The following is a 230,686-nucleotide window of genomic DNA, read 5'->3' as shown; positions in this document are numbered from 1 at the left end:
GGCCTCAAAACGATCTGATTCGTATTGGGTTACGGTGATGAACATTCTTGCGTTCACCTTTTCATTCTCCCGATACACGCGGTTGGTCCACTTACTTTTATTTACGAAATCGTTCAATGAACGTTCCAACGTCTTAAAAATCTGTTGATTGGTCTGGTTTACTTGGTCAGAATTGACCGTAACCGTGCAATTGAGTTCCTGGGCAAAACCCGAAACTGAAACTGTACACAACAAAAAGAAAGACAGTAGTTTACGCATGAATTCTGGAGATGATTTCTTTCCAAATATCGGAAGCCACTTCGGACTTCTCTTTCACATCAAACGTTTTTATCTCCGAATTCTTATCTATAAAGGTGATTTTATTGGTGCCTCCTCCAAAACCAGCACCTGAATCTTTTAAGGAATTCAACACAATGGCGTCCAGGTTTTTTCTTTGGAGCTTTCCCTTAGCATTTTCAAGTTCATTTTCGGTCTCAAGGGCAAACCCTACCAAAAACTGCTTCTTTTTGTTTTGACCTAGGGAAAAAAGAATATCTGGGGTACGCTCTAACTCAATGCTCAGCTCCCCATCCTTCTTTTTCATTTTTTCTTGGGCTACGTATTTGGGTCTGTAATCGGCCACTGCTGCTGCACAAATGGCTACATCCATTTTTGCATAATGTGCATGACAAGCTTCATACATTTCTTGGGCAGAGGTTACCCGAATCAATTCGATTTGACTGTTTTCCAACTTTAATGAAGTTGGTCCAGCTACCAAAACCACCTCAGCGCCAAGATTAGCGGCTCTTTTTGCCAATTCAAACCCCATAGTACCTGTGGAACGATTCCCTAAAAACCGAACAGGATCGATAGCCTCTTGGGTTGGGCCTGCAGTAATCAATACTTTTTTTCCCGAAAGTGGCAATCCTTTGCGTAAATGGGCTTCAATAAATTGAACGATGTTTTCAGGCTCGGCCATACGCCCTTCGCCATGCAATCCACTGGCCAGCTCACCAGATTCAGCTGGAATCATCACATTGCCATAGGATTCAAGCTTTTGAATGGAATTTTTGGTGGATTCGTGCTTGTACATGTCCAAATCCATAGCTGGAGCAAAATATACTGGACATTTGGCGGACAAGTAGGTTGCTAAAAGTAGGTTGTCGCAAGTGCCATGTGCCATTTTGGATAAGGTATTGGCCGTAGCGGGCGCCACAAGCATTAGATCGGTCCAAAGCCCCAACTCAACATGATTGTTCCAAGATAAACTTCCATCTTCTTCATTCACAAAATCCATCAAAACAGGATTTTTGGACAAAGTGGAAAGTGTGAGGGGGGAAACAAAAGAGCTGGCGCTCTGGGTCATTACTATTTTGACCTGAGCGCCAGCTTTTATCAATAACCTAACTAAAAATGTGGTCTTGTAGGCGGCAATTCCTCCGGAAATACCCAAAAGGATGTTTTTACCGCTAAGCATTTCTTAGGCGTCTTTCTCTGTGTTTCTGTAATAGATTTTATCTTCCAACCACTCTTGTACAGCCAAGGCGTGTGGTTTTGGCAACTTTTCGTAGAATTTGGAAACTTCGATTTGCTCTTTGTTTTCAAATACTTCTTCCAAGCTATCACTGTATGTAGCAAATTCTTCCAATTTCTCCAACAACTCTTTTTTGATTTCAGAGTTGATTTGAATCGCTCTTTTAGAGGCAATGGAAATTGCTTCATAAATGTTACCAGTGCTGGCATCGAACTCGTTTCTGTTCAATGTTTTGGTAGATACCGGTGCCTTTGTATTTTTCAAATCTTGCATGTGCAGTGGTTTAAAAACTTTTATTTTGATATTGATGTGTCGTAAATGCTCAATTCCTTTCGAATAGTTTCCGCAAGGTCATCTGCCTTTTTCTTAAACTGGGTTTCTGGAAAATAACGCAACAAAGTGTTATACGAATCCAAAGCTTCTTCCAGACGTTCTTGTTGTTTGTCCATGGTACTGTTCAACGCCAATGTAGTGGTTGATTCAATACGGTAATACAGTGCCTCTTCTCTATAAACGGAACCTGGATTGTCTGTGATAAAATTATCGAACGCTTCAATCGCTGATACCAAAACAGGAAAGTTAAATTGACCTAGCTTATTGAATTGCTTGGCAATTTCTACCTGTTTCTTTTCCTTTTTGGCCGTTAATTCCTCAGCCATCGTGTTTGCTTCCGCAAAATATTCCGATTCTGGATATTGGTTGATAAAGGTTTGCAGTTTTGCCAATGCTTTGTCCGTATCACCTTGATCTAAAGAATATGCAGGTGAAAGCTCGTAATAACTTTTGGCTCCCAAAAAACTGGCCTCTTGGATTTTATCACTTCTCGGGTAGGATTTCACAAATCTTTCGAATTGATATCCCGCCAGGTAATAATCTTCGGTTTTAAAATAAGAATCAGCAAAAAAGAACATTACACGCTCCCCTTGCGGTTTACCTACATATTTTGGGGCAATCTGTTCGAACAAGCGTACAGCTCTTTTATAATCTCCTTCATTATAGAATTTTTCTGCCATTTCGTATTTGGCCGCAACATCTGTATTTTTAAGTACCTTTTGGTACTCGCTACAGGATGCAAGCAAAATAACTGCACTACAAAGAAGAAGTATTGACCTCATTTTCAAAAACATTTTGCAAAATTAGTGATATTGAACGGATTTAAAAAAAGAATTTTAACCACTCAAATGTAACTGGAACCAAAGCCATTCCCCAAGGAATTGGGCAACTTTTAACGAATTTTAAACATGAGCTCTATCCAAGGACTTCAAAAAGGAGCCTATTTTTTCTTTTAATCCCGCAGTTGCTTCCATTAAAGGTAAGCGAACATTTGCTGTGGAAAGGCCTAAATTTTCGAAAACACTTTTAATACCTGCTGGATTTCCCTCTTCAAAAATCAAGGTCATTAAAGGTGCTATTTTATGATGGATTTTATAGGCATCCGTGGCATTGCCTTCCAATCCAAGATTGATCATTTGGGAAAATTCAGTTGGTAGTCCTTGCCCGATAACTGAAATAACACCTGAACCACCAGCTAAAACAGTTGGTAATGCTGTAAAATCATCCCCGGAAATAACCATAAAATGGGCGGGTTTTTCACGAATGATCTTATCAATTTGAATCATATCACCGCAAGCTTCCTTGATGGCCACAATATTAGAAACTTCATGTGCCAATCTTAATGTGGTCTCAGGCAGCATATTACTACCTGTTCGAGAAGGAACATTATATAATATTATAGGTTTTGGAGAGGCACTGGCAATAGCTTTAAAATGCTGATAAATGCCTTCCTGGGTTGGTTTGTTGTAATAAGGTGAAACCGATAACACGGCATCAAATTCGGAAAGGTCCGTGGATTGCAGTTCATCAACAACCCCCAAGGTATTGTTCCCCCCAATTCCCAAAACCAATGGTAAACGGCCTGCATTGGTACGAACCACTACATCGATGACCAATTGTTTGTCAGCTTTGGACAAGGTGGCCGATTCTGCCGTAGTGCCCAACACCACCAAATAGTCGACTCCTTCCTTTATATTAAACTCTACGATTCGAGTTAGTGCATCCACATCAATTGAAGCATCTTCCCTAAAGGGAGTTACCAACGCAACGCCTGTTCCAACCAATTGTTCCATTCTAAATTTCGTTTAAAACCTTTAAATACTTTTTCAATTCACTTTTGAACAATTTAAAATCGTTCAAGGGTGTATTTAAGATCAAATCGTTCAATTTTGGATCTTGAGAACCCAAACCAACCTTTAAGCGAGCAGCGCTTTGTACCGACAGCAACTTCATCATCAAACTGTCTTCTTCGTAATAATTGATCAACATATCGTATTCCCTGCCCAAAAACTCGAGTACGTAGCCATTCTCTATCTGCCCCTTCCAACCCAAGTCCTTATCGGAAAAAATCTGGATGGCATAAGGTGAATTTTTATCGTACTCCTTTTTGTACCCAATAATTTTTATGGCATTGGGTCTGAGCGAAAACTCTTCGATCAATTCATAAAAGGCCTCAGCATTCTTAAAGCTATCCACATCCACAATACAGCCTATGCTACTGATACCTTTTTTCCTAGCTACAGGTTTGGAAGGTTTATCCAACTCCTCCTGTAAATATTTTTGCCCGGATTTAACCTTAAATTTGTCTTGGAGTCCCCGTATAAACATATTTTTGTTGCATTTTTACAAAGGTAAATAATCTACCAAGACAACTTAGCAAAGATACATACGTGAACTATTTAAATTTTAAACAATTTGTTGTATTTACAACTTTTTGTTTTTTGATGTCCTGTAAAAATGAGACTGGAACCCTTTCCGAAATACAGGGCAAACAAATCACCATTGATTCCACCTATGTGGAAGTAGATTCCATCTCAGACTTTGTAACTCCATACCGAAATCGTATCAATGAAATTTTGGACAGCACGTTGGCCTACGCCCCAAAACCCTTGTTAACAAACGATGGAGAACGAAGCACCTCTATGGGTAATTTAATGGCCGACATAGTTTTTGAGGAAACCGCACCCATTTTTAAAACCAGGACAGGAAAAGACCTTGACTTTGTGGTTTTAAATGCTGGTGGGGTTCGGTCTATTATCTCTGCAGGAAATGTGACCGCACGAAACGCTTATGAGGTTATGCCTTTTGAAAATTATATTGTGGTGGCGGAACTCAGCGGTTCTGCTACAAGAAAACTGATCAATTTTGTTTCTAAGGCATCACGAAAACACCCAATTTCCCATATTCAGATTGTTACGGATAAAAATAGGGCTTTGGAATCTGTGAATATTCAAGGTGAGCCTTTTGATGAAAGTCGGAGTTACTATGTCGCCTCCTCTGACTATTTGGTGAATGGTGGACCAAGTGTGGGCTTTTTTGATGAAATAATATCGGTTACCGAGACTGATTATCTTTTAAGAAATGCCATTATCGACCACTTTAATAAAGTGGATACCCTGAAAGCAATTATTGACGACCGTTTTATTCAATTGGACCAATGAAAAGAAGAGAATTTATTTCCAATACAGCCGCAGCATCAACCTTAATTGGTTTAGGAGGGCTTAGCTTGAACAGTTGTTCCAATTTGGGCAAAAAACACATCACCATTTTGCACACCAACGATGTGCATAGCCATATAGATCCTTTTCCCAGTTCCCACTCAGAATTCCCGAATTTGGGCGGAGTAGCTCGCAGAGCTACTTTGGTGGAGCAAATTCGAAATGAAAATCCAAATACCTTATTGTTTGATGCTGGTGATATTTTTCAAGGCACCCCCTACTTTAATTTTTACGGCGGTGAATTGGAATTTAAGCTGATGAGCATGCTCAATTATGATGCTTCCACCATCGGAAATCACGATTTTGACAATGGTATTGATGGGCTTTTGGCGCAAATGCCCTATGCCAATTTTGAAATGATCTCTGCGAACTATGATTTTTCGAACACCGTGATGGATGGTTATGTGAGGCCTTATAAAACGTATTTAGTTGACGGGGTGAAAATCGGAGTTTATGGCCTAGGCATTGAATTGGATGGACTGGTTACCAAACGTTTGTATAAAGAAACGGAATACCTAAACCCTTATGAAATCGCATTGGATATGGAGCGCAAATTGAAAGAGGAAGAAAACTGCGACCTCATCGTTTGTCTTTCGCATTTGGGGTACGATTATAAATATCCAGACAAGCCGAGTGACATTCAGTTGGCACAAAAAACATTCCATACCAATTTGATCATAGGTGGGCATACACATACCTTTTTGGATAAGCCTGATGTGCGCACCAACCAAAATGGAGAATCTGTTTTAGTGAACCAAGTGGGGTGCTACGGAATTAATTTAGGCCGAATCGATTTTTATTTTGATGCTGATAAAAATGTCGCCGCAGAGGGAGTAAGCATTATGGTTTGATTTTATTGGGTGGAGGGTGAAAGGTTGATGGTTGATGGTTGATGGTTTAAGTCTGCATATAAATTTTGTCATTCTGAACGTCTGCCTGCGGCAAGAAGTGAAGAATCTATTTACAATTAGCAGCAAACAATTTATAATTTTCTCTTTCTGAAGTCAGAGTTCAGAGTTCAGAAAGCTTTGTTCCATATATCTAAAAATCTTACTATCTAAAGACTAAAAAGAGATTCTTCGGTCGCCTTGCTCCGTCAGAATGACAAAAATTAAAAATCCAGCTATCCAAAAATCAAAATACCTAACCTCTAATTTCTCATATCTAAATTATCAATACTGATATCTTAAAGATTCCCGCTTTCGCGAGAATAAAAAAACCACCAAACACTTTTTACAGCATTCGGTGGCAAACTATCAGGAGTTGGGAATGTTTAAATTTTTTTTAAGGACAAATTACACTACCTGCATCTAAAATTGTCCAGCCTAGATTTTCAAGAGTTGTAATAGCTGTACCTACATTTTGTTGTTGACAATGCTGCACATTTGTTGCCACAAAAAGAATATCATTTGGTGGTAAATTTTGATTTGCCCAACCAATTAAAGTATTGGAATAATTTTCAGGAGACATTCCAGAATGAGAAATCATATCAACCATATTTTGGCTAGTATTCATATTCCAATTACCTAAATCTTGGTCAAAGGAAGATGCAAGTCCGAACATGCGCCCAAAATAAACTCCACTTTGGGTATTCCAGCCACTAATATTTTGATTAAAACTTGTGGCATTATTAAACATATCACCAAAATGCGTCACATTTCGAACATTCCAATCTTCAATATTACCATCAAATGCGATTGCATTATAAAACATATAAGACATTCCAGTAACATTTTCTGTGTTCCAATCATTTAGATCGCCATCGATTAGAGGGCAATCAGCAAACATATAACTCAAATTTGTTACATTGGTAAGGTTGGGTAAGTCGGTTGCTTTATATTCCAAGTTTAAACAACCATAAAACGCTTTACTCATACTCTCCCACACAATATCACCCCATTGTTCAATAGAAATTAATGTTTTCTTTAAAGACTCATCAAATCCATCTTTTCCCATTCGAATTGCTGGAAAATCTCCTGCAATAGCCACCGTGTACACACCAGGAGCGTCATAGGTATGGGATGGGTCTTGGTCTGTACGTTTTTCCACTGTTCCATCACCCCAATCAATAGTATAGTCATAGCTATAATTCTCATTGGTCGCAATGGAAATGGTACCACCATCACCTTTTACTTCCCATTTGGTTATAAAGGAACTTGGCAGTTCAAATAATTCGTCCTCAACATTCAACACCACAATTTGGACCATTGCCAGGTTTACTTCTTTTCCATCAGAAACGCTAATTTGAATTTCATGAGCAGTGCTTTCTTCATAATTCAAAGACATTCCTTCTTCCAAAAAGATTTCACCATTTTCAGTTATTCTGAATAAATCACTATCGTTTTGAACTATTAAATATTCAATTTGGTCACCATCGGGGTCTTCAGCTCCTAAATTTCCTATTAAATCCGTATCCAAAATATCCTCTTCCACCTCAAAGTAGGTGTTTTCAACTGTTGGCCCTCCTAATTCAACGTCAACTACTTTGATGACGACCTCCTTTTCTACAGTATGGATATCATCGCTAACCGCCACAGTTATACTGTGTTCCTGTTGTTCCGTAAAGTTGAGCTCTTTACCATCTACAAGACTCAATTCTCCAGTTTCATTTATTTCGAAAAGTTCATTATCATTTTTGGAGATACTAAACTCAAGTTCATCCCCATGAACATCGTTTGCGGTTAAGGCACCAATAACATAATCTACAGCTATATCCTCATCCACTTCAAACTCATAGGTTTCATCTTCAAACTGTGGCGCTACATTGACATTAATTGTAATCTGAGCCGACGCTTCCAATTCAAAATCTGATACAGTCACGGTGATCTTATGCGATGGTTCAGAATTAAAATCAAGGTTTTTCCCATCTTTCAATTTGAGTGCGCCTGTAACATTTGCTATTTCAAACAAATCGCTGCTATTTTGGGTAATGGAATACGCGAGTTTTGTGCCCACATTGGCATCGAAGGCTTTTACCAAACCAATTATATCTGTGTCAGAAATGAGTCCAGGAGGATTGAATGTTTGTTCATAGATTACGGGTCTCTGATTTGGAAATCCTGTTGAACCATCATCCTCGTTACAAGAAATTAATGTGATAAAAGCAAATAATCCTAATATTATCCTATTCAGTTTCATTTTTAAAGTTTTTAAAGGTTGTAATTGCTGCAATTTGAAAGTTTTATAGGGTTTTCTGAGCTACCAATTAACGTATGGGGTATTTGGGTTTATGAATAGGGATTATCAGTTGATGGAATGTTTAATAAGCATATATAAGTAAAGGAAGAATGATAAGTAAAGGGTGAAAGGTGAAAAATGCAGAACCATATAAGAAAAGTGATGATTAGATGACAATATCGAATCTTCAATTTAGTGAAGAAAGAACCCAAGGGTTCAACATCATCAGAAACCAAAAGCTGCTTTCCAAATTTGGAAAGCAGCTTTTACATTTATAGTGTTTCTATAAAATTATAGTTGACCAAAAACATACAAGCGGGTTTTAAGCTCTGTATCTTCTGTTTTTCTGCCAAAGCGGATATCTTTAAAATCATCGTATCCATTATAATTATCACGATCTTCAAATAGCATGGTAACATTTGCGTCTTTAAAAACAATATCGGAACTGTTGAACACTTCATTAGTAGCTGTAACAACTTCAGTAGGTATTGGTGGGAAAGAAATAGTATCATCACCAGAGTAACTTTGCCAAACAAAGGTGAATGTATCACTTGCACTCACTTGAAAAGTAACTCCTAACCAATCAAAATCATCCATTGAAGTTGCTGTAATATCAAGCTGAGACAATTTTTTATCATTTGCTTCAAAAGTAGCATCAAGTTTTGTCATAGAGCTCAATATTTCTTGGTAAGCTTCGTGCACGTAAGTTCTGCCATTCTCTTGTACTCTTGCATTGGTGAAGTAATGGTCAAAAACTTGATCTTCTGCCTTTGGCACATGAAACTTGGTTTCGAAAGGATTTCCATTCAAGGCAATATTTTCACGATAAATGCTTACTGCTGGAGAGTAACGACTTGGCCCCGTATGTCCTTGTACAAGTAAACTTGCAGTGCTGAGAGAACCGTTGTCGGCAAAAGTATGGCTATCCATAGATGTATTCATCGCATTCAAAGGCAGCTCATGATCACCGACTCCAAATGGTGCAGCCATATAGTAGCCTGCATCACCAACTTTCAGATACACATAACCCAAATCAAATTGATCATAGATCTTTAATGTGCGTTGTGTGTTTTCTGCAATTGGGTTGGTGTTGCCTCCCGAAAAAATCATGGCATAATCATGATCGGGCACATTCGTAAAGGTAACATTAGCATCTCCTAGCTCATTCCCATAGTTGGCTTGTGTAGATGGCACGGGGCTGAAATCGCCTGGGGTAATACCATGATAACTTGTTATTTTACCGTCGTTGCCATCATTGTTCATATAATAGCCAACAAAATGCACATCAAAAGTTTCACCATCAAATTCTGCTGGACGTTGAACTGTTTGTGCAAATGCACCCTCTGGAATTTCGGCGAAATAAAGAATTTCTTTTTCAGGTGCTGGGCTTGTAATATAAGTGAAGTTCATAATGTCTGCGCCAGCACTTAAGTAGCCGTCAAAAATGTTGTAATCGAGTAATACATTCTTTACATCAACTGAAATACTAGCTGTTGCAGTAGCTCCTTCGTCATCCGTTACTATGGCTTTTAGTTCCACACTGCCATCTTCCACATCTTTACTGTTCCAATTAAAAGAGTAAGGCGACACGGTTGACTCAGTTACTTTAACTCCATTTGCATAAAATTCAACTTTCGCTACCGAACCATCACTATCCGCCGCATTAACCTCTACGTCTACTATATTCCAAAGGTCACCACTATTTGCCGTAGGGCTCACAAAGGAAATTGTTGGTTTTTGATTTTCAGGTTCTGGGGTTGGGGCAGGTTCATCATCCTTACTACAGGAAAATACCAGGGCAAGGAGCATCAAACCAAATAATACTTTTGTTTTCATTGTTTTTAAGGTTTTCATTGTTGTTTTTTACTTTATTGACAGCAAGTTGCCGCAATAATCCGAGGTAAAATCAACAGATCTAACCAATGCCCCTTTTGAATTGATGGATGCTATATTTGAATTGACGGGATTTAAACCAGAAAGACTTTTTTTATTAAGGTTGAAGTGCTGCTTTACTGAAGTTTTCAATGGGCAGATTTCACCTGATCGGCAAATTTCAAGTCTAATTTCATATAAACAAAAACCACCGAAAAACAATATTGCCCTTCGGTGGAAAACTATCTAGAGGTATGGGGATTTAATATGCTTTGAATCTGCCCATATAGAATTACAGTTCGATTAAGGTTATTTACTTTCTTATAATTCTATCAAGCAACATTAGCATAAGTTGCAATAATAAGTTAGGGTTTAATTATTCAACAACCGTAATTGTTACTTCTGCTTTTTCTCCAGCTAATCCATCGTGAACACCTATTAAAATAGTGTATTGTTCAATTTCGTCATTAAAACTTTTTCCTTCAGCAAGGCTGATAACTCCTTTTTCAGAAATTTTAAAAAGATTATCATCTGTATTTTTTAAAATTACATAGCTAATAGGATCCTCATCTTCGTCAATCACTTTTAAAGTTCCAATTTCCTCGGATTCAGCAATATCCTTCTTAGTCTCAAAGCTTAAATAAGCTTCGTCAAAAACAGGAGCTACATTGGAATTACTCACATTAATTGTAATCACACTAGAAGCCTTATCATATCCGTCATTAACCTCAACAGTAATGGTATGTGATGTAGCATTGTTAAAATCAAGATTTTTACCCTCTCTAAGGGTAATTGTACCAGAGATTTCTGTTATTTCAAATAGCGCATCGGAGTCATCAACTATTTTAAATATTAAAAAATCCTCAACATCTTCATCATGGGCTTCAACCGCTCCAATTGGATAGGTATCATCAATATTTTCTTTTACAACAAAACTTTGTGCTTCAATATTCGGGGCAAGGTTCTCTAGTTTTTTAGTGGTAGCAGGTTCATCTTCCTTACTACAAGACCATATTGTGGCCATAAGTACTGCACTTAGAAATAGATTTTTTTTCATAGGTTTTAAAGATTTGATTTTTGTTAATTATTTATTTTCAGGCAAGTTGAAGTAATAAATTAACGTGAAGCACCTAGATCTAACCAATAGCCCATCTGGATTGATGAAGTTGGGCTTTCAATTGATAGAATTATACTCTAGAAAGACCATTTTGTTCACTTTGGAAGAAAAAGTTCAAAATGGATAAGAAAAAATGTTAGGTAAATAACCGATAAACTCATATCCATTTATTTCCATGAATAGGAAATAGAATGCAATGTTCAATAATATTATAGGATTGATTATTGCTAATTGTAGATGGTTATAGGTTCACCTCTACCAATTGCTGAAGCTCTTCCTCCAAACTATGCTTGGGAAATGGTTGGCCCGCTTGGCGGTACCAATACCCAGCATTCCATTCATCGCCCTCTTTACGGTGCAAATAAGCGTGAATCCAGCTACCCATCGAAGAATGCAAATCTTGGGCAATATTGTGTGAAGCTTCCCAATCGCCTTTTGCTTCAAACCAAAGAGATTGTAGCGGTAAAGACCAAGAACTTGGCGGAGCAGATTCGTTTAGAGTATCTTTAAATTCTTGGTAGGTTTTAGGCGTCATGGTTATACTTTTTGAAGAAACTCCTGCTCGGAAATAATCGGCACGCCTAAACTTTCAGCTTTTGTCTTTTTACTGGGTCCCATATTGTCTCCCGCCACCACAAATGTGGTTTTGGATGAAATCGATGAGGCCACCTTACCCCCATTGTCTTCAATCAATTTCTTTAATTCGTTGCGACTTATGGTTTCAAACACCCCTGAAACCACAAAAATCTGCCCTTTTAGTTTATCAGTTTGATTCTCCAACTGCTCTTCGGACAAAGAGAATTGCAAACCATAGGATTTTAATCGGTCAACAACTTCCAAATTGGTGGGTTCCGAGAAAAATTTGATAACACTATCGGCAATACGTTCCCCGATTTCATCCACGGCGACCAATTCTTCTTGGGATGCCGCCATTAGCGCATCAATATTTTTATAAGCCTTTGCCAATTTTTTGGCTACGGTTTCCCCAACATATCGAATACCCAAAGCAAATAGTACACGCTCAAAAGGAATGGCTTTGGAAGCCTCCACACCTTTAACCAAATTCTCAGCCGATTTCTCAGCCATGCGCTCTAAAGGCATTACTTGTTCTTTGGTCAAGGTGTACAAATCGGCATAGTTGGCAATAAGCCCCTCTTTAAAGAGCAATTCCACCGTTTCACTTCCCATACCTTCTATATCCATAGCTTTTCGGGAGATAAAATGCTGGATGCGTCCCGTGATTTGAGTTGGACACCCAGTATCATTCGGACAAAAATGTTGTGCTTCACCCTCCTTTCGAATAAGTTCCGTTCCGCATTCTGGACATTCTGTGATATATTGTGTTGGAGTTGAATCCAGAGGACGTTTGGTGAAATCCACTCCTACGATTTTAGGAATGATTTCCCCACCTTTTTCCACAAAAACTGTATCTCCCTCACGAACATCCAACTTGGCAATTTGGTCTGCATTGTGCAAAGAGGCCCGTTTTACCGTAGTTCCTGCCAAAAGAACAGGCTCCAAATTGGCAACAGGCGTAATGGCTCCCGTTCTCCCTACTTGATAGGTGATTTCATTTAAAACCGTACTCTCTTGCTCCGCCTTGAATTTATAGGCCATGGCCCAACGAGGAGATTTTGCTGTATATCCCAGTTCCTCCTGCTGTTGAAGACTGTTCACCTTTACCACCACCCCATCCGTTTCGTAAGGCAAATGGTGACGCTCTGCATCCCAATGATCCACAAATTGCATCACCTCAGTGGTCGATTTACATAATTTGGCCACCGTAGGCACTTTGAATCCCCATGCACGAGCTTTTTCCAGTATTTCAAATTGGGATTTAATGCCCAAATTGTTCCCGACTACACTATACAGCAAACATTCCAAAGGACGTTGCGCTACTAAAGCACTATCTTGCAGTTTTAAACTTCCTGAGGCCGTATTTCGCGGATTCATATAAGGGTCTTCACCAGCTTCGAGGCGTTCTTGGTTCATTTTGGCAAAACCTTCCAAAGTCAAGATGATTTCACCTCGAATATCAAATTTTGGAGGATAATCACCTTTTAATTGCAAGGGCACCGACTTTATCGTTTTGATGTTGTTCGTCACGTCATCCCCTTGAAATCCATCACCACGGGTAACGGCACGCACCAATTTCCCTTCTTCATAAGTTAGGCTGATGGAGGCTCCATCATATTTTAATTCGCAGGTAAACTCAACTTGAACATCACCCAAAATGCGTTGGATTCGTTTTTCCCAATCTTCCAAATCTTCTTTGGAATAGGAATTGTCCAACGAATACATACGCTGTTCGTGGGCTACGGTCTCAAAATTTTTCGTGACCATTCCCCCTACCCTCAAAGTTGGTGAGGTTGGGTCTTGAAACTCTGGATGCGCTGCTTCTAATTTTTGAAGCTCCTTGAGTTTCATATCGAACTCATAATCCGAAATGGACGGTTGGTCCAGCACGTAATATTTATAATTGTGTTCGCGAAGCTCTTCTCTTAGCGATTGTATTTGTTGTTCAATGTTCATGTTCTCGTTGCCTTAAGCATTCTGTCGTTACCGAAAATATCCTTGCGCAGTTCAATTTCCGAAAAATTATGGGCTTTCAAAAGAGTAGCTGTCTCTTCCCCTAAATATTGATTGATTTCAAAATAAAGCTTGCCATTTTCCACTAAATGATTTTTTGAAAATTGCGCAATGGCCTCATAAAAAACTAATGGATTGTTATCCTTGACAAAAAGGGCTAAATGGGGCTCAAAATCCTTAACGTTATTCTGAATTTCTTGTTTTTCCAATTTCCGCACATAGGGTGGGTTGGATACGATGATATCGAACTTATGTTCAAGTTCAAGTTCAAACTCAAGTTCAAGGATATCTTGTTGGATAAAAGTGACCTCCACCCCATTATTTTCAGCGTTCTCTTCAGCTACTTTTATCGCTTCTTTAGATACATCCAACGCATATACTTTTGCATTGGGCAGGTGTTTGGCCAGTGCAATAGCGATACACCCGCTTCCTGTGCCAATATCTAGAACTTTGAGGTCTCGACTGCGCTCGACCTGACAATCGTCCAAAATCCATTGTACCAATTCTTCGGTTTCAGGTCGGGGAATCAGCACATTTTCATTCACCTGAAGTTCCAAATCCATAAAATGGGCTGTTCCTAATATATATTGTAAAGGCTTTTGCAACTTCAATTGCGACAAAGCTTCAAAAAGTGGTTGTTCCTCCTCTTTGGTCAACACATATTCTGGTTGGATGGCCAAAATGAACCGCTCCAACTTCAAATAATGTTCAATACAATTATAAAAGAAAGAGTCAATTTCTTCTTTGGGATAGATTTCACCCAATTCTTTGTGGAAAATATGTTTGATTTCCCTCAGCAGCATTACAATTTTTTAAGCATCCAAACGGGGCAAGAATAGTGTCCCGTGTTTCCCATGGGCGCATCGATGTATTCAAATCCGTTTTTCTTGTATAATTTTTGAGCAGCTTCCATGTAGGGCATGGTTTCCAAATAGCATTGATCAAAACCAAATTCCTTAGCTTTCTCCAAACAAGCCGAAATCATTTTGGCCCCCAATCCTTTACCCCTTGCTTCTTCCAAAAAATACATTTTCTGAAGCTCACACACATTGCCTTCGTAGTTGTCCAACTGGGCCACTCCAGCACAACCAATGATCCTACCTTCATGCTCCACTACAAAATAAGCGGCCTTTGGCACATTGTAGTTGGAAAACATATCGTCCAAAGCCTTGTCGGCATAGGCAGTTCCCACTTTGGGTACACCCATATCCTCAAAAACTTTGCGTATTACTTGGGCCACCTGTGCATTGTCATCGGGGGTTATTTCACGAATCACCGTATCTCCCATATTGTGTTTTTATTGTTCTATTTTTGTGGGGTGAATATACATCAAAAATACCTCCTTCGCTGCATCGAATTGGCCAAAAAGGGACTAGGCTCAACAGCTCCAAATCCTATGGTGGGATGTGTAATTGTGCACAACGGAAAAATCATTTCAGAAGGTTTTACCAGCCCATACGGTGGTCCGCATGCCGAAGTGAATGCCATTAATGCAGTAAAAAACAAGGAAGTATTGGCCGAATGTTCCCTTTATGTGACCTTGGAGCCCTGCTCTCATTATGGAAAAACACCTCCTTGCGCAGATTTAATTGCGAAATATAAATTCAAAGAGGTTTTTATTGGATTACAGGACCCTCACGATAAAGTAGCAGGACAAGGTATTGTAAAATTGGTAGAAGCTGGATGCAAGGTTAATGTTGGCATTCTTGAAGAGGAATGCAGAGAACACCACAAACGTTTTTTGACTTTTCAAGAACAGCAAAGACCTTATATAATATTAAAGTGGGGCGAGACCCAAGATGGATTTTTGGCACCTGATGACTCCGTTCGAGAAGCAGACCCTCAACCCTACTGGATCACCAATCGATATTCCAAACAATTGGTGCACCAATGGCGCAGTGAGGAACAATCCATTTTGGCAGGCACCCAAACGGTGTTGAAAGACAATCCAAAACTTAATGTTAGAAATTGGAGTGGTAAAAATCCGATTAGGGTCGTTTTGGATAGGACTCTTAAAATTGATAACGCTTTTCAGGTGTTGGACAGAAGTGTAAAAACCATCGTGCTTACGGAAGAAAGCAACGCTTCAAAACATGTTGACGGTATTGATTATGCCGTTGTTGATTTCGAAGAACCTCTGGCGAAACAGATTTGCGATGTGCTGTTTCAACATAACATTACAAGTGTCATTATAGAAGGTGGTGCCCAAACGCTTCAAACCTTTATTTATGAAAACCTTTGGGATGAAGCCCGTATTTTTCAAGGCCAAGTCCGTTTTGAATCTGGAATTCCTGCACCAAAAATTAAAGGCACACTTACACATACCGAATCCATCTTAACCGACTCTTTATCTATTTACCGCAATGATTAAGAACATCATTTTTGATTTTGGCGATGTACTCATCAATTTGGATAAACCTGCTACGGCTCGCGCCATGCTAGATTACGGATTTAAAGGACTAACCCCTGAGCTGGAACATCTTTTTAATACCTATGAAAAAGGATTGGTCGCATCTGGACAGTTTTTGGATGAAGTTTCAATGCACTTTCCAAATGCTAGTCGAGATTATTTAACCGAGGCATGGAATGCCATTTTACTTGATTTTCCAGAAGAGCGTTTGCAATTTTTGGAAAACCTTGCACAAGAAAACGAATACAAATTGTTTTTGCTGAGCAACACCAACGACCTTCATATTGAATATGTAAAATCCGCTATAGGAATGGAACGTTTCAACCGTTTTAAAAATGCCTTTGATGTGTTTTACTTGAGTTACGAAATAGGCATGCGAAAACCCGATGCTGAAATTTATGAGTTTGTTCTTGACCAGAATCAATTGGAACCCACCGAAACCTTTTTTGTGGATGACCTTAAGGAAAATACGGATTCAGCCGCCGCATTGGGTATAAAGGTCTGGAACTTACAAGTGGGCCAAGAGGATGTACTTCAACTAAAATCCAAACTCTAAATGATAGCATTGGCCTTAAGCGTATTGAGTTCCACCTGGATTTTTGTGGTTTTTAAACTGTACGATGTATACAAAATACAAACCTTGGTTGCCATCATCGTAAACTACATCACCGCCTGTTTGGTTGGCCTTACCTTATATAAGGGAACATTAAATGTTGGTGAAATCTTAGGGTCTTCTTGGATTTGGGGACCAGTTTTTATGGGGATGTTATTTATCACTGTTTTTAATCTGATGGCAAAAACTTCCCAGGTTGCTGGGGTGTCCGTAGCATCTGTGGCCACCAAAATGAGTTTGGTGATTCCTGTTTTGCTGGGTGTATTCCTTTATAAGGAACGATTAAGCTTTATTGAAGTTACCGGAATTATTTTGGCATTGACAGCTGTTTATTTGGTTTCGGCCAAAGGCAAAGGAATTCATGTAGACCGAAAACACTTGATTCTACCCGTTTTGGTGTTTTTAGGATCGGGAATAATCGATGCAAGCATTAAATATTTTGAAGAAGTACATTTAAGCGACCAAGAAATTCCCATTTTCTCCTCTATGATATTTGGGTTCGCTGCGCTATCTGGATTGATTTTTATTGGAATTAAGTCTGATAAAGCCCAAATGAAACTAAACTTGAAAAATATTTTGGGAGGTGTGGCCTTGGGCATTCCCAATTATTTTTCCATCTATTTTCTGATTCGTGCGCTACGTTCTGACCTGTTGAGCAGTGCCGCAGTCTTTACCATTAATAATGTAGCAATCGTAATGTTGTCTACCCTCGTAGGCATCTTATTGTTTAAAGAAAAACTCAGTGCAAAAAATTGGACAGGAGTGGCCATTGCGGTTTTGAGTATAATATTGGTAGCTTTGTTTTAATGGAGCAAGAAGATGTTTATCGGACGTTGAACCGACCTTCCACCGAGATATTATATAAGGATAGAAAAAGTAAATTCTTTGCACAGGTATTTCCCATTCAATCGGAGGATGATGTGAAACCAATCGTGGAAGAACTCCGAAAAAAATACCACACGGCCAACCATGTTTGTTATGCATGGCAATTAGGCGTTGAAAATCCCAGTTTTAGGGCCAATGATGATGGTGAACCCAATAATTCGGCTGGGATGCCCATTTATGGTCAGATCCAATCCTTTGATGTAACCAATGTGCTGATTACGGTGACCCGTATCTTTGGAGGTACCAAATTAGGTGTCGGTGGTTTGATTCAAGCGTATAAAACTGCAGCTCAATTAGCTTTGAATGAAGCCAAAATTGTGGAGAAGGTTTTGGAAACTCGTTTTACTCTGAAATTTGGATATCCAGATATGGATATTGTGATGCGAACCATCAAACAGAAAAACTTGAATGTGGTGGATCAAAAATTGGAGTTGGATTGTGAGTTAATAATCTCGGTTCGATTGAGTGAAGCAGAACAAACGTTTCAACTTTTCGATGAAATGCACACCGTGGTTATAAAAAGGGAGGAATGATTTAAGTTTAAACTAGAGTTCAGAATCAAACTCAAGTGCAAGTTCAAAATTTTTAGGAGATTCTTCACCCGCGATGCTCGTTCAGAATGACAATCAATGAAAAGCATATTCACCAAATACAATTTCCTGTCTACTGTCTACTGTCTACTGTCTACTGTCTACTGTCTACTGTCTACTAAATTTACAGTTTATCTAAAATATATTCTGGACATCGAATGGGTCTCCCCGTATTCTTATCCATGAAGGCCAATACTGTGTTTCCAGTAGCCAAAAGCTCCCCTGCTTCGTTTCTTAACAGATAATCAAACTCGATTTTAACCATAGGTTTCGACTTTAATTGGGTCTCAACTGTTAGTAAATCGTCATAAAGTGCAGATTTTTTGTAGTCAATATGCAAAGATATTACGGGTAACATTACTCCATTATCCTCCATACTTTTATAGGTCACTCCCAATGCTCGTAACCATTCAACACGACCCATTTCAAAATATTGAGCATAATTGCCATGATAAACCACGCCCATTTGGTCAGTTTCTGCATATCTAACCCGAAAAGAATACGAATTTACCCCCATATTTTAACTTAAAAATTATATATTTAGAAGCTTTGTTAATACGGCGGCAGTATGCGAAAAAAAAACAAAAGATTCAATGACAAATTGATTTTTTTTTTAAAAGAATTGTTCACATATTTGTCGCATCCAATAAGCATCTATAACCCTTTAGATGTTTAATCTATAGTATTAACACTAACCATTAAAACAAGGAAAAACTTCATGAGTGTCACTGCTAATTCCGTATGGAACAACTGTTTGGCTTTTATCCAGGATAACATCCAACCGCAGGCATTCAAAACTTGGTTTGAACCTATCAAACCAATTAAGCTAACGGATAAGGCGTTAAGCATTCAGGTACCCAGTAAGTTTTTCTACGAATGGCTCGAGGAACATTACGTTAAGCTTTTAAAGGTTGCATTGACCCGTGAACTGGGAACCAATGCCAAGCTTATCTACATTATAAAAATGGAGAACAAGTACGGGAACAAAGAACCGTTCACCGAACAGATTCCGAGTGCAAACCGTACTGCGGTAGGTCCACAAGAATTGGATGTACCGATTACCTCCAAAAGTCCAGAATTAAAGAATCCATTTGTGATTCCTGGCATCCGAAATATCAAGATTGAATCCCAATTAAATCCCAACTATAATTTCGATAATTTCTTGGAAGGAGATTCCAACCGTTTGGCTCGCTCTGCGGGTATGGCCGTGGCCAACAAACCAGGGGGGACTTCTTTTAATCCTTTGTTGGTTTTTGGCGGGGTTGGTTTGGGAAAAACACACTTGGCACATGCCATTGGTGTGGAAATAAAAGACAAGTATCCTGAAAAGACCGTTCTATATATTTCTGCGGAGAAATTCACCCAACAATATATAGAGTCGGTAAAAAAGAATACACGAAACGATTTTATCCATTTTTACCAATTGATCGATGTACTTATTATTGATGATGTACAGTTCCTATCTGGTAAATCTGGAACCCAAGATGTTTTCTTCCATATTTTCAACCACTTGCACCAAAATGGCAAGCAAGTAATTTTAACCTCGGACAAAGCTCCTGTAGATATGCAGGATATTGAACAGCGTTTGTTGTCCCGTTTTAAATGGGGTCTTTCTGCTGAATTGCAAAGTCCAGATTACGAAACCCGTGTTTCCATTCTAAAGAACAAGTTGTATCGTGATGGGGTTGAAATGCCAGAAGAAATTATCGACCATGTTGCCAAGAACATCAAAACCAATATTCGTGAGCTGGAAGGTGCTATCATTTCTTTAATTGCACAATCTTCTTTCAACAAGCGTGAGGTGACCTTGGAACTAGCACAACAAGTGGTAGAGAAATTTGTAAAAAATACGAAACGAGAGGTTTCTATCGACTACATTCAAAAAGTGGTGTCCGATTATTTCGAAATGGATGTGGCCACGCTACAGTCGAAAACCCGTAAACGTCATATTGTTCAGGCTCGTCAATTGGCGATGTTCTTTGCTAAAAAGTTTACCAAGGCATCACTGGCAAGTATTGGCTCCCAAATTGGGAAACGTGACCACGCTACGGTTCTACATGCTTGTAAAACAGTGGATAACCTTGCTGAGACTGACAAGCAGTTCAGAAAGTACATCGAAGACTTGAGCAAAAAGTTCAGTTAATTCCTTCAATTTTATGAAAACCAAAGTATTGATGGTCTGCTTGGGCAACATATGCAGATCACCATTGGCGGAAGGTATTTTGCAATCCAAAGTTGATTCGGAAAACGTTTTTGTGGATTCCGCAGGAACTGCAGGGTATCATGTAGGCAATCCACCCGATTCTAGGTCTATTGATGTGGCCCGTAAGTATGGATTGGATATCAGTTTTCAAAAATGCAGAAAATTTACCCCTCAAGATTTTCAGGAGTTCGATCATATTTATGTGATGGACCGCAGCAATTTGTCGAATGTCTCCAGCTTGGCCAGTTCAGAAAGCAACCTTCAAAAAGTAAAATTATTGCTCACTGAAGTTAATTTGGGTATTTCTGAAGTGCCAGACCCCTATTATGGTGGTGCCGATGGGTTTGAAAAAGTATATCAAATGATAGATGAGGCTTGTGAGGCAATTGCAAAAAAGCTAAATTAAACCTATGGAACAGGACAAACCCAGCCTGGTAGTGGGCAAAATCTATTTGATTCCCACAACTCTTGGAGACAATGCTCCTTTGGAAGTTTTACCGATTTCCGTAAAAGGGAATATTGAAAGAATCAACCATTATATTGTTGAGAATGAAAAGACCGCACGTCGTTTTATCAAAAGTGTTAGTCCTAGTAAATCGCAACCCGACCTTCATATCCAAACCCTTAATAAATACACCAATCCTGAAGAAATCCCAGCATTTTTAGACCCTTGTATCCATGGATTTGATGTTGGAATTTTATCGGAAGCGGGTTGCCCTGGTATTGCCGACCCTGGAGCTGCTGTGGTAAAAGTGGCTCACCAAAAAAGAATACAGGTGGTTCCCTTAGTTGGCCCCTCCTCTATTTTAATGGCGATGATGAGCAGTGGAATGAACGGTCAGAACTTTGCCTTTAATGGTTACTTGCCCATTGATAATGCGGAACGCAAAAAAACGGTAAAGCAATTGGAAAAATTGTCGCGTGAAAAAGGGCAATCCCAGATTTTTATGGAGACGCCTTATCGCAACAATAAATTCTTGAAGGACTTGCTTAAGACCCTGCAGAACAATACAATGCTCTGTATTGCTTGTGATATCACCTTACCCACAGAATTTATCAGCACCAAAAGTGTGCACGAGTGGAGTGAAATTGAGGTGGACTTGGATAAAAGACCCACTATCTATATTATCCAAGCATAAAAAAAGCCCGAAAAATCGGGCTTGAATTCTTTTTACAGATGTTGTATTATTAAACTTTAGCGTTCTGCTTTTGTTCAATATTGGAAATATCGTAACCTCCAAATTTCTTCAAATAGTAGGAGATACTACTTCCATAAGCATCCGTTACATCTTCTTTTCCATAAGATCGTAGATATTTTTTAACGTTACCCGCTCCCGCCAAATGTGCAGCAGCAATGATACCCGATTCAGTCACTTTGATTCCTCCAATGGTTTTCCCGTTAAAACGTTTAATGTCCCTACGCAAAATCCACTTGTTTCGAGCAATATTGGTCTCGAACACTTTTTCCTGTAGTTCTGGATCATCCAAGAAACTTTCCATGTCGTAAACACCCATTAAATGTAATGTACTGCTACCGAACTGGTATTTTCCTAAATAACCCAATGTATTGACTACGTGATATCTTCCTTGGGATTCCTTAAAAGCCAACGCTTCTTTAAAACCGTAGTATTTTTTACCAAGAAAGGGGGGATTGACTTCTTCTTCAACAATTCCAGCGATGGAATCTTGAGGTGCAAAAAGTTCCAATTGCTCTCCTACCTTTAGGAAATCTGGAACTTCCGCCAACTTTTTCTTCGTAATGGTATAGGTACCAAAACTCGTTAAAACTACAATCATGGCAAGATGTAGTATAAAACCTATCCATCTTTTCATAATGTTCATATTTGTGATCTCAATACATATACGTATCAAAAATCAATTTGGCCGCCAAAAGTAAGTTGAAATGGGTTAATGGGTAGCCTAAAGTTCCTAAGGTTTTCTTAAATGTGGCTTAAAATCCGTTAAATGGTTGAAAATTAACGCTAAACGGTATTATCTGAGAACTTTTTGCTCATTGAGCCATCGGGTGTACTGCACTTTATTTCGGTTGTGTTGCACCAAAGATTTGGCAAACATGTGGTATCCGAAGTTGGAAACGTCAGCCACAAAGAAGAAATAATCATGCTTTTCTGGGTTCAAAACCGCATCGATGGAAGAGATATCGGGCATGGCAATCGGACCTGGAGGAACACCTCTATTTTTATAAGTGTTATAAGGAGAATCCATTTCTAAATCACGGTACAAAACCCTTTTTATAATAGTATCGTAATTGCCTGTTTCTTTTTTGATGGCATAAATCACGGTTGGATCTGCTTCCAATGGCCAACCATCTCTAAGTCTATTTAAATAAACGCCCGCCACTCTTGGTCGTTCATCAACTTTTACGGTTTCTTTTTGAACTATGGCCGCCAAGGAAATCACTTCATTTGGTGTCATTCCCAAATTTTTGGCCTTTTGTAAACGTTCATCATTCCAGAAACGCTGGTATTCCTTCAACATTCTATCTCTGAATCCTTCTGCTTGGGTATTCCAGAAAAACTCATAGGTATTGGGCAAATACATTCCCAATTTGGAATCTTCATCAAATTTGGTTTCACTCAAGAATTGTGGATCATTAAAGGCTTGTACCAAAGAAATACTATCGGCCTCAATTTGCCCTGAAATCCTTCCTGCCAATTCTGGCAGGGATTCCTGATTATTAAAAGTTACCTGGACAGGAATATTGTTACTGCGAAGGGTATTGATGATTTCATTGTTGTTCATTCCCTTTTTGATTGCATATTTACCTGCTTTTAGGTTGGTGGAATATCCTTTACGGTCTGCCACAGACTCAAAGGTTGAAATATCCTTCAACAAGGGTTCCAAAGATGTTTTTACATCTGAAAAACTGGCATTGGTGGGAAGATAAACAAAGGCTTCCGAGTTATTGAACTGGGTGTTGGGACTAAAAATTGCGTCATAGATTTTATATGCAATAAAACCAGCAACCAATAAACCCAAGATGGCAGTTGCCCAAAGTACTTTTTTAAGATACATTCGAATTAATCTTTTGAAATAGTATTTCGTTTTTGAACCCTTCGCTGGTTCTTACCCACTCCTTTTTAACGCCTATTTTTTCAAATCCGTATTTTTCAAAGAGATGGATACTCGCTTGGTTATCCTCAAGAATATTGGCGTAAATCTGATGCAGATCGAGCACCGAAAAAGCATAATCGCACATCAACGCCAAAGCTTCCGCGCCTTGCCCTTTATTTCTATCGTTGGGATCGGAAATCACAATCCCTATTCCAGCACGACGGTGTTTCGGGTCAAAATCAAACAAGTCTATCAACCCCACACATTCGTCTGAGTTATTACAAATACACAAGCGAAGTTGTTTTACCTCGTATATATCGCGATGGGCATTATCCAAATACAGTTGCAATACTTTTTTGGAGTATGGTTTTAAGGTGCCGCTGACTTCCCAAACGGATGTATCGTTTTCCAATTGGTACAGAAAATCCAAATCGGAAGGCTCCAAAGCCCTTAGGTAAATATGTTCTCCTTTTAGATTCAGCATTCCACTTCGCCTTTAAACACCTGAATCGCTGGTCCCTTTAGATATACGTTCGAGTACTTTTCGCCTGATTTCTCAAAACTAATGGTCAAATCCCCACCCAACGTTTTAATATGCACTTCGGAACTGGAGGTTTTACCCGATTCATGCATGGCCAGAGCAACTGCAGTTACTCCAGTTCCACAAGAATAGGTCTCTCCTTCCACTCCCCTTTCATAGGTTCGCACTTGAAACACATCGCCATCTTCTTGCTCTACAAAATTGATATTGCTGCCCGATTCACCATACAAACCGTAACGAAGTCTTTTCCCTTCTTTTTGCACATCAAATTGTGGTAAATTTTTCACCAATTGCACATGATGTGGAGAACCTGTATCCAAAAAAATGTGGTTTGGCATTTCGTGTACCTCGTCCACATCTATCATTTTTAGTTTTACAATATCGCCATCAACTGTAGCTTCATGCAACCCGTCAACCGCATTGAATGTGCATGTTTCACCTATAACACCTAAATAATGCGCAAAGGCCACTAAACATCTTCCGCCATTTCCACACATGGTGCTTTGGCCCCCATCGGAATTATAATACACCATCTTAAAATCTGACGCTTCGTCATTTTCAAGCAGCATCAATCCATCCGCTCCAATGCCAAATCTTCGGTCGCACAATTCGGCAACCAATTTGGTATCGTTTTTGGGGAATATATCTTGGCGATTATCGATGATTACGAAATCGTTCCCAGTTCCTTGATATTTGAAAAACTCTAGTTTCATTGCAATGTACAAAGGAACAAATATACGGGATTCTTTAAGGTTTTTTTTGCAGTTAAAACAGCGTTAAACCACATCAGTAGAAAAATCAAAACCTCTAATTTTGTTAAAGCTTATTGTTAAATAATTATTGAATTATGAAGAAAATAGCCAATTTATTCTTGGTTTCCCTTTTTGCAGGAGCCATTACATTAGGAGCTTACAAACTATTTTTCGAGAACAACAACTATAAAATGATAACGGCATCGGATGAGGCGCCCGTGATCAGTACCAGTTTTGTGCCGACCTCGGCCAAGGGTGCTGGCATCAATGAAGTGGATTTTACCTTGGCAGCCGAAAAAACCGTGAATTCGGTGGTGCACGTTAAAAGTATGACCTTGAGCAAGGGTCCTCGTAGTCTTTCCGATTTCTTTTACGGTTTTGAGCGTCAACAAACCCCGCAATTGGGAACAGGTTCAGGAGTTATTATTTCCCCTGACGGATATATCGTGACCAACAATCACGTAATTGCCAATTCCACCCAATTAGAAGTGGTACTGAACAACAATAAATCCTACGAAGCGGAAGTAGTTGGAACTGACCCAGAGTCGGATATTGCCCTTCTTAAAATTGAAGCTGATGAAGAAATGCCTTATTTGGCCTTTGGAGATTCAGACAATACCAAAATCGGAGAATGGGTTTTAGCTGTGGGTAACCCCTTTAACCTAACTTCTACGGTAACTGCAGGTATTGTAAGTGCAAAAGCAAGGTCTTTGGGGAACAGTCAATCCTTTATTCAAACCGATGCGGCAGTAAACCCAGGTAACAGTGGTGGCGCATTGGTAAACACAAATGGGGATTTAATCGGTATCAACACCGCTATTACCTCCCAAACAGGTTCCTTTGTGGGGTATGCTTTTGCCGTACCGAGCAACATTGCCAAAAAAGTGGTAGAAGATATTATGGAGTTCGGTAACGTTCAAAAAGGACTTTTGGGCATCTCCATTGCCAATGTGGATTCCCCTGGTGCCATTGAAAGAGGGTTGAACGAATTGGATGGTGTGTATGTTGCTGGAGTTGAAGAAGAATCTGGAGCAGAAGCTGCTGGACTTCAAGAAGGAGATATCATCAAGCAAATTGATGATATTAAAATCCGTAAATATGCTGAACTTGCTGGGTATCTATCTTCCAAACGCCCAGGCGAATCAGTGAATGTTACTGTGGATAGGGACGGAACTTCTTTGGTTAAAAATGTAACCTTGAAAAAACAAAGTAGTGTACGACTACCAAACACCTATTTCACGGTGAAGAATTTGACCAAACAGGACAAGAAGAAATTTGGAGTTTCAGAAGGGGTGAAAATCACCAATGTTCCAGAAACGTATAGTAGATATGGATTGGAAAACAAAGTAATCGTGGAAGTTGACGGTAAAAAAATCAACAATATCGACGATGCCAAGAGATACTTTGGAGAAATTGAAAGATATGGAAGAACCAGTTTCACCATGATCAATGAAAATGGTGAAAAGGAACACATGATCTTGCAATAAAAAAGTGCCAAAAAAACACTTAAAAGCGCCTTATTTTAAGGCGCTTTTTTTATACGAATATCTTTTACGAAAACGTTTGAAATATATAATTTAGCCGCAAAATTAACTTTATAATCGCAATCCTAACCCATGAGCGAAATCAAGTCCTACGAAAAGGAACTTGCCTTTCAGGCAGACAGACGAAAAGCCACCACAGAATTTATTAAGATCATTAGCGACCTGTGGTACGATAAAGCCATTGAAGTAGTGCTTTTCAAAAATCAAATTATAGATAAAAATGTATCGGACATCATCAACCTGCACGAATATGCTGGGGAATTTGTTCAAAAACCCATTTCCATTTTTGATTCAGTCGAAATTTTAAGAGCCATCAACGACATCAACCTCCCTCCTGCCAAATTGGATATCGGAAAATTGACCTATGAATATCATTCCGATGATAATACAAGTCTTAACGTTAAGGCCTTCGTAATTGAAAAATTAAAAGGTGCCGATGCTGCAAAACCCATTAAACCCAAAGATGTGGTCCTTTATGGATTTGGTCGAATAGGTAGACTGGTTGCCCGTGAACTTATGGCAAAAACAGGAAGAGGAAGCCAGCTTCGATTACGTGCTATTGTAGTTCGGGGCGAAATCAATGAAGAAATCTTGGACAAAAGAGCAGCCTTACTCAAAACTGACTCTGTACACGGTCCGTTCACAGGAACGGTCGAAGTAGATGCCAAAAACGATGCCTTATTGATCAATGGCACTACGGTAAAATTCATCAGCGCAGATAAGCCAGAACAAATTGATTACACGAAATATGGGATTTTCAATGCTTTGATTATCGACAATACTGGGGCATTCCGAGATAAAACAGCTTTATCAAGACACCTGGAATCCAAAGGAGCCAGCAAAGTTTTGCTTACGGCACCAGGTAAAGAGGTTCCAAACATTGTTCACGGAGTAAATCAAACCCAATACGATCCAGACAAAACAAAAATTTATTCGGCTGCATCCTGCACCACCAATGCCATTACTCCTATTTTAAAGGTAATCGAGGATTCCTTGGGCATTAAAAAAGGGCATTTGGAGACCATTCACGCCTACACCAACGATCAAAATCTTGTGGACAACATGCACAAAAAGTACCGAAGAGGACGTGCTGCGGCTGTAAATATGGTGATTACCGAAACAGGTGCTGGTGCCGCTGTGGCAAAAGCCTTGCCTTCACTGAAAGGAAAATTGACCTCGAATGCCATTCGTGTTCCTGTTCCCAATGGTTCGTTGGCCATCCTTAATCTTGAAGTGAAAAACAAAACATCGGTTGAAAGTTTAAACACGATTTTAAAGAAATATGCCCTCGAAGGTGATTTGGTGGAGCAAATTAAATATTCGTTGAGCAACGAACTGGTTTCTTCAGACATCGTAGGAACCACAGCACCATCCATTTACGACAGCAAAGCCACTATTGTATCGGCAGATGGAAAGAGTGTAGTGCTATATATATGGTACGATAACGAATATGGATATTCCCATCAAGTAATTCGACTGGCAAAATATATTTCCAAAGTGAGACGTTATACCTACTATTAATAGCGGTGGAGTTACTTTGGTAGGCTCAATTTCTTTTGAATTTAGGTATATTAGTGTAATTTCGCCCTACCCTTAATCTAAATTTAATACGAGAACATTATTGAACATGAAGCATTTACGCGTTTTATTTACCCTATTCCTACTTACTCAAATGGGTGCGGTTTTTGCCCAAGAGGAAGAATCCGAACCAGCCGATAAATCCTTAAAAGGACAGTTTGAAGAACTGGAGCGAAAATCGACCAATTACAGGTCGGGCAACGGTGTAGCTTATGAAGTTATGAAGCTTTCAAGTATCAACGAATTGAAAGCAAATATTTTTGATACGATAAATACCGCAAACAAGAATATCAAAGATCTTTCGAACACAATTACTGCCAATGAGGCAGAAATCGAGGATTTGAATTCGAAGCTACAGGAAACTACCAATAAATTGAACAGTGTAACGGAAGAAAAAGACAGTATTTCGTTTTTTGGTGCATTGATCAGCAAAGGCACTTACAACTTTATATTGTGGTCCATTATTTTTGGACTGCTGATTCTTTTGTTGTTTTTCATTTACCGTTTTAGAAACAGTAACTTTTTAACGCAACAAGCCAAGTCCGCTTTGTCCGATTTGGAAGAAGAATATGAAAATCATCGTCGTAGGGCATTGGAGCGCGAACAAAAAATCAGCCGACAATTGCAAGACGAGCTAAACAAACAAAAAAAGTAACCCAAGACAAGGCTTCCCAACGGAAGCCTTTCTTTTTGCCTCAAATTGAAGAAGCTTTGCTTACTTTTGCCGCATTATTAAAATCTTTAATGCCCAATCATGCGGATTGACATTATTACTGTTCTGCCCGAACTTCTTAAAAGTCCTTTCGAGGCCTCAATTTTAAAACGAGCCATTGAAAAAGGATTGGTAGAAGTGCATTTTCACAATTTAAGGGATTATACCACCAACAAATACAAACAGGTGGATGACTACCAATTTGGAGGTGGCGCTGGTATGGTGATGATGATCGAACCTATTGATAAGTGTATCTCTCAACTTAAATCAGAACGAGATTACGATGATGTCATTTATATGACTCCTGATGGGAACACGTTGAACCAAAGTATCGCTAACGGATTATCCTTAAAAGAAAACTTGATCATTCTTTGTGGACATTATAAAGGAGTAGACCAACGAGTTCGGGATATGCATGTAACCAAAGAAATTTCAATTGGGGATTATGTGTTGTCAGGTGGTGAATTGGCGGCAGCTGTCGTATGTGATGCAGTAATCCGATTGATTCCTGGGGTATTGAATGATGAAACCTCTGCTTTGACCGACACCTTTCAAGATAATTTATTGGCACCACCTGTTTACACTCGACCAGCAGAATACAAGGGAATGGAAGTGCCCGAAATCTTATTGAGCGGTAACTTTCCAAAAATTGAAAAATGGCGAGAAGAACAGGCTTTGGAACGTACCAAAGCTCGTAGGCCTGACCTATTGGAATAAAAAAGTGGCAATTAGCGCCAAAAAGCTAAAAAACATCTTGCCCAAACTAAATATTGTATTACTTTTGCAATCTCAAAATCAACCTCTGACGAGATACGTGAAAGTTGATTCTGTATAAAACGCTAAAAAACAAAGAGATGGAATCCTTAATAAAATTTGTTGAAGACGAATTTGTTCCAAAAAAAGAATTTCCAAAATTTTCTGCAGGTGATACCATCACCGTGTATTACGAAATTAAGGAAGGTGAAAAAACTCGTACCCAGTTCTTTAGAGGAGTTGTAATCCAAAGAAGAGGTAGTGGTGCCACTGAAACCTTCACCATTCGCAAAATGTCAGGTACTGTTGGTGTGGAAAGAATTTTCCCAGTAAACATGCCAGCTTTGCAAAGAATCGAAGTAAACAAAAAAGGTAAAGTACGTAGATCTAGAATCTTCTACTTTAGAGGTCTTACTGGTAAAAAGGCCCGTATCAAAGAAGTTAGAGGATAAACATCCTTCCAAACTAGAAGAAAAGCACCCAAAATGGGTGCTTTTTTTATGAACAATTGTTAACAACCACGGTTCATATCCTGTTGATTTTTAAAACGTTAAAAAGCTTTGGAATTCCCTTGCATTGTAGTATTTTAGTAAGACAAATATGATTGTGATACCATCACACAGTGTTTGTCTTTAAAGTTGACGTTCTTTAAAACCATGAATTCCCTTTAAATTGGTAACACTACTGATCACAAAAGGAATTTCAAAACGAAAGTGATTTAGGTCAAATTCGAGGAGAAATAATAAATTTTATGTGCGGGCAGAAGAGCAATTTTTTGTCTTGATAAAATTTAGGAATTCACTGGGATAGCTTTGTAAAATGCAGTTTAGTTGAGAGATTAAAATCAATATGCAAAGTAAACGTCGAAAGGAATCGAGAACAATCAATGATTGTTTGGTTTTGTAGCAATACAAAGAAAACTTGATTCTATTCTGAAAGCCATATCTAAGTGCAAACATAGATATGGCTTTTGTTTTTTAACAAATTCCCTCCCAAAAGCATTACTTTTAGTCACTTCCATTCGTTCTTCACCGTCCATAAATCGTATATTTGCAACCGCTCAAACAAATACATTTAAATGGCTAAACTTTATTATACCAAAACAGATGAGGCTCCCGCCTTAGCAACATTATCTTTCTTACCCATTGTTAAATCGTTTACCGAAACCGCCAATATCGAAGTAGAGACCAAAGACATTTCATTGGCTGGTAGAATTGCAGCAATTTTTCCTGAATTGTTGACCGACGACCAAAAAGTTTCTGACGACCTATCCATTTTGGGTGAACTTGCCAAAACTCCAGAGGCAAACATTATCAAATTGCCCAATATCAGTGCTTCCATTCCGCAGTTGAAAGAAGCCATAAAAGAATTACAACAAAAGGGATACAACCTACCCGATTACCCAGATGAGCCTAAAACTGATGAAGAAAAAACCATCAAGGCCAAATACGACAAAGTAAAAGGAAGTGCTGTAAACCCAGTATTGCGTGAGGGAAACTCTGACCGTAGAGCTCCAAAAGCAGTGAAAAATTACGCCAAAGCCCACCCACACTCCATGGGTGCTTGGTCTTCGGATTCCAAAACCCACGTGGCCACCATGTCACACGGTGATTTTAAATCCAACGAAAAATCTATTACCCTTTCTGACGTAGATACCGTAAAAATTGTGTTGGAAAGCAACGGTGGCACCACCATTTTAAAAGATGGACTTGCCTTGCAAAAAGGAGAGATCATCGATGCTACTGTAATGAGCAAAAAAGCATTGGTGGAATTCTTGACCAAGGAAATTGCTGATGCCAGAGAAAAAGGATTGTTACTTTCCTTGCACTTTAAAGCGACCATGATGAAGGTTTCCGACCCAATTATCTTCGGTCATGCCTTGGAGGTATATTTCTCCGAATTGTTCAAAAACTACGGAGATACCTTCCAAAAATTAGGAATCAACCCAAATAATGGTTTGGAAACTCTTTTGGACAAAATCGGTGAGCTTCCAGAAGCAGAACACAAAGAAATCGAAGCAGCCATCAAAGCTAGCATCGACAACGGACCAGATTTGGCCATGGTAAATTCTGATAAAGGGATTACTAACCTACATGTACCGAGTGATGTGATCATTGATGCATCTATGCCTGCCATGATCAGAAATTCTGGTAAAATGTGGGACAAGAATGGTGAATTGCAAGATACCAAAGCCATTATTCCAGATAGCAGCTACTCTGGTGTGTACCAAGCCACCATTGATTTTTGTAAAGAAAATGGTGCTTTCGACCCAACAACCATGGGAACTGTTCCCAATGTTGGTTTGATGGCCCAAAAAGCCGAAGAATACGGTTCTCACGATAAAACTTTCGAAATCGAATCTGCAGGAACCGTAAAAGTGGTGAATGCTGCTGGCGATACTTTGATTGAGCACAGCGTGGAAGAAGGAGATATCTGGAGAATGTGCCAGGTTAAAGATGCTCCCGTTCAGGATTGGGTAAAATTGGCCGTTTCCCGTGCTAGAGCAACTGGTGATCCAGCCGTTTTCTGGTTGGATGCCGAAAGAGGACACGATGCCGAATTGATTAAGAAAGTAAACGTTTACTTAAAAGACCACGATACTTCTGGATTGGATATTCAAATCCTATCCCCTATTGAAGCGACCAAGTACACCTTGAAGCGTATGAAAGAAGGTAAAGACACTATTTCTGTTTCTGGAAATGTGTTGCGTGATTACTTGACCGACCTATTCCCTATTTTGGAAGTGGGAACCAGTGCGAAAATGCTTTCCATTGTTCCTTTGATGAATGGTGGTGGTCTATTTGAAACAGGTGCTGGTGGTTCTGCTCCAAAACACGTAGAGCAATTTTTGGAAGAAGGTCACTTGCGTTGGGATTCTTTAGGTGAATTCTTGGCCCTTGCCGTTTCTTTGGAGTTCTTCAGTGAAAAGAACAACAACAAAAAGGCACAAGTTTTGGCTGAGGCCTTGGATAAAGCCACGGAAGAGTTCTTGAACAAGGATAAATCCCCATCAAGAAAAGTAAACGAATTGGATACCAGAGGAAGTCACTTCTACCTATCGCTTTACTGGGCCGAGCAATTGGCCAAGCAAGACGAAGATGCAGAATTGAAAGCTGTATTCGGTAAAGTATATGAAGCCATGTCTTCCAATGAGGAGAAAATCGCTCAAGAATTGATCGATGCTCAAGATTCACCTGTGGATATCGGAGGTTATTACCTACCTAATCCAGAAATGGCATCTAAAGCCATGCGCCCAAGTGCAACATTGAATGCGATTCTTGATGCCATATAAGAATTAAGATTACAAAGTAATTATAGAAACAGTGGGACTCGATTTTATCAAGTCCCACTTTTTTTAACCTTATTTCAACCCATATAAACTTTCATCCTGTTATTTTTGAACTGAGAATAAACACATCAATCAAATGTCTCATAAATACCTTGTTGTATTCCTTGCCTGTATTGGGCATTTTTTTATGCTCCAAGCCCAAGAAAAGTTCACGCTGAGCGGTACCATTTCCGAAGAAGCTAGTAACGAAACCTTAATTGGAGTATCCATTGTAATTCCTGAACTCAAAACAGGCGCCATTACCAACGAATATGGATTTTACTCCATCACCTTGCCCAAAGGGCAATATCAAATCGTGGTGAGTTATCTCGGTTTTCAAGAAATTGTGGAAACCATTGACTTGCAAGGCAACCTTAAAAAAGATTATCAGCTGACCGAAAAAACCCAAGAGCTCGAAGAAGTGGTTTTGGTAGATGACGTAGAGCGATTGGATATCCGAAAACCCCAAATGAGCGTAAATACCTTGGGCGCTCAAACCATCAAAGAGATTCCAGTGGTGTTGGGAGAAGCGGATGTTATCAAATCCTTGACCCTGTTACCTGGAGTGAGCAACGGTGGAGAAGCTTCATCGGGATTCAATGTTCGTGGAGGTGCCGCGGATCAAAACTTGATTCTTTTGGATGAAGCTACGGTGTTCAACTCCTCCCACCTTTTTGGTTTCTTTTCCGTTTTTAATCCAGATGCCATTAAGGATGTGAAATTATTTAAAGGTGGAATTCCCTCCCGATATGGAGGTAGGGTGTCTTCTGTACTGGAAATTTTTCAAAAAGAAGGGAACAGCAAGGAAATTAAAGTCAATGGGGGGATTGGTGCCGTAGCCAGCAGACTTCTGATTGAGGGGCCCATTCAAAAAGACAAAACTGCCTTTTTAATTGGAGGTCGAGCCTCTTATGCCCATTTGTTCTTAGCATTGGCTGGTGAAGAAAACAAGGCCTACTTCTACGACCTGAACACCAAGATCAACCATAAAATCAACGAAAACAACAACATTTACCTATCTGGATATTTTGGACGTGACCTGTTCAATATCAGCGATGCGTTTGTAAATGTGTACGGAAATGCCGTAGGCAATTTTAGATGGAACCACTTGTTTTCCGATAGATTGTTCTCCAACCTTTCCCTTATTTACTCAGATTACTTTTACGGTTTAGAGCTTGATTTTGTGGGATTTGAATGGGATTCAGGCATTCAAAACTTTAATGTAAAGTATGACCTGAAACACTACCTGAACAACAAACTCCAACTAAATTACGGGCTGAATAGCATCTACTACGTTTTCAATCCAGGGAAGATTATTCCCAATAGTCCTGATTCAGGTATTGTTGAGGAGCAGCTCACAAAAAAATATGCGAATGAGAATGCGGTGTATGTTGACATCGAACATGAAATCACCAGCAACCTCAGCATGGAATATGGGTTAAGGTTGAGTCATTTTAACCGCATGGGACAAGATGAGTTTTATGTGTACCAAAATGATAGCCCAGTGGATTTTGACCCATCCGCCCAAGTATATCGAGAAGGAACACCTATTGATACCATAAATCCAGGACGTGGCGGATCCATGGAGGCGTATTTTAATTTTGAGCCTAGAATCAGTATGTCGTACACCTTTAACGAAAACAATTCCATCAAGGCCAGCTATACTAGAATATCACAATACCTCCACTTGCTTTCCAACACCAACTCCCCTACTCCTTTAGATGTTTGGACGCCAAGCGGCCCCTTTGTAAAGCCACAACTACAAGATCAATATGCTGTTGGCTATTTTAGAAACATTAATCAGGGGGATTACAACTTTGAGACAGAAGCATTTTATAAGGACCTACAAAATAGGATAGATTATATCGACGGGGCCAATCTGATTGCCAACAATGCCATTGAGCAGGTTATTTTAAACGGACAGGCACGAGCCTATGGGTTGGAGTTTTTGTTACGAAAGAATAGCGGACGGTTTAAAGGTTGGTTGTCTTACACCCTTTCAAAATCCGAACAGCGTACCCCTGGCAGAACCGAACAGGAAACAGGCATCAACTTTGGTGAGTGGTACAACACCCCATATGACAAAACCCACGACCTTGCTATTAATGGTAGCTTCGATGTAAACGAAAAATGGAAATTCAATGCAAATTTCATCTACCAAACAGGACAACCGACCAATTATCCCATAGGTCAATTTGAGTATGAGGGCTTACAAGTTCCCTATTACGGGTTGCGCAACAAAGAACGTCTGCCTGCTTATCACCGAATGGATATTTCAGCAGTACTTACGCCCCTACGGAACAAACGAAAGAAAGTGCAGTCCGAGTGGGTGTTTAGCATTTACAACGTGTATGGACGAAAAAATGCAGCTTCGATCAATTTTAGGGAAAATGAAGACACGGGAAGAAACGAGGCGATTCGGACTTCCATTTTCGGTATTATCCCATCCGTAACCTACAACTTTAAATTTTAGTGTGATGCAAAAAGAATTGATATACTTTCTGATGTTTTTGTTCCTAGTATCATGCGAGGACGTTATTGAAGTGGATTTACCCGAAGTTGAAACTCGATTGGTAGTTGATGGCCTTTTAAGGGTTGATAAAGATCAAGAATTTATCGACGTCCGTTTGACCCTGCGAGAAACCAGCAATTTCTTTGAAGAAAATCAGCCTACCCAAGTGGAGAATGCCGTCATCTATTACGGAACCCTGAACGAAAACAACACATTCGAAACGGTTTCCACTTCACAATTGGTTGAAGAAACACCTGGAACAGGCATTTATGTTCCCGATGCCAATTTTGGAACAGACCAACGGATTCCCACCAGTGCTGCGGAACCTGAAGTGACCTTTATTCTACAACTGACCCACAATGGTAAACAGTATTATGCCCAGACCCAATATGCGCCAACGGTTCCCGTTGATAATTTGGAGCAAGGAGACAGTAATTTATTCGGGGATGATGAAACAGAAGTGATTGTAACCTTTACAGATGCTCCCAATGAGGATAATTATTTTGTTTTTGACTTTATGAACAGTGAATATCAAGTGGTAGAGGACACTTTCTTTAAAGGTCAGCAATTTCAATTTTCGTACTTCTACGATGACCAATTGGAGGCAGGACAAGAAATTACCGTAAGTATCATGGGGGCCACCAAAGAATATTATGATTTCATGAGCTTGATCCTACAACAAACTGGTGGCAATGGTGGGCCATTTCAAACACCTGTCGCCACGGTAAAGGGCAATGTTTTTGATATTACAGATATAGGTAATGTTGAAGTTTTAGAACCTGATACCGAAACTAATGGTTATGCATTGGGGTATTTTGGTGTGGTCCAAGTTTACTCAAGCAACTTGCTTATTGAATAATCCTAAAGGATTACATACAAAATAGTTATAACCAAAATCCCAACTATCCCTTGAAATAAAGTTCCGAGGGTATGCCCACGTAAAGCTGTTTTTACATTGATGTTGGAAAACTGGGAAACCACCCAAAAATAACTGTCATTAATATGGGAAACGGTCATTGCTCCAGCTCCAATGGCCAATACGGCCAAAGCTTTATCTGTTATGGACACCAAACCAAAAGTTTCCAAAAGGGGTGCAATAATGGCTGATGTGGTAATAATGGCTACAGTTGATGAACCTTGAGCTGTTTTCAAAACTGCTGAAATCACAAAAGCAATCAACAGACCTCCCAATCCTGTGCTCGATTCCAAATTGATGATGGAAGCCACATCCATGGTGCGCAATATGGCACCAAAAGCACCGCCTGCGCCTGTTATCAAAACAATGGCACCAGCTTGTTTGAATGCTTCAGCTACCCAACCTTGCTTTTCTTCCGAAGTAAAGCCCTTACCCAATGAAAATGCAAAGAAAACCCCCATCAACAAAGCAATAATAGGGCTACCTAAAAAGTCTAAGGTTTTGAACACCCAGCCCTCACCCAAAGGGTGAGTAGGATAATTAACGAGTGATTTCAATGCAATAAGCACAATAGGCACCAATAAAGGCAGAAATGCATTTAAAGGCTTCACTTTAGATACTACTTCCTCCTTTTCCACTGCTGCTTCTTTGGTTTCATTTTCCTTCAAAGACTTTCCAATAAAACGCGCCCAAACATATCCTGCAATCGAAACTGGAATGGCTACTGATAGACCCAAGATTAAAACCAAACCCAAGTCGGCATCCAAAATCGCTGCTGCGGCTAAAGGCCCAGGGGTAGGCGGCACAAACACATGTGCCGAATACAATCCTGTGGCCAATGCAATGGCAAAAACCAAAGCAGGAATTCCTGTTTTTTTACTAATTGCCTTATTTAACGATGAAAGAATAATGTATCCCGAATCACAATACACAGGAATAGAAATAACAAATCCAGCCAAGTTTATGGCCAAAGGGGAACGCTTTAATCCGATTACTTTTAAAATGCTATTGGCCAGCACCTGAGTACTTCCCGTTTTTTCCAAATAAATACCGATTACCGTACCAAAAGCAATCACCAAACCTATTCCAGATAAGGTTTTGCCAAATCCATCTCCAATAGTGGCCATGATTTCTTGGGGAGACAATCCCAACAAAAAACCAGAGGCTACGGCAGCAATGGTCAACGAAAAAATGGGGTGCATTTTAAATTTTACGGTAGCAATAACGATAAATGCGACTACCGCTGCCAATATGAGTAGTTCCATGGTTAATTTTTGTGCTTTATCCCCTAAATATAAGCTAATATTCCTACTTTGGTCCTATGAGACGAACAGACAAAGATCTTCTGGTAAAAGGCATAAAATCGTTCGGATTTACAGTTTTGGCCATGTTCATGGGTCCTTTTTTAATCTACCAAGCATTTAAAAATGAGGGACACCCTTTTTACTGGCCAGTTTTGATTCTAGGTATTATCTGCGCCATATCGGCCATTTATTTAGGCTTCAGGTCCGTCGGGATTGTTATGGAGGCCCTATTTGGAAAGAAAAACGAGAATTAGTCCTCTTTCGGAGGTGGATTGCTCTTCCATTTATTGGACAATTGGGCATAATCGTAGTCCAACACAGATTTTTGACGCGCTAATTTATTGGCAGCAAAGGCACGTTGCAGAATATCTTCAATCAAATAATCTTCGTGAACCGTTTCGGGAAGAAATTCCTCTTTCAAACTAATTTTGAACATGCTTGCGGTGGTATTGTACCAAAAGGCCCGCCATCCGCTACGCAATTCCTTTACCAAATCAAAAGCCGTAGTTCCCGTTTGTCTATGAATCAATTTCACCAAAATCTGACCCTCTGTTCGGGTGAGCTTTTTAAGTTCTTCGGAAAATTCACCCTCAATATATTTCTGGACCTTTTTAGTATATTTTTTTTGATGTCGACGCTTTGTAATGTGTTGTAGACTATCGTTTAACTCCACCAATCGTTCCGCAGCCAACTTCGCATATGGATAAACTTTTTGGGTTTTTCTGCGCAAGATCAAATAACGCAGTCTTTCATTCTTATCTGCAAACTCCAACTTACCAAAAATGAAGACTTCTTCAAGTTCAATGGAACTCAACAAAACGGAATCCCCTTCAAACCGAACATAATACTCCTCCACCGAGTCCTTTGGCACAAACAGCGAATCGTTTTCCTTCACCTGTGCATAACCAAGTGTGAAAATTAAAAGGGAAGCGATAAAAACACCTTTCCGAAACATGTTAGTTTTTGTTCAAAAGTCTTGCCAAATGTAAATATAATGGTATGATTTGGTTATTAAATAAAAGTGAATATTCTTAAGTTTGCTTATTAAATAATACACATGGCAAAAGATAAAATCATTAACGAAAAGTCCCTTGAGTTTTTAGAAAAATACCTAAACAATCCATCTCCTACGGGATATGAATGGGAAGGTCAGAAAATTTGGATGGACTATATAAAACCTTATGTAGACGAATTTATCACGGACACCTACGGCACTGCTGTGGCCGTTATCAATCCAGAAGCCAAATACAAAGTGGTTATCGAGGGGCATTCCGATGAAATTTCATGGTATGTCAACTATGTGACCGATGATGGATTACTTTATGTTATCAGAAACGGAGGTAGTGACCATCAAATTGCACCTTCCAAATGGGTGGATATCCATACGAAAAATGGCATTGTGAAAGGTGTTTTTGGATGGCCAGCGATTCACACTAGAGACAAAGCCAAAGAGGAATCTCCAAAATTGGACAATATTTTTATTGATATTGGTGCCAAGGACAAAGAAGAAGTCGAGAAAATGGGCGTTCACGTAGGATGTGTGATCACCTACCCGGATCAATTCCATATTTTGAACAAGGACAAGTTTGTTTGTCGTGCTTTGGACAACAGAATGGGTGGTTTTATGATTGCTGAAGTGGCCCGTTTGTTGAAAGAGAACAAAAAAGAGCTTCCTTTTGGATTATATGTCACCAACTCAGTTCAGGAAGAAATTGGACTTAGAGGTGCGGAAATGATCACTCAGACCATTAAGCCGAACGTTGCCATTGTTACCGATGTGTGCCATGATACCACAACCCCAATGATCAACAAAAAGACCGAGGGCGAAACCAAAATCGGTGCTGGTCCTGTGATTTCCTATGCTCCTGCCGTACAGAACAAATTGCGTGAGCGCATCCTTGAAACTGCGGAAGCGAATGAAATTCCATTCCAACGTAATGCTTCATCTCGCTACACGGGAACGGATACCGATGCATTTGCTTATAGCAACGGAGGTGTGGCGTCTGCATTAATTTCATTGCCTTTACGCTATATGCACACCACGGTGGAAACGGTTCATAAAGATGATGTGGAAAACGTGATTCGTTTGATTTATCAGACCTTATTGAACATTAAAGACGGAGAAACATTTAGTTATTTTGATTAACTAGACTCGTCTATCCATTTTAAAATAAATTTAAGTCACCTTGAAATTTCTTTGGGGTGACTTTTTTTTATCTTTAGAAAACTATGGATGAACTAGTGGACATATTGGATGAGCAAGGGAATCGAACAGGAAAAACTTGTTTAAAATCGAAGGCACACCAAAAGGGATTGCTCCACCCCACCATTCATGTTTGGCTCTACACTCCTGATGGTCGGGTTCTGATCCAACAACGAGGAAGGCACAAGGACACGCACCCGTTGCTTTGGGATGTTTCTGTAGCTGGACATATTGGAGCGGGCGAAGATGTAAAAACCGCAGCAGTCCGCGAAGTGGCCGAAGAAGTCGGTTATTCCGTAAACAAAGATGATCTAGAACCCATCGGCACTTTTAAGGCGATTCACAAAATAGCAGATAATTTTATTGATGCCGAACTGCACCATATTTTTTTGTGCAAGTTGAATACCTCAGTTCAAAACCTAACTAAACAAGAAAGTGAAGTGGAAGATTTGGATATAATCCCCCTATTTAAGTTTGCAGAAGAAACTTGGGGATTGGCCAATTCGGCCAAATACGTGCCCCACGGCCCTACCTACTACAAAACGATAGTAAAAGAGATTAAAAAGCGGATTTGATGCTTTCGGCAAAAGAAGCTGCATCATCCAAAGAATAGGCTTGCTGGTTTCCTGTTTTCATGTTTTTTACCACAAAATTGCCATTGGTCAATTCTTGTTCGCCCAACAGAATGGTATAAGGAACCCCTCTTTTATCTGCATATTTGAATTGTTTGTTCATTTTGGCATCCGTTGGATACAAATCGGCACGTAACCCAGCCTTTCTAAGCGCTGAAACCAGTTTTAACGAAGCCAAACCTTCTTGTTTGCCAAAGTTCAGGCATAGCACATCCAATGCAATATCCAAACTATCTGGAAACAGGTTCAATTCTTCCAAAACCAAATAAATACGGTCCAGTCCAAAAGAAATACCTACGCCACTCACATCTTTAAGGCCAAAAATACCAGTTAGATCATCGTAACGACCACCACCACCGATGGAACCCATTTGTACCCCCTCTGGAGCAGCCACTTCAAAAATGGCACCTGTATAATAATTTAATCCACGGGCCAAGGTCACATCCAATTGTAATTTGGCAGATTGCAACCCAAGAACATCTACAGTTGTGATTATTTCTTCCAATTCCGCAACCCCATGCATTCCTGCTTCGGATTCAGCCAAAATGGATTTTAGTTTTTCCAATTGTTCTGCTGCAGTACCAGTCATTTCGAACAAAGGTTGAGCCTTGGTAATGGCTGCTTCCGAAATTCCCTTTTCCAGCATCTCTGTCTTTACCTTCTCCTCGCCTATTTTGTCCAACTTGTCCAACGCCACGGTAAAATCGACCAACAAATGCTTGGCTCCTATAACTTCCGCAATTCCAGAAAGTATTTTGCGGTTGTTGATTTTAATGGTGGTTCCTTTCAATCCTAAATCAGTGAAAACAGCATCATACAACTGCACAAACTCCACTTCTTGCAACAGACCATTGGCACCAACCACATCGGCATCACATTGGTAAAACTCACGAAAACGTCCTTTTTGGGGACGGTCGGCACGCCAAACAGGCTGAATCTGATATCTTTTGAATGGGAAATCAATTTCGTTTTGGTGCATTACCACATAACGTGCAAAAGGCACGGTAAGATCGTAGCGCAATGCCTTTTCTGAAATCTTAGGCGTAAGCGAAGCTGAATTCTTGGAACTATAGGTCACATCATCCACCTTGGAGATAAAATCACCAGAATTCAAGATTTTAAAAATCAAACGGTCGCCCTCATCACCATATTTACCCATTAAGGTCTCTGAATTTTCAAAAGACGGAGTTTCAATCGGCATGAAACCAAAGGTTTCAAAATGCTTTTTTATGGTTTGGATGATATAGTTGCGCTTGGCCACCTCTGCAGGTGAAAAATCTCGTGTTCCTTTAGGTATGGATGGTTTTTGTGCCATGTAGTGTAAAATTCTCGTGCAAATATAAGGGGTTTGCTAATTGTATGAAGTTAGGTTTCCGTCATTTCGAACGAATGTGAGAAATCTAATGCTGCTTGAGATTTCTCGTCGCTCATATTTCGCTCTGTCGAAATGACAAAAATTTATGATTGTCATACTGAATGAAGTGAAGTATCCATACAAATAATCGAAGATTAGATTCTTCAATCGCTTTGCTCTTTCAGAATGACATAAGTATTGCGCTTGTACTTGAACCTTGAACTTAATTACTCCATAATCTGCTCAAACCACTGATACAAATCGCCTTTGGTTATCACCGCTCCTTGTTTTATGATTTCGAACTTATCCAAATTCTTATCCTCGCCATACGCCTTGGAAGCAGTTAGGTATTCCACAAAATCCGATTGGAAGTTACGTTTGAACCAGCCAAAACCTTCTTGGGTTCGTAAATCGATTTCAGGATTCATCACTTTTACAGAGAAGAGTTTCATCTCTTTATCCGTTAAATGAAACAGGTGCATGTGACGCTCGGATATGTTTTCCAAGTATTCCACTTTGTTCAACACACCTTCCCAAATCAAATCACTAAACACATCGATTTCTTCTTCGGCCACCTCGGGTTTTTCCTCCTTTAAGGTTTTCCATTCCTCTGCCGTAATGGATTGGGTCGCTAAAAAGTTGATGAACTCTGGGTGCAGTTCTTCCAATTGTTCTTTAGAAAGTCTTTTGTACTTCATGATATAAAATTAATAGACTTGCTTAAATCCTGATTTTGTAAAACAAAAAGAGAGCTATGCACGCATAGCCCTCCTTAATATCCAAATACTTATTAAAGTATCTTAATTTGCTTCAGCAACTACTTCGAATGGGAATTCAACGATTACCTCTCTGTGTAGTCTGATGATTGCTTCGTAAGGACCAACCCTTTTGATAGCTCCACCTTTAATGCTGATGAATTTTCTTTCGATTTGGTGACCTTCTTTGTCCAAAGCAGCGGCCAAATCAATATTGGTCACAGATCCAAACAATTTATCTCCTGCTCCTGCTTTAGCAGCAATACGGATTTCCAATTGTTTAAGTGCTTCGGCAATTTTAGTTGCCTCGTCGATTATTTTCTTCTCTTTATGAGCTCTTTGTTTCAGGTTTTCGGCCAAAACTTTTTTGGCAGATGGAGTAGCCAATGAGGCCAAACCTTGAGGAATCAAAAAGTTTCTACCGTAGCCGTTCTTTACGGAAACGATATCATCTTTAAATCCCAAATCCTGTACATCTTCTTTTAGAATAAGTTCCATGCTTCGGTATTTTTTATTTCAACATATCGCCAACGTATGGCATTAACGCTAGGTGACGGGCACGTTTAACGGCCTGTGCCACTTTTCTTTGGTATTTCAAAGAAGTACCTGTAAGTCTACGAGGAAGTAATTTTCCTTGCTCGTTTACCAACTTCATCAAGAAATCTGGGTCTTTGTAATCGATATACTTGATACCAGACTTTTTGAAACGACAATACTTCTTTTGTTTATTGGTCTCAATGTTCAACGGGGTCAAATATCTGATTTCCCCGTCTTTTTTAGATTTTGCTTGTTGCTCTATGGATGCCATACCCTTATGCGTTTGCTTTTAGTTTGTTTCTTCTCTTCTCTGCCCAAGCAATTGCGTGCTTGTCCAGTCTAACGGTTAGAAAACGCATAATGCGCTCATCTCTTCTAAACTCAGTTTCGTAAGGCTCGATTACCTCACCTGGAGCTGTAAATTCGAACAAGTGGTAAAATCCACTTTTCTTGTGCTGAATGGGATAGGCCAATTTTTTAAGTCCCCAGTTTTCTTTGGAGACCATTTTGGCACCATTCTTAATCAAGAAATCCTCAAACTTCTTGACTGTTTCCTCTATCTGAGTCTCAGACAGAACGGGATTCAAAATGAAAACAGTTTCGTAATGGTTCATTATATATTATTTTTAAAGGAGTGCAAAATTAGTAATATTTCTTTCACCCTGCAAGAAAACCAAAAAAACTTCGTTTAAATTCTGATAGTTATCAACAATTAATAACCCATTAACCTAAATAACACATACGGCAATTTACACAACAAAATAGACCATGTTTACATCTTTTGTTGCTCTTAAACGGGTTTTTTATGTAATTTGCCGATGATTTAAAACCCTACAAATCACCCCATTCTATGAAATTAAAAAGTATAATTGTAGACGATTCTTCCATGCAGCGCATGGCTGTTGCGAAATTGGTCAACAATCATCCACACCTAGCTTTGGTTGCAGAGTACAGCAATGCCATTGAAGCAAAGAATGGCCTGAAAAACCACGAAATCGACCTTATCTTTTTAGATGTTGAAATGCCGATCATTAGTGGTTTTGACCTTTTAGAGGCCCTAGAGAACCCACCACAGGTTATTTTGATCACAGGAAAACCTGACTATGCACTTAAAGCTTTTGACTACGACGTAACCGATTATCTTCACAAACCAATCACTTTGGCCCGTTTTGAAGCCTCTGTAAAAAGAGCTGTTTCCAAATACGAGCAAATGAACCGTGTTGATGAAGACGAAGAACATATTTTTGTGAAGAGCAACCTTAAAAAACGTAAGGTGATCCTTAACGACATCAAATGGATCGAGGCATTGGGCGATTACATTAAATTGGTGACAGACGAAGCCAATATCGTAATCCTATCCACCATGAAATCTTTCGAAAAGCAATTGCCTGCCGAAAAATTTCTACGAATCCATAAATCTTATATTGTGAATCTGGAGAAGATTGAGAAATTCAACAGTAAAAATGTTGAAGTAGGGGGCAGACAGATTCCTTTGAGTAGAAACAAAAAGACTGAGTTGGCCGAAGCGCTGGCAAACGTATAATTACATTTTATATGTGGTCCACATTGTAGACCAGTCTTACACTTTTATACTTGGAAATAGCATTAAAGGATTTTTCAATTCTTTTAATGCTATTTTTTGTTTGCGCCAACGGCTGTTTTCTAGGGAGTTTTATCAGGATGTTCTTTAAATAATCCCTTCGGATACGCGCCACGGGGGGATATTCTGGCCCCAAAATTTGATTTCCCAATACATTTCGCAACGAGCCTGCCAACCAATCGGAAGCTTCGTTCAATTTATTGTAATCCTTATCCTTTAACGTAATTTTGATGAGTCGCACCAAAGGTGGGTATTTAAACTGCTCCCTTTCGTAAAACTGCTCCTCAAACATTTTATCGTAATTATTGGTGGTGACTTGCTGCAATATTTGGTGGTACGGATTGTAGGATTGAATAAGCACCTTGCCTCTTTTCTGGGTACGCCCTGCCCTACCCGCCACCTGGGTCAACATCTGAAAACTGCGTTCATGGGCTCTATAATCTGGAAAATTCAACATGGAATCAGCATTCATAATGCCCACCAAACTCACATTTCTAAAATCGAGACCCTTGGTTACCATTTGGGTGCCAACCAAAATATCCATTTCTTGATTTTCAAAGGCTGAAATGATTTTTTCATAGGCATATTTGCCGCGAGTGGTATCCAAATCCATGCGACCCACCTTAATTTCAGGAAACAATTGCCCCAATTCTTCCTGAATCTGCTCCGTTCCAAATCCTTTTTTATCCAATGTATTGCTTCCACAGGCCAAACACGCTTGTTGTAGCGCCATGTGATAGCCACAATAATGGCAACGCAATTGGTTTCTATGTTGATGAAAGGTGAGGCTCACATCACAATTAGGACATTGGGCCACGTGTCCACAAGTGGTGCACTCCACTACAGGTGCAAATCCCCTCCTATTTTGAAAAAGAATAATTTGTTCACCCTCCTCCAATGCTTCGGTGATGGCTTTGATCAATGTTTCCGAAAAATGCCCTTTCATCTTCTTTTTTCGGGTGGCTTCCTTAATATCGACCAGATTAATCTCGGGCATCAACACATCACCATATCTATATTTAATAGTAGCATAGCCGTACTTATCTGTTCTAGCATTATACATGCTTTCTATACTTGGGGTTGCAGAGCCCAAAATAATATTGGCCTTGTGCAATGCGGCCAACACTACCGCAGCATCGCGTGCATGATAACGTGGAGCTGGGTCAAACTGTTTAAAGGAATTCTCATGTTCCTCATCGACCACCACCAACCCTAAATTGGAAAATGGTAAAAACAAGGAAGAACGGGCACCGATTACAATTTGAGCCTTTCCTTCATTTTTCAATACATTGTTCCAAACCTCCACCCTTTCATGAATACTATATTTGGAATGGTAAACCGAAACTTGCTCCCCAAAATAATGCTGCAATCGATTAATTAATTGTGAGGTAAGGGCTATTTCAGGCAAGAGATACAATGCTTGTCTTCCCTCTTCCAAACACTTTTGAATCAGTTTTACATATACTTCTGTTTTTCCAGCAGAAGTAACCCCGTGCAGCAATACAGGTTTATCTTCTTCAAATCCTTGATTAATATCTTCAAGTGCCTTAGCCTGATGTTCATTCAAGTTGATGGTTTTGGCATCTTCTGAATCCCCCTCAAATTCCACTCTATCTTTTCTAATGTGGTATTCTTCCAGCACATTTTTATCAATCAAAGCTTTGATCACCGCTTTGGAACTCCCACTCTCCTTTTCCAAATCAGAAATTGGAATGGGTTTAGAGTTTTTTGCCTTTAACTGAAATAAGGACAAAACCACTTGACTTTGTTTTGGTGCTCGGGTAAGTTCATTCAATAAATCGGCCAATTGGGCCTCATCTTCATATTGATCGGAAAGTTTTACATAACGAACCATTTTGGGCTTGTACTGCTCATAAAGTTCTTCTTTTTGCAATATCACCCCTTTGTATACCAATGTATTGATAAGCTTCAAAACATTTTTCCTATCCACAATATCGCACACTTCAGATATTTTTAATGCGGATTGATGTTGCAGTGCTTCGTACACCAAAAACTCATCATCTTTTAGTTCCATTTCGTCCACTTCCGCATTTTTGTTGGGCAAAACCAAGGTTTCACTCTCCAATAAAAAAGCAGTGGGCAGGGCACTTCGGATGACCTCGCCCAAAGTGCACATATAATAATCGGCCAACCAATGCCAATGTTTTAGTTGAATGGCAGTTACGACAGGTTGTTCATCCAGAATTTGAAAGATTTCCTTGGCTTCATAGGCTTGCGGAGCCTCTTCGTGAATGCGATAAGCCAATCCTGTATAGATTTTGGATTTACCAAACGGTACGGCCACACGCATACCTGCCTGAATAAAATCCGCTTCATCTGAAGTGATTTTATAGGTGAAAAGTTTTTCTAACGGAATGGGCAGGACTACATCCAAAAAATATTCCATACACTATTTCTCTACTACCCTATGCCATGTTTGAGTTCTATGCAAAAATGCCAAATACCCTCTAACTTTCAATTGATTTTCATTGTCTTCATCCAACCAGACCTTTCCCCTAAATGTCATGGCCTGTTCTGGATCAAACAGACTATCACCTTTATAGATACCATCCTTTTGCTCCTCAAAATCTTGCATAATTTTCATTCCAAGGATGGGTTTATCCTTTTGTTCCCCTTCACATTTGGTGCACAGTGCTCCTTTTTTTCCCTCTTCCAAAATCTCAACAACCTTCGCATGCATTAAGCCATCTTCCTCGTAGATTTCAATGATGGCCTTGTTCACCCCGTTTCGGTCATCAATAGTTTTCCACTTACCAAAAACGGATTGCGACCAGGTTATCTGACACAACAAAAAGCATATCAAATAGATCCAATTATTCCTCATTTTGCTTCTTTTCATGTCGTTTTTTTAAGGAGTTTAATGTGGCATTTAATTCAAACCCAAGTAACAAAATATTTGAATTGAGCCAAATAAATACCATTAATATTAACAAGCCCCCCAATGCACCGTACAATTCGTTGTAGCGAGCAAACTTATCTACATACACACCAAACAAATATGAAGTGAGTAAAAACAAAAGCGTTGTCATTAAAGCCCCTGCAGAGAAAAATCGGGCTTTTCTACCCTCTGCCGTTCCAAAATAATACAGTGTGGCAGTAGTTAAGTAAGATAAAAACAAAAAGAATAGCACTTTGGCTATTTGAATGCCCACTGCATCGCCTTTCTCCACATCGTAACCCAAAGTTTTGCCTAAGTATTCACTGGTGTACTCCACAATATAGAACTCGAAATACACAAAAGCAACCGCTCCAATAATCAATAAAATGGAAAGAATCAATCCCACCATTAAGGCATAAGCGTACTGTCTAAAAAAGTTTCGGGTCAACTGTACATGATAAGAATATTCAAACCCTCCAAAAATGGCATTCACTCCATTGGCCACTAAAAAAATGGACAATATAAAAGCGGAGGACAACAATCCGCCTTGCTTTTGATCTTTAATCTGTTGGTAAATATCACCGAAATAATCACTGGTTGCGGATGGTAAAAAGGATTCCAAAAAGTCTAAAAATTGGGCGTCAAAGTTTTCATTCCCAACACTCACGTAGGGTATGATGAAGGGAATCAAAGTCACCATAAAAATAATGAGCGGAAAAAGCGCCATAAACAAGCTAAAGGCAATGGAACTCGCTCGTGTGGACAGCGCCCCTTCAACCACGCCCACAACATACATTTCAATCAGATCATAGAAAGAGAGTCCTTCAAAAGCTTTTAGCTTTATGTTTTTTAACAACCGTACAATCCAATTGACGACGGGTATTTTTTCCAACTGCTCTTCTATGGCTGCAGACATTTACACGGCTTTTAAACTTAGGTCCATATTATAAACGGAATGGGTTAATGCACCTGAGGAAATATAGTTCACACCACATTCGGCATATTTTCGAATGGTATCTTCGGTGATTCCGCCTGAAGATTCGGTGAGGCATTGGTCTCCTATTTTTTGGACGGCTTCGCGAGTTTCATCGTAATCAAAATTATCGAGTAGAATACGGTAGACGCCTCCTGCTTTTAAAATTTCATCGACTTCTTTCAAGTCCCTTGCCTCGACAATAATTTTTAGATCTTTACCCTGTTCCGCTAAATAATCTTTTGTTTTTTGAATGGCTTTGGAGATACCTCCTGCAAAATCAATATGATTGTCCTTTAGCATAATCATATCATAAAGAGCAAACCTATGGTTCTCTCCTCCTCCAATTTTCACTGCCCATTTTTCCAAGGCTCTAATCCCTGGCGTAGTTTTTCGAGTATCCAAAATTTTCGTGTCCGTACCATCCAAAATGGAAACAAAATCATTGGTTTTGGTCGCAATGGCACTCATACGCTGCATGGCATTGAGCACTAAACGTTCCGCTTTTAATATACTTTGAGAGCTTCCCTCCACATAAAAGACCACATCGCCGTATTTTACTTTATCACCATCTTCTATTAGGACTTCTACCTTTAATTTGGGATCGACATAATCGAAAACCATTTTAGCAAAATCCACTCCTGCAATTATGCCTTCGTCTTTTACCAATAGTTTAGCCTTCCCCTTTGCCGATTCAGGAATACAGGCTAAGGAACTATGATCGCCATCACCAACATCTTCGCGTACGGCGTTGGCAATGATTAAATTAAGTTCATTTTGAAATTGTTCTTCAGATATCATTCCCTAGGGCTTTTAACGAAAATAAGAAAACATTGTTCCTTGTCCATACCTTGGGCATGCTTAATTTTTGAGTGGAATCAATTATTTTTGAACATGCAGATTACCTTACTCGCCATTGGAAAAACCGATAAGTCTGAACTTGAAGAACTTATATCCGTTTATGAAAAGCGGTTGAAGCATTATGTGAAGTTTCAAATGGAAATTATTCCTGATATAAAAAACAGAAAAAATCTTTCCGAAGCCCAACAAAAAGAAAAGGAGGGTGAATTGATTTTAGCCCAGCTACAACCCACGGATACCTTGATCTTGTTGGATGAAAAAGGAAAACAGTACACTTCAATGGATTTTGCGCAGTTCCTTCAAAAACAAATGAACAGTGGCATTAAAAACTTGGTTCTTGTAATTGGAGGACCCTATGGTTTTAGCGATGCAATTTATGCCAAAAGCTCAGGCAAGATCAGTCTATCCAAAATGACCTTTTCCCACCAAATGATTCGGTTGTTCATTGTAGAACAGATTTATAGAGGCTTTACCATATTACGAAACGAGCCTTATCATCATCAGTAATTAGATACTAGACCGCTGCGCATTTAGACATTAGAACCAAGACAATCTTGGCTCCAAGGCATCCGTTCTTCTAGTAAAGTACCCTAAACTTAATGGTGTTCTCGATTTTCTTAAGGGCTTTGATTACATCTTTGTTGTATTCTTTATCCAAATCGGTGATCACATAACCTACTTCGCTATCCGTAGACAAGAACTGTCCCGTAATGTTCAAACCATATTTTGCCAATACCTCATTGATTTTGGCCATGATGCCAGGTACATTTTTATGGATGTGCAAGAATCGGTGTGCCTTGTTCTGTTTTGGCAAACGAATATTAGGGAAGTTAACGGCATCAACGGTATTTCCGTTATTGATGTAATCCATGATTTTATTCGGAACAAAATCCGCGATGTCGCGCTGTGCTTCTTCGGTACTTCCACCAATGTGAGGGGTAAGAATCACATTTGATAAGCCTTGCAACGGAGTTTCAAACTCGCCATTGCTTCTTGGCTCCACTGGGAAGACATCCACAGCGGCACCACCCAATTTCCCGCTTTTTAGGGCTGCTGCCAAAGCATCAATATCTACCACAAAACCACGTGAAAGATTGATAAGCTTGGCGCCAGTTTTCATCTGGTTGATTTCACGCTCACCGATAAAGTTCTTATTGGCCTTATTGTCATCTACGTGAAGCGTAACCACATCAGCAACAGACAACAAATCTTCCAAAGTATTGCATTTAATCGCATTTCCAATAGCCAATTGGTCATCCACATCATAATAATAAACTTTCATCCCCATGGCCTCGGCCAAAACGGACATTTGTTTTCCTATGTTTCCATAACCAACAATACCCAAGTTTTTACCGCGAACTTCTTGGGAACCAGCTGCAGTTTTATTCCATTCACCATTGTGAATCTCCATGCTACGTGGAAAAATACTTCTCATCAACATGATGATGTGTCCAACGGCAAGTTCCACTACTGAACGGGTGTTACTGTAAGGTGCATTGAAAACCACTACCCCTTTCTTTTTGCTGTATTCCAAATCGATTTGGGTGGTTCCGATACAAAATGCACCTACCACCAATAATTTATCTGCAGCATCCAATACCTTTTGGGTCACTTGGGTCTTGGAACGGATTCCGAGTACGTGAACGCCTTTGATGCGTTCTATAAGTTCGTCTTCGGAAAGACTGGTCTTGATCAATTCCACTGAAAAACCTTCTTCCGATAGATTTTCGAAAGCAGCGGTGTGCACATTTTCCAGTAATAATATTTTAATTCTGTTCTTAGGGTATGATAGGTTTCTTGGCAAATCGTTCACAAATAAAAATTCATCTAGGTTAGGTGCTACGTGGTCAGCATTTTTAGCTGCTTTGTCACGGTGCACATTTTCAGTGTAGGCGAAAAATTTATGGGCAATTCCAGCCTCACGCATTACATAATCGCTATAGCCGTCGCCAATCACTTGAACTTCGCCTTCCAAATCCAAGTTTTTTAAGCATTCTATTTTTCCGTTGTGGGCCGCCAACACATTTTTCTCGTCAAAGCCAATGATGTTACCGTCAGCATCAAACTTAAAGGTATTGGCATATACGCGGTCGGAGGGAATATTATATTCTTCAACAATAGGATCAATAAATTCTTTGAATCCGCAGGAAATCACATAGATATCCTCTGAATACTTATGGAAGAATTCTTTATTTGTGGCTATGGATTTTGAAATCTTTTGGCGCAATTCCACCACCAAATCTTGCAAATCTTCCTTGTTTGCACTCAACAAACGGATTCTTCGCTCCAATGATTCGGTGAAAGAAATATCCCCATCAATCCCCAAATTGGTGATTTTCTGGATTTCGGCCACAATCTCTTCCCTTTTCGGATTGTCCTGTAGCGTCATTTCCGCTAGCACATCCAATGCCTCAACCCTAGTTAGGGTGCTATCAAAATCGAAAACATATTTACGTCCTGTTGCCACCATGATCCGCGTAAAAAATTAAGGGGTAAAATTAAACATAAATTCCATCCTTATAATCGGAACTTATTAAAAACCTTACACATTTGTGGATAAATCAAAAATCTATTACGATTTGTTTCAAATGGCACCTAAAAGGATGCTTTTTGCAATTTAGGAGGAAGTAAAATAACAAGTTCAAACTCAAACTCAAGTTAAAGTTCAATGGAATAGGCTTATGTCCAAATAATATTGACACGAATTGCGCAAATTTTCACTAATACTAATAAAAGTTCAACCTTTCCCCCTAAACCCTTAACCAAACCATCAAAACCACCTCCGCGTTAGTTTACAATAAATATTATACTCCTGGCCAAACTTTTGCTTCAATGCCTCTTCTTCGGGTATAATCTGAAAATGGTTCATCCAATACACAAAACCTGCGGCTAACAACGTATTAAAAGCATTCCCCAATCGTAATCCAAAGGCTAACAAAATTAGAAGCAGGGCCAGATACATGGGATTTCTACTAAAATTATAAATGCCATTGGTCACCAAATGATTGGCTTTTTCAGGCATTAATGGATCAACAGTGGTCTTTTTAAAAAGAAATTGGGCAACCGATAGCACTCCCACGATTGCAGCCAATCCCAATAAAATCCAAGAAAGGGTGTTTCTACCAAAAAAATTAAACTCACCAACAGGCAAAAAAGCATCTAAAGCATACATCAATACGGCAAAAACCAACATCACCACAACTGGCGGCACTTTTGTTTTCATACAATAAGGTTAATGCCCGAAATTACTACTTTTGAACCTCAATTTGAACCCTTTTTGATTTGAAACTTGTATTTGCCACACATAACGACCATAAACTAAAGGAGGTGCAACAATTGCTTCCAGCATCCATTCAACTTTTGTCCTTAAAAGACATAGAATGCTTTGATGAAATCCCTGAAACAGGCGAAAATTTGCAGGAAAATGCGAAAATAAAGGCAGATTATGTGACCCAAACCTATGGTTTAAACTGTTTTTCGGACGACACGGGTTTGTTAGTGGATGCTTTAAATGGAGCTCCAGGAGTATATTCTGCACGATATGCTGGGGAACAAAAAAATGCTAAAGACAACATGCAAAAGTTGTTGCAAGAACTGGAGGGTAAAAATAATCGAAATGCGCATTTTAAAACCGTAGTACACCTTAACCTAAATGGTGAAAGCTTTGCTTTTGATGGTATTGTTGAGGGCATTATCACCGAAGAACTGCATGGCGCTGGTGGTTTTGGGTACGACCCTATTTTTAAACCTAACGGGTACAACAACACCTTTGGCGAACTGCCTGCTGAGACCAAAAACGCTATCAGTCACCGAGGTAGAGCGATTCAAAAATTGGTCGATTTCTTAAAAAAAAGCACCACCTAAGTTGCACTGATTAAATTTAATGTACCTTTGCCGCTTTATTAACGCCGCCGGTATGGGCAAGGTGTTGCGATGGGCTTAAACGGGATATACAAAAATCGCTCTATGCAACACAAACATATTTGCGATTAAAGGTATACACCGCTATGACAAAATTTGAAGCCTTGGGGTTAGACAAACCCCTATTGGATGCTATTTCCGACCTTGGATTTGAATCCCCCTCAGAAGTACAAGAAAAATCAATCCCAATTTTATTGGACCAAGAAACCGATTTGGTGGCCTTGGCACAAACAGGAACAGGTAAAACTGCTGCTTTTGGTTTTCCGATGATTCAAAAGATTCAATCGGAAAGCAGAACTACCCAAGGATTGATCCTTTCTCCTACTCGTGAGCTTTGTTTACAGATCACCAATGAGTTAAAACTCTATTCCAAATACGTAAAAGGACTTAATGTTGTTGCCATTTATGGTGGAGCAAGCATTACAGAACAGGCCAGACAAATTAAAAGAGGTGCACAGATCGTTGTGGCCACTCCTGGTCGTATGAAGGATATGATCGGCCGAAATATGGTCGACATCTCCAAAATTGACTATTGCGTATTGGATGAAGCCGATGAGATGTTGAACATGGGCTTCTATGAGGATATCAAGGATATTTTGTCCAACACGCCACAAGAAAAATTTACGTGGTTGTTTTCGGCCACCATGCCCAAAGAAGTGGCAACCATCGCCAAAAAATTCATGCACAAGCCTGTTGAAATCACAGTTGGAACTGTAAATGCAGGCGCTTCAACGGTGCAACATGAATACTATGTGGTAGGTGGACGTGACCGTTATGCGGCTCTAAAACGTTTGGCAGATGCCAACCCAGGTATTTTCTCCGTAGTGTTCTGTAGAACCAAGCGCGATACCCAACGTGTAGCTGAAAAATTGATTGAAGATGGCTACAACGCTGGAGCACTTCATGGAGATTTGAGTCAGAACCAAAGGGATTTGGTAATGAACTCTTTCCGTAAAAAGCAAGTGCAGATGTTGGTGGCTACCGATGTTGCTGCCCGTGGTATTGATGTGGATGATGTTACCCACGTGATCAACTATCAATTGCCGGACGAGATTGAAACCTACACGCACCGTAGTGGGCGTACAGGCAGAGCTGGTAAATCTGGAATCTCCATGGTGATTGTTACCCGTTCAGAAACACGCAAGATCAAAGCCATCGAAAATAAAATCAAGCAGGAATTCATCAAGAAAAATATTCCTGATGGTATGGAAATCTGTGAGATTCAGTTGTACCACTTGGCCAACAAAATCAAAGATACCAAGGTCAACCAAGAAATTGACAGCTACCTGCCTGCCATCAATGATGTGTTGGATGGCATTGACCGTGAGGAGTTGATCAAAAAGATATTCTCTGTAGAATTTACCCAATTCTACAATTACTATAGCAAAACCAAAGATCTTAACAGCTCAGAAGGCGGAAAAGACAAAGGAGAAGGAAAAGGTTCCAAGGAAGATATTCCATCCGAAGGTTCCGTGCGTTACTTTATCAATGTAGGAGAACGCGATGGCTACGATTGGATGTCACTTAAAGATTTCTTGAGAGATACCTTGAATGTTGAAAAAGAAGACATTTTTAATGTCGACACCAAGGACAGTTTCTCTTTCTTTAACTCCGATGCTCATTTAGCAGAATTTATCCTTCAAACCTTTACCGAATTTAAATTGGAAGGTCGCTTTATCAACGTTGAAATTTCTACCAAACCTGGCGGCGGTGGCGGCGGAAAAGGCGGCAAGAAGCGAAGTGGAAGAAAAGGCGGAGGCCGAAGAGGCGGAAACAGTTCTTATAAAGGTGGTAACAAAGGTGGCGGCCGAGGTGGAAACAAAGGAGGTTACGGTAAAAAAGGAGGCAAAAAAAGATCGGGCTTCTATTAGTTAATTCTATATTAAATGCCACGGGGCTCCTATTTATTTTTCTTTGTTTAGTACTTTTATAGCTACTTAGATTGCATGAGAAAATATCTACTTATACTAATATGCTCCGTGTCGTTCTTTGGTTTTGCCCAAACCGAGGAAGAAAATCAGGAGGTTAGGGAACTTACTGCTACCGTGATCAATGCGCAATCCGATTTCCCATTGGAAAGTGTTCACGTGGTCAATTTGAACTTGGTTAAAGGTACCATTACCAACCAAGACGGTAAGTTTACCATTCCTGCTATGGTGAATGATACGCTGTATTTTTCCTATTTAGGCTTTAAGACCCAAAAAGTTCGTGTGACCAACGATATGTTCCGATTCGGCGATACCAAAATTGCGTTAACGGAATTGGCCTATGCTTTGGAAGAGGTGATTGTTCGCCCTTATCAGCTTACAGGTTATTTAGAGATAGATGTAAAGAACCTTCCCATAAACGATGCGCGACAATACAGTATCTCGGGGCTTCCCACTAGTTATGAAGCGGGCAGCAAGAGCCCAAGTGCTGTAACCAAAGTATTGGGTGCCATCTTGAATCCAGCAGATTTGCTTCGGAACCTCTTTGGAAAAAAACCGCGACAAATGCGTAAATTACGTCAGATTAAGGAGGATGACAACATCCGAGACTTACTGGCCTCTAAATTCGACAGGGAAACCTTGACCGAATTATTACAATTGGAAAAAGTGGACATTGAGGATATTCTCAACAACTGCAATTATTCCAAGTCATTTATTCAAACTGCTAACGATCTTCAGATTTTGGATGCTATTTCCAGCTGCTATGAAGAATATCGAGTTTTGAACAGAAAGCAATAAAAACACTTTATCTTCAGGCTTTGGAGCCTATGTTTCGGCTATAAATAAATTTTCGAATTCCATATTCATTTTATAGCTTTAGACAAAATCCCAATGCATGAAAAAACTACTTGTAATCATGGCCATTTTTTCTTCTCTAGCTGGCTGTAAAAAGGTTAAAAAACAAGCAGAACAGCAACCAGAATCCAAAGAGGTAGTTCAAGTAGAAGCTCCCAAAAAAGAGGTGCCATTTGTTTGGGAAGGTGCCAATATTTATTTCTTGCTCACGGATCGTTTCAATAATGGAAATCCCGAGAACGATGTCAATTTTGGTAGAACAGATACTACTGCGGTTTTAAGGGGATTTGAAGGTGGTGACATTCAAGGAATCATCCAAAAACTTGAAGAGGGGTATTTTACCAATTTGGGTATCAATGCCATTTGGTTCACACCAGTTGTGGAGCAAATTCATGGTGCAACGGACGAAGGAACAGGAAAAACTTATGGTTATCATGGGTATTGGGCCAAAGATTGGACCGCCATAGACCCTAATTTCGGCACTAAAAAAGACTTGGAAAAGTTAGTAAAAATAGCGCATGGCAAAGGCATTCGTATTTTGTTGGATGTGGTACTTAACCATACAGGTCCAGTTACCGAAAAAGACCCTGTTTGGCCCGATGATTGGGTAAGAACAGGTCCAAGTTGCGAGTTTACCACCTACGAAAACACCACTGAATGTACTCTGGTAAAAAATCTTCCAGACATACTAACCGAAAGTGATGAACCTGTGGAGCTTCCTGATGCGCTTTTGGCCAAATGGAAGGATGAAGGGCGTTTGAGCAAAGAATTGGATGAATTACAGCTGTTTTTTGAACGAACAGGATACCCAAGAGCACCTCGCTACTACATTATTAAATGGTTGACGGATTACATCAATGATTTAGGGGTTGATGGTTTCCGAGTGGATACCGTAAAACACGTAAATGAAGATGCTTGGGATGATCTTCACACCGAGGCAAGCTATGCTTTTGAAATGTGGAAGAAAAAACACCAAAATCAAATTTTGGATGACAACCCTTTTTATATGGTTGGCGAAGTATACAATTATGGTATTTCATCTGGAAGGGATTTTGATTTTGGTGACAGAAAAGTTGATTTCTTCGACCATGGATTTAAAAGCCTTATCAATTTTGAATTGAAATGGGAGGCCGACAATGACTACGAGACTATTTTCAAGAAGTACAGTAAAATCCTGAACACCAAATTGCAAGGCAAAAGCGTACTGAACTATCTTACTTCACATGATGATGGAAGTCCGTACGATAAAGAGCGTAAAAAACCTTATCGTGCCGCCAATGTGCTTTTACTTACTCCAGGGGCTTCCCAAGTGTATTATGGTGATGAAACTTCCAGACCTTTAGTGGTCGAAGGAGCTACTGGCGATGCCAACCTACGTTCCCTGATGAATTGGGAGGATTTGGATAGCATTCAAGAGATTCAAAACATTCACGAACACTGGCAAAAACTGGGACAATTTAGAAGAAACCACCCAGCAGTTGGAGCTGGAAAACACAAAAGATTGGCCAAATCGCCCTATGTGTTCTCTAGAACTTATACCAATGGCGAATACAAAGACAAAGTTGTAGTAGGATTGGATTTACCTAAAGGTAAAAAGTCACTTTGGGTAAAAGGATTCTTTGGTGATGGTACTACCCTTCGCGACACCTATTCCAATACCGAAGTAGTTGTTGCAAATGGAAAAGTGATTTTGGAAAACGACTTTGACATTGCCCTACTCGAATTGGTGGAATAAAGTTTACGCTCTAGAATGCAGGGCAAGTCGATTACCTTCCGTATCTAAAAACAAAGCCATATAACCAATATCTGGACTGATTTGCGTCTTGGGCTGGATGATTTTACCACCCGCACCTTCAATACGACTTAATTCGTTACTCACATCTGGGCTCGAAAAATAAATCAATACCCCTGCTGAATCACTCGGGGTGTAATGGGATTTGTTTTCAATGAGCCCCCCAAGAGAGCCTGGCTTTCCTTCTGACCATGGAAACCATCCCATTTTGGTACCACCCAAATCGTGAATTTGGACATCAATTTCAAATACTGCTTCGTAAAATGCTTTGGCCCTTGCCATATCGGTTACGGGAATTTCGAACCAGCCTACCATATTGCTTTCCATATAATTATTTTTCCATGATTTCTTTTAAACTGGCCAATCCTTCTTCAAAATCCTTCCCGATCATTTTATCCATGTTCATAAACAACATCATAATACTCATTGGAAATTGATTGTTTCCCGAAAAACCCCAAATCACTCTTGTGTTCTTATCGTTAATTTCTTCGGTGATCATATAAGCATCGGAAGTGGATTTCCATGGTTTTAAAAACCGAAGCACAGAGTCAATCCGTTCACCTTCCACTATTTTGATAAGTTCCTGCTCTCCTTCCCCTACTTCTTTATTTCCGTTCCAATAGCTGATCGCTCCAACTTCACCATCTATTCCCGTAAACTTTTTCTCCATATTGGCGTCACGTTTGCCCCAGGGCGACCATTCATCCTGATTCTTTAAAAATTTAAGATAATTGAACACCTCCGCTTTGGGTTTTGAGATTTCAATGGATCGTGAAACGTTATAGGTTTTCGGTGCAATCGCAGCCAGAACGGCAATGAGCAAGATAATGCCCAACACAATATAAAGTATTAGCATAACTGTAATTGATTGATTAACAATTGAAAATACAAAAAATATCAATCCATCAAGTATCTGGCAATAATTCCTTCTACATCTTTAATGGATTTTTTGGTCCAATCCAATCGCTTTTCAAGCACCTCACTTTCAGATAAATGCCAATCCAATTGAGAATCACGGACTTTTTGCGCCACTTCTTGGATAATAATCGCTGCAGAAACGGAGACATTCAAACTTTCAGAGAAGCCGACCATCGGAATTTTCAAGAATCCATCAGCTTGTTGCATAATCTCGTTCGACAAACCTTTTCTCTCAGTTCCAAAAAATAATGCCGATTTGGAAGAAGGAAAAAAATCAGGAAGCAAGGTAGAATCATTGTGCGGTGTAGTGGCGATAATTTGGTATCCCTTATCTTTTAAGGTTGAAATGCAATCCGAAGTGTTTTGGTGGCGGGTCACGTCTACCCATTGTTCTGCCCCAACCGCAATATTCTTGTCCAATCGTTTTCCAAAACGGTCTTCAATCACATGTACTTCCTGCACCCCAAAAACATCACAACTTCGGATTATGGCACTGGTGTTATGCAATTGATACACATCTTCAATTGCAACCGTAATATGCTTGGTGCGGGTTTGCAACACCTCCAAAAATCGTTGTTTCCGTTCCTCGGTGAGATAACCCTCTAAATATGTCAACAAATCATGGTCAAACATAAAACCAATATAGGAAAATTGGAATTGTTATCTTAGGTGCCATGGATGACATTAAAAACCATCCATCATCACAATCAACCTAAACCAAAATGAACATTAAATTTATTTTCTCTTCCCTTTGCTCCCTTTTCTGCTTCTGTTTATTTGCACAAGAATCGAATAAAAAACAAAACAATCCCATTTTTGAGGGTTGGTATGCCGATCCTGAAGGTGCCGTTTTTGGAGATACGTATTGGGTGTACCCTACCTTTTCGGATGATTACGACAAACAATTGCATTTTGATGCATTTTCATCCAAAGACTTGGTGAATTGGGAAAAACACGAGCGCATTTTAGATACCACCCAGATCAAATGGTTACGACAAGCGCTTTGGGCGCCCTCCATCATTGAAAAGGATAATAAATACTACCTTTTCTTCGGCGCCAACGATATTCAGCGTCCTGGAAGGAGTTCGTACGACCCGAACAACGATATCAATCATTATGGTGGGATTGGGGTTGCAGTAGCTGATCATCCAGGTGGTCCTTTTAAAGATCATTTAGGCAAACCTTTGATTTCGGATTTTTACAACAATGCACAACCTATAGATCAATTTGCATTTAAGGATGTGGATGGCACCTATTACTTTTTCTATGGGGGTTGGAGCCATTGTAATTTAGGAAAGCTCAATGCCGATTTTACTGGCTTTGAGCCTTGGGAAGATGGCAACCTTTTTAAGGAAATTTCCCCTGAAGGATATGTGGAAGGTCCCTTTATGTTTTTACGTAATGGCATTTATTACTTTATGTGGTCGGAAGGCAATTGGACGGATGGCAGCTACAAGGTCGCTTACTCCATGTCCGATAAACCCACTGGTCCCTACAAACGCATTGGCACTATTTTGGAATCCAAAGAAGGGGATATCGCCACTGGGGCGGGACACCATTCCGTAATCAACAAACCTGGCACCGATGAATGGATCATTGTGTACCATAGACGACCTATTCCCAACAAGGACAGAGACCACCGCGTTACCTGTATGGATAAAATGGAGTTTAATCCAGATGGAACCATTAAACCTGTAATCATGACTTTTGAGGGGGTTGGGGCAAATTAAAAAGCATGTAATTCCATAAATATCATATCTTTAGAGAAACCAACCTCTAGTGATAACCCTCTTTAGAAAAATTCGTCAACGATTACTTTCTGAAAATAAATTCTCCAAATATTTGCTTTATGCCTTTGGAGAAATAGTCCTTGTAGTTATAGGAATTCTAATTGCCCTACAGATTAACAATTGGAACGATGGGCGAAAACAAAAACAAAAGGAAAAATTCATCCTTAACGATCTTCACCAAGAGTTTAGAGCCAATAAAATTTTATTGGATTCGGTGGTGTATCTGCACAAAAGCGGATTACAGTCTGCAATTTACCTTAAATCCAGACTCCCCATTCAAATGAACGAAATTGAAATGGATTCATTTTCCTATCATTTATTCAACATGAGTTGGACGTATACTTATAATCCCTCAACTGGAATTACGAACAGTCTCCTCAATAATTCATCCATCGAAATTATATCCAATGACGAGCTCAGGCAATTACTTTGGGGCTGGAACGATGTTTTGTACGACTATCAAGAAGAAGAACTACGAGCCAGCAACAACTACTACACCCATTTAAAACCCTTTGAAAAGAAGTATTTTAAATACAGTCCAACATATGAGGGTTTATTAGCAGACCCAAGAATTGACCTTAGTTTTTTAAAATCCATGGAATTCGATAACTACATTTTGGATAGATACAATGACCTCTACAACAATTTAAATTCAGGGGATTTAAACCGAGCTATTAAAACTATGGACCGCATTATTCAACTTTCAGAAGATTTGCCCCATGATTAGATTTTTTCGAAATATTCGTAAACAATTGTTTACAGAAAATAAATTCAGTAAATATTTGCTGTATGCTCTAGGTGAAATTATTTTGGTGGTTGTTGGGATTCTTATTGCCCTCCAATTAAATAATTGGAGCCAAGAAAATAAGGATAGACAACGGGAGCAATTAATTTTAAAACAACTGAACTCCGAATTTCGAAATAATAAGGATTTGTTTGATTTAGGTAAAAAACACCTATCAAACCAAATTGGAAGCTTGTAATAAGGTTATTTCATTTTTTCCGCTACCTGAAGAACAAAAAGCAGATTCCATAGTAAAATATTTTCAGGGTATTTTTCAAAGTTACATGTACAATCCATCCAATGGATTGGTAGAATCTTTATTGTATTCTTCTTCCATAGAGGTCATCCAAAATGATTCACTGAAACATTTGCTGACTTCTTGGAAAGATGTCTTTACCGATTATCAGGAAGAGGAAAGTATTGTAGTTACCGAATTGAGGTCGCTTGAAAAATTCATTCTAGATGAAATGGATTTCTCCCAAATGAGAATGAATGCTGTTTCAGGAGAAAAAAATATCAAAACATTCAACTCAATCCGATTTCAAAACTTTATCATTAAAATCCAATTCTCAACCAATCAACTACTGCAAGCCATGGAAGAAGAGGATATAGACCAGCATTTACAAAGCATAATTCGCTTATCGGAACAAGAAATAGACCAGTAATTAGCGGCTTATCTTGTATTGATGCGATATTTTACATAGCCCTGCATTTGATAGGAGCTCAAAACCGTTTGAGCTGTTAACGATACCTTGAACATGGGCAAAAGAGCCTCCTTATCCACTTCAAAGAAAAACATGGCCTGTCCGCACGAAATAAATTTGGCTCCCAAATCTTCCAATTCGCCAATAAGTTTCAAATTGGGGTTGTCCATCTTGAATTTTTCCTTATAAAATGCATTGGTGGTAAAGGCATTCAGCGACCCCGCATGAACCACAAGCACAGGAAAGATCTTTTCCACAGGAATACCCGAAGCTACATGTAAATTGATGATGCGCGCCACTTCAGTCAAACTAGCATCCACTTTGCCAGGGTCTTCATCATCAAACTCCACCAATTCGAACAACAATTTATAATCCAAATCTGGGTTTGGAATTTCCGTAACGTCTTCTACGGGAACAACACCCGAAAATGTTCCAGCCTCAATTACAGGAAAAATGGCAATCTCTGCCACCTTGGCGAACATTTCCATTCTTTTTTTAATAGCTAATTCCATTTTTATGGAATCCGCTTTGGCTTCAGCCAAGGCAATACTATCATTTTCAGAAACATTTGAGCTGGATTGGGAATAACTACCCATGGCCATTAATCCCAATAGGAAAAAGAGTATTTGTTTTTTCATTTTAAAGAGGTTGGTTGTTATTTTGAATACGATAAGCTATACTTACAGTTACATATAATATCTTGATGAATGTACATAAAAAATACATTGATAAGACATTGCAATTCAGATTAAAAACACCAAAATGCCAATGCAAAAAATAGTTGTACTCACAGGAGCGGGAATGAGTGCCGAAAGTGGTCTAAAAACCTTTAGGGATGCCAATGGACTTTGGGAGGGACATGATGTGATGGAAGTTGCCTCCCCTCAAGGATTTGCACGCAATCCAGAACTGGTTTTGGAATTCTACAACCAACGAAGACGACAATTATTAGAGGTTTCCCCAAATGCAGGGCATACCGCTTTGGCACAATTGGAAACGGCTTTTGATGTGAGCATAGTAACCCAAAATGTGGATAATCTTCATGAACAAGCTGGGAGTTCGCATGTGGTGCATTTACACGGTGAACTTTTTAAAGTGCGAAGTACCATGAACGAATCTCACGTTTTGGAATGGAAAAAAGACCTTGTTTTGGGCGATTTGGATGAAAATGGGCATCAACTGCGTCCGCATATTGTGTGGTTTGGAGAAATGGTACCCCTATTGGAAACTGCGGCCCAAATTACTCAACAGGCAGACATTTTAATAATTGTGGGCACGTCCATGCAAGTTTATCCCGCAGCCAGTCTAATTCATTATGCACCAAGGCAAATACCAATTTATTTTATCGACCCACGCCCTACGATTCGTGCATCGGATTTCGATAATTTGACTATAATTTCAAAAACTGCTGCTGAAGGGGTGCCTACCTTAGTGGAGGAATTATTTAATATTTAGCCCTAACTTCTTGTGCCCAATTCAACAAGGCCTGAATCTGTTCTTGGGTCAATTTGGCCTCAGCATGCGTCCAGGTATATTCGTTTAGGGGCATTTTGCCCTCTTTCACCTCATCGATAACCTCCTCTAACTTGTGGTCTTTCTTTTTGGAGTCGTAGCTGTCCCAAGATGAAAAATCCAAATGCCGTTTTCCATCATCAATATGCCCTGCCAACCAATACGAAATGGGTGCAATATTATTGTACCAAGGATATTCGGTATTTGCACTATGACAATCGTAGCAAGCGGTTTTTAAAATTTGCTTTACCTCGGCTGGAGGTTGTGTCTCTGCTTCAAAAGCTGCCACATAATCTCCTTCGGCCACATTCTTGGGTGGTCTGTAAAATTGCATGCCCACGAGCACGGCCAATAAAACAATCGCTATTATTTTTACTATTTTCATCACTCAGCATTTTATTAAAGATATTGAATTTTTTGTGACGAAAGAAGAGTTGCATATTGCACTATCATCTGGAAGAATTTCCAAACCACAGGTTGATGTACTTGTTGACCAATTGGGAAAAGAGCCAGATTTGGCCCCTTTGCTTTTTGAAGAAGTATTAAAGGAGGATAAAGAAGGTACTTTTAACGCTGCTTGGACTTTTGACCATTTAATGCGTAAAAAGCTGGAGTACCTCCTGCCTTTTTTTGAAACCTTTGCCAATGGTTTATCCCAACTAAAAACGGAATCCTGTATTCGCCCATTAGCCCATGTTTGTGAAATGGTCTGTGAAGCCTATTTTAGGAAAAAAGACCCTGTATTTGTGCAAAACATCAGCGATGATCAATTGGAAAAAATATTAACCTGCTGTTTTGACTGGCTGATTAGCCCAATGAACATGGCTCCCAAGGTATTTTCCATGACAAGTCTTTATTATTTGGGATTAAAATTCCCTTGGGTGCATCCCGAACTCAAACAAATATTGGAAGATACTTACGGCTCGGGAACTACGGGTTACAAGAACCGAGCGAAAAAAACTCTGGATAAGTTGGCCAAATTGGGCATCTAAACTGTAGACTTTAAGTATCTTTGACCCTTTCAAAATTTTCTTGACCATGTCGTTGACACCACTTAATGCCATTTCGCCGATTGACGGTAGATATAGAAACAAAACCGAGTCTCTAAAAGATTACTTTTCGGAAGAGGCCTTGATCAAATACCGTGTTCAAGTAGAAATTGAATACTTTATCGCCCTTTGCGAGATTCCATTGCCGCAATTGGCTGATTTCAACACGGCTCTTTTTCCTGAATTGCAGAAAATCTATCAGGAATTTTCAGCCGAAGACGCTCAGGCCATCAAGGATATTGAAAAAACCACCAACCACGACGTTAAGGCCGTGGAATATTTCATCAAACAAAAGTTTGACGCCTTACATCTTCAAAAATACAAGGAGTTTATCCACTTCGGATTGACTTCCCAAGATATCAACAATACCGCCATTCCACTTTCCATTAAAGAAGCCATGAACGAGGTATACGTTCCCTCGTATTTGGAGGTTTTTGAAAAACTGAAAACATTGGCCAAAGAATGGGAAAACATTCCAATGTTGGCACGTACGCACGGACAACCTGCCTCTCCTACCCGTTTGGGCAAAGAAATTGAGGTGTTTGTAGTACGTTTTGAAGAGCAGTTCAATTTATTGAACGATATTCCAAGTGCCGCTAAATTTGGTGGGGCCACTGGAAACTACAATGCCCATAAAGTGGCATATCCAAACAACGATTGGAGAGCATTTGGTCAACAATTTGTACAAGAGAAATTAGGATTGCACCACTCTTTCCCGACCACTCAAATTGAGCATTACGACCATATGGCCGCTTTGTTCGATTGCCTAAAGCGAATCAACACCATTTTGATTGATTTGGATAGGGATATTTGGACCTACATTTCCATGGATTACTTCAAACAGAAAATCAAAAAAGGGGAAGTTGGTTCTTCGGCCATGCCGCACAAGGTAAACCCTATCGATTTTGAAAATTCTGAAGGTAATTTAGGATTGGCCAATGCCATTTTTGAGCATTTGTCTGCCAAATTGCCTATTTCCCGTTTGCAACGCGATCTTACCGACAGTACCGTTTTACGTAATGTTGGGGTACCATTTGCCCACACGATTGTTGGGTTCCAATCCACTTTAAAAGGATTGAACAAATTGGTCTTGAACCAAGCCAAGTTTGAACAGGATTTGGAAGACAACTGGGCTGTGGTTGCAGAGGCCATCCAAACTATTTTGAGACGTGAGGGTTATCCCAACCCTTACGAAGCTTTGAAAGGTTTGACCCGTACCAACGAGAAAATCAACCAAAAATCCATTGCCGATTTTATTGAGACCTTGGAAGTTTCGGATGCGATCAAAACCGAATTGAAACAAATTACCCCAGCGAATTATACTGGGGTTTAATTTTTTGTCAGTTCGAGCGCAGTCGAGAACCATTTAAAAACATCTCGACTGCACCTTCGACTGCGCTCAGGATGACAGCTCGATGACATTACACCCCTAAAGCCCCCTCAAGGGGACAATAATAGGGTTATTTCAAACCTAATGGATTCCTCAATCGTCGCACCGCTCCTCATATCGAAATGACAACTCTAGGTCATTTCGAACCGAACATAGTGCGTGTGAGAAATCTCATTAGATTCTTCGCTACGCTCAGAATGACATTAATTATGCATCCTTGTGTATTTCCACCTGATGTGGGTAAGGAATCTCAATTCCTGCAGCATCTAGGGCCAATTTGCAATTTTCGTAGGTGTTAAAATAAACATCCCAGTAATCTTCAGGCTTGCAAAAGGGTCTCACTGCAAAATTCACCGAACTATCGGCCAATTCCATCACATTTACCGATGGTGCAGGATCTTCCAACACTTTAGGATTGGATGTAAGCACTTTTAGTAGTACTTCCTTGGTTTTTTTGATGTCCTCACCATATCCTACTCCAATCACCGTATCGACTCTCATTTTGCCTTCTGCGGTATAGTTGATGATATTTCCGTTGGCCATAGCACCATTGGGCACTATAGCTAGCTTATTTTGCGGGGTAACCAATTTGGTGGTAAATATTTCAATGCCCTTTACCACCCCGAGTACGCCTTGTGCCTCAATCAAATCTCCAATTTTATAGGGTTTAAAAATCATGAGCAACACTCCGCCTGCAAAATTTGACAAAGATCCTTGTAGCGCCAGACCTACTGCCAAACCAGCGGCTGCAATTACGGCTGCAAAAGTGGTTACATCAACCCCTAAACGGGAGATTACGATAATGACCAAGAAAATCTTTAACGCCCACGAGAAGAGGTTGAGCAAGAATTTTTGTAAAGATTCATCATACTTACTTTTGGACATTACTGTCCTGGTTCCTCTCACAACTCTTTTTATCACCCACATACCAATGATGTAGATAATAATGGCGGTAACGAGTTTTGGACCAAATTCTTTAATGAGATCTAGACCATATGTGATCCATTCTTCAGCTTTTTCCATGGTGATAGTGTTTTGTTAGTGTTCTTGTAGTGAGACACTAAGATACAAAATAGGTCACCTAATCCCTTGACTTTTAAGCACAAAAAAAGGACGGTGTTTTCCGTCCTTTTAAATTTATTTATGGTTTGGTCTTATCCTTTTAAGAAGTCACCGATTTCGCCCAATCCCTCTCCTTTGTAATCGGATTTTTGGATGGCCTGCATTAATTGGATGATGTGTGCTGGATTCATATCCTTTCCTAAAACACGTACCAAAGCGAATCCTTTATCGCTGCTATCACCGAAAATGATTACCTCATCAATAGCATCTTCATCACCTAGGTATTTAATAACGCCTTTTCCGTATTGGGAGTTGATTTTCATCAATTCCACAAAATCGTCGTTCTTTAAAATTTCACGAACTTTTTTTCTTTCCGCTTCGTATTCCGCTTCGTTATCAGCATTTTTTCTGAATGCCAACAAGTTGAATTTGCGCAAAGATTCCACCGCTTCTTTTTGGGTATCGGTTAAATCCACCGCATCCATTTTTAGGATACTCGCTGGCACATCAATACTTAAAAAATTGGGGTTCTCGGAATTGTCCACATAGTATTCTTGCAAACTTTGTTGCGAAGAACAGGAGGTCAATAAAATTGCCCCCAATACCATAATACTTTTTACAATATGTTTCATGTTGCTGTTTTTGATTGATTGTATAAACCCTTGAAGGTCGATAACGATAGGTCGTTAAGTGAACCGTTTTGTTACAGTTCCAGACCTATCGTTATCAACCAACTGATTATTTAGTTCTTCTTGCCTGCTTCGTTCAATTCTTCGGGCAAGTTCATCTTTTTGGTCAAGGAGTTGATTTTGTTCAAATCGATATCCCCAGTTAAAGATAAAAGTACGGTTTCAAATTTTCTGCCATCGGCTTCCACATTGTTCATCCCTGTAATAAACATCAACAGTTCGCTTACGTGGTCATCATCCCTACCTTGTTTGATGTAGAACTTAACATTGGCATCTTTGTCCTTCACTCGCATCAACTCTTCCATTTGAGAGGATTGCAAATAGCTGCTGACAGAAGCTTTCATTTGTGAACCGATTTTTTCGTTATCGGTGGTAAAAACTTTCAAACTTTTAAGACTGCTTGCAATATCCATAAAGTCTCTTGCTTCGGGGTCGTCCACATCCACATCTATTTTAGATAGTAGATTGAACATGCTTTTGTTCACCACAACCGCGGTTACTTCGTCCAAATCTTCAAACTTGTCAAAAAGGGATTGTGAAAATCCTGCAATTGGCAATAATGCGATCAATGTGATTAAAATATACTTTTTCATCTTTTTACGTTTTTTAATTGTTGTTGTAAATTTTTTGTTTTGTTTCTTCGAACTCCTTTAGGTAGGCTACTTTTTCGGTTCCTTTACTAAAATTTTCCGCTAAGAGTTCAAACGCTTTTTTGGTTTCTTGATAGGCCAATTGGGCCTGCTCTTGTTCCAAACGTTTTGATTCTTGGTATTCGTTACCAAAATAGATGCCGAAGGTTAAAACTACTGCCGCCGCTACGGATAGCCATTTGTAATAGTTTACTCTAGGTTTTAATGGTACCTGCTTGGTGTACTTTTCTTCCTTGGCAATGGAAAAGTAGCTGAACATAGGTTTGTACTGCTCTAAGTGCGGTGCTACGCTGTCCTGTGCAAAATACTCCCTAAGTGTTTTTTCTTCGGCCACCGTTGTGGAAGCCTCGAAGTACATTTCCAATATTTTTTCTATGTTACCCAATTCCATAGCTATGTTTTTTTATCAATTCCTCTCTTACTGTTTTTCTCGCCCTCGAAAGTGCTACGCGCACTGCCGTCGGTTTCATGTCCAATAGTTCGCAGATTTCCTCGAACTCATATTGCTCTACGTCCCGTAGTTGCAAAATCATCTTTTGTTGCTCTGGCAGCTCTTCCATAATCCGCTCCATCCAGCTTATACTGTCCTCCGCTTCCAACTGTTTTTGTAACGATGTGGTTTCATCGGTGTAATTGCTGTGGACCAATTTTAGGTTGCCAGCTTGTTTGGACTTTAATCGGTCCAAACAAAAGTTTTTGGTCATGGTCATGGCAAAGGCCTCTACGTTTTTGTACTCTCCCATTGACTCATTCTTTGACCAAAGCTTCAACAAAATTTCCTGTGTGGCATCTTCCGCTTCCTCCCTGGACACCAAAAGGCGTTTTGCCATTCGGTATAGCTTGTCCTTAAAGGGCATCACCACGTTTAAAAATTCTGTTTGTTTCATTTGGTTGTCTTAGTTGTTGCAAGCTTTCTTATCGGCCTACATTATCACGACGAGACATATCGAAATTTGTTACAAAAAATTTGCAATCTCCTCAGATGTGCCTATTTTGCAGGGTAAAATTATACAATTAAGGATTCCCAAATCAGACCGTTTACACTATAATCTTGGAATGATAATTGCGGAAGTTCTTCAAAAATTGATGCTATGAATAAGTATTTCCTTCTTTTTTTAGGATTGTCTTTGTCGTTTTTGTCCTGTAGTGATGATGATGGCATTAGAAATGGTGACACCCCCGATCCAGATCCAACCGCTGATGTAACCGCTCAAAACTTTATGTGGCAAGCCATGAACCTCTGGTATTTTTGGCAAGGTGATGTGAACGACTTGGCGGATGATAGATTTGCCTCCAATGCAGAGTATACCGAATTTTTAGAGGGCTATACTGACCCTGAAAGCTTTTTCTACGATACCCTATTATATGGTGAAGACCGTTTTAGTTTTGCCAATGAAGATTATAGTGAGTTGGTAAGCAGTCTTTCTGGAATATCACAGAGCAATGGTTTGGAATTTGGCTTGGGACTTATTGGCGATACCAACAATGTTTTTGGATATGTGCAATATATATGGCCAGATTCTGATGCTTCGACCAGAGATATTCAACGGGGAGAATTCTTTACCCGCGTTGACGGAGTTCAGCTTACAGTGGACAATTATTCCAATTTATTGTTTGGAGACAACAGCACGTATACGCTTGGAATGGCTACTGTAACCAACAATACCATTTCAGACAATGCCAAAGAAGTAACGCTTACTAAAATTGAAAATCAGATAGAAGACCCTATTTTAATTGCCGAAACCTTGGACGTAAACGGAACCAAAGTGGCCTATTTGATGTATAATCGCTTTTTGAGCAGTTTTAATGAAGAATTGAATGCTGCTTTTGCCCAATTTGTGGCAGATGGTGCTACTGAGTTGGTTTTGGACATGCGTTATAACCCAGGTGGCTCAGTTAACACTTCCCGTTTATTGGCCAGTATGATTTACGGAACAAATACCAACGACCTATATATCAGACAACGTTGGAACGATAAAATCCAAGCACAATTGAGTGAGGATTATCTAACGGATTATTTTGCCAGCTCTACTGGAGCAAGTGCTATAAACACCCTCAACCTTAATAGAGTTTTTGTAATAGCAACAGGCAGTTCTGCTTCTGCAAGTGAATTGGTGATGAACGGATTGGCACCCTATGTTGATGTAATCCACATTGGAGAAACTACAAGGGGTAAAAACGAATTTTCGATTACTTTGGTAGATGATAGCGGTAATTCGTTCATTTATAGTGATGACAGGGAAGGGCAAATCAATGCCAATAATAGCTGGGGATTGCAACCATTGGTTGGTCGTAATGAGAATGCAGATGGATTTTATGATTACACCAGTGGATTGGTTCCGACCATAGAACTTGGCGAAGATTTGACCAATATGGGAGTTTTAGGCGATGTGAATGAGCCCTTATTGGCCCGTGCACTTCAAGAAATCTCTGGTGCTGGTGCCAAAAAGGATTTCACGGTTCAAATGAAAGCTGAGGCTTTTACCTCATCTAGAATACAAACACCGCTTAAAGACAATATGTATCTGGACAAACCATTAGGGTTAAACCCAGAACAATAAATAAAAAGCGGCCAATTGGCCGCTTTTCTTTTTTATAGATTCAAACTCAGACCTAACCTAAAGTTCCGACCTCGGGTGGTAAATCCGATTATTTCAGTGAAATCCTCGTTCAAAAGGTTTTCAGCATTCAAGAACAATCGAAGTTTATTTTGAATTAAATCGTGGCTTGCATAAAAGCTCACCAACGAAAAAGGGTCCAAAGCCACATCAGTATAGCTCATAAAATCTGTATCAAAACGTACACCTGTATAAGCATAGCTCAATACAAAATTAGTTTTCTCTGCCAATTGATACCCTAAAGAGAGGTTGGCCTTGTGTTTTGGAATACGAATAGCATTATCACCCTTTCTTTCCGTGAAAGTGTAATTGGCATTTATGCTCACCACTTCAACAGGAAACCATGACGCTTCTACCTCTACCCCATTGGCATCAATCTCATCAGCCAAATTAATGCTGGTGAAATTTGAGTCGTATCCGATGGTATTCTTTTCATTTCGGTCAAAATAAATGGCACTCAAAAGTAATTTATCATTTGCCCGAAACTCCAAACCACCTTCAATGGTTCTGTTTTCCTCAGGTTCCAAATCAGGATTACTTCCATATGCCCCAAACAATTGGGTAAGATTAGGAGTAATGTAAGACGCGGCATAAGAACCCAACAACTTTACATAACCCTCCGAAGTTTTGAACACAAACGACGGGTTTACATTATAGACCACATGATTGCCATATTCGGAATGATTGTTCAAACGTCCTCCAAGATTCAAGTTCAAACCAAAATCGGAAATATAGACCACATTGGCGTATGGATCCACGATGGTAAATTCTGCATTGTTTGAAAAAGCCGCTTCATCCTTAATATAATTCACCCCTAAAATGGTGTGCCATTGCTCCGCGAAAACATATTTATTGTAAAGATCAAGTACCCAATTCTTCCCTTTAGTGGTGCTTTCTCCCCAAGTGTCAGAAGAATTGGTTTCGTAGTCAGTAAATGCCGTGTTTACATGCACAGAACCTTTTCCGTAGTTAAAAGATGAGAATAACCCAGCGCGTTGTTGTTCGCTTTTACCCAAATTATCGGCATCCGCATTCGTAGCATCATATTCTGTACTGTATTTGGTTTGGTTGCCGTAAACAGATACCTCAAAATCTTTGGTGATTTGATATCCTAAACGCACATTGGTACTGTAATGCGAGAATACATCCTCCTCGTTTTCGGGAGTCACGGCAGCAGATAATCCATTCTTGTATCGATTGGAAAAATCAACCGCATAATTGAACTTGTTCAAGGTTCCATTCACATTTACCGCATTGCTGATGCTTCCCAAATTATAGTTTTGGTCATCAGAAGTTTGGTTTGTGCCAACACTAGTTTCAAAACTACCCGAAATCTGCTTTTGGGAGCTTTTCTTAGTGGTAATATTGATGACCGCTGTTGCCGCGTTGGTTCCATAAAGCGTACTCGCTGCTCCTTTTATAATTTCTATGGATTCAATATTTGATGGTGAAAGCAACCTAAGGTCGTATTCTTGGGAAAAAGTGGATGGGTCGGAAACACGAACCCCATCGATCACTACCAATACTTGTTTACCTCGACCACCGCGCACATAAACGCCCAGCACATCGCCATCGCGACCACGGCTACCCGTAATTTCCATTCCACTTTTTGTGTTGATGATTTCGGCAACGGTCATGCCCTGCTTTTGTTTCAGTTCCTCTGCGGTGATTTTAATGACCGTTTTACCTGAATTTTCACGTTTCAATTCAAATTTTGAATCACTCACAACAACCTCATCCAGTTGATGCACTTTTAAGGAATCCTTCTGTGCATTTTGTGCAGAAAGTCCCTTACCCGCCAATACCATGGCGATTAACCAAAAATGATTTTTCTTCATTTCGTTTACTTGAATAAACGGGAGAATAGTATGATCTTCATACGTAAACCTTTATCCCGAAAGTTTAACATTGTTTGTTTGAAATTGGCAGGTCTCCTGGCTTGTTTAATGTTACCCTTCCTTCCCATTCATTTTGAACAGTGGATTTGTAGAGAGCAACATCCTTTTAAAAGGTGCCAAATCAAGTTTGGCATATACTTACAGTTGCGGGAACAGCTCCAGTTTTGCACTGGATTCCCTTTTAATCCCTCAATAAAATCTCATGAGCGAACCAAAATTCAGCGCGAAATTAATCAAACTGTTTAATCTTTTTCTGTAAAAGTTAAATAATCTTACTTTTGGAGCCATGGCACTACAACAACAATTCCGAGCAGCATTGGCTTCTCTTATTTTGGTTTTCAGCTTGAGCTGCAAAGAGCAAAAACAGCCTGATCTGCCATTGTCAAAGGAATCCATAACCCAAATAAAATATGCCAAAGGTTTTAATATCAACACTTTTGATACTTACACGGTTGTTGAAGTAAAATCGCCTTGGCCAGGGTCAGAAAAAACCTTTACCTATGCCTTGGTTCCCAAAGAAAATTTAGCCACAATCACCTTGCCCTCAGATGCTTTTGATGCCATAATTGCCACTCCTGTTGAGAAAATGGTGCTTACATCCACCACACATATTGCCCCTGTGGAAGCACTTAACGAACTCGAAGCTATTGTTGGGTTCCCTAACTCTGATTTTATTTCATCACCCAAAGCCAGAAAACTTGTGGATGCAGACAAGATCAAGGATTTGGGCATGAACGAAAAACTAAACACAGAAATGACATTAGTTCTCAACCCCGAATTAATTGTTGGTTTCAGTATAAGTGACGACAACAAAGCCTATCACGTTATCAAAACTGCAGGAATTCCTGTAGTCTACAACGGCGAATGGGTGGAGCAAACTCCTTTGGGCAAGGCCGAATGGGTAAAATTCTTCGCTCCCTTTTTTCAAAAGGAAAAGTTGGGAGACAGTATTTTTGCTTCCATTGAGAACAACTACAAAAAAGCAACCGAATTGGCCAAAAATGCAAAAAACCAACCCACAGTGCTTACGGGTGGACTTTACAAAGATGTTTGGTATGTGGCAGGTGGAGAAAGCTGGATGGCCCAGTTCCTAAAGGATGCCAATGCCGATTATCTTTGGAAAGATTCGGAAGAAACAGGAAGTATTGGTTTGAGCTTGGAGGCGGTTTTGGAAAAAGGAAAAACAGCAGATTTTTGGTTTAATCCATCTGCTGAAACAAGCTATGAAGAATTGGGGAATATCAACCCTCATCACAAAGAGTTTGATGCCTTTGTAAATAAAAACATCTATTCCAATGCCATTGAAAAGGGAGAGAAAGGTGGACTTATTTTCTACGAAACCGCACCACAACGTCCCGATATCGTGTTAAAGGATTTGATTCATATTTTGCACCCCGAACTTTTACCAGAACATCAACTTCAGTTTATTAAACCGCTTCAATAAATGCAAAACGCAAAAACATATCGAATCTCTTTTGTGTTTTTGGGCATAGCCTTGTTCATTGCGGTTTTGCTCAACATTGGTTCTGGTTCGGTCAATATTCCTTTCAATGAGGTTATTTCCATTCTTTTTGGGGGAAATCCAGAAATTGAAAGTTGGAAATACATTGTTCAAGAATTTCGTGTACCAAAGGCTTTGACTTCCATTTTAGTAGGTGGCGGCTTGGCACTAAGCGGACTTTTAATGCAAACCCTATTCAGAAACCCTTTGGCCGGTCCATTTGTTTTGGGTATCAGTTCAGGGGCAAGTTTGGGAGCTGCTTTATTGTTAATGGGCACCTCACTTTTAACGGGTTTGACTTCCTTTTCATTTTTGGGAGATGTTTCCCTTGCCTTGGCTGCCAGTATTGGGAGCTTTTTGGTGCTTTTGGTAGTGATAATCGTTGCGCAACGCGTAAAAGACACAATGGCCCTTTTAATTATTGGATTAATGTTTGGCAGCATTACCTCTGCCATCGTAAGTGTTTTGGCCTACTTTTCGAGTTCCGAACAATTGCGCCGTTTTATTTTTTGGTCCTTTGGCAGTGTAAGCAATCTTAGTTTCAATCAGATTACTTTATTAGCTATTCTTGTTTTAATCGGAATTGGTCTCAGTATTTTCAGTTTAAAATCGTTGAATGCGCTGCTTTTGGGTGAAAACTACGCACAAAGTTTGGGTGTTTCTTTGAAAAAGTCCCGAATGACCTTGATTATTGCTACTGGAATTTTGGCAGGAGGCATCACTGCCTTTGCGGGGCCGATTGCTTTTGTGGGCTTGGCAGTACCTCATTTGACCCGTCAGATTTTTGACACCATGGAGCACAAAATATTGATTCCTGCCGTTTTGCTATATGGCTCCATTTTAATGTTGCTGTGTGATACCATTGCACAATTGCCCAATTCGGCCAGTGTTTTGCCTATAAATGCCATAACTTCTTTAGTAGGCGCTCCTGTTGTAATTTGGCTTTTGGTTCGTAAACGTAAAATGATGTTCTAATGGAAAAACAAGCCCAAAACATACTTTCCGTCTCAGAACTTGCCATTGGCTATGGAACCAAAAAAGTGGCGGAACACATTAATTTTTCTTTGAAACCTGGAATCCTTTGTGGCGTTGTAGGTGTAAATGGAATTGGTAAGTCTACCTTGCTGCGTACTTTGGCACGATTTCAACCCATGTTGAGTGGCAAAATTGAACTTAAAGGACAATCCACAAAGCAAATTCCTCCAGAAAAATTGGCAAAGGAACTTAGTGTGGTTCTGACCGAAAGTCCAGCTTCCAAAAACCTGACTGTGGAAGAATTGATTGCATTGGGACGGCAACCTTATACGAATTGGTTGGGCACACTCACCAGTCAAGATAAAAAATACATCAACGAAAGCTTGGATGCTTTCCTATTGAACGATTTAAGACATAAAAAATGTCATGAACTCAGTGATGGTCAGTTGCAACGGGTGCTCATAGCTCGTGCCATGGCCCAAGACACTCCTTTGATTCTTTTGGATGAGCCCACAACCCATTTGGATTTGTACCATAAAGTTCAGATTTTAAAATTGCTTCGTGAATTGGCGCACTACCAACAAAAGACCATTCTGTTTTCCACACACGAAATAGAATTGGCCATTCAATTGTGTGATACCATGTTGATTTTGGATGGAAAGAACCATCCTTTTGGTGGCCCTTGCCAACTTATCGAACAACAACACTTTGATGGCTTGTTTCCATCAGAAATGGTTCAGTTTGACCCTCAAACGGGCACTTTTAAAGTGAACAAGTAGAATCATCTCACTTCATCGAGCACTTCGACTACGCTCAGTGTCCTCGGCATTCCCACTATTACAAAACAAATTGTGGATTTCTGCCTTTGCATAAATGACATTTTATCTTTGCAATCCGTTATCTTTATCCAACAGAAACAATTTCATGAGCACAGAACTTATCTATGTGATTATTGGCATCATAGCTTTAGCCGCAGGGCTTTTTGGAGGCATGTATATTCAAAAATTAAAAACCAAGTCAGATGAAAGCAGATGGGAAGAACGGGAGTCCCAACTCAACTCTACCATAAAATCCTTGAACGATAAATTAATGGCAAGTGATGCCGATAAAAAACAACTGCAACTAGAAAAGGAGCAGCAAAGTAATCAATTGGTGCGCTACCAAGCCAATATGGAAAACTTGGAGCGAGCCAACGCCGAACAAAAAGAGGAGGTAGAAAAACTTCAAGAAAAGTTCACCAAGGAATTTGAAAACTTGGCCAACAAGATTTTGGATGAAAAGAGTGAAAAGTTCACCAAAAGCAACAAGGAAAATATTGAGAACATCTTAACCCCGCTCAACAAAAAGATAAAAGAGTTTGAAGAAAAGGTAGAGAAATCCCAAAAGGAAAACATTAGTATTCACTCTGCTTTAAAAGAGCAACTTCTGAATTTACAGACACAGAATTTAAAAATTACCCAAGAGGCCGAGAATCTCACCAAGGCATTGAAAGGAGACAGTAAAATGCAAGGGAACTGGGGGGAATTGGTTTTGGAGCGTGTTCTGGAAAAATCTGGTTTAGAGAAAGATAGGGAATACAGCGTACAACAAAGCTTTAAACGTGAAGATGGTACCCGAGTACTTCCCGATGTGATCATACACCTACCTGATGGCAAAAAAATGGTGGTGGATTCCAAAGTTTCGCTAACCGATTATGAACGCTACACCAATGCGGAGGAGGATGATAAACCTAAATTTTTAAAGGACCATATCAATTCTTTAAGAAGGCACGTAGAGCAACTTTCTGCCAAAAAATATGAGGACTTGTACGAAATGGAAAGCCCAGATTTCGTATTGATGTTTGTGCCCATCGAGCCTGCTTTTGCGGTTGCCATTAACGAAGACGTATCTCTTTACAATAAAGCTTTTGAGCAAAACATTGTCATTGTAACACCTTCTACCCTATTAGCTACGCTCCGCACCATAGATTCGATGTGGAGCAACGAAAAGCAACAACGAAATGCCATGGAAATCGCTCGACAGGCAGGAGCTTTGTACGATAAATTCGTTGGCTTTATGCAAGATTTGACCCAAGTGGGCAAAAAAATGGACGATGCCAAAGGAGAATACAAAAACGCCATGAACAAGCTGTTCGATGGTAGGGGTAACATTGTAGTAAGCATCGAAAAATTACGAACCATGGGAGCCAAGGCCAAAAAAGTGTTGCCTGAGCCAATTTTAAAACGTGCCGAAGAGGACGACTTTGAATCATTAAATTAAACACTGACCATGAAAAAATTTCTTTTCATTTTTATTGCCGTTGTTGTTTTGGGCTTCAGCGCATACTTTGCCTTTATTTACTATGTTCCTTTTAGTGAGGGATATCGCTCTGGAGAGTTGATAAAATTCAGTAGAAAGGGTGTTTTGGTAAAAACTTGGGAGGGTCAAATTAGTCAGGGATTGGCGGGCACTAATGTGTTTTCTTTTTCGGTGGAGGACCATGAAAAAGAAATTATTGAAAAACTGAAAGACTATCAAGGGGAGTACCTTAAAATAACTTACATAGAACGTTACGGCACTTTTTTCTGGTTGGGTGACACCAAATACTTCATTACGGAAGTAAAATCCGAGAAATCCCCGATATTTAGAAATTAAATTACACACCCCTTACTCCCCTCTTTATAGAGGGGAAACAACCTCCCTCCTAAAAAGGAGGGACTGAGGGAGGTGTATTGCCATTTTCTTCAAATCGAATTATATAATCCTCGATAGCCCTCAATACATTTTCCATGTCCTTTAAAACTTGCTGGTCAGAAAATCGAAGAACATGAATACCAATCTCATTGAATCGTTTTGTTTTTTTAACGTCCTTTTCCCAAACCTCTATAGTTTGATGAGAATATCCATCTAACTCAATAGCCAATTGCAACCTATTACAAAAGAAATCCACAATATATTCATCAATAGGTTTCTGTCTATGAAAATCATAACCGTGCATTTGGTCTCGCTTTAGTTTTTGCCATAGTAAAACCTCAGATTTAGTGGCATTCTTTCTGAGTTGCCTTGCGAGTTCTTTTAGCTTTGGATTATATTTGATAATCATTTTATACTTCTGGATTTCCTTTTAAAAGGAGTTGTAAATCCAAACAAAATATGAAAAAATTCAAATCATCCAGAGAAAGTAGGGTATCCATCACGGAACTAATGCTCCCCTCCCATTCCAATTTTGGAGGTAAAGTTCATGGAGGACACATTTTAAATCTCATGGACCAAATCGCTTTCGCCTGCGCATCCAAACATTCCCAAAGCTATTGTGTAACTGCCTCCGTAAACCGGGTTGATTTTTTAAACCCTATTGATGTTGGGGATTTAGTTACTTTAAAAGCCTCCATCAATTACACTGGAAAAACCTCTATGGTAGTCGGGGTTCGAGTAGAGTCGGAAAACGTGACTTCTGGACAGGTGAAACATTGCAATTCCTCTTATTTCACCATGGTAGCCAAAGGCAAGGATGGCAAAAACAAATCGGTTCCTGGGTTGATTTTAAAAACCAAACAGGATATCCGCCGATTCGCTAGAAGTAAGGAACGTAAACATTCAGCCAATCAGCGGGACACCAAATTTGAATCCACCAATTTTAAGGTGAATGAATTTTTAGATTTTCTACAGGGAGAAAATGTTAAGATGGATTTTGATTAAGCTTACTGGCAGCTTCCTCATCCAAAAACCATACAAGATTTCCTGATGTTGGTTGCACCAAAGACGCTGGGTATTGCTCAAAACCCTCCGTTTTTTCAATCACAGCTTCCACTTTTTCAGCTTTTGAAGCACCAGTTACCAAAAATGCCACTTCCTTGGAAGTATTGATCACTTTTCCATTTAAGGAAACTCTTTTTTGACCTGACTCTGGGTGTGTGGCCACTACGCAATGGTCTTCCGAATCCCAAAGTTCAATTTCATGTGGAAAAATAGATGCGGTATGGCCATCATCGCCCATTCCCAAAATCACCAAATCAAATTGAGGCACTTCTTCCACTCGATCCAAATCAATTTCTAACAAATTGGCATAACGCATGGCTTCTGGATTTGGGTCTTTTTCACCCAAAATACGATTGATGTTTTCTTGTGGCACCTCAATTTTTGAAAAAAGGTGCTCCACCGTCATTTTGTAATTGCTCTCGTCATCGGTTGGGGGAACACAACGCTCATCACCCCAATAAAAATGTACTTTGCTCCAATCTACTTGACCTGCAAACTTTTCAGCCAACACATCAAATACAATTTTTGGAGTGCTTCCACCTGAAAGCGCCACATGAAAAGCTTCCTTTCCTTTTGTTTGCTCCACAAAATAGGCAGAAAACTGCTCGGCAACCTCTTGTTTATCTTTAAAAATCCTTAGATCCATTATCTATAATTTTAATTCCAACATCCCCAATTTGGACATTGTTCATTGCAAATTGTTTGTTGGTAATTGATATTTCCCTTAGCAAATCACACAATAGCCTGGGTCATCGGCTAAATTCTCACTTGGATTACGCCAAAAACCATGTCCATCAAATAGTTCATCTGAATTTTCTGGACCCCAGACCCCAGCGGCATAACCATACATGCGAACATCTTTGCCCTCTTTCCAATAGTTAAGAATTGGATCCACGAACTCCCATGCAGCCTCCACCTCATCGGCACGGGCATATAGGGTTGCATCACCTTGCATGGCATCCAACAATAAACGTTCGTAGGCATCCATCACGTAGGTTTCCGCCAAGCTCGAATAGTAGAAGTCCAAATTAGCACGCTCCACCCTAAAGCCTTGACCAGGTACTTTCACTCCAAACTTGATCAGGATTCCCTCATCAGGCTGAATTCGAATTACTAATTTGTTATCACGCTGCATCCCAGCTTCACTAAAAATCTGGTGGTGCGGTTGCTTAAAATGAATGACAATTTCAGTAACCTTGGTTGGCATTCGCTTGGCTGTTCTCACATAGAACGGAACGCCATGCCAACGCCAGTTATCCACATAAAATTTAATGGCAGCAAAGGTCTCCGTGGTCGAATTCGGGTCAACCCCATCTTCCTCACGATAGCCTTTTACAGGCTTTCCATCTACAACAGACGACACATATTGCGCTCGAATGGTATTTTCATGCAAGGTTTCAGCATCTTTCATCACGCGAAGTGATTTCAGGGCTTTCACTTTTTCATTTCGTATTTCTTCGGCCTCGGCCCCAATCGGTGGTTCCATCACTACCAAAGAAACTATTTGCAATAAGTGGTTTTGGAACATATCACGTAAAGCACCAGACTTATCGTAATAGCCTCCACGTTTTTCAACACCAACCCTTTCGGCATTGGTAATCTCTACGTGGTCGATGTAATTTCGGTTCCATAGTGGTTCAAAAATACTATTGGAAAAACGGGTTACCAACAAGTTTTGTACGGTCTCTTTACCCAAATAGTGGTCAATTCGGTAAATCTGAGGCTCAGTAAAATACTTGTGAAGACCATCATTCAATTCTTTCGCTGTATCCAAGCTATACCCAAATGGTTTTTCCACGATCAAGCGTTTCCAACCATTGTTTTGGGTATTCATTCCTGCATCAGCCAAATTACTTGCAATGGTTTCATACAAGGTTGGCGGTGTAGACAGGTAATACATGATGTTGCCTGAAGTATTGTGTTTCTCCTTTAAGGCTTCCACACGTTTTCTTAATGGCGCATAATCCGTATCATAATCCCCTCCCAAATCTTCATAATAGATTTTATTGGCAAAGGAATTGATTTCGTCCTCTTTTAAATCCTTAATTTTTTCCTTTAAATATTCACTTTCAAAAACCACGCGGTTTCTAAAATCTTCATCACTGAGATTACTTCTACTAGCCCCCAAAACAACAAAGTTTTCAGGCAGTTGTTTGGCCATATATAGGTTAAAAAGGGCAGGAATCAGTTTTCTCGCAGTCAAATCTCCGGATGCCCCAAAAATAACGAGCATCTGGTTTTCGGTCTTCTTCATAGTTTTTTTAGGTTTCTGACGGCACAAAAATCGTAAATGATCTGCAGAAAAATCAATTGAGACCATTAATTTTGAGCTTGACAAATTTAAGGTTTATTTTAGGTTCGATTTTGATGAATGGAGCAGCCTTAAGGCAGTCTTAACAAAAAGTAGAAGAATATAACAAAATGGCAGATATGTATGATTTTGGGCTTGTGGGCCTTGGGGTAATGGGACGCAATTTTATTTTGAACGTGGCCGACAACGGTTTTACCGCTTTTGGTAACGACTTGGATGCGGAAAAAGTAAATGCGTTGATTGAAGAAGGTGGTGACAAGGCAAAAGTAAATGCCACTTCGGATGTAAAAACCTTTGTGGATGGATTGAGCACCCCAAGAAAAATAATGCTGTTGGTTCCTGCTGGAAAGATTGTAGACAGTGTCATCGAGGGATTGTTGCCCCATTTGGATAAGGGAGATATCATAATTGACGGAGGAAATTCCTTTTTTACAGATACCGACCGTCGTGAAGCTTATTTAAAAGACAAGGGTATCAACTTTTTTGGTGCTGGAGTTTCCGGTGGTGCAGAAGGAGCTCGTAAAGGGCCCAGCATAATGCCAGGAGGCTCCCGTGATGCTTATCAACATGTGAAACCAGTTTTTGAAGCGGTTTCCGCCAAATATAAAGGTGAACCTTGTGTGGCTTATTTAGGACCAAAATCCGCAGGGAACTATGTGAAAATGGTGCACAACGGTATCGAATACGGATTGATGCAATTGACCTCCGAAATCTATGACCTTTTGAAAAAAGCAGGTGGACTTTCCAATGAAGAGCTTCACCAAACGTTCGCTGAATGGAACCAAGGTCGTTTACAATCGTTCTTGGTTGAAATCACTTCAGAAATCTTTGAACAAAAAGACGATCTGACCGATAATGATTTGGTCGATATGATTTTGGACAAGGCCAAGCAAAAAGGTACAGGAAAATGGACATCCCAAAATGCAATGGATCTTGGAATTCCCGTACCAACTATTGATGTGGCGGTGAGCATGCGCGAAATTTCAGCCTTAAAGGAAGAACGCATTCAAGCAGACGAACTCTACGATAGACCAACTCCTGCGGCTGTTGACAAGGAAGAATTTGTAAGTAAAGCAGAGCAAGCACTCTATTTTGCCTTTATCATTACCTATGCCCAAGGTATGCACCAATTGGCTGATGCCTCCAAAGAGTATGGTTACGAATTGGAATTAGGAGAAATAGCAAAAATCTGGAGAGCGGGATGTATTATCCGTGCTGCACTTTTGGCCGACATTACCGAAGCCTACCAAGCCGATGAGGCATTGAGAAACTTATTGCTCTCTCCCTCTTTTGTGGAAAAAGTAAAAGATACAGTGGATGCTGCCCGTGAATTGGTGGGTTATGGCGCTGCAAATGGAATTCCATTACCTGGAATTTCGAACGCCCTAACCTATTTTGATGCGTACACTAGTAGTCGTTTGCCCTTGAACTTGATTCAGGCGCAGCGCGATTATTTTGGTTCACATACTTACGAGCGTTTGGATCGTGAGGGAATTTTTCACACGGAGTGGGAGAACAAATAATTATAAAATAATAATATGAAGAATTTCCTTTTCCTTCTTTCGTTCGCTTTTGGTATTCTTATTTCATCTGCCCAAAAAGCACCTTATGTGATTTATAATACCAAAGGAAAAAAGGTTACCTACAAAAAGATGTTGAAGACCTTGGAGGAAAAGGATATGATTCTCTTTGGGGAATTGCATAACAATCCCATCGCGCATTGGTTGCAATTTGAATTGACGTCGGACCTATTTCTAAAAAAGCCATTGATTTTAGGGGCTGAAATGATTGAGGCGGACAACCAAAATGAGCTCAACGCTTACTTAGCTGAAGAAATTGATGCAAAAGCGTTGGATACAGTTGCCAGACTTTGGCCCAACCATAAAACCGATTATGCTCCTTTGGTTGATTTTGCAAAGGAAAATGAACTTGTTTTTGTGGCCACCAATGTGCCCCGTCGCTATGCCAGTATGGTGTACAAAGGCGGATTTGAAACTTTGGATTCCCTTTCCACGAAAGAAAAATCTTGGATAGCCCCCTTGCCGATAACCTACGATCCTGAGTTACCTGGCTATCAAAATATTTTAAAAATGATGGGCGACCATGGAAGCCCTACCTTGGTCATGGCCCAGGCCATAAAAGATGCCACCATGGCGCATTTTATCCTTGAAAATTACAAGGAAAACAGTTTGTTTATGCACTACAACGGTGCGTACCATTCCAATAATTATGAGGGTATTTTATGGTATTTGATGTTGGAGCGTCCCGATTTGGCGTACGGAACTATTTCCACAGTAACACAAGAAGACGTACATCAATTGGCGGAGGAAAATTTGGGCATTGCAGATTTCATCATCTGTGTGGACAAAAATATGACCACAACGTATTAACGTGAAACAAGGCCTTTCGACTCCGCTCAAGGCTGGATTGTTTGATTATTTATTTGCCTTAAAGGACCTTGAGCTGTCATCCTGAGCGCAGTCGAAGGAGCAAGTGAAAGACACATTGTATATATGTCTCGACTGAACTCGTCATGACAAACTCTCATTATTATTTGGGATAGAATAATTCCGTACATTTAAGAATCAAACTTTCTAATTCAATTCTCATGAAAAAATTAGTAGCCACACTACTCCTATTTGTGGCCATAATCCCTTTGGGATTCAGTCAAGTACAATCCAATTTAGAACTGCTGGACATTTTTAACATGGAATACGTTTCCGACCCTCAAATTTCTCCAGATGGATCTAAAATCATCTACGTTCGCAATTTTAAGGATGTGATGACCGACCGCAACCTGTCCAACCTTTGGATCATTAATTTTGATGGTTCCAACAATCGACCTTTGACGACAGGAAATCACAACGATTTCTCACCAAAATGGTCTCACGATGGTACCAAAATCGTTTTTAAATCGAATATGGCTGATGATAAAATGAAGCTATATCTGATGTGGTTGGACACTAAAGAAACCATGGCGTTGACCAACACACCACAATCGCCTGGGCAGGTTTCTTGGTCATACGATGACACTACATTGGCATTCAACATGTTTGTACCCGAAGCCAATAAATCCATCATTAAAATGCCCGCCAAACCTGAGGGTGCCAAATGGAATGATCCACCAAAATACATTGATAAAATGAACTATCGCGGTGATGGTGCTGGCTATTATAAAGGTGGAAACACTCAGTTATTTACATTGCCTATCAGCGGTGGAACTCCAAAACAACTCACCTTTACAGAATTTGAACACGGTGGACCAATTTGGGCGAAAGACAATACACATCTGTATTTTAATGCTAATTTCCACAAGGATGAGGAAATGGAACCAGCAGATAGCGAAATCTATAAAATCAGCACGGTTGATGGAAAAATCACACCATTGACTGACCGCTACGGACCAGACGCCCACCCCGTTTTGTCTCCCGATGGTTCTAAAATTGCCTATTTGGGCTACGACGACAAACTTCAAGGGTATCAACTTACCCAATTATATGTGATCAACGTCGATGGTACAGATTCAAAATTAATTTCTGGTGATTTTGATAGAGATGTAGAGGATATGGTTTGGAACAGCAAAGGCAACGGATTCTATTTTATCTATACCGACCAAGGTATAGGCAAATTGGCTTCTATGAGTTTATCAGGTAACGTTTCCGAAATTACGGATGGTTTGGGAGGGCTTTCTTTGGGAAGGCCCTACAATGCAGCTAGCTTTTCAGCTTCAAGCAATAATAAGTTTGCCTATACAATTGGTGATACTTCGCATCCATCCGATTTAGGTGCTGCTGATTCCAAAAGTACCAAACGTTTGACAGCTGTAAACGATGATCTTTTTGCTTTCAAGAAATTGGGCAAGGTGGAAGAAATGTGGTGGGAATCCAGCTATGATCAACGCAAGATTCAAGGTTGGGTGGTTACTCCTCCCGATTTTGACCCATCGAAGAAATATCCAATGATTCTGGAAATCCACGGTGGGCCCTTTACAAGCTACGGTGCTGTATATTCTGCGGAAATTCAAGCGTATGCTGCAGCAGGCTATGTAGTATTGTACACCAATCCTAGAGGAAGTACCAGTTATGGAGAAGAATTTGGAAATTTAATTCACCATGATTACCCTAATCACGATTACGAAGACTTAATGTCTGGGGTTGATGCTTTATTGGAAAAAGGATATGTGGATACGGAAAACCTTTATGTGACAGGAGGTTCTGGCGGTGGTGTGCTTACGGCTTGGATTGTAGGCAAAACAGACCGTTTCAAAGCAGCCGTAGTAGCAAAACCCGTAATCAACTGGACAAGTTTTGTTTTGTATGCAGATGGAGTTCAGTTTTTCTCCAAATATTGGTTTGGTAAAAAACCTTGGGAAGACCCAGAGAATTATTTTAGGCGTTCTCCTCTAAACTATGTGGGCAATGTAACCACTCCGACGATGTTGTTAACAGGTGAAGAAGATTATCGTACTCCAATTGCAGAATCGGAACAATTTTATGCCGCTTTAAAATTGGAAAATGTGGAAACCGCCATGGTTCGAATTCCAGGAGCGGGACACGGTATAGCCAACAAACCTAGTAACTTGATTGCTAAAATAGCAGCCGTTTTGGCTTGGTTTGAAAAGTATAAAGGAGAATAGAGCATTTTAAGTTTACTCAATAATTTCAAACATAAAATAAAACCCCGTTTACAGTTGTAAACGGGGTTTCTCTTTGGGTAAATCAATAGCCAAGGCAGTAGGCCAAACCACTGATTTGGGGCTCTTAATTCCAGCCACCGCCCAGGGCCCGGTACATGTTAACCTGGGCCAGCAACTGGTCTTTTTTGGTCTCCACCAATTCCATTCTGGATTCCAAAGCTTCCCGTTGTGCCAAAAGCACCTCGATATATTCCACCCTTGCGGATTGGAACAAACGAGTGGAAAGTTCAATGGATTCCGTTAACGCCTGCACTTGACCATCTTTGAGTTCGTAACTCTTTTTCAAATTGTCGATGTTGGACAATTGGTTCGCCACTTCGATATACGCATTCAAAATGGCCTTTTCATACTCGTACACCGCTTGCAACTGTCGGTCCGTTGCAGTTTTGTATTGCGCTTTTATCGCATTTCTGTTGATCAAAGGAGCCACCATATCACCAATCGCTGAATACAATACCGATTCGGGAGTTGTAGTCAGATTTTTCACATCAAAAGCTTCCAATCCCAAGCCTGCCCTAATGGTAAACTGGGGGTAGAAATTGGCTTTTGCCGCTTTGGTGTCCAATTTAGCCGCTGCCAACTCATATTCCGCCTGACGTACATCTGGACGATTCTGCAACAATTGCGATGGCACTCCCGCACTAATCGCATCAATGGGGGCATCGATAAAGCTGTCCGAAGTCCTGTCAATATGTTGCGGTGAGCGACCCAACAAAAAGTTCAATTTGTTTTCGGTCTCCACAATTTGCTGTTGGATCTCATATTTATGGCTTTGGTTCTTCAATACCTCCGCTTGAAAACGTTTGACCGCCAATTCGGTGGCACGCGCTGCTTCTTTTTGAAGTTTTACCATGCGCAAGGCGTTCTGTTGGATTTCCAAGTTTTGGTCAATGATTGCCAATTGATTGTCCAAGGCCATCAATTCATAATAGGAATCGGCAATCTCCGCTACCAAGCTCGTTACCATGAAGTTTTTACCCTCAACACTTGATAAATACTCATAAACGGCTGCTTTTTTCTCGTTTCGGAGTTTTTTCCAAACGTCGAGTTCCCAAGTGGCAAAAGCCCCCACCATATAATTGGTGAGTGGCTCAGGAAATTCCTCTCCTTCCTTTACCTCCAAGTTTTTCTCCACAGCTCCATTTCGGGTGTACTCCCCTACTTTCTCCACTTCTGCTCCTGCTTGGATATTCACAAAGGGTAAATATTCCCCTTTTTTGGCCTGAATTTTATTCTTGGCCATATCTACCCGTTGCAGCATAATGTTCAACTCTTGGTTTTTTACCAATGCTGAATCAATCAAAGTAACCAAGTAAGGGTCTTGAAAAAACTCCTTCCATTGCACCAATGCTGTGTTTACGGTATCGGTGGACTGGTTTTGATATTGCTCAGGCAGTGCAGTTTCCTCATCCCTGATTTCTCGTGTAGGCACACAGGAATAAAAAAGCACCAAGGCCATCATTCCAATGAACAATGCTTTACTATATTTCATCTTGATCTTCATGTTTATTCTTGTTTCCAGATTTATTTGTCATTTTTTTCATTCGCTGATTCAACAATCGAAGTCGAGCCTTCAACCTGAATACCGTATCGTTCTGTCTAAAGAATTCTTCGGACATTGGTTCGTCATGCTCATCCTTGATCAAATTTTTACCATCGGCCATTTTTGCAAAAATGTAGTACAGCCCAGGTATCACTAAAACTCCAATCAAAGTACCCAATAACATTCCCCCCATGGCAGAACCACCAATGGTTCGGTTACCAATGGCCCCAGCTCCTGAAGCGATCACCAATGGAATCAAACCAGCGATAAACGCAAAAGAGGTCATCAAAATAGGCCTGAAACGCACTTTGGCCCCTTCAATGGCTGCTGCCAAAATGGTAAAGCCTTCGCGTCGCTTCTGTACGGCAAATTCCACGATCAATACCGCGTTTTTCCCTAACAGCCCCACCAACATGATCATACCGATCTGTGCATACACGTCATTGGCCAAGCCCATGGATTTCAGCATCACGAACGATCCAAAAATCCCGATAGGTAAGGAAAGAATTACAGCCAAAGGCAACAAGAAACTTTCGTATTGGGCGGCAAGTACCAAGTACACGAAAATCAATACCACAATAAAGATGTAGAGTGATTCATTTCCACGACGTGCTTCATCGTAGGACAATCCCTCCCAAGACACATCATAACCTCTCGGCAAGGTTTGGGCTGCCACTTCTTCAATGGCTTTAATGGCATCACCACTAGTGTACCCTTTAGCTGGAAGTCCTCTAATTGCTGCTGAATTGTACAGATTGTAACGGGTAATCTCGTTCGGTCCCAAACGTTTTTCCATCGTCATAAAGGCAGAATAAGGCACCATTTCACCCTCTTCGTTTTTCACAAACAGCTTTTCCAAGTCCGATGGCATTCCACGGTACTCAGGTGCGGCTTGGGTGTACACTTTAAAGAATCGACCAAAACGGATAAATCCTTGTTCGTAGGTACTACCAATCAAAATATTCAGGTTTTCCATGGCTTTTCCTATGGAAACACCTTTTTGCATAGCCGCTTTATTGTTGATTTTCAACTCATACTGCGGATAATTCGCTGCGTAGAAAGTGAACAGACCTGTGAGTTCCTTACGTTCTCTCAAGGCATCCATAAAATCGTTGTTGATACGCTCGAATTCGTGGTAATCGGTTCCGTTGGTCTTGTCCAACAAACGCATGGAGAAACCACCAGATGAACCAAAGCCAGGGACAGCAGGGGGCTCGAAGTATTCAATCACTGCCCCTAAATCTTTGGTCTCTTCTTCCAATTCTTCCATGATCTCGTGAACGGAGTGTTCCCGTTGCGACCATGGTTTTAAGTTGATCAAACAGGTACCTGCGTTGGAACCACGACCTTCCGTCATGATCTCATAACCTGCCAAGGATGAAACGGATTCCACCCCTTCGGTCTCCTCACAGATGGCCTGAAGTTTACGTGCTACTTCGTTGGTACGTTCCAAAGTGGCCCCAGGAGGGGTTTGGATTATCGCATAGATCATCCCTTGGTCTTCACTTGGGATAAATCCTGCTGGCAAAATGTTATTGGTAAAGAAAATACCCGCACAGAACGCCAACAATACTCCAAAGGTGAGTATCCTACGACTTACTACCTTGTTCAACACTTTCACATAACGTCCAGTCAATTTTTCAAATCCACGGTTGAACCAATCGATGAATCGGTTCATCAATGATTTTTTTCTTGGCTGACCATGCGTATTTTTCAACATCATGGCACAAAGCACTGGAGTCAAAGTCAAGGCCACCAAAGCGGAAATGATTATGGAACCCGCCATGGTTATCGAGAATTGCCTGTAGAATACCCCAACTGGTCCTGTCATGAATGAAATCGGGATAAACACGGACACCATCACCATGGTAATCGCGATAATGGCACCACCAATTTCACCCAATACGGCATAGGCCGCTTTGTACGGCGTCAGGTGTTCTTCTTCCATCTTCATGTGGACGGCTTCCACCACCACAATCGCATCATCCACCACAATACCAATCGCCAATACCAAGGCAAATAACGTAATCAGGTTGATGGACAATCCGAAAAGCTGCATTACAAAAAATGCACCGATCAAGGACACGGGTACCGCAATGATCGGAATTAAAGTAGAACGCCAATCCCCTAAAAACAGGAATACAACAATGGCCACAAGGATAAAGGCATCACGCAGGGTGTGCAAAACTTGTTCGATGGAGGCATCCAAGAAATTGGATACGTCATAACTGATCTTGTAATCGATTCCAGGAGGCATTTCTGCTTCCAGCTCGGTCAATTTTTCTTTTACGGATTCGATAACATCGCTACCATTACTTCCAAACGTCTGTTTTAATACGATGGATGCCGACGGTTTTCCATCCAAATTGGAATATATATCGAAGAATTCACTTCCTAATTCCACATCGGCCAAATCACCCAACTTCAAAATCTCACCTTCTTCATTGGCCTTGATGATGATGTCCTTGTACTGCTCTGGTTCGCTATATCGGTCTTGGTAGACCAAAACATATTCCAAGGATTGCGCTCTTTTTCCCGAGCTACGGCCTAAACGACCTGGTCTGGCCAAAATACTTTGGTCTTGCATGGCTTCCAAAATTTCTTCGGCAGAAACATTGTAGGCACGCATACGGTCGGGTTTTAACCAAACACGCATCGCAAACTTACGGCTACCCAAAATCTGTGCACTCGCAATACCATTGATACGCTGTATTTCGGGAATCATTTTGGTGTATGCGTAGTTGTACAGGAACTTTTCGTCATTGTCCTTAGCATCACTGTACAGGTTCACATACATCAACATACTGGGTTGTACGGGGGTAATAATCACTCCTTCTCGTTGCACCAGTTCTGGCAATAATGGCATCACCTGGTCAACCCTGGTTTTTACCCGTACTACTGCTTCATTAGGGTCTGTTCCTGGTTCAAAAATCACCCTTAAAGTTCCTTCACCTGCACTAGTGGCGTCAGATGCAATGTATCGCATCCCTTGCACCCCGTTAATTGAGGTTTCCAAAGGAATCAAGGTTGATTTAACCAAAACATCTGCACTCGAACCCGGATACGCAATAAATATGTTTACCGTGGTTGGTGCGATCTGTGGAAATTGTGAGATGGGCAATTGTTTTATGGCCAAAGAGCCAATAAACAATATGATGACCGAGATCACAATGGCCAAAACTGGCCTATGTATAAACTTTTTAAACATGTCTGATAAAGATTATGGGGTTGCTATTCGGAGTACAGGTCGAGGTGTGACAGTACGGAAGCTGGTTTTTCAAACTCATAATGAATTTTTTCACCGCTTCGCACCATTCTAATGCCCTCCAACAACACCTTGTCACTCTCTTCAAGGCCCTTATTAACCACAAATAAATGGGGCAATTCTGCTCCTATCTCAATTTGTCGCTGTTGCACTTTATCATCTTTATCCAATACGAACACATATTTTTTGTCCAAAACCTCGAAAGTGGCTTTCTGTGGAATCAACATGGCATTTTTAAGCGGGATGGTCATCAGAATACTTCCTGTTTCCCCGTGGCGCAATACACCCTCTGGATTTGGGAAAGTGGCCCTAAAGGCAATGTTACCCGTTTCGTTGTTGAACTCTCCTTCGATGGTCTCAACAATCCCATGTTCTGAGAATTTTTTGTTATTGGCCATCAAAAGCTCCACATCTTGTTTGCTGCCTTTATTGGCACTGGTAATGTAATCCAAGTATTCGGCCTCGGGTACGTTGAAGTATACCCACATTTTACTGTTGTCTGAAAGTGTGGTCAACAATTCACCCTCGTCCAAAAGGCTGCCCTCTCGAACATGCAAGTGGTCCATAATCCCATCAAAAGGTGCACGGATGTTGGTGAAGCCCAAGTGGGTTTCGGCCAACGATACTTCTGCCTTAGCTCTTGCAAATTCTGCTTTGGCCATGGCCAATTCGTTCGCTGACACTACATTACCATCTGCCAGCAATTGGGTGTTTTTGTATTCTATTTCGGCAACTTCAGCTTCTGCTTTTGCCTTTTGAAGATCTGCTTCGTAAACGTTGGGCATAATGTGGAACATCTGTTGCCCCTTTTTTACTACTTGACCTTCATCTACATAAATATCCTGTAAATATCCTTTTTCCAAGGCTCGTAGTTCAATGTGCCTAATGGAATGTATTTGACAAACATAGTCCTTGGTGATAGAAGTATCCAATCGAATTGGACTTGAAACAAGGTACTTTGTTTCTTCTTTTTTTTCGTGTTTTTTGGATTCGCAGCTTGTATGAATAATCAATACCAACAAGCCGATGAAGAACGAAATTCTCCTCATAGTTTTAGTGGTTTAAAATGGTTTCTGAATGAATTAGGGAAGTCCGAATCCTAAATAAACAATGGACCTGCCCTGGTTATTGAATTTTACTCAAAAGTTTTGATGTGAAGCCATAAGGGATATAACCTCTTTGGAGGAGAATTCTAAATACGGAAAACTTGGAACCTAATGTGTCGCTTTGTGGGTGTAGCGATTTCTTTGGAGGTATAATACCCCTTGTCACTGTTAGATTCAGATAGGAATTGCTCTACTAAGCTGGTATGTGAATATGCAGTTAAGTAACTGCTATCGGGAAGGTAGTGGTCGTGGGAGGAAACTTCTTCTTCTCGCTCTTCCTGTTCCTCAACCTCGGTCTCTGCGTAATGCTTGTGGTCCTCAGTTGAAGGTACATGATGAATGGTAGAAGCATCGTTAGATTCCTCATAACCTAGTACATAACAGGCATCTGAATCATCAATAGCTGTTTGCGAATATGCATACAAATTGATGAAGCCTCCCAATAGTAGGATCAGTAATGGAAAGCTATATTTTTTAAATGCCTTTTTCATTTGGGGGACAAAGCTATGTCAATGGAAGTTCACCAACAAACGCTTGTTGTTAATAATGGTTAAAATTTAAAAAAGGGCTATTTTTTTTAAAATAAAAATTGTAATCGCTGGCAGAAAAAGCAAAACAGATAAATTGGATTTTTGATTTTCAGCAAAATATCAGTCTTTTTTACCATTATCTTAGTGTTGAAATCAATCCAAACCATGAAATCCATCTCTAAAATTGTTGTTTTCTGTTGCGCATTTCTTTTTGTTTCCTGTTTAGGGTCTGGTAATAAGGAAGCGGATGAGAATACCAAATTCGAAGATTTTAATACCGTTTCGGTCAATGGGGAATATCAAGTTTCCATTCCAAAATTTATGAGGGGCACCACGGCATTGAATGAAGAAGCCTCATTGCAATATCAAAATGCCCTTAAAGAAACCTATACCATTATTATTGATGAGCCCAAGGCGGAGTTTATTGAAATTCTAAAAGAATTGGAAGAATACAACGATGAAGCTTCTCCCCTACAAAATTATAGGGCCATTCAAATGCAACTGCTTGGAACTACCATGAATATGCATCAACAATCAGAACCCAAACCAAATACAATTCATGGGTTGGAAAGTGAATCGGTTGAAATCAGTGCCCATGTAGAGGGTGTGGATGAGGAAATCACTTATTTCCTAACCTTTATTGATGGTGGCGAAAAAGTATATATGATTATGTCCTGGACCTTTACATCCTATGCAGACCAATACCGAACAACTTTTGAAATGATTGCGGAGTCTTTTACTCCTATCAGAGAATAAAGCATAAAAAAGGCCGCTTAAAGCAGCCCTTTTTCTATGTAAATACTTTGTATTACTTGCTCAAGTACATCTTTCTTCTGGAGTACAAGTTATAGAACTCATCATCCTTTAGGCTATCAATAAACAAGATGCTCTCTCCAGTACTCTTCATTTCTGGCCCTAGGTTTTTGTTTACGTTCGGGAACTTGTTGAAAGAGAATACAGGTTGTTTTATAGCGTAGCCCTCCAATTGTGGGTTAAAGTTAAAATCTTTCACTTTCTTCTCACCCAACATTACCTTGGTAGCATAGTTCACATAAGGTTCTTTGTATGCTTTCGCGATAAAAGGAACAGTACGTGATGCCCTTGGGTTTGCCTCGATGATGTAAACAATATCATCTTTAACAGCAAACTGGATGTTGATCAAACCAACCGTGTTCAATGCCAAGGCAATCTTTTTGGTATGGTCTTTTATTTGCTGCATTACAAATTCACCCAAGTTGAACGGTGGCAAGGTCGCATTCGAGTCTCCTGAGTGGATTCCACAAGGCTCAATATGCTCCATGATTCCGATGATATACACATCTTCCCCGTCACAAATAGCATCAGCTTCTGCTTCGATGGCGCCATCCAAATAGTGATCTAACAACAATTTGTTGTTCGGGATTTTGCGCAACAAGTCCACCACATGGGCTTCCAATTCTTCTTTGTTGATCACAATTTTCATCCCTTGACCACCCAATACATAAGACGGTCTAACCAACAATGGGAAATTTAATTCTTCTGCCAAATCTAAAGCTTCGTCAGCGGTTTCAGCCACTCCGAATTTTGGATAAGGAATGTTGTTGTCTTTCAACAATGTGGAGAAACTACCTCTATCTTCCGCCAAATCCAAGGATTGGAAACTGGTTCCTATGATGTTGATGCCGTATTTATCCAACTTTTCGGCCAATTTCAATGCGGTCTGACCTCCCAACTGAACAATTACACCCTCTGGTTTTTCATGTAGGATGATATCGTAAATGTGTTCCCAGAATACAGGCTCAAAATATAGTTTGTCCGCCGTATCAAAATCAGTGGAAACGGTCTCTGGGTTACAGTTGATCATAATGGTCTCGTAGCCACATTCAGCAGATGCCAAAACACCATGCACACAGCAATAATCAAATTCAATTCCTTGCCCGATTCGGTTAGGTCCTGAACCCAAAACCACCACCTTTTTCTTGTCGGTCACCACACTGTCGTTGGCCACATAGCGTTCGCCATCTGCGGTTTCGATTTCTTCTTCGAACGTGGAGTAATAATAAGGAGTTACCGCTTTAAACTCAGCCGCACAGGTATCTACCAACTTGTACACCCTGTTGATGTTCAAATCCATACGCTTGGTATGTACTTCGCTTTCCCAACAATCCAACATGTGTGCAATTTGACGATCGGCGAACCCTTTTTGCTTGGCCTCCAACAACAAGGCTTTTGGCAAGCTTTCTATGGTATATTTTGAGATTTCCATCTCCAAGAAATGTAGCTCTTCGTATTGTTTTAAGAACCACATGTCTATTTTGGTGATCTCGTGAATGCGTTTTAACGGAATACCCAATTGGATGGCATCGTAGATCACGAAAACCCTATCCCAGCTAGGTACACGCAGTTTTTCAATGATGGTTTCGTAGTCTTTGTACCCTTTTCCATCGGCGCCCAATCCATTTCGTTTGATTTCGAGGGATTGAGTGGCTTTGTGCAAGGCTTCTTGGAAGGAACGCCCAATTCCCATCACCTCGCCAACAGATTTCATTTGAAGTCCCAATGTTCTATCGGAACCTTCAAACTTATCGAAATTCCAACGTGGTATTTTTACGATTACGTAGTCCAAAGTTGGCTCGAACAAGGCCGAAGTGGACTTGGTAATTTGGTTGTCCAACTCATCCAAAGTGTAACCGATGGCCAATTTGGCCGCGATTTTCGCAATCGGATACCCTGTTGCTTTAGATGCCAATGCAGACGAACGGGAAACCCTTGGGTTGATCTCAATGGCAATAATATCTTCTTTTTCATCTGGACTTACTGCGAACTGTACGTTACATCCACCAGCAAAATCCCCGATACTGCGCATCATATGGATGGCCATATCCCTCATACGTTGGAATGTACTGTCGGAAAGGGTCATCGCAGGTGCCACGGTAATGGAATCCCCAGTGTGAATCCCCATTGGGTCCATGTTTTCGATGGTACAGATGATCACTACGTTGTCGTTTTTGTCACGTAGCAACTCCAACTCGTATTCTTTCCAGCCCATCAAGGCCTTATCGATCATTACTTCGTGAATCGGCGAAACTTCCAATCCATGGCTCAACATATCGTCAAAATCTTCTGGATCATAAACGATACCTGCTCCAGCACCACCAAGGGTAAACGAAGCTCTAATTACCAACGGGAAACCAAATTCCTGGGCAATTTCCTTTCCTTTAAGGAAAGAGGTAGCAGAAGCTTGAGGCGGCATTCCTACCCCAATTTTAAGCATAAGCTCCCTAAACTTCTCACGATCTTCGGTAATGTTGATGGCATCAATGTCCACCCCGATGATCTCTACGCCAAAATCTTCCCAAATTCCTTTTTCATCGGCCTCGATACAAAGGTTCAATGCTGTTTGTCCACCCATGGTCGGTAAAACCGCATCGATATTGGGATGTTTTTGTAGGATCTCAACAATGGATTTGGTGTTCAAGGGTTTTAGATACACATGGTCTGCCATGGCAGGGTCGGTCATGATCGTAGCAGGGTTGCTGTTGATCAAAATGGTTTCTATACCATCTTCGCGAAGCGACCTAAGCGCTTGGGAACCAGAGTAATCGAACTCACACGCCTGACCAATAATAATTGGACCAGAACCAATAATCAAAATGGAATTTAAATCTTTTCTTTTGGGCATTCTCTTAGGGTTACTCGTTATTTCTCAATATGTCAAAAAAAAGGTGTTACCTAAAAAAGTAACACCTTTAATTTAATAATAATTTTCATCATTATTTTTTATGTCTTGGCTCAGAGGAAACAGTTAATCTCTTTCTTCCTTTGGCTCTTCTTCTCGCAAGAACTTTTCTACCATTGGCAGTCGCCATGCGCTCCCTAAAACCATGCTTGTTTCTTCTCTTCCTTTTTGACGGCTGATACGTTCTTTTCATTTCGGAACTCTTTAATGGATTTTGTTGATGGGAAAATTCTTTTCCCTAAAAAATTCTGGGCGCAAATATACAAAGACTTTTTATTTTGACAAGCCCTAAAGAAAAATATTTAATTTTGTTTTTAGTACTTTTGCAACCGCTTAAACAAAGGTAAAAATCTCAGACAACATGTTCAACAAAAATATTAAGCTCGTAATAGCCGTAATGATCATTGCATATGCCGTTTACCAATTTATTGAAGGTAATATAGGTAATGGTATCGCCTTGATTTTATTCTCCCTGGTTTTTATTTTCTTATATTTTCGGAACGAGTTTATTCTTTTGGCTTTCCTTAAAATGAGAAAACAGGATTTGGAGGGCACCCAAATGTGGTTGAGCAAGATCAAGAACCCTGAAGCCGCCTTGATTAAAAAGCAACAGGGGTACTTTAATTACCTGCACGGAATCATCTACTCCCAAAAAAACCTGACCCAGGCCGAAAAATACTTTAAAAAAGCACTAAAATTTGGTTTGACCATGGATTACGATGTGGCCATGACCAAATTGAGCTTGGCGGGTATTGCTATGCAAAAGCGCAGAAAGCGTGAGGCGACCCAATTGTTGCAAGAGGCCAAAAAGTTGGACAAGAACAACATGCTTACCGACCAAATTAAGATGATGCAACAGCAAATGAAGAAGATCTAAGTTCTTTTTCTTTTCATCTTCTTTTCTTTTCCTTTTCTTTTTCTGTTGGATTGGTGATTCGTCAATTCAAATGGGGTGTTGGTCAATTGTTACGTACATTTTTCATTTGATTCCGTTAGTTTAATTCCTAACTGAATCAATTATGGGAAAATTGCCATTGGAATCAATTCTAACTCTTGAACAAAAAATCCAACTTATAATATTAGATCTCTTAGCTATTATAATATTATATGAGACATTACTTTCTAATATTATCTATAACAATGATTTTAAATGGTTATGGGTTACACCAATTGTTTTAACTCCAATTATTTTTCTTTTTTCCAAAAAAGGATTTTTTCATAAAAATGGTAGTATTTACAAAGGGATTTACATTGGAAAAATATTGATTTTGAAGTCTGAAATTAAATTGAATGACTTTGAAGCAATCACTATCCTTAAATTCAAAAAAAGAAAAAATTATTCATCAATTCTTGTTGCTTCACATGGTAGGGTGTCTTCAACATTTAATACGTTTGACATTTATCTTTTATGCAATCGACATACGAGAAAATCTAAATTAATATCTTTAAGTAGTCTTGATGTTTGTAATGAGGCTATAAATTTCATTCAAACATATTCGAATTTGAAATTTGAAATATACAGTCCAGACTTTAGCTAATCAGCATATCCAAGAATTACGTAGCTTTATATTTCAGACCGCATTACCTATGTACTACCCCCTCAACCTCAATGGTGTTACTATTCATCCCTTATTTGGTGATTATTTAAAAGGAACGCCATATATCTTTGATTTTTCGTCCAACAACCCAAAAACACTGGAGTACACCCTGTTCGATTTTCAGCAGTTCAACACCATGATTTTTGATGAATTGGCGGCCACCAACCACCAATGGGGCATTGGTAAGTACTTGGAAGAACGAAAAACACTACTAAGGGCCTACCCGAACATAATTGAGGAAAAACGGTATTACCATCTTGGACTGGATATTGTTGTGCCCTTTGACACACCCATGTTTGCTCCACTTGATGCTGAGGTTTATAAAACAGGCAAAGAAACCACTGTGGGCAATTATGGCGGCTACATCATCCTAAAACATAATATCAATGGTGTTGTCTTCTATTCGCTCTACGGGCACTTGAAAACGCCACATTTGGTCAAGGTTGGTGATAAGATCAAAGCTGGGCAAGAGTTTGCGCATATCGGGCAAGAAAGTGATAGTGGCGGCTGGTTTTGCCATGTGCATCTGCAAATCCTTACCCAAGAAGCCATGGATGCTGGTTATTCCGATTGGGGGTATATTTCATCAACATTGCTACCAAAAGTGGAAGAGTATTTCCCCTCGCCTTATTTTATATTTAATTATTAGAAAGTTACTTCCCAACACCACCTACTCGGTAAACCCCTTTGTTTGGGATTTCGATGGTGTATTTTTTGCGTGATGCATTGTTCAAATGCGGTTCGCGCAACCAGGGATTATGTCTTTTTAGAATTTTGTAGTTGATTTCGTAAAGCTCGGCGAAATCGGCCCAGTTGGTTACGGCTGTATCCACTTCTACGGTAAAGGTGGGTACTTTTTCATACATATCGTCTTCATCCAATTGAAAACCATATTTTTCTGGGTGGGAAAGAATTTCCTTGATTGCCAAAATACGAAACACATAACGTCCAGTCTCCTGCCCCAACAATAGATCATAGTAATCATCGACTTGCTGAATTCCCATGTACTTTTGCACACCAGCAGGACCAGCATTATAAGCTGCAGCAGTCAATGTCCAGTTTCCAAAACGATCTTTCCATTTATTTAGGTAATCGCAAGCAACCTGAGTCGCCTTTTCTACATGGTAACGTTCATCCACATTATCATTTACTTCCAGACCATATTCCCTCCCCGTAGCTCTCATAATTTGCCAAAACCCAGTTGCACCCGCAGGAGAAACCACATTTTCCAATCCACTTTCGGCCACGGCCAAATATTTGAAATCGTCCGGCACGCCATTCTTTTTAAGAATGGGCTCAATAATGGGGAAATATTTATTCGCACGCTTCATCAATAATAAAGCGTTGGATTGCCAATAGGTGTTCACCAAAAACTCACGATCAACACGTTCCATGATCTCTGGGTCATCTTGCGGTACATCTTCCCCAGCAAAATTTAAATCCTTTGGAATTTCAATGGCACTGATCTGGTAGGTATCCGCCACATTTTTATCGTTGGCAACGGGTTCTTCCTTCTCCACTGCCTGTTCCTCTTCTACATTCGACTGCACTGCAAAAATTAGCGTGCTCACTACGGCCAATAAACCAATAAAGGCCAATACGTTCTTCATTTGTTTCATGTCTTCCCTATTTAACTACTTTGTAAAGATACTATTATAAAGACGAAATTATTCGGAAATAATTGTGGGGAGGTTATCATTAAACCATTTTGCCCGATGTATGATCATGGTATGTGTGCCATTTTTCACCTTGATGCAATCCTTGATATTCACAATTGGAAAAACCGTGTCTTTCTCCCCTTGAATATGAACGGTATTGGGCGGAGGAACTTCTTGGTTCCAATTCACCATTTGATCTATGGACCAATCTATATATCCCTTATCTCTTACGGAAAGATATTTTTCATAGAGATGCAAGCGTTTGGTCACTGCTTCGCCAAAAGCATATTTTGCCAAAAGTTCCACATTGTTTACCAAACCCGTAGGAAGCAATTTGTGCACTTTGGTATACTTCGCGAAAATCATTTTTTTGGGAAGCTCGTGCTTGCTTTTTACCGAAGATACCACCACTATTTTTTTGGGCTGAATGAAATGGGCCATTTCCTGCACTAACATACCCCCAAAGGACACACCAATCAAAACAGGATTTGGATGATGGATAAACTCACACATCTTTTCCGCATAATCTTGAAGGGGCATTCCCTTTTCAGGTAAAAACCAGTCCAGTTTATGAGTTTCAAAGCTATTTTCAGGCAAATGAATGCCATCAAAAATAGATGAATTGGCAGCCATTCCTGGCATAAGGTAAACATGGGTTTTATTATCGGGCATACAGCACCAAATATCGATAAGGGTTAGGAATTTAGCAATATTTTGACTAATTTTGTATCCCTTTTGCAGCCAACCCCACCAAATGAACATTTATTTTGAATGGGGTTTTTCTTTGAAATTACCATTCAGGGTGTTTTAGGAGTAAAACAAAAAAGTACTATATGACACAAATGGAAATCACAGACAATAGTTTCTTACGTCAATTTGAAGCTAAGGTCGATGGGCATTTAGCCAAAATTGAGTACTCTTCTCAGGAACGTAAAGTATTTTTAACCAAATTGGTTATCCCAGAAGAAATTACAGAAGAAGGTTTTAAAGAAGACTTTATTAAAGCCGTTCTTAACGAAATCCAAGAGAAAAACCAAAGAGTAGTACCAACTAGTCCTCAAATTGCAGGATTTCTACGAAAAAACAGACAATACAAAGAAATGCTTCCAGTAGGAATACGCATCTGATGTATTGCACAACCTAAGAACCAAACCTCCTGATTTCGGGAGGTTTTTTTATGCCATAATATTATAGGAAACAAATTCGAAACGCACCAACCCATCCTCATCAATATCGGTAAGCTCCACTTGGTGTAAGGTATTTACCAAAGAAGGATCCCATGGCGCCTTCACTTTTACGTAATTTTCCGTAAATCCATGAATGTAGCCCAATTTGTTTTCTCCTTCGAACAAAACGGTTCGAGTAGTTCCTAACTGACTTTCATAAAATGCCCTACGTTTTTTGGTAGATAGCCCACGAAGCATTTTACTGCGTTTGTTGCGCACTTTTTTAGGTACAACGGCATCCATTTCGGCAGCTACAGTGTTATCCCTTTCGGAATAGGTAAACACATGCAAATAAGAAATATCCAATTCGTTCAAGAAGTGATAGGTCTCCAGGAAATGTTCATCCGTCTCTCCAGGAAAACCTACAATAACATCCACACCTATACAGGCATGGGGCATGGTTTGTTTGATTCGTTTTACCCTATCTACATATAAATTGGACAAATAACGACGACGCATTTTCTTTAGAATGTCATCGCTCCCACTCTGTAGCGGAACATGAAAATGAGGCACAAACGAATTGCTCTGGGCCACAAAATCAATAGTCTCGTTTTTCAACAAATTGGGTTCAATAGATGAAATTCTAAGGCGGTGAATCCCTTCTACCTCATCCAAAGCTTTTACCAAATCAAAAAAGGTATGTTCGTGCTTTTTATTCCCAAACTCTCCTTTTCCGTAATCCCCAATGTTCACTCCAGTGAGTACAATCTCTTTAATATCCTTGGAGGCAATCTCTTTGGCATTGTTGAGTACATTTTCCAATGCATCACTTCGGGAAATCCCACGAGCCAAAGGAATGGTACAATAAGTACATTTGTAATCACAACCATCCTGAACCTTTAAAAAGGCACGGGTACGGTCACCAATGGCATAACTTCCTACATAAAAATCGGCATCTTCTATTTCACAAGAGTGCACTTCGCCCTTATCATTTTTGGTAAGATCGTTCAGGTAATCGGTAATCTTGAACTTTTCAGTGGCTCCAAGCACCAAATCAACGCCATCCACCGCTGCCAACTCCTCGGGTTTTAACTGGGCATAGCAACCAACAGCAGTTACAAATGCTTCAGGATTGGCTTTTTGGGCCTGTTTTACGATGGTTTTAAATCGTTTGTCCGCATTCTCGGTCACCGAACAGGTATTAATCACATACACATCGGCCTCTTCAGAAAAGTCCACACGCTCAAAGTCCTCCTTTTCAAAACTTCTTGCAATCGTGGAAGTTTCAGAGAAATTGAGTTTACAACCCAGTGTATAAAATGCGACTTTTTTGCTCATATGCCTACTGTGCGTTTTCGGGCCCCAAAGATAGTGATTTGTTGGAAGTTATCGTATAGGTTTAGGGTTAGTGGGTAAAAGCTAAAAGGTTCCTGAACGTTGTCGAAGGAATAGTTAGAAGCTGGATTGTTGGATTGCTGGATAATATTAAAAACTGTCATTTCGAGCGCCCGCCTGCGGCAGGCAGGCAGTCGAGAAATCTATATAATTGCAATCTATCGCTATTCATTATTAATCGATTATTGTTCATTGATGATTGTTAATTGTCAATTGAAATATATTTAACTTGTAAGCCGCTGATCAATAACTAAATCAAACCAAAATGAAAAAGTACTTCGCACTTGTATTTATGGCACTTCTTTTCGCCAATCCTTCCATTTCCCAAGATTACCAACCATCACCTGAAAATTTAAAGAATAGAGAATGGTATCAAGATGCTAAGTTTGGACTATTTATACACTGGGGGGTCTATTCCGTTTTGGGAGTTCACGAATGGGTCATGGAAACCCAAGGCATTGATGTAGCTACCTACGAAAAACTACCTGCATTTTTCAACCCTACCGAATTTGATGCCGAAGCATGGGTGCTGATGGCCAAAAATGCTGGGATGAAATACATAACCATTACCACCAAACACCACGATGGCTTTGCCATGTTCAATAGTAAACTGAGTGATTGGGATATTATGGACAGAACGGTCTATAAAAAAGATGTCATTAAACAAATGGCCGAAGCTTGCAGAAAGCACGACATGAAACTGTTTCTCTATTATTCGCAATTGGATTGGCATCACAACGATTACTATCCTAGAGGCGATACAGGAAAGAAGTCTGGAAGACCCGATAAAGGCAATTGGGAAGACTATTTGGATTATATGAACGGTCAACTCACGGAACTCTTGACCAACTATGGGGAAATTGGCGGTATTTGGTTTGATGGCTGGTGGGATAAAAAAGAGGCGGATTGGCAATTGAGAAAAACCTATGATTTGATTCACGAACTGCAACCCCAAGCCATGATTGGCAGCAATCACCATCAGACCCCTAACCCAGGCGAAGATTTTCAAATGTTTGAACGGGACTTGCCTGGACAAAACAAAGGAGGTTATAGTGGAGAAGCCACTGTGGGAAAGTTACCCTTGGAAACTGCCGAGACCATGGCGCACCAATGGGGGTTTTCGTTACAGGACAAATCCTATAAATCTACCAAGGAGCTGATTCAATATTTGGTGAAAGCAGCGGGGCATAATGGAAACTTTCTGCTTAATGTGGGACCAATGCCCAATGGAAAAATTCAGCCTGAATTTATTGCAACTTTAAAAGAAATTGGTGATTGGACCTCAACTTATGGCGAATCCATATACGAAACCAGAGGCGGCCAAATTGCACCTCAAAGTTGGGGCGTATCCACACAAAAGGATGATAAAATCTATATTCATATAATGGACTGGAAAACCGACAATTTCTTTTTCCCGACCGTAGAGGGCAAAATTACAAGTGTGGTCGATTTTCAATCCAAGAAAAAGTTGAAGCACAACACCAATTCATATGGTACCTTGGTAGAATTACCTAAAAATCGAGATTACGACCAAGCAGATTTTGTTTTGGTAGTTCAATTAAAATAACACAAAGACAAAATAGAACTTAGGCTAAATCGAGGCAACCTTTTTAATTTTACTGGCGTCTAACTAATATAGAACCGATACCAACTCGCTTTTTGCATTTATGTTCAAACCTACCATTACCCTATTATTACTTTTAACCACTTTTTTAAACGCCCAAAACAAATCTTGCAACTGTCAAGATGAACTTGAAAATGTGGCTAAACTCATCACCAATGCTGAAAGCTTTAAGGTGCAGATCAAAAAAACTGGTAAAGAAGCAGATTTTAAGGCCTGGAAAACCAAAATTGCCACAGAAATAGAAAATGACCCTTTAAAGAACTACTTCTGTGTTGGATACCTTCAAAAATTTGCATCGTTTATCAAAGACAGACATAACGAGATTTATCTGGTTCCAGATGAAGTTTCCAAAAGCATTCCGAAATATCAAAAATCATTTGATACCCGTTTTGTCCAAAACGATGGAGTTTCAGGTATTTACCATATGGGAAGCGACAAAATCTATGTGAACAAAGAAACAGATGGAGTCTGGTATGGCATCACCCTAGCCTCCAACAGTGAAAATTGGACTAAGGGCACCATCAGACTTAAAATTCAACAAACATCGGAAGGAAACTACGAACTGTTCGAGTTTTATCAAAATGGAATGTTGTTTTATCAAGACAATGTCAAAATCCAAAATGGACGAATTCATGGCACCTTTTGGAATACGGCCAACCAATACTTTTTCAATAAAAACCATAAGAACAATTTCAATTACGTCTCCCTGAGCCCTTCATTTGATTATATCGGCATTAAAACGCTTAGACGCACCCGAAACTTGATGAAGGAAGCTGAAAATTTTTATGATACAAACCTTCCAAAACTCACCCATAAAAATCTGATCATCGATTTAAGAAATAACGGAGGTGGAGCCACCAAGCAAGCGGATGAGCTTCTGAAATCCCTTAAAAAGAATAAAAATATTGAGAAGATTTATGTACTCATTAATTTTAAAACGGGTAGCTCCGCAGAATTGACCGCTTTGGCTCTTAAAAAAGACCCGAGAACCATAATCGCTGGTGAAAATTCCCGTGGCATGTTGGCATATGGTTATGGAAATAAATCGTATTCCGCTGAAACCGATTGTGCTGGAGTTCAACTATCGCTTTCCACAGAACAAGCGGGGGAAAATTTTGACACCTATGAAATCAAAGGTATAACGCCTGACATTGCTTTGGACAATCAAAGTGATTGGGTGGAACAAGTTATGCGGTTGCAGTAGAAAAGTTTTATTTAGTTTAAAGTATTTCGGTTTTACCTTAAATTCGTTTGGTTATTTTCAGGATTTATAAAAACCAATTCAACCTTGGAGCAACTGTTCAACATATTCAAATTTACCACAGAAGATGCCATTGCCTTGGAGGATAAGCATATTGAGGCCCATGTGCACGATTTTGAGGAAATGATCATTGGGGCCAAGGGTAAAATCTCCCACTTTATCGATTTTGAAGATGAGACTGTCTATGCGCCCTTCATCAGTTTTGTGACCCGAGGCAAACCTCATTTGTTGCGTCCACAAACCCATAATGGCGAATGCGACCTTTGGGTGATTCGATTTCGGAGCGAGTTTATGTCCGAGGTTATTTTTAAAATGTATGGTTATTTTCATAATCGGGCCAACGTAACCCTTCCGACCAACGAATGTTTTGGCCGTCTCACCGCTTTATGTGAAATGATGCATGATGAAATTAACAGACCCTCCCCTGGGCTGGTCGTTATCAAGCAATTGTATATGACCTTGCTCACCATCATCAATCATGAAAATCCGACAAACATAGAGGCAGATGCCGCGAATTCAGCCTCTGAGACCTATACCCACTTTCTTCATATCCTCGAGGAAAACTATAGACGTAATGTCAAAATATCGTTCTACGCCGATAAACTTTTTATGAGCGAACGCAACCTTAATATCGTTTGTCAAGAAGTAATGCAGCAAAGCGCAGGCGAAATCATCGAGACCCGAAAACTGACCGAAGCCAAAAACCTGCTCATCAACAGTAATAAGAACATTGCCGAAATTGGTTTCGAGATCGGTTACAACGAAAAAGCGTACTTCTCCAAAGTGTTCAAACGTAAAACAGGACAGACCCCTACCGCCTTCAGAAGGGAAATGAAAGCCTTGATTACCGAATAGTACAACATTTCTTCCTATTCGTATTACCCAGTGCCTTACTAAATTAACGACATTTGTATATACAAATATGACACTTGATTTAAGTCAATTTGGATATAAAAATTATAAAAAGAAGAATTAGATATGGCTACTATTTGGAAGTTAGACCCAACACACAGTGAGATTACCTTTAAGGTAAAACACTTAATGATCAGCAATGTAAAAGGTGAGTTCACCACTTTTGATGCAATAATTGATGGCGAAAAGTTCGAGGACTCCACAATCACAGCGACCATTGATGCCGGTTCTGTATTTACAAACAATACGGACAGGGATGGTCACTTAAAAAGTGCCGACTTTTTCGAGGTAGAAAAATACCCCGAACTCACCTTTAAAAGCACTGCGATCACAAAAGAAGACGACGATTTCGTAATGACGGGTGAACTGACTATTAAAGGCACTACAAAAACCATTGAATTGGATGTGGAGTTCGGAGGTTACATGACCGACCCTTACGGAAACAATAAAGCTGGTTTTTCTATCGAAGGGAAAATCAACAGGAAAGATTTTGGCCTTAACTGGAACGCTGCCCTTGAAACAGGTGGAGTTTTGGTTAGCGACGATGTAAAAATCGCTGCAGAAGTTCAATTTGTTAAAACTGAAGCTTAACTAACTCAGTAGTTCGGGCCCTGCGGGGCCTGGGCTTTAGTTAAAGTTCCCCCTTTTACATGAACAGAAAGGCATTCATTAAAAGATTGGGATTAATCCCCTTAGCAACCGTTATGACAGATTTAGGCACATTACGTTCGTTAAAGCAAAGCTTGCCCAACACACCCAAAATGCCGGTGTTGTTTTTGGGTCACGGGAGCCCCATGAATGCCATTGAAGAAAATGAGTTTGTTTCCAGATTCAGGAAATTGGGTAATGAGGTAGTAAAACCTCAGGTGATATTGTGTATTTCCGCCCACTGGGAAACCCGTGGCACCAAGGTAACCGCGATGAGCAATCCTCCGACCATTCATGATTTTGGTGGATTTCCGCAAGCCTTGTTCGATGTGCAATATCCTGCACCCGGGAGCCCTGAGTTTGCCAAAGAAACACAAAACGTCATTACCAAGACAGAAGTGGAACTCGACCATCATTGGGGGTTGGACCATGGCGCTTGGAGCGTTATCAAACATATGTACCCCAATGCTGATGTTCCAGTGATACAATTGAGTTTGGATTACACCAAAACACCACAATATCACTACGAATTGGCCCGTGAATTGGAAAGCTTGCGCCACAAAGGCGTGTTGATCGTGGGCAGTGGAAATGTAGTTCACAATTTACGTAGAGTAGCTTGGGATAAATTGAACGATGTCTACGCTTGGGATTGGGCCGAGGAAGCCAACGAAAAAATGGAATCTTTCATTTTGGACGGAAATCATTCGGCACTGATCGATTACGGAAAACAAGGAAGCAGTTTTTCAATGTCAATTCCAACACCCGAACATTACCTGCCTTTGATTTACACATTGGCGCTGAAAGGAAAATCAGAAGATGTCACCCTGTTCAACAATAAAGTGGTAGGCGGTTCCATAGGAATGATGTCCTTAAAAATCGCATAAAAATGACCAAAAGAAACAATTCCTATAAAATTCAATTGGAAGAATTGACTCTAAAGGATGGTTCTTCTCCTGGAGGAAAATTGGAATTTGGGTTCCAGAACCATGACAACATTTTGGATTTGGTCGACCTGATTAAAGACAAGGCGCTTTTTCAGGATAAAAATGAAAATATTGAGTTTTTGATTGGATTAAAACTCTTTTCGGAGGTGATGCTGAGAAATAAGAACAATCCAATGTTCGAAGAAATGTTGCCAGAGTTCGGAAAGTTCATGAAAAAATTCAAGAGCCAAGTAAAAACGGCTGAAACAGCATAAAATTAAAATAACATGAAAAATAAAGTAATCATCATAACAGGAGCCGCCATGGGATTGGGCCTTGCAACCGCCGAATATTTGGCTGCAAAAGGTGCCAAACTAGTTTTGGTGGATTATAATGGTGATGCATTGGCAGAAGCTGTCAAACAATTAAAAGAAATTAATACAGATGTAGATCTATTGACTGTGGAAGCCGATGTTTCCAACGAAGAAGCAGTTAAAAACTATGTAGACCAAACCATGAAAACTTTTGGACGCATAGACGGTTTCTACAACAATGCGGGAATTGAAGGAAAACAGGCCCCAATGACCGAATACGATTTGGGCGTCTTCAAAAAAGTAATCGACATCAACCTAATGGGTGTATACTACGGATTGCGCTACGTAATCCCCGTTATGCAGACTCAAAATTATGGTAGAATCGTGAATGTAGCCTCTGTGGGAGGTATTCGTGGTGTGGCCAACCAAACAGCCTACGTAGCTTCAAAACATGCCGTTTCGGGTATGACCAAAAATGCTGCATTGGAATATGGTCGCGATGGAATTTTGACCAATGCGATTGCCCCTGGTGCCATTTTGACCCCAATGGTGGCCGAAGCCTTTAAACAAGTGAACCCAGACGACCCAAAAGCGGCCGAAACAGAATACGCACAACGCAACCCTACCAAAAGATTGGGATTGCCTAAAGAAGTTGCCACTGTTGTTTCCTTTCTTTTAAGTGAAGAAAACGGATATGTAAGTGGCCAAACCATTGCCATTGATGGCGGTGAATCAAATATCTACGGAAATTCATAAAAGTTGTTCGCTTTTTTGATTGATGATGGACCCCGGTGATCAAGTACCAGTGACACCGGGGTTTTGATTTTCTAAAACCAAAATATCACCGACCAAACCAATAATTCCTTACCTTTTACCTTTAATTTAAACCAACCGTATGAAACTTAAAATGACCATGTTAAGCCTGATTCTATTAATCGGCTTTGCATGTAAAAAAGAAACAACCTCCTCCTTGGCCGATTATCAGGGCGAAGAAAGCTATACCGTAATAGTCGGTGAAAATAAAGTGGGCTACCTAAAGGCCAACACTTCGGGTGACACCATTAACATTGATTACGATTACAAAAACAATGGTCGTGGACCTACCATTAAAGAAACCTTGGTGCTCAATGCCGAGGGATATCCGATTGACTGGCAAGTTTCTGGAAACACTACCTTCGGAAATGCTATTGACGAGAATTTTTCAGTTGAAGGAACATCTGCCACTTGGACCGATGCCACAGGGTCTGGAAACGCCACTATGGAAACTCCTCAACTGTACGTAAATCAATTTGGAAGCCCATATACCGCAGTTTTGGCTGCACGTTTGTTGCTCGATGCTCCAGAAAACACCCTGCCAGTTTTGCCTGCAGGAAATTTAACCCTGACCGAAATGGAATCCTTGAGCGTGCCCAATGCTTCAGGTGAAGGAGAATTGGCTTTGACCACTTATGCCCTATCCGGTGCAGACTTGAATCCCTCCTATGTTATTTTGGATGATGCCAAACGCTTTTTTGCAGCCATTACCCCTAGATTTATCCTGATCCGAGATGGATACGAATCCGTGGAAAAAGACATGCGTCAATTGGCAGAAAACTATTCTGCAAAGCGTTATGAAGATCTTCAAACAAAATATGCCCACAACTACGACAAAAAAGTGCGCATTGCCAACGTAAAGGTATTCGACCCAAAAACTATGGCATTGACCGACCCTGTTTCCGTGGTAGTGGAAGATGACAAAATCACAGCGATCGAAGCTGCAGATGCAACTGGCGAAGGCGAAGTGATCATTGAAGGTAATGGTGGAACCTTGGTTCCTGGATTATACGAAATGCATGCCCACACAGGCGACAACGGTGCTCTTTTAAATGTGTTGGCAGGAGTTACTTCCTTCCGAGACATGGGGAACAACACTGAAGTATTGAGCAACTTAATTGAAAAGATTGAATCTGGTGTATTGGCTGGACCTCGAGTGACCCGCTTAGGATTCATCGAAGGAAAAAGTCCTTTTAACAGCAACAACGGAATTTTGGTGGAAACATTGGAAGAAGCATTGGCTGCTGTGGATACCTATGACAGTTTGGGCTTTTATGGCGTAAAACTATATAACAGTATGAACGGTGACTGGGCACCTGCCATCGTGAAAAAGGCTCACGATCAAGGCTTGTTCGTTACAGGACACGTTCCCGCATTTTCTAACGCCAATGCTATGCTCAATGCAGGTTATGACGAAATGACCCACATCAACCAAACCATGTTGGGCTGGGTATTGGAACCAGAGGAAGATACCCGTACACTTTTGCGTTTGACCGCAATGAAGCGTTTTCCAGAACTGGATTTGAACAGCGATAAAGTTCAAGAAACCATGGATTTGTTCGTAGCCAACAAAACGGCAATGGATCCAACTTTGGCCATTCACGAGCGTTTAATGTTGTCCAGAAACGGAACCGTGACCCCTGGAGCGGTAGATTACGTGGACCATATGCCACCGAACGAGCAACGTGGACTTAAAGTCGCTTTGGCTCAAATTGCCGATGAAGAAGAAGATAAAGCCTACCGCGAAGCCTACGCTAAAATTGTGGAGACTTTGAAAATGATGAAGGACAAAGGTATTTTGATCGTAGCTGGAACCGATTTGGGTGGTGCTTTCAATTTGCATCGCGAAATGGAACTCTATACCGAACAATTGGGCTACTCCAATGCAGAAATCTTAAAACTTGCCAGTTACGATATGGCGCAATATTTTGGTCATGAGGGCTTGGGAAGCATTGAGCCAGGAAAATTGGCCGATTTCTTCTTGGTGCCAGGCAATCCCGTGGAAGACATTAAGGCCATCAAAACCATTGGAATGGTTTCCCGTGGCGGAACTTTTTATTATCCCTCGGAAGTATATCCCGAGTTTGGCATAACCCCCTTTACCGAAAAACCTGAAGTAAAGGAATAAATACACTTTCAGCATGTTCAAAGCCAGTAGCCTTGCGTTACTGGCTTTTTTTATGGCTTTGAACAAAACCACTATTGATGTGAATTTAGGAGCATATTGAAGGATTTTATAGGTCTTTTTCAATTTACTTGTTACATTTAGATGGCACATAATCATCAAACTAACCAAGAAAATGAAAAGAATCCTACTGGTACTTTGCCTAACAATCAGCCTTTCGTTAAGCGCACAAAACAAACTGACCCTCAATTTTGACGATGCAAATATCAAAATAGAAAAAGAAATCTACGGGCATTTTTCGGAACATTTAGGCACCTGTATTTATGAAGGCATTTATGTGGGCGAAGATTCGGACATTCCCAACATCAATGGCTATAGAACTGACGTGGTGGAAGCCTTAAAAGAACTTAAAGTACCTGTTTTGAGGTGGCCAGGTGGTTGTTTTGCAGACACCTACCATTGGAAAGATGGCATTGGTCCCAAAGAGGACCGTCCCTCCATTGTAAACGTATTTTGGGGAGGCGTTACGGAAGACAATAGCTTCGGCACCCACGAATTTTTAAACTTCTGCGAACTAATCGGCACCGAACCCTATTTAAGCATCAATGTAGGTTCAGGTACTGTACAAGAAGCTCGTGATTGGGTGGAATATGTAACTTCGAGCAACGAAAGTCCGATGACGGCCTTACGCAAAAAGAACGGTCGCGAAGAACCTTGGGATGTAAAATTCTGGGGCATCGGGAATGAAAACTGGGGTTGCGGTGGCGATATGGCTCCTGATTATTACGCTAACATTTTCAGGAACTTCTCTTCTTACATTCGAGGCGATAATTTTCAAAAAGTAATCTGCGGTCCATCCGAAGGAGATACCAACTGGACGGAAAAAATATTGGAAACCTTGGATAACAAAACCTATTTGGCCCAAGGCATTTCACTCCACTACTACACCCTGCCCACCAAAGATTGGAGCAGCAAAGGTTCCTCCACCGATTTTGGCGAAGAAATGTGGTTCAAGACCATCAAGAACACCATGGTCATCGAAGATTACATCCAACAGCATTTGGCAATCATGGACAAATACGACCCCGATAAAAAGATAAAATTGATGGTTGACGAATGGGGAACCTGGTACGATAAGCTTCCTGATACCAAAGAAGGATTCTTACAACAGCAGAACACGCTACGCGATGCATTGGTAGCAGGAATCAACCTGAATATTTTTAATAACCATGCAGACCGAATCAGTATGGCGAACGTGGCCCAGATTGTGAACGTATTGCAATCTGTGATTCGCACCAACGGGGCACAGATGGTAAAAACCCCCACCTACTACGCCTTTCAATTGTATAACGTGCACCAAGATGCCTTGTTGATTCCCACTACCTTGGAAACCGAAAAGTACGAGTTCGATGGCGAATCCATTCCAGGATTAACCGCTTCGGCATCCGAAAAAGATGGGGTGGTCAACATTACCATTACCAATGCGAACCCAGAAAAGGCCATGCCTGTTAATTTTGATTTGGGCAAATCCTTTAAAAATATCAGTGGTAAGATTGTGAGTGCGAAGAACATTACCGATTACAACGATTTTGGCGAAAAAGAGCAAGTGATGATTCAAGATTTTGAAGTGGCCAAAGCCAAAGGCAACAACCTTAATGTGGAAATTCCAGCCCATTCCATTGTTTTGATGCAACTTCAATAGTAAATCTACCCACAAAACTTCTTTTACAAATGACTGCAGCAGAACAATTGGGCTTTGATGCCAATGCCAAACTATTGATGATCCATGCCGATGATGCAGGACTTTCCCATTCCGAGAACCAAGCCACCATTCAAGCTTTGGAAAAAGGCATTGTGAATTCATACAGCATTATGGTGCCCTGCCCATGGTTTCACGAAATGGCCGTTTTTGCCAAAAACAACCCGAAATTCGACTGCGGCATCCACCTAACCCTGACCTGCGAATGGGAAACCTACCGATTTGGCCCAGTGCTACCCGTTTTCGAAGTACCCAGTTTGGTGGACGACAATGGACATTTCTTTAAGAAAAGGGATCAATTGAGTGCAAATGCCAAGCCTGAGGAGGTACAAAAAGAACTTCAAGCGCAAATTGAAAAGGCACTGAAATATGGTCTAACCCCTAGCCATTTGGATTCACACATGTACAGCGTGGGATCAGATCCTGAGTTTTTTAAGATCTACAAAAGTTTGGGCGAGCAATACAACCTTCCTGTTCTTGTAAACCAGCAATTGTTACAAATGGTGGGACTGGACACAAAATCGAATTTGGAAACAAATGATTTTCAAATAGACCAGACTTTCGTGGCAGCATGGAACTCATTTGAAAATGAAGGCTTGGCCGCCTATTACCAATCTGTTATGGAAAATTTGAACCCAGGCATCAACCTCATTTTGATCCATCCTGCTTTTGATGAATACGAAATGCAGGGCGTCACCGTAAACCATCCCAATTTTGGAGCAGAATGGCGACAACAAGATTTTGACTTTTTCACTAGTGAACAAACAAGGGAGACCCTCCAAAAACACAACATCCATTTGGTCACTTGGGGCGATATCAAAAACCGCTTACCCTAAATCGCTGACCAACGAGAATCATTCTGCCACCATCCATACAAATCAGCATATCTAATTACATAAAAATCATATCTTTAGGAAAACCAACCTTCTGTGATTCGATTTTTTCGCAATATTCGGCAACGACTGCTAGCCGAAAACAAATTCACCAAATATCTGATCTATGCTTTAGGCGAAATTATATTGGTGGTTATTGGCATTTTAATCGCTTTACAGATCAACAACTGGAACGAAAACCGCAAACTCGCCAAACAAGAGAAAGAGACCATCGCCAGCCTTAAACTCGAATTTGAAAAAAATCTAGAACAACTCGAAGGAAATATTCAAGGTATCCAAGCATTTATGAGTGCTGGCAACACTTTATTGGAGCATACGGGGCCCGATTACGAATTTGGTTCATTAAAAGAAATGGATAGCTTGCTCGATATGACGCCCAGAATGTCCGTTTGGGATCCTAGCCTGTACACCATGGAAAATATTAAAAGCTCGGGCAAATTGTCCAATCTTTCCAACGAGGAGCTAAAGCTACTTTTGATTGAATGGGACAGCTTTTACGGAAATTTATTGGATTGGTCCGATTTTTATACAGAACGCGGCATCAGTTATTTCGACTTTTTGGCGGCCAATGCCGTCAATCGAAACATGCCTTTGATGACTTCCATAACCAAAGGTACAACAGGTTTTAATCGCTCGAATGAGGCATTGTTGCGCAACCCCTTTTTTGAAAACATATTGGCAGAACGGGTGACCCACAATGGGTTTATGTTGGGTTTTTACCAAGAGGCCCAAAGACTTATCTTAAAAATCATTGTGCAATGTGAGACCTATGAGGATGCTCCTTAAACATAAAACGCATTGTTTTACAGCAATTTACTGAATTTTAAACATATGAAACGAATCAATCTTTAACGTTACCACGAATATGAGCCACATGAAATACTTAGTAATTCTTATTCTATTATCATCCTGTATGAAATCAAAAAAGGAAGAGAAAAAACAATTAGTTGAAGAAAGAATTAAAGTTGAAATTGCCACAACCAAAGGGGACATACTTGTAGAATTATATAACGAAACTCCTTTGCATCGAGACAATTTCTTGAAGTTGGTAAAAGAAAACTTCTATGATAGTTTATTATTCCACAGAGTTATTGATAACTTTATTATTCAAACAGGAGACCCCGACAGCTTTGATGCACAACCTGGCCAACAACTTGGATACGGAGACTTGGATTATTTAGTCCCATCAGAAATCATTGATACAATTTTTCATAAGAGAGGCTCTCTTTCAGCAGCCCATGATGGCAATCCAGATTTCTATTCTTCGGCTTCGCAGTTCGTGATTGTACAAGAGGGCCCTGTGCCAGACAGTTCATTTAGTAAAATGGAGAATTGGATAAATAAAAATCTGGACCTGTATAACTTTTTTCATGCAGATTCTAATTCTTCTCTATACAACACAGTGCAAAAAGCATATGAAGAGCATGATTGGGAGTTATATGGTCAATTGTATGATAGTGTTAGGAATATTAGGGCCAGTGAAGAGAATTTAGACCTTTATCAGATTCCAGAAGAACACAAAGCCTACTATCGAAAGTATGGTGGAACTCCTTTTAATGATAGATTATTTACAGTTTTCGGTGAGGTGTTGACAGGAATGAACGTGGTAGATTCAATTGCAAAAGTAGAAACTGATAAAAACGATAGACCTATGCAGGATGTAAGAATAATATCTATGCAAGTAGTAAACTAGTCTACTTCAGCTTTGCAACAAAATAAAATTCTAATCAACCCTTCAATTTACCACCACATAAATATTGCCAAACCATACCAATTTTTAAGTATGCTCAATTTATCAATGTAACTTTAGTTACATCCTATTTGTAACTTTCTTGTTTTCTTTGGAATATGCCCAACGTATATTCAACCTCAATTCGCTTTCGATTACTGTTCGCCGTTGTTTTAATTGGTAGTCTGACTGCATGCAAACAGTCCAAAACCGAAGCCAACAATACCGAACAGACCATCACCATTTTACAGACCGCCGACATTCATGGGCAATTGTTTCCCCACGACGAACTGTTTTGGGAAAACGAACAGATCACCTTTCGAAAATTGGGAGGTCTCGCCCACATGAAGACCCTTTTTGAGGAAGAACGCAACAAAAACCCCGACGGCACCCTTATTCTGGACGGTGGCGACCTTATCCAAGGCAGTGCCTATGCCGCTCTGTCCGAGGGAATGGCCTTCTCGCCCATTATCAAGGCCATGGATTATGATTTTCTGATTCCTGGGAACTGGGAGGTGGTTTATGGCAAACAGACCATGATGGACGTCCTCACCCAGTACGATACGCCCGTTATTTCGGCCAATATGTACCACGAAGCTACTGGGGAATCCCTGTTTCCTCAATATTTTATAAAAGAACTCAAAGGCGTAAAATTGGGATTCATTTCTTATAACGACCCAGAAATTCCTGTGCGCCAGAACCCATCGTTCAGCGAGGGCATCCGTTTTGACCCCATAGCCGAAAATCTGGAAGCTTTGATCTCGGAACTTAAGGACAAACAAGGTGTGGATGTGCTGTTTTTGGTAACGCATATCGGCATCAGCAAACAATACGATTTGGCGAACCATCCCGCTTTGGAGCGTGTAGACTATGTGCTGGGGAACGATACCCACGAACGCATCCGTAAACCCTTGCAGGCCAAATACACCAAAGTCACCGAACCTGGAGCTTTTGCCTCCTTTGTGGGCAAACTCAGCTTGACCCTTAAAAACGGAAAAATCGTAAACGAGGATTACGAGCTCATGGAGGTTGACCCATCCAAATATGAAGCAGACGAAAAAGTGGATTCGATCATTAACGAGGCGACCGCGCCCTATCAAGAAGAGGCCCATCAAGTGTTGGGCTATACCAGTGTGCCACTCTACCGCTATTTTGTGGTGGAAAATCCCATGGACAACTTTATCACCGATGCCGCCCGATGGAAAACGGGGGCGGATATTTCCATTTCCAACGGGTTTCGGTTCAGTACCCCCATTTCGGTAAAAGAAGGCGGGAAATCACCCATCACCAAAGCAAACCTTTGGAGCATGTTGCCCGTAAACGAAAAGGTTAAAATCGGAAAGGCAAGCGGCAAACAAATCAAGGATTGGTTGGAACAAGAACTGCACAATGTCTTCGCACAAAACCCCACAGAACGTTTTGGGGGCTGGTTGGTGCGCTTTTCGGGCATGGAACTCACCTTTTATGCGAACAAGCCCAAAGGCGAACGCGTAGCATCCATTACAATTGGTGGCAAACCCATGCAGGAGGATAAATTGTACACCATGTCCGCCTGTCGCAGGGAGGGCGAACCCCTGCCCACGCTATGTCGTATGTCCAATACCGTGGAAACCGAAGTGATGGACTATACCATTCATGATGTGATCGAGGAATATCTAAAAGAGAAAGGCACCATTGCTCCTGCCCTCGATGGTCGCGCACAAGCTTTGGATTTAGGTCCGAATGTGCTGTCCCAATTACCAGGAACCGATTATCAATTCCATTAAAGACATTGGTTTTCAACAAAATAAGAAAAGGCGGTGCTAGCATCACCTTCTTTTTTTTAATACCTTGTATGTCAGCTACAAATGGAATCCAGAGACCATTTTAAAAACGGGGTGAGTCCGAAAAACCAAACGAGTAGGAATCAAAAAATTACCACTATGCCAAAATATGTCATCGAAAGGGAAGTGCCAGGCGCTGGTGACTTAACTTCAGAGCAATTACAAGGAATATCCCAAACTTCTTGTGGGGTATTGCGCAACATGGGACCAGAAATTCAATGGGTACACAGTTATGTTACGGGCAATAAAATTTATTGCGTGTACAATGCACCCAACGAAGAAATGATCAAGGAGCATGCCACCCAAGGCGGTTTTCCTGCCAATGTCATCAGTAAAGTATCAACCATTATTGATCCTACCACAGCGGAGTAAATTCACATCGATTTAAGCTGATTTGGTGGTAAAAAAGGGTTGTTTCCACGATTTTTTCGCATTCTGGGGTGTTTTTTCCTTATTTTAGGTAGTGCCGAGAAACAGCATTCCTATGGAATGAGTTAATGAATTGGTATGCGACAGTGCGAAAATTGTAATCGAAAATTTGGTTTTGGACAGATCTTTAAATCCTTGTGGTTAGCCTACAAACCCATTGTTTGTCCGCAATGCAATGCTGTTTACGAACATACCATGAAAAACCGCATTCTTACGGCCTTAAGTGTTGCTCTTGGTACTATTATCGGTGGATTATATTGGGCACTTTCAGAAACTGACGATGAGAATAAGATCCTTATGCTGATTATCTCTGACGTGGTTCTAACGCTTCTTTTTAGTTCCCTATCCATTTATTTCTTTGGGTTTAAAAGAAAGCATGTGGAGAAAGCATCAACCTAATTCCAAATCATTGTATTCCTAGATTTTTCATCCCTTTTTGAAGTACCTTCGTCCAAACAAATAAGTTTACTTCAACTTCCGCATACTATCACATGAAAAGTCACCTCTTAGCATACAGTCATTTTTCGGAGGAAGAAATTGCCAAAGTACTCTATCATTTTGAGGAAAAGCAGTTCAAAAAAAGGGATTTGGTCATTGAGGCTGGTCATGTGGACAGCTATCAATATTTTATCACCCAAGGCTGCGTACGTGGCTATATTGTGGATTACAACGGTAAGGAACACAATATTGCTTTCGGGTTTGAGGAGTTTTGGTTCGGCGATATGGAAAGTTTCACCAACAACACCAAAGCACATTACAATTATCAAGCTTTGGAAGATTTGACGGTTCTTGCCATTTCCAAATCCAATTGGGACAAGATTTCCAATGAAATACCTGCCTTTATCAAATATTCCCGCAACCTGTTTCGCAATGCCATGATCTTTCAACAAAACAGGATTGCAAAACATTTAATGCAAACCGCAGAGCAGCGCTACGAGCAGTTGATCAACGAAAATCCGAATATCCTGCAGCGAATTTCCCTCAAGAACATTGCCAGTTATTTAGGCGTTACCCCTGAATTTATAAGCATTTTACGCAAAAAAGCAGCCCAAAAGTGATTTCTTGAACTACTTCAAGAGTATTGGTTTTTGATTGGCCCAACTTTGTCCCAGAAAATAAGTTGAACAATTAAAAACATACAAAATGAAATCAACAATTAAATTATTCTTTGCCAGTGCCGTAATCGCGATCAGCTTGATCGGTTGTAACAATCAAGATGCTGCCAAAGAAAAAGAAATCGTCGACCTTAAGGCGCAATTGGCCCAAATTGCCCAAGAAAACGCAACTATCGCCGAAAACCTAAAAACTTTTGACGAACTGGATTTTGAGGTGTACTCCAACCAAGATTGGAAAAGATTGCACGAAAGTCATTCCGACGATATTTTAGTGCACTATCCTGATGGTCACACTTCCAAAGGTATCGAGGACCACATCAAAGAATTGGACCCTATGTTTGTTTTCGCTCCAGACACCCGTATTGAAGTTCACCCTATTAAAATAGGTTCTGGTAACATTACCGCCGTGGTTGGCGAGTTAATCGGAACGTTTAGCGAGCCTATGCCCATTGGAAACGGTCAATTTATCCAACCGACTGGAAAATCATTTAAATTGCCCATGAGCACCATCGGACTTTGGAACGAAGACGGTGTGATGTACGAAGAGTACTTGTTTTACGACAACCAAGCCTTTATGAAACAAATCGGATTGGCCAACTAAACCCAAGATCATGGATAATTACAAATTGCCTGAAAATACCAGAATTGGCCACGTACACTTAAAAGTGGCCGATCTACAACGCTCATTGGATTTTTACCACAAGCTGCTGGGGTTTGAAATTATCACCACCATGGGAGATCAGGCCGCCTTTATTTCGGCAGGAGGTTACCATCACCATATTGGATTGAACACTTGGCACAGCAAAAATGGACCACAGCCACCCAAAAACAGCACTGGACTGTACCATACGGCTATTTTGTACCCAACCCGTAAAGATTTGGCACGCATTTTAAAACGCTTGATGGATGAGGGACAGCAGTTAACTGGTGCAGCGGACCACGGAGTTTCTGAAGCGTTGTACCTGAACGACCCAGACGGAAATGGTGTGGAACTTTATTGGGACCGACCCAGAGCGGACTGGCCGAAAGAATCAGATGGCAACATTAAAATGTACACCAAGTTTTTAAACCTTCAAGACCTTTTAAAGGAGTTGGATCATTAAAAAATAACTTTGCTCAATAAGTAAAAGCGACTTTAGCCTTGGCTAGGGTCGCTTTTTTTTGAATTAAGCTGATAGGATTTCAATTCCTGTTCGACGAAGTGCGTAACAATCATCAATCAAAAAACGAACACATGATGCTTATCCGCATACCCTTGGTCATTTGTATCCTTTGGATAACAGAGGTAATACATGCCCAGACCATTCAAAATATTCCGCTAGAAGAATCGTATTGGACCGTTGAAGAAGGTGGTCAAATGGATTTCGATTTTTTTGACGGGCGTCCAACCATGGTTTTGAACGGCAAGGCCTTTGTCAATAATATTGAATTTTCCAATGGTACTTTGGAAATGGAGGTTTATGCGAATACCAAGCGTAGTTTTGCTGGTTTTTTGTTCAGAAAGCAGGATAAAAACTTTGAGGAAATCTACATGCGCATGCATAAATCGCATCAAGTGGATGCCGTGCAATACACGCCTACTTATCATGGTGAAAGCAACTGGCAATTGTATCCTGAGCATCAAGCACAGGTGACTTTTGTGCATCAGGGTTGGAACCGATTGCGTGTTGAAGTTGAAAACTTGACCGCAACGGTTTTTGTGAATGGAGAAGAAGTTTTGAAAGTGGATTATCTAAAATCAGGCAACCTAAATGGCGAAATGGGGATTTGGGCACTTTTTGGGAATCGTTTTTCCAATATTTCCATTACAAAAAAAGGGAATGCCATTGCTAAAGAACCCTACCCTATTATCTCCCCAGCGGAAGGAATTATTGCGGAATGGCAATTGACTGAAGCGCAACCCTACGTTGAAGGGCAAATTACTTTCTCGGATTTTGAAAAAGGAGAAACTATTATAGCTTTCACGGAGCCATCAGGAATGCTTCCCATCTCCAAATATTTGGCCAAACCAAGTTCAGGAAACTTTGAAGGGAATCAAGAAACCTATACAGTTGCTTCCACTACGATTTCAGTAAAATCTGCAGCAACTAAACTGTTCTCTTTCGATTACAGTGACAAGATTGTAGTGTATTTGAATGGAGAACCCATTTTTTACGGAAATAATGCTTTTCGGTCAAAAAACAACCAGTTTCAGGGGCATTTGGGGCTATCTGCCAACAAAATACCGTTACATTTAAAAGAAGGCACCAACACTATTCACTGTGTAGTAATCGATAAAGCAAATGGTTGGGGTTTGATGGGGAAACTGGACTAATTTTTAGGTTGTTCATCAAGTTAATGGTTTGATTATTAAAGTAATCGCTACTTTTCTATTTCATTTAAATAGCAAACCATACGGTTTCAGCCAACCTCTGTACCATGAAAGTACTTCTACGCCTTTTTGCTTTTTTTGTTTTCACTTTTGGCTATTCCCAGAAAACTTATGTATTCGACCAATTGGCCACTTATGAGGTCATTCATTTCAAGGATTCGATTCAAATTAAAAACAGAACATTTATAGATCAGGATATTACCTATAAAAAAGTGTATTTAACAAATTCACGAGACAACAGTTATCTATGTATTTTAAAGGAATTGGACAATGGTCTATATCTCTTGGACTTCAAGGATTATAGGGGTGTTACTTTTAATGTAAGTGTATCAAAATCTGATTTTGAAGCCTCTTCATTTTTAACCATAGCCTGTAAATTGATTTCTTCATATATCAATCCTTATACGGAGCAGCAAACCAAGAACTATGAATTTGTTCAATTGAAAGATACCTCAATAAATAAAACTCCTTATTACAGATACAAATTAACTTCAAACAAGTCTAAAAGAAAGAAAAGATTAAAGCTGGGAGAAGAATTTTATTTGATTGATAAGAATACGACCAATCAACCACCTACATTGGATTTTTCCACCGCTTATGAAGAGTGGAAAACCACTAAGGAGTTCCAAAATGGTATGCTATTTGAAAAACATTTTATTGATTATTATGGCAATTTGGATTCAAAAGAACGGTTGCTGAACATCCAAAAAATCAAAAAGGAAATTAGAATTAGTACCGACTGTATTATTACAAAATACTTATAAAGTCATTAAAAATTCCGCCACTTCTGAGTAAATTCAAATACATGCTGCAGAATTTTGGCCTCTTTTTCATCAAATTCCACATTGCGGCGTTTCATCATGGCTGTGGCCACTTCAAAAGCTTTATTGGTTTTAAAGGTTGTGTAACCTGCCGTAGCTCCACCCCAACTATAACTTGGGATAAAGTTTCTAGGGAAACCGCTACCAAAAATATTGGCACTAACACCTACCACGGTTCCTGTGTTGAACATTACATTAATGCCACATTTACTATGATCACCCATCATCAGACCGCAAAACTGCAATCCTGTTTTGGCGAAACCTCCTGTTCTGTAGTTCCAAAGTCGAACTTCAGCATAGTTGTTTTTTAAATTGGAAGTGTTGGTATCCGCTCCAATGTTGCACCACTCCCCTAGCACGGAATTTCCAAGAAAACCATCATGCCCTTTATTGGAATTGGCGAACAAAACAGCATTGTTAACCTCACCACCCAATTTACAGCCTGGTCCTGCAGTTACAGCACCATAAATTTTAGCACCCATTTTTAAAATGGCATTTTCGCAAAGGGCCAAACCTCCTCGCACCATGCAACCTTCCATCATCAAGGCATTTTTACCTATATAAATGGGACCAGTAGAAGCATTCAAAATACAGAATTCTACCGTGGCACCCTCTTCGATAAAAATATTTTCTGGATAAGCTACTTGGTTGGTATTCGATATGGGTTGACTGATTTTTCCTTCTGTCAACACATCAAAATCAGCTTGCAAAGCTTCTGCATTCTTGGAAAAGATGTCCCATGTGCTTTTTATGGTCAAAACCTCATAATCAAAATTGATGGTGGTAAAGTGAGGAACATCAAATGCAGTCTCAGGCTCTGTAGTCGCATAGGCGATATATTCGTCACCATCCATTAAGGCTTCACCGAGTTTTAAATTTTGAACTGCATTCACCAATGCTTTATTGGGCAAATAACTCCCATTGATCACTATATTTTGGGCTGCAACTGTCATGGGGAATTTCTCTGACAAGTATTCTTCTGTCTTAAAACTCACCGAAGCATCCAGCCACTTTTCCCATTTTTCACTAATAGTTAAAATTCCTGTCCTGATTTCAGCAACAGGTCGGGTAAAAGTGAACGGAAAAAGATCTTCGCGGTGATAACCGTCCGAAAGGATATAGTTCATAACGCAGTGTTAGGGTATAAAAATAAAAAACGCCCCCGACAATTATCGAGGGCGTCCCTATATTTCGTTGAAAAGTGCGACCTACTCGGCCTGCTTCTCTTCTTTGCTGAACTTTTTGTATTTGTTCTTGAACTTATCAATTCTACCAGCAGTATCAACCAATTTAGTTTTACCAGTGTAGAATGGGTGGGAAGTTCTTGAAATTTCCAACTTCACTAAAGGATATTCAACTCCATCAACGGTGATGGTCTCTTTAGCTTCTGCTGTGGACTTGGTGATGAACACGTCTTCGTTGGACATGTCCTTAAAAGCAACCAATCTGTAGTTTTCTGGGTGTATATCTTTTCTCATCGTCTAAAATACTTAATCTCTGAATTTTCAGGCTGCAAATTTAATGATTTCTTTTAATCCTCCAACAATAAATTACCTAAAAATAAAAACTAATTTTATCTGTAACAAATTTAAGAGATCCTACACTAACCAATTGCAATCAACATAAACTTTAAAAAAATGGAGGAACAACAAGTTAAAACAGGAAAATTCGCACTTAACTATGGGGTGCTATTAGGTGTTATTTCTGTTGTGTTCGGCGTTATGCTGTACACTCAAAAAATGCATTATGAAACAAGTACTGCTGTCATTGTAATTTCAATTGTAATCATGGCGGCAATCACTTTTTTTGCGGTAAATGCGTTTAAAAAAGCCAATGGAGGCTTTTTAAAAATATCTGATGCCCTAAAAGTGGCGGTGGGCCTTGCCTTGGTCGGAACCATTATTTCCCTGCTCTACCAATATGTACTTACCCACTTTATTGAACCTGACTTTATGGACAAGGCGATGGAAATAGCAAAACCAAAGGCCATGGCCAACAATCCCAACATGACGGAAGAACAATGGCAACAAGGTGTAGAAATGCAGAAAGGTTTTGCCTGGATCCAATATCCCGTGGTTTTGATCATGAACAGTGTAATCGGATTGATCTTGGGACTTATTACAGGACTTATCTTGAAAAAATCCCAACCTGAATACTAATTCAAAAAATACTACTTTTGAAAGGAATTCGAGAAACAAGCAATGCAGATTTCCATTGTAATTCCTTTACTCAACGAGCAAGAATCGCTTAAAGAACTTCATGATTGGATTGTAAACGTTATGCAATCCAATCATTTTTCTTATGAGATATTATTTATAGATGACGGTAGCACCGATGGTTCTTGGGAAACCATTTCGGAGCTTTCCAACGTCAATTCCAACGTAAAAGCCATTCGGTTTTTAAAGAATTTCGGTAAGTCACAGGCCCTGCATGCTGGTTTTAAGGCTGCACAAGGTGACGTGGTCATTACCATGGATGCCGATTTACAGGATAATCCCGAAGAAATTCCAGAATTGTACCAGATGATCACACAAGAAGGCTATCATGTGGTTTCGGGTTGGAAAAAGAAGCGTTACGATTCGGTAATCGCAAAAAACATACCTTCCAAATTGTTCAATTGGGCCGCTAGAAAAACCTCTGGGGTAAAACTGCATGATTTTAACTGCGGATTAAAGGCCTTTGACCAAAATGTCATCAAAACCATTGAGGTATATGGCGAAATGCATCGTTACATACCCGTTTTGGCCAAAAATGCAGGCTACGGCAATATTTCAGAAAAAGTAGTACAGCATCAAGCGCGTAAATACGGCTCCACCAAATTCGGTGTGGATCGTTTTATCAATGGTTTTTTGGATTTGATCACCATTTGGTTCGTTTCCAAATTCGGACGTAGACCCATGCATTTATTTGGAGCATTGGGCGTACTTATGTTTTTTGTCGGATTTGGATTTGCCATTTATTTAGGAGTGGACAAACTTTTCATTAATAAATTTGGTAGACTCATTACCCAACGACCCCAATTTTATATTGCACTCACTGCCATGATCATTGGTACGCAATTGTTTTTGGCTGGTTTCTTGGGTGAAATCATGGTCCGTTCCCGAAAAAACGACACACGCTACAACATCTCCGATAAAATTAATGTGTAGCGCTTAGCCAAACCTTTTAATCTTTGTATTTTTAAGCCTATAAATTAGCATAAAACACTATGGAATCCATTACCAAAACTGCACAGACCTGGCTCACAGATTTTTTTGATGCCGATACCAAAAAGGAAATCCAACAACTAATTGAAAACGACCCCGAAGAATTAAAGGAGCGTTTTTACAAGGATTTAGAATTCGGTACAGGAGGAATGCGCGGAGTAATGGGCGTGGGAACCAATCGAATCAACAAATACACTTTGGGTAAAAACACCCAAGGATTGAGCAATTATCTTAAAAAAACATATACCGATAACGACATTAAAGTGGTGATTGCCTACGATTGCCGTCACAATTCCAAAACATTGGCCAAAACAGTTGCCGATGTTTTCTCAGCCAATGGCATTCGAGTTTATTTGTTTTCTGATTTAAGAACAACACCAGAACTCTCATTTGCCGTAAAACATTTGGGTTGTCATGCAGGAATCGTTTTAACGGCTTCCCACAATCCACCAGAATATAACGGATACAAAGTATATTGGGCCGATGGTGGGCAAATTGTACCACCACAAGATGGAGAGATCATTTCCGAAATCAATGCACTTTCTTTTGAGGATATCAAATTTGACAAAGATGAAAGCTTGATTCATTTAATTGATGAAGAAGTAGATGAAGCCTTCTTTGATGCCTCAGTAAGCAATGGGAATTTTAATGCCAAAGGCAAAGACGACTTTAAAATCGTTTTCACCTCGCTCCACGGAACTTCCATTACAGCAATTCCAGAAGTTTTAAAACGTGCAGGCTATAACAATGTCACTATAATTGAAGAACAAGCCGTTCCGAACGGGGATTTCCCAACTGTGGAATCTCCCAATCCCGAAGAGCCCGAAGCCCTAAAAATGGCCATTGAAAAAGCCGAAGAAATTGGCGCTGATATGGTGGTAGGCACCGATCCAGATAGTGACCGATTGGGTATTGCAGTTCGTAACCTTGAAGGCAATATAGAATTGCTCAACGGAAACCAGACCATGGTCTTGATGACCAAGTTCCTTTTGGACCAATACAAGCAAAAAGGATTTAAAGGCAACGAATTTATTGCCACGACCATTGTTTCCACACCAATGATGGAACAAATGGCAAAAGCCTACGGCGTGGAATTCAAAACCGCATTGACAGGATTTAAATGGATCGGTAAAATGATCAAAGATTTTCCAAGCTCCACTTTTATCGGAGGAGGCGAGGAAAGTTTTGGTTACATGGTAGGTGATTTTGTTCGCGATAAAGATGCTGTCACCTCTACCCTACTCGCTTGTGAAATTGCAGCCAGTGCCAAAGCCAACGGCAGTTCTTTTTATAAGGATTTAATTGACGCCTACGTACAATTTGGCTTCTACAAGGAAAAATTGATTTCCCTGACCAAAAAAGGAATGAGCGGTGCCGAAGAAATCAAGCAAATGTTGATAGATTTCAAAGAAAACCCTGTGGAGTCGGTACAAGGTTCTAAGTTACTTTGGATTGAGGATTACAACACCTCAACCGCCAAAAATGTACAAACAGGTGAAAAAAAACCCATCAACATTCCAAAATCCAATGTGTTGATCTACGAAACTGAAGATGGAACCCGAATTGCGGCCCGACCCAGCGGCACCGAACCCAAAGTAAAGTTCTACATCAGCACAAATGCAAAATTGGATAAGGCAGCAGATTATTATTCCGTAAATTCGCAGTTGGAAACCAAGATTGAAGGTATCCTATCTGAGCTGAATTTATAGTGAATGAACTACTTTAGGAAAATTCTCCAGTTTGCGGGACCTTACCGGAAATTTGGATATTTAAATATCTTTTTCAATATTCTTTATGCGCTGTTTAGCGCTATGTCCTATGCCGCATTGATCCCAATGCTGAATGTACTTTTTGATCAAACCAAGCAAATCAACGAGCCTCCAAAATTTGAAAGTATTGGCAAGTTAAAGGACTATTTAATGGATTACATGAATTATCAAGTAACCCAATACTCTGGTGATGATCCTATGAAAGGGCTGATTTTTGCAGTCGGACTTATACTCTTGTTGTTCCTTTTCAAGAACATTTTCAATTATTTGGCCATGTATTTCATTACTTTCTTAAGAAATGGGGTGTTAAAGGACATTCGTAACAAGATGTATGAGAAAATCGTGGATCTGCCCATTTCTTTCTTTTCCGAAAAGAAAAAGGGAGATGTGATTGCACGAATCACTTCCGATGTATTGGAAATTCAACATTCTTTCTTGTCCATTTTGGAATTGATTGTTCGAGAACCATTGACCATCCTGTTTACGATCATCTTTATGTTCGTTTTGAGTGTGAAGTTGACCATTTTTGTGTTCATTTTTATTCCAATTGCAGGATTGATCATTTCTCGCATTGGAAAATCGCTTAAAAAGAAATCAGACCGCGTGCAGAAAGAACAAGGTGAATTTTTATCCATTGTGGAAGAAACTTTGGGAGGCCTTCGTGTGATCAAGGCTTTTAACGCTGAGTCTAAATTCTACCAAACTTTTAGAAACTCAACATCTCGTTTTTTCAGCTTTTCAAACTCATTATTAAATCGCCAGAACCTATCTTCTCCAACCAGTGAATTCTTGGGAATTGTGGTTTTTGGTGTGCTGCTATGGTTCGGTGGTAGAATGGTATTGTTGGAAGAATCACTTGACGCAGCTTCTTTTATTTCCTACATGGGATTGGCATTCAATATTTTAACCCCAGCAAAAGCGATCAGCAAAGCATCCTACGGCGTTAAAAAAGGAAATGCCGCAGCAGAACGTGTCCTTGAAATTTTGGAAACAGAGAATCCTATCAAAAATAAAGAGGGTGCATTGGAAAAAACCGATTTCAATTCCGCCATTGAATTGAACAATGTTGGTTTCCGCTACGAAGATGATTATGTGCTCAAAAACTTCAACCTAAAGGTTGAAAAAGGAAAAACTGTGGCCTTGGTAGGTCAATCGGGAAGTGGAAAAAGCACCGTGGCCAACTTGGTGACCCGCTTTTATGACGTGAACAAAGGTGAAATTTTGATTGATGGCACCAACATTAAGGACATTACCAAAAACTCGCTTCGAGGATTGATGGGCTTGGTGACCCAAGATTCCATATTGTTCAACGATTCCGTAAAAAACAATATCGCTTTAGGCAAGGATAATGCAAGCATGGATGAAATTATTGCAGCGGCCAAAGTGGCGAATGCCCATGAATTTATTATGGATTTACCGCACGGATACGATACCAACATTGGCGATAGCGGAAATAAATTAAGTGGGGGACAAAAACAACGTCTATCCATTGCCAGAGCCGTACTTAAAAATCCACCCATCATGATTTTGGATGAGGCCACCTCGGCTTTGGATACCGAAAGCGAACGTTTGGTACAGGATGCATTGGAAAAAATGATGCAAAATCGTACGTCCATAGTTATTGCGCACCGTTTATCCACCATTCAAAATGCGGACTCCATTGTGGTAATGAACAAAGGCGAAATTGTGGAACAAGGCACCCATGACGAACTCATGAAATCTGCCAAAAACTATAAGAAATTGGTAGAGATGCAGTCGTTCACTTCTTAATAGCTGGTTTATTGGATTGTTGGAATTTTAGATAGTTAGATTACTAGATATATAGATTATTCGATTAATTTGCGCCATTCGAGTCAAAAGTTAGTCTAATTAGATTGAGATTCTTCCTTTCACTCAGAATGACAAAACCCTTTTTTCAATTAAAAATAAACAATTATCAATTTCCATAAATAAACCATCAGTCTTGACTCTTGGTTCTTAGTTCTCTTTCCCCCCTTTACCATTTACCATCCACCCTTAACCTTTTACTTTTACTTTTTCCCTTCACCCTTAACTTTTCCCCCTTCCCCATTGCTAATTGTTTATTGCACATTGTCCATTGAAAAATTAAACCTTTTCCCCTTACCTTAGTCAAAGCATCAAACAACAAGAACAAAATATTGATCGCTGAGGAAACCTTAGTCCAAGAGCTACAACAAGAAGAAAGCCGAGCAAAAGCCTTTGAGGTGTTGGTGAACACTTACAAAGAACGCCTATATTGGCACATCCGTAGAATTGTTCTCAACCATGATGATGCAGACGATGTGCTTCAGAATACATTCATAAAAGTGTATCGAAACATCGAAAAGTTTAAAGGAGATAGCAAATTGTATTCTTGGATGTATCGAATCGCAACCAACGAATCTCTGACATTTCTAAAACAGAAATCAAAAAAAATAGGGGTCAGTGACCAAGAATTTAAGGATAGAATGATAGATAATCTTCAAGCCGATGTCTATTATGAAGGGAGTGAAATTCAACTCAAACTACAAAAAGCTTTGGCTACACTGCCCGACAAGCAAAAATTGGTGTTCAATATGAAGTATTATCAAGAAATGAAATACAATGATATTTCCGAAATATTGGACACTTCGGTAGGTGCCTTAAAAACCTCCTACCATTTGGCAGTAAAAAAAATAGAAGCGTATCTTAAAGAGCATTAAACCTTTGGCAAATTCAGAAGTCAAAAAACAATAATGAAAAAGGATTCAAAAAATAGATTCAACACCCCAGAGGGCTACTTTGAAAACTTCAACGAGCGGTTGATGGACCGCATCCATAAAGAAGAAATGGGAGAGACTGGCTCTTTAATTCCAAAATCGGATGGGTTTAGGGTGCCAGACAACTATTTTAAAGAAGTAACTCCTGCCATCCTTTCAAAAACTAAAGAAGAGAAACCCAAGGTTTTCCAACTAAAATCCTACAGCAGTTTCTATTATGCAGCAGCCGCAATTGCAGCCATTTTTATATTGTTTTTCAATATCACAAAAAACACTACCACACCAGATATCAATTTTGACGATTTGGCCAGCACCGAATTGGATGCCTATTTTGAAAAAGCCGACCTTAATATGACCTCCTATGAAATTGCCGAGGTGGCCGCTTTTAACGAAACAGAACTCAACGATTTGCTGTACAATAATCTGGAGGACGACATAATCATCGAGTACATGAACAACAATATTGAAGATTTTGAACTGGAAGAATTTAATTTAGACAATAACAACGATGAATAAGAGAGCACTACTATTTTTCACCATTTTGTTAGCAGCAATGACAATGCACGCACAAGGACCTGTTCGCGACCGCATAAAAACCCTTAAAGTGGCTTTTATTACCGAGCGTTTGGACTTGACCAGCGAAGAAGCACAACAATTTTGGCCCATTTACAACGAACATGAGGAAAAATTGGAGAGCATCCGCAGAAAGGAACGTACCGAACTCCATGCCAACCTTTCCCGAACGGAAAACCTTTCGGAAAGCCAAGCCCAAAAATTATTGGATAACGTTTTAGCCCTAAAATTGGAACAACAAAAGGCAGAAAAAGACTTTATCTCCAAAATGACCCAAGTGATCTCGGCCAAAAAAATGCTCTTGCTCATAAAGAGCGAAGAAGACTTTAAAAGACAAATGCTCCAGCAATACCGAAAACGACGGGGGAATTGACAATGCTCAATTAACAATGAAGAATTAGCAATAAACAGTGGTCAATTAAAAATCGAGTCATTCGCGTAATTCGAGTCCGATTAACCAATATGTAATTTGAACTTGATACTCGCACATAAGTCTCATCATTTTTCACTAAACTCTTTCTACTTGGCTCCTAGGCTATCCATGCATTTTCAACTTTCCAATTTCTAGTCGCATCAATCTAAACAACTATTGTTCATACTTATATAATGATTTACATTTCATCGATATAACTTGGGATTTCATCGATTGTATTTTTAAATAAATTCAGTTAAATCCAGTAGTTCAACGATTTTATCATTCAGGATATCGGTAGAAACTTTAAACATGACATTTATCATATTGCTTTGATTAAGGTAAATTAATATTTGTAAGGATACAATGAATATTTACAGCTGAAAATGTACCTCATAGAAGACCGAAAAGAATGGACACAGGCAATTGAGCAATGTAGCCATGCAGATTTTTACCATACCTACGACTACGCTTGGATTTCTAAAAATTGTGACGAAAAACCTGTTCTGCTGAAATATACAGAAGGAAAAGCTCTTATTTTATTACCTCTACTTATCAGAGAAATAAAGGGAACTAACCTAAAAGATGCCACCTCTGTTTACGGATACGTTGGGCCTTTAAGTAAAAATATAGATGAAGGGTTCAACAACGAAAATTTCAGGAAAAGATTGAATGTGTTTTTAACAGAAAACAAAATAATATCAGTATTCTCAAGGTTGCATCCCTATATTGAAAACCAAAATCAGATATTGAACGGTATTGGAGAAGTTGTTTGCCATGGAAAAGTGGTGGATGTTGATTTAACCAAAACACCAGAAGAACAACTAAAACAATACAACCGTAGGCTAAAAACCTACATAAACAAAGAAAGTAAAGAATATGAGGTCATAAATGGCAGCTGTGAAGAATATTTGGACACCTTTATAGCAACTTATTGTGCCAGTATGAAAAGAGTGAATGCCAAACCAAGTTATTTCTTTGGTAAAACTTATTTCTACAATTTTATGGCGAGTAACGAGATAAAGGCAGAGCTTTTAATTGCCAAACATAAGGAAACAGGTCGCTTTGCAGGTGGTGCCATTTTTACAAAAAAAGGTAAAACCATTCAATATCACCTATCAGGAGTGAATCCTGACTATTATGAACTCAATCCTACTAAAATATTAATTGACCATATTCGAAATATAGGTACCCAACAAGGCTTCACACATTTTAATCTTGGTGGTGGTCTGGGAGGACATGATAAAGATTCGCTTTTTTACTTTAAATCAGGATTTTCTAAAAAATTCAGGGATTTCTGCACTTGGCAATACATTGTAGATAAAACCAAATACAATCTACTAATAAAGCAGAAAGGTAATCTGGATGATCTTACCCATAAAAATTCTTGCTTTTTTCCACTTTACAGACAAAACATGACTACTGAAGATGTCAATATTTCTGAAATAAATTGTCTGGCAGATGATAGATAACCCATTTATATCAAAAGTATATGTCGATATATGGTTGGATCATTTTGGAAAAACACAGAAAAGCACCAAAATTGAAGGCATAAACCATTTGGATTTCTTTAAGTCGAGATTTGGGGTTTTAATTAATTCGGGCAGTACGCATACCAAAGGAATTTATTACTCCCTTGATGAAAATATTGACCTTAAAAACAAAACCTGTCTCATAAATGATGTACCATCCTATTTTGAATGCACTAAGAATAACCATTCGAAGAACATCGAAATAAAGAAGATAAAACAGTACCCAGGATTTTTGATTGAACTTGATCAGTTTACAAGCCTGGAGGAGTATATGCAGCAAACATTCAAGAAATCCAGTAGGTATAAACTCAATAAGTACAAAAAAAGACTTGAACAGTGCTTTGAAATTAAAAGCACCATGTATACTGGCAATATTTCAGAAGAAAAATATCAAGGTATCTTTCAAAAATTCCGAGAGCTTTTGGAAAAAAGATTTGAGGACAAACAAGAATACAACAATAACCTAGATAAGCAAGAATGGGAGTTCTACAAAAAAGTATCCTATCCTTTGTTTAAGGAAAATAAGGCTGGATTCTTTGTTGTTGAATACAACCAAGAACCAATTGCAATTACGCTCAATTATTTTTCCAACAAAATTATTTTTGATGCCATTACCGTGTTTGACATCGATTATACAAAATTTCATCTTGGCTCCATAAACATTATGTATCTAATTAAATGGGGGATTGAAAACAATTTCAAAATCTTGGATTTCTCCAAAGGATACTTTGATTACAAAGTGAGATGGTGCACTAAAAAATATGATTTCGAATATCATATTATTTATAATCCCAAATCTATTACCTCGGCATCAAAAGCTGGCATTCTTTCATGGTTTTACACCAAAAAACAACAACTCAGGGAAAATGGAGTCAACAAAAAATGGGGAGCGCTTCGCTATACAATAAAAAATTTAAGCACACATAAAACTCAAACCACAGATGTAGCGATCAATCCTGTTTTTACAGATTATGACATTAAAACTGAGCTGCTTTCCAACAAGATAATCACCTATAATGAAAACCTTAAAAAAGTTTTTTTCGATTTTTTATACCTGTTTGGTGAAACTGCCAGCGATGTTGTCGTTTTTAAAATAGAGAATGGCCAACAATATGTTTTTAAAGGAAAGAATCATTGTAAAGTTTCCATCATCAATTAATTGGTCCCAAAATCCCCTATAATCAATTATGCTCTTTAACTCCGTTGAATATCTGATCTTCCTACCTACAGTATTTATACTCTATTGGATTATTGGCAAATTCAACCTATTAAAATTACAGAACGGGCTCATCCTTGTGGCGAGTTACTTCTTCTATGGCCTCTGGGATTGGCGATTTTTGTTTTTAATATTGGCCAGCACCATTGTAGATTATTTGGTGGGCATTGCAATTCACAAAAAGCAAGGACAGGGCGAAAAAGGTAAATTGTTCCTTTGGATCAGTGTTATCTTCAACATTTCACTCCTCGGATTTTTTAAATACTACAATTTCTTTGTGGATTCTTTTGTGGATATGGTTTCCCTTTTTGGTTATTCCATCAAAAGCACCTGGACCTTGAACATTATTTTGCCCGTGGGTATTTCATTTTACACCTTCCAGACCATGTCCTATTCGTTGGACATTTACTATAAACGTATAAAACCCACCCATAAGATTCTGGACTTTGCAACATTTGTCGCTTTCTTTCCCCAATTGGTCGCTGGACCCATAGAAAGAGCGTCGAATCTATTGGGACAGATAACCAATAAACGATCTTTTAAATATGAGCAATCAGTTGAAGGGCTTAAACTGATCTTATGGGGGTTGTTCAAAAAAATGGTGATAGCCGATGGTATAGCCCCGATTGTTGATGACATTTTTGCAAATTACGGTACCTTACCCTCTTCTACTTTGATATTAGGGGTAACTTTCTTTAGTTTTCAAGTATACGGTGACTTTTCTGGATATTCGGACATTGCAATAGGAACTGCTAAACTGTTCGGCATCGAACTCATGTCCAACTTTAAATTCCCGAATTTTTCCAGAAATGTGGCCGAATATTGGCAACGTTGGCACGTTTCGCTTTCCACTTGGTTCAGGCATTACCTGTATATACCATTGGGTGGATCAAGAGTGAGCAAATTAAAATCTATTCGGAATATCAGCATAATTTTTTTAGTGAGCGGCTTTTGGCACGGTGCCAACTGGACCTTTATCTTTTGGGGCGGATTTCATGCCTTGGCATACATCCCAGTATTTTTAATGGGCCGAAATACAATTTATAAAGACAATGTTGTCGCTGAAAATTCAGTTTTCCCATCCTTCATCGAAATTGGGCAACTGGTCTTGACCTTTATAATTGTTACCTTCTCGCGAATATTCTTTAGATCAGAGTCTTTGACTGATTCCTTTGTGTTTATAAAAAGATTGTTCACAGAGTTCCAATGGGAGCCCTACCATCACCCAATGGGCTATCGGATGATCGATTATTATATTTTGTTGGCTGCTTTTGTGCTTTATGAATTTAGGATACGTAGAGATGAGAGAAGCCCTTTCAAATTTAAATCGCCAATAGTTAGATTTTGTGCCTATACCTTGGTGATATTCTGCATTCTATTGTTTTTTGATGATGGCGTGGATCGTTCGTTTATTTATTTCCAATTCTGATATGATCAAACTGTTTTTAAAAATATCGATATACTTTTTTCTAATATGCTTGGCTTTGGAGCTTTTGGTAAGGGCATTCCATTTGTACCCCGAAGATTCCCCCAGGTTTATTGATGAAATGGGAGTGGAAAAAAGAGTCCCAAATTATAATGGGTTCAGTGTTACCGGCAACCGAAGACAAAACTTCTCAGAATACCATATCAATAACCAAGGTTTTAATTCCTACAGAGAATTTGAACCCAGTTACGACAAAAACGAGCTGGCCCTAATTGGTGATTCTTACATTCAAGGGTTTCACCAAAACTATTACAACTCAATAGGTAAAAAAATTGAAGACAGGACAAAAGATCTAGAAGTTTACGAATACGGCTATGCCGGATGGGACCTTGCCGACCAATTGCACCTAATCAACGCATACAAAGAAGATTTTAGCAAGATCGACCATATTGTGATCTACATGAAATACCCTATGGATCTAGAAAGGTCAACATATGAAGAAAATAAGGGCCGTATTAAGTTGTTAAACTCCACAAGCTTTAAGATACGCGACAATATCAAACTTTTATATTACGCATCACAAATTGGTCTATTGGAACCGATAAAAAATCTATTGGTCGAAAAAAAGGATACAGAGGACATCCAAGAAAACAAAACAAACACAAACCCTGATAGCCTTTACCTCGCAAATTTCGATAAATTACTGGCGACCTATCCTTTGAACAAATCAAAAACCAGCCTTTTATTGGACAAAAGAAACACTTCACCCCTGTTTTTAGACCATTGCAATAAATTGGGAATCGATATTATTGACTTTGGAGAAAACTTTGAGATCACCAAAAAACCTGTAACCTTGATCTACGACAAACATTGGAACAACAACGGAAGAACTTTGGTGGCAAAAAGCATCATAGCGCATTTAAAATTGGCAAAACAACCTTAAATTACTGGCTCTTTCCAATCAAAATCCTGTAGCCTTTTAGACATTCTGCGATACATGAACTTGTCCATTTGAAACCATTTGCCCAAAATTCCTGTATCCCGTAAATACTGTTTTAATCTTAATTTAAGCTTGGTATGCTGCAGCTTTAACCGTGATATGGCCGATCCAGGCAGGCAAAAAACCTCATAATGGTAATCATAAATTAAATTGGACCATTTCGCCTTGAACGCCGTCTCTCCCATTAAAGTGTCGAATATCTTAAAATTATGGGCAATCATCCAGTCCAACAGCATCATCATTCGAATATCCCCAATTTGGTACCTGTGATACGTTGAATCATAGCCATGGATATATCCAAAACAAATATCATCCACACAAAATTCAAGCGAAATGGAAATCGGCTCATCTCCCACATAAATTACATACAGCACGGCTTCCTGTTTTAAGATCATAGGATAAACCAGCTCATAATAGTAGTTCCACTCCAACAAATACCTGTTAAAGGTTTTCTTCTCATCAAATCTGCTTTTGAGCATCTGGTAAAACCTGTCAAAAAGAAAATCATAATGATCCTTGTCCATGGCTCCATAAAAAAAACGGTGAGATGTGCTAAATCTCGATTCCAACTGTCTTTTGCGGGCTTTCATATTTTTAATGGACGATTTACCAAACCGCTGCTTTAAATAAGAGTCTACATCACCAAAACCATCCAAATTACAAGCATAACCCTGGTATTGTTTTATCCGTTGCACCTTAAAATTTGATGGGGAATCCACAATGCCCGCCTGCAAATAATCTGGTAGATCCGGAACAACATAAAAATTTCCATCTATACCATCCAGATTTTCGGTTATGGAGCTTAAAGCTTGGCCAGTAATTTTATTTAGGATGGGAAAAGCATAAAAAGGAGGGAGTTTTCTCTTCAAGAACAAATTAAAGATAAAACCAGCATTATGAACCATTGATAAAAGCAAATAAAATACACTGCGAGTCTTTTGTCTCCGCAATCAAATACAGAACATAAAGGTAATAAATCTACACATTCACCACTTCCCAATCTCCAATAAACAATGACCAATAATCACTCTTTATTCGTGCCATTCGCCTAATTCCTGTCTACGGCAGGCAGGCGCATCAAAACTAAAATCATTGGATTTTTGGATCACTAGAGATTCTTCGTTTCACTCAGAATGACACCCACCCTTTACCATTAACCCACAACCCTTAACCCTTTCAACTCTTTACAATCACCATTATCCATTCGAATAATTAGTGAAATTCGAGTCAATCCTTTTGAACTTGAAACTTGAACTTGTACTTGACACTTGACACTTGACACTTAACACTTGAACTTCAGTCTTCAGTCTTGGTTCCTGGCTCCTGTATCTTGAATCCCCTCCACCCCTTACAATTTCCAATAAGCAATAATCAATTTCCAATTTTCCGTCACACCAATTAAAATTATCTTGGTTCTTGACTCTTGTGTTTTGAATCCAATCAACCCGTCTCCCTTCACCCCGTACAATTTCCAACAAACAATTACCATTATCCATTCTTTTTATTCGTGAAATTCGAGTCAATCCTTTTGAACTTGAAACTTGAACTTGTACTTGACACTTAACACTTGTACTTTAGTCTTCAGTCTTGGTTCCTGGCTCCTGTATCTTGAATCCCCTTCACCCTTCACCCATTACCCTCCACCTTTCAACCATTGAACATTGCTAATTGCTTATTGAACATTGTTAAACCCCAAAACCCCCATCAACTCAAAACCCAAATCCATCAATTCAAAACGGGCATCCATCAAATACCATCCTTCCTCCACCCCTTAAATACATAGTATTGCCTCAAATTAAATTTTTGGTTGCTATGAAAATATTTGGCCCATGCCACTTTTCCACCAAAAAGAACAATAGTATTAATCATAAAAATTTAAAATGAGAAAAATTGTAAGACCCCTTATCGTTGCCATGGTAGCAATACCTACGTTGATTACCTCGTGCAGCAAACCAGAAGTGTCCGACGAAGTAGCGGCACTGCGACAGACCCAAGTAGACCTCTTGAACGAAAGAGTGGAAAAACAAAAATTGGACAATGCCCTGCAATCTCTATTGAACGATCTACAAGCATTGGAGAACAACGCCATGTCCTTAGAAAATGAGGCTTTGGCAGCCGAAATTGCCCTCCAGATTGCACAGAGCAATTTAGAGGCACAGCTAGCCGCCGATGAGTTGGAAAAATACCTAAGAACCCAAGGATTGGAACAAGCCGCTGAATTGCTTGGCCAATATACAAGTACCTTGGGAAAAGCTGCTGCCACTCAAGGTGACATTATAGAAAAAGAGGCTATGATCGCCGAAATGCAACAACTGATCGGTGCCGACAACCCAGAAGGAGAAGGCTTTGTTTCCTTCGCATTGGCCTCAGAGATCATCCAACGCGATTTGGACGAAATGAATGCCACACTCGTAGCACAAGAAGCTGCCTTGGCCATTTTGGAAGGTGTGGAAGCAGACCCCTCCTCCGCACAGACCGAAATCGCACAGCTTTGGGGGCAAGTACAAGGCCTTGAAAACGATCAAGCTGCATTAATGGTAGATATAGTAAAGGCGCAGCAAGATGCCGATGCAGCTTGGGATGCGTTGAATGATGCTGAAGATCTCATTGATGACTATGATGCCGAAGTAAGTGATATTGCAGGAGCAGAGCAAGATATCGCTGATAAGGAAGATGAAATAGCAGCAAAGGAGGATGAAATAGCAACGTTAGAAATTGACTTGGTAGATGCAAATACTGCTTTAGCTACAGCCCAGGCTGCACTTGATAATGCTACAACTGCCCTGGCACCTTACTTGACACAAATAAGTGCAGCAGAATCTGCCTTGACAGCCGCTCAAAATGCTGAGTATGTAGCTCAAATCGATTATAACATTGTGCTTAACGATTTCAATAATGGTAACGCTACACAAGCTGAATTAGACGCTGCTCAGGCTGATCTTGATGCTGCTATAGCAGCTACTAACGATGCACAAACTGCATTGAACGATGCGGAAAATGACGCTGCCGGCCCACAAAATACATACGATGCGGCATTATTTGTTAGAAATGCAGCTCAAGCAGCAGTTGACGGTACTAACGATGATATTGTTGATGCTAACGATGATTTGGCAGACCTTCAGGCAGAATTAATTCAGTTACAGGAGACTTTGGGAGACGAGGAGGCTGATGTAACTAACTTACAGGCTGCTTATGACAATGCGGTAGCTAGTTTGGTTACATTGGAGGATGCTGCAGAAGCGGCTCAGGATATTATAAATGGTTTGTGGGTTCAATACGATGCTAACGATGAAATGATCGGTAATCTTTGGGATGTACTAGATGTTCTTGAAGGCCAGTTAGATGGTATTAATGAGGCTATTAATGACTTGAGAGACGATATCGAGGATACCGAGATTGCCATTGAGCAAAAAGCAAAAATGTTGGACGACAACACCATTAGCGAAACCGAATGGAACGCAGAAATTGCACATTTGGGAGAAGAGTTGGTAAACCTACAGGCAGAATACGATGCCTATATGGCCTTGGCCGCTGGGTATTTGGCAGCCTATAACGATGCCTTGGCATCACAGGATGCTTCATAGATCTTTAGCGAAAATAATTATTAAAGGGCAGTGTGACGAGCGCGCACTGCCCTTAACATAACCAGTAACCCATAAAATTTCCTAAAGAAGAAATCATATGAAAAAAAACATAACCATATGCTGCGTTGCGTTGTTGAGTTTGGGTCTGGCCCAAGCACAGACCAGCGGCAGCACCGATACCGACGGTTCCTCCGTGGACTATACGCCCAAAAAAGACGATTTTACAGGGGCCATCCTGTTTGGTAGGGGCAATTTTATGTACAACGTAAATGTGCCCAACCAACCAATGGATAATCAGCATTGGACCTTGTACGGCAACGCGCCCTATGCCAATACGGTAAGCGACAACACCAATAACATTACCAACATTGCAGGTGGCGAGGCCCGTTATTTTATAATGGACAATATTGCAGTTAAGTTAGTGGGTGGTTTTTTGCACCGCAGCACTCCTGCACATCAAAACATGCAACAATTTCATGAAGATGAAAATGGTGAATTGGTGCCAGGTAACGATCCCAATTCTTCCAATGCAGTTTGGATCCCACACTACTCATCCATAGAGGAGGATAAAATCACCGAGTTGTATTTAACTGCTGGCGGGGAATACCATTTTCCATCTAGGTTCAACCGTTTGTCTCCTTATGTGGGTCTAAACTTGAATTACTACTATGCCAACACCACCCAATACGATCCTACCGTAATGTATTCGGGTTCCTATTCCGTAGATGATATTAACGAACCACTCATTTACGATGTTGGGGCACGCCAAGCCACAACCCATGGATTTGGCTTTCAATTGGTAGGTGGTGCAGATTTCTATTTGTTAAAAGGGCTATACATTGGCTTCGAAGTACGTCCATTGACTTTTATCCATGCCCGTGCACAACAATTACCTGCACCAGGCCTAGAGGTTTTGGAGTCTCAAAACTCCACATGGGCCGCATTTACACAGACCCATTTTAAAATTGGAATCAGAATCTGATTTTAAGTGTATTTCACATGCTGAAAAAGTCGGGGAATCAACTTTGGTTTTCCGACTTTTTAACTTTAGTTTGTTTGATAAAAAGCGGCGATTTTCGTCGCTTTTTTATTTAAATTCCAACTTTGCAATCCGTTTGCTGCCCGCCGTAAATGCTGTGGAATCATTCAAAAATCGTAGAGTAAAAAAGGGCTCTTCACTGAGCTGCTTCCAGCTTTCACCCCCATCCGCAGAATAGGAAATTCCCGTGAATCCGATTGCCACCAAGCCCATTCCTTCCGAATTGGGCACAAACTGCACGCAACTTTTATAGCCAGGTTCTTGCCCATCCGCAATCAATTGCCACGTTTTTCCACCATCAATAGTTTTTATTTTGTTCTTTACACTTGAATCTGGTCGGGTGTAATCCCCTCCAATGGCAAATCCTATATTTTCATCATAAAAATCCATGGAATAAATCCCCTGCGTCGGCTCTTTGGCAATAATCGGGGTTTCCTGAATTTCCCAAGTATTTCCTTTATCAGAAGAAAAATAAACTCTTCCCTCCGTAGTCCCAATCCAAACTTTATCTCCTTTTACCACAATATTGCTGTTACTGGCCGCAAAAGCACCTTCGCCCTCAATGCCCTCTGGCAAATCTGAACACGGTATTTTGGTCCACGAAGCACCACCATCGCGAGTAATGATGATGGAAAGACACCCCTCGACCGTGTCACCAACAGCAATTCCCTCAAAATCGTTCCAAAACGTAAGGCTGTCATAAAAAACACTTTCACCCTCTTCTTTATACACCACTTCCATTTTTCCTTGGTCACCAGTTTTGTAAAGCAAAGCTGGACTTTCCACCGAAAGCATAAAAAAATCGGTAGCGGTATGCCCCACCGCCCTAAAATTGGGCGTGAAAGAATCATAGGTTTGAATATTACTTCTAACTTGGCCAGAGTTTACATCGACGGTGCCGTACATACCATTGCTCCCAGCAAAAGCCAATGTCCTGCCATCCAAAAAAGTAATCGCGCGAATACTTACCGAATCTTGTAAAACAGGAGTTATTTCAACCGTATTAAAGAGTTTCTTTTTTGGTTCTTCAGCACAGGAAACCAAAATCAAGGCCGTTAAAAGGGAAAGGATATACCTCATTGTATTTATTTTCCCCCAAAAGTAAGGAGAAATCATACCTTTGCAACCTTATTTAATATGATGCGTTTACACAGAAACTTGGTATTTGCCGTGATTGATGCCCTTCACATGATTTTTAATGAAGGGGAATATGCCGATAAGGTCATTGAAAAAGTTTTGAAATACGACAAACGATGGGGATCCCGAGATCGCGGTTTTATTGCCGAGACCACCTACGATATTGTCCGTTGGAAACGCCTCTATTCCGAAATTGCCGAAGTGCACGAACCCTATTCCCGAGAACATTTGTTCCGCTTATTTGGGGTTTGGTGCGTGTTGAGCGGGGTTCGTATTCCCGATTGGAAACAATTGGAAGGTACTCCAGAACGACGCATTAAGGGAAGGTTCGATGAGCTTTCCAAAATTCGCAAATACCGTGAATCCATTCCCGATTGGATGGACGAATTGGGTGAAAAAGCATTGGGCAATGAGTTATGGACCAAAGAAATGGCTGCCCAAAACAAAAAAGCAGAAGTCATTTTAAGAACCAACACCTTAAAAGTTCCAAAACCTCAGCTTAAATCATTTTTAGCCAAAGAAGGCATTGAAACCGAACCTTTAAAGGACTACCCCGATGCGTTAAAACTCAAAGAGCGCCAAAACGTATTTGTGACCCAAACCTTTAAGGATGGCCTTTTTGAAGTGCAAGACGCCTCTTCGCAATTGGTAGCCCCATTTTTGGAAGTAGAACCAGGGCAAAGAGTCATCGATGCCTGTGCTGGTGCTGGAGGAAAAACGTTGCACTTGGCCTCCCAAATGAAAAACAAAGGGCAATTGATCGCCTTGGATATTTATGAAAGTAAATTAAAAAAGCTCAAGAAAAGAGCCCGACGAAATGGGGTGCACAATGTGGAAACACGAGTGATCGATTCCAATAAAGTCATCAAAAAACTGCACAATAGTGCCGATAGATTGCTTTTGGATGCGCCTTGTTCTGGATTGGGTGTGATCAAAAGAAATCCAGATTCCAAATGGAAATTGGAGCATGAATTTGTGGACCGCATTATGGGTGTTCAACAGGATATTCTTCAGAACTACAGTAAAATGGTAAAAAAAGGCGGACAAATGGTCTATGCCACCTGCTCGATTTTGCCTCAAGAAAATTCAGAACAAGTAAAAAAGTTTTTGGAATCCGAAAACGGAAAAGATTTCGAATTTGTTCGAGAACGTAATGTTTTTGCCTCCGAAACTGGCTATGACGGATTCTATATGGCCTTGATGAAGAAGAAAGCCTAATCCTCGATTTTTGGATTACTGGATTTTAAGATTCTTCGCTTCACTCAGAATGACAATTTTGAATTGTTCGAGTGGGGAATAAACAGGTTTTATTCTAATGGATGCTGAGCGTAGTCGAAGTATCATGCTGTCATTCTGAAAGAGTAAAACGACTGAAGAATCTAATCAAATAGAAATATAGTATTGTCACATCGAGCGCAGTCGAGATGTCTATTAATTCTTGGAATCAGAGTCAAACAACGGATTAGTAGATTGTTAGATTCTTGGATTTTTAGAGTTGCTCTACCTAGCAAAATTTATCATATACTTTAATATTCGTGCAATTGGAGTCAAACTTTAGATTACTGGATTTTTGAGATTCTTCGCTTGCCTTCGACTACGCTCAGGCACCAGCTCAGAATGACAAACCAACTGTCATTCCGTACTCGATACTGAATCCACCTAATTAATTTTAAAACATGTAAACCATTGATTTAGATTCCTGCTTTCGCAGGAATTGCATCAAACTTCATCCACTTTTGTCATTCTGAAAGAGTGAAACGACTGAAGAATCTAAATGAAGAAATAAATAGAACTGTCAGTTCGAGCGGAGTCGAGAACGCTATTGACATCTCGACTTCGCTCGATGTGACAGTTGATTAAATTATTGTTTTACGGTAGGATACTCCACTCCCAACTGCTCCAAATAGGTATCATATTTGGTTTCATCATAGTAGAATTTCTCCAAAGCAGGTCTAAACATATCTTGCTTATCCTTGTTTAAATACACAGGAGGCATATCATCAGCAGAGATCATTGGCTCATACTTGGTCTCTTTGGTCTGAACGTTGGTAAAATAATCCCAAGCACCTGTCAACAAATCAGGTTGCAACAAGAAATCCATTATGGTCATCGCCTCAGCCTTGGCTCCAGCGGTCGCGCCTTTATGTGCAATCGGAGTTGCCATGGCAATCGCGTTGGCCCAGTGGTGACCTGGCAATCCAGGAATATTGGATGGAAAACGCATGGTAACCGTAGGTACTTTCCATGAAATATCACCAATATCATCAGATCCACCACTCACTGGTTCAGTCACAGGAAGACCCAATTCAGACAATTCAGTGGGAAGTCCCTCGATTTTTTTGGATTTCACTTCGGTTTGAACGGCTTTTGCCAATGCTTGGTCAGCTTCGGTCCAAGTAGGCAATCCAACCTGCTTGATGTTTTCATACATGGTTTCGGCAATCACTTTGTTGTAATGTCTTGGCCATGCAGTTCCCAAAATACGGGAAGACATGGTTGTTTTGGTCATTAATGCAGCACCTTTGGCAATATCGTTGGCTTGGGCATACATATCCATAATGCCTTCATAAGTAACATCTCTAAAATAGAACCAGATTCCAGCTTTGGATGGCACTACGTTTGGCTGATCACCTGCGTCTGTAAAAATGGAATGTGATCTTTTCAAAGGATCCAAGTGCTCTCTTTTGTAGTTCCATCCCACATCCATGAGTTCTGCAGCATCCAAGGCACTACGTCCTCTCCAAGGTGCACCTGCGGAGTGGGCAGATTCCCCCTCGAACATATACTCAACAGAAATCAATCCTGTTCCTCTGGTTGGACCATAGGATACACCCAAATTGCTTCCCACGTGGGTAAAAATACACATGTCGATATCATCAAAAAGACCATCACGAACATACCAAGCTTTGGCAGCTACCAATTCCTCGGCAATACCTGGCCAAAGAATCAAAGTACCTCCAATACCTTCTTTTTCCATAACCTCTTTTACGGCAAGCGCAGAAGTAATATTCAACGGAATTCCTGAATTGTGTCCCTCGCCATGTCCAGGAGCACCCTCCACAATGGGTTTGTGATAAGCTACACCAGGATACTGGGATGCTTTTGGAATACAATCCACATCACTTCCCAAAGCGATTACAGGGCCATCCCCATTGCTCCAAGTAGCCATCCATGATGTTGGAATATTGGCCAAGGAATGTTCAATGGTGAATCCGTTTTCTTCCAAAATTCCAGTAAGGTATTTGGAACTCTCTTCTTCTTGAAATCCAAGTTCAGCAAAGCTGAAGATTTTGTCCACCATTACTTGTGTTTGCTTTTTGTTGGCTTCCACAATGGCTTCCACTTCGGCCTTGAATTTTTTAACTTGACTTTTTGAGTACTTTTTCTGAGCAGTTGCAGTGGCAACACCAGCGAAAAGCAATATCCCAGATAACAGGATTTTGGTTGTTTTCATAAGGTTGGTTTTGAGTTAGCTATAATTCTCCTAAGATAGCAAAACATGTTCAATACGAGGCTCAAAAAATGATTGAGCACATACACTTTTAGCGAATTAATAAATTTTATGGCGCTATTTTCCCAACCATCCATACTATCAACAATACTTGGTTAACAAAACCCTTTTTGGGTAGGAAGAATTACACAGTAAAATCGTATTTTTGCACTTTCTTAAACCGTTCAACGCAAAGATTGTATGATCCATTTTTTTGGGGACAAGGCTACTAAGGTTTTTGCCGTCCAAACCACTCAGGAAATCGCACAGGAAGATAGTAACAAACTGACTTGGTTGTTTGGCAACCAGCCTAAGATTGAAGCGGCGTCACTCGACGCCTTTTTTGTTGGGCCACGTGCCGCAATGGTCACTCCTTGGAGTACCAACGCCACCGAGATTACCCAAAATATGGGCATCACAGGAATTATCCGAATTGAGGAATTCCATGGGGTTTCAGAGGATTTTACTGATTTTGACCCGATGTTGTCACAGAAATATTCCTCTTTGGGTCAGGATATTTTCACTATCAATATTGTTCCTGAAGCCATTCAAGAGATTGATGATATTTCCGCGTACAACGAAAAAGAGGGATTGGCATTAAGCGAAGATGAAGTGGAATACTTGGAAAGTTTGGCCAAAAAATTGGGCCGAAAGTTAACAGATTCCGAAGTGTTTGGGTTCAGTCAGGTGAATTCCGAACACTGTAGACACAAAATTTTCAACGGAACTTTTGTGATCGATGGAGAAGAGAAACCCTCTTCCCTATTCAAATTGATTAAAAAGACATCAGAAGCCCATCCAAACGATATTGTTTCAGCATACAAAGACAACGTAGCCTTTATAAAAGGGCCAAAAGCAGTTCAGTTTGCGCCAAAATCGGCCGACAAACCTGATTTTTACGAAGAAAAAGAATTTGATTCCGTGCTTTCACTAAAAGCGGAAACCCACAACTTCCCAACAACCGTGGAGCCTTTTAATGGGGCTGCAACAGGTTCTGGAGGTGAGATTCGTGACCGTTTGGCTGGTGGAAAAGGTTCTTTGCCTTTGGCTGGAACTGCTGTTTATATGACCTCCTACTCCCGTTTGGAAGAAAATCGTCCGTGGGAAAAAGGAATGAAAGAAAGAGATTGGTTGTACCAGACTCCTATGGATATTTTGATCAAAGCATCCAATGGAGCATCCGATTTCGGAAATAAATTTGGACAACCCTTGATTGCTGGTTCTGTTCTAACCTTTGAACACGAAGAAGAAGCGAGAAAGTTGGGCTTCGATAAAGTAATTATGATGGCTGGAGGTATCGGTTACGGAAAAACCGACCAAGCCTTAAAAGATACTCCTAAAAAAGGAGACAGAATTGTGGTTCTTGGTGGTGACAACTACCGAATCGGAATGGGTGGAGCCGCCGTTTCTAGTGCAGATACTGGTGAATTTAGTTCCGCTATTGAGTTGAATGCGGTACAACGTTCCAACCCTGAAATGCAAAAAAGAGCTTCAAATGCCGTTCGCGGACTGTTTGAAAGTCATGATAACCCGATAGTATCCATTCACGATCACGGTGCAGGTGGACACCTAAACTGTTTGTCTGAATTGGTGGAGGAAACTGGAGGTACCATTGATACCGATAAATTGCCTGTTGGAGATCCTACACTCTCCAAAAAAGAGCTGATCGGGAACGAATCCCAAGAACGAATAGGATTGGTAATCGGGGAAAAGGATTTAGAGTTGTTGGATAGAGTTTCTGCTCGTGAACGTGCTCCAATGTACAATGTGGGTGAAGTTACAGGCGACCATACCTTTAAATTCACTTCCAAGGAAACAGGAGAAACCCCAATGAACTTGGAACTTTCCGATATGTTCGGAAGCTCCCCAAAAACCATCATGGATGATAAAACGGCACAGCAGAAATATCCTGCCCTGTCCTATTCGTTGGAAAATTTCCACGATTATTTAGAGCAAGTATTGCAATTGGAGGCTGTTGCGAGCAAGGATTGGTTGACCAACAAGGTGGACCGTTGTGTGGGTGGACGTGTGGCAAAGCAACAATGCGCTGGTCCCTTGCAATTACCTTTGAACAATTGCGGTGTAATGGCATTGGATTTCAAAGGAAAAGAAGGGATTGCCACCAGCATTGGCCACTCCCCTGTTTCCGCATTGATAGACCCTGTTGCGGGTAGTAGAAACAGCGTTGCTGAATCCTTGACGAATATTGTTTGGGCGCCATTGAAAGATGGTTTGAAATCCGTTTCCCTTTCTGCCAACTGGATGTGGCCATGTAGAAATGAAGGTGAAGATGCCCGTTTGTATTCCGCAGTGGAATCCTTATCTGATTTTGTGATTGAATTGGGCATTAACGTGCCCACAGGAAAGGATTCTCTTTCCATGAAACAAAAATATAAAGATGCTGAAGTATTGTCTCCTGGAACAGTAATCATATCCGCTGCTGCAAATTGTGATAACATCAACCAAGTGGTGGAGCCTGTTTTGCAGAAAGATGGTGGTGACATTTATTACATCAATCTATCTAAAGATAGCCACAAGTTAGGCGGCTCTTCTTTTGCCCAAATTTTGAATGGAATCGGAGATGAAGCTCCATCCGTTTTGGAAGCTGGTTATTTTAAAACGGCCTTCAACACCCTACAGAATTTAATCAAGAACGGTCAAATTTTGGCTGGTCACGATGTGGCATCTGGTGGTTTGATCACTACTCTTTTGGAACTCTGCTTTGCAGATAACGATTTGGGCGCCCAATTGGATTTATCAATTCTTGGCGAACAAGATACCATCAAACTATTGTTTTCCGAAAACATAGGCTTGGTGTTCCAAGCCAAAGACGCATCAGTGGAAAAAGTACTGGAAGCATCTGGAGTTGAATTTGCCAAAATCGGTAAGCCAACTTCCGAAAGTACTTTGGAAATCAAAAACAATGGTATCGAAATCGGATTGAACATTGCTTCATTACGTGACACTTGGTTTAAAACATCTTATTTGTTGGACAGCAAGCAAACCGCGAACGGTTTGGCCAAAGACCGTTATGAAAACTACAAGGAACAGCCATTAGAATATAGTTTCCCAGAAAATTTTGATGGGAAACTTCCGATGACTTCGACTTCGCTCAGCCACCGACCAAAAGCAGCCATTCTGCGTGAAAAAGGAAGTAATTCCGAACGTGAAATGGCCAATGCCATGTATTTGGCTGGTTTTGATGTGAAAGATGTACACATGACAGACCTGATCACAGGTAGGGAAACCTTGGAAGACATTCAATTTATTGGTGCAGTGGGTGGATTCTCCAATTCCGATGTGTTGGGCAGTGCCAAAGGTTGGGCCGGAGCTTTCAAATACAACGAAAAAGCGAACAAGGCTCTGAAAGATTTCTTTGCAAGACCTGATACGCTATCTGTTGGAATCTGTAACGGTTGCCAGTTGTTCATGGAATTGGATTTGATCAACCCAGAACATGGCACTCATGGTAGAATGACCTACAATGATTCACACAAGCACGAAAGTAATTTCACTTCTGTTAAGGTTCAAGAAAACAACTCTGTAATGCTTTCCAACTTAGCGGGAACAACTTTAGGAGTTTGGATCAGTCATGGCGAAGGTAAATTCAGCTTACCACATGCCGAGGACCAATACAACATTGTGGCCAAATATGGTTATGAGGGGTATCCTGCCAATCCAAACGGAAGTGATTACAATACTGCCATGCTTTGCGACAAAACAGGTCGTCACTTAGTGACCATGCCTCACATTGAGCGTTCCACCTTCCCTTGGAACTGGGCGCACTATCCAAAGGATAGAAACGATGTGGTATCCCCTTGGTTACAGGCATTTGTGAATGCAAGACTTTGGTTGGAAAACTTGGAAGATTAATAAATCCGTCTGGGGTAAGCGAGGATTTATTGGGAATTTTGCAATAATTATACAAGTTAATTGTTAAATCAGTTTCTTAGTTAAGGTCTGTTTTGCTAATTTGCAACCGCTTAACATAAAACTTACTATGCAAACTGTTTCACGGTTATTTGATTTTCCCTATTACCAGCTTACAAATCATCCCCTCGAAAAGTCATTGGTCACCAAAAGCAATGGCAAATGGATTGCAACCTCCACTCAAGAATACGTAGATAAAGCCAATGCGGTAAGTAGAGCCCTATTACGTTTGGGCGTAAAACCCAACGATAAGGTTGCCGTGATTTCCATGACCAATCGCACGGAATGGAGCATCATGGATATCGGAATTCTTCAAATCGGAGCACAGAATGTTCCTATCTACCCGACCATTTCAGAGGAGGATTACGAGTATATTTTGAATCACTCTGAAGCCAAATTCTGTTTTGTTTCTTGTGCTGAAGTATTGGAGAAAGTATTGGCCATCAGTTCCAAACTTAAAAATTTGCATGAGGTCTATTCTTTTGATGAATTGGATAATTGCAAAAACTGGAAAGAGGTTTTGGATTTGGGTGAAGACACTTCAAATCAAGAGGAAGTTGAAAAATTAAAAGCTGCAGTTAAGCCAGAAGATTTAGCAACTTTGATTTATACTTCGGGTACCACAGGAAGACCTAAAGGTGTAATGTTGTCCCATAACAACATCGTATCCAATGTAGTTTCCAGTGAAAAAAGAGTGCCTTTTGAAAGCGGAGGAGTTGCTTTAAGCTTCCTGCCCGTTTGCCATATTTTCGAACGTATGCTATTGTACCTCTATCAATATTGCAGTATCGAAATTCATTTTGCGGAAGGACTGGATAAGATCAGTGATAACATAAAAGAGGTGCACCCAGAAGTAATGACGGTTGTGCCCCGTTTGTTGGAAAAAGTGTACGACGCTATCATTGCCAAAGGAGCCGCTTTAACAGGAATCAAGAAAAAACTATTCTTTTGGGCCGTAGATGTGGGGTTACAATTTGAACCCTACAATGCCAATGGTTGGATGTACAAACAAAAACTGGCCATCGCTCGCAAACTAATTTTTAGTAAATGGAAAGAAGGTTTGGGCGGAAAACTTTCTGTAATGGTTTCTGGTAGTGCTGCTCTTCAACCAAGATTGGCAAGAGTATTTGGTGCTGCCGAAATGCCTGTGATGGAAGGTTACGGGCTTACCGAAACCTCCCCAGTAATTGCCGTAAACGATCAACGTAATCGTGGTTGGAAAATAGGCACAGTTGGTAAAATTATCGACGGTGTTGAAGTTAAAATAGCCGAAGACGGAGAAATTTTATGCAAAGGCCCTAATGTGATGTTGGGCTACTATAAAGACCCTGAAAAGACTTCCGAAGTTATGACAGGTGATTATTTCCACACCGGGGATATTGGAGAAGTAGATGCCGAAGGATTCCTTCGAATCACTGACCGTAAAAAAGAGATGTTCAAAACTTCAGGAGGTAAATATGTGGCACCCCAGTTGTTGGAAAATAGATTTAAACAATCTCGATTTATAGAACAGATCATGGTCATCGGTGAAGGTGAAAAAATGCCTGCAGCGTTGATCCAGCCCAATTTTGAATTTGTTAGGGAATGGGCTAAACGACATGATATCACCTTGGGTGACAATGAGGATCTGGTTCAAAATGAAAAAGTTAATGCCCGTTTCCAAGAAGAAGTGGATATGGCCAATGAAGAATTTGCTCGCTGGGAAAAAGTAAAACAATTCAGGCTAACTCCAGATATTTGGAGCGTGGATGACGGACACTTGACCCCGACCATGAAACTAAAACGTAAAATTGTAAAAGAGAAATACTTGTCGCTTTACAACGATATCTACGGGTATTAATCAATGTTCAATTGTCAATAATCAATTAACAATACTCAATTGTTATTCTGAACCGATGCATGAGCGGTGGTTGCTGAGCGGAGTCGAAGCAAGCCTAACGGAAGTGAAGAATCTCCTGTTTGAAACAAGAATCAAGAGACAAAAGCCAAGACTTTGTTATTAGGCATTTCTGTAAAAGCCAAAGTCCATGGTGGAATAGATTCTTCAGTCGTTTCACTCCCTCAGAATGACAGTCCGTCATTTCGAACCGAACGAAGGGAGTGTGAGAAATCCCTTTTACAATTGCTCATATTCAATTAAAACCAATTATCATTTTTCGATACCTACAACTATTCCTATTTGACGGTCTTTACTCTTATAATCTAAAAGTCCGAAAATCCAGCTTTCAAACTTTAAAACAAAACCTTCATACTTAACCAAAATTTATTATGCATGCATAATAAATTTTGTTATATTTGGAAACACCAAACTGGATTTATGAAGGATTTGACCATTGATCACGCACTCAGGGCAACTTGGCAAGCGGTTAGCAAAATGTATAACGAAGAAGCCAAAAACTACGAATTGACCATGGCCATAGGTTTCACTTTGTTGAGCATTGATCCCAAAGGAGGTACCCCAAGTACAGCTTTGGGGCCAAAAATGGGAATGGAGGCCACAAGTTTGTCCAGAATATTAAAAAATATTGAAGAAAGAGGTTTCATCGAACGAAAACCCAATCCAAACGATGGTCGTGGTGTACTTATTCACCTAACCCCTCTCGGACTTGAAAAACGTGAAGGTTCCAAAGAAGTGGTGCTTCGTTTTAACGATGTAGTGAAAGAACACCTTTCCGAACAAGATTTAAGCGGTTTTTTTAAAACCGTGGACGTCATCAACAAACTTATTGTCGACAAGAAAATCTATACTATAAAAACAGCTAATAATTAATTTACAAACTTGCACATGAAAAGGCATATAAACAAAGTTGCCGTAATTGGTTCTGGTATTATGGGTAGTGGCATTGCTTGCCATTTTGCCAATATTGGGGTCGAGGTGTTATTGTTGGACATTGTTCCACGTGAACTCAACGAAAAGGAAAAGGCCAATGGCCTTACCTTGGAGGATAAAGTGGTTCGCAATCGTCTCGTAAACGATTCCTTGACAGCCGCATTAAAATCCAAACCCTCCCCTATTTACCATCAAAAATTTGCCAATCGCATTACCACTGGGAATATGGAAGATGACATTTCCAAAGTGGCCGATGTGGATTGGATTATTGAAGTGGTGGTGGAACGCTTGGACATTAAAAAACAAGTATTCGAAAATCTGGACAAACACAGAAAGCCAGGCACCCTAATTACTTCCAATACCTCTGGAATTCCAATTAAATTTATGAGTGAGGGAAGAAGTGAAGATTTCCAAAAGCACTTTTGTGGAACGCACTTTTTCAATCCAGCCAGATACTTAAAACTTTTCGAAATAATACCTGGTCCAAAAACATCTCAAGATATATTGGACTTCTTAAATGGCTACGGAGAGCAATTCTTGGGCAAAACCTCTGTGGTTGCCAAAGATACTCCCGCATTTATCGGGAACCGAATCGGAATCTTCAGCATTCAAAGTCTTTTCCATGCCGTAAAAGAAATGGGGATGACGGTAGAGGAAGTGGATAAACTCACTGGACCTGTCATCGGAAGACCAAAATCGGCCACTTTCCGTACAGTAGACGTGGTTGGTTTGGATACTTTAGTACACGTGGCTAACGGAATCAGTGAAAACTGTAAGGATGATGAGCGCCACGAACTTTTCCAACTGCCCGATTTCATCAGCACTATGATGGAAAACAAATGGTTGGGAAGTAAAACAGGTCAAGGGTTCTACAAGAAAGTAAAAGGAGACGATGGTAAGAGCGAAATCTTAACCTTGGATTTGAATACCATGGATTACCGTTCCAAAAAGAGTGCAAAATTTGCCACTTTGGAGCTTACCAAAACCATTGATAAAGTCATAGACCGATTTCCAGTATTGGTAAACGGAAAAGATAAAGCCGGTGAATTCTACAGAAAGAGTTTTGGAGCCCTGTTTGCCTATGTGACCCACCGTATTCCTGAAATTTCGGATGAGCTCTATAAAATAGATGATGCCATGAAAGCTGGTTTCGGCTGGGAACATGGTCCGTTTCAAATTTGGGACGCAGTTGGACTCGAAAAAGGCTTGGAATTCATCAAGGCTGAAGGTTTAGAAGCCGCTTCTTGGGTTGCCGACATGAAAGCCGCAGGTGTGGATTCATTTTACACCGTTAAAGATGGTGCCACCTATTTTTATGACATCAGTAAAAAGGCCATGGAAAAAGTTCCAGGTCAGGATGCATTCATTATTCTGGACAACATCAGAAAATCGAATGAGGTGTTCAAAAACAGTGGTGTTGTTATCGAAGATTTAGGCGATGGAATCCTCAACTGCGAGTTCCAATCCAAAATGAACACCATCGGCGGAGATGTGCTCGCTGGTTTGAACAAAGCCATCGACCTTGCGGAAAAGGATTTCCAAGGATTGGTGGTCGGTAATCAAGCGGCCAATTTCTCGGTAGGTGCCAACATTGGAATGATCTTTATGATGGCCGTGGAACAAGAATACGATGAGCTGAACATGGCCATTAAAATGTTCCAAGACACCATGATGCGCATGCGCTACTCCTCTATTCCAACAGTTTCTGCCCCGCACGGCATGACCTTGGGCGGTGGATGTGAACTTTCATTACATGCAGATAAAATTGTTGCCGCTGCCGAAACCTATATTGGTTTGGTTGAATTTGGCGTAGGTGTTATTCCTGGCGGAGGTGGTTCCAAAGAAATGGCGCTCCGCGCTTCCGATACCTTTAGAAAAAATGACGTAGAACTGAACGTGCTTCAAGAATATTTCTTGACCATTGGAATGGCAAAAGTATCCACCTCAGCTTATGAAGCTTTCGATTTGGGTATACTTCAAAAAGGAAAAGATGTGGTGGTAGTCAATAAGGACCGTCAGATTGCAACGGCTAAGGCACATGCCAAATTAATGGCCGAAGCAGGTTACACCAAACCTGTAAAACGAAAAGACGTAAAGGTCCTCGGAAAACAAGCCTTGGGAATGTTCTTGGTAGGAACAGATTCCATGGAGGCTGGACACTACATTTCGGAACACGATAAGAAGATTGCGGACAAACTGGCCTACGTAATGGCTGGTGGAGATTTGTCTGAAGCTACCATGGTTACCGAACAATATCTTTTGGATTTGGAGCGTGAGGCATTCCTTTCCCTCTGTACCGAAAGAAAAACATTGGAGCGTATCCAACACATGTTGAAAACTGGTAAACCGCTTCGCAACTAGTTGCGAATAGATGTAAGACATAAGATTTAAGATATCAGATATGCACAATTTTAAAAATTTGCTGATTTGGAAAAAAGCAATCAACCTTGTGGAAGACATCTATCGACTAACATTGAAATTTCCTCATGACGAAAAATATGGTTTAACAAGTCAAATTCGGAGAAGCGCTGTCTCAATTCCATCAAATGTAGCTGAGGGTGCAGGTAGAAATACGGAAGGAGAGTTCAAAAATTTTCTTGGTATTGCAAGCGGCTCTTCAAATGAATTATTTTCCCAATTGGTCTTATCACAAAGATTGGGGTTTGTTACTGAAAATGATTTGAAACCTATTTTGAATCAATTGGAAGAAATTCAAAAAATCAATTACACTTTAATTAAAAAATTTACGAAGTGAGGGTTCTAAAATCTTCTATCTAAAATCTAAGATCTATTAAATGAAAACAGCATATATCGTAAAAGCATACAGAACAGCCGTAGGCAAAGCGCCCAAAGGATTGTTCAGGTTTAAAAGACCAGACGAACTGGCTGCGGAGACCATTGAGCATATGATGAAAGAGCTTCCGCAATTGGATAAAAAGCGCATCGACGATGTTATCGTCGGAAATGCAATGCCCGAAGCGGAACAAGGCCTTAACATGGCACGACTTATTTCCCTTATGGGACTTAATGTGGATGATGTTCCAGGGGTAACCGTAAACCGTTACTGCGCATCAGGATTGGAAACCATTGGTATTGCCACGGCAAAAATCCAATCGGGAATGGCCGACTGCATTATTGCAGGAGGGGCCGAAAGCATGAGCTACATTCCGATGGGAGGGTACAAACCCACACCAGACTATGCCACTGCTAAAGAAGGACATGAAGACTACTACTGGGGCATGGGATTGACTGCAGAAGCCGTTGCCAAACAATTCAAAGTGTCTCGAGAGGACCAAGACGTTTTTGCCTACAATTCACACATGAAAGCCTTAAAAGCTCAGGCAGAAAACCGTTTTCAAGACCAAATTGTTCCTATCGAGGTCGAACACACCTTTGTAAACGCCGCGGGTAAAAAGGAAACCAACACCTATACCGTAAACAAGGATGAAGGCCCAAGAGCAGGAACAAATATTCCGACCTTGAATAAATTACGACCCGTTTTTGCCGCTGGTGGAAGTGTCACCGCTGGGAACTCTTCCCAAATGAGTGATGGCGCTGCCTTTGTTATGGTAATGAGCGAAGAAATGGTAAAAGAACTTAACTTGGAACCTATTGCGCGATTAGTCAACTATGCCGCAGCAGGTGTTGAACCTAGAATTATGGGGATAGGCCCTGTAAAAGCAATTCCAAAAGCATTGAAACAAGCAGGGTTAAAACAAGACCAAATTGACCTTATCGAATTGAACGAAGCCTTTGCATCACAATCATTGGCAGTAATTCGTGAATTAGGTTTAAATGAAGAAATAGTAAATGTAAACGGTGGAGCCATTGCACTTGGTCACCCACTGGGATGTACTGGAGCAAAACTATCGGTGCAGCTATTTGATGAAATGCGCAAGCGCGACATGAAAGGCAAATACGGCATGGTCACAATGTGCGTAGGAACTGGACAAGGGGCTGCGGGTATATTCGAATTCCTTAATTAATTAAACTAAACACAAAAAATCATGAGCGATACAATTGAAAAAGACATACTGAGAGGAGGTCAATTTTTGGTCAAGGAGACCAAATGTGAAGACGTATTCACCCTTGAAGACCTTGATGAAGAACAAAAAATGATGCGCGAAAGCACAAAGGAATTCGTAGACCGAGAACTTTGGGCACATTGGGAACGATTTGAGAAAAAAGACTACGCCTACACCGAAGAATGTATGAAAAAAGCAGGCGAACTCGGTCTTTTGAGCGTAGCTGTTCCTGAATCTTACGGTGGAATGGGAATGGGTTTTGTTTCCACCATGTTGGTTTGCGATTACATTTCTGGGGCAACAGGTTCTTTTAGTACCGCCTTTGGTGCTCACACAGGAATCGGTACCATGCCAATCACCTTATACGGAACTGAAGAGCAAAAACAAAAGTATGTCCCTAAATTGGCTACTGGTGAATGGTTCGGCGCCTATTGTTTGACTGAACCTGGAGCAGGTTCTGATGCCAATTCAGGGAAAACAAAAGCTGTTTTGTCCGAAGATGGAACATACTACAGCATCTCTGGACAGAAAATGTGGATTTCCAATGCTGGATTCTGCAATATGTTCATCGTTTTCGCTAGAATCGAGGACGACAAGAACATCACAGGTTTCATTGTGGAAAACGACCCTGAAAATGGGATTTCTTTAGGTGATGAAGAAAAGAAATTAGGAATTCACTCCTCTTCTACCCGTCAAGTATTCTTCAACGAGACCAAAGTTCCAGTTGAAAATATGCTTTCCGAAAGAGGAAACGGATTCAAAATTGCGATGAATGCTTTGAACATTGGTCGTATAAAATTGGCCGCAGCCTGTTTGGAGGCACAACGTCGTATTGTGAACGAAGCCACCAAATATGCCAACGAGCGTATCCAGTTTAAAACTCCTATCATGAATTTTGGTGCCATTAAGGCCAAAATTGCTGATATGGCTACCAATGCCTATGTTGATGAAGCCGCATGTTACCGTGCAGCGAAAAACATCGAAGATAGAATCGCCATTCGCGAAGCAAGTGGAAACTCACACCAAGAAGCAGAACTTAAAGGCGTGGAAGAATACGCCATCGAGTGTTCCATTTTGAAAGTGGCTGTTTCCGAACACGTACAGCATACTACCGATGAAGGAATTCAGGTATTCGGCGGAATGGGCTTTAGCGCCGATACCCCAATGGAATCTGCATGGAGAGATGCCCGTATTTCCCGAATTTATGAAGGAACCAACGAAATTAACCGTATGCTTTCCGTAGGGATGTTGGTAAAAAAGGCCATGAAAGGACATGTTGACCTTTTAGGACCTGCAACTGCAGTTGGAGAAGAATTGATGGGAATTCCATCCTTTGAAACTCCTGATTTTTCGGAATTATTCGCTGAAGAAAAAGATTTGGTGGCCCGATTGAAGAAAGTATTCTTGATGGTGGCTGGTAGTGCCGTTCAAAAATTTGGACCAGATTTGGAAAAACACCAAATGTTGTTGATGGCCGCTTCCGATATCTTGATTCAAGTTTATATGGCCGAATCTGCCATTTTACGAACTGAGAAAAACGCAAAACGTTTTGGTGAAGACAGTCAAGCTGCACAAATAGCCATGTCCAAATTATACTTGTACAGAGCTGTGGACATCATCCAACAAAAAGCCAAGGAAGGTATTGTTTCCTTTGCTGAAGGTGATGAACAACGTATGATGTTGATGGGCTTGAAACGCTTCACCAAATACACAAACCAACCCAATGTAGTGGCACTTCGTACGCAAATTGCGGATAAAGTAGCTGCTGATAACGGGTATACCTTTGACTAATTCAGATATCTTCTGGGTGAAAAACCCAAGTGGATTTGAAAAACGCTCCTAATAGGAGCGTTTTTTTATCCAATGGATTCTAAAATCATTTCGTCTCTTTTCTTTCCCGAGAAGTTGATGGCACATTCAATCAATGCCAAATGCGAATACGCCTGCGGGAAATTCCCCAACAATCGCTTCGTTTTAAAATCGATATCCTCACTGAACAACCCTAAATGGTTGCTGTAGCTGAGCAATTTTTCAAACTGTTCCAAGGCTTTTTCCTCTTCCCCAATCTTATACAAAGCATTAATGAACCAAAAAGTACAAATGGTAAACGATGAAGACGGAAGTCCAAAATCATCTTCATTTTTATAACGGTACAACAGCCCATCATTGCTCAATTCATTCTCAATCGCTTTGACCGTGTTTACATATTTAGGGTCACGTGGGTGAATAAAGCCATAAGGCTCCATCAATAAAACTGAGGCATCCAAATGGCGCGAACCATAGGATTGCACGAATGCATTGATATCGCTGTTCCAAGCATTGGTATGAATGTCTTCTTTAATTTCCTGCTCAAGAGCTGTCCATTTTTCGAGCTTGCGGGTCTTGCCAAACATTTTAGCCACTTTTATAGCCCTATCCAAAGCTACCCAGCACAATACTTTTGAAAAGGTGAAATGCCTGTCTTCACCTCTAAATTCCCAAATTCCCTTGTCTGGTTCCCTCCAGTGTTTCCCCACAATCCAAACAATACCTTTGGTAATGTTCCAGAGCTCTTCCACATTTTCAATATCATTGCTAAAAAGTCTTAATTGCTCGTAAATCACATCCATCAAAATGCCATAAATATCATTTTGCTTTTGCATATAAGCAGCATTTCCCACCCTCACAGGTTTGGAACCTTTGTAACCCTCCAAATGGTCCAACGAAATCTCTGTGAGCTTCTTTTCCCTGTTTATGCCATACATAATTTGGAGTTTCTCATCCTTATCTGGCATCAAATCAATAATGAATTGTAGGTATCTCTTGGCCGAATTCTTGTGCCCAAGTTCAGACACGACCTTGATCACCATGGAAGCATCACGAATCCAACAAAAACGATAATCCCAGTTTCTCACCTCTCCTATGGTTTCAGGAAGGGAAGTAGTAGCTGCTGCCAAAACCGCCCCTGTTTTATCGTAAGTCAACATTTTTAGGGTTATCGCACTCCTAATAATTTGTTTGTTGAATTTTTTATAGGTTGGCGTTTTGTCGACCCAATCCATCCAATACACTTTGGTACGTTCCAGTTCCAACAACGCTTTCTGGGTAGACGGTTTTAATATTTTTTCGTTGTAGCAAATCAAAAAATAACCATCTTCCTTTAAGGTTATGGCATTACTGTCCAAAACCCCCTCCTTGTCAAATGAGGTGTATAAAAAGAGGGTGTCGTATTTTTGTTCGTGGGTAAGGCTTGCAATAAAATCCTTTTTTACATAGTGATTGGTCTCACCTACCGCATACTCCAACTTTGGGTCGTACTTAAATTGCACTTTAGGGCTTCCAGAAATATATTTTATATATCGGATAATTTCTGGTGGTGCCAAGTACTTCCCATTCATTTTATGGTGTCGAGGCATAAAATCATGCACCTCGAACACATTGTCACCCTCCGTGAATGTTGTCACCAAAATAGCGGTGTGTTCAAAATATTCCTGATCTATGGTATAATCCCCAATAGGCATGATTTCAAAACTACCTCCTTTTTTTTCATCGAGTAGTTTGGCAAAAACCGAGGTTGAGTCAAATTCGGGCAGGCAACACCAGTCCAAAGAACCTTCTTTGGAAATCAATGCCGCACTCCGACAGTTGCCAATAATTCCATAATTCAAGTTGTCCATAGTTCAAATATTCTCAAAAGGGTTAAAAGGAATTGGTTTTGCGGCTGAATTTCCCGATTTTTAAGGAAACAAAAAATTAAAATCTGCCAAAAATCATCCTTTTATGGGTAAAACTATCATAATCTCAAATCGATTACCAGTTCAGTTACAAATTAGCAATGGAACCATTACTGCAACCCCCAGTGTTGGCGGATTGGCAACAGGGATGAAATCCGTTCACAGTGGCAGTGAAAGCCTTTGGATTGGTTGGTCGGGATTAACCGATGAGGAAACCCCGCCCGAATTGGAAGATGATATCGACAAGGCATTGGCCGAACAAGGCTGTGCAAAAGTGAACCTAAATGCTCAAGAAATTGACGGTTTTTATTTTGGTTTCAGTAACCGAACTGTATGGCCGTTGTTCCATTACTTTTTAGAATATTCGGAGTTTGAATTGGATTTTTGGGAGACCTACAAATCCGTGAATCAAAAATTTGCTGATGCCATTATTGAGCAATCGGATGAGGACGATACCATTTGGGTGCACGATTACCAGTTAATGTTGGTGCCACAAATGGTGCGCGAGAAACGACCGAATACGACCATTGGCTTCTTTTTACATATTCCATTTCCATCTTATGAGATTTTCAGAACCTTGCCTTGGCGTAAAGAAGTTTTGGAAGGCCTTTTGGGTTCTGACTTGATTGGATTCCACACCTACGATTACGAAAGACACTTTTTAAGTTCCGTGAGAAGGCTTTTAGGATTGGATGTGAGTTTTAATGATGTCTATTTGGACAATCGGGTGATTAAAGTGGACTCGTTCCCAATGGGAATCGATTATAAAAAATTCAAGGACGCAGCCATAATGCACGATTCCAAGAAATCGAAAGAGCGCAGTGATCTACAAATGCGATTGGACAACCACAAAGCTTCCGCACCCGACACCAAACTCATTCTTTCCATAGATCGTTTGGATTACAGTAAAGGAATTGCAAAACGCCTGAATGCCTTTGAGTATTTTCTAAAGAAATATCCCGAGTTCAAAGAAAAAGTACGACTGATAATTTTAGCGGTTCCCTCCCGCTCCAATGTTCCCCAATATCAATTGTTGAAAAAAGAAATTGATGAACTGGTGGGTAGGATAAACGGAGAATTATCCACCGTAAACTGGACGCCAATTTGGTATTTTTATCGTTCGCTACCGTTTGAAAGTTTGATAGACCTGTATACTTCGAGCGATATTGCTTGGTTGACCCCTTTACGTGATGGAATGAACTTGGTTGCCAAGGAATATATTGCCACCAGAACAGATCAAACAGGAGTTTTGATTTTAAGTGAAATGGCAGGTTCTGCCTACGAGATGAATGAAGCTCTATTGATCAACCCAAACAATTTTGAAGAGCAAGCAGACACTTTAAAACAGGCCTTTTACATGCCTGTGGAGGAGCAAATTTCACGTAATTCTTTCCTCCAAAAACGATTAGAACGTTATAATGTAGAGGTTTGGGCCAATGAATTTATGAATGCGCTTAATGAAAAAAGAGATATTGGAAAGGCCTTCATTTCAGAAAAAATGTCGGATAAAATCCTTTCTGATATTCAAGATAGCTACGTGAGTGCTAAAAAACGACTATTATTCTTGGACTACGATGGTACTTTGGCAGGATTTCACAAAGACCCTCAAAAGGCATCACCTGATGATGATCTTTACGAGCTTTTGGATGAATTAAGTGGACAAGAAAACACGACCTTGTTCTTGATCAGCGGCAGGGACAAACAGACTTTTGGTCGTTGGTTCCTTCCCAAAAAATATAACATGATCGTGGAACATGGGGTTTGGATTTCTAAAGAAGGCCACGATTTTAAAATGTTGGAACAAGTGAAAGGCGAATGGATGGAAAAAATTAGACCTGTTTTGGAATCATTCGTAGACCGTACCCCTGGTTCCTTTATAGAAGAGAAGAATTATTCTTTAGCATGGCATTACAGAAATACTGATCCAGATTTTGGGGAAAAACGTGCTACAGAACTCAATACCGTTCTGCGTAGTCTTATCGGGAACGACGATATTAGTGTACTCAACGGGAATAAGGTAATGGAAGTAAAAAACAGTAACGTAAACAAAGGACGTGCTGCCCTACGAATGCTCGGAGAAGATGATTACGACTTTGTATTTGCCATTGGAGACGATTGGACAGATGAATTTATGTTCCAAGACCTGCCTAATTCGGCCGTTACGGTAAAAGTGGGATTACAGAAAACACAGGCGAAATACCATGTGGAAAGCACCAAAAAAGTAAGGGAATTATTAAAAAGGTTTATTTGACCATGAAACTGAGGATTTGTCTTTGTATAAGTGTGATTTTCTGTGTGACTGTGAAAGCGCAGTCGAACACCGAGGTCTATCTTTTTGATTTGGTCCTACAAAATGACAAACCACTCTTGACCAATCCCAAAAACATTTCCAATAATGATGGGTACGATAATCAACCATCATTTTGGGATGACGATACCGTACTATTTGCAGCTACGCGTCAAGATCAGACCGATATTTTACAGTTCAACATAGAAAAAGGCAGTACTACACAATGGTTGACCAATACCCCGACGGGCAGCGAATATTCCCCATTAAAAATACCAGGCAAAAATGCTTTTTCAGCAATTCGATTGGATTTGGATGGCCTTCAACGTCTTTACGAATATGATTTAAAAGGAGAATCAAGCCCTATTTCAGATTTAAAAATAGGCTATCATGTCTGGTTTGACAAAAACACCTTGGTGGCAACGGTTTTGGTCGAAAATAGAATGGATCTTGTTATAATTAACCTTTCAGATAGCACACATTCCACAGTAGCTCGAAATGTTGGCCGTTCACTCCATAAAATTCCTAGCATCAAGCAGGTGAGTTTTATTGACAAGAGCAAAAAAGATTGGGCAATCAATGCTTTGGATGTGGAGTTGAAAACTATTACAAAACTGGCTAGTACATACCAAAAAGAAGAGGATATCTGCTGGTTGGGTCCAAACCTTTTAATTACAGGGCACAATAATTCTTTGTTAACCCTTGACTTAAGCAAAGAGGAGGATTGGAAAACCAATATTTCCTTTGAGCAGAGTGAAATCAACAATATTTCACGTATCGCAATCAACCCCTCAAAAACACGATTGGCATTTGTTGCTGAAGAATCACCAACTGCCATTGTTCAAAAACAGGTCGAAGCTTTCAACAACCGAAACCTAGATGCTTTCGTAGCGCGGTTCTCCGATAATGTTTCAGTCCAGCGATTCCCAGACAACAGTATGTATCAAGGCAAGGACAACATGTTAGAGAACTACGAGCGTTTTTTTTTAAATACCAAAAGCTCCAAAGTCGAAGTGGTACAACGAATTGCCTTGGGGAATACGGTGATCGACGAGGAAAAAACTTGGGTAGACGGCCGAGAGGGACATCAAGTGGCCATCTACAAAATCAACAATGGTCAAATCACCTCAATGACCTTTATTTTTCCTGAGGAATCCCTTTCTGATGCCGAAGCTGTGGTGAAAGACCAACTTAAAGCCTATAATTCAAGGGATATTGATAGCTTTTTGGAAACCTATGCGAACAATGTGCAGCTTCTTAATTTCCCAAACAAACTCTTTGCTTCAGGCAAAAAAAGTATGAGAGCGCAATACGGAGGCTTTTTTGATAGTACTCCAGACTTACATGGTGAAATAAAAAACAGAATAGTCATCGGCAATAAAGTGATTGACGAAGAATACATTACTGTCAATGGAAACCATATAAGTGCCGTCGCCATATATGAGGTGGATAATGGTAAAATTGCCAAAGTCACCTTTATTGATTAGGCTTTTGAAAATTGGTCGGTCACAATTGGAGGTTAAGCGACCTTTTTACTAATTTCAAGCCTTTAAACTTTCAAAGAAAACCAACTCAACTTATCATGAAGCATTACTTCACTTTACTATTTGCATTTTTCTGCCTATCGCTATTAAAAGCGCAAACCGATACTCGAATTTATGACATCATCAACTCCGTTTCCGAGGAACGTATTGAAAGTGATGTAACTACTCTAGTGAATTTTGGAACAAGACACACTTTATCCGATACTGTCTCCCAAACCCGAGGTATTGGCGCCGCAAGAAGATGGATCAAATCGGAATTTGAAAAAATTTCTTCTGAATGCAGCAACTGTTTGGAGGTCTTTTACCAAAGTAATTTGATTAAAAAAGGAGACAATGCCCGAATCGTAAAGGATGTGGACATTGTTAACGTAGTGGCCATAAAAAGAGGATCCAAATTTCCAAACCGCTTTATTATAATGAGCGGTGATATTGATTCGAGAGTTAGCGACCCGACCAATTACACTTCCGATTCCCCAGGGGCCAATGACAATGCGAGTGGAATGGCAGGTACTATTGAAGCTGCAAGGGCACTTTCCAAATACACCTTTGAAAGCAGCATCATCTTTGTTGGCTTGTCTGGTGAAGAGCAAGGACTATACGGTGGAAAAGGTTTGGCCGCATATGCAAAAGAAAAGGGTTGGGATATTGTAGGCATCCTAAACAACGATATGATTGGAAACATCACGGGGGTTGATGGTGTGGTGAGCAACAGGGATTTCAGAATTTTCTCTGAACCAGTTCCGCCCACTGAAACCGAAGATCAACGCAGAGCGCGTCGTTTTTATGGTGGTGAAGTTGATGGGATTTCCCGTCAATTAGCGCGTTATGTGTACAAAACCACAAAGACCTATATGCCCGAAATGAATCCTATGATGATCTATCGCTTGGATAGATTTGGACGTGGCGGACACCATAGACCTTTTAACGATGCTGGTTTTGCTGGTATCCGAATTATGGAAGCGCACGAAAATTATACGCAACAGCACCAAGATATCCGAGTAGAAGATGGCATTGCATACGGTGATAAATTGGAGCACGTAAACTTTGGTTATGCCGCAAAATTGACGGCAGTTAACTCCATTAACTTGGCTTCAATCGCATGGGCTCCAGCAGCTCCAGAAACCGTTGAGATTGGCGGAATTGTAGAACCTAATGCCAAACTTAGATGGAGCAAGGTGGATGGTGCCGTTGGCTACAAAATCTATTGGAGAGACACCACTTCCCCAACTTGGGACAATTTTAGATATGTTGGCGATGTAACCGAACATACATTGGAAGGCATCGTAATCGATAATTTCTTCTTTGGCATTGCCGCTGTTGGTAAAGACGGTCACGAAAGCCCAGTGGTTTTCCCAAACAAAGTTTTTAGATAATTTCAATTATGAAAAGAGTTTTATTAATTGCAGCCCTTATGATAGGGGCTTGGGGAGTTAATGCCCAAAATTTTACGCGACAAGACAGCTTGCGGGGAAGCATTACCCCTGAGCGTGAATGGTGGAATTTGAACTATTACCACCTCGATGTAAAAGTGGAACCCTCCAAAAAATTCATTTCAGGTTCAAACTTGGTAAGATACAAGGTGTTGAAAGAAGCCAAAACACTTCAAATAGACCTCCAAGAGCCCATGAAAATTGAGTCCATCACCCAAGATGGCAAAAAATTGAAGTTTAATTCGGAGGGCAATGCGCATTTCATCAAACTGAAGAAAAAACAGGTACCTGGAGATTTCAACGAGCTTAAAATCACCTATTCTGGTAATCCACAAGAAGCTAAAAATGCCCCCTGGGATGGCGGTTTTTCTTGGGATACCGATGAAAATGGAAATCCTTTTGTAGCGACTTCTTGTCAAGGATTGGGAGCTAGTGTGTTCTGGCCCAACAAAGACCATATGTACGACGAGGTGGATAGTATGCGCATTAGTGTGACGGTTCCCAAAGACCTTATGGATGTTTCCAATGGACAATTGGAGAGTGTAGAGGACAAAGGAGATTTTAAAACCTTTAATTGGGTAGTAAAAAATCCCATCAACAATTATGGCGTCAACATAAATATTGGAAACTACGTTCATTTTGGTGAAACTTATGATGGTGAAAAAGGGCCTTTAAAAGTTGATTATTATGTTCTGCCTGAAAACTTGGAAAAGGCGAAAAAGCAATTTGCCCAAACTTCCATGATGTTGCGTGCTTTTGAACATTGGTTTGGCCCCTATCCTTTTTATGAGGATGGTTTTAAATTGGTGGAAGTGCCTTATTTAGGCATGGAGCATCAAAGTTCCGTTACCTATGGCAACAAATACCAAAATGGGTATTTAGGTCGCGATTTATCTAAAACAGGCTGGGGGCTGCAATTTGATTTTATCATTATTCACGAAGCAGGTCACGAATGGTTCGCCAACAACATAACCTACAAAGACATTGCGGATATGTGGGTACATGAAGGCTTTACGGCCTATTCGGAAAACTTGTACCTGGATTATCATTATGGCACCAATGCATCCGCGGAATATGTGATTGGCACCAGAGACAATATCCGAAATGACAGCCCTATTATTGGACCTTATGGCGTGAATAAAAGCGGTTCTGGAGATATGTATTACAAGGGAGCCAATATGTTGCACACCTTACGCCAATTAATTGAGGATGATGAGCTTTGGCGACAAATACTACGAGGACTGAACAAAGATTTTTACCATCAAACAGTCACAACACAACAAATTGAAGACTATATCAGTGAGAAATCTGGCAAAGATTTATCCGCATTCTTTAATCAATACCTGCGCTCTACCCTAATTCCAACTTTGGAATATAAAATGGATGGCGAAAATATGACTTACCGTTATGTTGATGTGGTCGAAGATTTTGATATGCCTATTCGCGTATTCGTAGATGGTTCTGAAAAATGGTTGTTCCCTAATTCAGAATGGAAAACAGAAAAATTGGAGGGTAGCAATTTGATCTTTGATAAGAATTTCTACATTGAAACCAACAAGATGTAATCTCTTAAACCTCCATAAAACAAAAAAGGCTCCGCAATTGCGGAGCCTTTTTTTTGTTGTTATTTCAGCTTATTAATTAAACTGTACCTGAGTCATTGCGAATGGGCTAGCCCCTTCGCCTTCGGCTTTATACGTTAAGTACAATTCAGGTTGAACACCATCGGTCTTCTTAATTGGAATTACGATAGCTCCACCTTGACCTCTAAGTCCATTTGGATTCAGTTTTCCTGTTCCCAAAACTTCACCATCTGGAGATCCAGACCTCAACTCCATAGTGTAACCGATCGCTGGCGGCGATTGCCAGGCAACTATGGCCATTAATCTGCTAACACCAGTCAAGTCAGTATTCTCAATTTTCAACCATCCATTCGCAGCATTCAAAAGTTGTAACTGCATACCACCGAAAGTCATGGCCTGCATTCCTTCTGTTGGTGTACCATCAGGGAACGACATGCTGTTACTTGGCAATACTACGGTTTCAGAACCTGTCAATGGCAATGCCTCTCCAGTTCCTTCATCAGTATAACTAGCGGTCAACAAGAACACTTCTCCATTCTCCTTCGCCTCAGGAGTTACTGAGCCAGACATAGGGAGTGACGGCGCTCTATTTCCTCCTGTCAAGGATTGGATATATTGCGTGATCTGTCTAGCTTCCATTTGGGTTACATTCGGGTGCGCTGGCATAACCACTTCACCCCAAACACCAGAACCACCAGCAATAATTTTTGCCATTAGGTAATTGGTAGAACGACGGTCTCCCTTGTATTTCTCGGATACCGCATAATAATTTGGTCCGATGGAAGCTTCTTTTTCTTTGTGACAGGATTTACAATCTAAACTTTGGGTCAAAGCTTTACCCATAACAGCACCTGAAACTTGTTGGTGTCCCAAACTCTGGTTCACCTCATCCATTCCTGAACGATATTCAACAGAAATATAAACATTGTCTTCATTTACCTCACTATCGGCATCTGTTACGGAAACTTTATAGTTGATAGGTTGTCCTGGAATATAGAATGAAGAATTGGTTTGTCCCATTTCAATGTTAACCACAGGTCTTTCATTTCCTGCAACAATTGTTTGATCGATACTGGTCACTTCTTCACCTGCTGGGTCCTTAACAGTAACATTCAATTTGTAAGCCCCTGCTTTATCATAAGTATAGGTCAAGGTAGGTTCGGAAGTTTCTTGTGTTGTTCCATCACCTAGATCCCAAACATAGCTCATGCTATCCCCTTCTCTATCATGACTTTCAACAGTAGCTGTAACACTTAATGGCAATGAACCAGAGTTTGCATCTACTGTAAAGCTATCAATTACTGGTGGACGGTTGCCTCCATTGTATTCAATATAAGCCAAACCACTATCTGGGTTTGCAGAGAACCAACCGCTACCGTATTCCAATAGGTAAACGCGTCCATCAGGACTCATTTCCATATCTATCAAGTTGTGCAACTCAACCTCAGGAGCAAAAGGCTCCATTTTGTTGAAAGTGCCATCTTCGAACAAATGAACGGCCATCATCCAGCCTCTCATCCAGTCATAGATAATCACTTTTCCATCATAGTAGGATGGCAATCCACCTCCATTAGAGTACATATCTGACCAATACGTAGGTCCTGCCATGGCATTTCTACTTCCAGCTCCAACTTGTGGGAAATCCTGAATATCACCGTAGTGGTAATACACATAAGCGGGCTGCGCTGGAGGTAATTCCGTTAGACCTGTGTTGTTCTTGGAATCGTTGATAGGTTTTTCTGGATTGAAAGCCCTACCTGATTCACCAGTTTCATAGTCATATTTGTGGTATGCAAAGTTATCACCAATGAACATAGGCCAACCAAAGTTACCTGGTCCTCTAGCTTGGTTCATCTCGTCGTACCCTTGAGGTCCTCTGGTTGCCAAACTGTCCACTCTCGCGTCAGGTCCAACATCACCCCAGTACAAATAACCTCTTTTCATATCCACAGAAATTCTGTAAGGATTACGGTGGCCCATAGTGTAGATTTCAGGACGCGTTTTTTCGGTACCAACTGGGAAAAGGTTCCCCTCTGGAATATCGTAGCTTCCGTCCTCGTTTACCTTAATTCTTAGGATTTTACCTCTAAGGTCGTTAGTATTTCCTGAAGTACGTCTAGCATCGAAATTCTCTTTGCCAGGCATATCGTTCAATGGTGCATACCCATTGTTCACATACTTTACATCGCTATCGTTGAACGGAGTTGAGTTATCCCCTGTAGACAAATATAAAAGTCCGTCAGGTCCGAATGTGATGGAACCTCCCGTATGACAGCAGATTTCACGCTGGCTATCCAATTCAAGGATAACTTGTTCGGTGGTCATATCAAAATTCCCATCTGTGTATTTAAAACGGGAAAGTCTATTCACCCATTTATCGCCAGTTGGGGCATAGTACAGATAAATCCAGTTGTTTTCACTAAAATTAGGGTCTTTTTGAAGTCCCATCAACCCTTGCTCGGCATTTACACCAGGAGTTTCCAAGGTTTTGTGATACACATCCAAAAAGGCAACTTGGCTAATTTCTTTGGTTTCATCAGAATACAACATCACCTCACCTCTACGTTGTGCAATCAGTACATCGTTGTTTGGAAGTACCGTCATCTCGGTAGGCTCAAAGAATTGACCTGTTGATAAAACTACCTTACTAAAACGGTCAGCTTCTGGTGGAATTTGAGACTTCGCTTTAGCGTAATCCAATTCCAAGTTCTTGCCAATAGCGTAGTTGATTCCTCCTAATACATGTTTTAAAAACAATTCTTCAGAATAACTTTCATCGGTATGTCCTGCAGCCGTATAAAAAGCGCGACCACCATCAAAATCGTGGTACCATGCCATTGGATGGTTCTCACCATTCTCACCACCTTCGTATGTTGACTCATCTACAGTTACCAATACATTTATACCATCATAAATGTTCTTGTAATTGTACAGTTCGTCGGTACGATGCCAAACGGTTTCAGTAAAAAATTCGGTAGATGGATGGTTTTTATCTTTAATGATAAAATCCGCTTCGGGAGTTCCCGCTGGGTGACTCAAAAATTGAGCTCCAGCCAGTTTGTTGTACCATCCCCAGTCGTACTCCGTATCGGCTGCGGCGTGAATTCCAACATAACCTCCACCAGCTTGAATGTAGCGCTCAAATGCCGCTTCTTCCTTAGCATTTAGTACATTTCCTGTGGTACTCAAAAACACCACTGCTGAATACTGCGCCAAATTTTCATCGGTAAACAGTTCTCCATTGGTGGTGGTGTCGATCACAAAATTGTTTTCCTGGCCCAATTTTTCCAGAGCCGCAATTCCTGCTGGTATAGAAGCATGTTTAAACGCCATTGTCTTAGAAAAGACCAAAAGCTTTGGAGGCCCTTGACGCTTATTCTCACACCCAACAAGAACAAATAGTAGACATAAAGCCCCTAAGATGTAATTTCTCATGTGCATTAAAATAGTTTGTAAAGTCTTAAATTTTGGTTTTAAATTTTACAGAATAGTTAATTGTGCGGTAATATAATTACTATTTTGTTGAAATCGGTCCTCTATTGTCTCAAAATGAAAAAATAACCCTGTGAATTACATAAAATGGCATCCAAACAACATTTAGGTCATTATTTTTCAAGCCATTATTAAAAACCAAAAAATTACTTTCCGTATTTTCTGTGATAAATAAAAGCAGCTATTCCTCCAAGGAAGGCAAAGGCGCTCAACATCCAAAACACATGTTGATGACCAATTTCTTCACCTGGATGGGCATCCAATAACATACCATATGCAGGTCCCGCAAATACATCAGGGGTATATCCAATTAAAGAAATAAGTCCAACGGCAGTACCAGTCAAGGTCAATGGGATTTTACCGACCTGCATCACACCAAAATAAAGGGCCCTCGTAGCATATACTCCTGCCGCAATGACCACAACTGACATAAAAAACAAAATAGTGGTAGTCGGAGCTATAATTCCACTGGCAAAAAGTAGCCCTCCAATCAATGTCAAAACGAAAGCCACGACCAAAAGCCAAGTAATCTTTAATCTGTCGGCAATCAATCCAAAAAGAATGCCTGTTGTAGGCCTTAGAAATTGAAGTAAGGTTCCCACTTTTGCGGCATCCACTTGATTATACAGCATTACTTCTTCTGCATATTGCGAAATAATATCGGTGATTTTATAGCCTACGTATCCACAAAGGATTATCACCATCAACAACCAAACCGAGGGTGATTTCAAAACCTCTTTCATTTCTTTCCAAGAGATGCGCTCCAATGTTGTTGAATCAGATTCATCATTGGTTTTCATAAAAAGCCAAACCAAAACTCCAATCAAAATAATGATGATGGATGAAGAATAAAGGACATAGGTAAATGCCTCTTTCCTGTCTTCAAGACTGGCAATTTCTGGCGATTCATGCAAAAAGAACGAAAATACAACTACTCCCAATAGGCTAAAAAGAAATCCTGTAAGTCCACGTCCGCCATCCAAAAAACCAAAAGCTTTTCCTTGAGAATCGGCACCACCCCAAATTCGGGTCGCCTTGATCATAGGCGCCCAAAACAGAAAAATTGTAGTGAAGCCCCACCAACCATACAATATTTGCAGGGTGATCAAATCAGGGTATTGCGCAAACAAAAAACCACCCAAAGCTGTCATCCATAAAGCAATGGCAATCAATTTTCGAGGAGGGTATTTGTCTGCCAAAGGTCCCCCGATCACATAAGAAACCATGGCCACCAATCCGTATACCGAAAAACAAAGCCCGAGCTGCACATTATCCAACTCCAAAACATCGAGCACCGTAGGTCTAAAAACACGAGGTAAAACAAAAGGTAGAATAAAAATGGCCTCACCTGAAAGAATCAACAACAGTAAATAGACCCAACTAAGTTTGGTAGCTTTCAAAGAATTGGTTTTTGCTAAAAATCTTCAAAAAAGAGGAGAAACCCAAAAAGCACCCAAATAAAATTTCAGGTATCTTTAATGCTTCATAAACAACCCTCGATGAACCGACTTCTATTTTTATCCCTATTTCTTCTCATTTTGAGTGGTAAATCGGAACCCTCAACAACTTATGACCTTGCCATTACCAACGCCAATATAATTGACCTTGAAAACGGAAGTGTTGCTGTAAAGAACATCTACATATCCAAAGGAAAAATTGAAGCCGTAGATAGCAATATTTTTAAAGCCGATTCCACAATAGATGCGACTGGAAAATACGTATTGCCTGGGTTTTGGGACAATCACATTCACTTGCGGGGTGGCGACACTTTAATTCCCAACAATAAGAATTTCTTGAAATTGTTCATTGCCAATGGTATTACCACCGTTCGGGATGCTGGCGGAGACCTCACCAAGGAGGTAATGGATTGGAAAAGTCAAATTGCGGATGAAAAATTGGTTGGACCGACCATTTTCACCGCAGGACCTAAGATTGATGGTCCAAATGGTAGCTGGGCAGGCTCCCTTGAGGTTGAAAACGAGGCGGATGTGATAAAAGCTGTGGACTCATTGCAAGCCTTGAAAGTGGATTTCGTCAAGATTTATGACAGTAGAATTTCTCCTAAAAACTATATCAAATCAATTGAAGAAGCCAAAAAACGTGGATTTACCGTTTCTGGCCACATGCCCTTTACAGTTACGTTGGATGAAACCATAAATGCTGGAATGGATGGTATTGAACACCTATATTATATAATGAAAGGGTGCGCCAGTAACGAAAAAGAGGTGACGGACAAAATGAACAATGGTGAAATGGGATTTTGGGGTGCCATGCCCGAATTAATGTCTGGCTACTCCGAAAGCACGGCGAACGCCACTTTTACCAAATTAAAAGAGCATAATGTTTTTGTGGTGCCCACACTTCACATTGGAGAGACCTTGAGTTATTTGGATGAAATGGATCACAGTACCGATGAATACCTTAAATATATGGGCAGTGGGTTGATTCAGACTTATCAAGGTAGGATTAGATCAGCCTTAAATTCATCCGAAGAGGCACGTACAAACCGCAAACAATTGGATGCGTTTTTTGGTGAATTGGCCAAGTCGCTCGACAGTGCAGGCGTGCAATTGTTGGCTGGATCGGATAGCGGTGCATTCAACTCCTACACTTACCCTGGTATTTCGTTGCACAAAGAATTGCAAGCCATGGTAGAAAATGGTATTTCGCCCTTAAATGCACTTAGAACTTCTACCGTAAATGGGGCTAAATTTCTTGGACAAACTGACGGTTATGGAAATATTTCCAAAGGAAAAGTGTCCGATTTGGTGATTTTGGAGGCCAATCCGCTTGAAAACATTGAAAACACCGAAAAGATATTTAAGGTCATCAAGGGAACCCAAGTATTTTCCAAAAAACAACTACAAGAATTATTGAACAACGCCATTCTTGAATAATGCATCTCAATATGAAACCAAAATATTACCTCCTTTTCATCCTAGCGCTAGGTTTAAATAGTTTACAAGCACAAACCTTACTCATTCCTGATCGTGTTTTTGATGGGGTAGAAATGAATAAAGATTGGGTGGTTGCCGTGGACCAAAATCGTATCACTTATGCTGGTCCAGTGAACGGTTTAAAAAAAGCCAATACTTACACAAAACAAGAGTTAACAGGCATGACACTTATGCCTGGAATCATTGAAGGGCATTCCCATTTATTGTTGCATCCCTACAATGAAACCGAGTGGAACGATCAAGTCTTAAAGGAGTCCCCTACCGAAAGAGCAGTTCGAGGGGTGGTTCATGCCAAAAACTCTTTAATGGCTGGAGTCACTGCTATGCGCGATTTGGGTTCCGAAGGCGCTGGATATACCGATGTGTACCTTAAAAAGACCATTGATAACGGCATAATTCCTGGGCCAAGAACCTTAATGGCGGGGCCAGCCATAGTTGCCACTGGTGCCTATGGCCCTAAAGGATTTCACGATGGGGTTACGGTGCCCTTGGGTGCTGTTCCTGTAACGGGAGTAGATGAAGCGATTAAAGAAGTTCGAACCCAAATGGGAAATGGTGCCAATCTTATTAAAATTTATGCCGATTACCGCTGGGGATCAGGTGAACCTTCCCGACCTACTTTTTTACAGGAAGAAATCAATGCTATGGTCGCCGCAGCAACCACCGCTGGACGCTACGTTGTGGCCCATGCCAGTACACCCGAAGGCATGCGACGCGCCATTTTGGGTGGAGTGGAAACTATCGAACATGGACATGAAGGCACTCTGGAAATCTTCAAGATGATGAAAGAAAATAATGTGGCCTTCTGCCCTACACTGGCTGCTGTTGAATCCATTTCGCAATATCAAGGTTGGCAAAAGGGAAAAGATCCTGATCCAAATCGTGTGGCCCAAAAAAAGAAATCTTTTAAACTGGCTTTGGAATCTGGAGTAGATATTGTTTTTGGAGGCGACGTTGGTGTTTTTACCCATGGAGAAAATTATCGGGAATTGGAATTGATGGTCGAGTACGGCATGGAACCCCTTAAAGCTTTGCAATCGGCAACTTCGTTAAATGCAAGAGTGCTACATTTTGAAGAATTAGGGATGATTCAAAATGGCTATTTGGCAGATATCATTGCTGTAGTTGGCAATCCTGTGCAGGACATTTCCAACATGAAAAATGTCAAATTTGTAATGAAAAATGGGGTTATTTATAAGAGTGAATAACTCAATTTTCAATTCCATTTCATCACCTCTTTTAGAATTAAGGCACACGTTTTTGGTATCTTTAAGGGATATATCAAACTAAACAACCACTAACCTAAAATAAATTTCAGATGAAAAAATTATTGGTCCTTGCCTTGATTACAAGTTTCTGGGCATGTAAAGAAGAAAAAAAGGAGCCTTCCATCGCCGAAACGATGAAGTCTTATACCATCGCCCAAATGATGGACAACGAAGCGATTGGAGGAGGGAGTTTCTCCCCAGACAAAACCAAACTATTGATTTCGAGCAACCGTTCGGGCATTTACAACATGTACACCATTCCCACTTCAGGCGGTGAAATGATGCCCATTACACAATCGGACAGTTCCTCTGTGTTTGCCATTTCTTATTTTCCAAAAGATGAGCGTATGTTGTTCCGCATGGACAATAATGGGGATGAAATCTATCACATATTTGTTCGTGACACGGATGGCAGCCATAAGGATTTGACTCCTGAAGAAGGCGCCCGCTCGTTGTTCAACCAATGGTCAAAAGATAAAAGCGCATTTTTCTACAGTTCCAACAAACGGGATAGTAGGTTCATGGACCTTTATAAAATGGATTTGGAAACCTTGACCCCTATTTTGGTGTATCAAAATGATGATGGTTATGACCTTGGTGTTGTTTCTCCTGATGAAAAATATGTTTCATTAAGCAAATCCATTAACACCAACGATAGCGATTTGTTCTTATTTGATTTGGAGAACAACGAATTGAAGCAAATCAACAAAACTCAAAGTGCCAATTATCCACAGGATTTTGCTCCAGATGGTTCGGCCTTGTACTTCACCACAGATGACGGCAGTGAGTTTTCTTATTTGATGAAATATACTTTGGCCGATGACAGCTATGAAAAAGCAATGGAGCGTGATTGGGATATTTCTGGCAGCTATTTTACCCAAAATGGCACCTACCAAGTCACTTACATCAACGAAGATGCAAAAAACACCATCGAGGTAATGGATGTAGCCTCGGGAGCCAACATCGATTTGCCTACCGTGGAAAATATGGAAATTACCAGTGTGAGTTTTTCGGATGATGAAACCATGATGCGTTTTTACGCGGGTGGATCACACTCCCCCTCCAACCTATTTGTTTACAATGTGGAGACCAAAGAACAAAAACAGCTCACCGATGTATTGAATCCCGAGATTCAAGGTCAGGATTTGGTAAAGGCAGAAGTGGTTCGTTATAAATCCTTTGATGGATTGGAAATTCCCGCCATTTACTACACACCACATCAGGCAAGTGCAGAAAATCCTGTTCCAGCATTGGTTTGGGTACACGGTGGACCAGGCGGACAATCCCGTCAGAACTTTAGTTCCTTTATCCAATATTTGGTAAACCACGGTTATGCTGTTTTAGCGGTGAACAATCGCGGAAGTAGCGGTTATGGAAAAACTTTTTATCAAATGGATGACCTCAACCATGGGGACAAAGATCTTAAGGATTGTGTGGAAGGTAAAAATTGGTTGGCCCAACAACCTGAAATTGATGGGGAGAAAATCGGAATCCTTGGAGGATCTTATGGCGGGTACATGACAATGGCCGCCCTGACCTATGCCCCTGAAGAATTTGATGTGGGAGTGAACCTTTTTGGAGTAACCAACTGGATCAGAACCCTTAAAAGTATTCCGCCATGGTGGGAATCCTTTAAGGATGCCCTTTACAAAGAATTGGGCGACCCTTACAGTGCCGATTCAGTTCGCTTGAAGCAAATTTCTCCACTTTTCCATACGGACAAAGTAACCAAACCATTGATTGTACTGCAAGGTTCTCAAGACCCACGTGTTTTACAGGCCGAATCTGATGAAATTGTGGCTGGAGTTCGTAAAAATGGGGTTCCTGTGGAGTATGTACTTTTCGAAGACGAAGGACATGGCTTTGTGAAAAAGGAGAATCAAATTACTGCATATAGTAAGATTTTGGAATTTTTGGACGAGTACTTAAAAGAAGAAAAGAGTACCCCTATTAAAGAAGAAAGTAAATGATCAAAAACCTAACAGCCTTATTTCTATTATTTGGATTATTAACCGTCAACGCTCAACAACCTGGTGAGGATGAATTGGGTGCTTGGTACATGTATTTTGGCACCAATAAGGTTTCAAAGCGCCTAAGTGTACACACCGAAGCTCAATTTCGATTGTATGAAACCACTAGCAATTTCAACCAATTGTTGTTGCGTACTGGGCTGAATTATCACATCAGTCCAGAAGCGATTGCCACCGCAGGTTATGGGTATATTGATACCGATAATACCTTTTATGACGGTGATTTTGACATTAACCTAATAGAGCATCGGATTTTTGAACAGTTTATTCTTAAGAATAAGGTATGGGAGCTCCTATTTGAGCACCGATACCGACTGGAGCAACGATTTTTGGATTTGGATGGTGTAAAAGACACCCAGCACCGTGCACGATATCGCATTCAAATGACTTTGCCCCTTACCGATACTTTTTTCTTGAATTTTTATGATGAATTGTTCATCAATCTTCAAGATGATCTGTTCGGACAGAACAGGCTTTATGGTGCTGTTGGTGTGAACATTACCGAAAATAGCAATATTCAAATCGGGTATTTACGCAACCAATTCAGCAATGCCGTTTACGACCGATTGCAATTCGCTGTTTTTTACAATCCAGATTTAAGCAGTTTGTTCAAAAAAAAGAAACCTTAAAATACACAGGCAAAATAATTGACCGCAGTTGGTATAATACCTAACTTAGTGGTCAATCTAAAAAAGATTTTTTTAATGAAAAAAATAACAATAGTTGCATTAGGGTTGGTATTGGTTACCGCCTTTAGTTGCAAACAAGCTAAAAAAGAAGAAGAAAAGAAAGAAGAAACCGTTGCGGCAATGTACAGCATTGTGGAAGACTCCACTAATGTAAAGTTCACTGCTTACAAAACAACCGATAAAGTTCCCGTTGGAGGAACTTTTCAGGAAGTGGACCTTAAATACACTGCAGGAACCACGCCAGAAGAAACTTTGAACGGACTTCAATTTACCATTCCAGTGAGCAGTCTTTTCACCAATGATGCTACTGGAACTAGAGATCCAAAAATTATTGAGTTTTTCTTCCAAAAAATGGCCGAAACCCAAACTATTACTGGAACATTTTCTGTAGCAGGGAACAATAAGAGTACTGTAAAATTGACGATGAACGGCGTTTCCACCGATTTACCGATGGATTATGAAATCACTGCGGACAATCACGTGAATTTCTCAGGCGTGATGGATTTGAAACAATGGGACGCATTGGATGCTTTGGCTTCATTGAACAAAGCATGCGAAATTTTGCATACAGGTGCTGATGGTGTCAGCAAAACTTGGGAAGACGTAGCTATTGAAGGTTCCGTGCTTCTAGAGCAAAAATAAAAGACCTCTCAAAATTTATTTAAGTATGAAAAGAGCCGCAATTGCGGCTCTTTTTTTTATCTTAAACCTAATAAACTGGAAAATTATGGGGACAACAAAAACATATTCAAACGGGGAAGTAAAAGTTATTTGGAAACCTGAATTATGCGAACATGCAGGTATCTGTGTGAAAATGCTGCCCCAAGTGTACAACCCAAAAGAAAGACCTTGGATAAAGGCGGAAAATGCGTCCAGTGAGGAGCTAAAAAACCAAATTTCCAAATGTCCTTCGGGAGCACTAAGTTATTCCGAAGAAAAATAATTGTGGATGGACAACACCTATAAACTCATCAACCAGGTTGAAGGCAAACAATTTCAATTTAACTTGGAAGATGGTATCGCGAAAATTGAATACATCCTTGCCCAAGAGAGAATTTATCTCACCCACACCGAAGTACCCACTGCCTATGAAGGGAAAGGCATTGGATCCTGTTTGATCAAACAAACCTTGGAATACATTAAAGAGCAAGATTTAACGCTCGTACCACTTTGTCCGTTTGTAGCCATGTACATCAAACGACACCCAGAATGGAAAGCTTTGGTTTTAAAAGGCATAAACATCGGTTAAACTTTCTAGTTCAACTTTTATATCTTTAAGCCGAAGCTTATGCAATTGGACAACCTCATTATAAAATTTCAGCAAAAGGATAAGGCCGCCTTCGAGACCTTGTATACGATGTATGCTGAAAATATTTGTGGGGTCATCAATGTGATTGTAAAAGATGCAGAGCGATCTGAAGAACTGTGTCAAGATGTTTTTGTGAAAATCTGGGAGAAGTCAGACCAATATGATACTTCAAAGGGTCGATTTTTTACTTGGATTCTAAATATTGCAAGAAATGCGGCCATTGATGAAGTGCGCTCCAAAACGCATAAAAATCAAAAAAAGAACCTCTCGGTAGATTCTCTCGTAGGTATTTATGAAAATAGTGAAGATTTAAACGGTAAAATGGACACCATTGGTCTTCAATCCCTTTTAAAGGGACTAAAAGACAAATGCATAAAACTAATAGACCTACTATATTTTAAAGGATATACACAAAAAGAAGCTGCAAAAGAATTGAATGCCCCTGTTGGCACGATTAAAACTAGAATTAGAAGCTGTATTTCAACGATTAGAAAAAATATGGCATAAGCATGGATGTGAAAGAATACATAGCGTCTGGAATATTGGAACTCTACGTTGCAGGAACACTATCACCTGAAGAAAACTTGGAAGTTCAACATTATGCCCTACAATATCCTGAAATACAGCAGGAAATTGAGGCCATAGAAAAGGCTATTCTGGCACTTACAAAAACAGCTTCGCCAAAAATGCCAAAAAATAGCTTTGCTAAAATTAAGGCGGAAATTGAAGATGTTATTCCTTTCACTCCAGAAGCTACAAAAAGAAAAGATACATCGTCATGGAGCACTTATTTGGGATGGGCGGCATCTATTTTATTGGCAGTTGGATTGTTTTGGATGTATAGCGAAAACTCCAAACTGAAATCAGAAATTGAATTGACCAATCAAGAAAATCAAGGTCTTCAAAATATTTTATCCGACACCCAAGAAGAAATTTCGATAAAAGAAAACCTACTTCAACAATTAAGAGATAAAAACGTAACCGTGATTGCCCTAGGTGGACAAGCCGTTTCACCAACTTCATACGCCAAGGCGTATTGGAACAAAGAAGAAAGCAAAGTGATCATTGATGCACAGGGGCTACCAGAACCTCCTGATGGGTTCACCTATCAAGTTTGGTCCTTAAAATTAGATCCTCTTACCCCAACCAGTATTGGGTTGCTTGCCGATTTCGCCGCGATGGACTCCAAATTATTTACTTTGGATAATGCCAACGAATCGGAAGCTTTTGGTATTACTTTGGAGCCTGAAGGAGGTAGTGAGAGTCCGACCTTGGAACAATTGTATACCTTAGGTGCAGTTGGCTCCTAAAAACAAAAAAGCAGTCAAGAAAACCTCAACTGCTTTTTTCGAACTTAAATAACTATAAACAATCTTAACATTACAATTTTAAACCAACGCCAAATCCAAAAATCCAAGGATTAATGTCCACATCGGCATCTACGGTTGCTCCCAAAGCTGTTGTTGCATCAACGGTTGCTGTAGTGTTCAAAAACAACTTTTTCACATCAAAGTTGATGAACCATTTATCATTCAACATATAATCAAATCCCCCCTGAAGCGCAAAGCCCACTGCAGTATCGTACTCCACATCATCGGCTACAGGTCCTTCATCAACCCCGTAAAACAAGGTCAAGTTTACCCCAGCTCCCACATAAGGAACAAGGTTTCCACCCGTAAAATGGTATTGTCCAGTTAACGTTGGAGGCAAAAGCCACACATGCCCCAAGTCGATATCGCCAGCTGCAGTTTCAACAGCTTTCACATCGTGTTTGGTGGTTCCAAGAATCAACTCCATGGACCAATTATCATCAAAAAAGTAGGTAATGTCAAATTCGGGAACTACCGAAGTGGAAATATCCACATCGCCACCAATGGCCTCAATATCGGCACTTTCGTCGGGCGAAACCACAATTCCGCGCAATCTAAATTGCCATTTACCTCCATTGTCTGCGGGTGTATCTTGTGCTGTTACCAAGTTGAACATTCCCATTAAAGCCATTACTGCTACTAGTATTTGTTTTCTCATCTTTTGTGATATTTTTAAAATGATGAGACAAATCTAAACTCACGCTTTTTCCAATATTATGATGTTTATCATTGGAAATGGATTTGCAATGGACTAACCAAGACAATATTTTTCACCTATAAACTCGAACTAAATAGCTTAAAACCATTTTTTGCGTTTAAAAATGATAATGGATACAACGGTCACCACCAACATGACCCCTAGTAAAATAAAATAGCCGTATTGTGTTTTGAGCTCGGGCATATTTTCGAAGTTCATGCCATAGATTCCAGCCAAAAATGTCAAGGGAATAAACACAACGGAAAAAATGGTAAGGGTTTTCATGACCTCGTTCAAACGATGGCCCTGTACACTAAAAAACAAATTGATTTGGCTTTCCAACTCCATAATATCCGAATCGATATCGGTAATCAACCCATTAATTTGTTCCCGCAATTCACTGAAATAAGCATTGTGAAAACCTTTTAATTGCACTCGCTCCAATTTTACAACAATGTCCCTCAATCCTTGGGAGGCCTTTTTAAAGTCTTGTAAAATGGCCTTTTTCTGCTCTACTTCGAACATAAATTCTGGGGTGGGTTCTTTTTTTACAATAGCATCCAAGGCGTTTTCCATTTCAATACTATCTTCATACTTATCCTTATAATTATTGATCAAGGTTTCCAGTATGAAAAAGAGCAGGTAATCCGCTCGCTTTTTTCGAATGATGCCCTTGTTTTCGAAAATACGTTCCCTAATCCAATCAAAATGATCCCCTCTTTTTTCCTGAATGCACCAAATAAAATCCTTGGCCACTACAAAATACATTTGCTCTGATTCCATGCTGTCATGCTCGGTCTTTAAGATTCGGGCAGCCACAAATAGCTGTTCTTCCAAATGAATCACCTTATTTCCCAATTTTTGATTGAGCAGCAATCGAAGTAAAAAATCGTCCAATTCATTGCCATTCACCATCTGGCGGAACTCTTCCATATAATCCAAACCATAGGTGTTTACCCAGGTAATGGATTTATCACCCTTAGAAAGCAACAGGTCGTCTTGGAGGGAAAATTTTCTATTATAATAGTTGTCAGGCGAATAATTGATCGCCCATGAATTTTCTTCAAAATCTGTATTCATAGTTAAATATATGAAGTGGTTTATTCGTAGTTTAGAACTATAAGTTAAATCAAATTTACAAGAACAATCGCATGATAGACCCAATGTCTTTTAAAACGGAGTTATTACTCACCGTAATTATGCTCGTTGTGATTTTCACTCTAAGTTCCCTAAGCAAGAGAGCCATTCGGAAATTCGGCAAGACTAGTGCTATTGACATGAACAGTAGAAAAATAATTTTCTATCTGAGTAACCTTTTGTATTACATCTTGGCTTTTGTAGGCATTAGCTTGATTTGGGGCGTGAACCTAAAAGAATTCTCGCTGTTCCTTTCTTCGGTGCTCGCTATTTTAGGTGTTGGATTTGTGGCGCAATGGTCGCTTTTATCCAATTTAACGGCCAGTGTCATTCTATTTTTTAGCCATCCCTTACGTTTGGGTGATCGAATCCGTGTGATGGATAAAGATTTTGACTGGACAGGAAAAGTGGAAGACATCAGTGGGTTTTATTTGTTTATGCGAACCGATGACGGAAGACGCATCACTATTCCCACCAACTTAGTGATTCAAAAGGGTATTGAAATCTTAAAAGAGGATAAGCCAGAAATTGAAAATACCTAATTGGCTTATATAAAAACGCCATGGCTTAACACCATGGCGTACCTAAAACAACAACCAACCTGAGGTTACACAAACCTCAACACTTGCTTTCTTTATTTCACCCTTAAAGGGCAGCTATCGTAGCTTCCTTAACTGGGCCAAGCTCGAAGGTAGCTTCCAATAATTCCTTTTTCAATTTGCTTACTTTTTCTGTTTTGCCATTGGCCTTATAAATTTCTGCAGCCATTTGTAACAATGCTGGTTCAAAAGTGGCATTCGCCACATGTGCATCAATAAGCTCCATTGCCTTTTCTTCTTTACCCAAATGCAGTAGGCTATAAGCCAATAAACTATACGATTCGGGTGTTGGCCTGTTTCGTACTTCCTCTTGAGCCAATTGGTAAGCTCTGTTTTTTATATCAGCATTTATATAAAAATCTACATTGTATGCATTGTACATACTTCCATAATCGTTACTACTATTTGTTTTTTTGAAGTAATCGTCCAATGCCTGAAGTTGTAAAATGTCCTTATTCAAATAAGAAGCTATTTCAGCTTGCAAAAGGTAGTTTTCAGGTGCTTCATGATTTTGCATTACTTCATCCAAAATTCGAAGTGCCTCTTCTCCATTTCTTTCATGGGAATATACAATCCAAGCAATTCCTTTTTTGGCATATGCATTTTGTGGGTCAATTTTTAAGGCTTGAAGGTACATGTTGTATGAATCTGAAATCCGACCTGCATGACCATAAAAGTCAGCTAAATTGGTATAAGACCACTGCTTTAAACCTTGATTGTTTGAAGATTCAGCCTTTTGTTTGGCCTTCTCCATAAATTGGATGGCCGTATCCAAGTCGCCTTTATGATCGTTCCATTTTGCCACTCTAATTAAATACCCAAAATCGGAGAGGTTTTTTATGCTGTCCAAATATTGATTGGCCAAAGTATAATCTCCCAATTCCATATGCAGATCAAAAAGTAAGCTTTGGGTTTCGTTTAGGCCACTGCCCAATTCTCGTGCTTCTTTTGCCAAGACCAAGGCTTCCTTAAATCGATGTTGGGAAATATAGTTTCTTGCCAAGGCACGTAAGTAACCAGATTTGCCAACCGTAGCTATTTCAACAGCTCTTTGCAGGCATTCCTCTGCCTTTTTTAAATATTGAACATCCCCAGTTGATTTAAAAAACCGATTGTATTCACTGGCAACATTGCCCAAACTTAGTAGTTGCAAGCTGTCGGGTTTAATTTTACTGTTCCAAAGCTCAAAATATTTGGAAGTTGTTTTTACGGTTTTGGTAGCCAAATAAGGTTCGTAATCCTCTTGGTTTGTTTTAAATGTTGACTCACTTGTATCACATGAACTAAAAATCAGTGTGATAAAAATTGGAATTAGTTTTACTATTGTTGTTTTCATATTGTTGTTGTTTTTAGATAAAAAAAAGGGGAAGGAAGGTTTCCTCCCCCCTCTTCCCTTTCATAGCAATTACTCGGGGGCTCCCAAATAGGGGAACATGGCGGAAATATCTGCTGTTACCGCAACACCATCGGAAGTAAGCCTAGGTAAATCGGCCATTCCATCATCATCTAAATCTTGACCGCTAAAGCGGGTACCTTCCATTCCACCAAAAAATAAAATCAGGGAAACATCAATAATATCATCATTGGGATGTCTGCCAGTAAGGGCCACCTCATCACCATCTGGCACTAAAATGCGTCCATCATTATCAAAATCGGTTCCTGGATTAAAATATGTTGTAGGTACATCTGGGGCAACTTCCAAGACGTCTGCTGCCAAAACTGTAGTTAAGGTTGCCGCATCCAATCCTAAAATATTGTTTTCATAATTCACATCGGCTGGATCCAAACCTAATTTCAAAGCATATACATCGTGATATTGCTCCAATCTTGCCTGAAATCCAGTTTGAAAAGTGGCCACCATTTCAGAAGGAATTGTAGTGTTATGGGCGTCTTTTATGCTTGCCTCTCCTTCCATATCCACACTTAATGTGGTATTGATACCTGGGCGACCCAAATGGTCTACTTGCATAAAAGTTCCAGTAAAGTCCACGGACATATCATCATCCATCATGTCATCGCTCATCATATCATCATCCATATAGGACATGGTTCCATTATCGTCATCGCTACAACTTACAGCCAATCCAAAGGCTAAAATCAAAGCGGTAAAGTATATTGATTGTCTTAGTTTCATCGTCTTACTATTTTAATTTCTTATTGTTTTCTATTTGTGGTCACCCATGTCTTATACACCGAAAGTCCCAATGCATTGGTTGCTGTAGGTGTTCCCAACATACTGTTCGGAATTTCAACAACTATGGACATGGTATTGGCACCATCGAAGGTATCTGCTGCCTCTTCAGGTGGCAAAAATCCGCCTGGAGCTGAATCCAACTCAGGTGAAATCACCGCATTGAACTGGAAAAAATCGAAAAAGAAAGGGTCTTGTCGTGGTCCTGCAAACAACGATACCCCGCTAGATGTGGTCTCTACAATGGCAGAACTATCTGATATTTCCACATCACCCAAGGCGGCATCGGTGTACACTTGACTGCTCAATCCAGCCTGAGTAGGGGCTACGGGGCCAAAAAAGTACATTCTACCATCTTTGACAATGGCTTGAATTACTTGGTCCTCGACCAAATCACCATCCAGATCAATATTGATTTCAGTTAGTACATCCTCATCAAACGTACCATAGGCCAAATCGGGCAACACATTGGATTGCAAATCCACAACAAAGACCGTATTGTCCGAACCTTCGGTGGGTTCAAATGCATAGAAATCGGCAATATCTGCTGTGGTTCCAGCAGAAGAAGGCGCATCAATGTGGTCTGCGGATACAAAAACCAAAGCTCCAATCACCAAACTGCTTACAGCTAATAAATAGTTTCTTGTTTTTTTCATTTTACTTGTTTTTAAAGTTTGCTTCACCTCTACCTACGGAACCTTTTAAGGGTGGGTTTGGTTTTTAAATGTTAAAATTATCTTAACAATTCATTGAACTAGTAACAACAATTTCATTCTGATTAAGTCGCATATTTTGTTTTACTTTGGCTTATTAAATTTTATAAATGAACCCATCCGCTTCTGGTTGGATCAATAAATTTGGTCATCTTGCCATGCAAGAGTCTTCAAAAATTGAGGACTTTAATAGCCTGTACCAACAACTTAAAAAGAGTGGTTTTATCTATGGAGTGCATTTGAGCATTCCATCATTTTTGGAAGTTGACATTACCTTAAGTGAAGATGAAATTGCCAAAATCAACCTGCTAACCGCACTTTATTACACCTATACTTTTGAAACAGGAAATACAGATTTCAATGATTTTGTAAACACTGTTTTTGCCTATTACCAATCTTTGGAAGTTGGAAGAATTTCATTCTTGAGTAAAATTTTGAGTGGAAGCAAAACGGAATCGCAACTCGAAAAATTGATTGATTCCAGGATCTATTTAAGTGACAATACTTTTAGTAGAGCTTTCGGAAACAGCTTGACAAATTCCCTTCTTTATGTAGATGTACTCATCTTTATGATGTACCTGCAGGACAACAAAAATATGATGTCGCATGCACAACTTTTGGAGTATGTTACCATCAACATTGTATACCATGCACTCAATGCAAAAGAGACCCACGAAACGGATGCAAAACTCATTCAACTTTTGGCTTCTTCTTTAACGTATGTGGACCTCGATTTAGAGAATTTGGATGAGAATTATTCGGAACTTTTGAATGAAAATTTCACTCCATTTGAACAGCAATATTTTTTGGATATGGCCTGTTTGACTTTATGGGAAGATAAGGTTTTTGACTACTCTGAAATGGACTATATTTTTACCCTTGGAAACAGTCTTGGAAAGACCAAAAAAGAGGTGGAATTTGAGTTGAATTTTGTGAAGGATTTCTTTGAAGAAAACAAGGACAAAATAGCCTACTTAGACAACAAAAATTTGGCCGCCCAATTCTACGATGGCATGTCCAAAAATGTGAGTAAACTCATCCTTAGAAATAGCAAAAGACTTAAAAAAGAATTGGTGGAAAGTAAGGAATTAGTAGCTCTTTTATCCAAGTCAACCGTCAAAGATTTGAGCCTTGAAGAACGCAAAAAAGTACAGAACCAATTACTGGATATTTTCAAAAGCATTCCTTCATTGGCCATTTTTATGTTACCAGGTGGAGCCGTTCTTTTACCTATTTTCATTAAATTAATTCCTAAATTGCTACCCTCGGCTTTTGATGACAACAGAATAGACGAAAAGTAATAAAACTAGCCAAAAAAGCCACTATAAATAAAATTTATAGTGGCTTTTTTATTTATTTTAAATACTAGTAATCAGTTTTTTAAATTAACCTACTCCAACCATAACTTAAAGTCCTTTACACGCTCCCTGCTCACAATCACCTCATGGTCTTTAAAGTGTACAAATTTGATTTGAAGCCTTGAATTAGTGTATGAAATGATGTCAGCTATGTGATTGATGTTCACATAAAACTTGCGACTTACCCTAAAAAATGTTTGAGGCGAGAGTTCCTCTTCCAACTGCTCCAAAGTGGTTTCCAATAAATAATTTCTTCCGTCGGAAGTTGCCGCATATGTACCCTTGTTCTCACTGTAAAAACATTCAACCTCATCGGCATTTATAATTTTAATGTGCTGCCCAACCTTAGCGGTAAATCGTTTTTTAAACTCCCGCTCCAAGGGGTTCACCAATAGGTTTTTTATGTCGTTAAAATCCACTGGGATTTTACGGTTTTCAGGCTTAAAATTTCGGTACTTTTTTACCGCACTTTCGAGCTCTTCCTCATCGATCGGTTTTAACAAATAATCGATGCTATTTAGCTTGAATGCTTGGAGGGCATATTCGTCATAAGCCGTGGTAAAAATAATGGCACTTTTCACCTCAACCGCATCAAAAATTTCGAACGAAAGTCCATCCGATAATTGGATATCCAAAAAGATCAAATCAGGGTGCGGATTATTCTGAAACCACTCGATGGATTCCTCTACGGAATGGAGCATATTTGAGACCTCAATTTCTTGATCGGAGAGCAATCTTCCCAACCTTCTGGCGGCTGGTTTTTCATCTTCGATGATGAGTACGTTCATAGGTTTTTGATTAAGTGTTTTTGGTTGATTTTATATTAAAAGTTGGTATGCTATTTTTCTCCAAACAAGACCTTTTCATCTCCACTTCTCCTCATCCTCTTGCATATATTTTTGAATCTGTCTTTCCTCCCACTTCTTCAAAAATGGAAATTTATGACGAAAAACCAACAAGGTATGCACAACCAATATCAAACCCCAAAAAAGAATATTGCTATTGACCCAATCATAATAATAGGTCTCGGTGGGAAACCAATCTGGCAATACTTTAAAAAGCACACCGCTCTGTAAAAGCAATAAAAAACCATTGACCAGTACAAATATTAAAATATGCCTATAATAGCCTTGAAGTTCTTTTACTCGCTTTTTGGCTGCTTCTAGATTCTTGTTTTTAGTATTCATCTTATTTGTACTTTTTCATTTCTTCTTTATCCTCTTCCATAAACTTTTGGATTTGCTTTTCTTCCCAATCCTTGCTTAAAAAAGGGTTGAACCCGAAAACTTTGGATCCATGAAAGAACAAACCAATTCCCCAAGCAAATAAGGTGATAAAGTGGGGCCATTTCCAAAAATTATCCGTTTGCAGGTAAATATTGAGTAAAATAAAAGCATTGATCACAGTATATACAGCTGCATGGATATAAAACCCTTTGATTTCTTCCACGCGCTTTTTAGCTCTTTGATATTTTGTGTTTTTAGACTCTTCCATGATTATTTCCATTTATTGTTACTCTCATCCTCATCCATAAATTCCCTGATTTTTCGATTTTCCCATTGTTTTCCAAAAAACGGTATAAGATCGAAGGTGCGCAACGCGTGAAAAAATAAACCGATGCCCCAACCAAATGCGGCCCATAAAAACCACATATAATCAAATTGGTTGCTGTAATAATTAATGGCTGCCAAACCTGAAATTACCAAGACATAGGAGGTTAAATTTCCGTAGAATTTTTTAAGCTCGCCCACTCTTTCTTTGGCTCTTAAGTACTTGCTTTCTTTATCAAAATTTTCCATGGTGCGGTGTAATGGTTGTGCGGAGTAGTTAAAAATACTCATTATTAAAATTCTTTGTTGTTCATTAATTCTTCGATTTTTCTACGCTCCCAATCCTTACCTAAAATTGGATTGTTACCAAATGCTGACATCCAATGTCCAATAAGTCCCATTCCCCATCCCAAAGCTGGGAACAGTACCCAAGCAAAGCTTGTAGTTCTATAGTTGATAAAAGCCAAAAGAGAAATCACTAGCACATAGGCTGTCAAGTTCATGTAAAAAGATTTCATGCATTCTACACGTTCTTTGGCTCTTTCGTATCGGTTGTTGTTAAAGTTTTCCATGACTGTTCGTTTTTAGATTTTAATTATAATCCAAATGTCGACAGATGCTGGCAAGAAATGAAAAGTAGATTCGCGAACTGTTGATTTTGATGGATGAGTTGTTGAAAGGTGGATGGGTTGAGGGTTGAAGGTTGAAGGTTGAAGGTAAATGAAGTCAGAATTCTGACAACTGACAACCGATAACTGATAGCTGATAGCTGATAGCTGATAACTGATAACTGATAACTGATAACTGATAACTGATAACTGAATTTAAAAGTCTTCCTTTTCCATGAGTTCGCGGATTTTGCGCTCCTCCCATCTTTTGCCCCACAAAGGATTATAACCGAATGCCTCCATTCCGTGCGCCAACAATCCAAAGCCCCAACCTAAAGTTGGAAAAAATGCCCAGAGAAAATCAGTGGTCCTAAAGTTTAACCACCATAAAAATGGAATAACGATGCAATAAGCCATTAAATTACCATAGAAGTCCTTAATGCCCTTAACACGCTCCTTAGCCTTCGCGTAGCGTTTTTCTTCAATGTGTGTTTCCTGGGTTTCCACAATGGAGTATTGCTGGGTAAGCATGGGCAACGTTACACTAAAATCGGTGGATGTTTTATTGATAATGACTTCGCGGTCGGTCAAAATTTGATAGCGTTGCTTTATGTTTTGCAACCCAACTCCACTACTCTTCTTCACCACCTGTTTTTCTTGCAGGTTATTGCTCACCACCAAATTGGAACCTTCCTCATACACCTTAATATGCAATGGTCGGGAGGAAGTTACCACATTATGCTTTACAGCATTTTCCAAAAGCAATTGAAGGGAAAGTGGCACTATTTTGGCCTCAGGCTGCGAACAATTTTCAGGAATTTCGAAAATAATGCTGTCCTCAAAACGCATTTTTAGCAATCGAACATAGGTTCTGGCGAACTTCAGTTCTTCATCTACAGTAACCAAATCCTTGTTCTTTTGCTCCAAAACATATCGATATACTTTTGAAAGCGATGTGGTAAAGTTTTGCGCCTGGTGCGGGTCTTCGTCAATTAAACTGGTCAATACATTAAGGCTGTTGAACAAAAAATGGGGATCGAGCTGGTTTTTTAAAGCATCAAAACGGGCAGATGCAGAACCAGCGATAATTTTTTGCTCCTTAACCTGTTTCTCTTTGTAGTATTTATAATAATATCCCGCATAAAAAAGAACGGTGACCGCCATTGAAATCAAAAACGCGCTCACATAATATTGGGGATGTTCTTGCAATAAAAAATCAGTAAAAGCAATGCCCTCCAAGAAAACTTTTGAAATTACACGAGCGATAAAAATACCTATGAGGGATGCGCCAATATTGCCCAAAATCCCATAAAGCAAATACTTTTTTGTGAAGAGCTGCTTTTTGTATTTACCCATCAATACAATAAATATGACAGCATTACATAAGTAAATGACCACAGAATACACCATGCTTTCCCAGAACTCGGTTAAAAGTTCGTTCATGGTAAGGTTCCAGCCCTTTACATAGAAAATAATGAGGAACACTACGTAAATAGCGATCCCCACTAAAAATGCCTTTATAAGCTCTTTAAAAAATGTTTTCATTTAGACTTATTTACAGCTGGCCAATACTTGTTCAGCACGTTCTTTCCCCCAACTTGGATAAAAGGGAGTATCGGATTTAAAGGTAGCAAAAAGTTCCAAGGCCTTTTCCACATCTTTGCAGTAGGGTGCGGTATCCTTTCCAAAGTACCTGGCCGAACCCATATCCCATTCTGCTTTGGAAAATATAACCCTTGGGTTATTAGGTGCCAACTCCATTGCTTTTTGGTACAGTTGGGTGTTTTTCATGGACATGGTCATCCCGTATGTTGCTCCATCAAAAGCTATCCAAGCTGTATTGATCAAAGCTTCTTGAATGAGTATTTCGGGATTGTTCGGTGAAATGGCGTTGGCCACATCGATAAACTCTTTTGCTTTGGCCAATTGCTTGCTCAATTTTTCTTCATCTTTCTCCCCAAAAGAAATCACGGTGTTGATTTGGGAAACATAATAATACGGTAACCAATTATCTGGTTCTGCAGTTGCAATTCGCTCAAACAGGTTGGATGCATCCACAAACTTTTGCTCTTTCCAAAGTTCAAAGGCTTTATCCATACCCTTGGAGTATCGATCTTGGGCAAATATTGCCGTTGTTCCCAAACACATTAGTAATACAAATAGTTTTTTCATGACTGTCGTTTTTATTGGCTAGTATTTTAGCGTTGATTATTGATGCCACAAATATGATTCGAATGGGTTATGTTCAAAAAGAAGAATAACCGAACTGTAATTATTAGGGGATGGATTGTAAGGTTGTTTACCGTTACATAAATTGTTGACTAACTAACAACGACTTTGAAGTATGTTTTCGATCCATTTGGGTAAAATGACATTAAAACTGTAAGAAAAGTGATTGCAGACTACTTTAATTTCTTACAGGAACCAAATTAATTTAACATTTTAAGTACCTCATTCACAGTTTTTTATTATATTTAGTAGAGTCGAATTCACATAGATTTCACCCTGCACATTTTCGACTTTATCCATTTAATTGGATAGAACCTTACTTGCACCATAAATTCTTTTAAGTGGTTAAATAGCAAGTTGTACTCCCAAATTTCACATCCAAAGATTTTTCATGTTGATCCTATGAAAAATTGTCTTGGTGATTGCCCCGATTGATTCCTTTTTCATTTGCCAAAACTGCACCTTTTCTTAGGTATGGTTAACCAATATATAATCAACAAAAATGAAGACAATGAAAAAAATCATTCTGCTCTGCACAGTGGCTGCACTTATAATCAGTGGCTGCCAAAACGCTCCCGTAAGGTACACTCAGGATTCCCCTGAAATTGACACAGTGAAAAACTTGATTGCCAACTACAACAGTAAACTTTTTGATACGGCCATGTACGCCGACACTTCAAAAACCTACTACAACACCAATAAAAATCCCATGTCGCCCAGTGAGGCCATGGATTATCACAGAAACACGGACATTAATTATTCCAATCGAGGATTCGCTAAAGACAATCAAGAATATGAAATGGTGGTTACCGATGATGGTGAAACTTGGGTGAACTGCTGGCTACAATGGCAAGGCACCTTGGCCGCCAATGATCAAGCGGTAGAAATTCCAGTGCATTTAACCTATCAATTTATTGATGGAAAAATTGTGAGGGAATATGGCTACTGGGATCCATCTGAAATAATGTTGACACTTCAAAAATTAGAAGCAGAAGCCAACATGGGTGAAGAAGAAACAGAGCCCATGGAATAAAATTGAACACACAAATCACAAACGAAATGAAAAAAATACTCTTAACATTTATATTGATTCCATTCATATTAAGTGCACAAGGAAACCAGCAACCTCCAATGTTCATGAATGTGATGATGACACCACAACCAGATAAAATAGATGCTTTTGAAGCAGGTCTGGCCGCACACAATAAAAAATTCCATACTCAGGACAACCAACAAGTAAGCGTGTATTGGGTAACGAGTGGCAAAAACTCAGGTAAATATGTTTGGAGCCTTGGACCCACCTCTTGGGCCGCAATGGAGGAAACCAACAACTATTCCGAAGACCACACCAAAGATTGGAACAACAATGTTGCCGCCAATGCCATGCCCGATATGCAATTTACCTATTGGAAAAACAATCCGTTACATTCGAATTTTACCAGGGATTTTGAATTAAAAAACCTATCACTTTTTATGCTTGATATTGAACGTTTTAAGTATCAAGAATTCTTGGCCGTTTTGGATAAGGTTTACAAAGTATTCAAGACGAAAGATCCCAACCAGCAATGGGGCGTATATTTTAATGAATTGGCCAACACGGGCGATGGGGATTTTGTTTGGGTGGATTTCTTTGACAACACCTCTTGGATGGATAGAGAGGATAAATTCCCAGAATGGTATGAAGAAGTGCATGGCGCTGGAAGTTTCGCCCAATTTTTAAAGGAATTTGAGCATTCTACAGGTTGGGACATGCAAGAGATCTGGGTCTTTAGAAAAGACCTCAGTGGCTCTGATGGAAAGGTAGAAGTATCAAATTAATCAACTCTATAATAAATGAAAAAGGCCCAATTATGGGCCTTTTCTATTTTAACAACAAAGTACAATATTGTTTTCCAAGCTTGAAATCTTAATTAATATCTTTAAACCTTCAATTACTTAACTGAAAAGTATACTTCTTACTCCATGTACATTCCCAATCACTATAAAAATGAAAACCTTGAAGAGGTTAAAGATTTTCTTCAGCAGAACAGCTTTGGCATTTTGATCAATATTGTTGACCAAAAACCATGGGGCACACACATTCCTTTGGAATTGGAAACGGACAATGAAGGAAATGATGTTTTAGTGGGACATATTGCCAAAGCGAATCCGCAATGGAAAAACTTTACTGAAAATGCAGAAGTATTGTGCATTTTTAATGGTCCCCACTCCTATGTCTCCTCATCATGGTACAAAGAGGAAGAAGTTCCAACTTGGAATTATATCGCGGTACATGTCTATGGTACATTAAAAGTACTGAGCGAAGAAGAAACGCTACAGTCCATGTATCGATTGGTAGATAAATATGAGCAGGTTGCCAAAAATCCAATCTCTTTGGATGATATGTCGCCCAAAACCATGCGACAGGTTAAAGGAGTTGTGGGTTTTTCAATTCAGATAACAGATATTCAAGCCACTTACAAACTATCTCAAACCCGAAAGGAAGATCATACAGCAATCATTTCGGAGCTTCAAGAACAGAAGGATGCAGGCAGTAAAGCCATTGCACAACAGATGAAAGACCGTTCCGAATAAAAGCTATTCGATATCCTGAAAAATGGTATCGGCCCAATTGGAATATCTGGGATTTTCCACATGCATGATCCAAAGCTTGTCGGTATATTTTCCTTTCATTTGGGATTTATAGGCATCATAGGCCGCATCATCTTCATCGTATTTGGCCAAGTACACATAATTTAATCCATTCTCTGGGTTTTTAAAGTACTGGGCCTGTAACCCCTTGCTTTTTAAATCCTCCATAAAGTTTTTTAGGTAGGTTTCATTTTTAAACACATTGGCCACGATGTAATGCCCTTGTCCCACTCCATTTAAGCTAATAAACTTCTCGATAGGCTTGTAGGCTCCACCTCGATAAGTTCCTTTTGTTTTTAAATCCTTGTGTTTGGGAGCCGTTTTGGAATTTAACTGTTCGGCAACACTATATCTTAATTGTACAGAATTGTAAACAGAATCCAAATCCTCTTTATCAGCCAAATACAATTTTTGTGCATTCTCTTCAATATCTGGAATTTGGTCGCCATTGTTTCGTTGTACCAAACGCATCACCATTTCAAATCGTTTTTCCATATCCTCTTCCCTACTTTGTTCCAAGGAATCCATTCGAAATAACAATTCGTCAATTACGGCATAACTATCTTCTTGCTCCTGCTGTAATTGTGAAATACGACCTTCCAAATAGGCTCTTTCATCTGCATTGAGAGATGCGGAAGCAACACTCTCAGCATCCGACTTCCCGTTTTTATCGGTTTCGCCATCCGTGGATGCCACTGAAGTTTCCGATGCTGATTTACTTTTCAATTTTTCTTCTCCATCTTCAGCAATAAAAACGTTTTTGGACATGTTGGGCACAAAGGAATACGAAATTGAAATCTCATGGGTCACCCCAAGATTGGCAATGCTGTTGCTGATATTTTTTTCAAAATTGTAGCCAAAGGACAACCTTCTATTCAAATTAAAACCAGTACCTGCAGAAACGCCATAAAATTGGTCGTACCCTCCTTGAACCCAACCTAGCTTTGGTAGGTCCAAAATAACTCCTCCACCAAAAATGGGGTCCTCTGCACCATTGAAACGAGCTCTTGCCAAGGGCATTAACCTACCATCTTCAAAAATACCTCGACCATTTTCCAAGGTATGGGTGTACTGTAAATGTCCTGAAAAAGTTTTCTGATCTAAAGTGGTGAGCGACTTACCAGATTTTATATTGTAGTCCACCAAATTTTGGGCAAAAACACCTACATCGAACTTACCCAAACTCAAATTGATACCAGGTTGCAGGGAAATAATGGAGCTTTCAGGTGTATCACTCAATAACGGATCATCCTGTTGCAATGCCGTAGACCTGCTTGCATCATAATTGCTCACATAATACGGAATGTTGACACCAAAAGTCAAACTGCTTTCCTTTCCCAATCGGATACCATGGGAATAATTGGCCATCACTCCCAAATTGGAGATGACACCTTCTTGTTGGTTGTACAAACTAAAACCAAGGCCGACCATATCATTTATTCGACCACTATAACTTAAAAAGTAGTTTTGGGCATTGTTTTCAAAGTCTGCACTTTGACTTCTGTGGAACAAATTGATATACGATTTATCTTCTCGTACAGCAGAAAAGGTGGGGTTGATCAAAAACCTATTGAATTTCAACAAATTTTGGAATGGGACATCGTAACTCACATAGGGATTGCCCTCCTGTGCATTAAGGGAATTGCTCAGTAGAACTAGAGTAAACAAGGCAATAACATATTGCCTAACTGGGAGATGAGGGGATAGATATAAAAGCGGGGGTAGTTTTATCTCCATAGCCGAATGGGATTTGTAGGTTCACTTTTCTGGCAGGGCCAGATGGTATTTGGTTATTTGGTCTCATTAGCAAGATTTGGGACTTGTAAGAGTTTTAGGACTAATATATACGGTAATATTAAATATTTTATCGGTCATCAGCGAATTTATTCGTTGAACTACCAACACGATTGACGGATATTCAATTTCAATTGACAAAAAATAGTTTTCAGTTCATGAATTAGTTGATGATAAGATGCTAATTTTGAAGCGAAAAGGCTAGTTAACTCATTTATGACGCAAGAAATCACCATTCTCCCCTATTCCGATACTTATGCTACTGCTTTTAAGACGCTCAATGAAGAATGGATCACCAAATACTTTGTGATGGAGGAAATGGATTATAAATCTTTGGACCATCCCAAGGAATACATTTTGGATAAAGGTGGGTACATTGCCGTGGCCCTTTTGAACTATGAACCCGTAGGTGTTTGTGCTCTTGTCCCCTGTTCATACGAGGGTTATGATCTTGAGTTGGTGAAAATGGGCGTTTCTCCCAAAGCTCAGGGCAAGGGCATTGGAAAATTATTGGGCCAACACATTATTGAAAAGGCAAAAGAAATGGGAGCGACTGCTATTTTTCTGGAAAGTAACCGCGTTTTGGCTCCTGCCATTTCATTGTACAAAAAATTAGGGTTTCAAGAAGTTTTTGGCATCAAATCTCCATATGCCAGAAGTGACATTAAAATGGAACTTTTGTTAAGCAAATAGTACTTACCTTTAAAAAGGATCCATCACATTTAACCTATCAAAAACACATTATATCTTTAAATATGAGTACCTTATAGTGTACATAAAAAAGATATAAGTCATGGATTCAGTAAAAAAACTAAACAAATGGGCCAACGCCCACACCTATTTATTTATTGATTTGATTCGTGTCGCCCTCGGAACTTTTTTGTTCATCAAAGGGATTGAAGTGATGTCGAATTACCAACTAATGGCAGAAATGGCTCGCCCATTCCAAGACCTCCCAGGAGGTATGATCATTTTACATTACATCGCACCTGCTCATTTTGTTGGAGGGGTGTTAATTGTTGCAGGGTTATTGACACGTTGGGCAGCTATTGCACAACTTCCTATTCTGTTTGGTGCCGTACTTACCAATTTCTTGGGCACAATGAATACGACCAACTTGGTAGTGGCCGCATTCATTTTATTGTTGTGCCTATTTTTTGTAGTGTATGGATCTGGTAAACATTCAGCGGATTATTACCTTAAAATGCAGCAATAACCTATAGGTTGTCCAATTGATTGCTCTTTTTATCGGTGCTGATTGTCCAGAAAAAGCCAACAAAGAAAAAGCTATCCGCGGGAGGTGTAATCGCCCTTCTATCAAAAACCCCATCCATATTGGGGGTGTCGGCATATTGGTAATTGCTGATATTATTTATGCTCAATAAATTGTTCACGGAGAAATACAAGATTTTCTGTTGGTCGATTAAAAAGGCCCAATTGAAACTCAAATTATTGTACGACTTTGTTTTCTCGGCCATAAATTCGGCTGTATTTGGATTATCGTATGGTCTTCCAGAACCGTAGGAATATGAAAAACCGATTTGAGACCGTAGTTTTTACACCCAATATTTGGTAACAACAGATAAGTTATGTTGTGCCGCAAAGTTGGGCGTGGCACGCTCGTTAAAATTGCGGTAATCCCTTTTGGTGTCCAAATATGAATACGATATCCAATAATCCAAATTGCTCACACTCTTGTTATCTCTCCAAAACATATCCAGTCCCTTGGCATATCCATCCCCTGAATTGTTGTACATGGAGTTGAACTGAGGTTGTTCCGTATCAAACTTTACAAGTTGGTCGTAATCCTTAAAATAGGCCTCGGCCCTAAAAGTTCTGCCGTTGTTGATGTGTTGATAGTTAAGAATGTAATGACTGGCTTTCTCCATTTGAAGGTCTTTGTCAAATTTTACCACCTGCCCCAATGGACGTTGGTAAAAATCGCCGTAAGCAAATGAGAACTGCCCATTTTCTTTTGGTTTGTAGGCCAATGAAACCCTTGGTGATACCTTAAAGGCATCCAACAAATAGTTTTGCTCTCCCCTAACTCCCAATTTAAGAGCAAAACGGTTGCTCAAGAAAATATCCGATTCGGCAAATAGAGCAGCAAGACCTTCCGAATAGCCACTTTCAAAATCATTTGCTTCAAAATCGGTATAGGTTTCATCGTAATCCGTATTAAAATATTCCGCTCCAAAACTTAAATCAAAACGGCTGCTAAAGTTTTTTCTAGCTTTCACCTTAAGGTGGGAAGCAGTTTCTTTGGCATCAACCTTATCAGATTCAATATGGATGTCATTTGTGTCCCAAGCAATGGAAGCACCTGAAGTAAGGCTCCAATCGTTCTCAAAATAGTGTTTATAGGATGCATTGAAATACAAATTATTGTTCTTCAACTGAAAACGAACATAATCCTCAAAATTGATATCCTCTTGTTCAATATCCAAATTGGAATGATTGAAACCTGTGTACAATTTAAACATACTCTTTTCACCCTTGCTTCTAAAAACAGCTTCTCCTGAAATAGATTCATATGGACTGTTCCATCGCACACCTTGGGTACTCGGAAGCAAAGCTTCATATGGTGCCAAATTCAAATAGGAGGTGTTGATGCTCAAGGATTGATTGCCCCAAATCTCGGTATGGCCCAAACCTCCACCAACGGACATTACGGATATTTCTGTTTTCTCTTGATCAGGCTCATCAATGGTGTTCAGCAACAACACGCTGGACAAAGCTTGCCCGTATTCGGCGGAATATCCTCCTGTACTGAACGAAATTCCTTTAAAAAGGAAAGGAGAAAATCGTCCGCGGATAGGCATATTGTTCGCAGTGGCATTAAAAGGTTGAAATACGCGAAGTCCGTCAATAAATACTTGGGTTTCTTCCGCAGTTCCCCCTCGTACAAACAATCGCCCGTCTTCATTTACTGTGGAAGTTCCAGGCAAGGTTTGCAAAGCGGCCACAAAATCCCCTGTTGCTCCTGCAGTGGTTACTATATCCAGCGGTTTTAATACCGAAACTTTAGAATTGTCCCCTGCTTCAAAGGTTCCTGCGGTCAAGGTGACCCCTGTTAAGGAGTTGATGGCTTCCGTTAGTTTGATTTTTAAATCCTTGAAATAAGAAACCTCACCCAACTCGTAGTGCGGGTCAAAAGACAACATGGAAACAATCAAGGTTTGTGTTCCCGTTTCTTCTGTTTCAAAAGTAAAATGACCTTCGCTATCGGAAGAAGCACCATCGTAAGTACCTTCCAAATAAATATTGGCCCCTTCAATGGGGTTGTTTTTGGCATCGGTAACGGTTCCTGTTATGGTTTGTTGGGCGAATACAAAACTTGAACCCAAGATGAATAAGAAGAATGTAAATACGTTTTTCATGACTGTTTGTTTTGATTGATAGGTCAAAATTGCCCCAACAAACACAGCCAAGCCAAAAGGAAATACCCAATTGTAGTTTTTTCAAACTGAATTGAAACGGGATTTACCGCTTTACAATTCACTCCAAATATTCGACACTTCAGCGCATTGAACTTTTAAAAAATAGTTCAGCTTCAGACATTTGAAGCATCAAAAACATCAAAACAACAAGTATGAAAACTGTAACACTAGCATTAAGTTTATTCTTTGTGAGCATCATTTCAATGGCTCAAGAAACTAAAGGGGTCAATATTAAAGTGACCATCGACAACATTAACAGCAACGAAGGAAAGGTTGTAGCAGGATTGCACACCCAAGATACCTTTATGGCTGGTCCTGGAATTCAAAATTTGGAAAGCACCATTGAAAATGGAAAAGTGGTTTTGACCTTTACCAACGTAGCTCCTGGTTCCTACGCCATTTTAACCCTGCACGATGAGAACAGCAACAACAGAATGGATTATCAATCGAACGGAATGCCCGCAGAAAGCTACGGTATGTCTGGCAACGATATGTCATTGGGCCCACCAAACTTTGGAAGCGCAAAATTTGAAGTTGGTAACGAAGACATCGAATTGAACATTCGATTCTAATACAACCTTAAAAACAACCTTTAAAGCCCTGACCAAAGTCGGGGCTTTTTTTGGTAGCTATAGTTTTAAACACTACATTTAATTAACTGACAATCAACCCTAAATAGCAAACTATCAAACAAGTTGGCCAAATATTGTCCATTCTTTTTTTAACGTGGAGTGTTTTTACGTTTGCACAAACCTCGCGCCTTGACTCCTTACAAAACCAACTTAAAGAGGTTGATTCCGATTCCGCTAGAATAGGTGTTTTAAAAAATATTTCTTGGGAATACCTGAACAATCGGGGGGATCTTGAAACGGCCAAGAAATACATAGACAGTTTTTACACGATTAGCAAGGACAAAAAAATGCCTTGGGGTACCTCAATCGCTAATTACCAATATGGCGTACTTGAAAGGCAAAAAGGAAATTACGACGCTGCCTTGGAGTATATTGAGAAGTTTCTAGATTATTCTAGGCAAATAAACAAACCATTTTCCGTGGCCAATGGTTTATATCAAAAAGCTTTAATTCTGGATAACCAAGGTGAAATTGAAAAAGGCTTGGAAATCTACTATGATATTTTAAAAATATATCAGGAACATAATGACCCTTTCAGTATTGCCACCACCCAAAATGCCATAGGAGAAATCCTTAAAAAAACAGGCAAGATGGACGAGGCCATGGAGAATTATCAAAGTGCGCTTGAGATTTTCACGGAATTGGACGATAAAATTGAAATTGCCAATTGCTTGTATAATATCGGGGATACTTATCTGCAACAACAGAATTACATTGAAGCCCGTTCCTACTTTTTCCGTGCTTTACAGTTGGATGAGGAAATGGACAGTGATTGGGGCAAGGCTTTTGATTATGAAGCCTTGGGCAAAGTATTTAGTGGTCAAAAAAGCTATTTCCAATCCTTGGAATATCACCAAAGAGCTCTGGAATTACGAGCAAAATTGGATATGAAGCGGGAGTTGTCTTTGAGCTATAATCAAATTGCATTGATTTATTTGGAAATGAAAAACTATCCGCTGGCAAAGGAAAATGTCGAAAAAGCTATTGCCATTACGCATGAAATTGGTGCTAAAAAGGAGCTGCAGGAAAATTATGAATTGCTTTCAAAAATCCATGAGGCCTCTGGTGAATTTGAGCAAGCTTTGGCTTATAAAAACATAGCCATTACCTTAAAAGACAGTCTCTTCAACGTGGCTAAATCCAAGCAGATTGAAGAGCTTCAGGTTCGTTACGACACCGAAAGACAACAAAATGACATTGCTTCCCTGCAAAAAGATGTAGAAATCAACGATTTAAAACTCGAAAGACAAAAGACATTACGAAACTTCATCATTGCAATCGCACTGGGTACCATGATAGCTTTTTTGTTCTCCTTTAGGCGATTCAAACAAAAACAGAAGGAGAAACAAGTCTTGGATGAGAAAAAGCGAGCCATTGAAGCAGAAAAAAAACGTACCGAAATTGAAAAACAACGGGTGCTGGAACTTGAAAAAATAGATAAACTTAAAGATGAGTTTTTGGCCAACACTTCCCACGAATTGCGTACCCCTTTGGTTGGCATTATTGGTTTGAGCGAAGGATTAAAAGACGGAGTGGCAGGAAAAATGTCCAAATCTGCGATTCAAAACTTAGAAATGATCATCAATAGTGGGAAGCGACTTTCCCATTTGGTGAACGATATTCTGGATTTTTCCAAGCTTAAAAACAAAGACCTCAACCTTTCCCTAAAACCTGTTGATATATATGCCATTTCAAATATTGTTTTACGACTTTCCCGTCCTTTGATTCAGGACAAAAAATTAAAACTGATCAATTCCATTCCCAAGGACATCCCCTTAATTGAAGCCGATGAAAACCGATTGCAACAGATAATGCACAACCTTATCGGAAATGCGATAAAATTCACCGAAAAAGGTGTCATCTCGCTGCATGCAGTAGTAAAAAAAGACATGTTGGCCATTTCCATTTCTGATACAGGAATTGGCATTCCAGAAGATAAAATAGGTAGTATTTTTGATTCCTTTGAGCAAGTTGATGGTTCAACAGAACGGGAATATGGTGGAACAGGCCTTGGGCTTTCGGTCACCAAAAAATTAGTGGAGCTTCATGGCGGAACCATTACTGTTGACTCTGAAAAAGGAAAAGGTTCCATTTTCACCTTCACCTTACCATTGAGCAAGACCAAACGTGAAGATTTCGAAGTACAAACTGTTGACAAGCCAGAAATTGTAAATACAGTTCAGGATTACGACGAAACTGAATCCTTAAATGCATTCGCAGAATCCAATTCATCTCAAGATACGCCTACCATTTTAATAGTGGATGATGAACCTGTAAACCGACGTGTTTTGGAAAATCACCTCCGCATGGCGGGTTATCAAATTATTGATGCTGGTTCTGGCAAAGAAGCTCTTAAAATTATAGCCGAAGGAACACCAATTAATCTGGTGCTTCTTGATGTGATGATGCCTGGAACATCAGGCTATGAAGTCTGTGAAAAAATTAGGGAAAAACACCTCTCCAGCGAACTACCGGTTATCCTATTGACGGCCAAAAACACGGTTTCCGATCTTGTGAGCGGGTTCAATGCAGGTGCCAACGATTATCTGACCAAACCATTTTCCAAAGGAGAACTTTTAAGTCGAATCAAAACCCACTTGAACCTGAACATTATTCATAGGGCCACTTCCCGATTTGTACCCTCTGAGTTTGTGAAATCCATCGGAAAAGAATCTATTACCGATGTGCAATTGGGTGACTTTTCCGAAAAAGAAGTTACCGTTTTGTTTTCTGATATTCGGGATTACACTACCCTATCCGAAAGCATGACACCGCATCAAAACTTTAAGTTTGTAAATGCCTACGTGGGTCGAATGGGGCCCATCATCAAAGAAAACGATGGGTTTGTAAATCAATATTTGGGTGATGGCATCATGGCCTTATTCCCCAATACCCCAGAAGGAGGTTTGGATGCCGCTATTGAAATGCAGCGTGCATTGGCACTTTACAATAAAAGGCGCGTGGAAGAAAAAGGATATCGACCACTTTCCATTGGCATTGGCTTGCATACGGGCCCATTGATCATGGGGATTATTGGCGATACCAAAAGAAATGACCCTGCCGTTATTTCTGATACGGTAAATTGTGCTTCCCGTGTTGAAGGGGTCACCAAGCACTTTGGATCCAATATCATTATCAGCGGCGACACCTTGAACCAGATTCAAAATCCTACCGACTTTAATTTTAGATTTTTAGGTAAGGTACGTGTAAAAGGCAAGCAAAAATCCATTGAGATTTATGAATGTATCGACGGAGATTCCATTCAAAAAATATCATTGAAGCTGGAAACCAAATCTCACTACGATCAAGGCATTTCTTTATATTATGATAGTCAATTTAATGAAGCAGCAACCGCTTTCCAATGGGTGTTGTACAAAAACCCTGGGGATACTGTAGCCCATTATTTTAATGAGCGTGCAAAAAAATATGCTGTTCTTGGTCCGCCAGAGGATTGGACTTCTGGCTCTGTACTTATTTAATTTTGAGTTGAATATTGCATGACCAGCTCCTGAATCCCGTTCGATGCTAGCTTCTGATAATGTTGAAAGCGTTTATCCACAAATTCCTGAGCCTCTCCAAGTACCGTTGCATTGTGAAGCATTAATGTATCGAATCGCTCCTCCATACTTAAATAAGCTTCAAGAGATATACTTGGTGGTTTTGAATCCAAAATAAAAGTATTGGTTTCCAACCCATTTACATTTGGTTTATTGCGATACAACACCCATTGCCCTGAATTTACCGCAGCTTTGTGATATTTTGATGGGCGTTTCATATCCACTCCATGTTCTGGACTGTGGCAATAGGCAATAATCAATGAAGGTCCATCATGCTGTTCCGCTTCCAAAAAAGCACTTAAAGTATGCTGTTGATCAGCTCCCATCGCAACCGAGGCCACATACACATCTGGATATTGCATAGCCAACTGCCCCAAATCTTTCTTATGTTTTAGTTGACCTTTGGCAGCGAACTTTGCTCTGGCCCCAAAAGGGGTTGCCTTGGATTTTTGACCTCCCGTATTGGAATACACCTCATTGTCCAACACCAAAATATTGACGTTTTTTCCAGAAGCCAACACGTGATCCAGTCCACCAAAACCAATATCATAGGCCCAGCCATCACCACCAACAATCCAAACGTTACTTTTTACCAAACTATCCGATATTTTAAATAGTTTATTCGCTTCAGGAGTATGAATTTGTTTTAGTTTCGCTTTCAATTGGGATACGCGATTGCGTTGCAAAGCAATTTCGGTTTCTGAAGACTGTTCCGCCTTTAAAATTTCACATACCAAATCATAACCAACCACATCAGCCAAATCTTGAAGCAAAGTTCTTGCATCCTCTTCTTGCTGATCTATGGAAAGTCGAAAACCTAAACCGTATTCTGCATTATCTTCGAACAATGAGTTGGACCAAGCGGGACCTTGACCTTTTTCATTCTTACTCCAAGGTGTAGTGGGCAATGCCCCTCCAAAAATAGAACTAGCACCCGTAGCATTAGACACTACCATACGGTCACCATACAATTGGGATAGTAACTTTAAATACGGAGCTTCCGCACAACCATCAACCCCCATAGGATATTTAAACAATGGCTCTTGTAGTTGCTGTTGGGCAACATCTTGAACATTGATTAAGCTTCTATCCAATTCTGGAATTTGCTCAAAAAAGTTCCAATTTTCCTTACTTGTAGCATGATGCTCTTCCCTTGGCTTCATTTCCAAAGCATTATCCGTACAAGCATCCACACAGTTTTCGCAAGCCGTACATTGATCTGGATTAATTTGAATGGATAAATAATTCAAATCCATTTTGGGAAGCCCAATTTTTGCTTCGACATCTTTCCATTGAGATGGAGCAGCTTCTTTTACCTCCTTATTATACATTTTTATTCGAAGCGCTCCCGAAGGACAAGCCATACTACAAGCACCGCATTGAATACAGGCATCGGCATCCCATACAGGCAATACACCCTCCTCTTTTCTTTTATTAAAAATGGAAGTTCCTGTAGGATAAACTCCATCTGCAGGCAATTGACTTACCGAAACTTGATTGCCCTTATTGGCCAATAGTTGACCCAACAAGGTTTTGGAAAAGGCATCATCAAAACCTATTTCGGTTTTTGCCTCGGCCATATCAGACATTTCTACCCGTTGTATTTTATTTAAAAGCTCTTGATTAGGGATTAAATCATAAAACTTTGGTGTAAGTGCTAAAAAACAATCCTGTAGCAAGGTATTTTGAATACTCTTTTCATTGGAATCAACAATAAAAAGTTGGGCTTCCTTTTCAATCAATGTTTTTTGTGTTGTCTGAGGCAATTCTTTCCAAAATGTAGTTGAATCCAGTTCGGATTGAACCAAAACAGTTCCACCTTGCTTCACTCTTATTTGATTTCTTTCCTCTTTTAACAAGGTGACATCTGCAAATCCAATAAATTCAGCATCAGAAATCACATAAGGCGCATTAATGGCTTGTTGAGCGAAACGTAAATTAGAAACAGCTTTAGAATTTGATTTTTTATAATCAATCTCCATATATCCTTGAATAAATTGTTCGTCACTTTCTCCAACATATTTCAGGAAACTATCAAAGTTTTGTTGTGTTTGTCTGGATTTGGTTTCAAAAAACAGGGCCTCTACCCGATCAAACTTTTTAATAAAATCAGATTTAACTAGACTTAAATTCGTTACATCATCATGAATCCCAACAGTGAACGGGGATTTTAAAGTTCCCTTTTTTAGGTTTTCCACGATACTTTTCACCATAGAGGGATCAAACTCTTTGGAAGCCAATCCATATCGTCCCCCAAAAACTTTGGGTAATGTTTTAAACTTTGTGGACTGAAAGACCGAATTCACCACATCCAAGTATAAGGGTTCCCCATTGGAACCTGCCTCTTTTGTACGATCTAATACTGCAATTGAGGTACAGGTAGATGGAATACTTTCAATCAGCATATCAGCACTGAAAGGTCGGTACAATCGAGCCTTAACCAATCCTATTTTTTCACCATTGGCATTTAATACTTGGATCGTTTCTTCAATGGTTTGGGTGGAAGATGCCATAGAAATGAACACCTGCTCTGCTTCTGGATGGCCAACGTATTCAAACACCTTGTAGGCGCGACCTGTTAAATGGTAAAATTCATCCATTTTTTGCTGTACAATCCATGGGCAATTGTTGTAGTATGGGTTTACCGCTTCCCTGCTTTGAAAGAACACATCGGGACCTTGCGAGGTACCACTGATGTGTGGATTATTTGGATTTAATCCTCGGTTTTGATGTTCTTGAACCAGATCTTCTTTCATCATGGACTTTATCACATCAATATCCACTTTTTCAATTTTGGAAACTTCATGGGAGGTTCTAAATCCATCAAAAAAGTGAAGAAACGGCACGCAGGATTCCAAGGTTGCCGCTTGGGCAATCAAAGCAAAATCCATGGCTTCTTGAACCGATGAGGATGCCAAAAAAGCATATCCCGTATTTCGGGCCGACATAACATCGCTGTGATCACCAAAAACAGACAATGCATGGGATGCCACAGCTCGGGTAGCCACATGAATCACGTTGGGTGTTAACTCCCCAGCTATTTTGTGCATATTGGGCAACATCAACAATAACCCTTGTGATGCCGTAAATGTGCTCGATAATGACCCCGTTTGAAGAGATCCGTGCATAGCTCCTGCTACACCTGCCTCACTTTGCATTTCAAAAGTGGTAGGTACATTACCGAAAATATTTTTTTGATTGTGAGCACTCCATTCCTCCACCAATTCTGCCATTTCCGAAGCTGGTGTGATGGGATAAATGGGAAAAACCTCATTGGTCATATACGCGATATGAGCTACTGCCTGGTTGGCATTTACAATGATGTGCTCTTTATTTTTCATGGGATTAAACTTGTGTGTGGTGATAAAACATAAAAAAGGCCACCTCGTGTTTTAAGAACAAGGCGGCCTTTGGATTTGAATTACTTTTCGAATTCGATGGTTACAGGTGTTGGTTTGGTCAACATATCGAATACAGGGGAGAATTGAGACAAAGCTCTCAATTGGTCCTCGGAAGCATCGCTCTTTACTTTGAACTTTACGTTGATTCCGTTGAATCCCTTTCTTACCTCTGGATCTAGACCCAAAAAACCGTGAAGATCTACATCACCAGTCAATCTAGACTCCATTCCTTCGATTTCGATACCGTTGGCAGCAGCATGGTAAGCCATAGCTCCAGTTAAACAAGAACCCAAAGCGTGCAATACGATTTCTGCAGGGTTAGGCGCTTGGTCTTTTCCCAATAGCACTTCTACGTGATCAGCCTCCAAAGTGAAGTCACCTTCACGGGATGGGTGCTCTTCACCTACTCCGTAATAATCTTTGATGCTGGTTACACAATGTCCACCATCGATCCAGTTGTTTTTGGCTCTGAACTCAAAGTTTGCCAAAGATGGGTTTTCTTGAACTGCGTTGATAGTTCCTACTAATTGATCTACGTTTACTCCGTTCTTAATGTTTGCTGTTGTAATCATTGTTTTTTGTTTTTAAGATTAATTGATTAAAATTTGCCAGAGTATATGCATTTGGCGTGCCAAAAAATATAATGACCTTATTGTCAATTACTTACAATGAATATCCCATACAAAATAGCTAACGAATATTCGTATATTAACGAAATATCGATGTTTTATTTACGAAATATCGTTGATTAGACAGGCCTAGCTATGCCAAGTGCCTTGATTTTTGAAGAAAGTGTGGTCGGAGGCATGCCAAGAAGTGCGGCAGCCCCTTTTTCACCAGAAATTTTCCAACGGGTTTTTTTTAGCGCCTTTATAATATTATTACGCTCCAATTGATTGAGTTCGTAAGAAGTAAGAATATGATCTACTTCAATTTCATCGGTTGTATCTTTGGAAGTATGCGTATGTGGGATGATTTCTTCCCAATCAATAACGCCCTCTTTGGAAACAATTACGGCGCGCTCAACCAAATTTTGAAGCTCACGAACATTACCAGGCCAGGGATAATTCAATAATAATTTCTTTTGCTTGGCAGTTAATGGATGAACAGGCCTGTTCATTTTTAAGCTGAAACGCTCCACCATACTTTCCGCAATCAAACACACATCATTTCCACGATTTCTCAAAGGCGGAACTATAATAGGAAACACATTGAGTCTATAAAACAAATCCTCCCTGAATTTACCCTCACTAGAAAGCTCCAATAAATTACGGTGGGTGGCAGCAACGATTCGTACATCTACTTTTTGTGCAGTGGAACTTCCAACAGGGTCAAACTCCCCTTCTTGGATCACTCGTAGAAGCTTTGGCTGAAGATCCAACGGAAGCTCCCCTATCTCATCCAAGAAAATTGTTCCCTTATCTGCCAATAAAAAGCGGCCTTTTCTGCTGCTTGTTGCCCCTGTAAAAGCTCCTTTTTCGTGCCCGAAAAGTTCACTTTCGATAAGGTTGGCAGGAATCGCGCCACAGTTCACGCGAATTAAGGGTCCATCTTTTCGGTCGCTAGCTTGGTGAATGGCACGTGCCACCAATTCCTTTCCAGTACCTGTTTCACCATATACCAAAACTGTGGCCGTAGTGTGTGCCACTTGTTGCACCATATCCAGTACATTCTTCATGGATGCATGCTGGGCAATGATGCCATGATCGTCGGTGAGTTCTTTTATTTCTTCCTGTAAATATTCAGTTTTATGTTGCAATGAAGAGATTTGATGGGCCGCTTTCAACCGATCATCAATACTTCGTAATATTAGGGTGTAAAAAGCATCCTCACCCGAGCCATAACTTCCCAAGGTTCCCTCATTCACTGTTTCTTTACCTTGAGAGCCAATTACTTTTATAGGTTTGGGTAAATAACGGCTCATTTTAGTTGCACTCCCATGCTCTTGAATCAAAGATTCAATCAAATCCCCTCCCTCATCATCAAAAAAGTACAGTACATTGCGCTGCAACACATCTTTGTTTTCCAAAATATCCTTGGCCGAACCATTGGCAAGAATCACTCTAAAGTTGGCATCGAACATCAGAATCGCATCCAAAGCGCCATCAATCAAGCCACTCATTTTGGCATGAGTCAATTCGATTTCCTTTTTGGATGCAGCCAATTTTTCCTGGGTAATATCCAGTTCACGGTTTCGTTTGATCAAAACGGATAAAATACCCGTTACAAAACCAGGTTCAGTTTCAATCAGGTGTTTAAAATTGGACGATGCAATCTTCAATACCCGTGTTTCTTCCAAAGCGGTTACGGAAACTGATCTCGGATTGGAATCAAGTAAGGCATACTCGCCAAAGCATTCCCCTTGGGAAAGGGTGCCAAATTCATGCTCCTTATCATGAATCTTCACTTTTCCTTTTAAAATAGCATACATGCCATCTCCTATCTCCCCTTTTTCAATAATACGGTGATTGTTTCCGTACAATTGCTCTTCAGATTCTTTACACAACTGTAAAAGAGAAACCTTATCCACTTCTGAAAAAAAAGGGATTTCTTGCAAAAAATTCACGATGTCAAGAAGTTGTGAATTGGACATGGTATGCGATTGATGAATTAAATATAAAGATTTGACGCCAAAACCCTCCGATAGGTTCTTCATTTTACTTCGATTGAATGGAGAATGAAAGAAACAAAGCAGGTTTGAATCATAGATTCAATCGATGGTTTTTAATACCTTTATTCCCTAAACTTATCGAGAATGACCATTACCCAATTGCAATACGTACTTGCAGTGGCTGAGCATAAAAATTTCACTCTTGCTGCTGAAAAAAGTTTTGTGACTCAACCTACCTTGAGTATGCAGGTTCAAAAATTGGAAGACGAATTGGATGTTTTGATTTTTGACCGAAGCAAAAAACCCATCACCATTACGGAAGTGGGTAAAAAAATTGTGGCACAGGCCAAAAATATTGTGGCCGAAGCGGATAGAATCAAGGATATTGTGGATCAGGATAAAGGCTTTATTGGTGGTGACTACACTTTGGGTATCATTCCTACAGTAATGCCTACTTTGTTACCCATGTTCTTGAACACTTTTATTAAAAAGTACCCGAAGGTGAACCTTATTATAAAGGAACAGTCCACAAATACCCTGATTAAAAATATTTTGGATGGTCATTTGGATGCTGGAATTGCAGCTACACCATTGGAAATTGAGTTTATAAAGGAACGACCTTTATATTATGAACCTTTTGTGGGTTATGTACCCGAAAATCACCGATTGGGAGGTGAAAAAGAATTGAGCACTAGCCACTTGGATGTGAGTGACATTTTGTTGCTACAGGATGGACATTGCTTTCGCGAAGGGGTCATCAACTTATGTAAGAATACCCAAAATATAAATGGAGAGCAGTTTAAAATAGAAAGTGGCTCTTTTGAGACATTGGTGAGTTTATCAGACGAAGGCATGGGAATGACCTTGCTTCCTTATTTAAACACCTTGCATTTGGAAGAATCGAAAAGGAAAAACCTAAAATCCTTTAAAAGTCCACCACCAGCACGGGAAATTAGCTTGATTTACCATAAAAGTGAACTAAAAATACAGATAACGGATGCTTTGCGCGATGTAATTTCTAGCATTGTCCGTGGTGCCATCGCGTTTCAGGATGTGAACATTATCAGCCCTTTGGCCAAAAAATAAAAGAGCCGCTAAAAGCGGCTCATGGTTTTTAAGATTTTAAGACTAATAATGTAGGTTGTAATTCTGGTTTATCTGAAATGTAAAAATGTAACCAGATTTTAAGTTCCTCAACTTCACTTGGCAACAACGTTTTAATAGCTTTTTGAAGTTCCCGCGTGAAAAGTTTAACATCAAAACTCACCTTTTGCAAGATGGTTTTGGTGTAATCTAACATAGCTCTTGGCATAGTGTTTTATTTAAATTGGGAAATTGGTTGTGTTCTAAATTAGGAAAAAACCAGTTTGATTGAATCAAAATCTTGTGAAAAATTAAATAAATTGTTGTTAAAATCGACGAACAACCTAAATGAATAAAAAAAATAAACCAAAATACAATAATCTGATTTTCAGTTCGTTTACTTGCTTTTTTTTACTTGCAAGCTGCGTTTCCACTAAGAAAACACTGAATTCCAGATTAACCAGCGAAGGCTTGAACAACTCTTTTCACGGTCTTGTGGTTGTCGATGCAAAAACCGAAAAAGAAGTTTTCAATCATAATGGCGATAAGTATTTTACTCCTGCCAGTAACACTAAAATTGTCACCCTGTACTCGGCCATAAAATTGCTTCCCAAAAACATCCCCACACTTATCTATGTGGTGCAAAATGACACCCTTTTTATTAAAGGTACGGGGGACCCATCATGGCTACATCCATATTTAATGGACAGTACAGCCGTCAAATGGTTAAAGAATCAAAATACTATTGCGCTCTACACAAACAACCATAACGAAGATCGGTTTGGCCCTGGATGGGCATGGGAAGATTATGACACCTACTTTTCACCTGAAAAAACCACTTTGCCCCTTTATGGAAATGTGGTCACCATATCCAATTCCGATTCATTGGGATTAAAAGTATCTCCTTCCTTCTTTAAAAATCAAACAGAAATTAAGGAGGCACCTTTTAAAAGGGACGAGTTAGGCAACCATTTTTATATCGACCCTACGGAAAAAGATACCTTAGAAGTTCCTTTTATCACAAGCGATAGTTTAATGCAGCACTTATTGTCTTCAGTTTTGGACAAAGACATTGCTTTGACCGACCATTTTCCCTCGGGTGAGCAGCAAATATTGTTTGGCATGGAAACCGATTCTATCTTAAAAAGGATGCTGTTGAAAAGTGATAATTTTTTAGCTGAACAACTATTATTGACCGCCTCTTCCACCCTTTCAGATACCTTGAGCACAAAAACAGCCATCAATTTCATGTTGGATAACCACCTAGGCGATTTGGATCAACAACCCCGATGGGTAGATGGCTCTGGACTTTCCCGATATAATTTGTTTACGCCCCGCTCCTTCGTGCAGATACTCCAAAAATTATATGCCGAAGTACCTGAAGAACGACTTTTCAATCTTATTCCCATGTGGGGACCAGACAGTACAGTTGAAACTTGGGAGGATGCCACTACGGAACCCTTTTTACTTGCCAAATCGGGTTCGGTCGGGAACAATTATAATTTGAGTGGATATATTAAAACTAAATCTGGAAAACTGCTCATATTTAGCTTTATGAACAATCATTTTAGGGTACCTTCTATCGAAATCCGACGAAATATGTACGAGACCTTAAAAGGGCTCTATGAAAATTATTGATTGAAAATACCTTGTACCTGAGCGTATTGCAATAACATAATGGTCTTCGCATCTTTAATTTCGCCTGACTTGATCATGTTGATCGCTTCATCAAAATTCAATTCCAAAACCTCAATATTTTCGGTTTCGTCATCTGCTCCTCCACCTTCACTTATTTTCATCGCATCTTCATAGGCTCCAATAAAAAAGTACAGCACTTCGGTAACTGAACCTGGTGACATATAGGCCTCGAATACCTTTTCAACCTTGTCGATTTTGTATCCAGTCTCCTCTTCCACTTCCATTTTTATGGTCTGTTCTGCATTGCCTTTTTCCAAGAGTCCAGCACAGACTTCGACCATCATTCCATCCTTGTTACCATTCACATAGGTGGGCATACGAAACTGTTTGGTGAGTACCACTTTTCCCTTTTCAATATTATAAAGGAGAATTGCAGCTCCATTGCCACGATCATAGGCTTCCCTTACCTGTTTTTCCCACACACCATCATCACGCAGATATTCAAAGCTTATTTTCTCAAGTTTGTACCAATTGTCGGAAAGCAGCTCTCGCTGCATATTTCTGATTCTGTTACTATTCAACATATTGAAGTTTGAACTAAATATAAAGGTAATTCAAAGATCAATCCCGAATAACTTGAATCCTTTTTGAGACCATTACAATTATGACGATATTTAGGGCATTTATTCAACCAACCAAACCCAATACCATGCGTAAGCTTCTACTCCCCCTAATACTTTTGGCACTTTTTATCAGCTGTGAGGAAAAAACCGAAACTAAACTTCCAAGAATTGCAATCGCAGGACTGGGAATTGAATCCAGTACTTTTTCTCCAGCGCTTACCCACGAAGAAGCTTTTCACCCAAGAATTGGAGACTCTATATTTACGAGATATCCATTTATGGATGTGGATTCTTCTTTGCGCAAACGTGCTGAATGGGTTCCCACTTTAGTGGGGAAATCGTTGCCTGGTGGAACGGTTACTCGTGAAGCCTATGAATCCTTAGTGGGCAAAACCTTGAAAATGTTGGAACAAAACATGCCTTATGACGGGCTTTTCTTTGATATTCACGGTGCTATGAGCGTTGTAGGATTAGATGACCCTGAGGGGGACCTCATTAAAAGAATTCGTGAAGTGGTGGGGACCGATGTACTTATTTCCACTTCGATGGATTTGCACGGCAATGTTTCCAAACGTTTAGCACACCATTCTGATTTAATTACTTGTTATCGAATGGCTCCTCATGAAGATGCTTTGGAATCTAAAAAACGTGCCGTTGAAAACTTGGTGGCCCGACTTGAAAATGGAAAAGGCAAACCCAAATACAAAGCTTGGGTACCTGTACCCGTTCTTTTACCAGGTGAAAAGACTAGTACTCGTGTGGAACCTGGAAAAAGTTTGTATGCCAAAGTTCCTGAAGTGGAACAACAAGAGGGTGTTATTGATGCCGCCATTTGGATTGGTTATGCTTGGGCCGATGAACCAAGAAATCATGCTGCCGTTGTTGTTACTGGGGATGATGAAACACAAGTGAAAGAGGGTGCCGAAAAATTGGCGGAAAGTTTTTGGGAAGTGCGCAACGAATTTGAATTTGTAGCGCCTACAAAATCGTACGAGGAAGCTTTGAAACTTGCCTTGGCAAGTGATAAAAAGCCATTTATGTTAAGTGATATGGGCGACAATCCGACTGCTGGTGGTGCTGGGGATGTCACATGGACTTTGACAGAGCTATTAAAAAGAGATGAGTTTCATGCCAAAAATGGCAAAACGTTGATTTATGCCTCCATACCAGGTCCAAAATTGATTGAAGAAGCCATTAAAGTAGGAGTTGGCGGTGAAGTAAGCGCCCCTGTTGGTGCAGCCATCGACGATAGATATGCCCCTCCATTAATGCTCACTGGAAAAATTACCGCCATAAAACATGGCGACATGCACGCCGAAACCGAGGTCGTGGTTCAGGTGGACAATGCCAGTGTGATTGTGACCAAGAAAAGAAAGCCGTACCACAATAAATCAGATTTTACCAATTTGGGACTAACCCCAAGTGAAACGGACATCATCGTGGTTAAAATTGGGTATTTGGTTCCTGAGTTGTACAATATGCGTGGTGATTGGATCATGGCATTGACGCCTGGTGGTGTTGACCAAGATTTGGAACGATTGGGCCATAAACGTATAATTAGACCAATGTTTCCTTACGACAAAGACATGGAGCACCCAGACCTTTCGGCAAGGTTGATTCCTGCTTCGGATGAAATGGATTAAACAGTCACCGCTTGGTTTAGGTATTGGCGAAAAGGCAACATTTCTTTATAGACCTCAACAATCCTTTCTTTAAAATCGGATTGAAGCACTTCGGATTTGCTCAATTGCAGTTCCACAGCAAAAGTCTTGTTTCGTAACAATTCGATATGGGGATGATCATTGGAAAACCCTTTGGGTGATGATTTCAATTTTTCATCCTCATACAATCCTCCAAACATTTTTTTAAAGGAGGGTTTATCGAGAATAGCTTGCAATTCCTCTCCATTGTAATCGATGGCATCGCGGATGCTACGAAGCGTATTGGAATCAGGTCGCCAGCGACCTCCAGCCAACAAACAATGTTTTAGACCAATTTCAATATAAAAATCAGCGGAATTGGGCGCTTTGTCCAAACCTGCTCCAAAGTGATCTTTATAAATAGGTTTGTTGGGGTGGAACATCAAATTGTTGTTGATGCGATTGATTCCTTTTTTACCTGGGGTTGGGTAATAATCATCTTGGAGTTGACCCACGGTCATATCCAAATCATCCAACCAAACTATAAAATCATTACGAAGGGATTTATACCATTTTCGGTTGGCATCCATCCACTCTTTGTTGTTGTTTTGTTGAAGTTCCTCCAGAAATTGGAATAGGTCGTTGAAATTCATAGCTGCAAAAGAAATGAATTTTTCATTAACCAGATTTTAGACATCAGATTTCAGATATCTGAGTACTGACCACTTTATCCTGTACCATCAACCTTTAACCCTTTACCTTTTTCAAAAAGATTTCTCGACTGCGCTCGAAATGACAGCAAAACACTAATTTCTGACCTCTGATATTTGTTTTTTGATTATTGTTGCGAGATTTCTCGACTCTACCTTCGACTCCACTCAGGCACCGCCTCGAAATGACATTTAAACACTGACTACTGACTACTGAAAACTAAAACCGATTATCCCCATCCAACAAATCGCCAAGACCGCCTAAGATACTACCTTCTCCTTTGTCTTTTCCGCCACCACGAGGTGCAGCGGCCCAAACACGACTGGCCAATCTACTAAATGGTAAGGATTGAATATAAACGGTGCCTGGGCCACGAAGTGTAGCAAAGAAAAGTCCCTCACCTCCAAAAACAGTATTTCGGATGCCACCGATAAACTCAATATTATAATCCACGGTTTGGGAAAATCCGACGATACAGCCTGTATCTACTTTCAAAACCTCACCAGGTGCCAAGGTTTTTTTCGCCATGGTACCTCCAGCATGTACAAAGGCCATTCCATCACCTTCCAATTTTTGCATAATGAAACCTTCACCACCAAAAAAACCGCGTCCCAATCGTTTGGAAAACTCAATTCCGACAGCAACTCCTTTGGCGGCACACAAAAAGGCATCTTTTTGACAAATAAACTTCCCTCCTTTTTCGGAAAGATCAATCGGAACAATTTTACCAGGATAAGGCGAAGCAAAGCTTACTTGCTTTTTTCCATGACCAATATTTAAGAAAGCGGTCATAAAAAGACTTTCCCCAGTAAGCAAACGTTTACCTGCAGAGAACAATTTGCCCAAAACTCCAGTATCTTGGTTGGAACCGTCCCCAAAAATGGTATCCATTTTAATATCGGAATCCATCATCATAAAACTGCCTGCCTCGGCAACAACAGCTTCTTGTGGGTCCAGTTCTATTTCCACATATTGCATTTCTTCGCCGTAAATGTGGTAATCTATTTCGTGTGCGTTCATTTTTTTTAGATGTTTTTTGATTTCATATTATAGGTAGAAAGAATTATGGTTTTGTTACACTTGAACCGAATACAGGGCAACTTTCACCTTTCACCTTTCACCCTTCACCCAAAACCATTACCCCTTCACTTTCACCGTCCACTCAAAATGAAAAGTAGAGACCTCTACCCCATCTTTATTCACGCCTACCGATTTCATCCAGCAGGTTTGTCCTTCTCCTGTTTCTACAGTTTTTTGAATCGCAGCAGCAATTTGCTCCCCATCCTCACAAGTAAAAGTGATCCTGCCCGTTGCTTTTTTGGTAAAGGTAGCTTTGTTGTTCGCCACGAGCATGGATACTTTTTTGCCGCTTTTTTGGATTTCATTCATCACCAAAGCACCTGTACTTAGTTCCGCTGCCATCCCTTGCACCGCCCAAAACATGGATTTAAATGGATTTTGATTCACCCAGCGATGCTTCACTGATGTAATTGCCTTTTGATCATCAATATATTTCAATCGAATACCTGTCCACCAGGCAGATGGTAGCTTCAAAAAGGTAAATGTGTTGATTTTACTGGGTGTCAGTGCCATATCGTTTGTTTAATTGGCTTAAAAATAGGTAAAATGAACCACAATATAATTGTTAATATTATGTTAATTTATAGTACTTTGTTTTGCATAGTACCATCTTTTGGATATATATTTGCATGGTAAGCTAATAGGTAAACCCTTTTACAATCAAAAAACAGCAATCAAAAATGGAATCAACATTAACCAAACACGAAAGAAATTTATCCGCGATCATACACGCGTCCACCTTCTCGAAGTATTTTATACCCTTCGGTAATTTTATACTACCCTTGATCTTGTGGACCGCTAATAAAAAGGAACATGGTTTTGTGGATTATAATGGAAAGCAGGCATTGAACTTTCAAATAAGTATGTTGCTGTATTCCATTGTCGCAGGCTTGATCACTATTCCCTTTTTTATTGGGTTTTGGCCCGATTTGTTCGATTGGGACTTGTTTGGAGTTCACCGATTGAGCGACATCAACAACCTAAACATCCATATTGACAGTGACGACTTTAGATTTGGACGTTTGTTCTGGCCCGTAGGTATTTCGGGAGTATTTCAGGTAGGATTGGCCATTGTGAACATTGTTTTTACCATTTTGGCCACCATAAGAACCAATGAAGGGGAATATTTTAAATATCCCTTTACTATAAAATTCATCAAATAATCTATAAGGAGCTTCATCACCTCCACAACCATCATCAATCATCAATCATCAATCATCAATCAAGAAAACAGGAGTTTAAACATCAATCAAAAAACGAAAAAGCATCAATCAAACATCATCAATCAAAAAACCGCTTCCACTCCCCTGCCCAATCAGGGGAATGGAGTGGAGGCGAATCAAAAACGAACAGTAAATCAGTTCCGAACCTAGTTCGGCAAAATTAGAACCATGAAATTATGAACATAGAAAACACAAAAGCACAAATGCGCAAGGGGGTTCTAGAGTACTGCATCTTGTCCATCCTAAAGGATGACGACAAGTATGCCTCTGAAATTCTTGAGGCCCTAAAAGACGCAAAGATGCTAGTAGTGGAAGGTACCATATACCCATTGCTCACAAGGCTAAAGAATGCGGGATTGCTCAACTACCGTTGGGAAGAATCCACCTCTGGGCCTCCACGTAAATACTACGCGTTGACGGAAACAGGCCGTTTGTTCTTAAAAGAACTCAACGGCACTTGGGATGAACTTAGAAATGCAGTTAATCTGGTAACCAACACCATATAAAATCAAAAAATGAACAAGACAGTAAATATAAATTTAGCCAATACGCTCTTTCACATAGACGACGACGCGTATAACAAGCTGAGACGGTACCTCGAGTCCATAAAACGGTCCTTTGCAGGTACTGCGGGCAGCGATGAAATCATTGCCGATATAGAGGCCAGGATCGCAGAGCTCTTCCTTGAAAAAATGGAAAACGAGCGCCAAGTGATCACCCATAAAGAAGTTGACCAAGTGATCAATGTAATGGGGCAGCCTGAAGATTATATGGTAGATGAAGATATTTTTGAGGACGAACCCAAAAAATCACATACCCAAAGTAGCACAACAAAAGGTAAAAAACTGTACCGAGATATCGAACACAAATATATCGGTGGTGTTTGTGCTGGACTGGAACATTATTTAGGTATAGACGCACTTTGGATTCGATTGATCTTTATCCTCTTGGCCGTATTCACCAGTGGTTTTGGATTGATCGCCTATATCCTACTTTGGATTTTGGTGCCCGAAGCCACAACAACCTCGCAAAAATTGGACATGCGGGGAGAGCCTATCAACATCAGCAATATAGAACGCAAGGTTAAAGAGGGGTTTGATGATGTTGCAGACAAGGTTAAAAGTGTTGACTACGATAAAGTGGGCGACAAGGTCAAAAGCAGCTCCAAGACCTTTTTTGATACTATCGGGGATATCATCATGTTCCTGTTCAAGATATTCGGTAAGTTCATTGGCATACTATTGATCATTATTGGTGCGGCCACCTTGGTTGGATTGTTCTTCGGAATGTTCACCGTAGGTCTTTTTGATGCCGTACATTTTCCTGGAGTAGATTTTTACGAAATTGTGAACACCACAGGAGCACCTGTTTGGTTGGTTTCCATACTGTTGTTCTTCGCAGTTGGTATTCCTTTCTTCTTCCTGCTTTATTTAGGGTTGAAGATATTGGTGACCAACTTGAAATCTATTGGAAACATTGCCAAATTCTCCTTATTGGGACTCTGGCTGATTTCTGTAGGACTGTTGATTGCCTTTGGAGTCCGTCAGGCAGCCGAGTTTTCCAATACGGGCAGCATCCACGAAAAGGAGCAGATTGCTTTGCAAAATCCAACAGATACTTTGGTTATTAAAATGAACGACAATGATTACCTATATAGCAGAGACGATGTTCATTTTGGTAGAATGACCTTTACCTATGATGAAAACGACAAAAGAATCTTGATTTCTGATGAAGTTGAAATCAAAATGAGAAAGTCGGAAGACAGCTTGGTGAACATTACCGTTCGTAAAGATGCCAACGGAAGCTCTTCTTTGGCAGCTCGCGATAGAGCCAAGAACATTGAATATGGATATGAGATTGTTGGCAACCAAATTATCTTGGATGAATATTTAACCACCGATGTTTCCAACAAAGCTAGACATCAAGAAGTGACCACAACCATTCACATTCCAGAGGGAACTGTGGTTCGATTTGAAGAATCAACCAGAGGTCATATTGGACGAGGCATCAGTAACGACCAAGATTATTACCGTAGCAGTATTATTGGACATGTGTGGAAAATGGATCAGGATGGGGAGTTAAAATGCCAAAATTGTCCAGAAAATGTGGATGAAGAAGATACCCACGGTAAGAACAAAATCATCATCAATGAAGATGGTATCGACATTGACATTAAGGACGAAACCGATTCTTTTGAAATGAAAATCAATGAAGACGGAATTAAAGTAAAAGCAAAAGACTAAGTACAATTGGGTAACGAAATTCATCAATTCGGTCGCTTTTACTACCAAAAACTAAAATAGAATTAGACATTTACACTGAATTTAAGTTCAGCATCAATCAAAAAACAACAAAATCAATCAAAAAACAACAAAATCAATCAAAAACAAACGCCCAGCAAAGCTGAGCATCAAAAAACAACAATCATGACAACACTAGCAAGATTAGCCATCGCAGTTCTTTTATCCTTATTTGCCTCCTCATGCATGATGGACATGAATTTTGGGAACGGCAAAACAGGAAACGGAGAGGTCGTAGAAGAGACCCGAAACGTGGATGAAAACTTCACTGTAGTTTCCGCATCCGAAGGAATCGACGTATTTGTGACCCAAGGTTCCGAATATAAAATTTCTGTTGAAGCAGACGAAAACATCATCGACCTTATTGGAACGGATGTTAGAGATGGTAAATTGAAAATCCATGCCATTGAAAACATCGGACGTGCCACCAAGAATGTTTATGTGACCCTTCCAGAAATTTCTGGATTGGAAAGCTCCAGCGGCGCGGACCTTATCGCACAAAATGTGGTAGAGTCCGACAGAATTGAACTGGACGCCAGTAGCGGTGCAGACCTACAAGTAGAGCTTGTAGCTGGTGAGGTTTCTGCCGATTGTAGCAGTGGAGCCGACATTAAAGTATCTGGCAAAGCCGAGGTTCTTTATGCCGATGCCAGCAGTGGTTCCGACATTAAAGCTAGAGACTTGATGGTAAAAAGATGTAACGCCGATGCTAGTAGCGGAGCCGATATTTCGGTAAATGTTTCCGAATCCTTGGTAGCCGATGCCAGCAGTGGAGCTGATATTAAATACTCTGGTGATGCAAGTGTGCAAACCAAAAAATCAGTTTCAGGAAGCGTTCGTAAATACTAATCCAATTCCCTTTACATATGCAATGGCCTGCTGAATTTTCAGTGGGCTTTTGTCTTTATTATGTTTGCCTGAAAAGCTATCTTAGCGGGACTCTAATTTATTTGACCCATGCAGATAGCCTTAAAAAAGTACACCTTAAAACTTGCCCATACCTTTACCATTTCCAGAGAATCTCGCGATGAGCAGGATACTTTGATTGTTTGTTTATCCCATGACGGAAAAACAGGGTATGGAGAGGCAACATCCAACCCTTATTATGGCATCACCATCGAAAAAATGATGGGCGAAATAGAATCGAACAGCGCTGCCATTGAAAGTTATGAGTTGGACTCGCCCGAAAACTTTTATGAGCATCTGGAATCCATGGGACTGCACAAATTCACCCTTTGTGCACTGGATTTAGCCGCCAATGACCTTTTTGGCAAACTGCAAGGCAAACCCCTTTATGAAATATGGGGCACAGACAGCAGCCGCTACCCTACCACCAATTACACTATAGGAATTGCGAGCATTGACAAAATGGTGGAGAAACTCAAAGAGAAACCTTGGCCTGTTTACAAGATTAAATTGGGTACCAAAGAAGATGTTGCCATTGTGCAAGAACTTCGAAAATATACCGATGCTATTTTCAGAATTGATGCGAATACTGCTTGGACGGCTGAAGAAACCATAAAAAACGCACCAATCCTAAAGGAACTTGGGGTAGAATTTTTGGAACAACCCTTAAAAGCTGATGATTGGGAGGGCATGAAATTGGTTCGAGAACAATCTGTTTTGCCCGTAATCGCCGATGAAAGTTGTATTGTGGAATCGGATGTTGAAAAATGCGGCCCGTATTTTCATGGCATCAATATAAAATTGACCAAATGTGGCGGTCTTACGCCTGCCCGACGCATGATCAAAAAAGGACGAGAATTGGGACTTCAATTGATGGTGGGCTGTATGACCGAGTCTTCCGTGGGTATTTCAGCCATAGCGCAACTCTTGCCGCAGCTGGATTATGTGGATATGGATGGAGCCATGCTCTTGAAAGAAGATATTGCCAGTGGGGTAACCATTTTGGAAAACGGCGAAGTTATTTTTCCAAAATTACCTGGTAGCGGCATCCAACTGTTGTAATGGCCCACAATTTAACCAACATACCAAATCGGGAAGTTATTGTTGATGGCAAACCCTACCTCTATTTTGGTGGTACGGCCTATTTGGGTGTTCAGGATTACCCTCCTTTCAAGCAATTGTTTTTGCAACAGATGGAGCAATGTGGATTGCAATACGGAGCTTCCAGAAAATCCAATATTTCTTTGGATGTTTATGCAAAAGCTGAAAGCCATTTGGTCAATTGGGTAGGAAGCGAAGCCTGCTTGACCATGTCTTCTGGGTATTTGGCCGCGCAATTACTGATTCAAACGTATTTGAAACAAGGTCATTCATTATTTGCGACACCAAACTCACACATTGCTCTACATACGCAAGGAGTCACAAAGGTTAATTCAATTGCATCTATAAAAGAAAAGTTGTTATCAGAAATTGACCAAGGTAATACACCTGTTATTCTTTTTGACACCATCGATTTTGAAGATGACTTGTTTCCAAATTTCGACGCATTACAACAACTTCCAATGGAAGAGGTCATTTTAATTGGGGATGATTCGCATGGGATTGGTGTAGTTGGAGAGACTGGAAATGGTGCTTATGAAAAACTAAAAGTTCTAAATCCTGCTAAATTAATGGTATGTTGCTCTTTGGGAAAAGCATTGGGAATTCAAGCTGGAGCAATTTTTGGGGATGAAGAAGATATCCAAGTCTTAAAAAACACAGGATTTTTTGGAGGAGCCAGTCCCGCATCACCCGCTTTCATGGGAACACTTTTAGATGCCCAAGATATTTATTCGGAACGATTGGCAAAACTGCGGATAAATCATGCCACATTCAAAGAACATTTAAAACATCCACAATTTTTCAATCATTTGGATGGTCATCCCTCTTTTGAATTTACCAATGCTTCAATCGCCAAAACTTTAGAAGCAGAAGGTTTTCTTTTTACCAATTTCAGGTACCCTGATGAATCAGGCCCACTGGTCAGCAGAATTGTATTGAGTGCCTATCATCAAAAGGAGGACATCCTTAAACTGGTCAATTGCATCAACTCCTTGGTTTAATTTTTAGTTCTCTTTTAATTAGAATCCAATCAATTGTCACCCTTTAGGTTCAAAATCCAGTGTATTGATTAATGTTTTTATAATTATTCTACACAAAAAATACAACATACTCAATATTTAAGTGCATATTTTCAAAAATGTTAAATTTTATTCTTAACTTTTTAGTAATCTAATCCAGAATAAAAAAGTAGGGCATTATGAAAAAATCTGTTTTATTACTAGCAATTGTTTTTGTTTTCTTAATGACCGGAAGTTTTAAGACTTTAGAAACCAACCGTCCATCCATTGAGGGAACCTGGGAGCTTCAAAGTTTTTACAACTACGACGGTGTGAACATTACGGATACAATCACCAAATCGGATGGGTACCGACAAGTTAAAATGTATTCGAAAAATAAAATTATGTGGACCCGATATGTACCAGACGAGCCTAATGGACGATTTGGATACGGGTCTTACAAGGTTACCAACGACTCTTTGATCGAGGTTATTGAATATGGGGATGATGATATGATGAAAGCCTTGGACACCATGCGGAATTTTAAATTTGAGCTGATAATTACCAAAGATCAGTTTAGTCAGATAACTGTTGATGGTGAGGGTAACCGAACTTTTTCAGAGAATTACAAGCGGATTGATTGAGTTGACATTCAACTAAAAAGGCACTGAAAATTCAGTGCCTTTTTAATTTAAACCGTTTAACTTCTTTTAGGAAGCCATAACTTCTTTGCTTTCTACTGCTGCAAGGTAACGTTCAGCATCCAACGCGGCCATACAACCAGTTCCTGCGGCGGTAACTGCCTGTCTGTAGATTTTATCTTGAGCATCGCCACTGGCAAAAACTCCAGGTTTATTGGTTTTGGTGGATTTTGGTTGGGTAATAATGTAACCCGTTTCATCCATGTCCAATTGACCTTTAAAAATATCGGTGTTGGGTTTGTGACCAATTGCAATGAACAATCCTGTGATTTCGATTTCTTCTTTCTCACCTGTTTGGTTGTTCACCATTCGCAATCCTTCCACTACTTGATCTCCCAATACTTCATCAACTTCGGTATTGTATTTTACTTCAATATTTTCTATACTGTTCACACGGTGCTGCATGGCTTTTGAAGCACGCATATGATCTTTACGCACCAACATGGTCACTTTTTTACAAATATTGGCCAAGTACGACGCTTCTTCTGCAGCAGTATCTCCTGCTCCAACAATGGCTACATCCTGACCTTTATAAAAGAAACCATCACAAACGGCACAGGCAGATACTCCACCTCCTCTTAATCGCTGTTCACTGGGCAAATTCAAATATTTGGCAGAAGCTCCTGTAGAAATAATCACTGTTTCTGCTTCTATTTCTTTGGAATCGTCCACGGTAACTTTATGAATACCTCCTACCTCATCACTAAAATCAACTGCAGTGATCATTCCGATACGCACTTCGGTACCAAAACGTTCCGCTTGTTGCTGCAACTGCATCATCATAGTTGGTCCATCGATACCTTCAGGGTATCCAGGAAAGTTATCTACTTCTGTGGTGGTGGTCAACTGCCCACCTGGTTCCATTCCTGTATACATTACCGGTTTTAAATCTGCTCTTGAGGCATAAATAGCTGCCGTATAACCTGCTGGTCCAGACCCAATGATCAACGTCTTAATTCTTTCCACTTGTTCTGACATAAAATTCTACTCTACTGTTACCTTACAAAAGTAGTTGTTTTGGTCAAAAACTTACAATGGAGACCCTTGGTGCCTTTTAAAAGTTGTAAACAATTGGGGATAAACAAGAAAAGCATATGGTTGCAGTAAACTCAAAGTAAAAAGGAGCCATTGCAATGGCTCCTTTCCGAAAAAAAGTAGGTCAAATTTAAGGGAACTTAGATTTGAGTTTTTTAAAACCGTTACCACCAAGAGACTCAACCTCAAAAATCCCTTGGCGTAACGGAACCTCTCTTTTTTAAATAAGATTTAGGTAAAGAACACATAGTACCCTATAATCACCCCATCCTATTCAGAGGTTTTTCTTTTGTAGTTAAATAGCTCGTATTAACTGGTAACAAACATACTATGGTTACACCAAAAGAAAGTAGGTGAATTAACCAATGGGGCTTCTCCATTAACGGATGCCCCTTTTCAGTTTATATTTGAGAAATAGAAGTGCTATGTAGGAAAATATTACAAAATCACCGTTCGAAGTAGATAATCAATATGAACAACAGTTCTTTGACTATAAACTATACTTCAATTTCCTTTCGATGGTTTCGATCATAATGTTGGCAATATCCTTGCCAGTAGTATTTTCGATTCCTTCCAGACCTGGTGAAGAGTTCACCTCCAACAATAATGGTCCTTTATTGGAACGAATGATATCGACCCCCGCCACTGCCAAATCAAATACTTTTGCTGCTTTAATGGCCAGCTTGCGTTCTTCGGGAGTGATTTTAATTTTGGATGCAGCTCCTCCTTGGTGAATATTGGCTCTAAATTCACCTTTCTGAGCTTGTCGTTGCATAGAAGCAACCACTTTTCCGTTCACTACGAAGCAACGTATATCCTGTCCATTGGCCTCCTTGATGAATTCTTGTACCAAAATATTGGTCTGTACACTTTTAAAGGCATTAATCACACTCTCAGCAGCTTTATTGGTCTCAGCCAGAACAACTCCCTTTCCTTGGGTACTTTCCAACAATTTGATAATTAATGGAGCACCGTTTACCATTCGAATAAGGTCTTTGGTGTCCATGGGGGATTTTGCGAAACCTGTTGTAGGAATGTGAATGTCGTTTTTAGAAAATAATTGGGATGCAAACAGCTTATCTCTTGATTTACTAATGGAATCTGAAGAATTTAAACAATACACTCCCAAAGTATCGAACTGCCGTAACAGTGCACATCCGTAAAAGGTAACGGCTGGTTTAATTCTGGGGATTACTGCATCAAATTTATCTAGAATGTTTCCTCCTCTATATCTAATTTCAGGGGTACTAGCATCCAACTTCATGTAAGCATGCTCCACATTAAGGAACACCACTTTGTGACCACGCATTTCACCAGCCTCTACAATCCTTTTATTGCTGTATAGGTTAGGATTACTCGCCAGCAGCCCAATCGTTAATCCCGATTTTTCGGGCATATAGGGCTTGTATTTTATCTCAAGTTCCTCATCGGAAATATCGCCTTGACAAAAACTCTTGGACGGATCCACCAAATATCTTTCGTTAATAGCTTCGCGTCCTAACAACATCCGATATTCCATGGTATCCCTATTGGCCAAAGTCAATTCAATTTCTTGAATGTTTCCACCAATATTTACATGCGTCTTAACCACAGGACGTTCTTCCGAAATTCCCTGCGAACTTTTCACATTTCGGGTATCGACCAATTTTGCTTGGCACAAAATGGAAATACTTCGGTTATCTTGAAGCGGGTTTACTTCAAATCGTACCCATTGCTCCAATCCTTTGCTGAAAACCTTAATTTTATTGGCTTGGATCGATGATGTTTTTGCGCCAGAATCTACCCGCGCCTTTATGGCAGGTATACCCATTTCTTCAAAACGGCACCATTCCTCTGTTCCCAATATCTTTAAGTTGTCCAAATCGTATTCTTTTTAAGTTATTAATCGCATGATAAACAAATCCATGACTTCGACCAAAATTAAGATAATTATGATCCATTCCAGCCTACTACTTTCCCGATGATCCATAATATCTTTGAACAAGCTCAGGTTTTCCTTGATAATGTTCCCCTGCTCTTTTATGGTTCTGTAGCGTTCCTTTAAATCAAAGATTTGTTTAAGAGCCTTATCCAGTCTATCCAGTTCCCCATCTTCCCAAGCCACTTCATGGGAATCAAAAATATAAAGGTTCTCCGAGATTTGGTTATTAATATTCAAGACTCTTCCAATGTGTTTTTTCAGCGCCTTACCTCCAAGATCCAGTTTGCCATTCTCCTCCAAATAGGTAGTATGTCCCCTGGTTTCTTTCATGATTTGTTCCGAAAGTCCTGCAAAATAATCGAGGGCAACGGATTGGGACAAGTGCAATAGGGTTAAACGCATCCCCTCTTCATTGGACTTTTGAAGAACCACTTTGTTTCCTGTCACTGTGGTTTTGGTCTCATCCGAAACTAAATCCACATACAAATCCTCAGTTAAATCTGATTCACGCCAATCTTCGCAGAAAGGCTTCAATTCCATTAGGATTTGACTTATAGTCGCATCATCATAACCAAAAAATGATACTATTCCATATTTGAAAATATAGAGGTAACACCCATCTTCGGAATAGAAAAGCTCATCCCTATCCCCAAAAACCAACTGTTTTTGAATCGATTTTCTTACGGCAGGAATTTGAATATTGGAGGCCAAATGCAAGGCAACTGCCTTACTGCCTTGTTGGGTTTGTTTTTCCACAAATTACGTTGTTACTCTTCTTCAGAGTTTTCCAATTCATCGGTATCCAAGGAAGCTTCTGTGTCAGTATCAGCATCGGAGTCATTGTCCGAATCATCAAAATCCTCCATGGCCATCACCAATCGTTTACTCACTTTTACCAAATAAGCAGTATCCTCTGTCCGCACTTCCACACATTCCACCACCTCATTATTGGCATTTCGGAAGGTTACGATGTCATCATCATCGTATCCATCGGGAAACTTTTCAACCAATAAGTTGAGCATGCGATTATCCAATTTTTTGTAATCAACGATTACTCTTTTCAATGCAATATTTTGTCTGTTTCCCATGATTACATGTTTAATAGGTAGGCAAAAATCAACGGTGCCACGATGGTAGCATCCGATTCAACAATAAATTTTGGAGTGTCAATATCCAATTTACCCCATGTGATTTTTTCATTTGGAACTGCACCTGAATAGGATCCATAACTGGTTGTGGAATCACTGATTTGGCAGAAGTAGCTCCAGAAAGGTGTTTCGGTCTGCTCCAAATCTTGATACAGCATGGGTACCACACAAATCGGGAAATCCCCAGCGATACCACCACCTATTTGGAAGAAACCTATTCCTTTTTCTGAGTTTTTCATGTACCAATCAGCCAAAAAGGTCATGTACTCAATTCCAGATTTCATGGTGCTGGCTTTTAGCTCACCTTTAATCACATAGCTAGCGAAAATGTTACCCATAGTGCTGTCTTCCCATCCTGGGACCACAATAGGTAGGTTTTTCTCTGCTGCTGCATACATCCAAGAATCTTTGATGTCGATTTCGTAGTATTGCTCCAATACGCCGCTCAACAACAATTTGTACATGAATTCGTGCGGAAAGTAACGCTCTCCTTTAGCTTCGGCCTCTTTCCAGATATCATAAATGTGTGTTTGCAAACGACGGAATGCTTCTTCTTCAGGAATACAGGTATCGGTAACTCGGTTTAACCCTTTTTCCAATAAATCCCATTCTTCCTGCGGAGTTAAATCCCTGTAGTTGGGCACTCTTTTGTAGTGTGAATGCGCCACCAAGTTCATTAAATCTTCCTCAAGGTTGGCTCCTGTACAAGAAATGATGTGTACTTTATCGGTACGGATGATTTCAGCAAAAATTTTGCCCAATTCCGCTGTACTCATAGCTCCCGCCAAGGACACCAACATTTTGGAGCCTTGTTCCAGTTGTGCTTCATACCCTTTGGCCGCATCTATCAATGCCGCGGAGTTGAAATGCAAAAAATACTTTTGAATAAATTGTGATATTTCTCCTTTGTTATTCATCGAAGTCGTCTAATTGGTTTACAGATTTCTTATAGTCGGATTTTCCGCTATCGAATCCCTCTTCACCGTATTCGGTTTCTTTTAAAAATTTATAACTCAACATTTTGTAGTAAAGTTTTGCCGCTAAAAAGTCGGATGACCTGTCCACGTTGTTCGGACATAGTTCCACAATATCAAAACCAACTACATTTTTCTCTTCGAAAACCCTTTTTAAAAAGTCAAGGGTCTCGTACCAAAACAGTCCTCCAGGCTCTGGAGTTCCCGTTGATGGCATAATGGAAGGATCTAAAGCATCCAAATCAAATGTAATATAGACATTGTCGGTCATTAAATCCAAGGCAGAATCCATCCAAAAATCATCGGAAACCATTTCGTGGGCAAAGAAAACCTTGTCCTTGTCCATTACCAAGGTTTCGGTATGATCCATGCTACGGATACCTACTTGCACCAAATTAGTGGTCTCATTGGCCTCGTACATGGCACAGGCATGGTTGTATTTTGTGCCATTGTATTCTTTTCTCAAGTCGGTGTGTGCATCCAATTGCAACACGGTCAAATCATCAAAACATTCATTAAACGCACGGATGGCTCCAATGGAGATGGAATGCTCACCACCTACCATGGTCACCAATTTGTTTCGCTTAATGTACTCTTTCACCATTTTGTGCACGGCATTCACCATAGTTTCAGGGGTCGCAAAGTCATTAATGGCATCGGCCAAATAAATCCCTTCTTTGTACACCTCGCTATCGGTTTCAATATCGTAGGTCTCCATATTGTCCGAAGCCTCTAAAAAGGCTTCTGGACCTTTGTCGGCCCCTTTCCCCCAGGTACTGGTTCCATCGTAGGGAACGGGCAATAGCACTACTTTGGCCTTTTCGGCCGAGCCGTATTCCTTTGGAATACCGGCGTATGTTTTGGTTGTTTTCATTTAAAAATTAAAATATGAAATCAGTTCTTGCTATGGGCAGGCAACTCGTTTGATTTAAGAATGGTGCCTGGATCTTTTTCGGTTCCATATCCTAAAATGGACATGAACTCGCCAGCAGTTTGTTGGTTGGCAAAGACAGAAGTCACAATATTACCCTCTTCGTCCCTATTGATCAATATGTGCTTTGGGTGCGGAATTAAACAGTGTTGCAAGCCGCCAAATCCTCCAATGGTTTCTTGGTATGCCCCTGTATTGAAAAATCCGATATAAAGGGTTTTATCTTTCTTGTATTTGGGCAGATAAATAGCGTTCATGTGTTGCTCCGAGTTATAGTAATCGTCACTATCGCAAGTGAGGCCACCCAACAGCACACGTTCGTATTCCTCGTTCCAACGGTTAATGGGCAACATTATAAACCTTTTACTAATGGCCCAAGAATCAGGCATGGTAGTAATAAAAGAAGAGTTGATCATGTTCCACTTTTCGCGGTCGTTCTGTTGTTTTTGATAGAGAATCTCATAAATGGTTCCTCCACTTTCTCCAACAGTGAAACTTCCGAATTCGGTAAAAATGTTCGGTACATCTACCCCAGCCTCTTCACAAGCTTGTCCAATTTGATTGATAATCTCATCAATCATATAGGCATAATCATATTCGAATGCCAAGGAGTTTTTGATCGGGAATCCACCACCAATGTTTAAGCTGTCCAAAGTTGGACATACTTTTTTAAGGTTGATGTACACCCTCAAACATTTGATAAGTTCGTTCCAATAATAGGCTGTATCCCTAATTCCAGTGTTAATGAAGAAATGAAGCATCTTCAATTCCACTTGCGGATTGGTTTTTATGGATTGATTGTAAAAAGGAACAATGTTTTTATATCCAATACCCAATCTAGAGGTGTAAAATTCGAATTTTGGTTCTTCTTCAGATGCGATACGGATCCCAATTTTGAATTTCCCTTCAATGGATTGCCCCAAAAGATTGATTTCTTCATAATTATCAATGATCGGAATACAGTTTTTGTGCCCTCCATTGATCAATCCTGCAATATTTTGAATGTATTGGTCTCTTTTGAAACCATTGCAGATGACAAAGGTTTTATCGGTGATTTTCCCGTTTCGTTTCAGATGTTGAACTATATCAATATCAAAAGCGGATGACGTTTCTATATGAATGTCATTTTTAAGGGCCTCATTGAGCACATGCTCAAAATGGGAGCTTTTGGTACAATAACAATAATGATATTTACCTGCGTAGTTGTGCTTTTTAATGGCCGAAGCAAACCAACCTTTTGCCCTTTGAATGTTATCTGAAATTTTGGGCAAATAGGTGAATTTTAAAGGGGCTCCATAACGTTGCACCAATTCATAGAGGTCTACACCGTGAAACTGTAATTTATTGTCCTGCAATTGAAATTCCTCTTGTGGAAAATCATAGGTTTGCTCGATCAAGTCGATATATTTTGTCTTCATTTGAATTTCTAAAAAATGTAATTAATAGCTAAAAGAAAATTGTTCTGGAATAGCAGTTTTTTCAGATGCGAAATTCAAATACCGTGTAGGGTACAAAGAAGGGTGTCCGTGAGAAATCACGGCTAAAAAAGTGTTGTTTTTCGGAAGTCAGCCCTAGTATTCGGTGTCTTATCCCTAAGACGGCTTTTTGGGTAGACTTCCTTATCCCCAAAAGCCCGAATATGAAAAAAGATTTCAAAGCTTATAGGCAATGCGTCCTGTTAAAAGGGGACTCATTTATGGGGCAAACATAAATAAAAAACGAATACAACAACTTTTTTTACATAAAAATTTTACGTATTCAAAAAACTGATATTCAGTATTTTACATTTAAATAAATTTAATATTCATTTTAATAAACCAAAAATGGCCGTTGAAAAACTTCGAACGACCATCTTTTTTATTTCCTTTTTTCAACCAGTTTCCTTTAACCGACCAATGGTGGTCTTTCATTAATGAAAGGCTGGTTGTAATAACGTCTACCTGTTGCCTTATAAAGGGCATTGGAAAGTGCCGCAATAATAGGCGGTAATGATGGTTCTCCCAAGCCTGTTGGGTCTATACCATTGTCCACAAAATGTACTTCTATATTTTTTGGAGCTTCAGAATGACGAATTAGTCGATATCGATCAAAATTGCTTTGTTCTGGCTTACCATCTTTGAAGGACATAGCACTAAAGGTTGAGTGTCCAACACCATCAATAATACCTCCTTCTATTTGGTTTTTAGCTCCCAATGGATTGATTACTATTCCGCAATCCACCGCACAATGTACTTTATCAACTCGTGGCATATCTCC

At 40.0% G+C, this 230,686-nt stretch carries 215 protein-coding genes and 1 riboswitch (2 of these 216 cut by a window edge); of the genes, 122 read left to right on the top strand and 93 right to left on the bottom strand.

The window, feature by feature from the left end; translation table 11 throughout:
- The 6 genes from porD to BLQ18_RS11015 all read right to left on the bottom strand — a co-directional run.
- A protein-coding gene (gene porD / locus BLQ18_RS11040; RefSeq protein ID WP_090295551.1) for a type IX secretion system protein PorD crosses the window boundary here: on the bottom strand, nucleotides 1-258 show its beginning. Its footprint begins 633 nt before the window's first position; only the first 258 of its 891 coding nucleotides appear in the window; the start codon lies at nucleotides 256-258; its stop codon lies off the left edge, out of view.
- Nucleotides 251-1,456 carry a bifunctional phosphopantothenoylcysteine decarboxylase/phosphopantothenate--cysteine ligase CoaBC gene (coaBC, locus tag BLQ18_RS11035; RefSeq protein WP_090295548.1) on the bottom strand — a complete coding sequence of 402 codons (1,206 nt, stop codon included), beginning with the start codon at nucleotides 1,454-1,456 and terminating at the stop codon, nucleotides 251-253. Before coaBC ends, porD begins: the two co-directional genes overlap by 8 nt.
- A gap of 3 nt (nucleotides 1,457-1,459) precedes the next feature.
- Nucleotides 1,460-1,786, bottom strand: coding sequence for a DNA-directed RNA polymerase subunit omega (locus BLQ18_RS11030; RefSeq protein WP_090295544.1), 327 nt, complete (start codon nucleotides 1,784-1,786; stop codon nucleotides 1,460-1,462).
- Nucleotides 1,787-1,806: 20 nt separating this feature from the next.
- Nucleotides 1,807-2,640 (bottom strand): outer membrane protein assembly factor BamD, encoded by an 834-nt coding sequence (locus BLQ18_RS11025; protein WP_090295541.1) that lies wholly within the window; start codon nucleotides 2,638-2,640, stop codon nucleotides 1,807-1,809.
- 108 nt (nucleotides 2,641-2,748) lie between these two features.
- Nucleotides 2,749-3,639 carry a 4-hydroxy-tetrahydrodipicolinate synthase gene (dapA, locus tag BLQ18_RS11020; protein WP_090295537.1) on the bottom strand — a complete coding sequence of 297 codons (891 nt, stop codon included), beginning with the start codon at nucleotides 3,637-3,639 and terminating at the stop codon, nucleotides 2,749-2,751.
- 1 nt (nucleotide 3,640) lies between these two features.
- Nucleotides 3,641-4,174: a DUF6913 domain-containing protein gene (locus BLQ18_RS11015; protein WP_090295534.1), complete on the bottom strand. Its 534-nt coding sequence runs from the start codon at nucleotides 4,172-4,174 to the stop codon at nucleotides 3,641-3,643.
- A gap of 116 nt (nucleotides 4,175-4,290) precedes the next feature.
- On the opposite strand from BLQ18_RS11015, the gene BLQ18_RS11010 reads away from it, so the two are divergent.
- Nucleotides 4,291-5,007, top strand: a complete 717-nt coding sequence (locus BLQ18_RS11010; RefSeq protein ID WP_245668108.1) for a 5'-nucleotidase C-terminal domain-containing protein — start codon at nucleotides 4,291-4,293, stop codon at nucleotides 5,005-5,007.
- Nucleotides 5,004-5,915 (top strand): metallophosphatase, encoded by a 912-nt coding sequence (locus BLQ18_RS11005; RefSeq protein WP_090295527.1) that lies wholly within the window; start codon nucleotides 5,004-5,006, stop codon nucleotides 5,913-5,915. Before BLQ18_RS11010 ends, BLQ18_RS11005 begins: the two co-directional genes overlap by 4 nt.
- A gap of 433 nt (nucleotides 5,916-6,348) precedes the next feature.
- Here the strand turns inward: BLQ18_RS11005 and BLQ18_RS11000 are convergent, their stop codons facing one another.
- The 3 genes from BLQ18_RS11000 to BLQ18_RS10985 all read right to left on the bottom strand — a co-directional run bounded on the left by BLQ18_RS11000 (nucleotide 6,349) and on the right by BLQ18_RS10985 (nucleotide 11,170).
- Nucleotides 6,349-8,202, bottom strand: coding sequence for a BspA family leucine-rich repeat surface protein (locus BLQ18_RS11000; protein ID WP_090295524.1), 1,854 nt, complete (start codon nucleotides 8,200-8,202; stop codon nucleotides 6,349-6,351).
- Between the two features lie 330 nt (nucleotides 8,203-8,532).
- Nucleotides 8,533-10,077, bottom strand: coding sequence for an Ig-like domain-containing protein (locus tag BLQ18_RS10995; protein WP_175443750.1), 1,545 nt, complete (start codon nucleotides 10,075-10,077; stop codon nucleotides 8,533-8,535).
- Nucleotides 10,078-10,489: 412 nt separating this feature from the next.
- Nucleotides 10,490-11,170 carry a cadherin repeat domain-containing protein gene (locus BLQ18_RS10985; RefSeq protein ID WP_090295512.1) on the bottom strand — a complete coding sequence of 227 codons (681 nt, stop codon included), beginning with the start codon at nucleotides 11,168-11,170 and terminating at the stop codon, nucleotides 10,490-10,492.
- Nucleotides 11,171-11,234: 64 nt separating this feature from the next.
- Between BLQ18_RS10985 and BLQ18_RS17155 the strand changes: the two genes are divergently transcribed.
- Nucleotides 11,235-11,357, top strand: coding sequence for a hypothetical protein (locus BLQ18_RS17155; RefSeq protein ID WP_262492765.1), 123 nt, complete (start codon nucleotides 11,235-11,237; stop codon nucleotides 11,355-11,357).
- 114 nt (nucleotides 11,358-11,471) lie between these two features.
- Here BLQ18_RS17155 and BLQ18_RS10980 read toward each other — a convergent pair whose 3' ends face one another.
- From BLQ18_RS10980 to BLQ18_RS10965, 4 genes are read right to left on the bottom strand one after another with little or no spacing between them, the layout of a single operon-like run.
- Nucleotides 11,472-11,765, bottom strand: a complete 294-nt coding sequence (locus BLQ18_RS10980; RefSeq protein ID WP_090295506.1) for a hypothetical protein — start codon at nucleotides 11,763-11,765, stop codon at nucleotides 11,472-11,474.
- Nucleotides 11,766-11,767: 2 nt separating this feature from the next.
- Nucleotides 11,768-13,762, bottom strand: a complete 1,995-nt coding sequence (ligA, locus tag BLQ18_RS10975) for an NAD-dependent DNA ligase LigA (protein ID WP_090295501.1) — start codon at nucleotides 13,760-13,762, stop codon at nucleotides 11,768-11,770.
- Nucleotides 13,759-14,622 carry a peptide chain release factor N(5)-glutamine methyltransferase gene (prmC, locus tag BLQ18_RS10970; protein ID WP_090295494.1) on the bottom strand — a complete coding sequence of 288 codons (864 nt, stop codon included), beginning with the start codon at nucleotides 14,620-14,622 and terminating at the stop codon, nucleotides 13,759-13,761. The genes ligA and prmC overlap by 4 nt, the downstream gene beginning before the upstream one ends.
- On the bottom strand, nucleotides 14,622-15,107 hold the full coding sequence (locus tag BLQ18_RS10965) for a GNAT family N-acetyltransferase (RefSeq protein WP_090295491.1): 486 nt from the start codon (nucleotides 15,105-15,107) through the stop codon (nucleotides 14,622-14,624). The genes prmC and BLQ18_RS10965 overlap by 1 nt, the downstream gene beginning before the upstream one ends.
- 30 nt (nucleotides 15,108-15,137) lie before the next feature.
- Between BLQ18_RS10965 and ribD the strand changes: the two genes are divergently transcribed.
- The 4 genes from ribD to BLQ18_RS10945 are packed head-to-tail and all read left to right on the top strand — an operon-like array spanning nucleotide 15,138 to nucleotide 18,260.
- Nucleotides 15,138-16,190, top strand: coding sequence for a bifunctional diaminohydroxyphosphoribosylaminopyrimidine deaminase/5-amino-6-(5-phosphoribosylamino)uracil reductase RibD (ribD, locus tag BLQ18_RS10960; RefSeq protein ID WP_090295487.1), 1,053 nt, complete (start codon nucleotides 15,138-15,140; stop codon nucleotides 16,188-16,190).
- Nucleotides 16,183-16,785: an HAD family hydrolase gene (locus BLQ18_RS10955; protein ID WP_090295484.1), complete on the top strand. Its 603-nt coding sequence runs from the start codon at nucleotides 16,183-16,185 to the stop codon at nucleotides 16,783-16,785. Before ribD ends, BLQ18_RS10955 begins: the two co-directional genes overlap by 8 nt.
- Nucleotides 16,786-17,649 (top strand): EamA family transporter, encoded by an 864-nt coding sequence (locus BLQ18_RS10950; protein WP_090295480.1) that lies wholly within the window; start codon nucleotides 16,786-16,788, stop codon nucleotides 17,647-17,649.
- Nucleotides 17,649-18,260 carry an IMPACT family protein gene (locus tag BLQ18_RS10945; RefSeq protein ID WP_090295478.1) on the top strand — a complete coding sequence of 204 codons (612 nt, stop codon included), beginning with the start codon at nucleotides 17,649-17,651 and terminating at the stop codon, nucleotides 18,258-18,260. Before BLQ18_RS10950 ends, BLQ18_RS10945 begins: the two co-directional genes overlap by 1 nt.
- A gap of 181 nt (nucleotides 18,261-18,441) precedes the next feature.
- Here the strand turns inward: BLQ18_RS10945 and BLQ18_RS10940 are convergent, their stop codons facing one another.
- Nucleotides 18,442-18,834 carry an acyl-CoA thioesterase gene (locus BLQ18_RS10940; protein ID WP_090295473.1) on the bottom strand — a complete coding sequence of 131 codons (393 nt, stop codon included), beginning with the start codon at nucleotides 18,832-18,834 and terminating at the stop codon, nucleotides 18,442-18,444.
- A 201-nt stretch (nucleotides 18,835-19,035) separates the two neighbouring features.
- On the opposite strand from BLQ18_RS10940, the gene dnaA reads away from it, so the two are divergent.
- From dnaA to BLQ18_RS10925, 3 genes are read left to right on the top strand one after another with little or no spacing between them, the layout of a single operon-like run.
- Entirely contained in the window at nucleotides 19,036-20,460 is a 1,425-nt protein-coding gene (dnaA, locus tag BLQ18_RS10935; protein ID WP_090295470.1) for a chromosomal replication initiator protein DnaA, read from the top strand.
- Between the two features lie 13 nt (nucleotides 20,461-20,473).
- On the top strand, nucleotides 20,474-20,926 hold the full coding sequence (locus tag BLQ18_RS10930) for a low molecular weight protein-tyrosine-phosphatase (protein WP_090295467.1): 453 nt from the start codon (nucleotides 20,474-20,476) through the stop codon (nucleotides 20,924-20,926).
- Nucleotides 20,927-20,930: 4 nt separating this feature from the next.
- Complete coding sequence (locus BLQ18_RS10925) at nucleotides 20,931-21,659, top strand: SAM-dependent methyltransferase (protein ID WP_090295463.1); 729 nt, start codon at nucleotides 20,931-20,933, stop codon at nucleotides 21,657-21,659.
- Between the two features lie 49 nt (nucleotides 21,660-21,708).
- Here BLQ18_RS10925 and BLQ18_RS10920 read toward each other — a convergent pair whose 3' ends face one another.
- The 4 genes from BLQ18_RS10920 to dapF form a co-directional block, all read right to left on the bottom strand.
- The gene (locus BLQ18_RS10920; protein ID WP_090297543.1) at nucleotides 21,709-22,353 is read right to left on the bottom strand and encodes a lysozyme family protein; all 645 of its coding nucleotides are present in this window, start codon (nucleotides 22,351-22,353) and stop codon (nucleotides 21,709-21,711) included.
- A 159-nt stretch (nucleotides 22,354-22,512) separates the two neighbouring features.
- The gene (gene mltG, locus BLQ18_RS10915; protein ID WP_090295458.1) at nucleotides 22,513-23,556 is read right to left on the bottom strand and encodes an endolytic transglycosylase MltG; all 1,044 of its coding nucleotides are present in this window, start codon (nucleotides 23,554-23,556) and stop codon (nucleotides 22,513-22,515) included.
- On the bottom strand, nucleotides 23,546-24,079 hold the full coding sequence (locus BLQ18_RS10910) for a GNAT family N-acetyltransferase (RefSeq protein WP_090295455.1): 534 nt from the start codon (nucleotides 24,077-24,079) through the stop codon (nucleotides 23,546-23,548). The genes mltG and BLQ18_RS10910 overlap by 11 nt, the downstream gene beginning before the upstream one ends.
- Nucleotides 24,073-24,849, bottom strand: a complete 777-nt coding sequence (gene dapF, locus BLQ18_RS10905) for a diaminopimelate epimerase (RefSeq protein WP_090295451.1) — start codon at nucleotides 24,847-24,849, stop codon at nucleotides 24,073-24,075. The genes BLQ18_RS10910 and dapF overlap by 7 nt, the downstream gene beginning before the upstream one ends.
- A gap of 134 nt (nucleotides 24,850-24,983) precedes the next feature.
- On the opposite strand from dapF, the gene BLQ18_RS10900 reads away from it, so the two are divergent.
- From BLQ18_RS10900 to BLQ18_RS10865, 8 genes are all read left to right on the top strand, one after another.
- On the top strand, nucleotides 24,984-26,375 hold the full coding sequence (locus tag BLQ18_RS10900) for a trypsin-like peptidase domain-containing protein (protein WP_090295447.1): 1,392 nt from the start codon (nucleotides 24,984-24,986) through the stop codon (nucleotides 26,373-26,375).
- A gap of 129 nt (nucleotides 26,376-26,504) precedes the next feature.
- The gene (locus tag BLQ18_RS10895; RefSeq protein ID WP_090295443.1) at nucleotides 26,505-27,953 is read left to right on the top strand and encodes a glyceraldehyde-3-phosphate dehydrogenase; all 1,449 of its coding nucleotides are present in this window, start codon (nucleotides 26,505-26,507) and stop codon (nucleotides 27,951-27,953) included.
- Between the two features lie 106 nt (nucleotides 27,954-28,059).
- Nucleotides 28,060-28,665: a coiled-coil domain-containing protein gene (locus BLQ18_RS10890; protein WP_090295439.1), complete on the top strand. Its 606-nt coding sequence runs from the start codon at nucleotides 28,060-28,062 to the stop codon at nucleotides 28,663-28,665.
- A 99-nt stretch (nucleotides 28,666-28,764) separates the two neighbouring features.
- On the top strand, nucleotides 28,765-29,439 hold the full coding sequence (trmD, locus tag BLQ18_RS10885) for a tRNA (guanosine(37)-N1)-methyltransferase TrmD (protein ID WP_090295434.1): 675 nt from the start codon (nucleotides 28,765-28,767) through the stop codon (nucleotides 29,437-29,439).
- 137 nt (nucleotides 29,440-29,576) lie between these two features.
- Nucleotides 29,577-29,927, top strand: coding sequence for a 50S ribosomal protein L19 (rplS, locus tag BLQ18_RS10880; protein WP_090295430.1), 351 nt, complete (start codon nucleotides 29,577-29,579; stop codon nucleotides 29,925-29,927).
- A gap of 626 nt (nucleotides 29,928-30,553) precedes the next feature.
- Nucleotides 30,554-32,767 carry an NADP-dependent isocitrate dehydrogenase gene (locus BLQ18_RS10875; RefSeq protein WP_090295427.1) on the top strand — a complete coding sequence of 738 codons (2,214 nt, stop codon included), beginning with the start codon at nucleotides 30,554-30,556 and terminating at the stop codon, nucleotides 32,765-32,767.
- A gap of 133 nt (nucleotides 32,768-32,900) precedes the next feature.
- On the top strand, nucleotides 32,901-35,276 hold the full coding sequence (locus BLQ18_RS10870; protein WP_090295423.1) for a TonB-dependent receptor: 2,376 nt from the start codon (nucleotides 32,901-32,903) through the stop codon (nucleotides 35,274-35,276).
- Between the two features lie 4 nt (nucleotides 35,277-35,280).
- Nucleotides 35,281-36,174: a DUF4249 family protein gene (locus BLQ18_RS10865; protein WP_090295420.1), complete on the top strand. Its 894-nt coding sequence runs from the start codon at nucleotides 35,281-35,283 to the stop codon at nucleotides 36,172-36,174.
- A gap of 2 nt (nucleotides 36,175-36,176) precedes the next feature.
- Here BLQ18_RS10865 and BLQ18_RS10860 read toward each other — a convergent pair whose 3' ends face one another.
- Nucleotides 36,177-37,496, bottom strand: a complete 1,320-nt coding sequence (locus BLQ18_RS10860) for a GntP family permease (RefSeq protein WP_090295417.1) — start codon at nucleotides 37,494-37,496, stop codon at nucleotides 36,177-36,179.
- Between the two features lie 56 nt (nucleotides 37,497-37,552).
- On the opposite strand from BLQ18_RS10860, the gene BLQ18_RS10855 reads away from it, so the two are divergent.
- On the top strand, nucleotides 37,553-37,789 hold the full coding sequence (locus BLQ18_RS10855; protein WP_090295412.1) for a DUF6095 family protein: 237 nt from the start codon (nucleotides 37,553-37,555) through the stop codon (nucleotides 37,787-37,789).
- On the opposite strand, the gene BLQ18_RS10850 is transcribed toward BLQ18_RS10855, so the two are convergent.
- The gene (locus BLQ18_RS10850; protein ID WP_090295409.1) at nucleotides 37,786-38,490 is read right to left on the bottom strand and encodes a DUF4294 domain-containing protein; all 705 of its coding nucleotides are present in this window, start codon (nucleotides 38,488-38,490) and stop codon (nucleotides 37,786-37,788) included. The genes BLQ18_RS10855 and BLQ18_RS10850 overlap by 4 nt on opposite strands.
- A gap of 102 nt (nucleotides 38,491-38,592) precedes the next feature.
- Between BLQ18_RS10850 and BLQ18_RS10845 the strand changes: the two genes are divergently transcribed.
- Entirely contained in the window at nucleotides 38,593-39,681 is a 1,089-nt protein-coding gene (locus tag BLQ18_RS10845; protein WP_090295405.1) for a M42 family metallopeptidase, read from the top strand.
- Nucleotides 39,682-39,764: 83 nt separating this feature from the next.
- On the top strand, nucleotides 39,765-40,313 hold the full coding sequence (locus tag BLQ18_RS10840; protein WP_090295401.1) for an NUDIX hydrolase: 549 nt from the start codon (nucleotides 39,765-39,767) through the stop codon (nucleotides 40,311-40,313).
- Here BLQ18_RS10840 and hisS read toward each other — a convergent pair.
- The 5 genes from hisS to rpsF all read right to left on the bottom strand — a co-directional run bounded on the left by hisS (nucleotide 40,297) and on the right by rpsF (nucleotide 43,630).
- Nucleotides 40,297-41,685 carry a histidine--tRNA ligase gene (hisS, locus tag BLQ18_RS10835; protein ID WP_090295396.1) on the bottom strand — a complete coding sequence of 463 codons (1,389 nt, stop codon included), beginning with the start codon at nucleotides 41,683-41,685 and terminating at the stop codon, nucleotides 40,297-40,299. The two genes, BLQ18_RS10840 and hisS, sit on opposite strands and share 17 nt — an antisense overlap.
- A gap of 266 nt (nucleotides 41,686-41,951) precedes the next feature.
- Nucleotides 41,952-42,422 carry a DUF6495 family protein gene (locus tag BLQ18_RS10830; protein WP_090295392.1) on the bottom strand — a complete coding sequence of 157 codons (471 nt, stop codon included), beginning with the start codon at nucleotides 42,420-42,422 and terminating at the stop codon, nucleotides 41,952-41,954.
- Nucleotides 42,423-42,524: 102 nt separating this feature from the next.
- A complete protein-coding gene (gene rplI, locus BLQ18_RS10825) occupies nucleotides 42,525-42,977 on the bottom strand; it encodes a 50S ribosomal protein L9 (protein WP_090295388.1) in 453 nt (150 codons plus the stop codon).
- A 13-nt stretch (nucleotides 42,978-42,990) separates the two neighbouring features.
- The gene (rpsR, locus tag BLQ18_RS10820; RefSeq protein WP_055392375.1) at nucleotides 42,991-43,287 is read right to left on the bottom strand and encodes a 30S ribosomal protein S18; all 297 of its coding nucleotides are present in this window, start codon (nucleotides 43,285-43,287) and stop codon (nucleotides 42,991-42,993) included.
- A gap of 4 nt (nucleotides 43,288-43,291) precedes the next feature.
- Nucleotides 43,292-43,630 (bottom strand): 30S ribosomal protein S6, encoded by a 339-nt coding sequence (gene rpsF, locus BLQ18_RS10815; RefSeq protein ID WP_090295384.1) that lies wholly within the window; start codon nucleotides 43,628-43,630, stop codon nucleotides 43,292-43,294.
- 236 nt (nucleotides 43,631-43,866) lie between these two features.
- Between rpsF and BLQ18_RS10810 the strand changes: the two genes are divergently transcribed.
- Entirely contained in the window at nucleotides 43,867-44,559 is a 693-nt protein-coding gene (locus BLQ18_RS10810; RefSeq protein ID WP_090295380.1) for a LytR/AlgR family response regulator transcription factor, read from the top strand.
- A gap of 7 nt (nucleotides 44,560-44,566) precedes the next feature.
- Here the strand turns inward: BLQ18_RS10810 and priA are convergent, their stop codons facing one another.
- From priA to nadC, 4 genes are read right to left on the bottom strand one after another with little or no spacing between them, the layout of a single operon-like run.
- Complete coding sequence (priA, locus tag BLQ18_RS10805) at nucleotides 44,567-47,023, bottom strand: replication restart helicase PriA (protein WP_090295377.1); 2,457 nt, start codon at nucleotides 47,021-47,023, stop codon at nucleotides 44,567-44,569.
- A gap of 3 nt (nucleotides 47,024-47,026) precedes the next feature.
- Nucleotides 47,027-47,476 (bottom strand): DUF2147 domain-containing protein, encoded by a 450-nt coding sequence (locus tag BLQ18_RS10800; protein WP_090295373.1) that lies wholly within the window; start codon nucleotides 47,474-47,476, stop codon nucleotides 47,027-47,029.
- A complete protein-coding gene (locus BLQ18_RS10795; protein WP_090295369.1) occupies nucleotides 47,451-48,431 on the bottom strand; it encodes a YihY/virulence factor BrkB family protein in 981 nt (326 codons plus the stop codon). Before BLQ18_RS10795 ends, BLQ18_RS10800 begins: the two co-directional genes overlap by 26 nt.
- Complete coding sequence (gene nadC / locus BLQ18_RS10790; RefSeq protein WP_090295364.1) at nucleotides 48,432-49,289, bottom strand: carboxylating nicotinate-nucleotide diphosphorylase; 858 nt, start codon at nucleotides 49,287-49,289, stop codon at nucleotides 48,432-48,434.
- Nucleotides 49,290-49,382: 93 nt separating this feature from the next.
- Here nadC and rlmH point away from each other — a divergent pair, with 93 nt between their 5' ends.
- Nucleotides 49,383-49,856 carry a 23S rRNA (pseudouridine(1915)-N(3))-methyltransferase RlmH gene (gene rlmH / locus BLQ18_RS10785; RefSeq protein ID WP_090295359.1) on the top strand — a complete coding sequence of 158 codons (474 nt, stop codon included), beginning with the start codon at nucleotides 49,383-49,385 and terminating at the stop codon, nucleotides 49,854-49,856.
- A gap of 70 nt (nucleotides 49,857-49,926) precedes the next feature.
- Here the strand turns inward: rlmH and serA are convergent, their stop codons facing one another.
- Nucleotides 49,927-51,819: a phosphoglycerate dehydrogenase gene (serA, locus tag BLQ18_RS10780; protein WP_090295354.1), complete on the bottom strand. Its 1,893-nt coding sequence runs from the start codon at nucleotides 51,817-51,819 to the stop codon at nucleotides 49,927-49,929.
- A 300-nt stretch (nucleotides 51,820-52,119) separates the two neighbouring features.
- Nucleotides 52,120-52,572 carry a methyltransferase family protein gene (locus BLQ18_RS10775; RefSeq protein WP_090295350.1) on the bottom strand — a complete coding sequence of 151 codons (453 nt, stop codon included), beginning with the start codon at nucleotides 52,570-52,572 and terminating at the stop codon, nucleotides 52,120-52,122.
- A 59-nt stretch (nucleotides 52,573-52,631) separates the two neighbouring features.
- Here BLQ18_RS10775 and BLQ18_RS10770 point away from each other — a divergent pair, with 59 nt between their 5' ends.
- The 4 genes from BLQ18_RS10770 (at nucleotide 52,632) to BLQ18_RS10755 (ending at nucleotide 57,788) form a co-directional block, all read left to right on the top strand.
- Nucleotides 52,632-53,213 (top strand): non-canonical purine NTP diphosphatase, encoded by a 582-nt coding sequence (locus BLQ18_RS10770; RefSeq protein ID WP_090295345.1) that lies wholly within the window; start codon nucleotides 52,632-52,634, stop codon nucleotides 53,211-53,213.
- A gap of 143 nt (nucleotides 53,214-53,356) precedes the next feature.
- Nucleotides 53,357-55,141, top strand: coding sequence for a DEAD/DEAH box helicase (locus BLQ18_RS10765; RefSeq protein WP_090295340.1), 1,785 nt, complete (start codon nucleotides 53,357-53,359; stop codon nucleotides 55,139-55,141).
- A 75-nt stretch (nucleotides 55,142-55,216) separates the two neighbouring features.
- The gene (locus BLQ18_RS10760) at nucleotides 55,217-55,996 is read left to right on the top strand and encodes a carboxypeptidase-like regulatory domain-containing protein (RefSeq protein WP_090295336.1); all 780 of its coding nucleotides are present in this window, start codon (nucleotides 55,217-55,219) and stop codon (nucleotides 55,994-55,996) included.
- 97 nt (nucleotides 55,997-56,093) lie between these two features.
- Complete coding sequence (locus tag BLQ18_RS10755) at nucleotides 56,094-57,788, top strand: alpha-amylase family glycosyl hydrolase (protein WP_090295331.1); 1,695 nt, start codon at nucleotides 56,094-56,096, stop codon at nucleotides 57,786-57,788.
- A 3-nt stretch (nucleotides 57,789-57,791) separates the two neighbouring features.
- Here BLQ18_RS10755 and BLQ18_RS10750 read toward each other — a convergent pair whose 3' ends face one another.
- The 3 genes from BLQ18_RS10750 to BLQ18_RS10740 are packed head-to-tail and all read right to left on the bottom strand — an operon-like array spanning nucleotide 57,792 to nucleotide 59,396.
- Nucleotides 57,792-58,172, bottom strand: a complete 381-nt coding sequence (locus BLQ18_RS10750) for a VOC family protein (RefSeq protein WP_090295328.1) — start codon at nucleotides 58,170-58,172, stop codon at nucleotides 57,792-57,794.
- Between the two features lie 4 nt (nucleotides 58,173-58,176).
- Nucleotides 58,177-58,701: an SRPBCC family protein gene (locus BLQ18_RS10745; protein ID WP_090295325.1), complete on the bottom strand. Its 525-nt coding sequence runs from the start codon at nucleotides 58,699-58,701 to the stop codon at nucleotides 58,177-58,179.
- Nucleotides 58,702-58,742: 41 nt separating this feature from the next.
- A complete protein-coding gene (locus tag BLQ18_RS10740) occupies nucleotides 58,743-59,396 on the bottom strand; it encodes a TrmH family RNA methyltransferase (protein ID WP_090295323.1) in 654 nt (217 codons plus the stop codon).
- An 89-nt stretch (nucleotides 59,397-59,485) separates the two neighbouring features.
- On the opposite strand from BLQ18_RS10740, the gene BLQ18_RS10735 reads away from it, so the two are divergent.
- Genes BLQ18_RS10735 through BLQ18_RS10720 form a run of 4 tightly spaced genes read left to right on the top strand, consistent with a single transcriptional unit; the run spans nucleotide 59,486 to nucleotide 62,002 of the window.
- Nucleotides 59,486-60,493: a glycoside hydrolase family 43 protein gene (locus BLQ18_RS10735; protein WP_090295321.1), complete on the top strand. Its 1,008-nt coding sequence runs from the start codon at nucleotides 59,486-59,488 to the stop codon at nucleotides 60,491-60,493.
- A gap of 49 nt (nucleotides 60,494-60,542) precedes the next feature.
- Nucleotides 60,543-61,280 (top strand): DUF6090 family protein, encoded by a 738-nt coding sequence (locus BLQ18_RS10730; RefSeq protein ID WP_090295319.1) that lies wholly within the window; start codon nucleotides 60,543-60,545, stop codon nucleotides 61,278-61,280.
- Nucleotides 61,273-61,536 (top strand): DUF6090 family protein, encoded by a 264-nt coding sequence (locus BLQ18_RS10725; protein ID WP_090295316.1) that lies wholly within the window; start codon nucleotides 61,273-61,275, stop codon nucleotides 61,534-61,536. Before BLQ18_RS10730 ends, BLQ18_RS10725 begins: the two co-directional genes overlap by 8 nt.
- Complete coding sequence (locus tag BLQ18_RS10720; RefSeq protein ID WP_090295313.1) at nucleotides 61,523-62,002, top strand: hypothetical protein; 480 nt, start codon at nucleotides 61,523-61,525, stop codon at nucleotides 62,000-62,002. The genes BLQ18_RS10725 and BLQ18_RS10720 overlap by 14 nt, the downstream gene beginning before the upstream one ends.
- 8 nt (nucleotides 62,003-62,010) lie before the next feature.
- Here BLQ18_RS10720 and BLQ18_RS10715 read toward each other — a convergent pair whose 3' ends face one another.
- On the bottom strand, nucleotides 62,011-62,679 hold the full coding sequence (locus tag BLQ18_RS10715; protein WP_090295310.1) for a DsrE family protein: 669 nt from the start codon (nucleotides 62,677-62,679) through the stop codon (nucleotides 62,011-62,013).
- 130 nt (nucleotides 62,680-62,809) lie between these two features.
- Between BLQ18_RS10715 and BLQ18_RS10710 the strand changes: the two genes are divergently transcribed.
- Nucleotides 62,810-63,496 carry an SIR2 family NAD-dependent protein deacylase gene (locus BLQ18_RS10710; RefSeq protein ID WP_175443749.1) on the top strand — a complete coding sequence of 229 codons (687 nt, stop codon included), beginning with the start codon at nucleotides 62,810-62,812 and terminating at the stop codon, nucleotides 63,494-63,496.
- Here BLQ18_RS10710 and BLQ18_RS10705 read toward each other — a convergent pair.
- Nucleotides 63,486-63,938 (bottom strand): heme-binding domain-containing protein, encoded by a 453-nt coding sequence (locus BLQ18_RS10705; RefSeq protein WP_090295305.1) that lies wholly within the window; start codon nucleotides 63,936-63,938, stop codon nucleotides 63,486-63,488. The genes BLQ18_RS10710 and BLQ18_RS10705 overlap by 11 nt on opposite strands.
- 34 nt (nucleotides 63,939-63,972) lie before the next feature.
- On the opposite strand from BLQ18_RS10705, the gene BLQ18_RS10700 reads away from it, so the two are divergent.
- Nucleotides 63,973-64,545, top strand: a complete 573-nt coding sequence (locus BLQ18_RS10700) for a hypothetical protein (RefSeq protein ID WP_090295303.1) — start codon at nucleotides 63,973-63,975, stop codon at nucleotides 64,543-64,545.
- A gap of 46 nt (nucleotides 64,546-64,591) precedes the next feature.
- Nucleotides 64,592-65,935, top strand: coding sequence for an adenylosuccinate lyase (gene purB / locus BLQ18_RS10695; RefSeq protein WP_090295300.1), 1,344 nt, complete (start codon nucleotides 64,592-64,594; stop codon nucleotides 65,933-65,935).
- Nucleotides 65,936-66,199: 264 nt separating this feature from the next.
- Here purB and BLQ18_RS10690 read toward each other — a convergent pair whose 3' ends face one another.
- The 5 genes from BLQ18_RS10690 to BLQ18_RS10670 form a co-directional block, all read right to left on the bottom strand.
- Nucleotides 66,200-67,015 (bottom strand): mechanosensitive ion channel family protein, encoded by an 816-nt coding sequence (locus BLQ18_RS10690; protein ID WP_090295298.1) that lies wholly within the window; start codon nucleotides 67,013-67,015, stop codon nucleotides 66,200-66,202.
- Between the two features lie 131 nt (nucleotides 67,016-67,146).
- Nucleotides 67,147-67,686, bottom strand: a complete 540-nt coding sequence (locus BLQ18_RS10685) for a DUF4252 domain-containing protein (protein WP_090295296.1) — start codon at nucleotides 67,684-67,686, stop codon at nucleotides 67,147-67,149.
- Nucleotides 67,687-67,796: 110 nt separating this feature from the next.
- On the bottom strand, nucleotides 67,797-68,336 hold the full coding sequence (locus BLQ18_RS10680) for a DUF4252 domain-containing protein (protein ID WP_090295294.1): 540 nt from the start codon (nucleotides 68,334-68,336) through the stop codon (nucleotides 67,797-67,799).
- Nucleotides 68,337-68,349: 13 nt separating this feature from the next.
- Nucleotides 68,350-68,784, bottom strand: coding sequence for a hypothetical protein (locus BLQ18_RS10675; protein WP_090295291.1), 435 nt, complete (start codon nucleotides 68,782-68,784; stop codon nucleotides 68,350-68,352).
- Entirely contained in the window at nucleotides 68,771-69,280 is a 510-nt protein-coding gene (locus BLQ18_RS10670; RefSeq protein ID WP_090295289.1) for an RNA polymerase sigma factor, read from the bottom strand. Before BLQ18_RS10670 ends, BLQ18_RS10675 begins: the two co-directional genes overlap by 14 nt.
- Nucleotides 69,281-69,484: 204 nt before the next feature.
- Between BLQ18_RS10670 and BLQ18_RS10660 the strand changes: the two genes are divergently transcribed.
- The gene (locus tag BLQ18_RS10660; RefSeq protein ID WP_090295284.1) at nucleotides 69,485-70,954 is read left to right on the top strand and encodes a S41 family peptidase; all 1,470 of its coding nucleotides are present in this window, start codon (nucleotides 69,485-69,487) and stop codon (nucleotides 70,952-70,954) included.
- 32 nt (nucleotides 70,955-70,986) lie between these two features.
- Here BLQ18_RS10660 and BLQ18_RS10655 read toward each other — a convergent pair whose 3' ends face one another.
- Nucleotides 70,987-72,849 carry a TonB-dependent receptor plug domain-containing protein gene (locus BLQ18_RS10655; protein WP_090295282.1) on the bottom strand — a complete coding sequence of 621 codons (1,863 nt, stop codon included), beginning with the start codon at nucleotides 72,847-72,849 and terminating at the stop codon, nucleotides 70,987-70,989.
- Between the two features lie 69 nt (nucleotides 72,850-72,918).
- A riboswitch (cobalamin riboswitch) is annotated at nucleotides 72,919-73,140 on the bottom strand.
- Nucleotides 73,141-73,195: 55 nt separating this feature from the next.
- On the opposite strand from BLQ18_RS10655, the gene BLQ18_RS10650 reads away from it, so the two are divergent.
- From BLQ18_RS10650 to BLQ18_RS10630, 5 genes are all read left to right on the top strand, one after another.
- Nucleotides 73,196-74,353 (top strand): ABC transporter substrate-binding protein, encoded by a 1,158-nt coding sequence (locus BLQ18_RS10650; protein ID WP_090295279.1) that lies wholly within the window; start codon nucleotides 73,196-73,198, stop codon nucleotides 74,351-74,353.
- The gene (locus BLQ18_RS10645; RefSeq protein ID WP_090295275.1) at nucleotides 74,354-75,385 is read left to right on the top strand and encodes a FecCD family ABC transporter permease; all 1,032 of its coding nucleotides are present in this window, start codon (nucleotides 74,354-74,356) and stop codon (nucleotides 75,383-75,385) included. It abuts the gene before it with no gap.
- Nucleotides 75,385-76,164, top strand: a complete 780-nt coding sequence (locus BLQ18_RS10640) for an ABC transporter ATP-binding protein (RefSeq protein ID WP_090295272.1) — start codon at nucleotides 75,385-75,387, stop codon at nucleotides 76,162-76,164. The genes BLQ18_RS10645 and BLQ18_RS10640 overlap by 1 nt, the downstream gene beginning before the upstream one ends.
- 145 nt (nucleotides 76,165-76,309) lie before the next feature.
- On the top strand, nucleotides 76,310-77,644 hold the full coding sequence (locus BLQ18_RS10635; protein WP_090295269.1) for a DNA recombination protein RmuC: 1,335 nt from the start codon (nucleotides 76,310-76,312) through the stop codon (nucleotides 77,642-77,644).
- Between the two features lie 9 nt (nucleotides 77,645-77,653).
- Nucleotides 77,654-78,019, top strand: a complete 366-nt coding sequence (locus BLQ18_RS10630) for a 6-phosphogluconate dehydrogenase (protein WP_090295266.1) — start codon at nucleotides 77,654-77,656, stop codon at nucleotides 78,017-78,019.
- A 49-nt stretch (nucleotides 78,020-78,068) separates the two neighbouring features.
- Here the strand turns inward: BLQ18_RS10630 and BLQ18_RS10625 are convergent, their stop codons facing one another.
- Nucleotides 78,069-78,467, bottom strand: coding sequence for an endonuclease domain-containing protein (locus BLQ18_RS10625; protein ID WP_090295263.1), 399 nt, complete (start codon nucleotides 78,465-78,467; stop codon nucleotides 78,069-78,071).
- 50 nt (nucleotides 78,468-78,517) lie between these two features.
- Here BLQ18_RS10625 and BLQ18_RS10620 point away from each other — a divergent pair, with 50 nt between their 5' ends.
- Nucleotides 78,518-79,063 (top strand): acyl-CoA thioesterase, encoded by a 546-nt coding sequence (locus BLQ18_RS10620; protein WP_090295260.1) that lies wholly within the window; start codon nucleotides 78,518-78,520, stop codon nucleotides 79,061-79,063.
- On the opposite strand, the gene pgl is transcribed toward BLQ18_RS10620, so the two are convergent.
- Together pgl and zwf are read right to left on the bottom strand one after the other, a co-directional pair.
- Entirely contained in the window at nucleotides 79,044-79,769 is a 726-nt protein-coding gene (pgl, locus tag BLQ18_RS10615) for a 6-phosphogluconolactonase (RefSeq protein WP_090295257.1), read from the bottom strand. The two genes, BLQ18_RS10620 and pgl, sit on opposite strands and share 20 nt — an antisense overlap.
- Nucleotides 79,770-79,847: 78 nt before the next feature.
- Nucleotides 79,848-81,377 (bottom strand): glucose-6-phosphate dehydrogenase, encoded by a 1,530-nt coding sequence (zwf, locus tag BLQ18_RS10610; protein ID WP_090295255.1) that lies wholly within the window; start codon nucleotides 81,375-81,377, stop codon nucleotides 79,848-79,850.
- A 167-nt stretch (nucleotides 81,378-81,544) separates the two neighbouring features.
- Between zwf and gndA the strand changes: the two genes are divergently transcribed.
- From gndA to BLQ18_RS10595, 3 genes are all read left to right on the top strand, one after another.
- Nucleotides 81,545-82,957: an NADP-dependent phosphogluconate dehydrogenase gene (gene gndA / locus BLQ18_RS10605; protein ID WP_090295253.1), complete on the top strand. Its 1,413-nt coding sequence runs from the start codon at nucleotides 81,545-81,547 to the stop codon at nucleotides 82,955-82,957.
- A 15-nt stretch (nucleotides 82,958-82,972) separates the two neighbouring features.
- Nucleotides 82,973-83,824: a ChaN family lipoprotein gene (locus tag BLQ18_RS10600; RefSeq protein WP_090295251.1), complete on the top strand. Its 852-nt coding sequence runs from the start codon at nucleotides 82,973-82,975 to the stop codon at nucleotides 83,822-83,824.
- 218 nt (nucleotides 83,825-84,042) lie between these two features.
- A complete protein-coding gene (locus tag BLQ18_RS10595; protein ID WP_090295249.1) occupies nucleotides 84,043-86,070 on the top strand; it encodes a S9 family peptidase in 2,028 nt (675 codons plus the stop codon).
- Between the two features lie 124 nt (nucleotides 86,071-86,194).
- Here the strand turns inward: BLQ18_RS10595 and BLQ18_RS10590 are convergent, their stop codons facing one another.
- The 4 genes from BLQ18_RS10590 to BLQ18_RS10575 all read right to left on the bottom strand — a co-directional run bounded on the left by BLQ18_RS10590 (nucleotide 86,195) and on the right by BLQ18_RS10575 (nucleotide 92,535).
- Nucleotides 86,195-87,634: a TolC family protein gene (locus BLQ18_RS10590; RefSeq protein WP_090295247.1), complete on the bottom strand. Its 1,440-nt coding sequence runs from the start codon at nucleotides 87,632-87,634 to the stop codon at nucleotides 86,195-86,197.
- Complete coding sequence (locus BLQ18_RS10585; RefSeq protein ID WP_090295244.1) at nucleotides 87,612-90,881, bottom strand: efflux RND transporter permease subunit; 3,270 nt, start codon at nucleotides 90,879-90,881, stop codon at nucleotides 87,612-87,614. Before BLQ18_RS10585 ends, BLQ18_RS10590 begins: the two co-directional genes overlap by 23 nt.
- Before the next feature lie 23 nt (nucleotides 90,882-90,904).
- Nucleotides 90,905-91,987, bottom strand: coding sequence for an efflux RND transporter periplasmic adaptor subunit (locus tag BLQ18_RS10580; protein ID WP_090295242.1), 1,083 nt, complete (start codon nucleotides 91,985-91,987; stop codon nucleotides 90,905-90,907).
- Between the two features lie 143 nt (nucleotides 91,988-92,130).
- Nucleotides 92,131-92,535: a hypothetical protein gene (locus BLQ18_RS10575; RefSeq protein WP_090295241.1), complete on the bottom strand. Its 405-nt coding sequence runs from the start codon at nucleotides 92,533-92,535 to the stop codon at nucleotides 92,131-92,133.
- A gap of 204 nt (nucleotides 92,536-92,739) precedes the next feature.
- Between BLQ18_RS10575 and BLQ18_RS10570 the strand changes: the two genes are divergently transcribed.
- On the top strand, nucleotides 92,740-93,330 hold the full coding sequence (locus BLQ18_RS10570; protein WP_090295238.1) for a hypothetical protein: 591 nt from the start codon (nucleotides 92,740-92,742) through the stop codon (nucleotides 93,328-93,330).
- 52 nt (nucleotides 93,331-93,382) lie between these two features.
- Here the strand turns inward: BLQ18_RS10570 and carB are convergent, their stop codons facing one another.
- Nucleotides 93,383-96,235 (bottom strand): carbamoyl-phosphate synthase large subunit, encoded by a 2,853-nt coding sequence (gene carB, locus BLQ18_RS10565; RefSeq protein WP_090295235.1) that lies wholly within the window; start codon nucleotides 96,233-96,235, stop codon nucleotides 93,383-93,385.
- Between the two features lie 91 nt (nucleotides 96,236-96,326).
- Complete coding sequence (rpmH, locus tag BLQ18_RS10560) at nucleotides 96,327-96,485, bottom strand: 50S ribosomal protein L34 (RefSeq protein WP_072882462.1); 159 nt, start codon at nucleotides 96,483-96,485, stop codon at nucleotides 96,327-96,329.
- Between the two features lie 168 nt (nucleotides 96,486-96,653).
- On the opposite strand from rpmH, the gene BLQ18_RS10555 reads away from it, so the two are divergent.
- The 3 genes from BLQ18_RS10555 (at nucleotide 96,654) to BLQ18_RS10545 (ending at nucleotide 98,539) form a co-directional block, all read left to right on the top strand.
- Nucleotides 96,654-97,169 carry a hypothetical protein gene (locus BLQ18_RS10555; protein WP_090295232.1) on the top strand — a complete coding sequence of 172 codons (516 nt, stop codon included), beginning with the start codon at nucleotides 96,654-96,656 and terminating at the stop codon, nucleotides 97,167-97,169.
- A gap of 142 nt (nucleotides 97,170-97,311) precedes the next feature.
- Nucleotides 97,312-97,830: a hypothetical protein gene (locus BLQ18_RS10550; RefSeq protein WP_090295230.1), complete on the top strand. Its 519-nt coding sequence runs from the start codon at nucleotides 97,312-97,314 to the stop codon at nucleotides 97,828-97,830.
- A gap of 49 nt (nucleotides 97,831-97,879) precedes the next feature.
- Nucleotides 97,880-98,539 carry a peptidoglycan DD-metalloendopeptidase family protein gene (locus BLQ18_RS10545; RefSeq protein ID WP_090295228.1) on the top strand — a complete coding sequence of 220 codons (660 nt, stop codon included), beginning with the start codon at nucleotides 97,880-97,882 and terminating at the stop codon, nucleotides 98,537-98,539.
- A gap of 4 nt (nucleotides 98,540-98,543) precedes the next feature.
- Here BLQ18_RS10545 and BLQ18_RS10540 read toward each other — a convergent pair whose 3' ends face one another.
- Both BLQ18_RS10540 and BLQ18_RS10535 read right to left on the bottom strand, forming a co-directional pair.
- Nucleotides 98,544-99,509, bottom strand: coding sequence for a lytic transglycosylase domain-containing protein (locus BLQ18_RS10540; RefSeq protein WP_090295226.1), 966 nt, complete (start codon nucleotides 99,507-99,509; stop codon nucleotides 98,544-98,546).
- Nucleotides 99,510-99,557: 48 nt separating this feature from the next.
- Nucleotides 99,558-100,220: an alpha/beta hydrolase family protein gene (locus BLQ18_RS10535; protein ID WP_090297540.1), complete on the bottom strand. Its 663-nt coding sequence runs from the start codon at nucleotides 100,218-100,220 to the stop codon at nucleotides 99,558-99,560.
- Nucleotides 100,221-100,381: 161 nt separating this feature from the next.
- On the opposite strand from BLQ18_RS10535, the gene BLQ18_RS10530 reads away from it, so the two are divergent.
- Nucleotides 100,382-100,675, top strand: coding sequence for a GNAT family N-acetyltransferase (locus BLQ18_RS10530; protein ID WP_090295224.1), 294 nt, complete (start codon nucleotides 100,382-100,384; stop codon nucleotides 100,673-100,675).
- A 48-nt stretch (nucleotides 100,676-100,723) separates the two neighbouring features.
- On the opposite strand, the gene mtaB is transcribed toward BLQ18_RS10530, so the two are convergent.
- Entirely contained in the window at nucleotides 100,724-102,052 is a 1,329-nt protein-coding gene (mtaB, locus tag BLQ18_RS10525) for a tRNA (N(6)-L-threonylcarbamoyladenosine(37)-C(2))-methylthiotransferase MtaB (RefSeq protein ID WP_090295221.1), read from the bottom strand.
- Between the two features lie 322 nt (nucleotides 102,053-102,374).
- Here mtaB and BLQ18_RS10520 point away from each other — a divergent pair, with 322 nt between their 5' ends.
- The 20 genes from BLQ18_RS10520 to BLQ18_RS10425 all read left to right on the top strand — a co-directional run bounded on the left by BLQ18_RS10520 (nucleotide 102,375) and on the right by BLQ18_RS10425 (nucleotide 121,612).
- Nucleotides 102,375-103,676 carry an alpha-L-fucosidase gene (locus BLQ18_RS10520; RefSeq protein WP_090295218.1) on the top strand — a complete coding sequence of 434 codons (1,302 nt, stop codon included), beginning with the start codon at nucleotides 102,375-102,377 and terminating at the stop codon, nucleotides 103,674-103,676.
- A gap of 100 nt (nucleotides 103,677-103,776) precedes the next feature.
- On the top strand, nucleotides 103,777-104,937 hold the full coding sequence (locus BLQ18_RS10515; protein WP_090295211.1) for a S41 family peptidase: 1,161 nt from the start codon (nucleotides 103,777-103,779) through the stop codon (nucleotides 104,935-104,937).
- Nucleotides 104,938-105,021: 84 nt separating this feature from the next.
- Nucleotides 105,022-105,849, top strand: coding sequence for a helix-turn-helix transcriptional regulator (locus tag BLQ18_RS10510; RefSeq protein ID WP_090295208.1), 828 nt, complete (start codon nucleotides 105,022-105,024; stop codon nucleotides 105,847-105,849).
- Between the two features lie 123 nt (nucleotides 105,850-105,972).
- A complete protein-coding gene (locus tag BLQ18_RS10505) occupies nucleotides 105,973-106,497 on the top strand; it encodes a YceI family protein (RefSeq protein ID WP_090295205.1) in 525 nt (174 codons plus the stop codon).
- A 59-nt stretch (nucleotides 106,498-106,556) separates the two neighbouring features.
- On the top strand, nucleotides 106,557-107,438 hold the full coding sequence (gene ygiD, locus BLQ18_RS10500; protein WP_175443748.1) for a 4,5-DOPA-extradiol-dioxygenase: 882 nt from the start codon (nucleotides 106,557-106,559) through the stop codon (nucleotides 107,436-107,438).
- A gap of 2 nt (nucleotides 107,439-107,440) precedes the next feature.
- Entirely contained in the window at nucleotides 107,441-107,752 is a 312-nt protein-coding gene (locus BLQ18_RS10495; RefSeq protein WP_090295202.1) for a DUF3861 domain-containing protein, read from the top strand.
- 12 nt (nucleotides 107,753-107,764) lie between these two features.
- Complete coding sequence (locus BLQ18_RS10490) at nucleotides 107,765-108,547, top strand: glucose 1-dehydrogenase (protein ID WP_090295198.1); 783 nt, start codon at nucleotides 107,765-107,767, stop codon at nucleotides 108,545-108,547.
- A gap of 139 nt (nucleotides 108,548-108,686) precedes the next feature.
- Nucleotides 108,687-110,732: an amidohydrolase family protein gene (locus BLQ18_RS10485; RefSeq protein ID WP_090295196.1), complete on the top strand. Its 2,046-nt coding sequence runs from the start codon at nucleotides 108,687-108,689 to the stop codon at nucleotides 110,730-110,732.
- A 172-nt stretch (nucleotides 110,733-110,904) separates the two neighbouring features.
- Complete coding sequence (locus BLQ18_RS10480; RefSeq protein ID WP_090295194.1) at nucleotides 110,905-112,431, top strand: alpha-N-arabinofuranosidase; 1,527 nt, start codon at nucleotides 110,905-110,907, stop codon at nucleotides 112,429-112,431.
- A gap of 29 nt (nucleotides 112,432-112,460) precedes the next feature.
- Entirely contained in the window at nucleotides 112,461-113,324 is an 864-nt protein-coding gene (locus tag BLQ18_RS10475; RefSeq protein ID WP_090295191.1) for a polysaccharide deacetylase family protein, read from the top strand.
- 93 nt (nucleotides 113,325-113,417) lie between these two features.
- Nucleotides 113,418-114,167 carry a DUF6090 family protein gene (locus BLQ18_RS10470; protein ID WP_090295189.1) on the top strand — a complete coding sequence of 250 codons (750 nt, stop codon included), beginning with the start codon at nucleotides 113,418-113,420 and terminating at the stop codon, nucleotides 114,165-114,167.
- Nucleotides 114,168-114,255: 88 nt separating this feature from the next.
- The gene (locus tag BLQ18_RS10465; RefSeq protein ID WP_175443747.1) at nucleotides 114,256-115,074 is read left to right on the top strand and encodes a peptidylprolyl isomerase; all 819 of its coding nucleotides are present in this window, start codon (nucleotides 114,256-114,258) and stop codon (nucleotides 115,072-115,074) included.
- A 155-nt stretch (nucleotides 115,075-115,229) separates the two neighbouring features.
- Nucleotides 115,230-116,876, top strand: coding sequence for a bifunctional metallophosphatase/5'-nucleotidase (locus BLQ18_RS10460; RefSeq protein ID WP_090295184.1), 1,647 nt, complete (start codon nucleotides 115,230-115,232; stop codon nucleotides 116,874-116,876).
- A 156-nt stretch (nucleotides 116,877-117,032) separates the two neighbouring features.
- On the top strand, nucleotides 117,033-117,305 hold the full coding sequence (locus tag BLQ18_RS10455) for a DUF4242 domain-containing protein (RefSeq protein WP_090297535.1): 273 nt from the start codon (nucleotides 117,033-117,035) through the stop codon (nucleotides 117,303-117,305).
- A gap of 135 nt (nucleotides 117,306-117,440) precedes the next feature.
- On the top strand, nucleotides 117,441-117,761 hold the full coding sequence (locus BLQ18_RS10450) for a TIGR04104 family putative zinc finger protein (protein ID WP_090295181.1): 321 nt from the start codon (nucleotides 117,441-117,443) through the stop codon (nucleotides 117,759-117,761).
- Between the two features lie 92 nt (nucleotides 117,762-117,853).
- Nucleotides 117,854-118,420: a Crp/Fnr family transcriptional regulator gene (locus tag BLQ18_RS10445; RefSeq protein WP_090295179.1), complete on the top strand. Its 567-nt coding sequence runs from the start codon at nucleotides 117,854-117,856 to the stop codon at nucleotides 118,418-118,420.
- 85 nt (nucleotides 118,421-118,505) lie between these two features.
- On the top strand, nucleotides 118,506-119,078 hold the full coding sequence (locus BLQ18_RS10440) for an ester cyclase (RefSeq protein WP_090295176.1): 573 nt from the start codon (nucleotides 118,506-118,508) through the stop codon (nucleotides 119,076-119,078).
- A 10-nt stretch (nucleotides 119,079-119,088) separates the two neighbouring features.
- Nucleotides 119,089-119,580, top strand: a complete 492-nt coding sequence (locus BLQ18_RS10435; protein ID WP_090295173.1) for a VOC family protein — start codon at nucleotides 119,089-119,091, stop codon at nucleotides 119,578-119,580.
- A 131-nt stretch (nucleotides 119,581-119,711) separates the two neighbouring features.
- The gene (locus BLQ18_RS10430) at nucleotides 119,712-120,791 is read left to right on the top strand and encodes a 3-keto-alpha-glucoside-1,2-lyase-like domain-containing protein (protein WP_090297532.1); all 1,080 of its coding nucleotides are present in this window, start codon (nucleotides 119,712-119,714) and stop codon (nucleotides 120,789-120,791) included.
- Between the two features lie 104 nt (nucleotides 120,792-120,895).
- Entirely contained in the window at nucleotides 120,896-121,612 is a 717-nt protein-coding gene (locus BLQ18_RS10425; RefSeq protein ID WP_090295169.1) for a hypothetical protein, read from the top strand.
- Between the two features lie 5 nt (nucleotides 121,613-121,617).
- Here the strand turns inward: BLQ18_RS10425 and BLQ18_RS10420 are convergent, their stop codons facing one another.
- Both BLQ18_RS10420 and BLQ18_RS10415 read right to left on the bottom strand, forming a co-directional pair.
- Entirely contained in the window at nucleotides 121,618-122,796 is a 1,179-nt protein-coding gene (locus tag BLQ18_RS10420) for a GlmU family protein (RefSeq protein WP_090295166.1), read from the bottom strand.
- 81 nt (nucleotides 122,797-122,877) lie between these two features.
- Nucleotides 122,878-123,147, bottom strand: coding sequence for a type B 50S ribosomal protein L31 (locus BLQ18_RS10415; protein WP_090295163.1), 270 nt, complete (start codon nucleotides 123,145-123,147; stop codon nucleotides 122,878-122,880).
- Nucleotides 123,148-123,306: 159 nt separating this feature from the next.
- On the opposite strand from BLQ18_RS10415, the gene BLQ18_RS10410 reads away from it, so the two are divergent.
- The 11 genes from BLQ18_RS10410 to BLQ18_RS10360 all read left to right on the top strand — a co-directional run bounded on the left by BLQ18_RS10410 (nucleotide 123,307) and on the right by BLQ18_RS10360 (nucleotide 135,505).
- The gene (locus BLQ18_RS10410; protein WP_090295160.1) at nucleotides 123,307-123,828 is read left to right on the top strand and encodes a DUF4199 domain-containing protein; all 522 of its coding nucleotides are present in this window, start codon (nucleotides 123,307-123,309) and stop codon (nucleotides 123,826-123,828) included.
- 42 nt (nucleotides 123,829-123,870) lie between these two features.
- A complete protein-coding gene (locus BLQ18_RS10405) occupies nucleotides 123,871-124,818 on the top strand; it encodes a glycosyltransferase family 2 protein (protein WP_090295157.1) in 948 nt (315 codons plus the stop codon).
- A gap of 59 nt (nucleotides 124,819-124,877) precedes the next feature.
- Entirely contained in the window at nucleotides 124,878-126,584 is a 1,707-nt protein-coding gene (locus tag BLQ18_RS10400) for a phospho-sugar mutase (RefSeq protein ID WP_090295154.1), read from the top strand.
- A 3-nt stretch (nucleotides 126,585-126,587) separates the two neighbouring features.
- Nucleotides 126,588-128,414, top strand: coding sequence for an ABC transporter ATP-binding protein (locus BLQ18_RS10395; RefSeq protein WP_090295151.1), 1,827 nt, complete (start codon nucleotides 126,588-126,590; stop codon nucleotides 128,412-128,414).
- 389 nt (nucleotides 128,415-128,803) lie between these two features.
- On the top strand, nucleotides 128,804-129,346 hold the full coding sequence (locus BLQ18_RS10390; RefSeq protein ID WP_090295149.1) for an RNA polymerase sigma factor: 543 nt from the start codon (nucleotides 128,804-128,806) through the stop codon (nucleotides 129,344-129,346).
- A gap of 33 nt (nucleotides 129,347-129,379) precedes the next feature.
- Nucleotides 129,380-129,919: a hypothetical protein gene (locus BLQ18_RS10385; RefSeq protein WP_090295146.1), complete on the top strand. Its 540-nt coding sequence runs from the start codon at nucleotides 129,380-129,382 to the stop codon at nucleotides 129,917-129,919.
- On the top strand, nucleotides 129,912-130,349 hold the full coding sequence (locus BLQ18_RS10380; RefSeq protein ID WP_090295143.1) for a hypothetical protein: 438 nt from the start codon (nucleotides 129,912-129,914) through the stop codon (nucleotides 130,347-130,349). Before BLQ18_RS10385 ends, BLQ18_RS10380 begins: the two co-directional genes overlap by 8 nt.
- 425 nt (nucleotides 130,350-130,774) lie before the next feature.
- Nucleotides 130,775-131,860, top strand: a complete 1,086-nt coding sequence (locus BLQ18_RS10375) for a GNAT family N-acetyltransferase (RefSeq protein WP_090295141.1) — start codon at nucleotides 130,775-130,777, stop codon at nucleotides 131,858-131,860.
- A complete protein-coding gene (locus BLQ18_RS10370; protein ID WP_090295139.1) occupies nucleotides 131,850-133,079 on the top strand; it encodes a GNAT family N-acetyltransferase in 1,230 nt (409 codons plus the stop codon). The genes BLQ18_RS10375 and BLQ18_RS10370 overlap by 11 nt, the downstream gene beginning before the upstream one ends.
- Before the next feature lie 28 nt (nucleotides 133,080-133,107).
- Nucleotides 133,108-134,565 carry an MBOAT family O-acyltransferase gene (locus BLQ18_RS10365; RefSeq protein ID WP_090295138.1) on the top strand — a complete coding sequence of 486 codons (1,458 nt, stop codon included), beginning with the start codon at nucleotides 133,108-133,110 and terminating at the stop codon, nucleotides 134,563-134,565.
- A gap of 1 nt (nucleotide 134,566) precedes the next feature.
- Nucleotides 134,567-135,505, top strand: coding sequence for a hypothetical protein (locus BLQ18_RS10360; RefSeq protein WP_090297529.1), 939 nt, complete (start codon nucleotides 134,567-134,569; stop codon nucleotides 135,503-135,505).
- Here the strand turns inward: BLQ18_RS10360 and BLQ18_RS10355 are convergent.
- Entirely contained in the window at nucleotides 135,502-136,431 is a 930-nt protein-coding gene (locus BLQ18_RS10355; RefSeq protein WP_175443746.1) for a GNAT family N-acetyltransferase, read from the bottom strand. The two genes, BLQ18_RS10360 and BLQ18_RS10355, sit on opposite strands and share 4 nt — an antisense overlap.
- Nucleotides 136,432-137,442: 1,011 nt before the next feature.
- On the opposite strand from BLQ18_RS10355, the gene BLQ18_RS10350 reads away from it, so the two are divergent.
- Together BLQ18_RS10350 and BLQ18_RS10345 are read left to right on the top strand one after the other, a co-directional pair.
- Nucleotides 137,443-139,146: a coiled-coil domain-containing protein gene (locus BLQ18_RS10350; protein ID WP_090295133.1), complete on the top strand. Its 1,704-nt coding sequence runs from the start codon at nucleotides 137,443-137,445 to the stop codon at nucleotides 139,144-139,146.
- Between the two features lie 97 nt (nucleotides 139,147-139,243).
- On the top strand, nucleotides 139,244-140,128 hold the full coding sequence (locus BLQ18_RS10345; RefSeq protein WP_090295130.1) for a BT1926 family outer membrane beta-barrel protein: 885 nt from the start codon (nucleotides 139,244-139,246) through the stop codon (nucleotides 140,126-140,128).
- Nucleotides 140,129-140,233: 105 nt separating this feature from the next.
- Here the strand turns inward: BLQ18_RS10345 and BLQ18_RS10340 are convergent, their stop codons facing one another.
- Nucleotides 140,234-141,265, bottom strand: a complete 1,032-nt coding sequence (locus BLQ18_RS10340; protein WP_090295127.1) for a WD40/YVTN/BNR-like repeat-containing protein — start codon at nucleotides 141,263-141,265, stop codon at nucleotides 140,234-140,236.
- 60 nt (nucleotides 141,266-141,325) lie between these two features.
- On the opposite strand from BLQ18_RS10340, the gene BLQ18_RS10335 reads away from it, so the two are divergent.
- Nucleotides 141,326-142,540 (top strand): RsmB/NOP family class I SAM-dependent RNA methyltransferase, encoded by a 1,215-nt coding sequence (locus tag BLQ18_RS10335; protein WP_090295125.1) that lies wholly within the window; start codon nucleotides 141,326-141,328, stop codon nucleotides 142,538-142,540.
- Nucleotides 142,541-143,183: 643 nt separating this feature from the next.
- Here the strand turns inward: BLQ18_RS10335 and BLQ18_RS10330 are convergent.
- Entirely contained in the window at nucleotides 143,184-144,776 is a 1,593-nt protein-coding gene (locus tag BLQ18_RS10330) for an amidohydrolase (protein WP_090295122.1), read from the bottom strand.
- 237 nt (nucleotides 144,777-145,013) lie between these two features.
- Here BLQ18_RS10330 and purL point away from each other — a divergent pair, with 237 nt between their 5' ends.
- The 7 genes from purL (at nucleotide 145,014) to BLQ18_RS10295 (ending at nucleotide 157,388) form a co-directional block, all read left to right on the top strand.
- On the top strand, nucleotides 145,014-148,685 hold the full coding sequence (purL, locus tag BLQ18_RS10325) for a phosphoribosylformylglycinamidine synthase (protein ID WP_090295120.1): 3,672 nt from the start codon (nucleotides 145,014-145,016) through the stop codon (nucleotides 148,683-148,685).
- Nucleotides 148,686-148,812: 127 nt separating this feature from the next.
- Nucleotides 148,813-150,582, top strand: coding sequence for an AMP-dependent synthetase/ligase (locus BLQ18_RS10320; RefSeq protein WP_090295117.1), 1,770 nt, complete (start codon nucleotides 148,813-148,815; stop codon nucleotides 150,580-150,582).
- Between the two features lie 477 nt (nucleotides 150,583-151,059).
- Nucleotides 151,060-151,512 carry a MarR family winged helix-turn-helix transcriptional regulator gene (locus BLQ18_RS10315; RefSeq protein ID WP_090295115.1) on the top strand — a complete coding sequence of 151 codons (453 nt, stop codon included), beginning with the start codon at nucleotides 151,060-151,062 and terminating at the stop codon, nucleotides 151,510-151,512.
- A gap of 15 nt (nucleotides 151,513-151,527) precedes the next feature.
- Complete coding sequence (locus tag BLQ18_RS10310) at nucleotides 151,528-153,933, top strand: 3-hydroxyacyl-CoA dehydrogenase/enoyl-CoA hydratase family protein (RefSeq protein WP_090295112.1); 2,406 nt, start codon at nucleotides 151,528-151,530, stop codon at nucleotides 153,931-153,933.
- 40 nt (nucleotides 153,934-153,973) lie between these two features.
- Entirely contained in the window at nucleotides 153,974-154,327 is a 354-nt protein-coding gene (locus BLQ18_RS10305) for a four helix bundle protein (RefSeq protein WP_090295110.1), read from the top strand.
- A gap of 40 nt (nucleotides 154,328-154,367) precedes the next feature.
- A complete protein-coding gene (locus BLQ18_RS10300) occupies nucleotides 154,368-155,558 on the top strand; it encodes an acetyl-CoA C-acyltransferase (RefSeq protein ID WP_090295107.1) in 1,191 nt (396 codons plus the stop codon).
- A gap of 21 nt (nucleotides 155,559-155,579) precedes the next feature.
- Nucleotides 155,580-157,388 carry an acyl-CoA dehydrogenase family protein gene (locus BLQ18_RS10295; protein ID WP_175443745.1) on the top strand — a complete coding sequence of 603 codons (1,809 nt, stop codon included), beginning with the start codon at nucleotides 155,580-155,582 and terminating at the stop codon, nucleotides 157,386-157,388.
- A gap of 65 nt (nucleotides 157,389-157,453) precedes the next feature.
- On the opposite strand, the gene BLQ18_RS10290 is transcribed toward BLQ18_RS10295, so the two are convergent.
- Nucleotides 157,454-159,253 carry a glycoside hydrolase family 15 protein gene (locus BLQ18_RS10290; RefSeq protein ID WP_090295102.1) on the bottom strand — a complete coding sequence of 600 codons (1,800 nt, stop codon included), beginning with the start codon at nucleotides 159,251-159,253 and terminating at the stop codon, nucleotides 157,454-157,456.
- A gap of 103 nt (nucleotides 159,254-159,356) precedes the next feature.
- Between BLQ18_RS10290 and BLQ18_RS10285 the strand changes: the two genes are divergently transcribed.
- From BLQ18_RS10285 to BLQ18_RS10270, 4 genes are all read left to right on the top strand, one after another.
- Nucleotides 159,357-161,561: a bifunctional alpha,alpha-trehalose-phosphate synthase (UDP-forming)/trehalose-phosphatase gene (locus BLQ18_RS10285; protein WP_090295100.1), complete on the top strand. Its 2,205-nt coding sequence runs from the start codon at nucleotides 159,357-159,359 to the stop codon at nucleotides 161,559-161,561.
- Nucleotides 161,562-161,563: 2 nt separating this feature from the next.
- The gene (locus tag BLQ18_RS10280; protein ID WP_090295097.1) at nucleotides 161,564-163,084 is read left to right on the top strand and encodes a nuclear transport factor 2 family protein; all 1,521 of its coding nucleotides are present in this window, start codon (nucleotides 161,564-161,566) and stop codon (nucleotides 163,082-163,084) included.
- Between the two features lie 95 nt (nucleotides 163,085-163,179).
- Nucleotides 163,180-164,514 carry a M28 family metallopeptidase gene (locus BLQ18_RS10275; protein WP_090295094.1) on the top strand — a complete coding sequence of 445 codons (1,335 nt, stop codon included), beginning with the start codon at nucleotides 163,180-163,182 and terminating at the stop codon, nucleotides 164,512-164,514.
- An 8-nt stretch (nucleotides 164,515-164,522) separates the two neighbouring features.
- Nucleotides 164,523-166,136, top strand: a complete 1,614-nt coding sequence (locus BLQ18_RS10270) for a M1 family metallopeptidase (protein WP_090295092.1) — start codon at nucleotides 164,523-164,525, stop codon at nucleotides 166,134-166,136.
- 72 nt (nucleotides 166,137-166,208) lie between these two features.
- Here BLQ18_RS10270 and BLQ18_RS10265 read toward each other — a convergent pair whose 3' ends face one another.
- Together BLQ18_RS10265 and BLQ18_RS10260 are read right to left on the bottom strand one after the other, a co-directional pair.
- Nucleotides 166,209-169,589: a ThuA domain-containing protein gene (locus tag BLQ18_RS10265; RefSeq protein WP_090295089.1), complete on the bottom strand. Its 3,381-nt coding sequence runs from the start codon at nucleotides 169,587-169,589 to the stop codon at nucleotides 166,209-166,211.
- Between the two features lie 203 nt (nucleotides 169,590-169,792).
- Complete coding sequence (locus BLQ18_RS10260; RefSeq protein WP_090295086.1) at nucleotides 169,793-171,046, bottom strand: MFS transporter; 1,254 nt, start codon at nucleotides 171,044-171,046, stop codon at nucleotides 169,793-169,795.
- Between the two features lie 99 nt (nucleotides 171,047-171,145).
- On the opposite strand from BLQ18_RS10260, the gene BLQ18_RS10255 reads away from it, so the two are divergent.
- The 9 genes from BLQ18_RS10255 (at nucleotide 171,146) to BLQ18_RS10215 (ending at nucleotide 179,209) form a co-directional block, all read left to right on the top strand.
- Complete coding sequence (locus BLQ18_RS10255; RefSeq protein WP_090295085.1) at nucleotides 171,146-172,543, top strand: amidohydrolase family protein; 1,398 nt, start codon at nucleotides 171,146-171,148, stop codon at nucleotides 172,541-172,543.
- A gap of 11 nt (nucleotides 172,544-172,554) precedes the next feature.
- Nucleotides 172,555-173,811 (top strand): metal-dependent hydrolase family protein, encoded by a 1,257-nt coding sequence (locus BLQ18_RS10250; RefSeq protein ID WP_090297526.1) that lies wholly within the window; start codon nucleotides 172,555-172,557, stop codon nucleotides 173,809-173,811.
- Nucleotides 173,812-173,921: 110 nt separating this feature from the next.
- Nucleotides 173,922-175,841, top strand: a complete 1,920-nt coding sequence (locus BLQ18_RS10245) for a S9 family peptidase (protein ID WP_090295083.1) — start codon at nucleotides 173,922-173,924, stop codon at nucleotides 175,839-175,841.
- On the top strand, nucleotides 175,838-176,530 hold the full coding sequence (locus BLQ18_RS10240) for a DUF2490 domain-containing protein (RefSeq protein ID WP_090295081.1): 693 nt from the start codon (nucleotides 175,838-175,840) through the stop codon (nucleotides 176,528-176,530). The genes BLQ18_RS10245 and BLQ18_RS10240 overlap by 4 nt, the downstream gene beginning before the upstream one ends.
- Before the next feature lie 75 nt (nucleotides 176,531-176,605).
- Nucleotides 176,606-177,232 (top strand): YceI family protein, encoded by a 627-nt coding sequence (locus tag BLQ18_RS10235; RefSeq protein ID WP_090295079.1) that lies wholly within the window; start codon nucleotides 176,606-176,608, stop codon nucleotides 177,230-177,232.
- An 85-nt stretch (nucleotides 177,233-177,317) separates the two neighbouring features.
- A complete protein-coding gene (locus BLQ18_RS10230; RefSeq protein WP_090297523.1) occupies nucleotides 177,318-177,533 on the top strand; it encodes a (4Fe-4S)-binding protein in 216 nt (71 codons plus the stop codon).
- A 6-nt stretch (nucleotides 177,534-177,539) separates the two neighbouring features.
- Nucleotides 177,540-177,839, top strand: a complete 300-nt coding sequence (locus BLQ18_RS10225) for a GNAT family N-acetyltransferase (protein WP_090295076.1) — start codon at nucleotides 177,540-177,542, stop codon at nucleotides 177,837-177,839.
- A gap of 39 nt (nucleotides 177,840-177,878) precedes the next feature.
- Nucleotides 177,879-178,406 (top strand): RNA polymerase sigma factor, encoded by a 528-nt coding sequence (locus BLQ18_RS10220; RefSeq protein ID WP_090295074.1) that lies wholly within the window; start codon nucleotides 177,879-177,881, stop codon nucleotides 178,404-178,406.
- A gap of 2 nt (nucleotides 178,407-178,408) precedes the next feature.
- Nucleotides 178,409-179,209, top strand: a complete 801-nt coding sequence (locus BLQ18_RS10215) for an anti-sigma factor (RefSeq protein WP_090295072.1) — start codon at nucleotides 178,409-178,411, stop codon at nucleotides 179,207-179,209.
- A gap of 70 nt (nucleotides 179,210-179,279) precedes the next feature.
- Here BLQ18_RS10215 and BLQ18_RS10210 read toward each other — a convergent pair whose 3' ends face one another.
- Both BLQ18_RS10210 and BLQ18_RS10205 read right to left on the bottom strand, forming a co-directional pair.
- Nucleotides 179,280-179,927 carry an OmpW/AlkL family protein gene (locus BLQ18_RS10210; RefSeq protein ID WP_090295068.1) on the bottom strand — a complete coding sequence of 216 codons (648 nt, stop codon included), beginning with the start codon at nucleotides 179,925-179,927 and terminating at the stop codon, nucleotides 179,280-179,282.
- 138 nt (nucleotides 179,928-180,065) lie between these two features.
- A complete protein-coding gene (locus tag BLQ18_RS10205; RefSeq protein WP_090295066.1) occupies nucleotides 180,066-181,046 on the bottom strand; it encodes a CorA family divalent cation transporter in 981 nt (326 codons plus the stop codon).
- Between the two features lie 83 nt (nucleotides 181,047-181,129).
- On the opposite strand from BLQ18_RS10205, the gene BLQ18_RS10200 reads away from it, so the two are divergent.
- Nucleotides 181,130-181,645 (top strand): mechanosensitive ion channel family protein, encoded by a 516-nt coding sequence (locus tag BLQ18_RS10200; RefSeq protein ID WP_245668106.1) that lies wholly within the window; start codon nucleotides 181,130-181,132, stop codon nucleotides 181,643-181,645.
- Nucleotides 181,646-181,748: 103 nt separating this feature from the next.
- Here the strand turns inward: BLQ18_RS10200 and BLQ18_RS10195 are convergent, their stop codons facing one another.
- From BLQ18_RS10195 to BLQ18_RS10185, 3 genes are all read right to left on the bottom strand, one after another.
- Nucleotides 181,749-183,038, bottom strand: a complete 1,290-nt coding sequence (locus tag BLQ18_RS10195; protein ID WP_090295060.1) for a tetratricopeptide repeat protein — start codon at nucleotides 183,036-183,038, stop codon at nucleotides 181,749-181,751.
- A gap of 69 nt (nucleotides 183,039-183,107) precedes the next feature.
- Nucleotides 183,108-183,836, bottom strand: a complete 729-nt coding sequence (locus BLQ18_RS10190) for a DUF4331 family protein (RefSeq protein ID WP_090295058.1) — start codon at nucleotides 183,834-183,836, stop codon at nucleotides 183,108-183,110.
- A gap of 20 nt (nucleotides 183,837-183,856) precedes the next feature.
- On the bottom strand, nucleotides 183,857-184,549 hold the full coding sequence (locus BLQ18_RS10185; protein ID WP_090295055.1) for a DUF4331 family protein: 693 nt from the start codon (nucleotides 184,547-184,549) through the stop codon (nucleotides 183,857-183,859).
- Nucleotides 184,550-184,716: 167 nt separating this feature from the next.
- Here BLQ18_RS10185 and BLQ18_RS10180 point away from each other — a divergent pair, with 167 nt between their 5' ends.
- Nucleotides 184,717-185,907 (top strand): LETM1-related biofilm-associated protein, encoded by a 1,191-nt coding sequence (locus BLQ18_RS10180; RefSeq protein ID WP_090295053.1) that lies wholly within the window; start codon nucleotides 184,717-184,719, stop codon nucleotides 185,905-185,907.
- An 89-nt stretch (nucleotides 185,908-185,996) separates the two neighbouring features.
- Here the strand turns inward: BLQ18_RS10180 and BLQ18_RS10175 are convergent, their stop codons facing one another.
- The 7 genes from BLQ18_RS10175 to BLQ18_RS10140 all read right to left on the bottom strand — a co-directional run bounded on the left by BLQ18_RS10175 (nucleotide 185,997) and on the right by BLQ18_RS10140 (nucleotide 190,294).
- On the bottom strand, nucleotides 185,997-186,752 hold the full coding sequence (locus tag BLQ18_RS10175) for a LytR/AlgR family response regulator transcription factor (protein WP_090295051.1): 756 nt from the start codon (nucleotides 186,750-186,752) through the stop codon (nucleotides 185,997-185,999).
- Nucleotides 186,753-186,827: 75 nt separating this feature from the next.
- Nucleotides 186,828-187,151 carry a 2TM domain-containing protein gene (locus BLQ18_RS10170; RefSeq protein ID WP_090295049.1) on the bottom strand — a complete coding sequence of 108 codons (324 nt, stop codon included), beginning with the start codon at nucleotides 187,149-187,151 and terminating at the stop codon, nucleotides 186,828-186,830.
- Nucleotide 187,152: 1 nt separating this feature from the next.
- Complete coding sequence (locus BLQ18_RS10165; RefSeq protein ID WP_245668105.1) at nucleotides 187,153-187,458, bottom strand: 2TM domain-containing protein; 306 nt, start codon at nucleotides 187,456-187,458, stop codon at nucleotides 187,153-187,155.
- A gap of 2 nt (nucleotides 187,459-187,460) precedes the next feature.
- Entirely contained in the window at nucleotides 187,461-187,805 is a 345-nt protein-coding gene (locus BLQ18_RS10160; protein ID WP_245668104.1) for a 2TM domain-containing protein, read from the bottom strand.
- Between the two features lie 2 nt (nucleotides 187,806-187,807).
- A complete protein-coding gene (locus BLQ18_RS10155; protein WP_090295045.1) occupies nucleotides 187,808-188,086 on the bottom strand; it encodes a 2TM domain-containing protein in 279 nt (92 codons plus the stop codon).
- Nucleotides 188,087-188,338: 252 nt separating this feature from the next.
- Nucleotides 188,339-189,667: a 2TM domain-containing protein gene (locus BLQ18_RS10145; protein WP_090295040.1), complete on the bottom strand. Its 1,329-nt coding sequence runs from the start codon at nucleotides 189,665-189,667 to the stop codon at nucleotides 188,339-188,341.
- A gap of 6 nt (nucleotides 189,668-189,673) precedes the next feature.
- A complete protein-coding gene (locus BLQ18_RS10140) occupies nucleotides 189,674-190,294 on the bottom strand; it encodes a tetratricopeptide repeat protein (RefSeq protein ID WP_090295037.1) in 621 nt (206 codons plus the stop codon).
- 568 nt (nucleotides 190,295-190,862) lie between these two features.
- On the opposite strand from BLQ18_RS10140, the gene BLQ18_RS10135 reads away from it, so the two are divergent.
- The 3 genes from BLQ18_RS10135 (at nucleotide 190,863) to BLQ18_RS10125 (ending at nucleotide 192,925) form a co-directional block, all read left to right on the top strand.
- Nucleotides 190,863-191,384 (top strand): nuclear transport factor 2 family protein, encoded by a 522-nt coding sequence (locus tag BLQ18_RS10135; RefSeq protein WP_090297516.1) that lies wholly within the window; start codon nucleotides 190,863-190,865, stop codon nucleotides 191,382-191,384.
- Nucleotides 191,385-191,410: 26 nt separating this feature from the next.
- A complete protein-coding gene (locus tag BLQ18_RS10130) occupies nucleotides 191,411-192,169 on the top strand; it encodes a hypothetical protein (RefSeq protein ID WP_090295035.1) in 759 nt (252 codons plus the stop codon).
- Nucleotides 192,170-192,313: 144 nt separating this feature from the next.
- Entirely contained in the window at nucleotides 192,314-192,925 is a 612-nt protein-coding gene (locus BLQ18_RS10125) for an FMN-binding negative transcriptional regulator (protein WP_090295032.1), read from the top strand.
- A gap of 3 nt (nucleotides 192,926-192,928) precedes the next feature.
- On the opposite strand, the gene BLQ18_RS10120 is transcribed toward BLQ18_RS10125, so the two are convergent.
- A complete protein-coding gene (locus BLQ18_RS10120; RefSeq protein ID WP_090295029.1) occupies nucleotides 192,929-194,719 on the bottom strand; it encodes a PorP/SprF family type IX secretion system membrane protein in 1,791 nt (596 codons plus the stop codon).
- A gap of 273 nt (nucleotides 194,720-194,992) precedes the next feature.
- Between BLQ18_RS10120 and BLQ18_RS10115 the strand changes: the two genes are divergently transcribed.
- Together BLQ18_RS10115 and BLQ18_RS10110 are read left to right on the top strand one after the other, a co-directional pair.
- Nucleotides 194,993-195,469 carry a GNAT family N-acetyltransferase gene (locus tag BLQ18_RS10115; protein WP_090295026.1) on the top strand — a complete coding sequence of 159 codons (477 nt, stop codon included), beginning with the start codon at nucleotides 194,993-194,995 and terminating at the stop codon, nucleotides 195,467-195,469.
- Nucleotides 195,470-195,569: 100 nt separating this feature from the next.
- A complete protein-coding gene (locus tag BLQ18_RS10110; protein WP_090295024.1) occupies nucleotides 195,570-195,992 on the top strand; it encodes a DoxX family protein in 423 nt (140 codons plus the stop codon).
- Between the two features lies 1 nt (nucleotide 195,993).
- Here the strand turns inward: BLQ18_RS10110 and BLQ18_RS17190 are convergent, their stop codons facing one another.
- A complete protein-coding gene (locus BLQ18_RS17190; RefSeq protein ID WP_313795026.1) occupies nucleotides 195,994-196,254 on the bottom strand; it encodes a hypothetical protein in 261 nt (86 codons plus the stop codon).
- Nucleotides 196,255-196,332: 78 nt separating this feature from the next.
- On the bottom strand, nucleotides 196,333-198,156 hold the full coding sequence (locus tag BLQ18_RS10105) for a TonB-dependent receptor (protein WP_313795025.1): 1,824 nt from the start codon (nucleotides 198,154-198,156) through the stop codon (nucleotides 196,333-196,335).
- Nucleotides 198,157-198,368: 212 nt separating this feature from the next.
- Here BLQ18_RS10105 and BLQ18_RS10100 point away from each other — a divergent pair, with 212 nt between their 5' ends.
- Entirely contained in the window at nucleotides 198,369-198,788 is a 420-nt protein-coding gene (locus BLQ18_RS10100; protein WP_090295022.1) for a DUF2141 domain-containing protein, read from the top strand.
- Nucleotides 198,789-198,922: 134 nt separating this feature from the next.
- Nucleotides 198,923-202,327: an ATP-binding protein gene (locus BLQ18_RS10095; RefSeq protein ID WP_090295018.1), complete on the top strand. Its 3,405-nt coding sequence runs from the start codon at nucleotides 198,923-198,925 to the stop codon at nucleotides 202,325-202,327.
- Here the strand turns inward: BLQ18_RS10095 and BLQ18_RS10090 are convergent.
- The 3 genes from BLQ18_RS10090 to BLQ18_RS10080 all read right to left on the bottom strand — a co-directional run bounded on the left by BLQ18_RS10090 (nucleotide 202,324) and on the right by BLQ18_RS10080 (nucleotide 208,462).
- Complete coding sequence (locus tag BLQ18_RS10090; protein ID WP_090295015.1) at nucleotides 202,324-205,746, bottom strand: 4Fe-4S binding protein; 3,423 nt, start codon at nucleotides 205,744-205,746, stop codon at nucleotides 202,324-202,326. The two genes, BLQ18_RS10095 and BLQ18_RS10090, sit on opposite strands and share 4 nt — an antisense overlap.
- An 80-nt stretch (nucleotides 205,747-205,826) precedes the next feature.
- Nucleotides 205,827-206,378: an OsmC family protein gene (locus BLQ18_RS10085; protein ID WP_090295013.1), complete on the bottom strand. Its 552-nt coding sequence runs from the start codon at nucleotides 206,376-206,378 to the stop codon at nucleotides 205,827-205,829.
- Between the two features lie 176 nt (nucleotides 206,379-206,554).
- Nucleotides 206,555-208,462, bottom strand: a complete 1,908-nt coding sequence (locus BLQ18_RS10080) for a sigma 54-interacting transcriptional regulator (RefSeq protein ID WP_090295010.1) — start codon at nucleotides 208,460-208,462, stop codon at nucleotides 206,555-206,557.
- Between the two features lie 99 nt (nucleotides 208,463-208,561).
- Here BLQ18_RS10080 and BLQ18_RS10075 point away from each other — a divergent pair, with 99 nt between their 5' ends.
- Nucleotides 208,562-209,503 carry a LysR substrate-binding domain-containing protein gene (locus tag BLQ18_RS10075; RefSeq protein ID WP_090295007.1) on the top strand — a complete coding sequence of 314 codons (942 nt, stop codon included), beginning with the start codon at nucleotides 208,562-208,564 and terminating at the stop codon, nucleotides 209,501-209,503.
- A 28-nt stretch (nucleotides 209,504-209,531) separates the two neighbouring features.
- Here BLQ18_RS10075 and BLQ18_RS10070 read toward each other — a convergent pair whose 3' ends face one another.
- The gene (locus tag BLQ18_RS10070) at nucleotides 209,532-209,729 is read right to left on the bottom strand and encodes a hypothetical protein (protein ID WP_090295004.1); all 198 of its coding nucleotides are present in this window, start codon (nucleotides 209,727-209,729) and stop codon (nucleotides 209,532-209,534) included.
- A 119-nt stretch (nucleotides 209,730-209,848) separates the two neighbouring features.
- On the opposite strand from BLQ18_RS10070, the gene BLQ18_RS10065 reads away from it, so the two are divergent.
- Nucleotides 209,849-211,138: a D-alanyl-D-alanine carboxypeptidase/D-alanyl-D-alanine-endopeptidase gene (locus BLQ18_RS10065; RefSeq protein WP_090295001.1), complete on the top strand. Its 1,290-nt coding sequence runs from the start codon at nucleotides 209,849-209,851 to the stop codon at nucleotides 211,136-211,138.
- On the opposite strand, the gene BLQ18_RS10060 is transcribed toward BLQ18_RS10065, so the two are convergent.
- The gene (locus BLQ18_RS10060; RefSeq protein ID WP_090294998.1) at nucleotides 211,132-211,722 is read right to left on the bottom strand and encodes an NUDIX domain-containing protein; all 591 of its coding nucleotides are present in this window, start codon (nucleotides 211,720-211,722) and stop codon (nucleotides 211,132-211,134) included. The genes BLQ18_RS10065 and BLQ18_RS10060 overlap by 7 nt on opposite strands.
- Nucleotides 211,723-211,847: 125 nt before the next feature.
- Here BLQ18_RS10060 and BLQ18_RS10055 point away from each other — a divergent pair, with 125 nt between their 5' ends.
- Entirely contained in the window at nucleotides 211,848-213,404 is a 1,557-nt protein-coding gene (locus BLQ18_RS10055) for a M81 family metallopeptidase (RefSeq protein WP_090297513.1), read from the top strand.
- Here BLQ18_RS10055 and BLQ18_RS10050 read toward each other — a convergent pair.
- From BLQ18_RS10050 to BLQ18_RS10040, 3 genes are all read right to left on the bottom strand, one after another.
- Nucleotides 213,401-214,054 (bottom strand): DUF2461 domain-containing protein, encoded by a 654-nt coding sequence (locus BLQ18_RS10050; RefSeq protein WP_090294996.1) that lies wholly within the window; start codon nucleotides 214,052-214,054, stop codon nucleotides 213,401-213,403. The genes BLQ18_RS10055 and BLQ18_RS10050 overlap by 4 nt on opposite strands.
- A gap of 277 nt (nucleotides 214,055-214,331) precedes the next feature.
- Nucleotides 214,332-215,132 (bottom strand): TIGR00266 family protein, encoded by an 801-nt coding sequence (locus BLQ18_RS10045; protein WP_090294993.1) that lies wholly within the window; start codon nucleotides 215,130-215,132, stop codon nucleotides 214,332-214,334.
- 117 nt (nucleotides 215,133-215,249) lie between these two features.
- Entirely contained in the window at nucleotides 215,250-215,705 is a 456-nt protein-coding gene (locus tag BLQ18_RS10040; RefSeq protein ID WP_090294989.1) for a DUF4442 domain-containing protein, read from the bottom strand.
- Nucleotides 215,706-215,872: 167 nt separating this feature from the next.
- Here BLQ18_RS10040 and BLQ18_RS10035 point away from each other — a divergent pair, with 167 nt between their 5' ends.
- The 7 genes from BLQ18_RS10035 (at nucleotide 215,873) to BLQ18_RS10005 (ending at nucleotide 222,364) form a co-directional block, all read left to right on the top strand.
- Entirely contained in the window at nucleotides 215,873-216,355 is a 483-nt protein-coding gene (locus tag BLQ18_RS10035; RefSeq protein WP_090294986.1) for a DUF4870 domain-containing protein, read from the top strand.
- Nucleotides 216,356-216,591: 236 nt separating this feature from the next.
- Nucleotides 216,592-216,921 (top strand): PadR family transcriptional regulator, encoded by a 330-nt coding sequence (locus tag BLQ18_RS10030; RefSeq protein WP_090294983.1) that lies wholly within the window; start codon nucleotides 216,592-216,594, stop codon nucleotides 216,919-216,921.
- Nucleotides 216,922-216,930: 9 nt separating this feature from the next.
- Nucleotides 216,931-218,658 (top strand): PspC domain-containing protein, encoded by a 1,728-nt coding sequence (locus BLQ18_RS10025; protein WP_090294981.1) that lies wholly within the window; start codon nucleotides 216,931-216,933, stop codon nucleotides 218,656-218,658.
- Nucleotides 218,659-218,841: 183 nt separating this feature from the next.
- Nucleotides 218,842-219,564: a head GIN domain-containing protein gene (locus BLQ18_RS10020; RefSeq protein ID WP_090294979.1), complete on the top strand. Its 723-nt coding sequence runs from the start codon at nucleotides 218,842-218,844 to the stop codon at nucleotides 219,562-219,564.
- 108 nt (nucleotides 219,565-219,672) lie between these two features.
- A complete protein-coding gene (locus BLQ18_RS10015; RefSeq protein WP_090294976.1) occupies nucleotides 219,673-220,683 on the top strand; it encodes a dipeptide epimerase in 1,011 nt (336 codons plus the stop codon).
- A complete protein-coding gene (locus tag BLQ18_RS10010) occupies nucleotides 220,683-221,723 on the top strand; it encodes an aminotransferase class I/II-fold pyridoxal phosphate-dependent enzyme (RefSeq protein WP_090294974.1) in 1,041 nt (346 codons plus the stop codon). The genes BLQ18_RS10015 and BLQ18_RS10010 overlap by 1 nt, the downstream gene beginning before the upstream one ends.
- 197 nt (nucleotides 221,724-221,920) lie before the next feature.
- Nucleotides 221,921-222,364 carry a hypothetical protein gene (locus tag BLQ18_RS10005; RefSeq protein WP_090294971.1) on the top strand — a complete coding sequence of 148 codons (444 nt, stop codon included), beginning with the start codon at nucleotides 221,921-221,923 and terminating at the stop codon, nucleotides 222,362-222,364.
- A gap of 66 nt (nucleotides 222,365-222,430) precedes the next feature.
- On the opposite strand, the gene trxB is transcribed toward BLQ18_RS10005, so the two are convergent.
- From trxB to BLQ18_RS09965, 8 genes are all read right to left on the bottom strand, one after another.
- On the bottom strand, nucleotides 222,431-223,399 hold the full coding sequence (gene trxB, locus BLQ18_RS10000; RefSeq protein ID WP_090294968.1) for a thioredoxin-disulfide reductase: 969 nt from the start codon (nucleotides 223,397-223,399) through the stop codon (nucleotides 222,431-222,433).
- A gap of 547 nt (nucleotides 223,400-223,946) precedes the next feature.
- The gene (gene rimK, locus BLQ18_RS09995; RefSeq protein ID WP_090294966.1) at nucleotides 223,947-225,317 is read right to left on the bottom strand and encodes a 30S ribosomal protein S6--L-glutamate ligase; all 1,371 of its coding nucleotides are present in this window, start codon (nucleotides 225,315-225,317) and stop codon (nucleotides 223,947-223,949) included.
- Nucleotides 225,318-225,329: 12 nt separating this feature from the next.
- On the bottom strand, nucleotides 225,330-226,133 hold the full coding sequence (locus tag BLQ18_RS09990) for an RMD1 family protein (protein ID WP_090294963.1): 804 nt from the start codon (nucleotides 226,131-226,133) through the stop codon (nucleotides 225,330-225,332).
- Nucleotides 226,134-226,144: 11 nt separating this feature from the next.
- Nucleotides 226,145-226,465, bottom strand: coding sequence for a hypothetical protein (locus BLQ18_RS09985; protein WP_090294961.1), 321 nt, complete (start codon nucleotides 226,463-226,465; stop codon nucleotides 226,145-226,147).
- A 2-nt stretch (nucleotides 226,466-226,467) separates the two neighbouring features.
- Nucleotides 226,468-227,442, bottom strand: a complete 975-nt coding sequence (locus BLQ18_RS09980; RefSeq protein WP_090294959.1) for a deoxyhypusine synthase family protein — start codon at nucleotides 227,440-227,442, stop codon at nucleotides 226,468-226,470.
- Nucleotides 227,435-228,373, bottom strand: coding sequence for an agmatinase (gene speB, locus BLQ18_RS09975; protein WP_090294956.1), 939 nt, complete (start codon nucleotides 228,371-228,373; stop codon nucleotides 227,435-227,437). The genes BLQ18_RS09980 and speB overlap by 8 nt, the downstream gene beginning before the upstream one ends.
- A 20-nt stretch (nucleotides 228,374-228,393) precedes the next feature.
- A complete protein-coding gene (locus BLQ18_RS09970) occupies nucleotides 228,394-229,848 on the bottom strand; it encodes an arginine decarboxylase (RefSeq protein ID WP_090294954.1) in 1,455 nt (484 codons plus the stop codon).
- 466 nt (nucleotides 229,849-230,314) lie between these two features.
- Nucleotides 230,315-230,686, bottom strand: partial view of a xanthine dehydrogenase family protein molybdopterin-binding subunit gene (locus tag BLQ18_RS09965; protein ID WP_090294951.1) — the final stretch only. Its footprint extends 1,833 nt past the window's final position; only the last 372 of its 2,205 coding nucleotides appear in the window; the start codon falls outside the window, past its right edge; its stop codon occupies nucleotides 230,315-230,317.

This window comes from Flagellimonas zhangzhouensis, from assembly GCF_900102925.1.
GTDB lineage: Bacteria > Bacteroidota > Bacteroidia > Flavobacteriales > Flavobacteriaceae > Flagellimonas > Flagellimonas zhangzhouensis.
This window is presented reverse-complemented; position numbering and strand designations above follow the sequence as displayed.

Bases quoted from the DNA above. Each gene is read 5' to 3' on its own strand.
- coaBC (WP_090295548.1), bottom strand. From the start codon at position 1,456: ATGCTTAGCGGTAAAAACATCCTTTTGGGTATTTCCGGAGGAATTGCC.
- BLQ18_RS11030 (WP_090295544.1), bottom strand. From the start codon at position 1,786: ATGCAAGATTTGAAAAATACAAAGGCACCGGTATCTACCAAAACATTG.
- BLQ18_RS11025 (WP_090295541.1), bottom strand. From the start codon at position 2,640: ATGTTTTTGAAAATGAGGTCAATACTTCTTCTTTGTAGTGCAGTTATT.
- dapA (WP_090295537.1), bottom strand. From the start codon at position 3,639: ATGGAACAATTGGTTGGAACAGGCGTTGCGTTGGTAACTCCCTTTAGG.
- BLQ18_RS11015 (WP_090295534.1), bottom strand. From the start codon at position 4,174: ATGTTTATACGGGGACTCCAAGACAAATTTAAGGTTAAATCCGGGCAA.
- BLQ18_RS11010 (WP_245668108.1), top strand. From the start codon at position 4,291: ATGTCCTGTAAAAATGAGACTGGAACCCTTTCCGAAATACAGGGCAAA.
- BLQ18_RS11005 (WP_090295527.1), top strand. From the start codon at position 5,004: ATGAAAAGAAGAGAATTTATTTCCAATACAGCCGCAGCATCAACCTTA.
- BLQ18_RS11000 (WP_090295524.1), bottom strand. From the start codon at position 8,202: ATGAAACTGAATAGGATAATATTAGGATTATTTGCTTTTATCACATTA.
- BLQ18_RS10995 (WP_175443750.1), bottom strand. From the start codon at position 10,077: ATGAAAACAAAAGTATTATTTGGTTTGATGCTCCTTGCCCTGGTATTT.
- BLQ18_RS10985 (WP_090295512.1), bottom strand. From the start codon at position 11,170: ATGAAAAAAAATCTATTTCTAAGTGCAGTACTTATGGCCACAATATGG.
- BLQ18_RS10980 (WP_090295506.1), bottom strand. From the start codon at position 11,765: ATGACGCCTAAAACCTACCAAGAATTTAAAGATACTCTAAACGAATCT.
- ligA (WP_090295501.1), bottom strand. From the start codon at position 13,762: ATGAACATTGAACAACAAATACAATCGCTAAGAGAAGAGCTTCGCGAA.
- prmC (WP_090295494.1), bottom strand. From the start codon at position 14,622: ATGCTGCTGAGGGAAATCAAACATATTTTCCACAAAGAATTGGGTGAA.
- BLQ18_RS10965 (WP_090295491.1), bottom strand. From the start codon at position 15,107: ATGGGAGATACGGTGATTCGTGAAATAACCCCCGATGACAATGCACAG.
- BLQ18_RS10955 (WP_090295484.1), top strand. From the start codon at position 16,183: ATGATTAAGAACATCATTTTTGATTTTGGCGATGTACTCATCAATTTG.
- BLQ18_RS10950 (WP_090295480.1), top strand. From the start codon at position 16,786: ATGATAGCATTGGCCTTAAGCGTATTGAGTTCCACCTGGATTTTTGTG.
- BLQ18_RS10945 (WP_090295478.1), top strand. From the start codon at position 17,649: ATGGAGCAAGAAGATGTTTATCGGACGTTGAACCGACCTTCCACCGAG.
- BLQ18_RS10940 (WP_090295473.1), bottom strand. From the start codon at position 18,834: ATGGGGGTAAATTCGTATTCTTTTCGGGTTAGATATGCAGAAACTGAC.
- dnaA (WP_090295470.1), top strand. From the start codon at position 19,036: ATGAGTGTCACTGCTAATTCCGTATGGAACAACTGTTTGGCTTTTATC.
- BLQ18_RS10930 (WP_090295467.1), top strand. From the start codon at position 20,474: ATGAAAACCAAAGTATTGATGGTCTGCTTGGGCAACATATGCAGATCA.
- BLQ18_RS10925 (WP_090295463.1), top strand. From the start codon at position 20,931: ATGGAACAGGACAAACCCAGCCTGGTAGTGGGCAAAATCTATTTGATT.
- BLQ18_RS10920 (WP_090297543.1), bottom strand. From the start codon at position 22,353: ATGAAAAGATGGATAGGTTTTATACTACATCTTGCCATGATTGTAGTT.
- mltG (WP_090295458.1), bottom strand. From the start codon at position 23,556: ATGTATCTTAAAAAAGTACTTTGGGCAACTGCCATCTTGGGTTTATTG.
- BLQ18_RS10910 (WP_090295455.1), bottom strand. From the start codon at position 24,079: ATGCTGAATCTAAAAGGAGAACATATTTACCTAAGGGCTTTGGAGCCT.
- dapF (WP_090295451.1), bottom strand. From the start codon at position 24,849: ATGAAACTAGAGTTTTTCAAATATCAAGGAACTGGGAACGATTTCGTA.
- BLQ18_RS10900 (WP_090295447.1), top strand. From the start codon at position 24,984: ATGAAGAAAATAGCCAATTTATTCTTGGTTTCCCTTTTTGCAGGAGCC.
- BLQ18_RS10895 (WP_090295443.1), top strand. From the start codon at position 26,505: ATGAGCGAAATCAAGTCCTACGAAAAGGAACTTGCCTTTCAGGCAGAC.
- BLQ18_RS10890 (WP_090295439.1), top strand. From the start codon at position 28,060: ATGAAGCATTTACGCGTTTTATTTACCCTATTCCTACTTACTCAAATG.
- trmD (WP_090295434.1), top strand. From the start codon at position 28,765: ATGCGGATTGACATTATTACTGTTCTGCCCGAACTTCTTAAAAGTCCT.
- rplS (WP_090295430.1), top strand. From the start codon at position 29,577: ATGGAATCCTTAATAAAATTTGTTGAAGACGAATTTGTTCCAAAAAAA.
- BLQ18_RS10875 (WP_090295427.1), top strand. From the start codon at position 30,554: ATGGCTAAACTTTATTATACCAAAACAGATGAGGCTCCCGCCTTAGCA.
- BLQ18_RS10870 (WP_090295423.1), top strand. From the start codon at position 32,901: ATGTCTCATAAATACCTTGTTGTATTCCTTGCCTGTATTGGGCATTTT.
- BLQ18_RS10865 (WP_090295420.1), top strand. From the start codon at position 35,281: ATGCAAAAAGAATTGATATACTTTCTGATGTTTTTGTTCCTAGTATCA.
- BLQ18_RS10860 (WP_090295417.1), bottom strand. From the start codon at position 37,496: ATGGAACTACTCATATTGGCAGCGGTAGTCGCATTTATCGTTATTGCT.
- BLQ18_RS10855 (WP_090295412.1), top strand. From the start codon at position 37,553: ATGAGACGAACAGACAAAGATCTTCTGGTAAAAGGCATAAAATCGTTC.
- BLQ18_RS10850 (WP_090295409.1), bottom strand. From the start codon at position 38,490: ATGTTTCGGAAAGGTGTTTTTATCGCTTCCCTTTTAATTTTCACACTT.
- BLQ18_RS10845 (WP_090295405.1), top strand. From the start codon at position 38,593: ATGGCAAAAGATAAAATCATTAACGAAAAGTCCCTTGAGTTTTTAGAA.
- BLQ18_RS10840 (WP_090295401.1), top strand. From the start codon at position 39,765: ATGGATGAACTAGTGGACATATTGGATGAGCAAGGGAATCGAACAGGA.
- hisS (WP_090295396.1), bottom strand. From the start codon at position 41,685: ATGGCACAAAAACCATCCATACCTAAAGGAACACGAGATTTTTCACCT.
- BLQ18_RS10830 (WP_090295392.1), bottom strand. From the start codon at position 42,422: ATGAAGTACAAAAGACTTTCTAAAGAACAATTGGAAGAACTGCACCCA.
- rplI (WP_090295388.1), bottom strand. From the start codon at position 42,977: ATGGAACTTATTCTAAAAGAAGATGTACAGGATTTGGGATTTAAAGAT.
- rpsR (WP_055392375.1), bottom strand. From the start codon at position 43,287: ATGGCATCCATAGAGCAACAAGCAAAATCTAAAAAAGACGGGGAAATC.
- rpsF (WP_090295384.1), bottom strand. From the start codon at position 43,630: ATGAACCATTACGAAACTGTTTTCATTTTGAATCCCGTTCTGTCTGAG.
- BLQ18_RS10810 (WP_090295380.1), top strand. From the start codon at position 43,867: ATGAAATTAAAAAGTATAATTGTAGACGATTCTTCCATGCAGCGCATG.
- priA (WP_090295377.1), bottom strand. From the start codon at position 47,023: ATGGAATATTTTTTGGATGTAGTCCTGCCCATTCCGTTAGAAAAACTT.
- BLQ18_RS10800 (WP_090295373.1), bottom strand. From the start codon at position 47,476: ATGAAAAGAAGCAAAATGAGGAATAATTGGATCTATTTGATATGCTTT.
- BLQ18_RS10795 (WP_090295369.1), bottom strand. From the start codon at position 48,431: ATGTCTGCAGCCATAGAAGAGCAGTTGGAAAAAATACCCGTCGTCAAT.
- nadC (WP_090295364.1), bottom strand. From the start codon at position 49,289: ATGATATCTGAAGAACAATTTCAAAATGAACTTAATTTAATCATTGCC.
- rlmH (WP_090295359.1), top strand. From the start codon at position 49,383: ATGCAGATTACCTTACTCGCCATTGGAAAAACCGATAAGTCTGAACTT.
- serA (WP_090295354.1), bottom strand. From the start codon at position 51,819: ATGGTGGCAACAGGACGTAAATATGTTTTCGATTTTGATAGCACCCTA.
- BLQ18_RS10775 (WP_090295350.1), bottom strand. From the start codon at position 52,572: ATGAAAACAAAAGTGCCGCCAGTTGTGGTGATGTTGGTTTTTGCCGTA.
- BLQ18_RS10765 (WP_090295340.1), top strand. From the start codon at position 53,357: ATGACAAAATTTGAAGCCTTGGGGTTAGACAAACCCCTATTGGATGCT.
- BLQ18_RS10760 (WP_090295336.1), top strand. From the start codon at position 55,217: ATGAGAAAATATCTACTTATACTAATATGCTCCGTGTCGTTCTTTGGT.
- BLQ18_RS10755 (WP_090295331.1), top strand. From the start codon at position 56,094: ATGAAAAAACTACTTGTAATCATGGCCATTTTTTCTTCTCTAGCTGGC.
- BLQ18_RS10750 (WP_090295328.1), bottom strand. From the start codon at position 58,172: ATGGAAAGCAATATGGTAGGCTGGTTCGAAATTCCCGTAACCGATATG.
- BLQ18_RS10745 (WP_090295325.1), bottom strand. From the start codon at position 58,701: ATGCTAATACTTTATATTGTGTTGGGCATTATCTTGCTCATTGCCGTT.
- BLQ18_RS10740 (WP_090295323.1), bottom strand. From the start codon at position 59,396: ATGTTTGACCATGATTTGTTGACATATTTAGAGGGTTATCTCACCGAG.
- BLQ18_RS10735 (WP_090295321.1), top strand. From the start codon at position 59,486: ATGAACATTAAATTTATTTTCTCTTCCCTTTGCTCCCTTTTCTGCTTC.
- BLQ18_RS10725 (WP_090295316.1), top strand. From the start codon at position 61,273: ATGATTAGATTTTTTCGAAATATTCGTAAACAATTGTTTACAGAAAAT.
- BLQ18_RS10715 (WP_090295310.1), bottom strand. From the start codon at position 62,679: ATGAAAAAACAAATACTCTTTTTCCTATTGGGATTAATGGCCATGGGT.
- BLQ18_RS10710 (WP_175443749.1), top strand. From the start codon at position 62,810: ATGCAAAAAATAGTTGTACTCACAGGAGCGGGAATGAGTGCCGAAAGT.
- BLQ18_RS10705 (WP_090295305.1), bottom strand. From the start codon at position 63,938: ATGAAAATAGTAAAAATAATAGCGATTGTTTTATTGGCCGTGCTCGTG.
- purB (WP_090295300.1), top strand. From the start codon at position 64,592: ATGTCGTTGACACCACTTAATGCCATTTCGCCGATTGACGGTAGATAT.
- BLQ18_RS10690 (WP_090295298.1), bottom strand. From the start codon at position 67,015: ATGGAAAAAGCTGAAGAATGGATCACATATGGTCTAGATCTCATTAAA.
- BLQ18_RS10685 (WP_090295296.1), bottom strand. From the start codon at position 67,686: ATGAAACATATTGTAAAAAGTATTATGGTATTGGGGGCAATTTTATTG.
- BLQ18_RS10680 (WP_090295294.1), bottom strand. From the start codon at position 68,336: ATGAAAAAGTATATTTTAATCACATTGATCGCATTATTGCCAATTGCA.
- BLQ18_RS10675 (WP_090295291.1), bottom strand. From the start codon at position 68,784: ATGGAATTGGGTAACATAGAAAAAATATTGGAAATGTACTTCGAGGCT.
- BLQ18_RS10670 (WP_090295289.1), bottom strand. From the start codon at position 69,280: ATGAAACAAACAGAATTTTTAAACGTGGTGATGCCCTTTAAGGACAAG.
- BLQ18_RS10660 (WP_090295284.1), top strand. From the start codon at position 69,485: ATGAATAAGTATTTCCTTCTTTTTTTAGGATTGTCTTTGTCGTTTTTG.
- BLQ18_RS10655 (WP_090295282.1), bottom strand. From the start codon at position 72,849: ATGAAGAAAAATCATTTTTGGTTAATCGCCATGGTATTGGCGGGTAAG.
- BLQ18_RS10650 (WP_090295279.1), top strand. From the start codon at position 73,196: ATGGCACTACAACAACAATTCCGAGCAGCATTGGCTTCTCTTATTTTG.
- BLQ18_RS10645 (WP_090295275.1), top strand. From the start codon at position 74,354: ATGCAAAACGCAAAAACATATCGAATCTCTTTTGTGTTTTTGGGCATA.
- BLQ18_RS10640 (WP_090295272.1), top strand. From the start codon at position 75,385: ATGGAAAAACAAGCCCAAAACATACTTTCCGTCTCAGAACTTGCCATT.
- BLQ18_RS10635 (WP_090295269.1), top strand. From the start codon at position 76,310: ATGAGCACAGAACTTATCTATGTGATTATTGGCATCATAGCTTTAGCC.
- BLQ18_RS10630 (WP_090295266.1), top strand. From the start codon at position 77,654: ATGAAAAAATTTCTTTTCATTTTTATTGCCGTTGTTGTTTTGGGCTTC.
- BLQ18_RS10625 (WP_090295263.1), bottom strand. From the start codon at position 78,467: ATGATTATCAAATATAATCCAAAGCTAAAAGAACTCGCAAGGCAACTC.
- BLQ18_RS10620 (WP_090295260.1), top strand. From the start codon at position 78,518: ATGAAAAAATTCAAATCATCCAGAGAAAGTAGGGTATCCATCACGGAA.
- pgl (WP_090295257.1), bottom strand. From the start codon at position 79,769: ATGGATCTAAGGATTTTTAAAGATAAACAAGAGGTTGCCGAGCAGTTT.
- zwf (WP_090295255.1), bottom strand. From the start codon at position 81,377: ATGAAGAAGACCGAAAACCAGATGCTCGTTATTTTTGGGGCATCCGGA.
- gndA (WP_090295253.1), top strand. From the start codon at position 81,545: ATGGCAGATATGTATGATTTTGGGCTTGTGGGCCTTGGGGTAATGGGA.
- BLQ18_RS10600 (WP_090295251.1), top strand. From the start codon at position 82,973: ATGAAGAATTTCCTTTTCCTTCTTTCGTTCGCTTTTGGTATTCTTATT.
- BLQ18_RS10595 (WP_090295249.1), top strand. From the start codon at position 84,043: ATGAAAAAATTAGTAGCCACACTACTCCTATTTGTGGCCATAATCCCT.
- BLQ18_RS10590 (WP_090295247.1), bottom strand. From the start codon at position 87,634: ATGAAGATCAAGATGAAATATAGTAAAGCATTGTTCATTGGAATGATG.
- BLQ18_RS10585 (WP_090295244.1), bottom strand. From the start codon at position 90,881: ATGTTTAAAAAGTTTATACATAGGCCAGTTTTGGCCATTGTGATCTCG.
- BLQ18_RS10580 (WP_090295242.1), bottom strand. From the start codon at position 91,987: ATGAGGAGAATTTCGTTCTTCATCGGCTTGTTGGTATTGATTATTCAT.
- BLQ18_RS10575 (WP_090295241.1), bottom strand. From the start codon at position 92,535: ATGAAAAAGGCATTTAAAAAATATAGCTTTCCATTACTGATCCTACTA.
- BLQ18_RS10570 (WP_090295238.1), top strand. From the start codon at position 92,740: ATGAAATCCATCTCTAAAATTGTTGTTTTCTGTTGCGCATTTCTTTTT.
- carB (WP_090295235.1), bottom strand. From the start codon at position 96,235: ATGCCCAAAAGAAAAGATTTAAATTCCATTTTGATTATTGGTTCTGGT.
- rpmH (WP_072882462.1), bottom strand. From the start codon at position 96,485: ATGAAAAGAACGTATCAGCCGTCAAAAAGGAAGAGAAGAAACAAGCAT.
- BLQ18_RS10555 (WP_090295232.1), top strand. From the start codon at position 96,654: ATGTTCAACAAAAATATTAAGCTCGTAATAGCCGTAATGATCATTGCA.
- BLQ18_RS10550 (WP_090295230.1), top strand. From the start codon at position 97,312: ATGGGAAAATTGCCATTGGAATCAATTCTAACTCTTGAACAAAAAATC.
- BLQ18_RS10545 (WP_090295228.1), top strand. From the start codon at position 97,880: ATGTACTACCCCCTCAACCTCAATGGTGTTACTATTCATCCCTTATTT.
- BLQ18_RS10540 (WP_090295226.1), bottom strand. From the start codon at position 99,509: ATGAAACAAATGAAGAACGTATTGGCCTTTATTGGTTTATTGGCCGTA.
- BLQ18_RS10535 (WP_090297540.1), bottom strand. From the start codon at position 100,220: ATGCCCGATAATAAAACCCATGTTTACCTTATGCCAGGAATGGCTGCC.
- BLQ18_RS10530 (WP_090295224.1), top strand. From the start codon at position 100,382: ATGACACAAATGGAAATCACAGACAATAGTTTCTTACGTCAATTTGAA.
- mtaB (WP_090295221.1), bottom strand. From the start codon at position 102,052: ATGAGCAAAAAAGTCGCATTTTATACACTGGGTTGTAAACTCAATTTC.
- BLQ18_RS10520 (WP_090295218.1), top strand. From the start codon at position 102,375: ATGAAAAAGTACTTCGCACTTGTATTTATGGCACTTCTTTTCGCCAAT.
- BLQ18_RS10515 (WP_090295211.1), top strand. From the start codon at position 103,777: ATGTTCAAACCTACCATTACCCTATTATTACTTTTAACCACTTTTTTA.
- BLQ18_RS10505 (WP_090295205.1), top strand. From the start codon at position 105,973: ATGGCTACTATTTGGAAGTTAGACCCAACACACAGTGAGATTACCTTT.
- ygiD (WP_175443748.1), top strand. From the start codon at position 106,557: ATGAACAGAAAGGCATTCATTAAAAGATTGGGATTAATCCCCTTAGCA.
- BLQ18_RS10495 (WP_090295202.1), top strand. From the start codon at position 107,441: ATGACCAAAAGAAACAATTCCTATAAAATTCAATTGGAAGAATTGACT.
- BLQ18_RS10490 (WP_090295198.1), top strand. From the start codon at position 107,765: ATGAAAAATAAAGTAATCATCATAACAGGAGCCGCCATGGGATTGGGC.
- BLQ18_RS10485 (WP_090295196.1), top strand. From the start codon at position 108,687: ATGAAACTTAAAATGACCATGTTAAGCCTGATTCTATTAATCGGCTTT.
- BLQ18_RS10480 (WP_090295194.1), top strand. From the start codon at position 110,905: ATGAAAAGAATCCTACTGGTACTTTGCCTAACAATCAGCCTTTCGTTA.
- BLQ18_RS10475 (WP_090295191.1), top strand. From the start codon at position 112,461: ATGACTGCAGCAGAACAATTGGGCTTTGATGCCAATGCCAAACTATTG.
- BLQ18_RS10465 (WP_175443747.1), top strand. From the start codon at position 114,256: ATGAAATACTTAGTAATTCTTATTCTATTATCATCCTGTATGAAATCA.
- BLQ18_RS10460 (WP_090295184.1), top strand. From the start codon at position 115,230: ATGCCCAACGTATATTCAACCTCAATTCGCTTTCGATTACTGTTCGCC.
- BLQ18_RS10455 (WP_090297535.1), top strand. From the start codon at position 117,033: ATGCCAAAATATGTCATCGAAAGGGAAGTGCCAGGCGCTGGTGACTTA.
- BLQ18_RS10450 (WP_090295181.1), top strand. From the start codon at position 117,441: ATGCGACAGTGCGAAAATTGTAATCGAAAATTTGGTTTTGGACAGATC.
- BLQ18_RS10445 (WP_090295179.1), top strand. From the start codon at position 117,854: ATGAAAAGTCACCTCTTAGCATACAGTCATTTTTCGGAGGAAGAAATT.
- BLQ18_RS10440 (WP_090295176.1), top strand. From the start codon at position 118,506: ATGAAATCAACAATTAAATTATTCTTTGCCAGTGCCGTAATCGCGATC.
- BLQ18_RS10435 (WP_090295173.1), top strand. From the start codon at position 119,089: ATGGATAATTACAAATTGCCTGAAAATACCAGAATTGGCCACGTACAC.
- BLQ18_RS10430 (WP_090297532.1), top strand. From the start codon at position 119,712: ATGATGCTTATCCGCATACCCTTGGTCATTTGTATCCTTTGGATAACA.
- BLQ18_RS10425 (WP_090295169.1), top strand. From the start codon at position 120,896: ATGAAAGTACTTCTACGCCTTTTTGCTTTTTTTGTTTTCACTTTTGGC.
- BLQ18_RS10420 (WP_090295166.1), bottom strand. From the start codon at position 122,796: ATGAACTATATCCTTTCGGACGGTTATCACCGCGAAGATCTTTTTCCG.
- BLQ18_RS10415 (WP_090295163.1), bottom strand. From the start codon at position 123,147: ATGAGAAAAGATATACACCCAGAAAACTACAGATTGGTTGCTTTTAAG.
- BLQ18_RS10410 (WP_090295160.1), top strand. From the start codon at position 123,307: ATGGAGGAACAACAAGTTAAAACAGGAAAATTCGCACTTAACTATGGG.
- BLQ18_RS10405 (WP_090295157.1), top strand. From the start codon at position 123,871: ATGCAGATTTCCATTGTAATTCCTTTACTCAACGAGCAAGAATCGCTT.
- BLQ18_RS10400 (WP_090295154.1), top strand. From the start codon at position 124,878: ATGGAATCCATTACCAAAACTGCACAGACCTGGCTCACAGATTTTTTT.
- BLQ18_RS10395 (WP_090295151.1), top strand. From the start codon at position 126,588: ATGAACTACTTTAGGAAAATTCTCCAGTTTGCGGGACCTTACCGGAAA.
- BLQ18_RS10385 (WP_090295146.1), top strand. From the start codon at position 129,380: ATGAAAAAGGATTCAAAAAATAGATTCAACACCCCAGAGGGCTACTTT.
- BLQ18_RS10380 (WP_090295143.1), top strand. From the start codon at position 129,912: ATGAATAAGAGAGCACTACTATTTTTCACCATTTTGTTAGCAGCAATG.
- BLQ18_RS10375 (WP_090295141.1), top strand. From the start codon at position 130,775: ATGTACCTCATAGAAGACCGAAAAGAATGGACACAGGCAATTGAGCAA.
- BLQ18_RS10370 (WP_090295139.1), top strand. From the start codon at position 131,850: ATGATAGATAACCCATTTATATCAAAAGTATATGTCGATATATGGTTG.
- BLQ18_RS10365 (WP_090295138.1), top strand. From the start codon at position 133,108: ATGCTCTTTAACTCCGTTGAATATCTGATCTTCCTACCTACAGTATTT.
- BLQ18_RS10360 (WP_090297529.1), top strand. From the start codon at position 134,567: ATGATCAAACTGTTTTTAAAAATATCGATATACTTTTTTCTAATATGC.
- BLQ18_RS10350 (WP_090295133.1), top strand. From the start codon at position 137,443: ATGAGAAAAATTGTAAGACCCCTTATCGTTGCCATGGTAGCAATACCT.
- BLQ18_RS10345 (WP_090295130.1), top strand. From the start codon at position 139,244: ATGAAAAAAAACATAACCATATGCTGCGTTGCGTTGTTGAGTTTGGGT.
- BLQ18_RS10340 (WP_090295127.1), bottom strand. From the start codon at position 141,265: ATGAGGTATATCCTTTCCCTTTTAACGGCCTTGATTTTGGTTTCCTGT.
- BLQ18_RS10335 (WP_090295125.1), top strand. From the start codon at position 141,326: ATGCGTTTACACAGAAACTTGGTATTTGCCGTGATTGATGCCCTTCAC.
- BLQ18_RS10330 (WP_090295122.1), bottom strand. From the start codon at position 144,776: ATGAAAACAACCAAAATCCTGTTATCTGGGATATTGCTTTTCGCTGGT.
- purL (WP_090295120.1), top strand. From the start codon at position 145,014: ATGATCCATTTTTTTGGGGACAAGGCTACTAAGGTTTTTGCCGTCCAA.
- BLQ18_RS10320 (WP_090295117.1), top strand. From the start codon at position 148,813: ATGCAAACTGTTTCACGGTTATTTGATTTTCCCTATTACCAGCTTACA.
- BLQ18_RS10315 (WP_090295115.1), top strand. From the start codon at position 151,060: ATGAAGGATTTGACCATTGATCACGCACTCAGGGCAACTTGGCAAGCG.
- BLQ18_RS10310 (WP_090295112.1), top strand. From the start codon at position 151,528: ATGAAAAGGCATATAAACAAAGTTGCCGTAATTGGTTCTGGTATTATG.
- BLQ18_RS10305 (WP_090295110.1), top strand. From the start codon at position 153,974: ATGCACAATTTTAAAAATTTGCTGATTTGGAAAAAAGCAATCAACCTT.
- BLQ18_RS10300 (WP_090295107.1), top strand. From the start codon at position 154,368: ATGAAAACAGCATATATCGTAAAAGCATACAGAACAGCCGTAGGCAAA.
- BLQ18_RS10295 (WP_175443745.1), top strand. From the start codon at position 155,580: ATGAGCGATACAATTGAAAAAGACATACTGAGAGGAGGTCAATTTTTG.
- BLQ18_RS10290 (WP_090295102.1), bottom strand. From the start codon at position 159,253: ATGGACAACTTGAATTATGGAATTATTGGCAACTGTCGGAGTGCGGCA.
- BLQ18_RS10285 (WP_090295100.1), top strand. From the start codon at position 159,357: ATGGGTAAAACTATCATAATCTCAAATCGATTACCAGTTCAGTTACAA.
- BLQ18_RS10280 (WP_090295097.1), top strand. From the start codon at position 161,564: ATGAAACTGAGGATTTGTCTTTGTATAAGTGTGATTTTCTGTGTGACT.
- BLQ18_RS10275 (WP_090295094.1), top strand. From the start codon at position 163,180: ATGAAGCATTACTTCACTTTACTATTTGCATTTTTCTGCCTATCGCTA.
- BLQ18_RS10270 (WP_090295092.1), top strand. From the start codon at position 164,523: ATGAAAAGAGTTTTATTAATTGCAGCCCTTATGATAGGGGCTTGGGGA.
- BLQ18_RS10265 (WP_090295089.1), bottom strand. From the start codon at position 169,589: ATGAGAAATTACATCTTAGGGGCTTTATGTCTACTATTTGTTCTTGTT.
- BLQ18_RS10255 (WP_090295085.1), top strand. From the start codon at position 171,146: ATGAACCGACTTCTATTTTTATCCCTATTTCTTCTCATTTTGAGTGGT.
- BLQ18_RS10250 (WP_090297526.1), top strand. From the start codon at position 172,555: ATGAAACCAAAATATTACCTCCTTTTCATCCTAGCGCTAGGTTTAAAT.
- BLQ18_RS10245 (WP_090295083.1), top strand. From the start codon at position 173,922: ATGAAAAAATTATTGGTCCTTGCCTTGATTACAAGTTTCTGGGCATGT.
- BLQ18_RS10240 (WP_090295081.1), top strand. From the start codon at position 175,838: ATGATCAAAAACCTAACAGCCTTATTTCTATTATTTGGATTATTAACC.
- BLQ18_RS10235 (WP_090295079.1), top strand. From the start codon at position 176,606: ATGAAAAAAATAACAATAGTTGCATTAGGGTTGGTATTGGTTACCGCC.
- BLQ18_RS10230 (WP_090297523.1), top strand. From the start codon at position 177,318: ATGGGGACAACAAAAACATATTCAAACGGGGAAGTAAAAGTTATTTGG.
- BLQ18_RS10225 (WP_090295076.1), top strand. From the start codon at position 177,540: ATGGACAACACCTATAAACTCATCAACCAGGTTGAAGGCAAACAATTT.
- BLQ18_RS10220 (WP_090295074.1), top strand. From the start codon at position 177,879: ATGCAATTGGACAACCTCATTATAAAATTTCAGCAAAAGGATAAGGCC.
- BLQ18_RS10215 (WP_090295072.1), top strand. From the start codon at position 178,409: ATGGATGTGAAAGAATACATAGCGTCTGGAATATTGGAACTCTACGTT.
- BLQ18_RS10210 (WP_090295068.1), bottom strand. From the start codon at position 179,927: ATGAGAAAACAAATACTAGTAGCAGTAATGGCTTTAATGGGAATGTTC.
- BLQ18_RS10205 (WP_090295066.1), bottom strand. From the start codon at position 181,046: ATGAATACAGATTTTGAAGAAAATTCATGGGCGATCAATTATTCGCCT.
- BLQ18_RS10200 (WP_245668106.1), top strand. From the start codon at position 181,130: ATGTCTTTTAAAACGGAGTTATTACTCACCGTAATTATGCTCGTTGTG.
- BLQ18_RS10195 (WP_090295060.1), bottom strand. From the start codon at position 183,038: ATGAAAACAACAATAGTAAAACTAATTCCAATTTTTATCACACTGATT.
- BLQ18_RS10190 (WP_090295058.1), bottom strand. From the start codon at position 183,836: ATGAAACTAAGACAATCAATATACTTTACCGCTTTGATTTTAGCCTTT.
- BLQ18_RS10185 (WP_090295055.1), bottom strand. From the start codon at position 184,549: ATGAAAAAAACAAGAAACTATTTATTAGCTGTAAGCAGTTTGGTGATT.
- BLQ18_RS10180 (WP_090295053.1), top strand. From the start codon at position 184,717: ATGAACCCATCCGCTTCTGGTTGGATCAATAAATTTGGTCATCTTGCC.
- BLQ18_RS10175 (WP_090295051.1), bottom strand. From the start codon at position 186,752: ATGAACGTACTCATCATCGAAGATGAAAAACCAGCCGCCAGAAGGTTG.
- BLQ18_RS10170 (WP_090295049.1), bottom strand. From the start codon at position 187,151: ATGAATACTAAAAACAAGAATCTAGAAGCAGCCAAAAAGCGAGTAAAA.
- BLQ18_RS10165 (WP_245668105.1), bottom strand. From the start codon at position 187,458: ATGGAAGAGTCTAAAAACACAAAATATCAAAGAGCTAAAAAGCGCGTG.
- BLQ18_RS10160 (WP_245668104.1), bottom strand. From the start codon at position 187,805: ATGAGTATTTTTAACTACTCCGCACAACCATTACACCGCACCATGGAA.
- BLQ18_RS10155 (WP_090295045.1), bottom strand. From the start codon at position 188,086: ATGGAAAACTTTAACAACAACCGATACGAAAGAGCCAAAGAACGTGTA.
- BLQ18_RS10145 (WP_090295040.1), bottom strand. From the start codon at position 189,667: ATGAAAACATTTTTTAAAGAGCTTATAAAGGCATTTTTAGTGGGGATC.
- BLQ18_RS10140 (WP_090295037.1), bottom strand. From the start codon at position 190,294: ATGAAAAAACTATTTGTATTACTAATGTGTTTGGGAACAACGGCAATA.
- BLQ18_RS10135 (WP_090297516.1), top strand. From the start codon at position 190,863: ATGAAAAAAATCATTCTGCTCTGCACAGTGGCTGCACTTATAATCAGT.
- BLQ18_RS10130 (WP_090295035.1), top strand. From the start codon at position 191,411: ATGAAAAAAATACTCTTAACATTTATATTGATTCCATTCATATTAAGT.
- BLQ18_RS10125 (WP_090295032.1), top strand. From the start codon at position 192,314: ATGTACATTCCCAATCACTATAAAAATGAAAACCTTGAAGAGGTTAAA.
- BLQ18_RS10120 (WP_090295029.1), bottom strand. From the start codon at position 194,719: ATGGAGATAAAACTACCCCCGCTTTTATATCTATCCCCTCATCTCCCA.
- BLQ18_RS10115 (WP_090295026.1), top strand. From the start codon at position 194,993: ATGACGCAAGAAATCACCATTCTCCCCTATTCCGATACTTATGCTACT.
- BLQ18_RS10110 (WP_090295024.1), top strand. From the start codon at position 195,570: ATGGATTCAGTAAAAAAACTAAACAAATGGGCCAACGCCCACACCTAT.
- BLQ18_RS17190 (WP_313795026.1), bottom strand. From the start codon at position 196,254: ATGGCCGAGAAAACAAAGTCGTACAATAATTTGAGTTTCAATTGGGCC.
- BLQ18_RS10105 (WP_313795025.1), bottom strand. From the start codon at position 198,156: ATGAAAAACGTATTTACATTCTTCTTATTCATCTTGGGTTCAAGTTTT.
- BLQ18_RS10100 (WP_090295022.1), top strand. From the start codon at position 198,369: ATGAAAACTGTAACACTAGCATTAAGTTTATTCTTTGTGAGCATCATT.
- BLQ18_RS10090 (WP_090295015.1), bottom strand. From the start codon at position 205,746: ATGAAAAATAAAGAGCACATCATTGTAAATGCCAACCAGGCAGTAGCT.
- BLQ18_RS10085 (WP_090295013.1), bottom strand. From the start codon at position 206,378: ATGATTACAACAGCAAACATTAAGAACGGAGTAAACGTAGATCAATTA.
- BLQ18_RS10080 (WP_090295010.1), bottom strand. From the start codon at position 208,462: ATGAAGAACCTATCGGAGGGTTTTGGCGTCAAATCTTTATATTTAATT.
- BLQ18_RS10075 (WP_090295007.1), top strand. From the start codon at position 208,562: ATGACCATTACCCAATTGCAATACGTACTTGCAGTGGCTGAGCATAAA.
- BLQ18_RS10070 (WP_090295004.1), bottom strand. From the start codon at position 209,729: ATGCCAAGAGCTATGTTAGATTACACCAAAACCATCTTGCAAAAGGTG.
- BLQ18_RS10065 (WP_090295001.1), top strand. From the start codon at position 209,849: ATGAATAAAAAAAATAAACCAAAATACAATAATCTGATTTTCAGTTCG.
- BLQ18_RS10060 (WP_090294998.1), bottom strand. From the start codon at position 211,722: ATGTTGAATAGTAACAGAATCAGAAATATGCAGCGAGAGCTGCTTTCC.
- BLQ18_RS10055 (WP_090297513.1), top strand. From the start codon at position 211,848: ATGCGTAAGCTTCTACTCCCCCTAATACTTTTGGCACTTTTTATCAGC.
- BLQ18_RS10050 (WP_090294996.1), bottom strand. From the start codon at position 214,054: ATGAATTTCAACGACCTATTCCAATTTCTGGAGGAACTTCAACAAAAC.
- BLQ18_RS10045 (WP_090294993.1), bottom strand. From the start codon at position 215,132: ATGAACGCACACGAAATAGATTACCACATTTACGGCGAAGAAATGCAA.
- BLQ18_RS10040 (WP_090294989.1), bottom strand. From the start codon at position 215,705: ATGGCACTGACACCCAGTAAAATCAACACATTTACCTTTTTGAAGCTA.
- BLQ18_RS10035 (WP_090294986.1), top strand. From the start codon at position 215,873: ATGGAATCAACATTAACCAAACACGAAAGAAATTTATCCGCGATCATA.
- BLQ18_RS10030 (WP_090294983.1), top strand. From the start codon at position 216,592: ATGAACATAGAAAACACAAAAGCACAAATGCGCAAGGGGGTTCTAGAG.
- BLQ18_RS10025 (WP_090294981.1), top strand. From the start codon at position 216,931: ATGAACAAGACAGTAAATATAAATTTAGCCAATACGCTCTTTCACATA.
- BLQ18_RS10020 (WP_090294979.1), top strand. From the start codon at position 218,842: ATGACAACACTAGCAAGATTAGCCATCGCAGTTCTTTTATCCTTATTT.
- BLQ18_RS10015 (WP_090294976.1), top strand. From the start codon at position 219,673: ATGCAGATAGCCTTAAAAAAGTACACCTTAAAACTTGCCCATACCTTT.
- BLQ18_RS10010 (WP_090294974.1), top strand. From the start codon at position 220,683: ATGGCCCACAATTTAACCAACATACCAAATCGGGAAGTTATTGTTGAT.
- BLQ18_RS10005 (WP_090294971.1), top strand. From the start codon at position 221,921: ATGAAAAAATCTGTTTTATTACTAGCAATTGTTTTTGTTTTCTTAATG.
- trxB (WP_090294968.1), bottom strand. From the start codon at position 223,399: ATGTCAGAACAAGTGGAAAGAATTAAGACGTTGATCATTGGGTCTGGA.
- BLQ18_RS09985 (WP_090294961.1), bottom strand. From the start codon at position 226,465: ATGGGAAACAGACAAAATATTGCATTGAAAAGAGTAATCGTTGATTAC.
- BLQ18_RS09980 (WP_090294959.1), bottom strand. From the start codon at position 227,442: ATGAATAACAAAGGAGAAATATCACAATTTATTCAAAAGTATTTTTTG.
- speB (WP_090294956.1), bottom strand. From the start codon at position 228,373: ATGAAAACAACCAAAACATACGCCGGTATTCCAAAGGAATACGGCTCG.
- BLQ18_RS09970 (WP_090294954.1), bottom strand. From the start codon at position 229,848: ATGAAGACAAAATATATCGACTTGATCGAGCAAACCTATGATTTTCCA.